This is a genomic window from Pseudomonas alcaligenes (assembly GCF_014490745.1).
Taxonomy (GTDB): domain Bacteria; phylum Pseudomonadota; class Gammaproteobacteria; order Pseudomonadales; family Pseudomonadaceae; genus Aquipseudomonas; species Aquipseudomonas alcaligenes_C.
On the sequence record NZ_LZEU01000001.1, the window covers coordinates 1,527,224 to 1,756,007 of the forward strand.

Sequence of the window (228,784 nt, forward strand, 5' to 3'; positions counted from 1 at the left end):
TCAGCCTGCTCAGTTGAGGCAGCTCAGTGCCGAAGCTGGCGAACAGCTCGGCGAAGGCCGGCAGGTTTTGCCAGAGTGCGTAGGCGAGCGGGGCGGCCAGCAGCAGCGAGAGGCCATGCAGGCTCAGCTTGAGCCAGGGGAAAGCGGGGCGGGGCGAGAGGGGCGAAGCGGCGTGCGCATCCATGAACAACCGATCCTTGTTGTCGTGCCAGCAGGCTCGCAGGGCGCGAGCGGGGTATCGCGGAGGGAAGTGCCCATGCCTGGCATGGGCACTCAGGCCATCAGTCCTGGCGGCTGGTGACTTCCACCAGGTGGTAGCCGAACTGGGTCTTCACCGGGCCTTGCACTACGCCGACCGGGGCGCTGAACACCACGGTGTCGAATTCCTTGACCATCTGCCCCGGGCCGAAGGTGCCGAGGTTGCCGCCGTCGCGGCTGGACGGGCAGCTGGAGTTGTCCTTGGCGACCTGGGCGAAGTCGGCACCGGCTTCGATGGAGGCTTTCAGTTCGTTGCACTTGGCTTCGCTGGAAACCAGGATGTGGCGGGCAGAGGCGCGAGGCATGGGGTGTACTCCTTGAGGAAAGCGCAGAGCCTACCCGATTTGCCCGGCTATTCAAGGCAACTCATCGGGCGCCCTGCAGCAACAGCCGGCCGGCGCCCGCCAGGTTACGCCGGGTTGCGCAGCACGCTGCTCAGGTGTTGGCGATAGCGCTCGACGTCGGCCTCGATGGCCGGGCGCTTCATCACGTCCACGCAGAGGAAGGTCGGCAGGGCAGTCATGCCGAGGAACTGGTTGGCCTTGTGGAAGGGGAAGTACACCGCGTCCACGCCCTTGGCCTCGAAGAAGTCGGTGGGGTCGTCGAAGGCCTGCTGCGGGGCGTTCCAGGTCAGCGACAGCATGTACTGCTTGCCCTGGATCAGGCCACCGCTGCCGTACTTCTGCGAGGCGTCGGAGCGAGTGCGGCCGTCGTTGGCATAGAGGCTGCCGTGACCGGCGGTGAACACTTCGTCGATGTACTTCTTCACCGTCCAGGGCGCGCCCATCCACCAGCCGGGCATCTGATAGATGATCACGTCGGCCCAGAGGAATTTCTGCACTTCTTCGGCGATGTCGTAGCCGCCATCGATGAAGGTTTCCTTCACGTCGAAGCCGCTGCGGTCGAGGTGGGCGAGGGCGGTTTCGTGCAGGGTGGCGTTGTAGCGACCGTCGGAATGGGCGAACTGTTTACCGCCGTTGAGCAGCAGAATCTTTTGCATGGCAGGGGCCTCCGTAAATGAATGACGGCAGGCTAGGGGTTGGGCCGGGAGAGAAAAACCGGGTGGACGGCAAATGATATTTGCTCAAAAGGCATGAATTGCCTTTGTTGGTGTGCTGTAGGGTTAATAAAAATTGCCCTTGGAGAACGCCATGACCAGCCCCTACGGATTCATCCTGCATGCCCACACCCGGCCGGAACAGGCCGAGGCCTTTGCGGCCTTGTTCAGCGCTTATGTCGAGCCCAGTCGCGCGGAGGCGGGCTGCATCGAGTACCACATGCTGCGCGATGCGCAGGATCCGAGCCTGTTCATCTTTTTCGAGGTGTGGGCCTCGAAGGAGCACCTGGCCGTGCACAGCGCGCTGCCGCACATGCAGCGCTTTCACGAGCAGCGCATGGACTACCTGCGCCGCGACTTCGAGATCCGCGAGATTGAGATGCTCAGTGCATCCTCTGCGGCCCGGCCCGAGGTCGCCGTGGCCGGGCGTTGAGGCAGACCTACTTGGCTACCTGCAGGCGCTGGTCGGTGAACACGCAGAGCACGCCGGCGCGGTTGTACATCACCTGGTGGTTGAAGTCGCAGTAGGCCGCCGCCACGCTGAGAGCCATCTGCTCGCTGATCAGCTGGTTCTGCTCGGGACGGAACCAGGCCATCTGACCGGCTTTGCAGCGTTCGGCCTGCGGGTCGGTGCTGTAGGTGCACAGGTTGGTCTGGTCGATGGCCGGGGCGGAGTCGAAACAGGCGCTCAGGGACAGGGCGGCGGCGCCCAGCAGGAACAGGCGGGTAAGGTTGCGCATGGCGGTTTCTCGGCAATTAAGGGAGGTGCGGAGTTAGTGCCGGCGACTGGGCAAAGGTTCCTCGGTCGCCAACGCTGAGCGTACTGCGCGGCCGGCTTTGTGACGGCGCGCACTGGCGGGCTCAACCGAAGGACGGCATCGGCCCCAGCGAGTTGAGGATCAGCAGCACCGTGCCCACCGCCAGCAGGGCCAGCAGCGCCAGCGTGATGCACAGCCACTTCAGCACCTTGAACAGCCGCGACGGACGCGCAGCGCCGGCCACCTCCGGCACACGCATCAGCAGGCCGCCGCAGTGCGGGCACAGGGTGCCGTGGGTGGGGACGGGGGCTTCGCACTGGTCGCAGATTTTCATGGCAGCGGAGTTCACGGTTGATGGTGAAATGACGTGTGCTCGTTGAGCGGGGGGGCAGCGCCAGATTTTTCGGAGGAGTGATTGGCATTCGGTGCCAGGCTGGCTGCTGACGCTGTTGAGTGTGCTGGTGGCTGGTGCAAAGAGGAAGGTGGATAGCGAGGCCATAAGCTTGCTGGCTATTTGCCACTTTAAGGTCGGTCTGTATAGTCCGCGCGGCAACGGTTGGCCTGGTGTAGGCGCAAGCCTCGTATTAGCCGCCGTTTTTCCTGAGTACTGAATGGACTGAAAATGAGAGCCGAGCATCTACTGGCAGCATCCCTTTGCGCCGCTGTTCTGAGCGGGTGTACCGCCACCACCACAATGTATTCCAGCGATTCGCAGTCGGTCGTCAAGATCAATGAAGATGCGCCTCTGGTATTGAGCAACCCGGTACAGAAAACCTACAAAGCCACCAGCTTTGGCCAGTACCAGTTCGAAGTTACCCAGGCTGGCCGGGAGCCGATGTATGGCCTCGTACCGCTGAAGTTTAATGGTGGTTATCTGACGGCGGATATCCTGTTCTTTGCCCCTGCTCTGTTCTACAACCTGCGTGAGGTGTACCCCCTCTACGAGTTCGACATCGAGCAAGGCGTGGTGCGCTACAAGAAGAACGAACAGGATCAGTGGATGACCTACAAACCAACCGCTGCCGAAGCTGAACGTGCTCGGAACTACTTTCAGCGCTAACCCGGCCTGAAGGCCTGTACGGTGGGGGCCAGGCCGCGGCTCCCATTGTTCTGCCCGCGGCTCTCCAGTTGTATCTCTCCTGCCTCATCGCCAGTCCCTGCCGTTACCTACTCTGCTTAAAGCTGCATGCACGGAGTGAACTGACCCGTGAGTGTGTTCTTGCCATGGCATGTGGCGAGGCGCAAATGCACAGAATCGCGCATCATGGGACGATTCAGATCCAGGGAGGTTTCCATGCGCCGCATTTCATCCGTTCTGCATCTTGTCGCCTTGGCGTTCGTGCTGGGCTGCGCCGGTGTGGCCAGCGCCGCCGATGAGGCGCAGCTGGTCGAGGCGATCAATGCCTACCGCAGCCAGATCCAGCGCTGTGCCGGGCAGGCCTCCGAAGAGCTGCCGCCGCTGCTGGCCGATCCGCGGCTGATTCTGCCGGTGGCCGGGGCGGGCGATCTGCAGTCGGCGTTGGCCCGAGCGGCCTACCCGATGGTCAATGTGCAGGCCATCAGCCTGTCCGGCCCGCGCGATGCGCAGGCGGCCATGCAGGCGCTGCAGGAAAGCTTCTGCCAGGTGGTACTCGACCCGCAGTTCGTCGATATCGGTGTGAGCCGCGTGGATCGCGACTGGCGCATCGTTCTGGCGCGGCCGCTGTTGGGCCGCTTGGGCGACTGGCAGGCGGAAGGGCAGAAGCTGCTGGAACAACTCAATGCGGCACGCGGCCAGGCACGCCAGTGCGGCAGCCAGGCTTTCGCCGCAGCCGCGCCGCTGGCGTGGAACGCCACCCTGGCGACGGCGGCCGAGAGCCACAGCCGGGCCATGGCCAACGCCAATTTCTTCTCCCACCGCGACCGCGATGGCCGCACCCCCGGCGACCGCGCCGAGCTGGCCGGCTACGCGGGCCAGCGCATCGGCGAGAACATCGCTGCCGGCCACGACAGCGCCCGCGCGGTGGTCGACGGCTGGCTGGCCAGCCCGGGGCACTGCGCCAACCTGATGAACCCGCAGTTCAGCGAGCTGGGCGCGGCCTATGCGGTCGACCCGAAGAGCGATGCGGGGATCTACTGGACGGCGCTGTTCGGTGCGCCCTAAGGCTAGCTGACGGGGTTCGTGGCGCGGCGAGTCGCTCCACTGCCAAGCGCCATTTCTGCGCAGGCGGCTGCCGGCGGCCTTTAGCCGCCTGGCAGCCGGGCCGTCAGTGGCTGTAGCCGGTCGGCTTGTTGCGGATGGTCTTGAGCAGGTCTTCCGGGCTGATGCTGGCGACCATCTTGCTCGCCGCCGCGCTGCCCGGTTGTGGCAGGTCGAGGATGTGGCCCTTCATCTTGCCGATGATGTGCATCTCGCAGGGCTTGCAGTCGAACTTCAGGGTCAGAACTTCGTCGCCCTGGATCAGCTGCATCGGCGCGACCTTGGTGCGCACGCCGGTGACGCCCTTGGCCTGCTTGGGGCACAGGTTGAAGGAGAAGCGCAGGCAGTGCTTGGTGATCATCACCGGCACTTCGCCTGGTTCCTCGTGGGCCTCGTAGGCCGCGTCGATCAGTTGCACGCCGTGGCGGTGGTAGAAGTCGCGGGCCTTCTGGTTGTACACGTTGGCCAGGAAGCTCAGGTGCGATTCCGGGTACACCGGCGGTGGCGTGGTTTCGGCCTTGCGCCCGCCGCGTGGGTGGGCGGCCACGCGCGCTTCGGTGAGCGCCTCGATGGCTTCGCGGCGCAGCGCCTTAAGCTGCGAGTTGGGCACGAAGAAGGCTTGCGGGGCGTCCAGGGTCACGTCCAGGGCGTGGTATTCGGTGGTGCCGAGCTGGGTCAGCAGGTCGCGCAGGCCGTCCAGCGCCTGTTCCGGCTTGTTGGCCACACCGAACGGGCCGGGCAGTTCCACCTGGGTGCTGATGCCTTCCTCGCTGGTGGCGGTCAGCTGCAAGCGTTCTTCACGCAGCTCGGCTTTCCAGCTGACGCCGATGCGGCGCTCCGCCGAGGTTTTCAGCAGGGCCTGCTGCCAGTTGTGGTCGAGGTTGCGGCTCAGCGGATGGTTGGGACGCAGGCGGAACAGGCCCTCGGGCATCTCGTTGGGTTCGACGCGGTAGCGGTAGCGCTTCTCGCCGTCTTCCTCGAATTCGTTTTTCAGCTCGGCGATGTTGGCGCGGAAGCCCACCACCTCGCGCTTGACCAGCACGTTGAGGCCGTCGCCGTTGGACAGCGGCTCATGGGTGACGGCGATCAGGTCGCGCTTGTTGACCTTCTCCACATTACCGACGGCCAGGCCGGTGAAGGTCGGCGAGTCGAAGGCGCCGATGTCGACCTTGCGCTCGGTGACGAAGTAGTCGGTGCTGCCACGGTGGAAGGTCTTGTCCGGATCGGGCAGGAAGAAGTGCGCGGTACGGCCGCTGGAGGCGCGGGCCAGATCCGGGCGGTCTTCGAGGATGGCGTCGAGCTCCCTGCGGTAGTGGGCGGTGATGTTCTTCACGTAGCCCATGTCCTTGTAGCGCCCCTCGATCTTGAACGAGCGCACGCCGGCTTCGACCAGGGCGCGCAGGTTGGCGCTCTGGTTGTTGTCCTTCATCGACAGCAGGTGTTTCTCGAAGGCCACCACGCGGCCCTGGTCGTCCTTCAGGGTGTACGGCAGGCGGCAGGCCTGCGAGCAGTCGCCACGGTTGGCGCTGCGCCCGGTCTGCGCGTGGGAGATGTTGCACTGGCCGGAGAAGGCCACGCACAGTGCGCCGTGGATGAAGAACTCGATGGCCGCGTCGGTCTCGGCGGCGATGGCACTGATTTCCTGCAGGTTCAGCTCGCGCGCCAGTACCAGCTGGGAGAAACCGGCCTGGTCGAGGAACTTGGCCCGTTCCAGGGTGCGGATATCGGTCTGGGTGCTGGCATGCAGCTCGATCGGTGGGATATCCAGTTCCATCACCCCCAGATCCTGCACGATCAGCGCGTCGACGCCGGCGTCGTAGAGCTGGTGGATCAGCGCGCGCGCCGGCTCCAGTTCGTCGTCATGCAGGATGGTGTTGATGGTGGTGAAGATGCGTGCGTGGTAGCGATGGGCGAACTTCACCAGCTCGGCGATATCGCTCACCTCGTTGCAGGCATTGTGCCGTGCGCCGAAGCTCGGCCCGCCGATATACACGGCGTCGGCCCCATGCAGGATGGCCTCCCGCGCGATGGCGACGTCGCGGGCAGGGCTGAGCAGTTCCAGATGGTGCTTGGGCAGGGACATGGTGTTTCTTCTTTATCAGGCGTTGCACGGTAAGGCGCGCATTGTAGCGGGGAGCGGAGAGGGTGGCACCCCGAGGTGCCGGATGGCGGCGCCGCTCGGGCCGGATAGTCGTGCAGAAGGCGCCGGGCCGGGCATATCCGCGCCTGCCGACGGCGCGGATACGCTTGCGCGGGTTACTCTTCGGGCAGCTCGTGGCCGTAGCGTTTACCCAGGGCGATCACGTAGTCGGTGTCTTGCGAGCACAGGTCATAGCCGGCCATGTAGGCCTGCATGTCGGCATCCCCCTCGATGGCCTTGCCCTGGCTGTAGATGACTTCGTTGTAGGCCGGCAGCTGATAGTGGCCGAGGAACTCGTTGATCATTTTCTCGCGCTGGCTGTCGCCCTCGTCGTAGCCGCCATCCCAGAACAGCCGGTCGATGCAGCTGATCGCCCCGCGATAGCGGGCCTGGGCTTCGTTGCTGTCGGCGGCGTAGGCGAGCGGGGTCAGGCTGAGGGTGAGTGCCAGTGCGGCAAGGCGCAGGGTCATGAGGAGTCCTTTCTTCAAGTTGGGGGAGTCGGGAGCTTACCCGGGCGAGCCGGGCAGGGGGAGTGCGTTGTCCTTTCAGTGCAGGCGTCGGCGCTCTTCAACCAGTGCTGTGGCCTGCCGGGCCATCTGGTCGAGCAGGTAGTCGCGTTGTTTCTCCGCCTCGCTCATGGCCTTGTTGCCGTGCTGCTTGAGCAGGTAGGCGTGGATCTGCCGGACTTCCTTGGACTGGAAGATCGGCGCCAGATCCTGCACTGCCAGTAGGCCGTCCGAGCCGTGCTGCCAGGTATTCATCAACACCTGCGGCCCGCGCGCGGCCAGCACCTGGAAACCCATGGCCTCGAAGACCGGCACCTTGCCCGCCGCGCAGGCCAGTTCGGCGTGCGGGTGGCGCGCTGTCATCTGCTGCAGCATGGCGCGGGCCATGCCGTGGCGTCGGTGGCTGGCCTGCACGGCCAGGTACACCAGGGTGCAGGCGGCGGGGTCGTCGGTGGTCGGCAGGTACAGGGCAAAGCCCAGCACCACGGCAGGGTCTTCATCATCCAGGGCCAGGATCAGTCGGGCGCGGGTGTCCTGCGCGCCGTCCATGGCCTGCAGGTACAGGTGCACCTCGTAGCCGATCACATACTGGTACAGCTGGTAGAGCGGGTTGCTGGGCGTCAGCGGCGCCGGGCTGATATCGGTGAAGTAGTCGACCACCATCTGCAGCACCTGGCTTTTCAGGGATTCGGGCGGTGGGGTGTCCAGGTGTACGAGGGTGAACATCGGGAAGCTGGCTCCGGGGCGTGCCCGCTGGCAATCGGTATGGGCGGCATTGTACCGCTCGGCGGATTGCCACGTTCAGCCGGTGTGTTCATGTGGCGTGCGCCCTGGGTCAGCCAGTTGCCTTGCTGCGGCGGGGCCGGTCAGTCAGTCGGGGGCTCATAGCGCTGCTGAATGATCTGCATGATGCCCGTGCGGCGCAGCTGGGCCAGGGCGTCCGCCCAGCGCGCGATCAGGGCGTCGTCGCAATCGCGGCTGAAGGCGATGTACAGCGACGACTTGTAGATCTCGACCGGGATTTTCTGCAGCGTCGCGGCGCTAATACCCAGCTGCTGGCTGTAGTAGCGCACCCCCGCATCGGTATCGCCGACGATGATCTCGGTACGCCCGGCGAGCAGCATGCGGTACAGCTGTTCGCTGCTGTTCGCCGAGCGATCCAGGTTCTGGAAGCCGGCAGTCTGCAGCACGTTGGGCACCAGGCCGGCAATGCGGGTGGTGATGCGCCTGGCCTGGCGCAGTTCGGCCAGGGTGGTAACCCGTTGGGGGGCGCTGCGCAGCTGATAGGGGTGGATGGATTCTTCCACTATGGGCCCCACCCATTTGTACAGGGCCTCGCGCTCGGGGGTACGAAACAGCGAGTACATGATGGTTTTGGGGCGCGTCTGCAGCACGTGAACGGTGCGCATGCTGGGCAGCATGATGATTTCGAAATCATCGCCGGCCAGGTGCATGACGGCGCGGACGATATCGGTCGCCATGCCGCGGATCTTGCCCTGCTCGTTGTAGTTGTAGGGTGCCCACTCCTCGGTGACGATCTGATAGGTCTCGGCGCAGGCCAAGGGGGCATGCAGCCAGCCGAACAGCAGCAGGCAGCTGATCAGTGCTCTCACGGTGTCGGCCTACTGGGGTGTCAGGGGGAGGGGAGCGGCTGCTGAGGAGCATAGGAAGTGGCTCCCCGGCGAGCAAGGCTTGCTGAACGTGTGCGCAGTGCCTCGCAGGCTGGCCATGGGCTCAGGGCTGCAGCCCGTATCGCCGGGCTGCAGGTGCTCGGCCCGCAACGCTGTGGCGGATGCGCTACTCGGCTGTCGTCGGGTCGATGGTGGCCTTGACCGCCGACACCCGATCCACCGGGAAACCGCCGCGCTCGGCATGTTCGCGTACCAGCTGTTCGTTGTCGGCGATGTACAGGCAGTACACCTTGTCGTCCGTGACATGGCTGTGCAGCCACTGCACCTTGGGTGCCATGGCGCTCAGCACCGAGCAGGACTTTTGCGAGATGGCTTGCAACTCGGCGGCGCTGAGTTTTCCGGCGCCGGGGATGGTGCGTTCGATCATGTACTTAGGCATGGCAAGAACTCCGTAGCGACCCTGGATGATTCCGCCCCCCATTCAACAGTCTAGCCAGCGGGCCTGGCTGGAGTGGTGCGAGCGGGTGCCGTTGATCGAGAGGTTCGGGCTGTTTGAGTTTGCCAGGAGCATGGGCAAGGGGCGGAAAATGATTCCTTGGTGGAAACTCCGCTCTGTTGCCTCTGTCTGTAATAGCAAGTCGCCAGTTCCGCATGATCGATCCGGCCCGGAAGGCGACCTTACCCTCAGGCCTGATCAGGGAGCCCGCTCCACCACCCGCCCTTCGCCCGCTTTGAACGCAATACCAATCTGACAAGTGCCCGTGCCATCCCTATATGGCGCGAGCCTGATGAGTTGCCTGGATAACGAGACTTTCTCGTAAGGGATTTCCATGAAGCTTAAGGTTGTTCTGCTGGGTGTGATTCTATCTTCTGCTCCGCTGTACCAAGCTGTTGCCGACAGTTGCAGCGCCAATATCTTTGGTGGCTACGATTGCCGTTACGACGACGGCACGACGTCAACCAGTCATTCCAATATCTTTGGTGGGCTGGATACCCGCTATAGCGATGGGCGAACTTCCAGTAGCCAGGCGAATATCCATGGTGGCTATGACACCCGCTACAGTGACGGCACCCATTCGAGCAGTCAGGCCAATATCTTTGGTGGGCAGGATACTCGCTATAGCGATGGCCGAAGCTCCAGTAGCCAAGCCAATATATTCGAGGGGCAGGACACCAAATATAGCGAAGGTGGTAGTTCCAGTAGTCGTTCGAATATCCAGGGTGGGCAGGATACTAACTATCAGGATTATGATGGGCCGCGTTGGTAATTGGGTGGTTGTGCAGGTAAGTGCTTTGGAGGCGGACTGCACATTCTGTTAGCTGATGGCTCTCACGTTTTGCGTGGGGGCCATTTGTTTTTTGTGGTGCCGCTGCTGTTTATCTAGTGGTCTGACGCTTCTGTTCCGCCCTGCTGGGCGGGTTCCTTTTGGCAATCGCCCCAAAAGGAACCAAAAGGGCTTGCCCCTGCATCCGGGTCTGGCTTCGCCAGACTTCCCTCACTCCATCATTGCTCCAGGGGCCCGCGCCGAAGGGCCATCCCTGGCCCATCGGCGCTCTCGCGACATCCATGTCGCTCAACCCCTTACGCAACGATTCCGCTCGGCCTGCTGAAAGGGGCGATTGGTGCTGCCTGAAGGTTGGCGCTTGAGGCCTTAACCTTGCGCCGTTCTGCTGTATCACTGGATCCCCGCCTGCGCGGGGATGACGGAAGTGGGAGCACGACTTTTCCTTTTCACCTCGTCATTCCCGCGAAGGCGGGAATCCAGATACGGCCCTTCAAGCAACACGGAGCCCGAGTCCCTGTCAGGAGGCCGAGCGTAGGTGTTGCGCAGGGGGACGAGCCGCATGGATGCGGCGAGGGCGGAGGCGATGGTTCCTTTTGTTTCGTGCCGCTGCTGATTTTTGTGCTGGTTGCGGCAGTGGTTCCGCCCTGCTGGGCGGGTTCCTTTTGGCAGTCGCCCCAAAAGGAACCAAAAGGGCTTGCCCCTGCATCTGGGTCTGGCTTCGCCAGACTTCCCTCACTCCATCATTGCTCCAGGGGCCCGCGCCGAAGGGCCATCCCTGGCCCATCGGCGCTCTCGCGACATCCATGTCGCTCAACCCCTTATGCAACGATTCCGCTCGGCCTGCTGAAAGGGGCGATTGGTGCTGCCTGAAGGTTGGCGGCTGGGTCACAACCTTGCGCCGCTCTGCTGTATCACTGGATCCCCGCCTGCGCGGGGATGACGGAAGTGGGGGCACGACTTTTCCTTTTCACCTCGTCATTCCCGCGAAGGCGGGAATCCAGATACGGCCCTTCAAGCAACACGGAGCCCGAGTCCCTGTCAGGAGGCCGAGCGTAGGTGTTGCGTAGGGGGACGAGCCGCATGGATGCGGCGAGAGGCGTAAAGGGGCAGGGACGCCCCTTGTACGCCGGCCCCCGGAGCAACACCGGAGGGAGGGAAGTCTGGCCGCAGGCCAGACCCGGATGTCAGGGGGCCCTTCTCTTTGGTTACTTTCTCTTGGGCAAACAAGAGAAAGTGACTCGCCGTAAGGGCGAAATGGGGGATTCAGTTAGAGAAGTGGCAAAGAGAAATGCTGCACACACTAGCTACTCTTGGTGGTGTTCAAGAAGTGGAGGCTTTGTTCCACTTGGGAGTTCCTCCGTTCTTGATTGAGTTTGCCAGATTATGTCTGTAATTTCTCTAACTCTATCGACGATGGGTTTGGCGTTATTTCCGATCTTTGCCAAAACTACGCTAGCATCTCCAACTAGCCCCCAAAAGCGATCTAGGTCAGATATCTTTTTGTGTAATTCAGACTGCAGGGACTCAAGCCTACTAAGTAGTCTCTGTCTGTGTCCTTGTTCAAGTTCGCCGCAGGAGGCTACTAGATCACGCAGTTGGTTGATTAGGGATTGAACCCTTTCTAAGTCGCCCTGTGAGAACTCATAGCAAAAAGAGTTCTGCAGTGTGATCTTAATTTGGGAGCGAAGCTTTTTGAAGCGAGCAATTGACGACTCTTTAGAGCACTGGCTTTCGACTACCTCAAGGATCTTGAATATCTCGGGGCAGTCCTGATCTTTGTCACCTGAGTATTCAAAATATGGAACATCAATTGTGATCTTCTTTGTTTCTAGCGCTTCAATGAGTACCGCATAGAACTCTGTGAGTGCTTGGTAATCTTGTTCTTCCCATGAGGGGTGGTCGCGTAGCTGAGCTCTTGTTTCAGCGCAGGCCTGCATTAATGCGTCTATGGAGCCATCTCTTATTTGTTCGATGAGATTTTCTGGAAGATTCATTTTTCGCTCCAAAAAAAGCCCCGCACTAGGCGGGGCTCTTAGTTTCTCTCGCTACCCCGAACATCCATTCTCGGTAAAGCGCTTCTAATCTGTCCTAACGGTCTAGACCCAGGAATCAATCCCAGCTCAACGCACCACCAGTCTGATACTCGATCACACGAGTCTCGAAGAAGTTCTTCTCCTTCTTCAGATCCATGATCTCGCTCATCCACGGGAACGGGTTGGTCGCGCCCGGGTATTCCTCTTTCAGGCCGATCTGGGTCAGGCGACGGTTGGCGATGAACTTGAGGTAGTCCTCCATCATCGCCGCGTTCATGCCCAGCACGCCGCGCGGCATGGTGTCACGCGCGTATTCGATCTCCAGCTGAGTGCCCTGCAGGATCATCTGGGTCGCTTCGTCCTTCATCGCGGCGTCCCACAGGTGCGGGTTCTCGATCTTGATCTGGTTGATCACGTCGATGCCGAAGTTCAGGTGCATGGATTCGTCGCGCAGGATGTACTGGAACTGCTCGGCGGTGCCGGTCATCTTGTTGCGGCGGCCCATGGAGAGGATCTGGGTGAAGCCGCAGTAGAAGAAGATGCCTTCCAGAACGCAGTAGTAGGCGATCAGGTTGCGCAGGAACTGGCGGTCGGTCTCCGGGGTGCCGGTCTTGAATTCCGGGTCGGAGATCGAGCGGGTGTACTTCAGGCCCCAGGAGGCTTTCTTCGCGACCGAAGGAATCTCGTGGTACATGTTGAAGATCTCGCCTTCATCCATGCCCAGCGACTCGATGCAGTACTGGTAGGCGTGGGTGTGGATCGCTTCCTCGAAGGCCTGGCGCAGGATGTACTGGCGGCACTCGGGGTTGGTGATCAGGCGGTACACGGCCAGTACCAGGTTGTTGGCAACCAGGCTGTCGGCGGTGGAGAAGAAGCCGAGGTTGCGCATGACGATGCGGCGCTCGTCTTCGGACAGGCCGTCCTTGCTCTTCCACAGAGCAATGTCGGCGTTCATGTTCACTTCCTGCGGCATCCAGTGGTTGGCGCAACCATCCAGATACTTCTGCCAGGCCCAGTCGTACTTGAAGGGTACGAGCTGGTTGAGGTCGGCGCGGGCGTTGATCATCTGCTTGTCGCCGACGTGAACGCGGGCATCGGAGCCTTCCAGCTCGGCGAGGCCTTCCTGGATGTCCAGATCGTTCAGGGCCTTCTTGGCGCGGGCGACGGCGTCGGAGTCGTCGGCCGATACGGCGCGGGCTTCTTCCACGGAGCCGGCGGCTTCGTTGTCGAGCTTGTCGATGGCGGCGCCGACTACCGGGGCAGCGGGTTTGGCGGCCGCTTCGGCGGTGTCTTCCTTATCGAATTCGTCCCAGCTGAGCATGGTGGTCTCCTGCTTGGTCATCAGGCCGACTTATTGTGGCCTGGATGGATATCCAGTGATTCTGATTATGTTCCGTTGCGATCTGCACGCAAGGGTCAAACAGTGCCACCCGTCGGTGGCGCCCAGGCCTGCATTGGCGGGCGAGGGGAGTGATCGTGGGGCGGGTTTCCCTCACCCCTGGCCCCTCTCCCGGGGGAGAGGGGAAACCAGCGATCTGCGTTTGCTTGGCAACTCGGTGCGAGCACGAAGCTGAGCGAGTGAGCGCTAGGCGCCTGGCTGGCCCGAGCCCCTGAGCGTGCTAGTGCACGTGATGGGGGCGGGCCTGCCGGGCAACAACGCGGGCGCCGCTCAGCTTCGCGCGACGTCCCTTACTGACAAGCTTCGCAGTCTGGGTTGTCGATGGAGCAGGCTTTGGGAACCGGAGCCGGGCCGGCCGGGGCGGCGAAGCTGCCCTCGTCGATCGCACCACTGGACACGGCGTTGAGCTTGCCGGTGTTGATGGTGGATTTCTCGGTGCTGGTGGCGGCCAGGGCACGGAGGTAGTAGGTGGTTTTCAGACCACGGTACCAGGCCATGCGGTAGGTCACGTCCAGCTTCTTGCCCGAGGCGCCGGCGATGTACAGGTTCAGCGACTGAGCCTGGTCGATCCACTTCTGGCGACGGCTGGCGGCGTCGACGATCCACTTGGTTTCCACTTCGAAGGCGGTGGCGTAGAGGTCTTTCAGATCCTGCGGGATGCGCTCGATCTGCTGCACGGAACCGTCGTAGTACTTCAGGTCGTTGACCATGACGCTGTCCCACAGGCCGCGGTTCTTCAGGTCGCGTACCAGGTAGGGGTTGATCACGGTGAATTCGCCGGAGAGGTTCGATTTCACGTACAGGTTCTGGTAGGTCGGTTCGATCGACTGCGACACGCCAATGATGTTGGAGATGGTCGCGGTCGGCGCGATGGCCATGATGTTGGAGTTACGGATGCCTTTCTTCACGCGCTCGCGGATCGGGGCCCAGTCCAGCGACTCGGACAGGTCGACGTCGATGTACTTCTGGCCACGGGCCTCGATCAGGATCTGCTGGGAGTCCAGCGGCAGGATGCCCTTGGACCACAGCGAGCCTTCGAAGGTGGAGTAGCTGCCGCGCTCGTCGGCCAGGTCACAGGAGGCCTGGATCGCGTAGTAGCTGATCGCTTCCATGGACTTGTCGGCGAACTCGATGGCCGCGTCGGAGCCGTAGGCGATGTGCTGCAGGTACAGGGCGTCCTGGAAGCCCATCAGGCCGAGGCCGACCGGACGGTGCTTGAGGTTGGAGTTGCGCGCCTGCGGTACCGAGTAGTAGTTGATGTCGATGACGTTATCGAGCATGCGCACGGCGGTCTTCACGGTGCGGCCGAGCTTCTCGACGTCCAGCTTGCCGTCGACGATGTGGTTGACCATGTTGATCGAGCCCAGGTTGCAGACTGCGATCTCGTCCTTGTTGGTGTTCAGGGTGATCTCGGTGCACAGGTTCGAGCTGTGTACCACGCCCACGTGCTGCTGCGGGCTGCGCAGGTTGCACGGATCCTTGAAGGTCAGCCACGGGTGGCCGGTTTCGAACAGCATGGACAGCATCTTGCGCCACAGGTCTTTGGCGGCGATGGTCTTGAACACCTTGATCTTGCCGTAGCCAGCCAGGGCTTCGTAGTACTCGTAGCGCTCTTCGAAGGCTTTGCCGGTCAGGTCGTGCAGATCCGGTACTTCGGACGGGCTGAACAGGGTCCACTGGCCGTCGTCGAACACGCGCTTCATGAACAGATCCGGAATCCAGTTCGCGGTGTTCATGTCGTGGGTGCGGCGGCGGTCGTCACCGGTGTTCTTGCGCAGTTCGAGGAATTCCTCGATGTCCAGGTGCCAGGTTTCCAGGTAGGCGCACACGGCGCCCTTGCGCTTGCCACCCTGGTTGACGGCCACGGCGGTGTCGTTGACCACTTTCAGGAAGGGCACGACGCCCTGGGATTTGCCGTTGGTGCCCTTGATGTAGGAGCCCAGTGCGCGCACCGGAGTCCAGTCGTTGCCCAGGCCGCCGGCGAATTTCGACAGCATGGCGTTGTCGTGGATGGCCTGGTAGATGCCCGACAGGTCGTCCGGCACGGTGGTCAGGTAGCACGAGGACAGCTGCGGACGCAGGGTGCCGGCGTTGAACAGGGTCGGGGTCGACGCCATGTAGTCGAAGGACGACAGCAGGTTGTAGAACTCGATGGCGCGCTCTTCCTTCTGCGGCTCTTCGATGGCCAGGCCCATGGCCACGCGCATGAAGAACACTTGCGGCAGTTCGAAGCGGATGCCGTCCTTGTGGATGAAGTAGCGGTCGTACAGGGTCTGCAGGCCCAGGTAGGTGAACTGCTGGTCGCGCTCGTGGTTGATCGCGGCGCCCAGCTTGGCCAGGTCGTAGCCCTTCAGCTTGGCGTCGATCAGCTCGAACTCGGAGCCTTTCTCCACGTACGCCGGCAGGGCCTTGGCGTAGAGGTCGGCCATCTCGTGGTGGGTGGCGCTGTCGGCGATGCCGAGGAAGCCCAGGGCCTCGGCGCGGATGTTGTCCATCAGCAGGCGGGCGGTGACGTAGGAATAGTTCGGCTCGCGCTCGACCAGGGTACGGGCGGTCATTACCAGGGCGGTGTTGACGTCCTTCTCGGCCACGCCGTCGTACAGGTTCTTCAGGGTCTCGGCTTCGATCAGCGCGCCGTCGACTTCGGCCAGGCCTTCGCAGGCTTCGCGGATGATGGTCTGCAGGCGGCCCATGTCCAGCGGCTGCACGCTGCCGTCGGCCTTGGTCACGCGGATGCTCGGGTGCGGCACGGCGACGTCGTCGGCGCTGGCGTTCTTGCGCTTGGCGGCCTGGGATTCGCGGTAGATCACGTAGTCGCGGGCGACCTTCTGCTCGCCGGCGCGCATCAGCGACAGCTCGACCTGATCCTGGATCTCTTCGATGTGGATGGTGCCGCCGGAGGGCATGCGGCGCTTGAAGGTGGCGGTGACCTGCTCGGTCAGGCGCGCGACGGTCTCATGGATACGCGACGAGGCGGCGGCGGTGCCGCCTTCAACAGCGAGAAAGGCCTTGGTGATGGCCACGGTGATCTTGTCGTCGGTGTACGGCACCACGGTGCCGTTACGCTTGATCACGCGCAGTTGGCCCGGCGCGGTGGCAGCCAGATCCTGACTGGATTCGGCAGCCTGCGGCGCCACGGCCTGCGGGTTCTCGCGAGTTGTGTCGGTGTGCATGGAGGTCTCCGTGTTTTTCTTAATTTGAGTTGGGCGCTTGAACTGTGGATCGCAGCGCCGTACCGCCGTTCATTCCATTTCAACAACGCCCTGCGGCCAGCCATGAGGCCGGGCGCAGGGGACTTGCAAATCTGGCAGGGAAGGTACGACCAAGCGCCTTCCTGGCTCTTCAAGTCTTGTGCCGGGGGTTAAGCCGGCACCACTAAATGTTGTGGTGCGCCTCGCGGGCTTGTGCACCTGGGGCAAGACACCCTCGCTCTACTGGCGGTACAGGGTCTTGCTCTGAATCAGTGGAACTCAAGCGCCCTCTGGGGGCTTTTCCTGCACTTTTTCAGTTCAACGGGTGGACTGTTTTAGGGCAAGTGTGCTTGTGTGTTCTGCTTTGCGAAAACCCAATATGTAGGTGTTTGCCGCGCTGGGGATACAAGATAGTGCGGTGCTTGGGCGAAGGCAAGCCAAGAAGTTTGCCCAGCCTGTGGATAAATCTGTGGGTTACTTTTGGGTAACTTTCGCCAAGCCCCGCGCTTGCTGGGATCAGCCGCGCCGAGCCGCCTGTCGTGTCCGTTTGGGCTTTTTTCCTGCTTCAGAACGCGACTTTTCAGTCAATCGGGCAAACACAATATGTAGGGTTTTTCTTGCTGCGCGGGCGGCGCTTGGCGGGCATCCTGATGGGGCGCGTCAGCGTGCGCGGCGGGTATGGCCATAGCGGTTCGCCATAGCGCTTTTGCCCGGGTGGCGTTGCTACAATGCCGGCCTGTCTGGCAGTCGTAACTGGTTCTAGGGAGGGCGTGTGGAGCAAGAAGCCTGGCAAATCCTGATCGTCGAGGACGACCAGCGCCTGGCCGAGTTGACCCGGGAATACCTGGAGGGCAACGGCCTGAAAGTGGCGATCGAATCCGATGGCGCCAGTGCGGCGGCGCGCATCCTGCGCGATCAGCCGGATCTGGTGGTGCTCGACCTGATGCTGCCTGGCGAGGATGGCCTGTCCATCTGCCGCAAGGTGCGCGGCCGCTACGACGGCCCGATCCTGATGCTCACCGCGCGTACCGACGATATGGACGAGGTGCTCGGCCTGGAAATGGGCGCCGACGACTATGTGTGCAAGCCGGTGCGCCCGCGCGTGCTACTGGCGCGCATCCGCGCCCTGCTGCGGCGCAGCGAGGGCGCCACCGAGGTGGTGGCGGAAAACCAGCGGCGCCTGCAGTTTGGCGCCCTGGTGATCGACAGCGCGATGCGCGAGGCCTGGCTGCGTGGCCAGGGCATCGAGCTGACCAGTGCCGAGTTCGACCTGCTCTGGCTGCTGGCGGCCAATGCCGGGCGCATCCTCTCCCGTGAGGAAATCTTCACTGCCCTGCGCGGCATCGAATACGACGGCCAGGATCGCTCCATCGACGTGCGCATCTCGCGCATCCGGCCGAAGATCGGCGACGACCCCGAGCACCCGCGGCTGATCAAGACCGTGCGCAGCAAAGGCTACCTGTTCGTCGCCGAGGCGGCGCAAGCCCTGCAATGAACTCGATCTTCCTGCGCATCTATGGCGGCATCATCGCCGCCCTGGTGCTGGTGGCGCTGCTCGGCGTTGGCGCCCTGCAGCTGACCAACGATGTGCGCAGCGACCAGTACCGCGAGCAGCTGGCGCGCGGCACCTTCCGCCTGATGGCGGACAACCTGCAGCGCATGGAAACGGTCGACCGGCGCCGCGCGCTGGTGACCTGGAGCCGTCTGCTGGGGGTGCCGCTGTCGCTCGCGCCGCTGGCCGGCGAGCCGCTGGATGGCCGCGCCCGCGCTCGCCTGCGCCGCGGCCAGGTGCTGGTGGAACAGACCGGGCCGCATGCGGCGAAGGTCTACAGCCTGGTCGACGGTCACGAGCAGCTGGTGCTGACGGCCGAGGTGGAGCAGGTCAGCGAGCAACTGGCGCGGGCCACCGTGTACCTGCTGATGGACGAGCTGGTGCGCTACCCGATAGTCGAGCAGCCGCGGCGCCTGGCCGAGCTCAAGCTGGCCAAGCAGTTCGGTTTCGAGCTGCGCCTGGTGACCCTGGAAAAAGTCGATCTGGACGAGGATCAGCGGCGCCGGGTGGACGAGGGCGACACCGTGCTGGCGCTGGGCAAGGAGGGCGAGTCGATCCGCGTGATCGCCGGCATGGTCAACACGCCCTGGGTACTGGAAGTCGGCCCGATCTACCAGATGAATCCCTATCCCACCGAGCTGCTGGTGCTGATCGGTGTGCTCGGCCTGAGCCTCACCGGGCTGATCCTCTATCTGCTGGTACGTCGTCTGGAGCGGCGCCTGCTCGGCCTGGAGGGGGCCGCCTCGCGCCTGGCTCTCGGCCAGCTGGACGCCCGCGCGCCGACCCAGGGTGCCGACTCGGTAGGGCGCCTGGCCGCCACCTTCAATGCCATGGCCGAGCAACTGCAGCGCCTGCTCAACGTGCAGCGCGAGATGGTGCGCGCGGTGTCCCACGAGCTGCGCACGCCGGTGGCGCGCCTGCGCTTCGGCCTGGAGATGATCGGCGATGCGCCGAGCGCCGAGGCGCGGCGCAAGTACATGGACGGTATGGACGGCGATATCCAGGAGCTGGACAAGCTGGTCGACGAGATGCTGGTCTACGCGCGCCTGGAGCAGGGCTCGCCGGAGCTCAACTACCAGCGCATCGAGCTCGGCGCACTGATCGACCAGGTGATCGCCGAGCTGGCGCCGCTGCGCGCCGATGTGCGGGTCGAGCGCGGCCCGTCGCAGGATGCCCCGGACGGGGCGCTGCTGGTCGAGGCCGAGCCGCGCTACCTGCACCGCGCCCTGCAGAATCTCCTGAGCAACGCCCTGCGCCATGCCGACTCGCAGGTGCGCCTGAGCTACCGCATCGGCCACAAGCGCTGCCGGGTGGATGTCGAGGACGACGGCCCGGGTGTGCCGGAGGATGCCTGGGAGCGGGTGTTCACCCCCTTCCTGCGCCTGGATGACAGCCGCACCCGCGCTTCCGGCGGGCATGGCCTGGGCCTGTCCATCGTGCGGCGGATCATCTACTGGCATGCCGGGCGCGCCCATGTCGGGCGTAGCGTCGCGCTTGGCGGGGCGCGCTTCAGCCTGGTCTGGCCGCGCCAGCAGGCGGGCGACAAACCGCTCTAGCAGGCGCTGTTCACGACCGGACTAGCGGCGGGTGGCGCAGGCGAGTCACTACCGTTCGGCGCCCTTCATCAAACTGTCACCGAACTGTGGCAGCGCGCTGGTACGAACATCCGCAGACTCGCGTTCCACTGGGGTTCTGCGTTCTGGGTGTTTGTCATGCGAAGCTTGTTGCTGATCGCCGCGCTGCTGTGCGGCCTGCCGTGTTGGGCGGCTTCCCGTTGCGATGTGCAGGCGCCGCTGGGCGAGGCCGATGTGGGCGCCGTGCGCCTGGCCTATCAGAGCGTCGGCCGCGAGCAGGATCCGGCGCTGCTGCTGGTGATGGGGCTCGGCGGGCAGCTGATCCACTGGCCGGACGAAGTGGTGGCGCGCCTGTGCCAGCAGGGCTTTCGGGTGATCCGCTTCGACAACCGCGACGTCGGCTTGTCGGCTTGGCACGGGCCGGCGCCGGCCGTCGACCTGACCTATGAACTGCTGCGTTACCGTATCGGCCTGGCGGTCAATGCGCCCTACAGCCTGCGCGACATGGCTGGCGACAGCCTGGGGCTGATGGATGCCCTGGGCATCCAGCGTTTCCATGTGCTGGGCGCCAGCATGGGCGGGATGATTGCCCAGTACATGGCGGACATGGCGCCGCAGCGGGTGGAGAGCCTGACCCTGGTGATGACCAGCTCCGGCGCGCCGGGGCTGCCGGCGCCCAATGCCAGCCTGCTGGCCTTGCTGGCGCGGCGCGAGGCGCCCAGCCGCGAGGTGGCCATCGCCCAGCAGGCCGACCTGCTGGCGGCGCTGGGCAGCCCGCAGGTGCCGGTCGATCGCGCCGGCCTGCTGGCCGAGGCTGCGCGTTCCTACGATCGTTCCTTTAATCCCGAGGGTGTGCAGCGGCAGATCCTGGCGGTGCTGGCTGAGCCGAGTCGGGTGGCGCTGCTCGATCGCCTGCGCCTGCCGACCCTGGTGGTGCACGGCACGGCCGACCCGCTGTTGCCGGTGATGCACGGTGTGCACGTGGCGGCCCATATAAAGGGCAGTCAGCTGAAGCTGATTCCGGGCCTGGCCCATCGCTTCCAGGCGGCCTTCAAGGAGCCGCTGCTGGCGGCGGTGGTGCCTTACCTGCGCGCCCATCGCGACGAGGCGGCGCGCCTGGCCCAGCTGGGTGATACGGCGCACGGCCACGCCCTGTAGATTCAGAACCTGTTTACGATCTTCTGAATTAGAGCCAGACAAGGCGCAACGACCAGCGGGAGTAACAGCCAAAGGCTGGCCCGAAGGGAGAGCGCCAGCGAATCAAACGGCCGAAAAAGCGCAGTTTACGCAGTGTAAATGAGCATTTTGAGGCCGCTTTTAACGCGGTATGGCCGCGAGTCAGGAGGTCGTAAGCAGGTTCTCAGAGCGCCTGTGCCTGCGGGACGCTGCGCTGGCCCTGCAGGTAGTCCTTGAGGCGCGCCTGCTGGCCGGGCGTCATGAACAGGCCGAGTTTGCTGCGACGCCAGAGGATGTCTTCGGCGCTGTGGGCCCACTCCTCGCGACGCAGGTAGTCCACCTCGCGGCTGTACAGGCCGGCGCCCAGGTGCTCGCCCAGTTCGCTGGCTTGCTGCACGCCATCCAGCAGGCGCCAGGTGCGGCTGCCGTAGGTGGCGGCCCAGCGCCGCGCCAGTTCGCGGTCGAGCCAGCCGAAGCGGGCAAGCAGCTTGTCCACCAGGGCTTCGCGGCTGTCCATGTTCTCGCCGCCGGGTAGCGGTGCCAGGTCGGTCCAGGGCGGGCACAGGTGCGGGAAGTAGGGCGCCAGGTGCTGCAGGGCCGCCTCGGCCAGCTTGCGGTAGGTGGTCAGCTTGCCGCCGAACACCGACAGCAGCGGCGCTTCGCCCGGTGCGCCGGACAGTGACAGGGTGTAGTCGCGGGTGACCGCCGAAGGTTCGTCGGATTCGTCGTCGCACAGCGGGCGCACGCCGGAGTAGGTGTGCAGGATATCGCTGCGTTGCAGCTGCTTGCGGAAGTGGGCGTTGACCACCTGCAGCAGGTAGTCGGTTTCCTCGTCGCTGATGCGCACCTTGGCCGGGTCGCCACGGTACTCGCGATCGGTGGTACCGATCAGGCTGAAGCGCTCCAGCCAGGGAATGACGAAGACGATGCGCTGATCCTCGTTCTGCAGGATATAGGCCTGCTCGCCTTCATGGATGCGTGGCACCACGATGTGGCTGCCCTGGATCAGGCGGATGCCGTAGGGCGCCTTCTGCTTCAGGTCGTCCTCGATGAAGCGCGCCACCCAGGGACCGGCGGCATTCACCAGGGCGCGGGCGCGGATCGAGAACAGGCTGCCATCGGCGCGCTCCAGGTGCAGGTGCCACAGGCCCTTGCTGCGCCGTGCGCTGACGCAGCGGGTGCGGGTGTGGATGTGCGCGTGGCGCTCGCGGGCGGCCATGGCGTTGAGCACCACCAGGCGGGCGTCGTCGACCCAGCAGTCGGAGTATTCGAAACCGCGGCCGATTTCCGCCTTGAGCGGGCTGCCGGCGCCGAAGCGCACGCCGTTGGAGCCGGGCAGCTTCTCGCGCTTGCCCAGATGGTCGTAGAGGAACAGGCCGGCGCGGATCATCCAGGCCGGGCGCAGGTGCGGGCGGTGCGGCAGGATGAAACGCATGGGTTTGACGATGTGCGGCGCCTTGGCCAGCAGCACCTCGCGTTCGGCCAGGGCCTCGCGCACCAGGCGGAATTCGTAATGTTCGAGATAGCGCAGGCCGCCGTGGATCAGTTTGCTGCTGGCCGAGGAGGTGTGCTGGGCCAGGTCGTCGCGTTCACAGAGGAACACCGAGAGGCCGCGCCCGGCGGCGTCGGCAGCGATGCCGGCGCCGTTGATACCGCCGCCGACCACGGCCAGGTCGTAGATTTCGGCGAGCGGGGGAGTCTGGCTGTGGGGCATGGCGAAGGCACCGGAAAGTTTAAAAGTGAACGCATTGATGTTCGTTATCGAAAATATGCTAGTCGAACGGCGACCACGACGCCAGCCCGGGATGCGGTTTCAAGCCGAGTGGCAGAGCGTCGCAGCAGTTGTTGACGGTTTGACGAGGGCGAGGAAGGGAAAGAGAGGCGGCGGGGGCAACCCGCATTGCTGGCCGCGCGGGTTTCACCCGCCCTGCAGGTGCGACTCAGACGATATGCAGCTGGATCTTCTGTTCGAGCAGCACGCGGCCGATGGCCGCCGGTGGCGGGGCGTCGGTGAAGACCTGGTCGACCAGGTTCAGCGAGCCCAGGCGTACCACGGCATTGCGCCCGAACTTGCTGGAGTCGGCGGCCAGCAGCACCTGGCGGGCGTTGTCGATGATGGCCTGGGACACCCGCACTTCCTGGTAGTCGAAGTCGAGCAGGCTGCCGTCTTCGTCGATGCCGCTGATGCCGACCAGGGCGAAGTCGACCTTGAACTGCTGGATGAAATCCACCGCCGCCTGGCCCACCACGCCGCCGTCGGCGCGCACCGTGCCGCCGGCCACCAGCACTTCGAAGTCGGCCTTGGCGCTGAGCTGGGCCGCCACGTGTAGGTTGTTGGTGATCACCTTGAGGTGCTTGTGGCCGAGCAGGGCGCGGGCGATGGCCTCGGTGGTGGTGCCGATGTTGATGAACAGCGAGGCATGGTCGGGAATCTGTGCGGCGATGGCCTCGGCAATGCGCTGCTTCTCGTCGCGCATCTGCCCGGCGCGCATGGCGTAGGCGGTGTTCTGGATGCTCGAGGCCTCGCTCGCCGCGCCGCCGTGGGTGCGCCGCAGCAGGCCCTTTTCGGCCAGCTGGTTGATGTCGCGGCGGATGGTCTGCGGGGTCACGGCAAACGCCTGGGCCAGTTCGTCGATGCTCACATAGCCGCGTTCGCGGGTGCGTTCGAGAATGCTGTGCTGGCGGGGCGGGAGGCTCATGGGCAATCCTTGGGCGGCGGTCGCGGCATTATATAGGCAGCTTGCCCGTCGCTTGGTGACGTTAAAAGACTGCTTCCGGCGGTTTTTTCCGTTAAGGTACGCGAATTCTGTCAGGGAATTTTCACATTCGAACATGACTCCTGCCATCGATCTGTTGAAAAAGGCCAAGGCCGAGCACTGGGTGCACAGCTATAGCCACGATCCCAAGGCTGCTTCCTATGGCATGGAGGCGGCGGAAAAGCTCGGTCTGGATCCGGCCCGGGTATTCAAGACCCTGCTGGCCGCCACCGAAAAGGGCGAGCTGCTGGTGGCGGTGGTGCCGGTGGCCGGCAGCCTCGACCTCAAGGCCCTGGCCCATGCCGCCGGGGCGAAGAAGGCCGACATGGCCGACCCGCAGCTGGCCCAGCGCAGCACCGGTTACCTGGTCGGCGGTATCAGCCCGCTGGGGCAGAAGAAGCGCCTGCGCACCTTTATCGACGAATCGGCGCGGCTGCAGCCAACCATCCATGTCAGCGCCGGTCGGCGTGGTCTGGAGGTGGAGCTGAGCGCCGCAGTGCTGGCCGAACACACCCAGGGCAGTTTTGCCGCCATCGGCCGCGAGTGACGCGAGCCCCTCACCCCCGGCCCCTCTCCGGGGAGGAGAGGGGAGCGAATAGATAACAACAAGGAAACGTGCATGTCCCAATACCTGCTTGCCATCGACCAGGGCACCACCAGCTCCCGTGCCATCGTCTTCAGTGCCCAGGGCCTGCCGCTGTCTCGCGCGCAGCAGGAGTTCAAGCAGTACTTTCCCAAGGATGGCTGGGTCGAGCACGACGCCGAGGAAATCTGGCTGACCACCCTCAAGGTGTGCCGCGAGGCCCTGGCCCTGGAAGGGCTGAAGGCCGAGGAAATCCGCGCCATCGGCATCACCAACCAGCGCGAGACCACCATCGTCTGGGACGTGCAGAGCGGCGCGCCGATCCATCCGGCCATCGTCTGGCAGGATCGGCGCACCGCCGAGTACTGCGCCGGGCTCAAGGCCGCCGGCCACGAGGCGCAGGTGGCGGAGAAGACCGGCCTGCTGATCGACCCGTATTTCTCCGCCACCAAGCTGCGCTGGATCCTCGACAACGTGCCCGGTGCCCGCGAGCGCGCCGCGCGTGGCGAGCTGCGCTTCGGCACCGTGGACTGCTTCCTGCTGTGGCGCCTGACCGGCGGCAAGGCGCACCGCACCGATGCCAGCAACGCCTCGCGCACCCTGCTGTTCAATATCCATAGCCAGCAGTGGGACGACGAGCTGCTGGCGCTGTTCGACATCCCGCGCAGCCTGCTGCCGGAGGTGCTCGACTGCGCCGCCGAGTTCGGCACCTGCGATGCCGAGCTGCTCGGCGCGGCGATTCCGGTGCTGGGCATGGCCGGCGACCAGCAGGCCGCGCTGATCGGCCAGGCCTGTTTCTCCGCCGGCATGGTCAAGAGCACCTACGGCACTGGCTGCTTCATGATCCAGAACACCGGCGAGCAACCGGTGGTGTCGAAGAACCGCCTGCTGACCACGGTCGGCTATCGCCTGAACGGTAAGGTCACCTATGCGGTGGAGGGCAGCATCTTCGTCGCCGGCGCCGCGGTGCAGTGGTTGCGCGATGGCATCAAGCTGATCAGCGATGCCCGCGACACCGAATCCCTGGCCGAGCAGACCGGCGATGCCTGCGGCGTGTACCTGGTGCCGGCCTTCACCGGCCTCGGTGCGCCGTACTGGGATCCGAAGGCGCGCGGGGCGATCTTCGGCCTGACCCGCGACACCGGGATCAAGGAGATCGTCACCGCCGGCCTGCAGTCGGTGTGCTACCAGACTCGTGACCTGCTCGAGGCCATGCGCCAGGATGGCGCCGCCGAGCCCAGCGCGCTGCGGGTGGACGGCGGCATGGTGGTCAACAACTGGGTCATGCAGTTCCTCGCCGATATCCTCGGCGTGCCGGTGGAGCGCCCGGAAGTCACCGAGACCACCGCCCTCGGCGTGGCCTACCTGGCCGGCCTGCAGGCCGGGCTGTACGGCAGCCTGGAAGAAATCGCCAGCCACTGGCACCGCCAGCACCGCTTCGAACCGCGCATGGCCAGCGCCCATCGCGGCAAGCTCTACGCCGGCTGGCTGGATGCGGTGAAGAGGGTGCGCAGCGAGGGGTGAGATGGTACAAGGAGGCACTTCCTTCTTGAGGTGCCGCATGCCGTTGTGCCGTCATCTGTCCGCTCTGGTGCAAGTCCTGTCGCTGCTGCTCTGTCTGGCGGCGACGGGCGTGGCGCGGGCGGAAACCCTGGTGATCGCCGGCGATATCTGGTGCCCGATCAACTGCGAGCCGGGCTCGGCGCGGCCGGGTATCTTCGTCGAGCTGGCGCAGCGCATCTTTGCCGAGTCCGGCATCCGCGTCGAATACCAGGCACTGAACTGGGCCCGCACGTTGCGCGAGGTGCGTAGCGGCACGCTGAATGCCGCGATTGGCGCAGGTGTCGCGGATGCTCCGGACTTCCTGTTTACCGCCACGCCGGTGGCGCAGTCGCGCAATTGCTTTTTCACCCGGCCGGACTCGACCTGGCAATTCAGCGGGGTCGACTCTTTGCCGCAGGTGCGTCTCGGGGTGATCAACGACTACAGCTACGGCGACCAGTTGAATGCCTATATCGCCGACAAGCGCAGCCGCAGCGGGCCGATCCAGGTGGCTTCCGGTGATCGGGCGCTGGCCCTGAACGTCAGCAAGCTGCTGCACGGGCGCCTGGATGCGGTTCTGGAAAATCGCTGGGTGATGCAGTCCATGCTGGCCAGCAGCGGGCAGAGCGGGACGTTGCGCGAGGCTGGTTGCCGCGAGACGGATGCGCCCATCTACCTGGCCTTTTCGCCGGCGCTGGATTCCAGTCGGCGCTATGTCGAACTGTTCGAGCAGGGCCTGCGGCGCTACCGGGCCGATGGCCGGTTGCAGGCTCTGCTCAAGGCCTATGGGGTCGACGAGGGCTGATCAGCTGCGCTGCATCACCTGCTCGTAGGCGCTGGTCAGATCGTTCATCTGCCACAGCAGGGTCTCGGTGGTGGTAGTAATCACCGTCGGCACGTAGCGCGAGTCCGCCGAGAGCTGGAAGCCGGCACGGGCGAAGCGCCACTGGGCCTCGACTTTCTTCAGCGCCTCGCGGATCTGCGGGGTGTTCTGCTCGGCAACCAGCAGGCTCTGCTGCGCCGCGTCGAATTCATCGGTGGCCTGTTGCAGCTGCTGTTGCAGGTCGGCCATCGGCAATTGCCAGCTCAGGGCCAGGTACAGCTTGGCGATGCGCTGGCTGAGCATGCGCTGGCGGCCGCTGCGGTTGACCAGCCCGGCGCTGGTGCCGCCGACATGCTGCTGGATCAGCTGCACCACCTGTTCGCTCTGCGCCAGCAGCTGGTCGCTGAGCTGCACCACCTGCACGGCCTGTTCACGGCTGGGGCTGGACAGCGCCAGTTCGCGGTAGACCTGCCAGCTCTGGCCGACCTGCAGTAGGGCCTGGCCGATCTCCGCGGTGGGGGCGTATTCGCTGAGGGCCTGCTGGTTGCTCTCGAAGCGCGCCACGCTCTGGTCGAGCTGTTGCAGGGCCACATCGCTGCGCACGTCGGCACCGATCATCAGGTAACTCTTGGCGATACGCTGGCTGAGCATGCGCTGCATACCGGACAGGTTCATTGCTTCGGCATTGCTGATGGTGGCCTGCGCCTGTGGGCAGAGCAGGGCGACGAGCAGGCCGAACAGCAGGGCAATACGACTGTTCATGAAAACCTCCAGGGGCGCGCGGCTGGGCCGCGCGCTGGTAATGAGCAGCTTTGCGAGTCGGAGTCCGCTGCGCGGCAACGCAGCCGGGTCGACACACGTAGGGATCCCCTGAAAGCCGTCATTCCCGCGCAGGCGAGAATCCAGAGGCTGGGCTCCCGCCTGCGCGGGAGCGACGGCAAGGGGGAATTTCCTCAGTAGGTGTACTGCAGCTGCAGCCAGAACTTGTCGGTATCGACGGTGCGGGCTTCGTCATCGGAGTTGTAGCTGGCGTACTTGAGCAGGCCGACCAGGCCTTTGACGCCGGGGATCGGGTGGCCGTAGGACAGGTCGATCTCGTCGCCGTAGCTGTCGCTGCCCTGCTCGGTGTCGAAGTCGTGGTAGACCGCCTGCAGGGTGCCGCCCAGCAGCGGTGCGGTGGCGCCCAGGTAGGCGTCCTCGATGCCGTCGGCCGGGGTGGTGAGGAACTGGTCGGCCCAGCCCTGGAAGGCGTGCTTGGTCGCCAGCGGGGTCTGGAAGGCGCGGTTGCCCGGGCCCTCGTCGCCGCCCAGCACTTCATAACCGGCCTTCAGCGCCACGCCCTTGATGGTGTAGCCAAGCTCGGCCAGGTAGTAGTCGCTGTCCAGATCCAGCGGGTTGTCACCGTAGTCCTTCTGCTTGGCGTACTCGAGCACGTAGCTGACGCCGGCGATGGCGCCGTTCAGGCGCAGGCCGCTGGTCTGGCTGGACAGGGTGCCCTCGGCGGCGCTGCTGGTGACGGCCAGGTTGTCGAGGTCGAGCAGGTAGTCGTAGGCGGTGACGGTCAGTTCCGGCATGGCCACGTACTGGGCGTTGATCAGGTGGCTGTGGCCGTCGATGTTGGCCGGGTTGCTGGCGTTGTCGTAACGGCCGTTGTCCGGGCCCCAGATGCTGTTGATCTGGTCGATGTAGGCGTAGGTCAGGGTCAGGCCGTCAAGCGGCTTGAGCTGGCCGAGGGCGCCGTCGTAGGTCTGCTCGTTCTGCCGCCAGGCGGCGCCGCCGACGAAGCGCTGGTTATCCAGGTTGATGCGCTGGCGGCCGAGGACGGCGCTGCCGTACTTGTGGTCGTAACGCAGCAGGGCCTGGTTGATCTCGCTGCCGTCGGGGTCGGCGACCACCGAGTATTCCTTCTGCCCGTTGCGGGTGTCGTTGTAGGCGGCATCGCCCAGGCGGCTGACGTTGTCCACTTCCAGCAGGCCCGACAGGCCGTACCACTTGCCGCTCTGGAAGCCTACGCGGGTACGCAGGGTCTGGGCGTTGGCATCACGCAGGGCGTTGTTCGGGTCGACGTTCTCGAAGCGGTAGCGGGCATCGAGAATCGGCTTGCCCTGGCTGATCAGGTTGCTCAGCGACTCTTCGGCGAAGGCGGCGTGGCTGAAGGTGAGGCCGGCGATGGCCAGCGACAGCAGGGAGGGTTTCATCATGCGCATAGCGGTTGTCCTGTATGCCAAATAACGCAAAAAAAAACGCCACGAATCCGCTGCTCCAGAGGGAGAGGGAATACGTGACGTCGTTGTCGGTTGAGTTGGCAGACACGCCGTTGTGCTGACCGGGGTGGGTCATAGCAGGGGGCATGCCAGAATTTTCAAGTTACTGATTTATTAAGGAATAATGACTTTTTAAGAACTTTTTGCGATTGAGCTATGCACTGTGCCTGTTCGTTGCGCATTGATACAGTGCAGCTGTAGTGCAGGAATAACCGGCGACTGTACCGGGTGTCGGGCTGGCTGCCCCGGCATGCTGTAGGCCTTCATGGAAAGGAGTGCACGTCATGCAACTAGAGTTTCATCAGGTCGATGCCTTCGCTGGGCGTCCCTTCAGCGGCAACCCGGCGATGGTCTATCGCCTCGACAGCTGGCTGGCCGACAGCCTGATGCAGCAGATCGCTGCCGAGCACAACCTGGCGGAGACCGCCTTCACCGTGCGTGAGGGTGCGGTCTGGCGCATCCGCTGGTTCACCCCGACGGCCGAAGTGCCGCTGTGCGGGCATGCCACCCTGGCGACCGCCCATGTGCTGTTCGAGTGCTATGGCGAGCCGGGCGAGCGCCTGGACTTCATCTGCCAGTCCGGCCCGCTCAGCGTGACTCGCGAGCAGGGGCGGCTGGTGCTGGACTTCCCGGTGGTACGCGCCGCCGAGGTGGCGGTGAGTGCCGAACTGGAACGGGCGCTGGGCGTGCCGGTGCTGGCGGCGCGGCAGAGCAACGAGCTGATGGCGGTGCTGGAGTCCGAGCAGGCGGTGCGCGACTGCACGCCGGATCTGGTGGCGCTGGCCAAGCTGCCGGGGCTGGGGGTGCTGATCACCGCGCCCGGGGTGCAGCACGATTTCGTTTCGCGCTACTTCGCGCCGTCCATCGGCATCAACGAGGATCCGGTCACCGGCTCCACCCACTGCCTGCTGATTCCCTACTGGGCCGAGCGCCTGGACAAGACCGAGCTGAGCGCCTTCCAGTGTTCGGCGCGCGGCGGCGAGCTGCACTGCCGCCTGCAGGGCGAGCGGGTGAAGATCGCTGGTCAGGCGGTGCTGGTCAGCAAGGGCACGCTGTTCCTCTGAGGTTCTCGTAGGGTGGGAGAAACCGCGACAGTCTGCGGCCTGCTGCGCGGGTTGCACCCGCCCTGCGGCTTACGCAGTGAGTGCGGCGTGGTGCTCAGTTGCTGCTGTAGCGGCGCACGCCGGACTCGGGCAGCTTGATCTGGGCGGCCACGCTGCCCTGGGCGGGGAACAGCACCAGGTGGTCGGCGGCCACGCGGATGCCGACCTGCTGGCCGGGCTGCTGGTCGACATGGCTGGGGAAGATTGCTTCCAGCTGGGTGCCGGTGGGCAGCTGCAGGCGGTACAAAGTGGCGGCACCGAGGAAGGTCTTGCCGACGATCTGCGCCTGCAGGGCGCTGTCGGGGGCATAGATGATGTCGTCGGGGCGCAGCAGCACGTCCACCGCGCTGCCCGCGGCCCAGGTGTAGGCGCGGTTGCCGCGGATGCTGCCGAGCTCGGTCAGCACGCTGTCGGCGCTCTGCAGCTGGCCACGGATGAAGTAGCCCTGGCCGACGAAGCTGGCGACGAAGGGCGTCAGCGGCTCGTGGTAGAGGTTGTAGGGCGTGTCCCACTGCTGCAGCCGGCCTTCGTGGAAGACCCCGATGTGATCGCTGACGGCGAATGCCTCTTCTTGGTCGTGGGTGACCAGGATGGCACTGGTACCGCGCGCCTTGAGGATGTCGCGCACCTCATGGCTGAGGCGCCGGCGCAGCTCGCCGTCGAGGTTGGAGAAGGGTTCGTCGAGCAGCAGCAGCTGCGGTTCCGGAGCCAGCGCGCGGGCCAGGGATACTCGCTGCTGCTGGCCGCCGGACAGTTCATGTGGGTAGCGCCGGTCGAGATGGCCGAGCTTGACCAGCTCCAGCAGTTCGGCGGTGATCTGCTCGCGGCGCGGGTGCTGGCGGATGCCGAAGGCGACGTTCTGCGCCACCGTCAGGTGGGGGAACAGGGCGTAGTCCTGGAACACCATGCCGATGCGGCGTTTTTCCGGGGCCAGGGTGTAGCCGGCGCGCGAGATGACTTCACCGCCCAGCTCGATCTCGCCGTGCAGCACCGGCTCGAAACCGGCGATGGCACGCAGGGTGGTGGTCTTGCCGCAGCCGGAGGGGCCGAGCAGGCAGCCGATATCGCCGGCGTTCAGGTGCAGGCTGAGCTGCTGCACCACCTGGTGTTCGTGGTAGCCGCAGACCAGTTCACGCAGGCTGAGCAGCAGGGGCTGGCTCATGCGTCGCGGTAGGCCGGCGCGACCAGCATTTCCAGCAGCGCCTTCTGTGCATGCAGGCGGTTTTCCGCCTGATCCCAGGCGAACGAGCGCGGGTCGTCGAGCAGGTCGGTGCTGATCTCTTCGCCACGGTGAGCCGGCAGGCAGTGCAGGAAGATCACCGACGGATCGGCGGCATCCAGCAGGGCGCGGTTGACCTGGTAGGGGGCGAACAGCTTGAGGCGCTTGGCGGTTTCTTCTTCCTGGCCCATCGACGTCCACACGTCGGTGCTCACCAGATGGGCGCCGCGCACGGCCTCGAGCGGGTCGCGCACGATCTGCACGCGATCGCCGGCAGCGGCAAGGAATTCGGCATTCGGCTCGTAGCCCTCGGGGCAGGCCACGCGCAGCTGGAAGTCGAACTGGCGGGCCGCTTCGATATAAGTGTTGCACATGTTGTTGCCGTCGCCGATCCAGGCCACCGTCTTGCCGGCGATGCTGCCGCGCTGCTCGGCGAAGGTCTGCATGTCGGCCAGCAGCTGGCAGGGGTGCAGGTCGTCGGACAGGCCGTTGATCACCGGCACCTTGGAGTGGGCGGCGAACTCGGTGAGGGTGCTGTGGGCGAAGGTGCGGATCATCACCACGTCGAGCATGCTGGACATGACGATGGCGGTGTCGCTGATCGGCTCGCCACGGTTCAGCTGGGTGTCACGCGGCGAGAGGAAGATGGCCTGGCCGCCGAGCTGGATCATGCCGGCTTCGAACGACAGGCGGGTACGGGTCGAGGCCTTCTCGAAGATCATCCCCAGCACGCGGCCCTTGAGCGGCTCGAACAGCACGCTGCGCTTGCGCAGATCCTTCAGCTCGATGGCTCGACGGATCAGCCCACTCAGTTCCTGAGGGGTGCAGTCCATCAACGAGAGAAAGTGCCGGGCGCTCATCATTCATTACCTTCATTTCAACAACTTATCGCCGCTGCGTTTTTTCGGGGAAAAGCAGTCCGGAGAGCGGCAGGAGCCGCGCAGGGGCGACAAACGGGGAGGCGCGATCTTATAAGGAAACGACGCGCTGGAGCAAATTGGCGCCGTCGGCCGTCATTTGCGGCGACGGGGAGGGTGGCTGCGGGCGGCGTCACAAAAGTGCATTCCCGGCTTGCTGAGCCCGTTCGGGCACTTCTACCATGCGCCCCGCCTGGAATGGCACTCGCCCCGCAACGGGGCTCATGGATAGTTAATGCAAAGGAGTCTTGCATGAAATACGTAGCTTATGCCGCCGCTTTTTCCGCCCTGGCCCTGCTGACTGGCTGCGCCAGCCAGAACTACAGCCAGCCGAGCGCTCCGCTCAACGGCGAAGTCCAGACCAACCTGAAGGCCGACGTCGCGGTCGGTGAGTCGATCACCGGCGAGTCCTCGGTGAACATCCTGTTCGGTCTGTTCAAGCTGGGCGGTGACACCCAGTTCGCCGATGGCGTGACCTACGGCGGCGGCGAGGGTGGTTTCGCCCTCGGCCTGGATCCGGTGGCGGCAGCCAAGTCCGCAGCGGCGTTCAAGGCAGTGAAGTCCTCCGGTGCCGACCTGATCGTGGCGCCGCGCTATGAAGTCAGCGTCCAGGACTACATGGTGTACAAGGCCGTCAACGTCAAGGTGACCGGCAACAAGGGCACCATCAGCGCAATTCGTTGATCGGTTTGGGCGCGGTCTCTGCGGCAGCGCCCACTCGCAGCACGATTGCACCTTGAATCGGTGGGCATGATGCCCGCCGATTCATGAAATAAAGGCCGCTGGCCAACCCTCCCTCCAGCCTCCATAGTCAGGGTTCAACGACTAGACCGGTCGTCTCGAACAGAACAATGAGGCTAGGCCATGACCAAGACCCTCCATCACCGTGCCTGTCACCTGTGTGAGGCCATCTGCGGCCTGACCATCGAAACCGAAGACCGCGCCGACGGCAGCCGGCAGATCCTGTCGATCAAGGGCGACGCCCAGGACAGCTTCAGCCGTGGCCATATCTGCCCGAAAGCCGTTGCCTTGCAGGATATCCAGAATGACCCCGATCGCGTGCGCCAGCCGCTGCGCCAGGTCGACGGCCAATGGCAGCCGATCAGCTGGGACGAGGCCTTCGCGCTGGTCGCCGAGCGCCTGACGGCGATCCAGGCCGAACACGGCAAGAACGCCGTGGCCGTGTACCAGGGCAACCCTAGCGTGCACAACTACGGGCTGATGACCCACAGCAACTACTTCCTCGGCCAGCTGAAGACGCGCAACCGCTTCTCCGCCACCTCGGTGGATCAGCTGCCGCATCACCTGACCAGCTACCTGATGTACGGCCACGGCCTGCTGCTGCCGATCCCGGACATCGACCATACCCAGTTCATGCTGATCCTTGGCGGCAACCCGCTGGCCTCCAACGGCAGCATCATGACCGTGCCGGACGTGGAGAAGCGCCTCAAGGCGCTCAAGGCGCGCGGCGGCAAGCTGGTGGTGGTCGATCCGCGGCGCAGCGAGACGGCGGCCATGGCCGACCAGCATCTGTTCGTGCGCCCGGGCAACGACGCGGCGCTGCTGCTGGGCCTGCTCAACACCCTGTTCGCCGAGAACCTGACCCGCGCCAGCGCGCTGCCGGTCAATGGCCTGGAGCAGGTAAAGGCCGCCATTGCGCCCTTTACTGCCGAGGCCATGAGTGGCCGCTGCGGCGTGCCGGCGCAGGATATTCGCCAGCTGGCCCGCGACTTCGCCGCTGCCGAGTCGGCCGTGTGTTACGGGCGCATGGGTGTCTCCACCCAGGCCTTCGGCAGCCTGTGCCACTGGTTGATCCAGCTGATCAACCTGGTCACCGGCAACCTCGACCGGGTCGGCGGTGCACTGTGCACCAGCCCGGCGCTGGATCTGGTGGCGACCACCTCGGGCGGCCACTTCAATGTCTGGCAGAGCCGCGTTTCCGGCCTGCCGGAATACGGCGGCGAGCTGCCGGTGGCGGCCCTGGCCGAGGAGATGCTGACTCCCGGCGAAGGGCAGATCCGCGCGCTGATCACAGTCGCCGGCAACCCGGTGCTGTCCACCCCCAATGGCCGCCAGCTGGAACAGGCCTTGGATGGCCTCGACTTCATGGTGGCGGTGGATCTCTACATCAACGAGACCACCCGCCACGCCGACCTGATCCTGCCGCCCACCGCGCCGCTGGAGCACGATCACTACGACACCACCTTCAACGTGTTCGCCGTGCGCAACGTCACCCGCTTCAACCAGCCGGTGCTGGCCAAGCCGCAAGGCGCGCTGGACGACTGGGAAATCTTCGTCGGCCTGGCCCAGGCCTTCGCCGCCAAGAACGGCACCGAGCTGAAGCCGACCATGGCGCCGGCGCAGATGATCGACATGGGCCTGCGCTTCGGCCCCTACGGCGACAAGTCCGAGCACAAGCTGAGTCTGGCGGCGCTGCAGGACGCGCCCCACGGCATCGACCTGGGGCCGCTCAAGCCGAACCTGGCGGCGCGCCTGAAAACCGAATCCAAGGCCATCGAGGCCGCCCCCGAGCTGCTGGTTGGGGATCTCGCGCGCTTCGCTGCCCAGCCGCTGCCGGCTGCGGGCGAGCTGGTGCTGATCGGCCGCCGCCATGTGCGCAGCAACAATTCCTGGATGCACAACTACCAGCGCCTGGTGAAGGGCAAGCCGCGCCATCAGTTGCTGATGCACCCGCAGGATATGGCCGGCCGAGGCCTGAGCGATGGCCAGCGCGTGCGCGTACAGTCGCGGGTCGGCGAGATCGAAGTGGAGGCGGTGGCCAGCGACGAGATGATGCCTGGCGTGGTCAGCCTGCCGCATGGCTGGGGCCATGCCCGCCCCGGCGTGCAGATGGGCATCGCCAGCGCCCAGCCGGGTGCCAGCGCCAACGACCTGACCGATGATCGCCAGCTCGACGCGGTATCCGGCAACGCGGCACTCAACGGCGTGCCGGTACGGGTCGAGGCGGCCTAGGCGGAAACGGAAGCGGCTGTCACGGCGGCGGTTTACAGGTGTACGCCATAGCGGGCGTAGATCTGTTCGATGGTGCCCTGGCGCTTGAGCTGCAGGATCGCCGCGTCCAGCCGCTCCAGCCAGTCGGCGTGGCGGGGGTGGACGCGCATGCTGACGTCATAGGCGCTGATCACGTCGCCGAACTCCAGGTGACGATATTCCTCGACCTGTAGCTGGTTGTACTGGGCGACGGCCTTGTTGACGATGATCTGGTCGAAGCGCGACTTGGCCAGCATGCTCAGCAGCTGCTGTTCATTCAGGCCGTTGCGCCGGTCGAGCTCGCCGGAGGCGATCATGCCCGCCAGCTCCGGGTAGGCGTAGCCGCGCACCATGCCCACCGACTTGCCGCGCAGATCCGTCGGCTGCTTCACGGCAAAGGCCTTGTGCGGAGCGAACATCAGCACATCGACCACCTTGCCGAAGGGCACCGAGAACAGGCCAGGCGTCGGCTGGCTGCGCACCCAGCCGGGATAGACCCCGGGCTCGATATCCAGCAGGCCCTCGTTGAACAGCAGGCCGATGCGCGGGTAGGGGTAGTACTGCACGTCGAAGCGGTCGCCGGTGAGTCTGGCCAGTTCGTCGAGGATGTCCTGATAGATGCCGCGCTTGCCGGCCTCGATCATCATCGGCGGATAGTCGTAGAAGCCCACCGCAAAGGTATCGGCGGGGGCATTCTGCGCGAGGCAGGCGAGGTACAGCGCGCTCGCCGCCCTGATCAGCCACTTCACTGCATCGCCCTCGACTCCTGCTTGCATCTGTCATGCAGTTTAGTTGCCCTGCGGCCCGGGTACCCGCAGGTCGGAGGGCTGGCGGGACGATATCATCCCCGAGCCCGCCGCTGGGTCTTTCGTGTACAATCGCCCCACCGCACCCGGCACAGGTCCGGGGTAGTTCAGATGAGGTGAGTCGTGGATATTATCGATACCATCAAAGAGCAGATCGCCAACAACACCATCCTGCTGTACATGAAAGGCTCGCCGAATGCCCCGCAGTGCGGTTTTTCGTCGCGCGCCGCGCAGGTGGTGATGGCCTGTGGCGAGAAGTTCGCCTACGTGGACATCCTGCAGAATCCGGAAATCCGCGCCAACCTGCCGAAGTACGCCAACTGGCCGACCTTCCCGCAGCTGTGGGTGGCTGGCGAGCTGGTTGGCGGCAGCGACATCATGACCGAGATGTTCGAGAAGGGTGAGCTGCAGACCCTGATCAAGGAAGCCGCGCAGAAGGCCAGCGCCGAATAAGCCTGAGCCCTGCCCGAAGAGCCGATGCCACTGCATCGGCTTTTTTATGCCCGGCATTCGGTAAATCTTTGATCCGACGCACAGCCTGCGTCTCTGCCACAAGCCAGGCAGGGGAAACTTCGGCAAGAATGCGGGCCCGTCAAACGACTCTGGAATGGATGCCATGTCGATCGATAGCCGTCTTGTCGCGCCCGCGACAATCCACTCCCGCCCGTCCTGCTGCGGGGGCTAGTTCATGCAGCTGCCGGATTTCTTCATCAATCTGATCCTCAGCGTGATCATGATTGTCGGGGTCTACCAGTTCTATTTCTTCACCCAGCGGTACACCTTCGTCGAGGTGCGCACCTTCCACTCGCGGCTGGATGAGCGAGTGCCGTTCTGGCCGTCCTGGTCGTGGATCTACAGCTTTCTCTATTACCCGGCGATCCTCTATATCAACTGGCTGGTCGAGGATTCGCGGCACTTCACCATCACCGCATTCAGCTACATCGTCCTGCTGATCATGCAGATGGGCTGCTTCACCCTGTTCCCGGTGGCCACCCCCGCGCACTGGCGCAGCATCAACGCCGGGCAGAGCTGGTCGGAACGCTTCCTGCTGTTCGTCCAGCGCTTCGATGCGCCGTCCAACTGCTTCCCCAGCATGCATGTCTCGGTGGCCATGCTCACCGCCTTGCTGGCCATGGGCGCGCTAGGGCCCTGGGTATTTCTCTTTCCGCTGCTGATCGCACTGTCCTGCACCTTCACCAAGCAGCACTACCTGGCCGACCTGCCGGCCGGTGCCGTGCTGGGGTGGCTGGCCTACCAGGTGTATCTGCTGCTGATCTGACTGCACGGCAACCGAGCGACCCTTTAGGGCGATGTTCCTTCCCCGGTTCATCGCCTTCTTTTTATCTGCTGATTGCCCGGTTTTGCATGGATCTACCCCCAAAGGCGGCTTTTCCTCGGGGCCGGCTGTGGCTAAGCTCGCGGTTCCGCACATGCAGCAGAGGTTCATCCATGGCGCAGCAACGGCCGGCCGCCGATATCGCCCGTCAGATTCTCGAAGGATTCGACGACTATCGCGCGCACTTTCGCGAGATCACCAACGGTGCCCGGGCACGCTTCGAGCAGGCGCAGTGGCAGGAAGCGCAGAGCGCTTCGGCGGCGCGGATCAACCTCTACGAGGAAAAGGTCAGTGAAGTCGGCGAGCGCCTGCGGCAGAGCTTCAGCGACGAGTTCCTGCTGGATGTCGAACTCTGGCCGCTGGTGAAAAGCGCCTATATCAGCCTGATCGACCAGCGTTTCGACGACGAACTGGCGGAAACCTGGTTCAACTCGATCTTCTGCGGTCTGTTCAGCCATGACCAGATCAGCGATGGCTGCATGTTCATCCATACCACGCGGCCGGCCCTGCGCCCGCAGGCCAGTGCGCCGCAGACCCGCAGCTACACGCCGGCGGGCAACCTCAACCAGGCCCTGCGGCAGATCTTCGAGGACTACCGCTTCAGCGTGCCCTACGAGGATCTGGAGCGCGACCTGCAGCGCCTCGAGGCGCAGCTGCGCACCAACCTGCCGGACTGGGTGTGCAAGGATCCGGAGCTGTGCATCGAGCTGTTCTCCTCGACCCTGTACCGCAACAAGGGCGCCTATCTGGTCGGGCGCATCTTCACCCGCGACGAGCAGTGGCCGCTGGTGTTCCCGCTGCTGCATCGCGAGGGGCAGGGCATCCAGGTCGATACCCTGATCACCGACGAGGCCGAGGTGTCGATCATCTTCTCCTTCACCCGTTCCTACTTCATGGTGCGGGTGGAGATTCCGGCGGAGTTCATCGGCTTCCTCAAGCGCATCCTGCCGGGCAAGCACGTCGCCGAGCTGTACACCTCGATCGGCTTCTACAAGCACGGCAAGTCGGAGTTCTACCGCGCGCTGATCAACCACCTGGCCGGCACCGACGACAAGTTCATCATGGCCCCCGGCGTGCGCGGCATGGTGATGAGCGTGTTCACCCTGCCGGGCTTCAATACCGTGTTCAAGATCATCAAGGATCGCTTCTCGCCGTCGAAGAACGTCGATCGCAGCACGGTGATCGAGAAATACCGCCTGGTGAAGAGCGTCGACCGCGTCGGGCGCATGGCCGATACCCAGGAATTCGCTGACTTCCGCTTCCCCAAGGCCAAGTTCGATCCGGAATGCCTGGCCGAACTGCTGGAGGTGGCGCCTTCCACCGTGGAGATCGAGAACGAAGACACGGTGCTGATCCGCCACTGCTGGACCGAGCGGCGCATGACCCCGCTGAACATCTACCTGGAGCACGCCAACGAGGCGCAGGTGCGCGAGGCCCTGGAAGACTACGGCCTGGCCATCAAGCAACTGGCCGCGGCCAACATCTTCCCCGGCGACATGCTGCTGAAGAACTTCGGCGTTACCCGCCACGGCCGCGTGGTGTTCTACGACTACGACGAGATCAGCTACCTCACCGAGGTGAACTTCCGGGTCATCCCGCCGCCGCGCTATCCGGAGGACGAAATGGCCTCCGAGCCCTGGTACTCGGTGGCGCCGCACGATGTGTTCCCCGAGGAGTTCCCGCGCTTCCTGTTCGCCGATATCGGCCAGCGGCGCCTGTTCAACCAGCTGCATGGCGACCTGTATATCGCCGACTACTGGAAGAGCCTGCAGGATGCCATTCGTGCGGGCAAGGTGATCGACGTATTCCCATACAGGCGTCGGGCTGACCAGATCGCCTGAGCCGTTTGAAGCTATATCCATGCCGTTTGTCGGGATATTTGGAGCGCAGTGGTGGCCTTATGCCGGTCTGGCACGGATGTGCTAGACCAATTAGGTGTAAGGCCGAGCTGTAGCAGCCAACCCAACCCAAAGGACGGCACCCGATGCGCCAAAACCTCCCCGTCACTCAGCGGGAAAGAACCTTTCCTGCGTCCGAGCGTTTGATCTCCACCACCGACCTGAATAGCAAGATCACCTACTGCAACGACGCGTTCGTTGAGATCAGCGGCTTTACCCGCGAGGAACTGATCGGCCAACCGCACAACATGGTGCGCCATCCGGATATGCCGCCGGCAGTCTTCGGCCACATGTGGGATGTGATCAAGCAGGGCAAACCGTGGATGGGCGTGGTCAAGAACCGTTCGAAGAACGGCGACTACTACTGGGTCAGTGCCTATGTGACGCCGGTTTACGAGAACGGCAAGATGTCCGGCTACGAGTCGGTGCGCTCGGTACCGAGCGAGGCGCAGAAGCGCCGGGCCGAGGCGCTCTATGCTCGCCTGCGGGCTGGCAAGCCACCAGTGCCCAAGCTCGAGTACTGGACCTCCGACATGCTGCGTTCCTGGCCGGTGATCCTGGCGACCTTGCTGATCATCGCCGGCGGCTTGATGTTGCCTGCCAAGTTCCTGGTGCCGCAGGTGCTGGTGGTGATGTTCGCGCTGGGCTCCTTCCAGCTCTACAGCAAGCGCCAGATGATCCGCCGCACCCTGTCCGAGCATCCCAAGGCCTTTACCAGCGCGCTGGTGGCTTTGACCTACAGCGATAGCCGTGGCGCCCAGGCATTGCTCGACCTGGCCATGATCAGCGAGGAAGCGCGCCTGCAGACCGCCCTCACGCGCCTGGAGGATGCCGGGGAGAATGTCCGCCAGCGGGCTGCCCAGTCCGCCGAGCTGTCACGTTCGGAAGCCGAGCTGCTGGAGCAGCAGCGCAGTGAGACGGATCAGTCGGCCACGGCCATCAACCAGATGGCGGCAACCATCCAGGAAGTTGCGCACAACGTGCAAAGCACCTCCCACGCCGCCGAGGAGGCCGACCGCCTGGCCTCGCAGGGCCGTCAGCTGGCCGGTGGCAGCCTGGAAGCCATGCACCACATGGCCGGCGCCGTACAGGAGATCGGCCAGGCGGTGAACGAGCTGGCCAACTCCACCCAGTCGATCGGCAGTGTGGCCGATGTGATCACCTCGATTGCCGAACAGACCAACCTGCTCGCCCTCAACGCCGCCATCGAGGCGGCGCGTGCCGGTGAGCAGGGCCGGGGCTTCGCCGTGGTCGCCGACGAGGTGCGGGCGCTGGCGGCGCGCACCCGCGAGTCGACCGAGCAGATTCATCAGATCATTTCCTCCCTGCGCGCCGGCGCGGACAAGGCCGTGCACACGGCCAGCAAGGGCGAGGAAATCTCCCGCGAAAGTGTGCAGAGCGTCGAGGCCGTGCGCGAGGCGCTGGAAGGCATCAGCCAGGCGGTGACGCGCATCACTGGCATGAGCCAGCAGATGGCTGCGGCCTCCGAGCAGCAGAGCCATGTGGCCGAGGACATCAGCCGGCAGATTACCCGTATTGCCCAGCTGTCCGACCACAGCGCCGGGCAGGCCCAGCAGGGCGCGGCGATCAGCCAGGAGCTGGAGCAGATGGCCGAATACCTGCACAGCCTGGCGGAGCGCTTCAACCGCTGAGCCTGGCGCCCCTGGGTCTTTCCGCCCTGGGGCGCGGGCGAGTCCTCCGCCGCCTGTGGCACACTGCAGGGCGGAGGATTGCCGCTCATGTCTCGTCTTCGCTGTAGCCGCTGCTGCCGTCCGCAGGCGCATTGCCTGTGTACCCTGATTCCCTCGTTAGCCAGCCGTACCCGGGTACTGATCCTGCAGCATCCGGACGAGGTCGGTCATGCGCTGAATACTGCGCGCCTGGCTGCGCTGGGCCTGCAGAATGCCGAGCTGGTGGTGGGCGAGCAGTTCGATCCGGCGCTCTGGACGGATGCAGCCTATCGCACCTGCCTGCTGTTTCCCGGCGATGGCGCCCAGGTTCTGCCGCTGTCGGCGACGGGTGATGCGCGAGCGCTACTGCTGGTGGTGCCGGATGGCACCTGGCGCAAGGCGCGCAAGCTGCTGCACCTCAATCCAGAGCTGGCGGCGTTGCCGCGGGTCTGTCTGCCTCAGGGGCTGCAATCGCGCTATCGCCTGCGCAAGGCCCCAGCGGAGGGTGCGCTGGCGACGCTCGAGGCGATAGTGGTGGCGCTGGAGCTGCAAGAAGCTCCGGCTCGTTTCGACAGCCTGCTGCGCCCATTCGAGGCGTTGATCGAGGGGCAGATCGCCGCCATGGGCGCAGAAACCTTCCAGCGTAACCACCAGCGCGGCTAGCGTTCGCGCAGGGCTTCCGAGCGGGCCTTGAGCACTGGCTTGAGCAGGTAGTCGAGCACGCTCTTCTCGCCGGTCATGATGTCTACGCTGGCGACCATCCCGGGGATGATCAGCAGCGGGTTCTTGTCGCCGCCCAGGTGGTTCTTCTCGGTGCGCACCTGGATCAGGTAGAAGCTGTTGCCTTCCTCGTCAGTGATGGTGTCGGCACCGATCAGCTCGAGGTCGGCCTTGAGTCCGCCGTAGATGGTGTAGTCATAGGCGGTGAACTTGACCATGGCTTTCTGCCCCGGGTGCAGGAAGGCCACGTCCTGCGGGCGGATGCGCGCCTCGATCAGCAGGTTGTCTTCCAGTGGAACGATTTCCAGGATGTCACTGCCCGGCTGCACCACGCCGCCGATGGTGTTGACCTTGAGCTGCTTGATCACCCCGTGTACCGGCGAGGAGACGGTGGTACGGCTGACCCGATCCTCAATGGCGACACTGGTGGCGGTGATCTTCTGCAGCTGGGTGCGCACTTCGTTGAGTTCCTTGAGCGCATCGGTGCGGAAGGTGAGGGTCGACTCGTTGAGCCGGCTCTCGATTTCCTGCATGGCCGACTGGGCGCGCGGAATAGCCAGGTTGGTGGCGTCCAGCGAACCACGCATCTCCACTGCGCTGCGCCGCAGGCGCAGGATCTCCACCGCGGAGATGGCGCCGGTGCCGACCAGCGGCTGGGACATGTTCAGCTCCTGCTGGATCAGGCCCAGCCCCGAGCTGTACTGCTGGGCCTTGGCGCGGAATTCGGCAAGTTCCTGGGTCTTCTGCCGCAGCTGTTCCTTGAGGGTGTTCTGCTCGCTGTCCAGGCGTTGCTGGCGCGAGCGGTACAGGGCCATCTCATCTTCGGCCAGCTGTGGTGCTGTCTTGAGCAGATCCTCCGGCAGCTGCAGGGGACGCCCTTCGGCCTCGGCGCTGAGGCGCTCGACCCGGGCGACCAGGGCCAGGCGATCGGCTTCGGTTTCGCCCTGGTTGGAGATGAAGCGGGTGGCATCCAGGCGCAGCAGGACATCGCCCTTGTTCACCACCTGGCCTTCGCGAGTGAATATCTCGGTGACGATGCCGCCTTCCAGGTTCTGGATCACCTGCACCTTGCTCGACGGAATGGCCTTGCCCTGGCCGGTGGTGACTTCCTGCAGCACCGCGAATTTGGCCCAGACCACCGCTACCAGCAGCAGCGAGCACACGCTCCACACGGTGGCGCGGGCCAGCCAGGGCGAGTCCTCGAGAATGGCCCCGTCGACTTCCGGCATGAACTCGGTGTCCTGCTTGTTTTTCTGCAGGCTGCCGAAATAGTCGCGTAGGGCTTGCGTGAGTTCCATGCGGCACCTCCTGGGAGTGTGCGTTTACTACAGGGCGGCAGGGCCGACCCGGCCCCTGCGCAGAGCGTCGATCACGGCGTCTTTCGGGCCGTCGGCCACGACATGGCCGTAGTCCAGCACGATCAGGCGATCGACCAGGCTGAGCATGGAGGCGCGGTGGGTGATCAGCAGCAGCGTCTTGCCTTGTGCCCAGCTCTGCAGGCGATTGCGCAGCAGGTCTTCACTGGTGTTGTCCATGGCGCTGGTCGGTTCGTCCAGCAGCAGGATCGGCGGGTCGAGGAGCATGGCGCGGGCCAGCAGCACCGCCTGGCGCTGCCCGCCGGACAGCAGCTGCCCGCGTTCGCCCACCGGGCGGTCGAAGCCTTGTGGGTGCTGCCGGGCCAGTTCGCTCACACCGGCCAGCTCGGCCACCTCCAGCATACGCTCGTCGCTGACGTAGCGGGCGCCGAGGGTGAGGTTGTCGCGCAGGCTGCCGGCCAGCAGCGGCAGGTCGTGGGCGACATAGCCGATCTGGTGGCGCAGGTCGGCCACATCCAGTTGGCGCAGGTCGAGGCTGTCGAGCAGGATCTGTCCCTCGCTCGGGGTATAGAAGTTCATCACCAGGCGCGCCAGGGTGCTCTTGCCCGAGCCGCTGCGGCCGATGATGCCGATGCGTTCGCCCGCGGCCATGCTCAGACTGACCTTGCTCAGCGCCGGGCTGCTTTGCCCCGGGTAGCTGAAGCTGACATTGCGCACTTCCAGGGCGCCCTTGAGGTGGGTGCGCTCCAGCGGACGCTGCTTGGCCTGACGCTCTTGCGGCAGGCTCATCAGGGCATCGGTGCTGGTCATGGTCAGCCGCGCCTGCTGGTAGCGGGTGATCAGCCCGGCGATCTGCCCGAGCGGGCCGAGCACCCGGCTGCCGAGCATGTAGCTGGCCACCAGGGCGCCGACGCTGAGGTTGCCGGCGATGATGATGTAGACCCCGGACACGATGGTGGCCATGCCGGCGAACTGCTGGAGGAACATGGTGCCGTTGGTGGCCAGGGCGGCGAGGAAGCGCGAGTGGCTGTCGAGGCGGGCGAGGGCGCCGTGGGTCTTCTCCCAGCGGTGCTGGCGTTCGCTTTCCGCGCTGCAGGCCTTGAGGGTTTCCAGGCCACTGAGGGTTTCCACCAGCAGGGCCTGGCGTTCGGCGCCCAGGGCCAGGCTTTTCTGCACGGTGTCGCGTAGGCGGGCCTGGATGATCAGGGCGAAGATGGCCGTGATCGGGAAGGCCAGCAGGGGAATCACCACCAGCCAGCCGCCGAGCAGGCCGATGACCACGATCATCAGCAGGGAGAAGGGCAGGTCGATCAGGCTGGTCAGGGTGACTGCGGTGAGGAATTCGCGCAGGCCCTGGAAGTCGTGGATGCTCTGGGCGAAGCCACCGATGGTGGTGGGGCGGGCTTTCATCTCCATGCCGGTGATGCGTTCGAACAGGGTGGCGGAGAGCACCACGTCGGTTTTCTTGCCGGCCACATCCAGCAGGTGGGCGCGTAACACCCGCAGCAGCAGTTCGAACCCGCTGCCAATGAACAGACCGATGACCAGCACCCAGAGGGTCGAGGTGGCCTGGTTGGGCACCACGCGGTCGTAGGTCTGCATGACGAACAGCGGCACCATCAGGCCCAGCAGGTTGATCAGCAGGCTGGCGAGGACGGCATCGGTGTATAGCCAGCGCGACAGCTTGAGGGTGTCGCGGAACCAGGCTTCGACCCGTGGCACCAGTGGGGTTCGGGTTTCCTCGAGCTCGTGTCGCGGGCGGGCGAAGAAGGCCCGGCCGCTGTATTCCAGGGCCAGGTGCTCGCGGTTGACCCACTGTTCGCCGCCATCCGCCTCGCACGGCAGGATCAGCAGCTGGTTCTTCGGCCCGATGCGCCGCAGAACGGCGCTGCGGCCATCCTTCAGCAACAGCAGAACCGGCAGGTTGAGCGGCGAGATGGATTCCAGGTCGCGACGCAGGATGCGCCCTTGCAGGCTGGCGCGCGCGGCAGCGCGGGGTAGCAGCTCGGCCGTCAGGCGTTGTTCGGGCAGCGGCAGACCGGCCGTGAGGCTGGCCCGGCTGGCCGAGCAGTTGTGCAGATTGCAGAGAATGAGAAGGCCATCCAGCAGCGGGTCGTCATGACTTTGCCGCTGGTCGTCGGAAGGCTTCCGCTCCATGGTGGTCAAGGGACACTACTCCTGAGACATCGCCCGGAGGCCGCAGGATGCGACCCCAGACGATCTCTTCGCCGGTACTACTTCATTTCCGGCAGGCGGGCCTCGCTCTTCACTTCGGTGAGGGCTACAGCTTCGGCCGGGGGTACGACGTTCTGTTTATGCAGCAGCTCGCCCATGGCAGAGATCACGCGGTACATGGAGAACTCTTCGGTGTAGCGCACCTCGGTGTAGCGGCGGTTGGCGGTGAAGAGTTCGTTTTCGCTGTCCAGCAAGTCCAGCAGGGTGCGTTGGCCCAGGCTGAATTGCTGTTGGTAGGCCTCGCGTACCCGCGAGGTGTAGTCCGCGTAGTCACGGGCTTTGGGGGTCTGTTTGCGGGCGTTTTCCATGGCGTCCCAGGCCAGCGAGAGGTTCTCGTTGAGCACCCGCAGGGCGTTGTTGCGAATGTCCATGGACTGGTTGATCTGGTGCGCGGCGGCCTGCAGGCGGGCCTTGTCGCGCAGGCCGTTGAACAGGTTGTAGTTCATCACCACGGCGGCGCGCCAGGTGTTGTAGTGGCCCTCGTCGCCCTGGGTGTTGTCGTCGGCGGTGGTGGCCAGTTCGGCATCGAAGCGCGGATAGAAGGGCGATTTGGCCACTTCATATTGCTTCTCGGCGGACTGCACGTCGGCTTCGGCGGATTTCAGGTAGGGGTTGTTTTCGATCACCCCTTGCCGGGCGGCGAGCAGGTCGGCGGGCATTTCACCTTGCACGGTGCCGGGTTGCTCCAGTTCGTCGGGCATGCGACCGACGGCACTGAAGAAGTTGGCCTCGGCATCAGCCAGGTTGACCTCCTCGGTGTAGAGGTTGTTCTCGGCCAGGGCCAGACGGGCTTCGGACTGATCGAGGTCAGCGGTGCTGCCCACGCCGCGCTCGCTGCGCAGGCGGATCTGGTCATTGATGCGCTGGTGGGCCTGCAGGTTGTTGGTGGCCAGGGTCACCATCTCGCGGCGTTTGAGCACGTCCAGGTAGACCTCGACGGTGCGCAGGGCGAGGGTCTCGGCGGTGCCCTGAATGTAGTAGGCCTTGGAGTTCACCACCGATTTGGTGCGGGCCACTTCATTGGGGGTGTTGAAACCGTCGAACAGCATTTGCCGCAGGCGCAGTTCGGCGGTGCGGTAGTTCAGGGTTTCCTTATTGTGGTCACCGAGGATCCGGGTACTCGGGCTGTCCGTTTGTTCCCGGCCATAACCGGCGAGCAGGTCGACAGTCGGCAGATAGCCACCCTTGGCCACTTTCACCTCCTCATCCGACACCAGGCGGTCATTAACGCTGGCGTGCAGTTCGGGGTGGTTGTCGACGGTGCTCTGGATAGCTTCCGAGAGGGTCATCGACTGGGCCTGAGAACATGCCATGGCTAGCAGAATGCCACTGCAGAGCGGGGTAAGAACGCGCATGAGGTTTTTCTCCTTATTTATATGCTCGGTTCCTGTCGCCATTTATTTGACGTTACTGCCTGGAAATGCGTTTCAGGCTTGTAACATCACAGCTAAGAACATCCTTCAGCGTAGCTAAGAAAAATTTTTCACAAGATTTATGAGAAAAAAGTCTTATGCACTCTGTGAAAACGAGCACATTGTTTTTCCCGTACAGCCGCGAAAAACGGGGCCTCTAGGCGCATTTGTGGTTGTTAGGTGATGGTCAATCGCAGTTTGGAGCATAAGGGGCGGGGATGTATCTGATGGAGTAGGTCGGTGCAGTTGGGGCGACACTTTTTTGTCGCGTTGATGAATGGTTTTTCGTAAAGCACCGTTTCACTTCTCTCAGCTTTCTCTTCGCACATCCCCTGGTTCGAAAGGTGGTTTGGCCCTTTTGAAACGTGTCGACGGTGGTCGGCAGTTGTAGTGCGGAGGAAGGAATCATGGCTACTTTGATCGGTGTCGTCAGTCAGGTTGTCGGCGAAGTGTTTGCGGTAGCCGGCGATGGAACGCGTCGACCCCTTGCCGAAGGAGACCGTGTCTATGCCGGTGAACAGTTGGTTACCGGCCCAGGCGGCTCGGTAGCCGTTGATCTCACCAACGGGCAGGAACTCACGCTCGGCCGTGATAGCAGCATGACGCTCAATGAGCAGATGATTGCTGGTGCCGACGACTCGCAGCAGGCCAATCCACAGGATCAGACGCCTGATGCGCCTTCCAATGCCGATCTCACTGATGTCGAGAAACTGCAGGCCGCGATCGAGGCCGGCGTCGACCCGACGCAGAATGCCGAAGCCACCGCAGCAGGCCCGGGCGCAGGCGGCGCCGGTGGTGCCGGCGGAGCGGGCGGTATTGGTGGCGGCCATAGCTTCGTGTTGCTCAGTGAGACGGGCGGGGCGCTCGACCCCACCATCGGTTTCCCCACCGAAGGGCTGAATTCCGGCCCCGAGTTCCCGAATCCCGATCCGATCGTCACCCCTGACGTGCCGAACCCCGACTTCACCCCGGACGTCGACGTCGAGTACGAAGATGCCCAAGGCCAGGTGGTAACTGGCCCGGCCATTGTCGATGAAGAGGCCCTGGGCGACGGTACCAACCCCGGCAGCAATGCCGAACAGGCCACCGGCCAGCTGGTGGTCACCTCGCCGGACGGCGTTTCCTCGCTGCAGATCCAGGACGTCAATGGCAACTGGATCGACGTCACCAATGGCGGCGTGGTGCAGGGCCAGTACGGCGTGCTGGTGGTCGATGCCTCCGGCGGCTGGACTTACACCCTGAGCGACAACACCCTCAACCATGGCAACCCCAATGCCACCGGTGCTGCCGACCAGGTTGGCGAAAGCTTCTCGGTGCGCGTGTTCGACCTGGATGGCGACGTCTCGCCGACCGTGCAACTCAATGTGCTGGTCAATGACGATGGCCCCGTGCTGGTCGAAGGCGAGCGCGGCCAGGTGTTCAACCAGGTCGACGAAGACGAGACCAGCGACGGCATCAGCGATGGCGACTCGATCACCAATGTCGCCAGCGGCGGCCCTGGCACCCTCACCGCGCTGGTCAACTTCGGCGCCGATGGCGTCGGCAGCTTCGGCCTGAGCGGCAGCCCGGCGGCCATTGCCTCCCTGCAAGCCCAGGGGCTGACTTCCGGCGGTGATGCCCTGAGCTACAGCGTGGTGGGTAACCTGCTGACCGCCTCGGTGGGCAGCGAAACCATCTTCACCCTGCAAGTCGGCAGCGACGGCAGCTACACCTTCACCCTGGTTGGCCAGCTCGACCATCCGACCCCCGACGGCAACGATAACGAACTGCTCGACAGCGGCATCGACTTCTCCGGAGTGCTGGCAGCCACCGACGGCGACGGCGACTCGGTCGGCACCTTCAACCAGGGCAGCTTCGTGATCCAGGTCGAAGATGACGTGCCGATCATCGTTGGCGGCTTCGAAGAAGGTGAGGGCGAAGGCCAAGGCGATTTCATCACCTTCGGGCCTTCGGTCACCGACACCGTGCACGAGGATGCGCTGACCCAGGGCGGCTCCTTCAATGCGCCCTACGAGGGCAACAACGAGGACACCGATGGCCTCGGCCAGGACGATGACCCGAGCCAGACCGTGACGGTCAGCCGTGGCGAAGGCACCCTCAATGTACTGGTCAACTTCGGTGCCGACGGCCCCGGCTCGTTCGGCCTGAGCGATAGCGCCGAGTCCCTGCAATCCATGGAAGACCTCGGCCTGACCTCCGGTGGCGAGGCGCTGCAATACAGCATCGACCCGGACACCGGCCTGCTGACCGCCTTCGTCACCGGCACCGATGCCGGCGACTACGACGTGTTCACCCTGCAGGTGAACGCGGACGGCAGCTACACCTTCACCCTGCTGGGCCCGCTGGATCATCCGCTGGCCAATGGCGATGACAGCGAAACCCTGGGCAACACCGGCCTGGGCATCGACTTCTCCGGCGTGCTGACCGCCACCGATGGCGACGGCGACCCGGTGGCCGGGCATTTCCCGCGGGGCAGCTTCGTCATCGACGTACAGGACGATGTGCCGGTACTGGCCGAACGGGGCGAGGAGTTCGACCCGGTTGGCGGTACGGTCAACGAGGATGCCCTGACTCCGCCGGATGGCGGCACGGCACCCTATGACGGCAACGACGATGCCGTGCAGGATCTCACCGTCAGCGGTGGCCCGGGCGCGCTGGGCGCGCTGGTGCACTTCGGTGCCGATGGCCCTGGCGCCTTTGGCCTGAGCAATAGCGAGGACGCCTATGCGTCACTGGAAGAGCTCGGCCTGCAATCCGGCGGTCAGGATCTGAGTTACAGCATCGACCCGGACACCGGCCTGCTGACCGCCTCGGTCAGCGGTACGGATGCCGGCGACTATGACGTGTTCACCCTGCAGGTGAACCCGGACGGCAGCTACACCTTCACCCTGCTCGGCCCGCTGGATCATCCGGTGACCGACGGCAACGACGGTGAAACCCTGGGCGACAGCGGCCTGGATATCGACTTCTCGGCCGTGCTGACCGCCACCGATGGTGACGGCGACCCGCTGGTGGGCGGCTTCCCCTCGGGCAGCTTCGTCATCGACGTACAGGACGACGTGCCGGTACTGGCCGAGCGCGGCGAATCCGACCCGGTTGGCGGCACGGTTCACGAGGATGCCCTGACCCCGCCGGAAGGCGGTACCGCGCCCTATGACGGCAATGACGATGCCGTGCAGTACCTCACTGCTACCGGTGGCCCGGGTGCCCTGGGCGCCCTGGTGAGTTTCGGTGCCGATGGCCCCGGCGACTTCGGCCTGAGCGACAGCGACGAAGCCCTGCAGTCCATGGAAGACCTCGGGCTGACCTCAGGTGGCCAGGATCTGACTTACACCATCGATGCGGACAGCGGCCTGCTGACCGCCTCGGTCAGCGGTACCGAGGCTGGCGACTATGACGTGTTCACCCTGCAGGTGAACCCGGACGGCAGCTACACCTTCACCCTGCTGGGCCCGCTGGATCATCCGGTGACCGACGGCAACGACGGTGAGCTGCTAGGCGACAGTGGTCTGGATATCGACTTCTCCGGCGTGCTGACCGCTACCGATGGCGACGGCGACGGCGACCCACTGGTGGGTGGCTTCCCGCAAGGCAGCTTCGTGATCGACGTGCAGGACGACGTGCCGGTGCTGGCCGATCGTGGCGAGAAATTCGACCCGGTCGGCGGCCTGGTCAACGAGGATGCGCTGACCCCGCCGGATGGCGGCACCGCGCCCTATGACGGTAACGACGATGCCGTGCAGGATCTCACCGCTACCGGTGGCCCGGGTGCTCTGGGCGTGCTGGTGGACTTCGGTGCCGATGGCCCCGGTGATTTCGGCCTGAGCGACAGCGCCGAAGCCCTGCAGTCCATGGAAGACCTCGGCCTGACCTCCGGAGGCCAGGATCTGACCTACACCATCGATGCAGATACCGGCCTGCTGACTGCTTCGGTCAGCGGTACCGATGCCGGCGACTATGATGTGTTCACCCTGCAGGTGAGCCCGGACGGCAGCTACACCTTCACCCTGCTCGGCCCGCTGGATCACCCGGTGACCGACGGCAATGACAACGAAAGCCTGGGCGACAGCGGCCTGGATATCGACTTCTCCGGCGTGCTGACCGCTACCGATGGCGATGGCGACCCGCTGGTGGGCGGCTTCCCGCAAGGCAGCTTCGTGATCGACGTGCAGGACGACGTGCCGGTACTGGCCGGCAGCGAGCGCCAACCGGTGACCGTGCATGGCGATGTACAGGAAGATGCCCTGACCCTGGGCGATGGCGCGCCCTATGAAGGCAACGATGAAGGTGGCCAGACCACCAGTATCCATGAGCCGGATGGCACGCTCTCGGCCATGGTCAACTTCGGCGCCGATGGCCCCGGCAGTTTTGGCCTGTCCACTGACGTCAGCAGTCTGGAAAGCCAGAGTCTGAGCAGTGGCGGGGTCGCGCTGAGCTACCTCGTGGTGGGCAATGTGCTGACCGCCACGGCCGGTGGCGAAACCATCTTCACCCTGACCGTGAGCGAAGGGGGCGGCTATGACTTCGTCCTCGAAGGGCCGATCGACCACCCGGTGAAGGATGGCGATGACAGCGAAACCCTTCCCGGTCTGGGCATCGACTTCTCCGGCATTCTGACCGTCACCGATGGCGACGGCGACCCGCTGGCCGATGGCTTCCCGCAAGGCAGCTTCACCGTCGATGTGGAAGACGATGTACCGGTGCAGACCGGTACCGATGGCAACCGCCCGAGCGTGCATGGCGCGGTGCAGGAAGATGCCCTGAGCCTGGGCGATGGCGCGCCCTACGAGGGCAACCACGAGAGTGGCAGCCAGACCACCACGGCCAGCGATAGCACCGGCAGCCTCAATAGCCTGGTGAGTTTCGGCGCCGATGGTTCCGGCGTGTTCAGCCTGTCCGACGATGTCAGTTCCCTGGAGGCCCAGGGTCTGAGCTCTGGTGGTACGCCGCTGAGCTTCACGGTAGTCGGCAACCTGCTGACCGCTACGGCGGGCGGGGAAACCATCTTCACCCTCAGCATCACCAGCGATGGCGACTACGAGTTCCACCTGGAAGGGCCGCTGGATCATCCGATCCCCGAAGGCCTGCCGGATGGCGACAATGAGCTGCTGCCGATCCCGATCGACTTCTCCGGTGTGCTGGTGGCCACCGATGGCGATGGCGACCCGCTGGACAGCTTCGCCGATGGCTCCTTCGTGATCGATGTCGAAGACGACATCCCGATTGCCCAGGACGACTACGCCACCGTGCTGGCTGGTGAGTCGAAAGACATCAACATGGTGTTCGTCCTCGACTTCAGCGGCAGCATCGACAATACCGAGCTGAACGCCATGCTCGATGCGGTGCGCACCGCCGGGCAGGAGCTGTTCAATACCTCCGGTGGCGAGGTCAAGATCCAGATCGTGGCTTTCTCCAACGACTCGATCTCCTACCCGTCGGTGGACAACATCACCGACTTCACCAACCTGGTGAACTCGCTCAACCCGCTGGAAGTTGGCGGTTCCCGGCCGCTCAACAGCACCACCGACTTCACCGATGCTGTCGAGCAGACCATGGCCTCCTATACCCCGATTCCGGGCTGGAGCAACCAGGTCATCTTCATCAGCGATGGCAATCCCAACGAGCAGACCGGCCCGGGTGGCGCGCCGTCGATCGTCGACCCGGTGGCCAGTGCATGGAACACCTTCGTCGACACTAACGGCATCAACGTCACCACCATCGGCATTGGCGACGGCATCATCGATGCCCGCCTGGAAGATGTCGATGTGGACTCCGGGCCGAACAACGACCCGCTGCGGGTGGATGACTTCGACGATCTGGTCGACACCCTGCTGGATCAGGTAATCGGCGGGCTGGTGCAGGGCAATGTGCTGGAAGGCAGCGATCATGCCGTCGGTGGCGGTGACGACGATGCCTACGGCGCCGATGGCCCTGGCTATATCCAGTCGATCACCATCAATGGCGTGGCCTACACCTGGGATGGCGTGGTCGATGGCGATGAGCAACTGACCGACATTGCCACCCCTGAAGGCGGCACCCTGTCCTTCAACTTCAATACGGGCGAGTGGGCATATCAGGCCGCCTCCGATGTCGATGGCGACAAGACCGAGAGCTTCCAGTACACCATCATCGATAACGACGGTGACCCGGCTACCGCCACCCTGCATATCTTCGTTGAGGATGCCGGCCCGGTTGAGGGCTCTGTCGACGAGGACGAGCTGCCTGGCGGTATCACCGATAACGACGGCGAGTTTGCCAGCGTCAGTGGCAGCGTTGCGCCGCTGATCGTCGGCCCGGATGGCTCCGCCACCTTCACCCTGAGTACCGACACCAGTGGCGTGACACCGGCCAGCTCGGGCGGCGTGGCGCTGGTCTACACCGTGGTCGGCGATACCCTGACCGCCACGGCTGGCAGCACCACGGTGTTCACCCTGCAGGTCGACCCGGATGGCAGTTACACCTTCGACCTGAAAGAGCCGCTGGATCATCCGCTGGACAACAGCGACGACAACGAGGAACTGACCCTCGACTTCACCAGCATCCTGTTGGCCAATGGCGGCAGCGGGGCCTTGGCTGGTGAGTTCCTGATCCATGTCGAGGACGACGTGCCGGGCATCGACGTGGGACTGAGCGGCCAGCAATTGGCAGTGCTCAATACCCAGGATGCGCAGACCATTGGCATCAACACCGATACCGCCACGAGCAACTTCAGCGGTGCCTTCAGCGTCACGCCCAACCATGGGGCCGATGGCCCGGGGGCAGTGAACTGGAGCTACTCGATGGTGATGATCGCCGCCGAGGGTGTTTCCTCCGGCCTGGCCAGCAATGGCGCGACCATCTACCTGTATGAAAGCGGTGGCACCATCTACGGTTCGACCGCCAATACCGAGGGGGGGGTAACCCTCGGCAATACCATCTTCACCCTGAGCGTGAACGGCTCTGGGCAGGTGACCCTGACCCAGCGGGCCGAAATCGATCACGCCGCTCCGGGTGTGGGCAGCAACTACGATGCCCAGGAAGCCGTGCTGGGTAGTGGCCTGGTTGGCCTCAAAGGCACAGCCAGCATCACCGACTACGACGACGACAGCCAGGTCGACAGCGCCATTCTGGATCTGGGCGGCAAGGTGGCCTTCGACGATGACGGCCCGAGCGTCGGCCTGGGCTTCGGCACGTCCCCCGTGCCGGTGCTCAACACCCAGGATGCGCAAACCATCGGCGCCGCCTCGGATACCGCCAGCGCCAGCTTCAGCGGCGCCTTCAACGTCATCGGGGCCAACTATGGTGCCGACGGCCCGGGTACCACCACCACCAGCTACACCATGGTGATGATTGCCGCCGAGGGCGTTTCCTCCGGCCTGGCGAGCAATGGTGCGACCATCTACCTGTATGAAACCGCTGGCACCATCTACGGCTCCACTTCCGCCACCGAAGGCGGGGTGAATGCCGGCAACACCATCTTCACCTTGAGCGTGAACGGCTCCGGGCAGGTAACCCTGACTCAGAACGCAGAGATCGACCATGCCGCCCCGGGCGTCGGCAGCAACTACGATGCCCAGGAAGCTGTGTTGGGCAGTGGCCTGGTCGGGCTGAAAGGCACGGTGACCATCGTCGATGGCGATGGTGACTTCGCCACCGCCGACAAGGTGCTGGATCTGGGCGGCAAAGTGGCCTTCGATGACGACGGCCCGAGCATCAGCCTGAGCTTCACTGGGGCGCAACTGGGTGTGCTCAATACCCAGGATGCGCAGACCATCGGCGCAGCCAGCGATACCGCCAGCGCCAGCTTCAGCGGGGCCTTCAACGTCACCAGCTCCAGCTATGGCGCCGACGGCCCGGGCACTACCAGCACCACCTATACGATGGTGATGATCGCCGCCGAAGGCGTCTCGTCCGGCCTGGCGAGCAATGGTGCGACCATCTACCTGTATGAAACCGGTGGCACCATCTACGGCTCGACTTCGGCCACCGAAGGCGGGGTGAATGCTGGCAACACCATCTTCACCCTGAGCGTGAACGGCTCCGGACAGGTGACCCTGACCCAGAACGCCGAGATCGATCATGCCGGCCCCGGCGTGGGCAGCAACTACGACGCCCAGGAAGCCATACTGGCTAACAACCTGGTTGGCCTGAAAGGCACCGCCACCATCATTGATGGCGATGGCGACTTCGCCTCTTCCAGTCAGGTGCTGGACATGGGCGGTAAGGTAGCCTTCGACGACGATGGCCCGAGTGTCGGCCTGAGCCTGAGTGGAGCCCAGCTGACCGTGCTCAATACCCAGGATGCGCAGACCATCGGCGCCGCCTCGGATACCGCCAGTGCCAGTTTCAGCACTGCCTTCACCGTCACCAGCCCCAGCTATGGGGCAGACGGCCCGGGCACTACCGTCACCAGCTACACCATGGTGATGATCGCTGCCGAGGGCGTTTCTTCCGGCCTGGCGAGCAATGGCGCAACCATCTACCTGTATGAAACCGGTGGCACCATCTACGGCTCTACCTCCGCCACCGAAGGCGGAGTAAATGCCGGCAACACCATCTTCACCCTGAGCGTGAACGGCTCCGGGCAGGTAACCCTGACCCAGAACGCCGAGATCGACCATGCCCTGCCGGGTGTCGGCAGCAGCTACGACGTCCAAGAGGCCGTACTGGCTAACAACCTGGTCGGCCTGAAAGGCACGGTGACCGTCACCGATGGCGATGGCGACTTCGCCTCGGCGAGCCAGGTGCTGGACATGGGCGGCAAGGTGGCCTTCGACGACGATGGCCCGAGTGTCGGCATGAGCCTGAGTGGGACGCAACTGGCCGCGCTCAATACCCAAGATGCGCAAACCATCGGTGCGGCCAGCGATACTGACAGTGGCAACTTCAGTGGCGCCTTTACCGTCACCAGTCCCAGCTATGGGGCAGACGGCCCCGGCACTACCACCACCAGTTACTCACTGGTGATGATTGCCGCCGAGGGTGTCTCGTCCGGCCTGGCCAGCAATGGCGCAACCATCTACCTGTATGAAACCGGTGGCGTGATCTACGGCTCGACCTCGGCCACCGAAGGTGGGGTGAGTGCTGGCAATACCATCTTCACCCTGAGCGTGAACGGCTCCGGGCAGGTGACCCTGACCCAGAACGCCGAGATCGACCATGCCGCCCCGGGTGTCGGCAGCAACTACGATGCCCAGGAAGCCGTACTGGCTAACAACCTGGTTGGCCTGAAAGGCACGGTGACCATCACCGACGGCGATGGCGATTTCGCCTCGGCGAACAAGGTGCTGGATCTGGGCGGTAAAGTGGCCTTCGACGACGACGGCCCGAGCGTCAGTATCAACTTCGGTACGGCGCAGCTACCGGTACTCAACACCCAGGATGCGCAGACCATTGGTGCGGCCACGGATAGCGACAGTGGCAGCTTCAGCGGTGGCTTCAGCGTGACCTCCAGCTACGGCGCCGATGGCCCGGGTACCCTGACCCAGACCTACAGCCTCAACCTGCTGGCAGGCCCTGCTGGCGGGCCGCTGGCCTCAGGCATGAATGCCAGCGGCGGGGCGATCTACCTGTACGAAGTGGGCGGAAATATCGTCGGCTCCACCTCCGCCACCAGCGCTGGCATCACCAGCGGCAATACGGTGTTCTCGCTGTCGGTGAATGCGACAACCGGGCAGGTCTCCCTGACCCAGTACCAAGAAATCAGCCATGATCTGCCGGGCTCTAGCTCCAACTATGCCAGTCAGGAAGAAGTGCTCGGTAGCGGCCTGGTCGGCCTGAAACTCACTGCCACCATCACCGATGGTGACAGCGACTTCGCCTCGACCAGCAAAGTGCTGGATCTGGGCGGCAAAGTGGCCTTCGACGACGATGGCCCGACTGCCCACGACAACAGCATCTGCGTGACCGAAGGGGGCGTACCGCCGTTCAACCTGATCCTGGTGGTGGATACCTCCGGCAGCATGCTGTACCAGATCGGCACCAATAATCAGGGCTCGCCGAACCGTTTGGAGCTGGCTAAAGAGGCACTGGTCAACATGATCGACAGCTACGCCGCCCTTGGCGTGGATCTGGCGATCACGGTGATCGATTTCTCCACTGGCGCACTGCTGATCCCGCAGACCACCGATCCTGATGTGGCCAAGGCCAGCATCCAGGGCCTGGCTACCGACGGCGGCAACACCAACTACAACGCGCCGCTGGTGCTGGCGCAGAACCAGCTGACCGCCGACCTGGTCAACCTGCCGGACTACGAGCATCGGGTGTACTTCCTGTCTGACGGTCAGCCCAACGCGGGCAACGTTCCGGCTGGCTGGACATCCTTCGTCAATGCCAGTGGCGCCGAGGTGTACGCAGTCGGCCTCAACGTCAGCGGTAATGCCGGTGCGATCGCCCAGCTGGGCCTGGTCGAGGATCATGGTGATGCTGTCACCCTGATCGACGACCCCTACGACCTCGACGCGACCCTGCAGGCTACTGTGCCTCAACCGACTCTTGGCAACGTGGTGACCGATGTCGACCCGGTAGACGGTGTCGACAGCACGGGCGCCGATGCACCGGTCACGGTGACCCAGGTCAGCTTCGTCGCGGCCGACCCGTCGGCATACGTGGGCGTTGCCGACAGCATCGTCGGCAACGTGGTGACCTTCCTGGTACAGGGCGGCACCACTGGCCCGATCAGTACGCCGCTGGGTGGCACCCTGGTGGTCAACGCCAATGGTTCCTACAGCTACACGCCGCCTAACGATGTGGCGGTCGATAGCCAGGAAGTCTTCACCTACACCATCGTCGACAAGGACGGCGACACCTCCAGCGCCGATCTGAACATCTGCGTGCTGGATACCAGCCCGATCATCGCCAATGTCTACGAGGACGGTCTGCCCAACGGTCTGGTGGATCCGGACTCCAATGTCACGGTGGTCGCCGGTACCCTGGCGGGCGCCGTGGCCGACAGCAGTGGCGTGACCTTCAGCCTGGGTGCAACCGGCGGCTTGCCGGCGCTGACGGCCGATGGCGTGGCCATCACCTACAGCGTGCTCGATGGGCCGACCTCCGATACCCTGACGGCCAAGGCGGGTACGGAAACCATCTTCACCCTGGTGCTGCAGGCCAATGGCAGTTACACCTTCAGCCTGCTGGGGGCCATCGATCACCCGACGGCCAGCATGGATGACCAGGAACTGAAGGATCTGGATCTGTCCAGCATCATCGTGGCGAAGGAGGGCGCGACCAATGTGCCGTTGATCCGCGACTTCATCGTCCAGGTCGAGGACGACGTGCCGGCCATCCTGGATACCTCCAACCTGGTCTACTCCAACAGCAACAACCCGGCCGGCGGGACAGGGATCTTCGACTACAGCACGGGTGCCGATACCCGCGGCAGCGGGCCGTTCTCGTCGTCCGACTCGGACTTCAGCGCCATCACCCTGAGCGGTACCGTGGGCGGTGCGGCAATCAGCGGGCAGTCGGTTACCTGGGTATCTGAGAGCGCCACCACGGCGGTCTTCGATGTCACCTTCGACTACGCGCCGAACCCTGCCAACCCGGGCACCACCCAGGAAGCCAACGGCACCCTGACCTTCGACAAGGTCAACGGTACCTACACGGTGTCGCTGGACGAGCCGATCGAGGGCTTCAGCATCCTCAAAACCAGTGCTTCGTTGAGCATCACCGGGTACGAGACGGGTGGCAGCGTGCCGGATAACACCCAGCCGGCGGTGTCGGTGGCCAAGCTGGATAACGACTTCTATGTCCAGTTCAGGAGTGCTTCCGAACCTGGTGCAGGTACCGGTGCCAACAACCTGCAAACAGGCGGTACCAACACCAATATTTTCGTCAATGGCGAGACGTTCACCCAGGCGGCGTCCTGGGTCAGCGTATCGAACACGGCGAACGGCGTGGCCGGTGACACCATCGGTAAGGGCGAGGTGCTGGATCTGAGCTTCCACACCACCAACCCGACCGGCAACGTAGTGGCCAATCCGGATGGGCGTGCCGACGGCATCTTCCTCAAGTTCGACGGTATCAATAACGAGGATCTGGTGGTGGTGCTGAAACTGATCGGCGACGGTGGCATCAAAACCACCCGGGCCCTGGTCATCAGCAACAGCGATATCGCCACCTCCGGCAGTAGTGCCGCGACCCTGGCGGCCTTGTTGGCCTACGGCATTACCCTGGACAACAACGACGGGGCCATTGTCATCGAGCACAATGACTACAACGGGGCGGGTGAGAACTGGCAGATCTACGGTGCGCAGATCCTGACCAGTGTCGAGGACATTACCACCACGGCGGCGCTGAACTTCAACTCAGCCATTGGTGACTCGGGTGGCTCGACCACGACCACCACCTTCAGTGGCCAGACCGACAGCGATGTGGTCAAGGTCTCCGACATCGGCCTGATTACCACCGAGACCAACACCCTGGATACCGAGCTGAACTTCCAGGTTGGGGTCAAGGATGCCGACAACGATGCCACCTCCACCACCAATCTGCATGTGACCATCGAAGCCGGGACGACCTTCAACGGTACCTCGTCGGCCGACGTGATCCAGGGCAGCAGTGGCAACGATACGCTCAACGGTCTCGCCGGCCATGACACTCTGTATGGCCTGGCAGGCAACGACACGCTGGATGGCGGTGCGGGTAACGACCTGCTGATTGGTGGGCCGGGCAATGACCTGCTGATCGGCGGTGCCGACCACGACACCTTCCAGTGGAAGGCGGGTGACACAGGCACTGACACCATCCAGGGCTTCGTCCACAACTTCAACGGCAACGCCCAGGGCGACAAACTGGATCTGTCCCAGCTGTTGAGTGGTGAGCATGGTCAGGCTGGCGATATCGGCAACCTGCTGAACTTCATCGATATCAGCACGGCCAACGTCTCGGGCGGTGGTGCGCTGGATACGGTGATCAAGGTCAGCGATACCTCGGCGGCCGATCCATCCACCTCGACCGAGCAGACCATCGTGCTGCAGGATGTGAACCTCTACACCAGCTATGCAGCCGGTAACGAGACCAGCCTGATCCTGGGCATGCTGGGTGACGGCACACTGAAAGTTGATGCGGCGTAGCCGCTAGGCTGCAGGCACTGAGCCCGCCCCTTTGGGGCGGGCTTTTTATTGCCCGGTTTTCCTGTTGCGTTTGATTTGTCTCAAGGTGCGCAGGGTGGGGGCGGATTAGTCTTTGCCCATGCCGACTCACCGCATTGCAGGCAGCCCGAGCGGATCGGAAATCCGTGAAAAATGGCATATGGCCACTATTTTTCCGACATATTCGGGCATGATGAATGCGTAAGCCGGATTATTAAGGCATTCTTCGAGAGGTAGGTTTGCCGTGGCCCCTGGGCAATGCAGGGGCGGTGCTCGGAGAGTGATCTAAACTTTGAGCCAACCCGCCAGTCGGAGAGACGGTGGGTTCTATGCCTGGAGGATGCTCATGGTGTACGTGCAAAGGGATGAGGAAGGTCGACTTCTGCGAGTGGAGCACGACCCTTTCGACGAGATGACAGAGACCCTGGCGGTAGAAAGCGAGGAGCTGGAAAACTGGCTGACCGCCAAGGAAGAGGTCAAGGCGCGCCTGACCAGCCTGAAAGAGTCCGACCTGGAACTGGTGCGGGTACTGGAAGACGTGGTCAGCGTGTTGGTGGAGAAGGGCGTGATCCGCTACACGGACTTGCCCGAAGCGGCACGGCACAAGCTCGATCAGCGCGCCGTGACCCGTGCCGAGATCGAAGGCCTCAGCGGCCTGCTGGGCGACGACGAACACCAGCTGATCTGACCCTGCCTGGCGGCGCAAGGCCGCCAGAGCAACTGCGGGGCCATTGCGGCCCCGGGCTGACAGGCGCGATCCGCCATCAGTTCTGCCACGGGCTCGGGGCGCCAATCAGGCGGCCCATGGCTCCATGAATGCCCAGCTCGTTGAGCACCGCCAGTTCCCCTTCGGTTTCCACCATCTCGGCAATCAGCGGCAGATCGATGCTGTTGGTGGCGCGGAAAATGGCCTCGATGAACAGACGCTTGTCGCCTTCCTGGTCGATGGCGCGGATGTAGCTGCCGTCGATCTTCAGATAGGCCAGGCCCAGGTGAGTCAGGTTGCCGATCAGGCTGAAACGCCCACCGAAGTGCTGCAGGCCGAGGTTGAAGCCGGCCTCGCGCACACTCTGGCTGAGTGCTTCCAGTTCAGCCGGTGGTGGCAGATAGCGCTCGTCCAGCTCCAGGGTCATCAGCTCGCCCTGCTGTGGATGCGCCTTGAGCGCTTCCAGCAGCTTGGCCAGGCTGGCGGGTTCGCGCAGGGTGGCGGCGGACAGGCTGAGAGCCAGCGGCTGCCGATGCTGTTCCAGGTGCGCCAGGCTGTGTTCGAGCATGGCCAGGTCGAAGCGTGCGGCCCAGCCCAGGCGTTCGATCCAGGGCAGGAAGCGGCCGGCGGCGATGGCCTCGCCATTGGGATCGAGCAGGCGGGCGAGGACTTTCTGGTGCAGAACCTGACCGCGCTCCGCGCACAGCGCGACCGGCTGGAAGTACAGCTGCAGCTTGCCCTGGTTGAGGGCCTCGTCGATCCACTTGCGCCAGTCGTGCAGGCCCTGGCCGTTGCTGGTGGTGAAGTCGTCCAGGCGCTCCCAGGGTTTGCCGGCGTTGCTCTGTGCCTGGGCCAGGGCCTGGTCGGCGCGGCCGATCACGTTGGCCACTTCCTCGCCTGGGCGGAACGCGGCGATACCCAGGTGAGCCACCGGCGTGCAGTCACTGGCGCCGGTCTGGCGCAGGCTTTCCAGGCCTTCGATCAGCTCCTGGGCGAGGCGGTCGGCATCTTCGCCGACCAGGCCCGGGGCGAGCAGGGTGAATTCGCCACCGCGGCTGCGCGAGGCCAGCCATTCGGGGGTGCCGCGCTGTTCCAGCAGGCGTTTGAGCAGTTCGCCGATGCCGTGGATCAGCGCATCGGTGCGTTGGCCGCCCATGCGCTGGTTGAGCCCGCCGAGGTCGTTGACGCGCAGGAACATCAGGTAGCCGGCGGCGTTCTGTTCGGTCACCGTCAGCTGGTTGGCCAGCTTGATTTCGAACAGGCGGCGGTTGGCCAGGCCGGTAAGGCTGTCCTGGTAGGCCTCTTCACGCAGCTTCTCGCTGCGCGCGGCTTCTTCGGCGAACAGCTGCTTGAGTTTCTCGACCATCTGGTTCATTGCCAGCACCACCCGTTTCAGTTCGGGGGTGCGCGGCACGCGGGGCAGGGTGAGGAATTCGCGCCGGGTGATGGCCTGGGCCTGTTGCACCATGTTGTCCAGCGGGCGCAGCTGGGTGCGTAGCAGCCAGCCGCCGAGGATGGCACTGACCAGGCCGCACAACAGCAGCCAGAGCAGGCTGCCGATGGCGCTATCCCACAGCTTGGCCAGGGCGAATTGTGGGTGGCTGAGGACTTCGACCCGCGCCGCCTGCTCCCAGCCGCGCATGATCAGGGCATCGCCGCCTTCGGGCTCGAGGTTGATCAGTTTGACGAACCACTGCGGCACATTGTCCGTGGTCGTGGTGGTGCGCCGTTCGACTATCACCTCGTCGCCGGGGATGCGCACCACGCGGATGGTGGCGAAGTAGCCGCTGTCGAAGATCGAACTGGTCATCAGCTCGATCATCGCCGGGTCGTCCACGTGCGGCGTCATCGACAGCGCCAGGGCCGTGGCGGCGTCCTGGGCGTGGGAGCGCAACTGGCTGAGCAGCTGCTCGCGCGAGGTCTCCACGCTGGCGATGAAGCTGCCGGTGAAGGCCACCACGAGGAACAGGCAGATGGCGAGGAACAGCTGTTTCAACAGGGACATGGTCTTCTCCTAACCTTCGCCGATGTCGAAGCCTTCGGCGCGCATCTTCTTCAACAGATCCTGCCAGCGCGACAGTTTCTTGGTATCGCCTTTCTTGCCGGCCCCGGGCAGGTAGAGCCCCTCGGCGTTGAAGGCGTAGACCGGCAGCAGATCCTTGCGCTGGGAGGCCGGGCGGATGTCGCCAATCAAATTGTCCAGCACCAGCGGCTCGGCGCCGGGGCTGGCGTAGTAGGTCAGCACCATGTGCGCCTGGTTGTACTGCAGTGCCTTGACGTACGTGATGCGCAGCTTCTCGCTGGGGATGCCGAGGCGGCGCAGGGTGAAGTACTTGGCGATGGAGTAGTCCTCGCAGTCGCCGGCGCCTTTCATCAGGCCTTCCACGGGGGTGGCCCAGTAGTCGTTCTGCCGCCAGTTGCGGCTGTCGTCGACGAAGCGGTACTGGCGATTGAAGAAGCGGTTTACTGCGCTGAGTTTTTCTTTTTCCGGCAGGTTGGCGCTGGCCTGGATCAGTTCGTCCCAGGCCTCCAGGCGGCCCTTGCCGACGCCCAGGTTGCCGTAGCGTTTTTCGGCATTCTGGATGATCAGGGCGAAGTCCCAGTTGGCCAGCGCGGCGGCGCCCAACAGCAGGCCGAGCAGGGCGCCCAGAGCCAGGCCAACAGCCGGCAGGCGCTTCGCACGTCCCTGATTGCTTGGCCGCAGCATGGCTGGGTTCTCTGGTTAAAGTGCGGAAAGTTTAGGCGCTGCAGCGGCCATCTGCCGATTTTCTGCAGCTGCTCGCCTCAGCGCGTGGGCAGGGTTTTCTGGCGGAGGATGTAGGTGCTGACCAGCACCGCGCTGGTGAGCATGAAGGCCCAGGCCCAGGGGCGCTGCACCAGGTAGCAGGAGAGGGCGATGCTCGACCACATCAGGCCGATGGCGTAGACCTTGCCCTTGAGCGGGATGCCGTTGCCGTCCAGGTAGTCGCGGATCCATGGCCCCAGGCGCGGGTGTTCGACCAGCCACAGGTAGAAGCGCCGAGAGCTACGCACGAAACAGGCGGCGGCCAGCAGCAGAAAGGGCGTGGTCGGCAGCACCGGGACGAAGATGCCGATCACCCCGAGCACGACGCACAGCCAGCCGACCGCGAGCAATGCGTAACGCACGCTGCGGTGACGGCTTTGCTGGATATCGCGATGCGCCATCAATGAACGACCTTACTTCTGAACGAGAAGTCGCCGAGCGAAGAGCAGGCAAGGCAGAAACAGCCGAAGAAGCGCAGTTTACGGGTGGTAAATGAGCAGTACTCGCTGCGCTCGCCCTTACGGGCCGCCCATAGGGCGTTCAGTGGCAAGCCACTGTCTGAGGCTGTTTCTAACGCCGCATGATCGAGCGCAGGCACTTATCGTTTAGAAGTTAGTGGTGGCGGGGCTTGAGCAGCGCTGGCTTCTCTTCCGGGGCCTGGCACAGCAGGAACAGCGCGGTGAGCAGCTCGGGGATCTGGTCGACCATGGTGTCCACCAGGTCGCGGTCGCGGGCGATTTCGGTGAACTCGGGCTGCTCGTCGAACAGGCCGGAGGCGACCATGATCGGCAGCAGCAGCTCGCTGACTTCGTCTTCGGCGTCTTCGAACCACACCGCTTCACGGAGGAACACGCCTTCCATGAAACCGATGCACCAGCCGCGCAGGTCGGAATCGTCCGGCTCATCGCCGAGGTCGACGTCGCAGGGGAATTCCGGATCATCGTCGCTGGCCAGCTGGCGACCGATATGGCCCTTGAGCTGCAGCAGGGTGGCTTCGATTTCCGCGCGCTCGGCGTCGCTGCGGTAGTGCGGCGGCTCGGCGAACAGGGCATCGATCCACTCGCGCTCCGGCACTTGCTCCGGGCAGATGGCGAGGGCGGTCAGGTAGCCGTGGGCGGCCACGTAGTCCAAGGCCTCCTCGTGCAGTTCATCAGCATCGAGGAAGGCTTGCAGGCGGGACAGTTGCTCGGCGAAGGACATCGTGGGACTACCTTGAGTAAGTAAACATCGGGATTCTAGCCCCCCGGGCCTGCAAAAGCACGGCCGACGGGCGATGGCCTGCCACTGCCATCGCTCGCGTATACTGCGCGGCTTCCAATGGAGACCGGCATGCTCGACCAGGCAACCAATTCCCAGGCACTGCGCATCCTCAAAGACGTATTCGGCTACGACGCCTTCCGCGGTAAGCAGGCGGCGATCATCGAACGCGTGGCTGCGGGCGGTGACGCCCTGGTGCTGATGCCTACCGGCGGCGGCAAGTCGCTGTGCTTCCAGGTGCCGGCGCTGCTGCGCGGCGGTCTGGCGGTGGTGGTGTCGCCGTTGATCGCGCTGATGGAAGACCAGGTCGCCACCCTCGACGAGCTGGGTGTGGCCGCCGTGGCGCTGAACTCCACCCTGAGCAACGACGAGCAGCGTGATATCGCCGAGCGCATCCGCCGCGGCGAGATCAAGTTCCTCTATGTGGCCCCCGAGCGCCTGGTGCAGCCGCGCATGCTGGATTTCCTCCGGCGCCTGCCAGAGCTGGCCCTGTTCGCCATCGACGAGGCCCACTGCGTGTCGCAGTGGGGCCACGACTTCCGCCCGGAATACCTGCAGCTGGGCCAGCTGGCCCAGCTGTTTCCCGGCGTGCCGCGCATCGCCCTGACTGCCACGGCGGACATGCGTACCCGCGAAGAGATCGTGCAGCGCCTGCACCTGGAGCAGGCCGAGCGCTTCCTCTCCAGCTTCGACCGGCCGAACATCTTCTACCGCATCCAGCCCAAGGATCAGCCGCGCAAACAGCTGCTGGCCTTCCTCGCTGCGCGCAAGGGCGACGCCGGCATCGTCTATTGCCTGTCGCGCAAGAAGGTGGAGGAGGTGGCCGACTTCCTCAGTGCCCAGGGTTATCCGGCGCTGCCGTACCACGCCGGCCTGCCCAATGACCTGCGCGCCTACCACCAGAAGCGCTTCCTCAACGAGGAAGGCCTGATCATGGTGGCGACCATCGCCTTCGGCATGGGCATCGACAAGCCCAACGTGCGCTTCGTCTGCCATATGGATCTGCCCAAGAGCCTGGAGGCCTATTACCAGGAAACCGGCCGGGCCGGTCGCGACGGTCTGCCGGCAGACGCCTGGATGGCCTACGGCCTGCAGGACGTGGTGTTCCTCAAGCAGATGCTGGCCAACTCCGAGGGTGACGAGCGCCACAAGCGCATCGAGCAGCACAAGCTGGACGCCATGCTCGCCCTCTGTGAAGAAACCCGCTGCCGTCGCCAGGCGCTGCTGGCCTACTTCGACGAGGAGCTGGCCAAGCCCTGCGGCCACTGCGACACCTGCGTCGACAACGTGCAGACCTGGGACGCCACCGAGCCGGCGCGCCAGGCCCTGTCGGCGATCTACCGCAGCGGCCAGCGCTATGGCGTCGGCCACCTGGTGGACATCCTGCTGGGCCGCGAGAACGACAAGATCCGCGCCTCCGGCCATCAGCACCTGCCGGTGTTCGGCATCGGCAAGGCGCTGGCCGAAGGCGACTGGCGCACCCTGTTCCGCCAACTGGTGGCGCGCGGCCTGGCCGACGTCGACCTGGAAGGCTACGGCGGCCTGCGCCTGACCGATGCCTGCCGCCCGCTGCTGCGTGGTGAAGTGACCCTGCAGCTGCGTCGCGACCTCAAGCCGCAACAGGCGGCCAAGGCCAGCGGCAGCAGTGCCAGCCAACTGGTGCGCGGCGAGGAGCGCGAGCAGTGGGAAGCCCTGCGCACCCTGCGCCGCAAGCTGGCCGAGGAGCACGGCGTGCCGCCTTATGTGATCTTCCCCGACGCCACCTTGCTGGAGATGCTGCGCAGCAAGCCGGCCTCCCTGAGCGACATGGCCCAGGTCAGCGGGGTGGGGGCGCGCAAGCTGGAGCGCTACGGCGAGGCCTTCCTCGAGGTGCTCAATGGCGCGGCGGAAACACCGGCGGTGGTGGTGGATCTGCGCCACGAGCTGGTCAGCCTGGCCCGCGCCGGAATGACGCCGCTGCAGATCGCCGGTCAGCTCAAGTGCACCGAGAAGAACGTCTACAGCCTGCTGGCCGAGGCCATCGGTTGCCAGCAGCTGAGCCTGGAGCAGGCGCTGGATCTGCCCGAGGAACTGCTTGGCGAGATCCAGGATGCCTTCCTCGACGGCGAAGGTGAGCTGCCGCCGGTGGCGGCGATTGCCGAGCTGTTTGCCGGGCAGGTGCCGGAAGGCGTGCTGTATTGCGTGCGCGCTGCCTTGCAGGCGGAATTCGAGGTCTGAGCCGGCCGCCCTCGGGCGGCCGCGCAACTGTCTTGCAGGCGACGGAAGTGGTGGTTTTTGCGCCAAACTGCCGGCGCTGCCAAATGACAAACTTGTGACGTGATTCACAAAACTATATGGTGGCACCACGCCATTAGTTTTAGAGGTCATGGTGTCGCCCCATCTCGCCTGGCTGGACGATGTCCGTTCCAGTCCCTATGCCGACCAGTTGGCGCTTGGCTACCGCTGGTTGTGCTTCAGTCGCCCGCTGGAACAGGAATACCGTCGCCATCTGTTCCGCGATGGCAGCGAGCTGAGGTGCGTGGCGCTGCTGTTTGCCCTGATTGTCTGGCTGGCCTTTGCCGTGGTGGATCTGTGGATGATCAGCGGGCCGCTGCTGTTCGTCCTGCTGGCCATTCGCCTGGCGGTGGCCGCGGTGCTGCTGGTCAGCGGTCGGCTGATCCTGCAGGGGCGTCCCCGACACCTGCTGGCCTCGCTACGCCTGGTGTGCATCGGCGCCCTGGGCCTGGGCGCGGCGGCGATCATCGCCCTGGCCCACCGGCAGAGCCCGCACTTTCCCTATGAGGGGTTGCTGCTGGTGTGCATTGCCGCCTACTTCATGGTCGGCCTGCGCCTGGGCGAGGCGCTGGCAATGTCCTTTCTGGTGCTGTTCGCCTACGGTCTGTTCGAAGTGCTGGGTGATCTGCCGCCGGCACGCCTGCTGAACAACCTGATGTTTCTGGTCTGCGGCAATCTGATCGGTGCGGTCGGCTGCTACCTGCTGGAGATCAAGTCGCGCGAGCATTTCCTGGTCAGCCGGCTGATGCGCGTGCTGGCCGACCAGGACAGCCTGACCGGGCTGCACAACCGGCGCTATTTCAATCGCCAGCTGCCGCAGTTGTGGCGCCAGGCCCAATGTGAGCAGCTCGGCCTGGCCCTGCTGCTGTGCGATGTCGACCACTTCAAGGCCTACAACGACCGCTACGGCCACCAGGCCGGCGACCATGCCTTGCAGCAGGTCGCCGGGGTGCTGGGCAATATCGCCCAGCGCCCGCAGGATATGGCGGTGCGTCTGGGCGGCGAGGAGTTCGCCGTGCTGCTGTACGGCACCACGGCGCTGGAGGCGCGTCAGCGCGCCGAGGTGCTGCGCCAGGCCCTGGAGCTGCTGCGCATCGAGCATGGCGGATCGCCGACCGCTCCGGTGCTGACCCTGTCGGTGGGCGTGGCCCACTGCCCGCCGGGCGAGGCGCTGTCGCCGAACCGGCTGTTCGAGCATGCCGACCGGGCGCTGTACGAGGCCAAGGCGTTCGGCCGCAACCAGGTGGTGACCTGAAGCGTCCTGCGGCCTGGCGCAATAGGTCGCTTTCAGACCGGGGTACGGCTGCTAGCATCGCCTTTTCGCTTGCGGGCAGTGACGATGGAACGACTGATCCAGGCCGATGGCCGACCCCACTACGGTATTTTCCCCGCGGCGCCGGGCGCGGTTAACTGGCGCGACTTCGACTTCCGTTCGCCCATGGGCCGGCGTCTCGGTGCCCTGGCCAAGTGGCGGCGCTTCCACCAGTTCCAGTATTTCGGCCTGATCAGCGATGAGCTGATCGGCGGCTGCGCGCTGGCCAACCTGAGCCTGCTGACTGCCGGCTTCGTCTACCTCTATCACCCGGCCAGCGGGCGCATGGTCGAGCGCCAGTTCCGTCTGCCGCTGGGCCTGGGCAGCAGCTTTTCCCAGCAGCCCAACGCCGGCGTCTGCGAGCTGCGCAGCGGCGCCAACCTGCTGCGCCTGGACAACCGCGGCAGCGACAAGCAACTGCTGGTTGAGCTGGACGACGGCCTGCGCATCGAGGCGAGCTTTTCCGAGCAGCAGTTCCAGCCCATGTGCCTGTGTACGCCGACGGCGGTGAACGGCTGGGTCTACGCGCAGAAGGTGGCCGGGGTGCGCTGTCGCGGGCAGGTGCGCAGCAGCCTGGGCGACTTCGACCTGGAGCAGCTCGGCGCCTTTGCCCACCACGACTGGTCGGCCGGTTACATGCGCCCGGAAACCCATTGGAACTGGGCCTGCCTGTCCGGTGCGGTGGGGCAGACGCGGGTCGGCCTGAACCTGTCCTGCGGGGTCAACGAAACCAGCTTCAGCGAGAACTGCTACTGGCTGGATGGCGAACTAATCCCGGTCGGCGGCGTGCATTTCCACTTCGACCGCGACCAGCCGCTGCAGCCCTGGAGCATCCGCTCCGGCGACGGCCAGGTCGAGCTGCGCTTCGTCGGCCAGGGGCTGCACAGTGAATGCCTCAACCTGGGTTTTCTGGCCAGCAACTTCAAGCAGGTGTTCGGTCGTTTTCAGGGCACCCTGCGCCCGGCGGGGCGGCCGGCGGTCCACATCGACAATCTGTGGGGCTTCGTCGAAGACCAGTATGTGAAATGGTAAATCCGGGCTTGGCGTAAGGCCCGTACCAGGGTTATGGTTAGGTGACTAATAATTAGGTTTTTCTGCTGCTTTATCGGCCAGAGGGAGGCTGGGCAGCGGCGCGAACCGTAACGGATTACCCAGAGTCACCTATGCAGAATTTCGCCCAGCACAGTTTCGGTATGCAGTTGGCCCAGTTGTCCCGCGCCTGGCGCGCGGAACTGGATCGGCGCCTGGCGGGCCTCGGCCTGTCCCAGGCGCGCTGGCTGGTGCTGCTGCATCTGGCATTGCTGGACGAAGCGCCGACCCAGCGCGAGCTGGCCAAGACGGTGGGCGTCGAGGGGCCGACCCTGGCCCGCCTGCTCGACGGTCTGGAGGCCCAGGGCCTGGTGCAGCGCCAGGCGGTGCTGGAAGACCGGCGGGCGAAGAAGATTGTCCTCAGCCCTCAGGCACGGCCGCTGATCGAGCAGATCGAGAGCATCGCGCAGAACCTGCGCACCGAGCTGTTTGCCGGCATCAGCGAGCAGGAACAGCGCCTGTGCCAGCAGATCCATGCGCGCATCCTGGCCAATCTGGAAAAATCCTGACCCGTCCGCTTCGCCTGTACCCGCGCCGCTATGATGGCGGCCGGCCTCGTACCGGGAGTCCCGCATGTCCGCCAAGCCTGAAGTCGTGATCACCTATTGCACCCAGTGCCAGTGGCTGCTGCGCGCCGCCTGGCTGGCCCAGGAGCTGCTCAGCACCTTCAGCGACGAACTGGGCAAGGTCAGCCTGGAGCCGGGCACCGGCGGGGTGTTTCGCATCACCTGCGACGGCCAGCAGCTGTGGGAGCGCAAGGCCGATGGTGGCTTTCCCGAGGCCAAGGTGCTCAAGCAGCGCCTGCGCGACCAGATCGACCCGCAGCGCGACCTGGGCCACAACGACCGCTGACTGTACGGCTTTGTATCGGAAGTCTTACCCCGGGTTTACTCCGCTCTGACGTTGGCTGACACCCTCTCGCGAAATAATGCCGTATGGGCTGCGTACCTGGCAGCCCGGTATCGATGAGGTGTGAGCGAAATGAGGCGTGTCCTGCGCATTACCGGCCTGAGTCTGCTGGTATTCAGTTTTTCCGGTCTCCTGCTGGCCGGCCCCATGGGCCCGGGCGGCCCTGCTGGTGGAGGCCCGGGCGGGCCGGGTGCGTGGGGGCCGGGCCCCGGTCACCATGGCGACCATGGCCTGCCGTCGTACGCCCACGAGCTGTGGATCGGCAGCATGCTGTACTTCGTTGCGGCCGGTACCTACTACCTGTGGAACAGCGGCGAGCAGCGCTATGAAGTGGTACAGCCGCCAGCGGCGGCGGCCCAGACCAGCGTCGCCAGCTACGAGGTGATCGCCTACCCGGCACGCGGCCAGACCACCGAGCAGCAGGGCCGTGACCGCTACGAATGCCACAGCTGGGCGGTGGGGCAGAGCGGCTTCGACCCGGCGACCTCGACCCAGGCGGTCGGCGCCGACGCCACCGAGCGTTACCGGCGCGCCCTGAGTGCCTGCCTGAACGGGCGTGGCTACAGCGTCAACTGAGATCCTCGACGCTGGCGGCGTGCTTGCTCAGGCGCGCCGAGATCAGCGTGGCCAGGAGGATCAGCGCGCCGCCGCAGAGCATGCGCAGGCCCGGCTGTTCGCCGAACAGCCACCAGGCGAAGAGGATGCCGTAGACCGGCTCCAGGGCGAACACCACCGCCGCGCTGCGCGCATTGAGCACGCGCAGGCTGGCCACGAACAGGCTGTGTGCCAGGCCCGTGCAGAGCACCCCGAGCAGGCCGATCCACAGCCAGTCCAGCGGGCGCACGGCGGGCAGCAGCGGCGCCGCCAGCGGCAGGCAGCAGAGCACGATGGCGAGGTTCTGCCACAGCGCCACCTGGGCGGCCTGCAGGCCCTGGGTGGTGGCCCGGTTGCACACCGACAGCACGGCGAACAGCAGGCCGGACAGCACCGCCCAGCTGAGACCCTGGGTGGCCTGATTGCCCAGGTCGAGCTGCGGGGTGACCAGCACCAGGCCGGCGCAGACCAGGGCCACCACCCCCCACTCGGCGGCGCGGATGCGTTCCTTGAACAGCAGCCCTTCGAGCAGCACGGTGAAGGCCGGGAAACTGGCGAAGCCGAGGGTGGCCACGGCCACGCCGGACACCTTCACGGCGACGAAGAAACTCCACCAGTGCCCGCCCAGTAGCAGTCCGGCGCCCATCAGGATCAGGCGCTGGCGCCCGCTGGTGGCAGCCGCGCGCTCGCCCAGACGGGTGAAGCCGAGCAGGGCGATGACGGCGAACAGGGCGCGGCCGAAGACGATCACCAGCGGCGCGGCCAGGGCCAGCTTGCCGAAGATGCCGGACAGGCCGAAGAACAGGGCGCCCAGGTGCAGGGCGAGCAGGGCGGTGCGGCGTTGCATGGTACTTCCGAGGTCTGTAGGACGGGCGCAGCCCGCGAAGCGGCGGCTCTGGTTCAGGCCAGGCGGGCGCCATTGGGCAGTGGCTTGTCGAAGCTGGCCAGTACCACCTTGCCGTCCTGGTCGTAGACGCCGGTCACCAGCACTTCCGAGCGTACCCCGGCGACCCGCTTGGGGGCGAAGTTGCACACGCACAGCACCTGGCGGCCGACCAGCTCATGGCTGGCGTAGTGGGCAGTGAGCTGGGCGCTGGAGGTCTTCACGCCGAGCTCGCCGAGATCGACTTCCAGCACATAGCTGGGCTTGATCGCCTTGTCGTTGGGGCGGGCGCTGAGCAGGGTGCCGACGCGCAGTTCCACGCGCTCGAAGTCCTGCCATTCGATGGTCTGCATACCGGGGGCTCCTGAGGGTTGCCGGGTAGTCTAGGCGCAGGATGGCCCCGGGTCTGTCGCGCTACTCGCGGCTTTTGTCGCGCCACTCGCGGCGCAGTTGTCGCGGTGTGGTGCCGAGCTGGCGGGCCAGGGCGGCGGTGAAGGCACTCTGCGAGGCATAGCCGACCCGGGCGGCGACTTCGCCCACGGCCAGGTCGCTGTCCAGTAGCAGGCTGCGGCCCAGCTGCAGGCGGCGGTTGCGCACATGCTCCATGGGCGTCAGCCCGGTGGCGGCGAGGAAGCGGCTGTGGAAACGCGCCACCGACAGGCCGCACAGGCGTGCCAGATCGGCCACCTGTAGCGGGTGGGCGCAGTGGCGGTCGATGTGCGCGTCGATGGCCGCCAGCGGCAACTGGGCGCTTTCCTGGATCTGACCGGCCTGGCTCAGGCTGGCCAGCAGCAGGGCGGCGCCTTGCTGGGCGATCACGCTGTCGTCGAGGGAACTGGCTGCCAGCCATTGCACCAGCTGGCTCTGCGCCAGGTTGAGCGGCACGCGCCCGGGGGTTTCCAGCAGACGTTGTGCATTGTCGAGATGCCCGCCCAGGCGTTCCTGCAGCCAGGCGTGGGGCGGTACGTCGAGCACCAGGCAGTGGCTACCCTGGGGGCTGGCGCAGCTGTGGTGCTGCTCGGGCGGCACCACGGCGAGGCTGTGGCTGAGCACCTGGCAGCCGCGCCCGGCCACTTCGAAGTCCAGGCAGCCGGACAGGCCGAACACCAGCTGGGCGTGTTCGTGGCTGTGGGCGATCTGTTCGTGATGGTAGTGCCGCAAGGACAGTAGCGCGTGCATGGCGGGGCTCCCGGAACGAGCCGGCAGTCTACACCGCGGCGCGCCGGTGGTGCGCTGTCATCAGTCCGCCATCTGGCTGTCACAGTGGTTTCACCGCCGGCGCGCAAGCTCGCGCTAAACCCAGCGGAGGCCATCCATGAGCATCGCCGAGCGCAGCAAACCCAGCCGCAAGCAACGTGTCCGCACCCTGTGGATTTCCGATGTGCACCTGGGCACCCGTGACTGCCAGGCCGAGCGGCTGGCCGAGTTCCTCAAGCGCTACCAGGCGGACAAGGTCTACCTGGTCGGCGACATCATCGACGGCTGGAAGCTGCGCGGCGGCATCTACTGGCCGCAGGCGCACACCAACGTGATCCGCCGCCTGCTGACCATGAGCAAGCGCGGCACCGAGGTGATCTACGTCACCGGCAACCACGACGAATTCCTGCGCCGCTACTCCAAGCTGATCCTCGGCAATATCCAGCTGGTCGACGAGGCCGAGCACCAGACGGCCGACGGCCGCAAGCTGCTGGTGATCCACGGCGACCAGTTCGACGTGATCACCCGCTACCACCGCTGGCTGGCCTTCCTCGGCGACTCGGCCTACGGCTTCACCCTGCTGCTCAACCGCTGGCTCAACCACTGGCGCGAGCGCTGGGGCTACGGCTACTGGTCGCTGTCGGCGTACCTCAAGCACAAGGTCAAGAGCGCGGTGAATTTCATCAGCGACTTCGAGGAGGCGATCGCCCACGAGTGCGTGCGGCGCGGCTTCGACGGCGTGGTCTGCGGCCATATCCACCACGCGGAGATCCGCCAGGTGGGCGCCGTGGAATACCTCAACTGCGGCGACTGGGTGGAGTCCTGCACGGCGCTGATCGAACACCTGGACGGCAGCATCCAGCTCTACCGCCTGGCCGATGAGCAGGTGGCCGTCGGCGCTGCAGTCGGCATCGGGCAGGTCGCATGAGGATCCTCATCGTCAGCGATGCCTGGCACCCGCAGGTCAATGGTGTGGTCACCAGTTTGCAGGCTCTGGTCAGCGAGCTGCGTGGCCTCGGTCATCTGGTCAAGCTGCTGTCGCCGCAGGATTTCCATGCGCTGCCGTGCCCCAGTTACCCGGAGATTCCGCTAGTGTGGGATTTGTGGAAGGTCGGCCCGGCGATTCGCGCGTTCGGCCCGGACTGCGTGCACCTGGCCACCGAAGGGCCGCTGGGCTGGGCCGCCCGCCGCTGGCTGGGCAAGCGCGGGCTGGCCTTCTCCAGTGCGATTCACACGCGCTTTCCCGAATACGTGCATACACGCTGGCCGGCGCTGCCGCTGAGCTGGGGCTATGCCTACCTGCGGCGCTTCCACCAGCCCAGCCAGGCCGTGCTGGTGACCACCGAGCGCTTGCGCGATGAGTTCAGCAGCTGGGGCCTGCAGCGCCTGCAGCTGTGGCGCAAGGGCGTGGATACCCGCTTGTTCCAGCCGCAGGGCGAGGCGCCGGTCGAACCGCTGTTCCTCTATGTCGGGCGGCTGGCGGCGGAGAAGAACGTGGCTGCCTTTCTTGCTCTCGATCTGCCGGGGCTGAAGTGCGTGGTCGGCGACGGCCCGCAGCGTGGTGAATTGCAGGCGGCCTATCCGCAGACGCAATTCCTCGGCTATCTGCAGGGCGAAGCGCTGGCCCAGGCTTTCGCCGCGGCCAGCGTGCTGGTGTTTCCTTCGCGCACCGATACCTACGGCCTGGTGATGCTCGAGGCGCTGGCCTGTGGCACACCGGTGGCGGCCTTCCCGGTGCCGGGGCCGCTGGATGTGTTGGAGGCGGGCGTTACCGGGGTGATGAGCGAGGATCTGCGCCAGGCCTGCCTGGATGCCCTGCAGCTGGATCGCCGGCTGTGTGCCGAGCGGGCGGCCCGCCAGTCGTGGCGCGCGTCGGCCCTGGAGTTCCTGAGCCAGCAGCCGCTGCTGGACGGCGAGCTGGTGGCGCCGGCCGAGCTGCAGGCGCTGCGGGTGTGATCAGTGCCCCAGAACGCAGAAGCCGCCTTTCGGCGGCTTCTGCGTTTACAGGATGACCTTGTCGCGTAGCTTCTCGGCGGCCTGGTTGAGGGCCTGGATGACCTTCTCCTTGTCGTAGTTCTGGATGCCGTTGGTATCCAGGTACATGGAGAAGCCGGGCAGTTCGTGTTCGACATAGCTGGACTTGGCCCCGAGGTCGCGGCGGAAGTCCACCACCTGGTAGATCTGTACCGGGCGGCTGAAGCCCTTGACCGCGATCTGGCCCTTGTCGCGGCACATGATCACGTCTTTGACCAGCGAGTAGGTCTCGTGGGAGATCAGCACTTCGCCGGCTTCCGAGGAGCTTTCCAGGCGGCTGGCCAGGTTCACTTCGCGGCCGATGATGGTGTAGTCCATGCGCGTGTCGGCACCGAAGTTGCCGACCGTGCAGTAGCCGGTATTGAGGCCCATGCGGATTTCCAGGGGCTTGGTGATGCCCTGGGCCAGCCACTGTTGGCGCAGCACCTTCATGTGTTTGCGCATGGCGATGGCCATCGACACGGCGTTGACCGCGTCCTTCTTGGCGCCCTGGCTGGACGGGTCGCCGAAGAACACCATGACGCTGTCGCCGACGAACTTGTCGATGGTGCCGCCGTACTTGAGGGCGATCTTCGACATTTCCGTGAGGTAGTTGTTGAGCAGGTCGGTCAGCTGCTCGGCTTCCAGCTCCTCGGACAGCTCGGTGAAACCCTTGATGTCGGAGAAGAACACGGTGAGTTTCTTGCGCTGGGTCTCCAGGCGCACGTGCTTCTTGCCGCTGAAGATCATCTGCCAGACCTGCGGCGACAGGTACTTGGCCAGGTTGCGCGCCAGGCGCGCGGCCTTTTCCTGTTCGCGGGTGATTTCGCTGCGCATCAGGGTCAGGCGAATGCCCTGCTCATGCACGAAATAGGCGGTGATGCAGATGTACAGGGTGCTCAGCAGAATGCTGACGATGGCCACCAGGATCGGGGTGGCGGCCTTGACCTCGGGATGCACCAGGGCGGTGGTCAGGGCTATGCCACCGGCCGCTACCAGCAGTGCCAGGCCGACGTAGCGCAGGCCGCCGGCAATCATGGCACTGAAGCTGAGGATCAGCAGGAACATCAGCCCCGGCACCACCGAGAAGCCCATCATGACGGCGGCGATGCCGGCATGGGCGGCATCGAGGAACAGCAGGGTGAGGGTGGTCTGTTCCGGGTAGTCGCGCTTGAAGCGGTTGCCCAGGTGGTAGGCCACATGGGGATAGAGCAGGGCGTAGGGCACCATCCACAGGATGTCGTAGCCGAAGTGCTGATCGTAGGTGCCGGCGGCGATGCTGGCTGCCGTGGCGATATAGGCCAGCACGCGGGAGTAGTACTCGCGCAACAGCGGGGCAGGTTGGGCCTTGACGGCCTCCGGGGTGGCGGACTTCATGAAATGGAGCGATCCCTGATGGTTTTCTGGCGCTTCTTGTCGAGCGCCTGAGGGTCTGCAAGACCTGAGCCAAGGCTATGGCGGGTGAGGGATCATAACCAGCCCCCGGGCGGCGGCCAAGTGTGACCGCCGAATGGCAGGCGCGGGGAGGTGTCAGGCCGGTTGTCGCGGCATGGCCGACTGGTAGATGGACTGCCTGGGCTGGGCGAACACGCGGCGCAGCATGGGTTCGAAGAACTCCAGCGGCAGGGTCTCGCCTTGCGGGTCGAAGGCGGCGGCATCGTAGCGGGCGCAGAATTCGATGGTCTGCTGGTACTGCGGATGCTCCTTGAACTGCTCGCGCAGGTGGCGATCCAGGCCCAGGTGATGGAAGAAGTAGTAGCCCTGGAAGATCGCGTGCTTCTCGATCATCCAGTGGTTCTCCGCGCTGACGAAGGGCTTGAGCATGGCCGCGGCGATGTCGGCATGGTTGTACGAGCCGAGGGTGTCGCCGATATCGTGGAGCAGGGCGCAGACCACGTACTCCTCGTCCTTGCCGTCGCGGTAGGCGCGGGTGGCGGTCTGCAGCGAGTGGGTCAGGCGATCCACCGGGAAACCGCCGAAGTCGCCGTCGAGCAGCTTGAGGTGGCTGAGGATGCGATCCGGCAGGTGCTTGGCGTAGGCGGCGAAGTCCTGGGCAATGATGGCCCAGTCCTCGGCGCTGCCGTCTTCCATATGGGTGAAACGGGCATGAGCGTTCATCAGGCGTCCTCTTGTTGTTGGCGTGGGACTGTTGCGGGAACGATGCGGCGGGCAACGGGCCCGGGTGCTCAGCGCCCGGGCCGGAGGGATGGCAGCTGGTTTAGAAACGGATACGGCCGGTCAGGGCATCCTTCAGCATCACCCAGTCGCCCATCAGGCTGTACAGCGGGTACTGGAAGGTGGCCGGCTTGTTCTTCTCGAAGACGAAGTGGCCGACCCAGGCGAAGCCGTAGCCGGCCAGCGGCAGGGCCAGCAGCCACAGCCATTGCTGGGTGAAGATGGCGTAGGCGAGGATACCCAGTACCAGCGTGCTGCCGACGTAATGCAGGCGGCGGCATACGTCGTTGCTGTGTTCCTGCAGGTAGTAGGGGTAGAACTCGGCAAAGCTCTGATAGCGTTCGGTGGTTTCGGCGCTCATGGCGTACCTCCTGTCATTGTTGACCACAGTTTACGCAGGCTGTCTCCTGCGGCCAGTGACATACAGGGCCAGTTTAGTATCCTCTTGGCGCCAGCCCGTGATTGAACAGCATAAGAATAACGCCATGAGCGAACGCACAACTTCCTCCAGCTGGGCCTCCAGCATCGTCCAGGCCCTGGAGTTGGGGGGCGTCGATTGCCGCAGCCTGTTTTCCCGCCTGGGCATGGACTATGCCGCCCTCGACGACCCCGAGGCGCGCTTCCCGCAGGACAGCATGACCCGCCTGTGGCAACTGGCCGTGGAGGCCTCCGGCAACCCGGCCATCGGCCTCAACATGGCGCGCCTGAGCGTGCGCCCGACGGCCTTCCATGTGGTTGGCTACGCGCTGATGTCCAGCCGCAACCTGCAGGAGGGCTTCAACCGCCTGGTGCGTTACCAGCGCATCATCGCCGAAGGCTCCGACCTGAGCTTCCACCCGACCCTGGATGGCTACGAGCTGGTCTTCGCCATCCACGGCGATCGCCTGCCGCCGGCCCGGCAGAGCACCGAAGCATCGCTGGCGCATACCCTGACCTTTTGCCGCTGGCTGACCGGCAAGCCGATCCGCGCCCGCCAGGTGAGTTTCCAGGGGCCGCCGCCAGAGAATCTGGAGCCTTACCGCGAGGTGTTCCAGGCGCCGCTGCGCTTCAATGCCGAACACTACGGCATGCTCTTCGACCGCGCCGACCTGGATGCGCCGCTGCCTTCGGCCAACGAGGCCTTGGCGCAGTTGCACGACCGCTTCGCCGGCGAGTACCTGGCGCGCTTCTCCGACAGCCGGGTCACCCATCAGGTGCGCCAGGTGCTGTGCCGCCTGCTCCCCCAGGGCGAGCCCAAGCGCGAGGCGGTGGCCCAGGTGCTGCTGCTGTCCGAGCGCACCCTGCAGCGGCGCCTGCAGGAAGAGGGCACCAGCTACCAGCAGCTGCTCGACGACACCCGCCGCGAGCTGGCTGGCCAGTACCTGGCGCAGCCCAATCTGACCCTGCTGGAGGTGGCCTATCTGCTGGGTTTTGCCGACCCCAGCAACTTCTTCCGCGCCTTCCGCCGCTGGTTCGACAGCACCCCGGGCGAGTACCGCGCGCGCCTCTGAGCCTCTGTCGTAGGGTGGACGCAACCTGCGAGGTGAATCATGCGGGTTTCACCCGCCCTACGACAGAGCCGCGAGACGCTCGTAACGGGGTGTCAGTGCCGCCAGAAGGTCGGCATCAATAGCACCAGCACGGTAAGGATCTCCAGGCGCCCCAGCAGCATGCCCAGGGTCAGCAGCCATTTGGCGCTGTCCGGCAGGCTGGAGAAGTTGCCGGCCGGGCCGATGATCGGGCCCATGCCCGGGCCGACGCCGGACACCGTGCTGGCTGCGCCGGACAGCGCGGTGATCCAGTCCAGGCCGCACAGGGTCAGACCCATGGCCAGTGCGGCGATGGTGATGGTGAAGAAGAACGAGAAGGCCAGGATCGAACGCACGATGTCCTCGTCCAGGCGATGGCGGTTGTACTGCTGCTTGATCACCGCGCGTGGGTGCACCAGCTGCATCAGGTTGGCCTTGAGCAGGATGTAGGCGATCTGGAAGCGGAAGATCTTCAGGCCGCCGGCGGTGGAGCCGGAGCAGCCGCCGATAAAGCCCAGGTAGAAGAACAGCATGCTGGCGAAGCCGCCCCACAGGCTGTAGTCGCCGAGGGCGAAGCCGGTGGTGCTCATCACCGAGGTGGTGTTCACCGCCACGTGGCGCACCGCTTCCAGCCAGTGCAGGCGGGTGGTGGCCCAGTACCAGGTGCCGAGCAGCAGCCAGCTGCCGACCAGAATGAACAGGAAGCCGCGCACCTGGGCGTCGCGCAGCAGTGCCCAGTAGTTGCCGCGCAGCACCGAGACATACAGCACGAACGGCAGGCTGCCGAGGATCATCGCCAGCACCGCCACCCAGTGCACCGCCGGCTGCGGCCAGTGCGCCAGGGAGGCGTCGGAGGTGGAGAATCCACCGGTGGAGATCGCCGACATGGCGTGGTTGATCGCATCGAACAGGCTCATGCCGGCTAGCCAGAAGCCCAGGGTGGCCAGCAGGCTGATGCCCAGGTAGGCCACCACCATGTACTTGGCGACCATGTGCGAGCGCGGCATGACCTTCTCCGAGCGATCCGACGACTCGGTCTGGAACAGGCGCATGCCGCCGATGCGCAGCATCGGCAGGATCGCCACGGCCATGGCGATGAAGCCGATACCGCCCAGCCAGTGCAGCAGCGAGCGCCAGATCAGGATGCCCGGCGACATGCTGTCCAGGCCGCTGAAGATGGTGGCGCCGGTGGCGGTGATGCCGGACATGCTCTCGAAGTAGGCATCGGTGAAGCTGGTGTGCAGGCCGAACAGGAAGGGCAGCGCGGCGAAGAACGACACCAGCAGCCAGCTCGACACGGTGAGCATGTACATGTCGCGCGGGCGCAGGTGCACCTGCCGGCCGCGGCCCTGGAGGAACATGCCCAGGCCGCAAATGAAAGTAATCAGGCTCGACCAGAGAAAGGCATTGATCCCCGGTGGCTGCGCATAGATCAGCAGGGTCACTACCGGCACCAGCATGGCGATCGCCAGGGTCAACAGGAAGATGCCGTTGATCAGTGCCAGGGTGCGCAGGGTCGGCAAGGACATGTCGGGCTTCCGTTCGGGCTGAAGAGGTTGCAGCGGCTCAGTGCCGCCAGAACGCCGGGGTAAATAGGACGAGTACGGTGAGAATTTCCAGGCGGCCGAGCAACATGCCCAGGGTCAGTAGCCATTTGGCACCATCAGGCAGGCTGGCGAAGTTGCCGGCGGGGCCGATGATCGGGCCCAGGCCGGGGCCGACGTTGCACACGGCGGTGGCTGCGCCGGTGAGTGCGGTGACCCAGTCCAGACCGAACAGGGTCAGGGCCATGGCAATTACGCCGATGGTGATGGTGAAGAAAAAGGAAAAGGTGATCAGCGAGCGGACGATATCTTCGTCGAGGTTATGGTTGTTGTATTGCTGCTTGATCACCGCGCGTGGGTGCACCAGTTGCTGCAGGTTGGCCTTGAGCAGCACATAGGCGACCTGGAAACGGAAAACCTTCAAGCCGCCCGAGGTGGAGCCAGAGCAGCCACCAATAAAGGTCAGGTAGAAGAACAGCAGCACTGCAAAGCTACCCCAGGTCGTGTAATCGCCCAGTGCGTAACCGGTCGTGGTGACCACGGAAGTGGTGTTGACCGCTACGATGCGCACGGCATCCAGCCAGGTATTGTCCGAGTGAGCCCACAACCAGGTGCCAACCACCAGCCAGCTGAGGATCAGGAAACCGAGCAGGCCACGCACCTGGTGATCCTTGATCAGGGCCTTGCGATGACCACGCAGGGTCGCGACATAGAGGGTAAAGGGCAGGCTGCCAAGCAGCATGAAGACAACCGCGACCCAGTGTACGGCTGGTTGTTGCCAGTGTGCGAGGGATGAGTCGGAAGTGGAAAAGCCACCTGTGGAAATTGAGGCCATCGAGTGGTTGATTGCTTCGAACGGTGTCATGCCGGCGACCCAGAAGGCCAGAAAGCCCAGCAGTGTCAGTAGTACATAGACATACAGGATGTACTTGGCTGCCATGTGCGAGCGCGGCATGACCTTCTCGCTCCAGTCCGAGGACTCGGTCTGGAACAGGCGCATGCCACCGACCCGCAGCAGCGGCAGGATGGCCACCGCCATGCCGATGAAGCCGATACCACCCAGCCAGTGCAGCATCGAGCGCCAGATCAGGATGCCCGGCGACATATTGTCCAGCCCGGTCAGCACGGTGGAGCCGGTGGTGGTGATACCGGACATGGTCTCGAAGAAGGCGTCGGTGTAGCTGATATGGGCGATCAGCACCATCGGCAGGGCGGCGAAGCCACACACCACCACCCAGCTGGCGGTGGTCAGCAGGTACATGTCGCGCGGGCGCAGGTGCATGTGCTGCGGGCGGCCGCGAATCAGCAGGAGCAGGCCGGCGACGAAAGTGATCAGGCTCGACCAGAGAAAGGCGTTGAGATCATCGGTGCGTTCGAAGCTGAGCAGGGTCAGCATCGGGATGACCATGCTGACCGCCAGGGTAATGAGGAAGATTCCGAGAATGAAGCCGATGACGCGCAAGGTCGGCGAGGCCATGAACAAGGCTCTGATTGTAGGCAGGTGGGCATTCTAGCCTGCCCGCCAGGCGGCCTGTAAATCTGCGTCTGGGGGCTTCACAGCGGCATGCCGATTCATAGAATAACCACCCCATCGCCGGCCCGCTCCGGTTTGCAGAAGTCCTAGCGTCATGTCCGAAAACAGTCCTTGCCTGAGTTGTGGCGCCTGTTGCGCGCATTTCCGGGTGTCGTTCTACTGGGGGGAGTGTCAGTCTGCCGGTGGCAGCGTGCCCGATCAGCTGGTCGAGCAGGTCAACAGCCACCGTGTGGCCATGCTCGGCACCGCCAGCAAGCCGGTGCGTTGCGTCGGTTTGCAGGGCGAAGTCGGCTGCGCAGTCAGCTGCAGCCTGTACGAGCAGCGCTCCAGTACCTGCCGCGAGTTCAGCGCCAGCTGGGAAGATGGCGCGGCCAACCCCAATTGCGATGCCGCCCGTGCCGCTTACGGCCTGCCGGCGCTGGTGCCGGTGGCAGACGCGGAGTGCTGCGCGTAATCGGCTAGAATGCCGAGCTGTTTCCCCGGGAGAAGCCCATGCAAGCGCTCGATCTGTTGCTCAACCGTGTTTCCGTGGGCCGTCTGCTCGAACCGGCGCCCGATGCCGCCCAGCGCGAGCTGCTGTTCCGCGCCGCCCTGCGTGCGCCGGATCATGGCCAGCTGCGCCCCTGGCGCTTCCTCACCGTGGAAGGCGAGGCCCGTGTGCGCCTCGGTGAGCTGTTCGCCGCGGCTTTGGCCGCCGGCAATCCCGAGGTCAAGCCGGAGGCGCTGGACAAGGCCCGCGCCATGCCGCTGCGCGCACCGCTGCTGGTGGTGGTGATCGCCCGTCTCAGCGATCACCCCAAGGTGCCGCAGCAGGAGCAACTGCTGGCGGCTGGCAGCGCCGCCCATGGCATCCTGCTGGCGGCCCATGCCCAGGGCCTCGGCGCCATGTGGCGCACCGGCGAGCTGAGCTACCACCCGCAGGTGATGGCCGGGCTGGGCCTGAGCGCCAGCGAGCGCATCGTCGGTTTCCTTTATCTCGGTAGCGTGGAAGGCGAGCGGCGTGTGCCGCAGGCGCTGGAGCCGGCCGATTTCGTGGCGGCCTGGCAGGGCTGATCGGCCCGCCTGGCAAGGATTTACAGCGCAGCGCCGTTCAGTGGCAGCTCGAGGGTGGCGACGAAGCCGCCCTGCGGGTGATTGTCCAGCAGCAGGCGCCCGCCATGGCGCTCCGCCGCCTTGCGCGCGATGGCCAGGCCCAGGCCGTGTCCGGCGGCGGCCTGGTCGGGGGCGCGGAAGAACGGCTCTCCCAGTTTCTCCAGCAGCTCCGGGGCGACCCCTGGGCCGTGGTCGCGCACGCTGATCAGCAACTGCTGACCCTGGCTGTGCAGGCGCAGCTCGATGGGCTGGCCGGCAGGGTTGAAGCGCATGGCGTTGCGCAGCAGGTTGTCCAGGGCGCGGCCGAGCATGGCCGGCCAGCCCTGCAGCTCCAGGGTGGGCTGGCGCTCGACCAGCAGGGCCTGCTCGGGAGCGCTGAGGCGGGCATCGGCCTGCAGCTCGTCGAGCAGGCGGTCGAAGTCGATGGCCTGGGCCGCGCCCGGATCGGCGTCCAGGCGGGCGAGGGCGAGAATCTCGCTGATCAGATCTTCCAGGCGGTCGCATTCGCGGGTCAGGCGCTGCCACAACTGTTCGCGCGCTGCCGGCTCGGCCCGTTCGGCCAGGGCCAGGGCGATGCGCAGGCGCGCCAGCGGTGAGCGCAGCTCGTGGGACACGTCGCGCAGCAGCTGGCGCTGGCTGCCGATCAGCCCCTGCAGACGTGCGCCCATGCGGTTGAAGTCGCGCGCCAGCACGCCGAACTCGTCGCCGCGAGCGGCCAGGCGGGCCAGGCTGTTCTGCTGGTAGGCGGTCTGCCCGAGGTCGTGCACGGCACCGCGCAGGCGGCCGAGCGGGCGGGTGATGGAGAGGGTCAGCAGCAGGCTCAGGGCGGTCAGCACCACCAGGGCGATGCCCAGGGCGCTGAGCGGCCAGAACAGGCTGTCGCGGTGCCAGGCACCCAGCTCCGGGTGCGGGATGCGGAAGATGAACAGGTAGGTCTGGCCGTTGTGCGGATTGGTGTATTCGCGGGTCAGGCGCCGCCAGGGCAGCGGTCGGTCATCGCCACGGCGGGCCTCGAAGGCGGCGGCGCGCGGCGGGAAGGTGCCGTACACCAGCGGCTGGCCATCGCTGTCGAGTACCTGGGTGTCGACGTGCCAGCGCTGCTTGTGCTGCTCCAGCAGCCCCTGCGCCGCCTCGGCGCCACGGGTGGCGTAGAGCTGGCTCCACTGCTGCGGCAGGTCTTTCACCGCCGGGTGGTGGCCGAGAATCCAGGCGTCCTGGTTCAGCGCATGGCCGAGCAGCATGGACAGACCGGCAACCAGGGCGATGGCCAGCCAGAAGCTGGCGAAGATGCGCCAGAACAGTGAACGCATGGGTTGCTCCTTACAGAAAACAGCAGGCCCGGTCTGCACGTGGCAGGCCGGGCCGTGGTCAGGCTAATGCGCGGGGATCATTGCTTCTTGCTGTCGCGCTCGGCCTTCCAGGCTTCGAACTCTTCACGCTCGGCACGCTGCTTTTCCCGCTCCTGTTTGTGCTGGTCGAACAGCTTCTGCTGCTCTGGCGTGAGGATGGCACGGATGGCCTTGTCATGTTCCTGGCGGGCCGTCTCCAGCTCTTTCTTCATTGCCTGCTTGTCGGCTTCCGGCAGCTTGTCCAGGTACTTGCGGGTGATCTCGCGCGGGTTGTCCTTGCGCTCGTGCATCAGCTTGGCGAACTGCTCGCGCTGTTCCGGGGTCAGGTTGAGATCCTTGAACATATCCATGCCCGGGCCACGGTGTTCGCCGTGGGCGGCCATGCCGCAGTCAGGGGCCGGGCCGCGCGGGCCTTCCGCCGGACTGGCCATGGCCAGGGTCGGCAGGGCGGCGGCGAGCAGCAGGGCGGTAAGGGTCTTGCGCATGGTGTGTCTCCTTGTCTCGATTCCGGCGGGTTACCGGATGAGCACAGTCTAGGGAGGCCAAGGTCAAGCGCGGTCAGGGCAGGGTAAAGCCAGGGTAAAGAGCGGTATCGACAGCCTGACTCAGGGGTTGTAGTAGTAGCCGCGGCTGCGCAGGGCGATGATCCGCGGACGGCCGTCGGCGTGCGGGCCGAGCTTCTTGCGCAGGTTGCTGACGTGCATGTCCAGGCTGCGGTCGTACAGGGTCAGCTTGCGGCCCAGGGCCAGCTGGGCCAGGGCCTGCTTGTCCAGCGGCTCGCCCGGTTGCTGCAGGAGGGCTTCGAGGATGCGGCTTTCCGAGAGGGTCAGGCTGATCTCGTGTTCGCCCAGACTGGCCACGCCGCGTACCTGGCTGAAGCTCAGGTCACCCAGTTCCAGGCGGGTGGCGCTGGCCACCGGCTGGCTGCGGCGCAGTACGGCGCGCAGGCGGGCGGTGAGTTCGCGTGGGTCGCAGGGTTTGGCCAGGTAGTCGTCGGCGCCCAGTTCCAGGCCGAGGATGCGATCCAGCGGTTCGCCGCGGGCGGAGAGCATCAGTACCGGCAGCTCGGCGTGTTCGCTGCGCAGCTGCTTGAGCAGCTCCAGGCCGCTGCCGTCGGGCAGCATCACGTCGAGAATGACCGCCGCCGGATTGTGCTGGGCCAGGCTGCTGCGAGCGCTACCGGCGTCATGGCAGGCGTGCACCTGGAAACCTTCCTGCTGCAGCCAGCTGCCCAGCAGTTCGCAGAGTTCGCGGTCGTCGTCGATCAGCAGCAGTTCGGTCATGGCTCAGGCACGTGGTGGAAGACGGTGACTCAGACCCATTCGCTGCGGCGCTTGTTCCGTCGTCCGGCGCTCAGGCGGCCGATGACGAAAGCCAGCAAGGTGGAGCCGCCGCCGATGGTGTACCACAGCTGTTGCTCGCTGAGCAGGCGCGGCGGTTGCTGGGCCTGGGCCTGCTTGAGCTGCAGCTTGAGGCGCTGGTTGTCCTGGCGCAGGCGGTTGAGCTGGGCGTTGTTCTGCTCGCTGCTGTTGGCCAGCAGTTCGCTGCGCTGGCGTTCGCTGTCGGCCAGCTGTTGCTGCAGCTCGGCGAGCTTGTCGTTGTGGCTGGGACTGGTTACGGCCGGGCTGGGGGTGGGCAGCGCGAGAGTGGTTTCCTCGGCTGCGGCCCAGGGGGCGAACAGCAGACTGGCGAGCAACAGCGACAGCGGGCCTTGGCGCATGGGGAACTCCGGTTTCCGATTTTTGTTATTGGGCGTTAGGCGGTCAGGGCAGAACCCGTTTGAAGGGTTTGACCGTGACACTGGCATAGACGCCAGCGGCACGGTAGGGGTCGGCATCGGCCCAGCTCTGGGCGGCGCTGAGGGAGTCGAACTCGGCGACGATCAGGCTGCCGGTGAAGCCGGCCGTGCCCGGGTCGTTGCTGTCCACGGCCGGGTGCGGGCCGGCCAGTACCAGGCGGCCTTCGTTCTTCAGTTGTTCCAGGCGGGCCAGGTGGGCCGGGCGGCTGGCCAGGCGCTTGTCCAGGGAGCCTTCGGCGTCGCTGGCGATGATGGCGTAGAGCATGTCAGTCCTTGCTGTCTTGGGTTTCGCCGTCATGCATGTGACGGGCCAGGTAGACGCCCTGGGCGACCAGGAAGAGTACCGTCATGCCGAGGCTGCCGAATACCTTGAAGTCGACCCAGAACTCTTGAAAGGTGAAGGCCACGAACAGGTTGGCGCTGCCGCTGAAGATGAAGAAGGCCACCCAGGCCAGGTTCAGGCGCGTCCAGATCGCCTGCGGCAGCTGCACGGCGTGGCCGAGCATGCGCTGGATCAGCAGCTTGTCACCAATGAAGTGGCTGCCGAGGAAGCCCAGGGCGAATAGCCAGTTAACCACCGGTGCCTTCCACTTGAGGAAGGTCTCGCTATGGAAGGCCAGGGTCATGCCGCCAAATACCAGACAGGCGGCGAGGGTCAGCCACTGGCCCTTTTCCAGCTTGCGCTGCAGCACCAGAAGAGTGCCGTAGACCAGCACGGAGGCCAGTATCAGCACGGCTGTGGCGCTGAAGATGCCGCCCAGCTCGACGCTGTGGCCGGCCAGTTCGACGGTGCGCGGATCGAGTTTGTAGACGATGAAGAACAGGATAAGCGGGATGAAGTCGATGAATTGTTTCACGGCGGCAGCCAGAAGCGGGATGTGGCGGCATAATAACAAACATCATTCCCAGCGAAAGCGGCCCCATGAAGGTTGATCTGCACTGCCACAGCACTGCCTCCGACGGCGTCCTGGCCCCCGCCGCGGTGGTCGCGCGCGCCCATGAACGGGGCGTCGAGCTGCTGGCGCTGACCGACCACGACACCCTCGAGGGGCTGGACGAAGCCCGCCAGGCTGCCGAGCAGCTGGGCGTGCGCCTGGTCAATGGCATCGAACTGTCCTGCACCTGGGGTGGGGCGACCATCCATGTGCTGGGGTACGCCTTCGCCAGCGAGGCGCCGGCGCTGGGCAAGGCGATTGTCGACCTGCACCAGGGCCGCTGGCTGCGCGCCGAGGAAATCGCCCGGCGCCTGGAGGCCAAGGGCATGCCCGGCGCGCTGGATGGCGCACGCGCCGTGCAGCAGGCGCTGGGCGATAGCGGCAACGCGCCGGCGCGGCCGCACTTCGCCGAGTTCCTGGTACGTGCCGGGCATGTGCGCGACCACGCCGAGGCGTTCCGCAAGTGGCTCGGCTCGGGCAAGCTGGGCGACGTCAAGCAGCACTGGCCAAGCCTGGAACAGGCGGTCGGCACCCTCGGCGATGCCGGAGCCTGGATCAGCCTGGCCCATCCCTGGCAGTACGATTTCACCCGCAGCAAGCGCCGCCGCCTGGTGGCCGACTTCATTGCCGCCGGTGGTCATGCCCTGGAAGTGGTCAATGGCCTGCAACCGGCCGAGCAGGTCGGCGGGCTGGCCATCCTGGCCCGCGAATTCGGCATGCTGGCCAGCGTGGGCAGTGATTTCCATGCCCCCGGCGACTGGTCCGAGCTGGGGATGTACCGGCCGCTGCCGGACGACTTGCCAGCGCTGTGGGAGCGCTTCGACCATGCACGCGCTGCTGCCATCTGAACAGGGAGAGGTCATGAGCCAGTTCTTCCAGGTGCACCCGGAGAATCCGCAGGCGCGCCTGATCAAGCAGGCGGTGGAAATCGTCCGGGGCGGCGGGGTGATCGTCTACCCGACCGATTCCTCCTATGCCATCGGCTGCCTGATCGGCGACAAGGGCGCGGTGGAGCGTATCCGCCGCCTGCGCCAGCTTGATGACAAGCACAATTTCACCCTGGTGTGCAGCGACCTGTCGCAGATCGGCCTGTTCGCCAAGGTCGACACCACCGCCTTTCGCCTGCTCAAGGCGCACACCCCGGGGCCCTACACCTTTATTCTCAATGCCACCCGCGAAGTGCCGCGCATGCTCCTGCATCCCAAGCGCCGCACCATCGGCCTGCGCGTGCCGAGCCACCCGATCGCCCTGGCCCTGGCCGAGCAACTGGGCGAGCCGCTGATGAGCGTGAGCCTGATCCTGCCGGGCGACGAGCTGCCGATGAGCGATCCCTACGAGATGCGCCAGGTGCTTGAACACCATGTCGACCTGATCATCGACGGCGGCTATGGCGGCCTGGAGGCTTCCACCGTGGTCAACCTGGCCGATGGCGAGCCCGAGGTGTTCCGCGTCGGCTGTGGCGACCCCAGCCCGTTCGAGGCCGGCACAGCGTGAGCGCAACCGCCGAACATCCCGCAGCCGTGGCGCCCGACGCCGAGCCCGGTACCCAGCAGGAACTGCCGTTCGCCCTGGTCTACGGCCAGGCGGTCACCGAGCTGCCGCTGGATCTGTATATCCCGCCGGATGCCTTGGAAGTCTTCCTCGAAGCCTTCGAGGGGCCGCTCGACCTGCTGCTGTACCTGATCCGCAAGCAGAACATCGACATCCTCGACATTCCGGTGGCGGAAATCACCAAGCAGTACATGGGCTATGTCGAGCTGATGAAGTCGGTGCGCCTGGAGCTGGCTGCCGAGTACCTGGTGATGGCCGCCATGCTCGCCGAGATCAAGTCGCGCATGCTGCTGCCGCGCTCGGCCGATGCCGAGGACGAGGAAGACGACCCGCGTGCCGAGCTGATCCGCCGCCTGCAGGAATACGAGCGCTACAAGGCCGCTGCCGAAGGCCTGGACGAGCTGCCGCGGGTGGGGCGCGACCTCACCGTGCCGCGCCTGGATGCACCGGAGGCGCGAGCGCGCAAACTGCTGCCGCAGGTCAGCCTGGAGGAGCTGCTGCTGTCCATGGCCGAGGTGCTGCGCCGTGCCGACATGTTCGAGAGCCACCAGGTGACGCGTGAGGCGCTGTCCACCCGCGAACGCATGAGCGAAGTGCTGGAGCGCCTCAAAGGTGGCGCCTTCGTGCCGTTCGTCACGCTGTTCGCCACGGAGGAAGGGCGTCTTGGTGTGGTGGTGACCTTCATGGCGGTGCTGGAACTGATCAAGGAACAACTGGTGGAACTGGTGCAGAATGAGCCCTTTGCCCCCATCCATGTGCGTGCCCGAGCCGAATAGATGAACCTGTCCGACCCGAAAGAACTGGCCACCCTGCTCGAAGCCTTCCTCTTGGCTTCCGGCAAGCCGCAGTCGCTGGAACGCATCAGCGAGCTATTCGACGAGGCCGAGCGCCCGGAGCTGGCGACCATTCGCGAGGCGCTCGGCATCCTGGCTGAGTCCTGCCAGGGGCGCGCCTGCGAGCTCAAGGAGGTGGCCTCTGGCTACCGCCTGCAGGTGCGTGAGCAGTTCGCTCCCTGGGTCGGTCGGCTCTGGGAGGAGCGCCCGCAGCGCTACTCGCGGGCCATGCTGGAGACCCTGGCACTGATCGCCTACCGGCAGCCGATCACCCGTGGCGAGATCGAGGATATCCGTGGCGTGGCGGTCAATAGCCAGATCATCAAGACCCTGCAGGAGCGCGAGTGGATTCGCGTGGTCGGCTACCGCGACGTACCGGGCAAGCCGGCCATGCTGGCCACCACCCGGCAGTTTCTCGACCACTTCAACCTGAGCAACCTCGACGAGCTGCCGACCCTGGCCGAACTCCGCGAACTGGAGCCCGAGCCGCTGCTGGCGCTGGACGACGACCTGCCGGTGCCGGCCGAGCTGCAGGCGCGGGCCGATGCCGAAGGCGCCGAACCCGCTGCCGAGCCGCGCGACGAAACCAGTTTCCGCAGCCTGCTGGCCGAACTGGACTCGATGGAGCAGGGCCTGAAGACCGACTTCAGCGACCTGCCGCAGGATGCCGAAGAGCCGGAGCCGCTGGCCGATGCCGCGGAATCGCTGGATGAGGCGCCGCTCGGTCACGACTAAGGCTGGGCAATGGCTTGCCGCCAGCCGCTGGTCAGCCTGGTTGCCTGCCGGTTGGCGGTAAACGGCGGCGTTGGTCTTGGCCGTCTATAGTCTGCCCGTGCGTCCTGGCGGTGATCCGCGTATGATGCGCGACCCTTTCGGCGCCTAGCGCCACATTCACCAGACACACCGGGAGGTGCCCAGCATGAGTGAAATCGATCCCAGCATCGAACCTGTCCGCCCCAGCGGCGAAAAACTGCAGAAAGTCCTGGCCCGTGCGGGGCAGGGCTCGCGTCGCGATATCGAACAATGGATCAAGGACGGTCGGGTCAAGGTCAATGGCGTTGTTGCCACCTTGGGCGCGCGCGTCGACCAGCGCGATGCCATCAGCGTCGACGGTCAGCTGCTGCGCCGCGAGGAAGTGGCGCAGGTCGTGCGCCGCGTGCTGATCTACAACAAGCCGGAAGGCGAGATCTGCACCCGTGACGACCCGGAAGGCCGGCCGACCGTGTTCGACCGCCTGCCGCGCCCGCGCGAGGGACGCTGGATCAACATCGGCCGCCTCGACATCAACACCACCGGCCTGCTGCTGTTCACCACTGACGGCGAGCTGGCCAACCGCCTGATGCACCCGTCCTTCGAGATGGATCGCGAGTACGCGGTACGCGTGCGCGGCGAAGTCACCGACGAGATGATCGAGCAGCTGAAGGCCGGCGTGATGCTGGAAGACGGCCCGGCCAAGTTCACCGACATCAAGGAAGCGCCGCGCGGCGACGGCTTCAACCACTGGTACCACTGCGTGGTGATGGAAGGTCGCAACCGCGAGGTGCGCCGTCTGTGGGAGTCCCAGGGCCTGGTGGTCAGCCGCCTGAAGCGGGTGCGCTTCGGCCCGGTGTTCATGACCTCCGACCTGCCGATGGGACGCTGGCGCGAGATGTCCCAGCGCGAAGTTGACATCCTCAGCGAGGAATGCGGCCTGGCGCCGATGGCCCTGCCGGCGATGAAAGAGAAGGTGCGCGACAAGCTCGACCGCCTGCAGCGCAAGTCGGCCAAGCCGCTGGCCCGTGGCGAGCGTCCCAAGCGCGTGCTGCGTCCGGCCGACGAGGCGGGCGGCGAGCGTCCGGCGCGGGCCCCGCGTGACGCCGGTGGCGAGCGTCCGGTGCGCAGCCCGCGCAAGGACAGTGGCGAGCGCCGTGACAGCGGCCGTGGCACGCCAGTGGCCGAGCGTCCGGCGGATGGCAAGAAGCGCACGCCGCGTCCGGCGGTAGAGCTGGCTGATCGTCCGGCGCGCAAGCCACGTCCGGCGGCGCCTGGCGGCAACAAGCGGCCGCCGAGTGGCGAGGGTCAGCGTCCCGGCTTCGGCCGCAAGCGCTGAATCTGCGGCAATAAAAAGGGGCTCCTAGGAGCCCCTTTTTATTGCTGACCTATTGTTCAGCCGGCCATGGACAGGCGATTGCGCCCCTCGCGCTTGGACACGTAGAGGGCGTTGTCGGCGCGCCGTTGCAGGCTGTCCACCGACTCGCCGGCCAGCAGGGTGGCGCAGCCGAGGCTGATCGACAGTTCGATGGCGCGGTTGTCCACCAGGTGCTGCAGGCCGAGCACAGCCAGGCGCAGGCGCTCGCCGACCATCTGCGCGGCTTCGCGGCTGGTGTTGGACAGCAGGATGAGGAACTCCTCGCCGCCGTAGCGGAACACCATGTCGATGTTGCGCAGGCTGTTCTTCACGACGTCGGCCATGGCCTTGAGCACTTCGTCGCCGGTGGTGTGGCCGTACTGGTCGTTGATCTGCTTGAAGTGGTCGATATCCAGCATCAGTACCGACAGCGGCTGCAGATTGCGCCGGGCCAGTTCCACTTCGCGTTGCAGGGCCTGGTTCATGGCGACGCGGTTGCCGGTATCGGTCAGCGGGTCGCGCAGGGCGCTCTGCAGGGCAGCGCGGTAGAGCAGGGCGTTGCGCAGCGGGAACAGCAGGCTGGCCAGCAGCGATTCCAGCTGGCCGAGTTCGTCGTCGCTGAAGCGCTGGTTGCGGCGGAAGATCAGCTCGCCGAGGTACTCGCCTTCATGGCTCAGGCGGTAGCCGGCCGAGTGGCTGGCGCGTTCGCCGAGTTCCAGGCGCATATCACTGGCGCTCAGCTGGTAGCTCAGGGCGCTCAGCGGAACCAGGCGCTGCACTTCACGGAAAAACAGATCGAGGATGCGGTCGACTTCCAGCGAGGTCTGCAGCTGTAGGCTGAGCTGCTGACGCAGTTGGGCCAGACTGACCGGTTTGAGCGGCTGGCGGTTGCGGCTGGCGTAGCCCAGGCGCTGCAGCTTGGCGGCATCGAAATCGATAGTGTTGGACTGATTGTGTGGAACCATGGAGCTCAACCTCTGGCGCTATGCGCTGTGACGAGGGAGGTAGAGCGAATTCTGTGCCAGTTTGTATAAAGCCTTTTAAATCAATTGGTTGTATTGATTTTTAGGGCTTGAGAGGCAAGTTTTTGCCGGTTCCTTGGCGGTGATGGTGGCAATGTGATGCCGTTCGCACTGGGCGGCCGCCGGAAAACCGGCGGTTGCCCAGTGACCGGCCTTCACTGGGCGTCGAAGGCCTGGCCGTTGCGGCCCTTGCTGTCCGGGCCCATCAGGTACAGATAGACCGGCATGATGGCGGCGGGCTCCGGGTTGTTCGCCGGATTCTCGCCGGGGTAGGCCTGGGCGCGCATGTCGGTGCGGGTGGCGCCGGGGTTGACGCTGTTGGCGCGCACGTTGCTGACGCCTTCGACTTCGTCGGCCAGGGTCTGCATCAGGCCCTCGGTGGCGAATTTGGACACCCCGTAGGCGCCCCAGTAGGCGCGGCCCTTGCGGCCGACGCTGCTGGAGGTGAATACCACCGAGGCGTCATCGGACAGCTTGAGCAGCGGCAGCAGGGTGCTGGTGAGCATGAACATGGCGTTGACGTTGACCTGCATGACGCGCATGAAGTTGTCGCCGGACAGCTGCTCCAGCGGGGTGCGCGGGCCGATGATCGAGGCGTTGTGCAGCAGGCCGTCGAGCTTGCCGAACTCGCTTTCGAGCATGGCGGCCAGTTCGTCGTACTGGTGCGGCAGGGCGGTTTCCAGGTTGAACGGGATCACTGCGGCCTGCGGGTGGCCGGCAGCCTCGATCTCGTCATACACCTGGCTCAGGCTGGCTTCGGTCTTGCCCAGCAGCAGCACGGTGGCGCCGTGAGCGGCATAGGCCTTGGCGGCGGCGGCGCCGATGCCGCGGCCGGCGCCGGTGACCAGGATCACTCGGCCTTGCAGCAGGTCGGGGCGGGCGGTGTAGTCGAACATGGCGAAATCTCTTTGTTGCGGAATCGGATCAGCAGCTGCACAGGGCGCGGTCGAGCACGCCGCGCAGCTCCAGGGGATGGTTCACCACCACGTCGGCGCCCCAGTGGCGCGGGTTGTCGTCGGGGTGGATGTAGCCGTAGGTGACCGCTGCGGTCTTGCAGCCGGCGGCGCGGCCGGCCTCGATATCACGGGCATCGTCGCCGACGAACAGCACTTCGCCCGGTTCGACGCCGATCTGCTGGCAGGCCAGCAGAAGCATCTCCGGATCCGGCTTGCTGCGGCTGACGTGGTCGGGGCAGACCAGCACGGCCGAGCGTTCGGCCAGGCCGAGCTGCTGCATGATCGGTGCGGCAAAGCGTTCCGGCTTGTTGGTGGCCACGCCCCAGATCAGCTTGGCCTGCTCGATGTCGGCGAGCAGTTCGGCCATGCCCTCGAACGGCCGGCTGAGCACTGCACAGTGCTGCTGGTAGCGCTCGAGGAACTCCAGGCGCAGGGCCTCGAAGCCTTCGGCTTCGCTATCCATGGCGAAGGTGGCAGCAACCATGGCGCGGGCGCCGCCGGAAATCTGGTCGCGGATCTGCTTGTCCAGCACCGCCGGCATGCCGCGGTCGGCGAGCATGGCCTGGCACACGGCGATGAAGTCCGGCGCGGTGTCCAGCAGGGTGCCGTCCATGTCGAAGAGTACTGCTCGCAAACGCATGCGCCTTACTCCTCGCGCAGGGTCTGGATCATGTAGTTGACGTCCACGTCCGCGGCCAGCTTGTAGTGCTTGGTCAGCGGGTTGTAGGTCAGGCCGATGATGTCCTTGACGGTCAGGCCGGCGGCACGGCTCCAGGCGCCCAGTTCGGAAGGACGGATGAATTTCTTGAAATCGTGGGTGCCGCGCGGCAGCAGGCGCATCACGTACTCGGCGCCGACGATGGCGAACAGGTAGGCCTTGGGATTGCGGTTGATGGTGGAGAAGAACACCTGGCCGCCGGGCTTGACCATGCGGTAGCAGGCGCGGATCACCGAGGACGGGTCGGGCACGTGCTCGAGCATTTCCAGGCAGGTGACCACGTCGAACTGGCCGGGCATTTCCTCGGCCAGGGCCTCGGCGGTGATCTGCCGGTATTCGACGTTCACCCCGGACTCCAGCTGGTGCAGCTGGGCTACCGCCAGCGGCGCTTCGCCCATGTCGATGCCGGTCACGGTGGCGCCGCGCTGGGCCATGGCTTCGCTGAGGATGCCGCCGCCGCAGCCGACGTCGAGCACCTTCTTGCCGGCCAGGCCGACGCGTTCGTCGATCCAGTTGACCCGCAGCGGGTTGATGTCGTGCAGCGGCTTGAACTCGCTCTCGCGATCCCACCAGCGGTGGGCGAGGGCTTCGAATTTGGCGATTTCGGCGTGGTCGACGTTACTCATGGGGGCATTCCTTCAAAGCGATTCGGTGGCACTGCCAGTCTTGCTGGCGATGCGCGCGCCCCAGGCACGCGCAGTGGCGATGATGTGGCCTTCGTCCAGGCGCGTCAGGCGGCCCTGGTCGAGCAGTTGCTTGCCGCCGACCCACAGGTGCTGCACGCAGCTGCGACTGCCGGCGTAGATCAGTTGCGAAACCGGGTCGTAGACCGGTTGCTGGGCCAGGCCGGAGAGGTCGAAGGCGACCAGGTCGGCCAGCTTGCCCAGCTCCAGCGAGCCGGTGTCAGCATCCAGGCCGAGGGCGCGGGCGCCGTTGAGGGTGGCCATGCGCAGGGCGCTGTGGGCATCCAGGGCGGTGGCGCTGCCGGCCACGGCCTTGGCCAGCAGGGCGGCGGTACGGGTTTCGCCAAGCAGGTCGAGGTCGTTGTTGCTGGCCGCGCCGTCGGTGCCGATGGCGACGTTGACGCCGGCCTGCCAGAGCTTCTCCACCGGGCAGAAACCGCTGGCCAGCTTGAGGTTGGACTCCGGGCAGTGGATTACGCTGCTGTTGCTTTCTACCAGCAGGGCCACGTCCGCGTCGCTGATCTGGGTCATGTGCACGGCCTGGAAGCGCGGGCCGAGCAGGCCCAGGTTGGCCAGCCGCTGCAGCGGGCGCATGCCGTGCTGTTCCAGACTCTGCTGCACTTCGAAGGCGGTCTCATGCACGTGCATATGAATGCCGGCATCCAGTTCCTCGGCGAGCATGCGCACGTTTTCCAGCTTGTCGTCGCTGACCGAGTAGGGCGCATGCGGGCCGAAGGCGACCTTGATCCGCGGGTGTTGCTTGAGGTCGTCGAACAGGCGCAGGCCCTTGCGCAGGGCTTCTTCGGCATCGCGCGCGCCGGGCGTGGGGAAATCCAGCACCGGAATGGTCAGCTGGGCGCGGATGCCGCTGGCGTGCACCAGTTCGCTGGCCACTTCCGGGAAGAAGTACATGTCGGAGAAGCAGCTGATGCCGCCCTTGAGTTGCTCGGCGATGGCCAGCTCGGTGCCGGCGCGGACGAAGGCTTCGTCGACCCACTTGGCCTCGGCCGGCCAGATGTGCTCCTGCAACCAGCTCATCAGTGGCAGGTCGTCGGCCAGGCCGCGGAACAGGGTCATCGCCGCATGGCCGTGGGCATTGACCAGGCCGGGGGTGAGGACGCAGTCTGGCAGCTCGCGTATTTCAGTAGCCGGATGGCGCAGGGCCTCGGCGCGCGGTGCGATCAGGACAATGCGCCCGTCGCGGATGCCCAGCCCGTGCTCGCGCAGAACCACGCCGGCAGGCTCGACCGGCACCAGCCAGGTGGGCAGCAGCAGCAGGTCGAGCGGGGCGCTGGGGTTGGGCATGGCGAGCCATCCTCGGGTATTTTGGCAGTGGCGCAGTATACCCGAGCACCTGAATGCTCGGCTCGCTATAATCCGCGGCTTTTCGTTTCTGCAGGTGGGGTGTGTCATGCGCGAGCAATTGCTGGCGGCTGAGAAGGTGAAAGCCATTGAATGGCGGGATGGCACGTTGTACCTGCTCGACCAGCGCCTGCTGCCGCAGCAGGAAGTGTGGCTGGCCTACGACAGTGCGGCCGAAGTGGCCGACGCCATCCGTGACATGGTGGTGCGCGGCGCGCCGGCCATTGGCATCGCTGCCGCCTACGGCCTGGTGCTGGGCGTGCGGGCGCGTCTGGCCGAAGGTGATGCCGACTGGCAGGTGGCGCTGGAAGAGGACTTCACCGTGCTGGGGGAGTCGCGGCCGACCGCGGTCAACCTGTTCTGGGCTTTGGAGCGCATGCGCGAGCGTCTGCAGCGCCTGAAGGCCGGTGATGACGCCCTGGCCCTGCTGGAGGCCGAGGCGATCGGCATCCACCAGAGCGATCGCGAGGCCAACCTGACCATGGCCCAGCTCGGCATGGAGCTGATCCGTCGTCATCAGGGCAATCCGCAGAACATCCTCACTCACTGCAATACCGGCGCCCTGGCCACCGGCGGCTTCGGCACCGCGCTGGGGGTGATCCGCGCCGCCTATCTCGAGGGGCTGGTCGAGCGGGTCTACGCCGACGAGACCCGGCCCTGGCTGCAGGGCTCGCGCCTGACCGCTTGGGAGCTGCTGGGCGAAGGCGTGCCGGTGACCCTGAATGCCGACTCCGCTGCCGCGCACCTGATGAAGACCCGTGGCATCACCTGGGTCATAGTCGGTGCCGACCGCATCACCGCCAATGGCGATGTGGCCAACAAGATCGGTACCTATCAGCTGGCGGTCAATGCCATGCACCACGGCGTGCGCTTCATGGTGGTGGCGCCCAGTTCGACCATCGACATGGGCTTGGAGAGCGGTGACGACATTCCCATCGAAGAGCGTGACGGGCGCGAGCTGCTGGAAGTGGGTGGGCGTCGCGTCGCCGCCGATGTCGAGGCCTTCAATCCGGTGTTCGATGTCACTCCGGCTGACCTGATCGACGCCATCGTCACCGAAAAAGGCATAGTCGAGCGGCCGGATGCAGCGAAAATGGCGCAACTCATGTGCCGCAAGCGCCTGCATTGAGCCCGGCTGCGGGCTGCCCGGCGGGGTAGGTCTGCACGGGTGACTGTGGTAAGCTCCGGCAGTTCTCAGGCGGCCTCGCGAAGGCCGCTTAAATAGCGCGAATTGTTTGCTTAACTCGTTGATTTGTCGTGAGTCGCTACTCCAGTGAGTGGCTGCGACGGACTCCAGTCTTGCCCAGGAAGGGTATGACGGGGTTTCACCAGAATAAGGAACCAGGCTTCTCATGGGCGAACTGGCCAAAGAAATCCTCCCGGTCAATATCGAAGACGAGCTGAAACAGTCCTACCTCGACTACGCGATGAGCGTGATCGTCGGGCGTGCCCTGCCGGATGCGCGCGATGGTCTGAAGCCGGTGCACCGTCGCGTGCTCTACGCCATGAGCGAGCTGGGCAACGACTGGAACAAGGCCTACAAGAAGTCCGCCCGCGTGGTCGGTGACGTGATCGGTAAATACCACCCGCACGGCGACACGGCTGTCTACGACACCATCGTGCGTATGGCCCAGCCTTTCTCCCTGCGCTACATGCTGGTCGACGGCCAGGGCAACTTCGGTTCGGTGGACGGCGACAACGCTGCGGCCATGCGTTACACCGAAGTGCGCATGGCCAAGCTGGCTCACGAGCTGCTGGCCGACCTGGACAAGGAAACCGTCGACTGGGTGCCCAACTACGACGGCACCGAGCAGATCCCGGCGGTCATGCCGACCAAGATCCCCAATCTGCTGGTCAACGGTTCCAGCGGTATCGCCGTGGGCATGGCGACCAACATTCCGCCGCACAACCTCTCCGAAGTGATCGACGGCTGCCTGGCGCTGATCGACAACCCCGAGCTGACCGTCGACGACCTGATGCAGTACATCCCGGGGCCGGACTTCCCGACCGCGGGCATCATCAACGGTCGCGCCGGCATCATCGAGGCCTATCGTACCGGCCGTGGCCGCATCTATATGCGTGCCCGTGCCACGATTGAGGACATGGAGAAGGGCGGCAACCGCCAGCAGATCATCGTCACCGAGCTGCCCTACCAGCTGAACAAGGCGCGTCTGATCGAGAAGATCGCCGAGCTGGTCAAGGAGAAGAAGCTCGAAGGCATCACCGAGCTGCGCGACGAGTCCGACAAGGACGGTATGCGCGTGGTCATCGAGCTGCGCCGTGGCGAAGTGGGCGAGGTAGTCCTGAACAACCTCTACGCCCAGACCCAGATGCAGAGCGTGTTCGGCATCAACGTGGTGGCGCTGGTCGACGGCCAGCCGAAGACCATGAACCTCAAGGACATGCTCGAAGTGTTCGTCCGTCACCGCCGCGAAGTGGTGACCCGGCGTACCGTCTACGAGCTGCGCAAGGCCCGCGAGCGCGGTCACATCCTTGAAGGCCAGGCCGTAGCCCTGTCCAACATCGACCCGGTGATCGAGCTGATCAAGACCTCGCCGACCCCGGCCGATGCCAAGGATCGCCTGATCGCCACCGCCTGGGAATCCAGTGCCGTGGAGGCCATGGTCGAACGCGCCGGCGCCGATTCCTGCCGCCCGGAAGACCTCGATCCGCAATACGGCCTGCGCGAAGGCAAGTACTACCTGTCGCCGGAGCAGGCCCAGGCCATCCTCGAGCTGCGCCTGCACCGCCTGACCGGCCTGGAGCACGAGAAGCTGCTGGCCGAGTACCAGGAGATTCTCGTCCAGATCGGCGAGCTGATCCGCATCCTGACCAGCCCCGAGCGCCTGATGGAAGTCATCCGCGAGGAGCTGGAGAAGGTCAAGGCCGAGTTCGGCGATGCCCGCCGCACCGAGATCATGGCTTCGCAGATGGATCTGACCATCGCCGACCTGATCACCGAGGAAGAGCGCGTCGTCACCATCTCCCACGGCGGCTACGCCAAGTCCCAGCCGCTGGCGGCCTACCAGGCCCAGCGTCGCGGTGGCAAGGGCAAGTCGGCTACCGGGGTGAAGGACGAGGACTACGTCGAGCACCTGCTGGTCGCCAACAGTCACGCCACCCTGTTGCTGTTCTCCAGCAAGGGCAAGGTCTACTGGCTGCGTACCTTCGAAATCCCGGAAGCTTCGCGCACTGCCCGTGGCCGTCCGCTGGTCAACCTGCTGCCGCTGGACGAAGGTGAGCGTATCACCGCCATGCTGCAGATCGACCTGGAAGCGCTGCAGCGCGAGGCTGGCGACGAGGAAGAACTCGACGAGGCCGAGGGCGTGGTGCTCGAGGGTGAAGTGGTCGAGGCGGAAGTCGAGGAAGTCGAAGGCGACACCCCGGAACTGGTGGCCGAGCCTACCGGCGCCTACATCTTCATGGCCACCGCCTTCGGTACCGTGAAGAAGACCCCGCTGGTGCAGTTCAGCAAGCCGCGTTCCAGCGGCCTGATTGCCCTGCGTCTGGACGAGGGCGACACCCTGATTGCCGCTGCCATCACCGACGGCGCCAAGGAAGTCATGCTGTTCTCCAGCGCCGGCAAGGTGATCCGCTTTGCCGAGAGCATGGTGCGCATCATGGGCCGTACCGCCCGTGGTGTGCGCGGCATGCGCCTGGGCAAGGAACAGCAGCTGATCTCCATGCTGATTCCGGAATCCGGCTCGCAGATCCTTACCGCCTCGGAGCGCGGCTTCGGCAAGCGCACCGGCCTGGGCAAGTTCCCGCGTCGCGGTCGTGGCGGCCAGGGCGTGATCGCCATGGTGATCAACGAGCGTAACGGCAAGCTGGTAGGCGCGATCCAGGTGCAGGATGGTGAGGAGATCATGCTGATCTCCGACCAAGGCACCCTGGTACGTACCCGTGTCGACGAGGTTTCCAACTCCGGCCGTAACACCCAGGGTGTGACCCTGATCAAGCTGGCCAAGGACGAAACCCTGGTCGGCCTGGAGCGGGTACAGGAGCCGTCCGGTGTAGACGAGGATGAGCTGGAAACGCTGCAAGGCGAAGCCGTAGAGCAGAACGAAGAAGTGGTAGCCGACGCCGAAGCAGGCGCGGAGACCAGCAACAGCGAAGAGTGAGATTGACGTGAGCAAGCGAGCCCATAACTTCTGCGCCGGCCCGGCCGCGCTCCCCACTGCCGTTCTCGAACGTGCCCAGGCCGAAATGCTCGACTGGCAGGGCAAGGGCCTGTCCGTGATGGAGATGAGTCACCGCAGTGACGAGTACGTGGCCATCGCCGAGAAGGCCGAGCAAGATCTGCGCGACCTGCTGAGCATTCCGAGCGACTACAAGGTGCTGTTCCTGCAGGGGGGCGCCAGCCAGCAGTTCGCCGAGATTCCGCTCAACCTGCTGCCGGAAGACGGCGTGGCCGACTATATCGAGACCGGCATCTGGTCGAAGAAGGCCATCGAGGAAGCGCAGCGCTACGGTCGCATCAATGTGGCCGCCAGTGCCAAGGGCTACGACTACTTCGCCATTCCCGGGCAGAACGAGTGGCAGCTGTCGAAAGACGCCGCCTATGTGCACTACGCCAGCAACGAAACCATCGGCGGCCTGCAGTTCGACTGGATTCCCGAAGTGGGCGACACCCCGCTGGTGGTGGACATGTCCTCGGATATCCTCTCCCGCGAGATCGATGTCTCCAAGTTCGGCCTGATCTACGCCGGCGCGCAGAAGAACATCGGCCCGAGCGGCCTGGTGGTTGCCATCATTCGCGAAGACCTGCTCGGCCGCGCCCGCAGCGTCTGCCCGACCATGCTCAACTACAAGATCGCCGCCGATAACGGCTCCATGTACAACACCCCGGCGACCTATTCCTGGTACCTCTCCGGCCTGGTCTTTGAGTGGCTCAAGGAGCAGGGCGGCGTGGCGGCCATGGAACAGCGCAACAAGGCCAAGAAAGACCTGCTGTACAAGGCCATCGATGCCAGCGACTTCTACACCAACCCGATCGCGCACAATGCCCGTTCGTGGATGAACGTGCCGTTCCGCCTGGCCGACGAGAAGCTGGACAAGGCCTTCCTGGCTGGTGCCGACGCCCGCGGCCTGCTCAACCTGAAAGGCCACCGTTCGGTGGGCGGCATGCGTGCCTCCATCTACAACGCCACCGGCCTGGATGCCGTCGAGGCTCTGGTGGCCTACATGGCCGAGTTCGAGAAGGAGCACGGCTGATGAGCGACGCCGATCAGCTCAAGGCGCTGCGGGTTCGCATCGACAGCCTCGACGAGAAGATCCTCGAGCTGATCAGCGAGCGCGCGCGCTGCGCCCAGGACGTGGCGCGGGTGAAGATGGCTTCCTTGCCGGAAGGCGAGAAGCCGGTGTTCTACCGCCCCGAGCGCGAAGCCTGGGTGCTCAAGCACATCATGGAACTGAACAAGGGGCCGCTGGACAACGAGGAGGTAGCGCGGCTGTTCCGCGAAATCATGTCCTCCTGTCTGGCCCTCGAGCAGCCGCTGAAGATCGCTTACCTGGGCCCGGAAGGCACCTTCTCCCAGGCCGCGGCGCTCAAGCACTTCGGCCATGCGGTGATCAGTCAGCCGATGGCGGCGATCGACGAAGTGTTCCGCGAAGTGGCCGCCGGTGCGGTCAACTTCGGCGTGGTGCCGGTGGAGAACTCCACCGAGGGTGCGGTCAACCACACCCTCGACAGCTTCCTCGAGCACGACATGGTCATCTGTGGCGAGGTGGAGCTGCGCATCCACCATCACCTGCTGGTGGGTGACACCACCAAGACCGACAAGATCACCCGTATCTATTCCCACGCCCAGTCCCTGGCCCAGTGCCGCAAGTGGCTGGACGCGCACTACCCGAACGTCGAGCGCGTGGCTGTCTCCAGCAACGCCGACGCAGCCAAGCGGGTGAAGAGCGAGTGGAACAGTGCAGCGATCGCCGGCGACATGGCAGCCAACCTGTATGGCCTGACCAAGCTGCAGGAGAAGATCGAGGATCGCCCGGACAACTCCACGCGCTTCCTCATCATCGGCAGCCAGGAAGTGCCGCCAACCGGCGACGACAAGACCTCGGTGATCGTCTCCATGCGCAACAAGCCGGGTGCGCTGCACGAGCTGCTGGTGCCGTTCCATACCAACGGCATCGACCTGACCCGCATCGAGACCCGTCCGTCGCGCAGTGGCAAGTGGACCTATGTGTTCTTCATCGACTTCATCGGTCACCACCAGGATCCGCTGATCAAGGACGTGCTGGAAAAGATCAATGGCGAAGCCGTGGCGCTGAAAGTGCTGGGCTCCTATCCGAAAGCGGTACTTTGATAACAGCCGCAAGCCGCGAGTGCTCTGACTTGCGGCTTGCCGCGTGAGGCTTGAGCTATGTCCTGTGATTTCCTCGCCCTGGCCGTACCGGGCGTGCAGAAACTGTCGCCCTACGTACCGGGCAAGCCGGTGGATGAACTGGCCCGTGAGCTGAACCTCGACCCGGCCGGCATCGTCAAGCTGGCCAGCAACGAGAACCCGCTGGGCCCGTCGCCCAAGGCGCTGGAGGCGATCCGCGCCGAACTGGCCGAACTGACCCGCTACCCGGACGGCAACGGCTTCGAACTCAAGCAGAAACTGGCCGCCCGCTGCGGCGTGAGCCCGGCCCAGGTGACTCTGGGTAACGGCTCCAACGATATCCTCGACCTGGTCGCCCGCGCCTGGCTGGCGCCGGGGCTGAACGCCGTGTTCAGTCAGTACGCTTTCGCCGTGTACCCGATCGCCACCCAGGCCGTCGGTGCCCAGGGCAAGGCGGTGCCGGCCAAGGATCATGGTCACGACCTGGAAGCCATGCTGGCGGCCATCGACGCCAACACCCGCGTGGTGTTCGTCGCCAACCCGAATAACCCGACCGGCACCTGGTTTGGCCCTGATGCGCTGGAGCGTTTCCTGTCCCGCGTACCGCAGGACGTGCTGGTGGTGCTGGACGAGGCCTATATCGAGTACGCCGAAGGCGACGAGCTGCCGGATGGCCTCGACTACCTGGCGCGCTACCCGAACCTGCTGGTTTCGCGCACCTTCTCCAAGGCCTACGGCCTGGCCTCGCTGCGCGTCGGTTATGCGCTGAGCTCGCCGCAGGTGGCCGATGTGCTCAATCGCGTGCGTGCGCCGTTCAACGTCAACAGCCTGGCCCTGAGCGCCGCCTGTGCGGCGCTGGACGATGCCGACTACCTGGCCGAGAGCCGCCGGGTCAACGATGCCGGCATGGCGCAGCTGGAGGCCGGCTTTGCCGCGCTGGGGCTGCGCTGGATTCCGAGCAAGGGCAACTTCATCGCCGTCGACTTCGCCCGCGATGCCGCGCCGATCAACCAGGCGCTGCTGCAGGCCGGGGTGATCGTGCGCCCGGTGGCCGGTTACGGCATGCCGACCTTCCTGCGCGTGTCCATCGGCACCCAGGCGGAAAACGCCCGTTTCCTGGATTCCCTGGGGCAGGTGTTGGCTCGTGGCTGATCTGCCTCAGCAGGCCGTAGCCGTGTCGGGTCGCCTGGTGGTCATCGGCCTCGGCCTGATTGGCGGCTCGTTTGCCAAGGGTGTGCGCGAGAAGGGCCTGTTCAGCGAGGTGGTCGGGGTCGACCTGGACGCCGAGTCGCGCCGCCTGGCAGTGGAGCTGGGCGTGGTCGATCGCTGTGAAACCGATCTGGCGGCCGCCTGTCAGGGGGCTGCGGTGATCCAGCTGGCGGTGCCTATCCTGGCCATGGAAAAGCTGCTGGCGCAGCTGGCCAAGCTCGATCTGGGCGACGCCGTGCTCACTGATGTCGGCAGTGCCAAGGGCAATGTGGTGCGTGCGGCGCGCCTGGCCTTTAGCGGTGACAATCCGCGCTTCGTACCGGGCCATCCGATTGCCGGCTCCGAGCAGAGCGGGGTAGAGGCTGCCAATGCCAGCCTGTTCCGCCGCCACAAGGTGATCCTGACGCCGCTGGAATCGACCGATACCGCCGCTCTGGCTCTGGTTGACGGGCTGTGGCGTGCGCTGGGTGCGGATGTCGAGCACATGCAGGTCGAACACCACGACCAGGTACTCGCTGCCACCAGTCATCTGCCGCACCTGCTGGCCTTTACCCTGGTGGATTCGCTGGCCAAGCGCAGCGAGAACCTGGAGATTTTCCGTTACGCCGCTGGCGGTTTCCGCGATTTCACGCGGATCGCCGGCAGTGATCCGGTGATGTGGCACGACATCTTTCTCGCCAACCGCGAGTCGGTGCTGCGCACCCTGGACGCATTTCGCGACGACCTCGACGCCTTGCGCGGCGCGGTCGACGCAGGGGACGGGCATCAGTTGCTGGGCGTGTTCACCCGCGCCCGCTTCGCCCGCGAGCATTTCAGCAAAATCCTGGCCCGTCGGGCCTATGTGGACGCCATGCACTCGAACGACCTGATCTACCTCGCCAACCCCGGTGGCTCGCTCTCCGGCCGTATCCGCGTACCGGGCGACAAGTCCATTTCGCACCGCTCGATCATGCTCGGCTCGCTGGCCGAAGGCACCACTGAGGTGGAGGGCTTCCTCGAAGGCGAGGACGCCCTGGCGACCCTGCAGGCGTTCCGCGACATGGGCGTGGTGATCGAAGGTCCGCACCACGGCAAGGTCACCGTGCATGGTGTTGGTCTGCATGGCCTGAAGCCGCCGCCCGGCCCGCTCTACTTGGGTAACTCCGGTACTTCCATGCGTCTGCTTTCCGGCCTGCTGGCTGCGCAGCCGTTCGATACCGTGCTGACCGGCGACGCCTCGCTGTCTAAACGCCCGATGAACCGCGTGGCCAAGCCGCTGCGCGAGATGGGCGCGGTGATCGAGACGGCTGCCGAAGGTCGCCCGCCCATGCATATCAAGGGTGGCCAGCGCCTGACCGGCATGAGCTACGAAATGCCGATGGCCAGTGCCCAGGTCAAATCCTGCCTGCTGCTGGCCGGCCTGTATGCCGCTGGCGAGACCGCGGTGACCGAGCCGGCGCCGACCCGCGACCATACCGAGCGCATGCTGCGCGGCTTCGGCTATCCGGTGGCGGTCGACGGTAATGTCGCCCGCGTCGAATCCGGCCACAAGCTCAGCGCCACCCATATCGAGGTGCCGGCGGATATTTCCTCGGCGGCCTTCTTCCTGGTGGCGGCGAGCATCGCCGAAGGTTCGGAACTGGTGCTGGAGCATGTCGGCATCAACCCGACCCGCACCGGCGTGATCGACATTCTCAAGCTGATGGGGGCCGATATCAGCCTGGAAAACCAGCGCGAAGTCGGTGGCGAGCCGGTCGCGGACATTCGCGTACGTGCGGCCAAGCTCAAGGGCATCGATATCCCCGAAGATCTGGTGCCGCTGGCCATCGACGAATTCCCGGTGCTGTTCGTTGCCGCCGCCTGTGCCGAGGGGCGCACCGTGCTGCGTGGCGCGGAAGAGCTGCGGGTCAAGGAATCCGACCGTATCCAGGTGATGGCCGATGGCCTGATTGCCCTGGGCGTGAAGGCCGAGCCTACCCCGGACGGCATCATTATCGAGGGCGGCGCCTTTGGCGGTGGCGAAGTCTGGAGCCACGGCGACCACCGCATCGCCATGTCCTTCAGCGTCGCTTCGCTGCGTGCCGGTGCGCCGATCCGTATTCATGACTGCGCCAACGTCGCCACTTCCTTCCCCAACTTCCTCGGCCTGGCGGCCCAGGTTGGTATCCGCGTAGCGGAGGAGGGCAAGGCATGAGCGCTGTAGTCATCACCATCGACGGGCCGAGCGGCTCGGGCAAGGGCACCATCGCCGGCCTGCTGGCTGCCAAGCTGGGCTGGAACCTGCTGGACTCCGGCGCGCTGTATCGCCTGCTGGCTTTTGCCGCGCGCAATCACGGCATCGACCTGACCAACGAAGAAGCGCTGAAAACCCTGGCCGCCCATCTGGACGTGCAGTTCATCGACAAGCGCATCATCCTCGAGGGCGACGAGGTCACCGACGATATCCGCAACGAGCAGGTCGGTGCCGGGGCTTCCCAGGTCGCGGCCCTGCCCGCGGTACGTGAAGCGCTGCTGCAGCGTCAGCGTGCCTTCCGCGAAGCGCCCGGGCTGGTGGCCGATGGTCGCGACATGGGAACCGTGGTGTTTCCAGAGGCGCCGCTGAAGATCTACCTGACCGCCAGTGCCGAGGAACGCGCCCGTCGTCGCTACCTGCAGTTGAAAGGCAAAGTGGAAGGTGTTAGCCTGCCGAGTCTGCTAGACGAGATTCGTGCGCGTGATGAGCGCGACATGCAGCGTGCGGTGGCTCCGTTGAAGCCGGCAGTCGATGCCATTCAGCTGGACTCCACCGAGCTGACCATCGAGCAGGTACTGGAAAGAATTCTCGGCGAGGTCGCCAATCGCGACCTGGCAGGGTAAGCAAGACCGCAATCTCGCGGTCGACAAGGAGGCGTGCGGGAGACCAGTCATAGTCCCGCAGGCCTCTTTTTACATGAACGAACCCACATTGTCTGGAATGTGGTTTGGGCAGATTCCCTGCCCTTGATCGACAGGAATCAACATGAGCGAAAGCTTTGCAGAACTTTTTGAAGAAAGCCTGAAATCCCTCGACATGCAGCCGGGTGCCATCATCACCGGCATCGTGGTCGACATCGACGGTGACTGGGTCACCGTACATGCCGGCCTGAAGTCCGAGGGCGTCATCCCGCTCGACCAGTTCTTCAACGAACAAGGCGAGCTGACCATCAAGGTCGGTGACGAAGTCCACGTTGCGCTGGACGCAGTGGAAGACGGCTTCGGTGAAACCAAGCTGTCCCGCGAGAAAGCCAAGCGTGCCGAGTCCTGGCTGGTTCTGGAAGCCGCTTTCAATGCTGAGGAAGTGGTCAAGGGCGTTATCAACGGCAAGGTCAAAGGCGGCTTCACCGTTGACGTCAACGGCATCCGCGCATTCCTGCCGGGCTCCCTGGTCGATGTCCGTCCGGTGCGTGATACCACTCACCTGGAAGGCAAAGAGCTGGAGTTCAAGGTCATCAAGCTGGATCAGAAGCGCAACAACGTTGTCGTTTCCCGTCGCAGCGTCCTGGAAGCGGAAAACAGCGCCGAGCGCGAAGCTCTGCTGGAATCCCTGCAGGAAGGCCAGCAGGTCAAAGGTATCGTCAAGAACCTCACCGACTACGGTGCGTTCGTTGACCTGGGTGGCGTCGATGGTCTGCTGCACATCACCGACATGGCCTGGAAGCGCATCAAGCACCCGTCCGAGATCGTTAACGTTGGCGACGAGATCGACGTCAAGGTTCTCAAGTACGACCGCGAGCGCAACCGCGTTTCCCTGGGTCTGAAGCAACTGGGCGAAGACCCATGGGTTGCCATCAAGGCTCGTTACCCGGAAGGCACCCGCGTGACTGCGCGCGTTACCAACCTGACCGACTACGGCTGCTTCGCTGAGCTGGAAGAAGGTGTTGAAGGTCTGGTGCACGTATCCGAGATGGATTGGACCAACAAGAACATCCACCCGTCCAAAGTCGTTCAGGTTGGCGACGAAGTGGAAGTTCAGGTTCTCGACATCGACGAAGAGCGTCGTCGTATCTCCCTGGGCATCAAGCAGTGCAAGTCGAACCCGTGGGAAGACTTCTCCGGCCAGTTCAACAAGGGCGACAAGATCTCCGGCACCATCAAGTCGATCACCGATTTCGGTATCTTCATTGGTCTGGACGGCGGCATCGACGGTCTGGTTCACCTGTCCGACATCTCCTGGAACGAAGTCGGCGAAGAAGCCGTACGTCGCTTCAAGAAGGGCGACGAGCTGGAAACCGTCATCCTCTCCGTTGATCCGGAGCGCGAGCGCATCTCCCTGGGCATCAAGCAGCTGGAAGACGATCCGTTCTCCAACTACGCCTCCCTGAACGAGAAAGGCACCATCGTGCGCGGTACCGTCAAGGAAGTGGACGCCAAAGGCGCTGTTATCAGCCTGGGCGGCGATATCGAAGGCATCCTGAAGGCCTCCGAAATCAGCCGTGACCGCGTTGAAGACGCCCGTAACGTGCTGAAAGAAGGCGACGAAGTCGAAGCCAAGATCATCAGCATCGACCGCAAGTCCCGCGTGATCAGCCTGTCCGTCAAGTCCAAAGACGTCGAAGACGAAAAGGATGCGATGAAAGAGCTGCGCACCAAGCAGGAAAGCGAAAGCACCGGTCCGACCACCATTGGTGATCTGATCCGTGCACAGATGAACCAGAACTAAGTTCCGGTAAATCAGAAAAAGGGCGACTTCGGTCGCCCTTTTTCGTTTCTGCGCTTTCTCTCGGCGGATCATGGGCTTATCCGACGATTCCAGCTTGACAGGTGGGCTATTCAAATGCGGGTGGGCGTGCTAAAACACCGCTAGCAGTTGATCTAGCCGCTTGAAAAAGAAGGGAAAACCATGACCAAGTCGGAGTTGATCGAGCGTATTGTCGGCCATCAGGGGCTGCTTTCGTCCAAGGATGTGGAGTTGGCGATCAAGACCATGCTGGAGCAGATGTCGCAGGCTCTGGCCACTGGCGATCGCATCGAAATACGCGGTTTCGGCAGTTTTTCGCTGCACTATCGTGCGCCGCGGGTGGGGCGTAATCCGAAGACTGGCGAGTCGGTGCGTCTGGACGGCAAGTTCGTCCCGCATTTCAAGCCGGGCAAGGAACTGCGTGACCGGGTCAATGAAGATGAGTGATTGGGCGCAGGGCTCGCGGGGAGCTGCCCATGCTGCTTAACCTCAAGCGCCTGCTGCTGGTGCTGTGCTTGCTGCTTGCCGGCGTGGCGGTGCTGGTCTTCGTTCTGCAAAACCGTCAACCGGCCCATCTTGTTTTTCTTGGCTGGCCAACTGCAGAGTTGCCGGTTGCTGTCTTGATGTCGATAGCTTTCATTATTGGCGCTATGTTTGCCTTTTCGATCAATTTTTGGCTCATTGCCCGCTTGCGTTTGCATATTGCTCGGCAACAGCGTGAATTACAGTCTTTGCGCACTCAGGGGCGTGGCGAGCAGTAACTTTTCATTTGGTCTTTCTGATTCCCGCTCTCACGGCTCTGGCTTATCCCCATTTGGGCCGGCTCGGTGTCTTACTTCTTGGTTGATCTCCATGTCGCTGTTGCGGCTGATGGGGAGGTATTGATGCGTGTATTGGTAACCGGGGCCAGCGGATTTGTTGGCAATGCTTTGCTTCGGCAGCTAGCCGGGCGAACAGATGTTCAGTTGCTGGCAGGTGTGCGTGATCTGAACAGCCTGCCGGCGGAATCACCAGGTGAACCCCTTGTGCTGGGAGATCTGGCGCGGGGGGAGATTGATCCTCATGTGCTTGCAGGGGTCGGCGTTGTGGTGCACGCGGCTGCGCGTGTGCATGTGATGCAAGAGGTAGCTGCCGAGCCTCTTGAGGAGTTCCGTGCTGTCAATTTACATGGCACGTTGAGGTTGGCTCGGGCAGCATCTCAGGCTGGAGTGGCGCGTTTCATTTTTCTCAGCTCGATAAAGGTGAATGGCGAGGAAACTGCACCTGGGTGCCCTTTTACTGCGGATGACATACCGGCTCCCCTTGATCCTTATGGCGTCTCCAAGCTGGAGGCCGAGCAGGCATTGCTGGAGTTGGCGCAGGCTAGTGGCATGCAGGTTGTCATCATCCGTCCCCCGCTTATTTATGGGCCTGGGGTGCGCGCCAATTTCCGCAGTATGCTGCGTTGGCTAAATGCCGGTGTGCCCCTGCCTTTGGGGGGGATTAATAACCGGCGCAGTTTGGTGGCTCTGCCTAATCTGCTCGATTTATTGAGTGTCTGCCTCAAGCATCCGGCGGCGGCCAACCAGGTATTCCTGGTTAGTGATGGAGAGGATCTCTCTACGAGTGAGTTGCTACGGCGTCTGGCATTCGCTCTGCACAAGCCTTCGCGCTTGCTACCTGTCCCTCAGGGCGCATTGCGCCTGATGGCTGTTTTGTTGGGAAAGGGGGCGCTAGGGCGGCGTCTATGTGGTTCTCTGCAGGTAAGTATCGACAAGACCACGGCGCGCCTGGGTTGGGTGCCGTTACTCTCATGCAATGAAGCTTTGAAGCAGACTGCTTTGTCATTCCTAGAGCAAGAATCCAAATGATGGCTCTGCTTGTACCGATGATTTTTGTGCTGGTGTTAGCGCTCACTTGGTTGCTGCGTCGCTATGCCTTATCGCGCAATGTGCTGGATGTGCCCAATCAACGTAGTTCTCATACGCAGCCAACCCCACGGGGTGGTGGGCTGGCGATAGTTCTGGGTTTTTCCCTGGCTGTGCTTGTTTTGTGTTGTTCTGGCTTTTTGCCCCTGCAAAATCTGTGGGCGTTTCTGGGGGCGGGAGGTCTGGTGGCTGCCGTTGGTTTTATCGATGACCATAGCCCTATTGCTCCGCGCTGGCGTCTTATGGCTCATTTTCTGGCGGCGGCTTTGGGGTTGATTGGCTTGGGTGGAGTCCCTGTTCTGCGACTCTTCAGTTCTACCTTCGATCTTGGTTGGTTGGGCTATGTTCTAGCTCTATTCGGTCTGGTCTGGCTGCTCAATTTATATAACTTCATGGATGGCATTGACGGGATTGCTGGGGTCGAGGCGGTCACCGTTAGCCTTTCTGGTGCACTGATCTTCGTGCTGCTGGGGCATGCGGAGGCAGCACTCTTGCCTGTCTTGTTAGCGGCGGCGAGTGCAGGTTTTCTGTACTGGAATTTTCCTCCTGCGCGTATTTTTATGGGTGATGCGGGGAGTGGCTACCTAGGGCTCATGCTAGGTCTTCTGGCACTGTGGGCAGCTTTCGATGAGCCGCAATTGCTATGGGCGTGGTTGATCTTGCTTGGCGTATTTGTTGTCGATGCTACGCTGACGCTCGCACGTCGTTTGGGGCGAGGAGAAAGAGTTCATGAGGCGCACCGTAGCCATGCTTATCAATATGCTTCTCGTCACTATGGGCGTCATTTGCCAGTGACTGTGGGGGTGGCGCTCATCAATATGTTCTGGCTGCTACCTATTGCATGTTGGGTGGCGCTTGGGGGGGGGGGGGGGGGGGGGGGGTAGTGGGGGTCTTGCTGGCTTATGCCCCACTTATATGTTTGGCAGTGCGCTTCAGGGCAGGGCTTGTGTAGTAAGAAGGCGGTGTGGGGTTGTTTTTAAAAGTAAAAGCGAGAGCCGGTATGGGGTTTCTTACATTGCGTACCTGGTTACTAGGTTGGCCGCGCCAATATAAGCGCCTGGTTCAAGTGGTGGCCGATGTGGTCATCACTTGGCTGGCTCTGTGGTCGGCCTTTCTGATTCGCCTGGGGGCGGATAATCTGGTCAATCCCTTGGGTAGCCACATGTGGCTGTTCGTGGCTGCGCCGCTGATCGCCATTCCCATCTATATCCGTCAGGGCATGTATCGGGCGGTGCTGCGCTATTTGGGTAATGATGCGCTGTTCACCATCTTTCGCTCAGTCAGCATTTCCGCGCTGTTGCTGGCCCTGCTGGTGTATTGGCATCGGGATGTGCCAGCGGTCGTGCCGCGCTCGCTGGTGTTCAACTACTGGTGGCTGAGTCTGTTGATGGTTGGCGGATTGCGCCTGCTGATGCGTCAGTACTTCATGGGCGACTGGTTCCAGGTGCGCCAGGCCATGAGCTTTTCCGGTGGCGGAGAAAGCCTGCCGCGGGTGGCTGTCTATGGTGCCGGTACGGCGGGCAATCAGCTGGTGGCGGCACTACGAGTAGGGCGTGCGATGCGCCCGGTGGCCTTCATCGATGATGATCCGGAGCTTTCGTCGCGAGTGATCGCCGGTCTTAAAGTGTTTGCGCCGGCCAATATCCCGAGATTGATCGACGAGACCGGGGCCGAGGAAATTCTGCTGGCCATCCCCTCGGCAAGTCGCGGGCGGCGCAAGGAAATCCTGCAATTTCTCGAAGGCTTTCCGCTGCACATTCGTACCGTGCCGGACATTCTCGATCTGGCCAGTGGGCGGGTGGCGGTCGAGGATATCCAGGAAGTGGAAATCGCCGACCTGCTTGGGCGCGATCCTGTTCCGCCACAGGCCGAGCTGCTCGAGCGCTGCATTCGCGGTCAGGTGGTGATGGTCACCGGGGCGGGTGGCTCGATCGGGGCCGAGCTGTGCCGGCAGATTCTGGGTTGTTCGCCCAGGGTCGTGGTGCTGCTGGAACAGAGCGAGTTCAACCTTTACAGCATTCATGCCGAGCTGGAGGCCATGGCTCGGCATCGGGCGCTATCGGTGCGCCTGGTGCCGGTGCTGGGCTCCGTGCGCAGTCAGGCGCAGATGCAAGGCGTCATGCGTACCTGGGGGGTGAATACGGTTTACCACGCGGCGGCCTACAAGCATGTGCCGATGGTGGAGCACAACATCGCCGAAGGCATCCTCAACAATGTCATGGGCACCCTGCATACCGCCCAGGCGGCGCTCAAGGCCGGAGTGGAGCATTTCGTGCTGATCTCCACCGACAAGGCGGTGCGTCCCACCAATGTCATGGGGGGGAGCAAGCGCCTGGCCGAGATGGTGCTGCAGGCTCTCAGTGCGGAGCTGGCGCCGGTGCTGCTGGGTGATGGTGCCGCGCTGCATCAGGTCAACAAGACGCGCTTCACCATGGTGCGCTTCGGCAACGTGCTCGGTTCGTCCGGTTCGGTCATTCCCCTGTTCCGCGAGCAGATTCGCCGAGGCGAGGCGGTGACGGTGACTCATCCGGCCATTACCCGCTACTTCATGACCATTCCCGAGGCGGCCCAGTTGGTGATTCAGGCCGGCTCCATGGGGCAGGGTGGCGATGTGTTCGTTCTCGACATGGGGCAGCCGGTGAAGATCCTCGACCTGGCCGAGAAGATGATTCATCTCTCTGGACTCAGTGTGCGCTCGGACAGTAATCCCCATGGCGATATCGCCATCGAGTTCACCGGCCTGCGCCCTGGCGAGAAACTGTACGAGGAGCTGCTCATCGGTGATGGGGTCAGTCCTACCAGTCATTCGATGATCATGCGTGCCAGCGAAGAGTTTCTGCCCTGGGAGAGTCTGAAAGCCGCTCTGCTGGAGTTGCTGGCTGCTGTCGAGGCGGATGATTACGATCGGGTGCGTCAGCTCTTGCGCCAGACCGTCAGCGGCTACAGCCCGGAGGGCGAGATCGTCGACTGGATCCATGTGCGGCGGCGCACAGAACACTGAGGGCGTTTTTGACACTCCGCGGTTAGCGGCTAGCTTGAGTGTGTGGCGAGGAATGCCACATCCCACTGCACAAGGAGTTTCACATGCTCAAGTCCAAGCTGTCCGCCCTGCTATTCGCCTGCCTGACCAGTCTGTCCGTTGCTGCCGTTGCCGCAGAGTCCGTTCCCGCTACCGCGCCTGCTCCGGTTGAAGCTGCGCCAGCCTCTTCTGCTGCAGAGGTTGGCAAGGTCAATCTCAACAGCGCTGATGCGGCTGCTCTGGAGAGCGGTCTGGTGGGGATTGGCAAGGTCAAGGCTCAGGCCATTGTCGATTACCGTAGTGCCAATGGCCCGTTTGCCTCCGTTGACGAGTTGCTGGAGGTCAAGGGAATCGGAGCGGCGACCCTGGAGAAGAATCGCGACCGGCTGAGCGTCAACTGAGCCTAGTCAGCTGCTAGCGAAACGAGCCGGTCACTGACCGGCTTTTTCATTTCTGTCGAGCGTGCTTTGGTCGGGGTGAAGGCTCAGTGGGCAATAAAAAAGCCCCAGGTTTTCACCTGGGGCTTTCCGAATTTGGCTCCGCGACCTGGACTCGAACCAGGGACCCAATGATTAACAGTCATTTGCTCTACCGACTGAGCTATCGCGGAACTGCGGTGCGTATCCTACTGATTAAAAAAGAGAAGTCAAGCCTTGGCGGTGACTTCTCTGTTCGTCTCAGAGAACTTCGGCGATGGCCTTGGTGACCGCGTCGAGGTTGCTGTGGTTCAGGGCGGCGACGCAGATGCGACCGGTGCCTACGGCATAGATGGCGAATTCGTTCTTCAGGCGTTCCACCTGCTCGGCGGTCAGGCCGGAGTAGGAGAACATGCCGCGCTGGCGGGCCACGAAGCTGAAGTCGCGCTTGGCGCCCTGGGCAGCCAGTTGCTCGACCATGGCCAGGCGCATGCCGCGGATGCGCTCGCGCATCTCGCCCAGTTCCTGCTCCCACAGAGCGCGCAGTTCGGGGCTGTTGAGCACGCTGGCGACCACAGTGGCGCCGTGGGTCGGCGGGTTGGAGTAGTTGGTGCGGATCACGCGCTTGGCTTGCGACAGCACGCGGCCGGCTTCTTCCTTGCTGGCGGTGACGATGGACAGCGCGCCGACGCGCTCGCCGTACAGCGAGAAGGATTTGGAGAAGGAGCTGGAAACGAAGAACGGCAGGCCGGACTCGGCGAACAGGCGTACGGCAAAGGCGTCCTGGTCGATGCCTTCGCCGAAGCCCTGGTAGGCGATGTCGAGGAAGGGCACGTGCTCACGCTCGCGCAGCACTTCCAGCACGGCTTTCCAGTCGTCCAGGCTCAGGTCGACGCCGGTCGGGTTGTGGCAGCAGGCGTGCAGCACCACGACGGAGCGGGCCGGCAGGCTCTTCAGGTCTTCCAGCAGACCAGCGCGGTTCACGCCGTTGGTCGCCGCGTCGTAGTAGCGGTAGTTCTGTACCGGGAAGCCGGCGGACTCGAACAGGGCGCGATGGTTTTCCCAGCTCGGGTCGCTGATGGCGACCACGGCACCCGGCAGCAGGCGCTTGAGGAAGTCGGCGCCGGTCTTCAGCGCGCCGGTACCGCCGACAGCCTGAGTGGTGACCACGCGGCCTTCGGCCAGCAGGGCGGAGTCTGCGCCGAACAGCAGTTTCTGCACGGCGCTGTCGTAGGCGGCGATGCCTTCGATCGGCAGATAGCCGCGCGGGGCGTGGGCCTCGATGCGCGCCTTCTCGGCCTCGGCAACGGCGCGCAGCAGCGGAATCCGGCCTTCCTCGGTGAAGTAGACGCCAACACCCAGGTTGACCTTGGTGGTGCGAGGGTCGGCATTGAAGGCTTCATTCAGGCCCAGGATGGGGTCGCGCGGTGCCATTTCGACGGCAGAGAACAGACTCATTATGCGGCAGCTCGGAGAGGGAGGTGGGAAACCGGCAACGCCTAGTCAAAACTGGAACTAGGGAGTTGCGTAATCGGGCCGGTATTATAGCGGCCTAGCTTGTGCGCGGCGACAGCGCCGGCACGCTTTACGATAGCTATGACGCTGGTTTCGCCGCCGCGTCACAGCCACTCGCCGAGGATTGCCGATGTCCCAGTTTCAGCTCGTCACCCGCTTCAAGCCAGCTGGCGATCAGCCGGAGGCCATTCGTCAGATGGTCGAAGGCCTGCAGGCCGGTCTGTCGCACCAGACCCTGCTCGGCGTAACCGGCTCGGGCAAGACCTTCAGCATCGCCAACGTGATCGCCCAGATCCAGCGCCCGACCCTGGTGCTGGCGCCCAACAAGACCCTGGCCGCGCAGCTCTATGGCGAGTTCAAGAGCTTCTTCCCGAACAACGCGGTGGAGTACTTCGTCTCCTACTACGACTACTACCAGCCGGAGGCCTATGTGCCGGCCTCCGACACCTTCATCGAGAAGGATGCCTCGATCAACGACCATATCGAGCAGATGCGCCTGTCGGCGACCAAGGCGCTGATCGAGCGCCCGGATGCCATCGTGGTCACCACGGTGTCCTGCATCTACGGCCTGGGCAGCCCCGAGGAGTACCTGAAAATGGTGCTGCACCTCGACCGTGGCGACAAGATGGATCAGCGCGATCTGCTGCGCCGCCTGGCCGAGCTGCAGTACACCCGCAACGACATGGATTTCGCCCGTGCCACCTTCCGCGTGCGTGGCGATGTGATCGACATCTTCCCGGCCGAATCGGAGCTGGAGGCGATCCGCGTCGAGCTGTTCGACGACGAGGTGGAAAGCATTTCCGCCTTCGATCCGCTGACCGGCGAGGTGATCAAGAAGCTGCCGCGCTTCACCTTCTATCCCAAGAGCCACTATGTGACCCCGCGCGAGACCCTGCTCGGGGCGGTGGAGCAGATCAAGGTCGAGCTCAAGGAGCGCCTGGACTACCTGCGCGGCAACAACAAGCTGGTCGAGGCGCAGCGCCTGGAGCAGCGTACCCGCTTTGATCTGGAGATGATCCTCGAGCTGGGCTACTGCAACGGCATCGAGAACTACTCGCGCTACCTCTCCGGGCGCGGCCCCGGCGAGCCACCGCCGACCCTGTACGACTACCTGCCCGACGAAGCGCTGCTGGTGATCGACGAATCCCACGTGTCGGTGCCGCAGGTTGGCGCCATGTACAAGGGTGACCGCTCGCGCAAGGAAACCCTGGTGGAGTACGGCTTCCGCCTGCCCTCGGCGCTGGACAACCGGCCCATGCGCTTCGAGGAGTGGGAGGCGGCCAGCCCGCAGACCATCTTCGTTTCCGCCACGCCCGGGCCTTACGAGGCCGAGCACGCCGGGCGGGTGGTCGAGCAGGTGGTGCGCCCGACCGGCCTGGTCGATCCGCAGATCGAAGTGCGCCCGGCGCGCACCCAGGTCGACGACCTGCTCTCGGAAATCCGCAAGCGCGTGGCCCTGGAGGAGCGCGTGCTGGTCACCACCCTGACCAAGCGCATGGCCGAGGATCTCACCGACTACCTGGCCGACCACGACGTCAAGGTGCGCTACCTGCACTCGGACATCGACACGGTGGAGCGGGTGGAGATCATCCGCGATCTGCGCACCGGCGCCTTCGACGTGCTGGTGGGGATCAACCTGCTGCGCGAGGGCCTGGACATGCCCGAGGTGTCGCTGGTGGCGATTCTCGATGCGGACAAGGAAGGTTTCCTGCGTTCCGAGCGCTCGCTGATCCAGACCATCGGCCGGGCGGCGCGCAACCTCAATGGCCGGGCGATCCTGTATGCCGACAACATGACCGGCTCGATGGAGCGCGCCATCGGCGAGACGGAGCGGCGGCGCAACAAGCAGATCGCCTTCAACGAGGCCAACGGCATCGTGCCCAAGGGCGTGAAGAAGGATATTCGCGACATCCTCGAAGGCGCCACCGTGCCTGGCGCGCGCAGCAACAAGCGCAAGGGCATGGCCAAGGCGGCGGAGGAGAGCGCGCGTTACGAGGCCGAGCTGCGCTCACCCAGCGAGATCAGCAAGCGTATCCGTCAGCTCGAAGAGAAGATGTACCAGCTGGCTCGCGATCTGGAGTTCGAGGCCGCCGCGCAGTTGCGCGACGAGATCCACAAGCTGCGCGAGCGCCTGCTGCAGGTCTGATAGCCCAGAACTTGTCTCGGAGCTTTTGAGCTAGAGCCAGGCAAGGCGAAATTGGGCGAGGACGCGGAGTTTACGAGGTGTAAATGAGCAGTACTCGTTTCACTCACCCTCCGGGCCGCGCTAAAGCGCGTTAGCCGCAAGCAGCTTGCCGAGCCCAATTTCAACGCAGTATGGCCGACGATCAGAATCTCCGAGGCGGGTTCTCAGCGGCGCCCGAAGATGATCAGCGACACCCCGCCCAGGGTCGCCAGGCAGGCCGCGCCGGCGCTCAGGCTGAGTTGTTCGCCGAGGATCAGGAAGCCCAGCAGCAGTGCCACCACCGGGTTGACGAAGGCGAAGGTCGACACCAGGCTCGGGCGCACCTCGCGCAGCAGCCAGAAGTAGGCCGGGTATACGCCCAGGCTCACTGGCAGTACCAGATAGGCCAGCCACAGCCAGCCATGCACGGACAGATTGGTCAGGTGCAGGGCTTGCCAGTCGCCATGCCAGAGGCCGATGACCGCCAGCACGACGGCGCCGATCAGCATCTGCAGGCTGAGGCCGAACCAGCTGGAGCGGAATGGTGCGCGCTGGCGCATCCACCAGGCGCCGACCGCCCAGAGCAGGGTGGCCAGCAGCACCAGGGCACCAGAGAACCACTGCAGCGGCCCGGCATCGCTGCCCAGGCCATTGCTCATCAGCAGCACGATGCCGCCGCTGGCCAGCGCCAGGCCGAGCAGTACCCAGAGTGGCGGGCGTTCGCCGAGCAGCCATTCCAGCGCCACGCTCCATAGCGGCAGGGTGGTATAGAGCATGGCCAGCAGGCCGGTCGGCAGGTGCAGGTTGGCGTAGATCAGCGCGCCTTGGCCGATGGCGATCAGCAGCAGGCCGCCGATCAGGGCGCTGCCCCAGTTGCCGGGTTGCACATGGGCTTCACCGCGGCTGGCGGCCCACAGCAGGGCCAGCAAGCCGGCGAACAGGAAGCGCAGGGTGCCGATGATGAAGGGCGGCAGTTCGCGCAGGAGGAAGTGGTTGGCCAGGTAGGTGGTGCCCCAGCCGATGTAGATGACCAGGAAGGCACCGATCAGCAGAAGGGAGCGGGAACGGCTAGCGGAGGCGGGCATTGCGGAACCTTAACGACGACACGCCACTTGTGGTGGCGTGTGCGGCTTATTAGTGGGCAGCGCCGCCGGTGGTGCCCGGTGGCAGTGCGCGGGTCAGGAGCACGGCGATCATGCTGATGGCCAGTGCCAGTCCGACGAAATGGAAGGCGTCATTGTAGGCCATGATCGCCGCCTGCTGGTGGACGATCTGGCTCAGCTTGCCCAGGGCCGCCTGCTGGCTGCCGAGCTGTTCGGCGAGCAGCGCCAGACGCTCGTCCACCTGTGGGTTGCCCGGTACCAGGGCTTCGCGCAGGTAGTCGAAGTAGATCTTGGTTCGGCTGTCGAGCAGGGTGGCGAGCAGGGCGATGCCGATGGCGCCGCCGAGGTTGCGCAGGATGTTGAACAGGCTCGAGGCCGAGCCGGCATCCTGGGCCTGGATGTAGGCCGTGGCGATCAGCGAGATGGTCACCATCACAAAGGGCTGGCCGATGGCGCGGATGATCTGGATCTGGTGGAACTGTTCGCCGGCAAAGTCCGGGTTGAGGATGCCGGAGGCGAAGCTGGACAGGCCGAACAGGCCGAAACCCATGGCGCAGAGCAGTTTCGGCGTGATGTATTTCATCAGCTTGGGCACCAGCGGGATGATCAGCAGCTGCGGCAGCCCGGCCCACATGATCACTTCACCGATCTGCAGGGCGTTGTAGTTGTGCACCTGGGCCAGGTACAGCGGCAGCAGATAGATCGAGCCATACAGGCCGACCCCCATGCCCAGGCCGGCGATGCTGGTCAGGCCGAAGTTGCGTTCGCCGAGGATGCGCAGGTTGATCAGCGGGTTGGGCTTGGATAGCTGCAGGATGACGAACAGGATCAGGCTGATGACGGCGATGGAGCCGAGGCCGACGATCAGGTTCGACTCCAGCCAGTCCTTGCGGTGGCCTTCCTCGAGGAACACCTGCAGGCAGCCGAGGCCCAGCGCCAGGGTGACGATGCCGGCATAGTCGGTGCTCTTCAGCAGCTCCCAGTGTGGCGCCTTCTTCTCCAGGCCGTACATCAGGCCGGCGATCATCAGCAGGCCCGGCGGCACGTTGATGTAGAAGATGTATTCCCAGCCCCAGTTCTCCGTCAGCCAGCCGCCCAGGGTCGGGCCGATGGAGGGGGCGAAGGTGGCAGTGATGGCGAACAGCGCCATGCCGCGCGCGCGGTGGTGTTCCGGCAGCTTGATCAGGGTCAGGGTGAACGCCAGGGGGATCAGCGCGCCGCCGGTGAAGCCCTGCAGGGCGCGGAACACGATCATGCTCTCCAGGTTCCAGGCGAACGAGCAGAGCAGCGAGGAGGCGAGGAAGCCCAGCGATACCCACACGGCCAGGCGCCGCGCCGAGAGCAGCTGCACCAGCCAGGCGGTGAGCGGGATCATGATGATCTCGGCCACCAGGTAGGAGGTGGAGATCCACGAACCTTCTTCCAGGGTGGCCGACAGCGCGCCCTGGATGTCCTTCAGCGAGGAGTTGGTGATCTGGATATCCAGCACCGCCATGAAGGCGCCGAGCATGGCGCTCATCACGGCAATCCAGTCGCGCCGGCTCGGCTCTCCGACTGGGCGGATCAGTGCATCACCGGCCATCGCGGATGTCGACCTTGACCTCGACCGACATGCCCGGGCGGATCTTGCCCTTGAGCGGGTTGTCCGCGGCGAAGGTCAGCTTCACCGGAATGCGCTGCACCACCTTGGTGAAGTTGCCGGTGGCGTTGTCCGGCGGCAGCAGGCTGAACTGCGCGCCAGAGGCGGCGAACAGGCTGTCGATCGAGCCTTCGATCGGGGTGTCCGGGTAGGCGTCGAAGACCAGTTCGGCGTGTTGGCCGACCTGCATCTTGCCGATCTGGGTTTCCTTGAAGTTGGCCTGCACCCAGATGTCGTCGCTCGGCACGATCGACAGCAGGTAGGCGCCGGCCTGTACCACCTGGCCGTTGCGCGCCGAGCGCTGGCCGACGATGCCGCTGAGCGGGGCGTGAATCTGCGTGCGCTCGAGGTTGAGCTCGGCCTGGGCGATGTCGGCGCGGGCATTGGCGATCTGGGCTTCGAGGCGTTTGACCTCGGCATTCAGTGCATCCACCTGCTGGCGCTGGGCGCTCAGGTCGGCCTCGGCCTTGGCCAGCTGCGAGCGGGCCACGCGGCTGTCGGCGGAGAGGGTGGTAACCCGCTCTTCGGAGACATAGCCGGGCTTGCGCAGGGTCTGCGCGCGGGACAGGTCGATCTGCGCGCGGCTCAGGGTGGCTTCGCTGGCGCCGACATCGGCCTTGCTCGCGGCGATCAGGCTCGATTGCTGGGTCAGGCGGCTCTGCGCCTGGGTCAGTTCGGCCTCGCGGGTGGCCAGGGCGGCACGGGCGCGATCCAGGGCCAGCTGGAAGTCAGCGGATTCGAGGGTGGCCAGCAGCTGGCCCTTTTCCACATGCTGGTTGTCCTGCACCAGAACCTGCTCGATGCGGGCATTGAGTTGGCTGGAAACCCGGGTGATCTCGCCCTGGACGTAGGCGTTGTCGGTGCTCTCGTGGAAGCGCCCGACCAGCAGCCAGTGTCCGAACAGAACCAGGCCGACCGCGACGAGGAGGGCGATGAAGACGGACAGGCGGCGTTGCAATTGTGCGGGCATGACGGGGGCTCGAACGGAGGGGGCGTAAGTGTAAGCGAATCTAACAGTGTTGCTGTGGAGTATATAGACGATAGAATCGCCAAACTTTGTTGCTTATTGGGAACAATCATGGGGCTTGATGATGCTCTGATCTTCACCCGGGTCGTGGAGTGCCACAGTTTTACCCAGGCGGCGCAGAGCCTGGGCATGCAGAAATCCACGGTCAGTCGGCGCATCGCCCTGCTTGAGGAGCGCCTGGGCGTACGCCTGCTCAATCGCACCACGCGCAAGCTGCGCCTGACCGAAGTGGGGCAGGCCTACTACGAGCGCTGTCGGCAGATCATGCTCGACTTCGCTGAAGCCGAGCAGGCGGTGATGCAGTTGCAACAGGAGCCTTCCGGCTTGCTGCGCATCACCGCGCCTATCGAGTTCGGTCAGCTGTTCCTCGGCAGTGTGCTGGGGCAATTCATGCGCCAATACCCGCAGATCAGCGCCGAAGTGGAGCTGACCTCGCGTGAAGTCGACCTGGTCGAGGAGGGCATCGACATCGCCATCCAGATCGGCCAGCCGCAGGACTCGACCCTGATCGCGCGCAAGCTGTTCCAGAGCAGCCGACACCTGTGTGCCAGCCCCGAGTACCTGGCCCAGCACGGCACGCCGAGCAGCTCGCGGGAGCTGGCCAGCCATCGGGCGATCCTCTTGCCGCAGGACTCGCTGCGCTACTGGCCGCTGCTCGGCGAGAACATCGCCTGCCAGCGGGTGCTGTCGTGCAACAACATCACCCTGGCGCGCGAGGCGGCCCAGGCCGGCGCCGGGATTGCCGCGCTGCCGGTAATGATCAGCGGCGAGGCGCTGCGCAGCGGGCGACTGGTCGAGGTGTTGCCGGGCATCCGTCTGCCGGTAGGCGAGCTGTACGCCGTCTACCCTTCGCGGCGTTTCCAGGCAATGAAGGTGAAGACCTTCCTCGACTTCCTCATGGCCAGCCTGCCGGGCCCCGCCGGGCTGCTGGAGCCGGTGCCGGGCGGCCTGCTAACATCGCGCCCCTGAGTATTCCCATTCGTTTCGCTTCTTTGTTTCGAGAGCCGTCATGACCAAAGTCCGCACCCGTATTGCGCCGTCGCCCACCGGTGATCCGCACGTCGGTACCGCCTACATCGCCCTGTTCAACCTGTGCTTTGCCCGTCAGCACGGCGGCGAGTTCATCCTGCGCATCGAGGACACCGATCAGCTGCGTTCGACCCGCGAGTCCGAGCAGCAGATCTTCGACGCCCTGCGCTGGCTGGGCATCGAGTGGAACGAAGGCCCGGACGTCGGCGGCCCGCACGGCCCCTACCGGCAGAGCGAGCGTGGTGCGATCTACAAGAAGTACTCGGACGAGCTGGTCGCCAAGGGCCATGCCTTCCCGTGCTTCTGCTCCGCCGAGCGCCTGGACCAGGTGCGCGCCGAGCAGATGGCGAAGAAGGAAACCCCGCGCTACGATGGCCACTGCATCCATATCGCCCCAGACGAGGCGCAAAAGCGCATCGCCGCTGGCGAGTCCCATGTGGTGCGCATGAAGGTGCCGAGCGAAGGCGTCTGCGTGGTGCCGGACATGCTGCGTGGCGACGTGGAGATCCCGTGGGATCGCATGGACATGCAGGTGCTGATGAAGGCCGACGGCCTGCCCACCTACTTCCTGGCCAACGTGGTCGACGACCACCTAATGGAAATCACCCACGTCCTGCGCGGCGAGGAGTGGCTGCCGTCGGCGCCGAAGCTGATCAAGCTGTACGAGTACTTCGGCTGGGAGCAGCCCAAGCTCTGCTACATGCCGCTGCTGCGCAATCCGGACAAGTCCAAACTGTCCAAGCGCAAGAACCCCACCTGCATCACCTTCTACGAGCGCATGGGCTTCATGCCCGAGGCGCTGCTCAACTACCTGGGCCGCATGGGCTGGTCGATGCCGGACGAGCGCGAGAAGTTCTCTCTGGCCGAGATGATCGAGCACTTCGACCTGTCGCGCGTCTCGCTCGGTGGGCCGATCTTCGATATCGAGAAACTGTCCTGGCTCAACGGCCAGTGGCTGCGCGAGCTGCCGGTGGAGCAGTTCGCCAAGCGCGTGCAGGACTGGGCCTTCAATTCCCAGTACCTGATGCAGATCGCCCCGCACGTGCAGCAGCGCGTCGAGACCTTCAGCGACATCGCACCGCTGGGCAGTTTCTTCTTCAGCGGCGGCGTGCAGCTCGATCCTGCGTTGCTGGCGCACAAGAAGCTGTCTCCTGACCAGGTGCGCCAGTCCCTGCAGCTGCTGCTGTGGGAGCTGGAGGCGCTGCGCCAGTGGGACAAGGAGAAGATCACCGCTTGCATTCAGTTCGTCTGTGAGGGCCTCGGCCTCAAGCTGCGCGACCTGATGCCGCTGATCTTCCCTGCCATCACCGGCAAGGCCAGTTCGGTCTCGGTGCTGGATGCCATGGAAATCCTCGGCGCCGATCTGTCGCGCTTCCGTCTGCGCCAGGCTATCGAGCTGCTCGGTGGCGTAAGCAATGGCGAGAGCAAGGAGTGGAAGAAACTGCTGGAAAGCTTCCGCTGAGCGGGGTGCGAGGGTAAGTGGTTGTTCTTTCGACGAAAAATATTCGAGTCGAATGAAAAATAGTGTTGACAGCCTGAGCCCTCGAACCTAATATGCGCCCCGTCCAAGCGACGGGGCTATAGCTCAGCTGGGAGAGCGCTTGCATGGCATGCAAGAGGTCGACGGTTCGATCCCGTCTAGCTCCACCAAATTGCCACCGAATGAATTCCAGCGCATTCGGGTAAATGAAGGATTTGTCCCCTTCGTCTAGTGGCCTAGGACACCGCCCTTTCACGGCGGTAACAGGGGTTCGAGTCCCCTAGGGGACGCCACTTCACGCAGTGCTTGCACTGCACGTCGAGAGACGCAAAATCCGGGGCTATAGCTCAGCTGGGAGAGCGCTTGCATGGCATGCAAGAGGTCGACGGTTCGATCCCGTCTAGCTCCACCAATTCCACACAAGGCCAGCCTAGTGCTGGCCTTGTCTTTCGAAGGTTTTGTCCCCTTCGTCTAGTGGCCTAGGACACCGCCCTTTCACGGCGGTAACAGGGGTTCGAGTCCCCTAGGGGACGCCATTTTTACCCGCTATGCGGGCTTTTGAAGGGTCATTCCGAATGGAATGGCCCTTTTGTTTTTCCGCCTTAGAAACTTCTCACCCGACCAGCGGCTGGGCAGCTGGCTTGCGCGTTTATATTTCGTGCGTAATATTATGATCGTAATCTTAAGGAGGCTGCCATGCACGAGAAGAAGGCCAGAACCCGCGAACGAATAGTCGATGCGGCAACCCGGGCGCTGATTCGCCGTGGCCCGGTCGAGCCGAGCGTGGGTGAGGTGATGGGCAGCCTCGGGCTGACGGTGGGCGGCTTCTATGCCCACTTTGCCAGCAAGGATGCGCTGATGCTGGAAGCCTTCTGCAGTCTGCTGCAGCGCCGTCGCGACATGCTGCGGCAGCTCGATGGCAGCTTGTCGGCCGTGGAACGGCGAGTCTTGGCGGCGACCTTCTATCTGTCGCGCCGGCATCGCGACAGCGAGCGCGATGCCTGCCCGCTGCCGGCCGCGCTGAGCGCCCTGGAGCGTCTGCCCGAGCCGTTCCGTGCCGAGCTGGAGCGCCACCTCGAACTGATGGTGGCCGATCTGGCGGGTTGCCCGGAGGACAGCGACAAGGCCTTGGCCGATCTGGCCCTGATGGTGGGTGGCCTGGCCCTGGCGCGTGCGCTGGGGGAGGGCGGGTTGTCCGATCGAATTCTGCGTGCCGCCAGAACGGCGGTGATCTAGAGCATGCCCGCAGGGCGGGCGAGTGAGAGGAGAGGCAAAATGAGCAGCATGAACTGGGTTCGTGGCTTCAATGCCACTGTCGGCCGTCTGGCTCCGGATCTGGTAGCCAGCAAGATGCACCGTGCCTTCCTCACCCCGCGCGAGCTGCCGCCGCGCGACTGGGAGCTGCCGCTGCTGGCCGATGCTGAACGCATTACCCTGCGCTTCGGCCTGTCGGCACTGCGCTGGGGGCAGGGGCCGGCGGTGCTCCTGATGCACGGCTGGGAGGGCCGGCCGACGCAGTTCGCCAGCCTGATCCGCGCCCTGGTGCGCGCCGGCTACGGCGTGGTGGCGCTGGACGGCCCGGCCCATGGCCGCTCGCCCGGCTACGAGGCCAATGTGGTGCTGTTCGCCCGTGCGCTGCTGGAGGCGGCCAGCGAGCTGCCGCCGCTGCATGCGGTGATCGGCCATTCGATGGGCGGCGCTGGCGCCTTGCTGGCGACTCAGCTGGGCCTGCGCACCGAAGCCCTGGTGACCATTGCCGCGCCGGCGCGCATCCTCGGTGCCCTGCGCCGCTTCGCCCACTTTGTCGGCCTGCCGAAAGAGGCGCGGGCGCGCTTCGTCAGCAAGGTCGAGCAGAGCGCCGGCATGCCGGTAGCGCGGGTGGATGTGGCGCACTATGCGCTGACCATGCCGGGCCTGGTGGTGCATGCGCGGGACGACCAGATGGTGCCCTTCAGCGAGGCCGAGAGCATTCATCAGGCCTGGCCGGGCAGCCGCCTGCTGAGCCTGCCGAGCGGCGGGCACAGCAAGCCGTTGGGCGATGCTCGGCTGGTGGAGGCGGTGCTGGAGCTGCTCGGCAATGCCGACCTGGCGGCCGCGGGGCAGCGGCAGCTGCTAAGCCCGGCTCTACGCGTCGCCTCTTGAGGTGGTCGGCCTGCCGCTCGCCTTGGCGTGCGGCAGGCTTGGGGGATTGGCGCGCTTGCCGCATCATGCAGGCCTGCTTGCCGCGATGGTGCCGCCATGCCCGATGTTGTCCTGCACGAGTTTCCCGATCGTAGCGCCTGTTGCCAGCAGCTGGCGCTGGATCTGGCCGCTGTCCTGCGCGCTGCGCTGCAGCAGCGTGAACGTGCCAGCCTGCTGTTGCCCGGCGGCAGCAGCCCGCAGGCACTGTTGCCGCTGCTGGCGGCCGAGCGCCTGGACTGGGCGCGGGTCGATCTGAGCCCGACGGACGAGCGCTGGGTGCCGGCTGCCGCGGCGCAAAGCAACTACCGCCTGCTCGGTGAGGGGCTGCCGCTGGCTCGCGTTCTCGATCCACGCCAGGGGGCAGCCACCCTGGAGCAGGCGGCGCAGCGCTGGCAGGCTTGCCTGCAGCACCTGCAGCCGTTCGCCGCGGTACTGCTGGGCATGGGCGAGGACGGCCATTTCGCTTCGCTGTTCCCCGACATGCCTGGCCTGTCTGCGGCTCTCGACCCGCAAGCCGCACCGGCGGTGCTTGCGGCGCTGGCGCCCAGCGAGCCGCGCCAGCGGCTGTCGCCGAATCTGGCCATGCTCTGCCACAGCCGGTGGCTGGGGCTGCTGGCTTTTGGCGCGGCCAAGCGGCAGCTGCTCGAGGCGCCTGCCGATCTGCCGCTGCAGGCGCTGCTCGGCAATGGCCGGCAGACCGTGCAGGTCTACTGGGCGCCCTGAGCAGCCGGTCGCCCTGTCCGGAGCGCGCCAGAGCAGGGCGCTAACCGTTACACTCAGGGCGAAGAGACTGGAAAGCGGATGTGCTGATGCTTAACCCCGTTGTCGAACAGGTTACTCACGCTCTGGAGCAGCGCTCGGCGCCGCGTCGGGCTGCCTACCTGGCACGCCTCGACGAGGCCACCCGGCGCCCGCCGCGCCAGGCCCTGAGCTGCTCCAATCTGGCTCACGCCCTGGCTGCGCAGGACGCCGACGCGCGACTGATCATCAGGCAGGGCGGTGCCGCGCATATCGCCATCGTTTCCAGCTACAACGACCTGCTCTCTGCCCATGCGCCGCTGCGCGACTACCCCGAGCGGCTCAAGCAGGCCCTGGCCCGGCATGGAGCCACGGCTCAGTTCGCTGCCGGGGTGCCGGCCATGTGCGACGGCATCACCCAGGGCGAGGCGGGCATGCAGCTGTCGCTGTTCTCCCGCGACCTGATCGCCCAGGCCACGGCCATCGGCCTGACCCATGCCATCTTCGATGGCGCCCTGTACCTCGGGGTGTGCGACAAGATAGTCCCGGGCCTGCTGATCGGCGCCCTGCAGTTCGGCCATCTGCCAGCGGTTTTCGTCCCGGCCGGGCCCATGCATTCCGGCTTGGCCAACAAGGACAAGGCCGCCGTGCGCCAGCGCTATGTACGTGGCGAAGTCAGCCGCGAGGAGCTGCTCGCCGCCGAGCTGGCCGCCTACCACGAGGCCGGCACCTGCACTTTCTACGGCACCGCCAATACCAATCAGTTGCTGATGGAGGCCATGGGCCTGCACGTGCCGGGCAGCGCCTTCGTCCATCCCTATACACCACTGCGCGATGCGCTGACCGACGAAGCGGCGCGCCTGGTGGCGCGCAATAGCCCGCGGGGCGAGCGTTACCTGCCGGTGGGCCGGCAGATCGATGCGCGGGCGCTGGTCAATGCCGTGGTGGCGCTGCTGGCCAGCGGTGGCTCGACCAACCACGGCCTGCACCTGCCGGCAATTGCCCGCGCGGCCGGCTACACCCTGACCTGGGAGGACTTCGCAGCCCTGTCCAGGGTGGTGCCGCTACTGGCGCGGGTCTACCCCAATGGCGCGGCCGACGTGAACCAGTTCCAGGCCGCCGGAGGGCCGGCCTGGCTGATTCGCGAGCTGCTCGGTGGCGGGCTGTTGCATGGTGATGTCCCGACTGCGGCCGGCGAGACGCTGGCCGACTATGCCCGCGAGCCGTGGCTGGATGGCGAGCGCCTGGCCTGGCGCGAGTTGCCGGCGCAGAGCCCGGCGCCGGACATCGTACGACCGCTGGCCAGCCCGTTCCTGACCGAGGGCGGGCTGTGTCTGCTGCAGGGCAACCTGGGGCGGGCCATGCTCAAGACCTCGGCGGTCGATCCGGCCCATTGGCGGGTGCGGGCGCCGGCACGGGTATTCGCCAGCGAGGCGGCGGTGCAGGCGGCCTACCAGGCCGGCGAGCTGCAGGGCGACCTGGTGCTGGTGGTGCGCTTCCAGGGGCCGCGTGCCAATGGCATGCCGGAGTTGCACAAGCTGATGCCGCTGCTGGCCAACCTGCAGGCGGCCGGCCAGCGCGTTGCACTGGTCACCGATGGCCGTTTGTCCGGGGCCTCCGGGCAGGTACCGGCGGCCCTGCATGTTACCCCCGAGGCGGCTGCCGGCGGTGCCCTGGCGCGCCTGCGCGATGGTGATCTGATCGAAGTGGATGCCGAGGCCGGTGTGCTTCGGGTGGAACTCGAGCCGTCACAGCTGGCACTGCGCGAGGTGGCCGCGGCGCCAGTGGGGCTGGCCGCCGGCTACGGCCTAGAACTGTTCGCCGGGCAGCGCCGCCTGGTTGGCCCGGCTGACCGCGGGGCAAGTATTTTCGATGAGGGAGACTGACATGAGTCTGACGATGGACAAGGTGCTGCAGCTGGCGCGACCGGTATTGCCGGTGCTGGTGATCGAGGACAGCTCGCTGGCCGTGGATCTGGCGCGTGCCCTGCACGCCGGCGGGATCAAGGTGCTCGAAGTGACCCTGCGCACGCCGCGTGCCCTGGACGCCCTGGCGGCGATCCGCCAGGCCCTGCCGGAGCTGCTGGTAGGCGCCGGCACGCTGATCCACACCGAGCAGTTCCAGGAAGCCCGCGACGCCGGTGCCCAGTTCACTGTCAGCCCCGGCTGCACCGAGCGCCTGGCGGCGGCGGCGGAGGATTCCGGGCTGCCCTACCTGCCGGCGGTGATGACGCCGTCCGAGGTGCTGCTGGCCCTGGAGTACGGCTACCGCTCGCTCAAGCTGTTCCCGGCCAACGGCACCACCAGCGTGAAGATGCTGAAGAGCTTCAAGGGGCCGTTCACCGGCATCCGTTTCTGCCCCACCGGCGGCATCACTGCCGACAACCTGCTGAGCTTCCTGCGCCTGCCCAACGTGGCCTGCGTGGGCGGCACCTGGATCGCCCCGGACAACCTGATCCGTGCCCGTGCCTGGGATCAGATCACCCAGCTCGCCAGCGAGGCCTGCGCCCTGGCCGCCAGCGTGGAGGGGCGGCCATGAGCTGGGATCTGCCGCAGCCTTTCGTCATCGACCTGAGCGTGCTTGCCGACGATATCGACGGCCTCGGGCATGCCAACAACGCGGTCTATGTCAGCTGGCTGGAGCGCTGCGCCTGGCGTCATTCGCAACATCTGGGCCTGGATCTGGCCGAATACCGTCGTCTGGATCGGGCCATGGCCGTGCTGCGTCACGAAATCGACTACCTGGCCGCCGCCTACGAGGGTGAGGAACTGCAGATGGCCACCTGGATCGTCGAGTCCGATCACAAGCTGAAGATGACCCGGCACTTCCAGCTGTGGCGCCCGGCCGATGCCAGCACCCTGCTGCGGGCCAAGACCACCTTCGTCTGCATCGAGCTGTCCACTGGCAAGCCCAAGCGCATGCCGGCGGAGTTCATCGAGGGCTACGGCCAGGCCCTGCTGGAGCCCTATCCGCTGCAGCTGTAAGGCTTCAGTTGAACATCGGGGCGAGAAACACCTGGCCGGGCTCGACGCGGATGGCGAACTGGCGGGTTTCGCCGGGGGCGAGCAGGATCGACTGGGTTGCGCTGGGGCCATTGCCGGCGCAGTAGCCGGCGGAGCTCAGGGCCACGGCCACGCTGACCCGGCCGCTGGGCAGGTCGAACAGGGTGTTCTTGCCCGGGCCGAGACGGGCGACCAGGCGCTGATTCAGGTAAATCTCCACATCGCAGGCATTCGGCGCATTGCTGTTGCGACTGAAGATCAGTCGTCCCGGCGAGTCGGGCGCGGCTGCCTGGGGGACGTGGTGAACGCCTCGCGGGATGAAGGTGCCGGCCATGCTCGCACCACAGCTCAGGCAGGCGATCAGCAGCAGGAAATAGCGCATGGGGTACTCCTTGGACGAGACGCTTGCAGTGTGGATCATGGCTGCCGTCGGGCAAGTCTTGCATGGCGGCGGGCGGGCCTTACACTACGCGCCCCGTTTTCCCGGATAGTCCCATGCAAATCGCCCTGGCGCCCATGGAAGGGTTGGTCGACGAAATCCTCCGCGATGTACTGACCCGTGTCGGCGGCATCGACTGGTGCGTGACCGAATTCATCCGCGTCAGCGACCGTCTGCTGCCGGCTTCCCACTTTCGCAAGCTGGCCCCGGAGCTGGCCACGGCCTCGCATACCCGCAGCGCCACGCCGGTACGCCTGCAGCTGCTCGGCTCCGATCCGGCCTGCCTGGCGGACAACGCCGCCTATGCCTGCAAGCTGGGGGCGCCGGTGATCGACCTCAACTTCGGCTGCCCGGCCAAGACGGTGAACAAGTCGCGCGGTGGCGCCGTGCTGCTCAAGGAACCGGAGCTGCTGCATGCGATTCTCTGCGAAGTGCGCCGGGCGGTGCCGCGCGAGATCCCGGTGACGGCCAAGATGCGCCTGGGCTTCGACAGCCCGGATGGTGCCCTGGATTGCGCGCGGGCCCTGGCCGAGGGGGGCGCCTCGCAGATCGTGGTGCACGCGCGCACCAAGGTTGATGGCTACAAGCCGCCGGCGCACTGGGAGTGGGTGGCGCGGGTGCAGGACACGGTCAGCGTGCCGGTGTATGCCAACGGCGAAATCTGGAGCGTGGAAGACTGGCGGCGTTGCCGCGAGATCAGCGGCGCCGAGGACATCATGCTCGGTCGCGGCCTGGTATCGCGCCCGGATCTGGCCCGGCAGATCGCCGCCGCCCGTGCCGGTCAGGAGCTGGCGCCGATGAGCTGGGTGGAGTTGCAGCCGCTGCTGCAGGACTTCTGGCTGCAGGCTCGGCGCAAGATCGCCCCGCGCTATGCACCGGGCCGGCTCAAGCAGTGGCTGGCGATGCTGACCCGTAGCTACCCGCAGGCCAGCGAGCTGTTCAGCGCCCTGCGCCGGGAGAATGACTGCGCGCGCATCGATGCACTGCTCGGCTGTCAGAGCGTCGCTTATGCGGCGCCCGCAGAGACCTGCGACGAGCCGGCGTGAAGTTGGGCTTGAAATTGTTTTGCGTGTCCATATCTAAGGGCATACGGGATGCCGAAGTCGGGTCCCGCGATCAACCTACTCGCTGAAACTCAGGAGATATGACATGAGCACTGCATTTTCCATGGCCCCGTTGTTCCGCCATTCCGTTGGTTTCGACCGCTTCAACGACCTGTTCGAGTCGGCTCTGCGCAGCAACGACGCGGGCAGTTCCTACCCGCCCTACAACGTCGAGAAGCATGGCGAGGATCAGTACCGCATCGTGGTCGCGGCTGCCGGCTTCCAGGACGAGGATCTGGAACTGCAGGTCGAGCGTGGCGTGCTGACCGTCACGGGTGGCCGGCGTGAGCGCAGCGCTGAAAGCGTGACCTACCTGCATCAGGGTATTGCCCAGCGCGGCTTCAAGCTGTCGTTCCGCCTGGCCGACCATATCGAGGTCAAGGCCGCCAGCCTGATCAATGGCCTGCTCAATATCGACCTGGTGCGCATCGTGCCGGAAGAGGCCAAGGCCAAGCGCATCCCCATCGGCAGCCAGAAGCCGGCCCTGCAGAGCTGATCGGCTCGGGGTAAAAACAAGGGGCGCCAGTGGCGCCCCTTGTCGTTTCTGCCCGGTAGGTTGTGGTTGAGTGTAGCGAAGTCCGGCGTGCGTGTTGTCTGTTGGGTTCAGTGTGCCATTGCCGGCTTGCGATTATGCCGCAGCAGCTCGTGGAAGGCCGTTAGCGGCAGCGGCTTGCTGAACAGATAGCCCTGGTAGAAGTGGCAGCCCTGCTGCAGCAGGAACTCCAGCTGTTCGGGTTGTTCCACGCCCTCGGCGATCATTTCCAGGTTGAGGCTGCGGGCCATGGCGACGATGGCGCGGATGATCTCGGCATCGTTGGGGTCGCTGGTGGCGTCGCGCACGAACGACTGGTCGATCTTCAGCACGTCGACCGGCAGGCGCTTGAGGTAGGTCAGCGAGCTGTAGCCGGTGCCGAAGTCGTCCATGGCGAAGCTGATGCCGAGTTTCTTCAGGCGATGCATCTTGGCGATGGTGTCGTCGAGGTTCTGGATCACGATGCCTTCGGTGATTTCCAGCTTGAGCATGCGGCTGGGCAGGCCGCTATCGGCCAGGCCGCGTTCGACCAGCTCGACGAAGCTGTGCTGGCGGAACTGCCGCGGGCTGATGTTCACGCACAGCTGGAAGCTGCGCCCGTCCACCAGGCCGTCGCGCAGCAGGCGGGCACAGGCGCGGCAGGCCTCGTGCAGCACCCAGGTGCCGGCCTCGAGGATCAGTCCGCTTTCTTCCAGTACCTGGATGAACTGCGCTGGCGACTGTGGGCCGAGGCTTGGGTGAGTCCAGCGCAGCAGGGCCTCGCAGCCAACAATCAGGCCGCTGCGGGCGTCCACCTGGGGCTGGTAGTAGAGCTCGAATTCGTGGCGGGCCAGGGCCTGGCGCAGGTCGTTTTCCAGGCGCAGGCGCTCGCTGGCGGCGTCCTGCATGGACTGGCGGAAGATCTGCACGGTGTTGCGCCCGGTGTCCTTGGCCCGGTACAGGGCGATGTCGGCGCGCTTGAGCAGGTCGGTGGGGTTGTCGCCGTGATCCGGCAGCAGGGCGATGCCGATGCTCGGCGTCACCTGCAGGCGATGGCCGTCCAGCAGCATCGGCTCGGCCAGCCGGGTGCGCAGCTTCTCGGCGATCTGCCGCACCTGCTGGGTGATCTCGCGGCGCTTGCCCTCCAGGCCAGAGAGCAGCACGACGAACTCGTCACCGCCCAGGCGCGCTACCGTGTCTTCCTCGCGCACGCTGGCTTCCAGGCGCGCGGTGACCATCTTCAGCACGGCGTCGCCGACCGGGTGGCCTAGGGAGTCGTTGATGTGCTTGAAGTGGTCGAGGTCAAGGAACAGCAGGGCGCCGTGCAGGTCGTGGCGCTTGAGCAGGGCGATCTGCTGCACCAGGCGATCCATCAGCAGGGCACGGTTGGGCAGGTTGGTCAGCGGGTCGTGGTAGGCCAGGTGGCGCACCTGGGCCTGGGCGTCCTTCAGCTCGCTGATGTCGCGGGCGGTGAGCAGCAGGCAGGGGGTATTGTCGAGCTCGATCGGCTCCACTGAGACTTCCACCAGGCGCGAGCTGCCGTCGCGGTGCATGCCGTGCATTTCCAGGTGGTAGACGCGGCCATCGCGCTTGATCGCCTCGATCATGCGGGCGCGCTCGTCGGGGTTGTTCCACACGTTCAGCTCGCGGGCGGTGCGCCCGATGACTTCCTCGGTGCGGTAGCCGGTGAGGCGGCAGAAACCTTCGTTGACCTCGATAAAGCGGCCGCTGTCGCGCTCGGTGATGGTGATGGCGTCCGGGCTGGAGTGGAAGGCCTTGGCGAACTTCTCCTGGCTGGCCTTGAGTGCCGCCTCGGCCTGCTGGCGTTCGCTGATGTCGCGGAAGGTGGTGGTGATGCACAGCTGGCGTTCGACGCGGATAAAGCGGCTGGATACCACGCAGGTCAGCTCGCGGCCGTCCTGGGTGCGGAAACGCGCGATTTCGTTGCTCAGGTGCTGCTGCTGGGTCAGCTTGGCGAACAGCTCGTGGCGCTGGCGCTCGTCGGCCCAGAAGCGAATCTCCGGGGCGCTGTGCCCGACTATCTGCTCGGGCTGCCAGCCGAAGGTCTGGGTGAAACTGGGGTTGATCTCGATGAACACGCCATCGCGGATGCGCGACACGCAGATCGGCTCGGGGCTGGCCTGGAACAGGGTGACGAACTTCTCTTCCGAGGCGGCCAGGCGCTGCTCGCGCAGCATGCGCTCGCTGATGTCCATGAGGATGCCGGCCATGCGCAAGGGCTTGCCCTGGGCGTCGAGGTAGAGCTTGGCAGTGCTTTCCAGGAAATGCACCTCGCCATTGGCGAAGCGCGCGCGGTAGGTCAGCTGGTAGTCATGGCGCTTGCCGGCAACCACGTCGCGGTAGGCCTTGCGCATGTTGGCCTGGTCGCTGTCCGGCACGTGGCGGAAGAAGGTCTCGAACTCGCCGTGGTAGGGCTCGGCCGGCAGGCCATGGAGGGTGGCGGCGCGCTCCGAGCCATAGAGGGTGCCGCTGGGGATGTGCCAGTCCCAGGTGCCGAGGTTGGCCGAGTCGAGGGCCAGGGTCAGGCGCTCGCGGCTTTCCAGCAGATCCTGCTCCTGCTGGCGCTGCAAGGTGATGTCGCGCACGTTGAGCACCAGGCAGGTCTGCCCGGCCAGCTCGATTTCCCCGCCGTAGAGCAGGTTATGGCTGAGCTGGCCGGTGCGGCTGAACAGCTCCACCTCGAGGTTGTGGAAGCTGCCGTCCTGGCTCAGGGCGTCGAGCATTTTCTGGCGATCCTCGGGGCGGGCCCAGATGCCCAGCTCCAGCGAGGTGCGACCGACGGCTTCTTCCTTGCTCCAGCCGAACTGGCGCTCGAAGGCCGGGTTGATCTCGAGGAAGCGACCGTTGCTCTTGTCGGTGATCACCACCGCGTCGGGGGTGTGCAGGAAGGCCTTGGCGAACTTCTCTTCGCTGGCGCGCAGGGCTGCTTCGGCCTGCTTGCGCTCGCTGGTGTCGAGGAAGGTGCACAGCAGCATGGCCTGGCCGTCCAGCTCGAGGTACTGGCTGCTCAGCATGCCGTCCAGTGGTCGGCCGCTGCGGGTGCACAGGCGAGCCTCTAGGATCACCGGTTCCGGGCTGTTACGGGTCAGCTCGCGCATGCGCAGGCGCTGTTCGGGATCGGCCCAGATCGCCAGTTCCAGGGTGGTGCTGCCGATGATTTCCTCGGCGCTCCAGCCGAACAGGCTGCTGAAGTGCTGGTTGGCTTCGATGATCCGGCTGTCGCTGTAGCGCACCAGCATCACCGCGTCGGGGCTGAGGTGGAACAGGCTGGAAAAGCGCCGTTCGGACTCGCTCAGGGCCTTGGCGCGCATCTGCTGGGCGGTGATATCGCGGATCACGCCGAACACCCGGGTGCGGCCGTCGCTGTCGATCTGCGGGCGGCCGCTGATCTCCAGCCAGTGCAGGCTGCCATCCGGCCAGCGGATGCGGTGGCGCAGGGCGGTGGGGTTGGGGCGGCCGGCCAGCACGTCCTGGAACAGGGCGATGACCGATGGGCGTTCTTCTTCGGGAATCAGCTCGATGTAGTCGATGCGCTTGGGCAGCGGTTTCTTCGGGTCGAGGCCGAACAGTGCCTGGGCCCCGCGCGACCAGCTGACCTTGCCGCTCTCGATGTCCCAGTACCAGGCGCCGAGGTGCGCACCATTGAGGGCGGCGAGCAGGCGCGGGGCGTCATGCCAGGTCTTTTCGAACTCGACGGGATCGAGGGCGGGAATGAAGGGGAGCGGCGGCTGGGGCTTGCGGGATTTCGGCATTGCGGCTCATCCGATGCACGGCAAGGCGTATACGCCCGGCTGGAACTGGCGCGAGTAGGACATGCAGGAGCCTTTTCTTATCGTTATGGGCCCACGTTAGCCGCAGTTTTGTCCTCTAGGCAAGGCCCGTGCGCTGGGCGTCGAGCAGTTGCATAAAAGCTTTGGCTGCATTGGACAGGGTTCGTTCCGTGTGCAGGATGTAGCCGAGCTGGCGGCGCAGCTGGATACCGGGCAGCGGCAGGCGCACCACCTGCTCGTCGAGCATGGTGCGCGGCAGTACGCTCCAGGCCAGGCCGATGGAGACCATCATCTTGATGGTCTCCAGGTAGTTGGTGCTCATGCCGATGTTCGGCGTCAGTCCTTCGGCTTCGAACAGGCGGCGCACGATATGGTGGGTGAAGGTGTTGTCGCCGGGAAAAACCGCCGGGTGCTTTGCCACGTCGGCCAGGCGCACGTCGCCGCCGCGCACCAGCGGGTGCTCGGGGGCGGCGACGAAGTCCAGCGGGTCGTCCCATACCGCCACCGCGCGCACCGGCTCGCGGGTTTCCGGGGCCAGGGTGATCACCGCCAGCTCGGCGCGGCCATGGAGAATTTCCTCGTAGGCCACTTCCGAGTCGAGAAACTGGATGTCCAGCGCCACCTGCGGATAGGCGCGGGTGAAGGCGCGCAGCAGCGGCGGCAGGCGGTGCAGGCCGATATGGTGGCTGGTGGCCAGGGTCAGGCGGCCGCTGACTTCGCCGTTGAGGTTGGTCAGGGCGCGGCGGGTGTCGTCCAGCACGTTGAGGATCTGGTAGGCCCGCGGCAGCAGGGCGCGGCCGGCCTCGGTGAGGTTCACCTCGCGGCCCAGGCGGTCGAACAGGCGCACATTGAGCTGCTGTTCCAGCCCGGCGATGCGCTTGCTCACGGCCGGCTGGGTCAGGTGCAGGCGCTCGCCGGCCTCGGAGAAGCTGCCGGCTTCGGCGATGGCGATAAAGGCGTTGAGGTTGGCCAGATCCATGGGGTGCTCCGGACGGCGGTATTCGTAGGCTGGCGCCAGATTGAGGGGCTGATGCCGGGAAAGGGTGCGAGTCGGTCTCTGCATTCCAGCTAGGAATGCTTTGAATAAAAAATATGAATTTGAGTTATTGAATGCAAGTCCCTAGGATCGCCACATCAGCAGAAGGGTTTTAACCCTCGCACCGCACATGACCCTGATGAGGACATAGCAAATGGCCGGCAAGACGCTCTACGACAAGCTCTGGGAAATGCACGAGGTGAAGCGCCGCGACGATGGTTCGTCGCTGATCTACATCGACCGGCAGATCCTTCACGAAGTGACCTCGCCGCAGGCCTTCGAAGGCCTGCGTCTGGCCGGGCGCAAGCCGTGGCGCATCGACGCCAACATCGCCACCCCGGATCACAACGTGCCGACCACCCGCGCCGAGCGCCAGGGCGGCCTGGAGGCCATCGTCGACGAAGTGTCGCGCATCCAGGTGCAGACCCTCGACGAGAACTGCGATGACTTCGGCATCCTCGAGTTCAAGATGAACGACAGCCGCCAGGGCATCGTCCACGTGGTCGGCCCGGAGCAGGGTGCCACCCTGCCGGGCATGACCGTGGTCTGCGGCGACTCGCACACCTCCACCCACGGTGCCTTCGGTGCCCTGGCCCATGGCATCGGTACCTCGGAAGTCGAGCACGTGCTCGCCACCCAGTGCCTGGTGGCCAAGAAGATGAAGAACATGCAGGTACGCGTCGAAGGCCGCCTGCCGGCCGGTGTCACCGCCAAGGACATCGTGCTCGCCGTGATCGGCAAGATCGGTACCGCCGGCGGCAACGGCCACGCCCTGGAGTTCGCCGGCAGCGCCATTCGCGAGCTGTCCCTGGAAGGGCGCATGACCATCTGCAACATGTCGATCGAGGCCGGTGCCCGTGTCGGCCTGGTGGCTGTGGACGAGAAGACCATCGCCTACGTCAAGGGCCGTCCGTTCTCGCCCAAGGGCGAGGATTGGGACAAGGCCGTGGCCGCCTGGGCCGACCTGGTGTCGGATGCCGATGCGGTGTTCGATACCGTGGTCGAACTCAAGGCCGAAGAGATCAAGCCGCAGGTGTCCTGGGGCACTTCGCCGGAAATGGTGCTGGCCGTCGATCAGCGCGTGCCGGATCCGGCCGCCGAGGCCGACCCGGTCAAGCGCGATTCCATCGTCCGTGCTCTGAAGTACATGGGCCTGCAGGCCAACCAGGCGATCACCGATATCCAGCTGGATCGCGTGTTCATCGGCTCCTGCACCAACTCGCGGATCGAAGACCTGCGCGCCGCCGCCGACGTGGCCAAGGGCCGCAAGGTCGCCAGCACCATCAAGCAGGCGCTGGTGGTACCGGGCTCCGGCCTGGTCAAGGCGCAGGCCGAGGCCGAGGGGCTGGACAAGATCTTCATCGAGGCCGGTTTCGAATGGCGCGAGCCGGGCTGCTCCATGTGCCTGGCGATGAACCCGGACAAACTGGGCAGCGGCGAGCATTGCGCCTCTACCTCCAACCGCAACTTCGAAGGCCGTCAGGGCGCCGGTGGGCGTACCCATCTGGTCAGCCCGGCCATGGCCGCCGCCGCCGCGGTGACCGGCCGTTTCATCGATGTTCGTGAACTGATGCAGGCCTGAGGAGACCCGACATGAAAGCCTTTACCCAACACACCGGTCTCGTCGCGCCGCTCGATCGCGCCAATGTCGACACCGACCAGATCATCCCCAAGCAATTCCTCAAGTCGATCAAACGCACCGGCTTCGGCCCCAACCTGTTCGACGAGTGGCGCTATCTGGACGTCGGCCAGCCAAACCAGGACAGCTCGGGTCGCCCGATCAATAAAGAGTTCGTGCTGAACTTCCCGCGCTACCAGGGTGCCAGCGTGCTGCTGGCCCGCGAGAACTTCGGTTGCGGCTCCTCCCGCGAGCACGCGCCCTGGGCGTTGGAGGAGTACGGCTTCCGTACCATCATCGCGCCGAGCTTCGCCGACATCTTCTTCAACAACAGCTTCAAGAACGGCCTGCTGCCGATCATCCTCCAGGAGGATGAAGTCGACGCGCTGTTCCAGCAGGCCGAGGCCACCGAGGGCTACCAGCTGACCGTCGACCTCGCCGCGCAGACCGTGACCCGTCCGGATGGCGTGCAGTACGGCTTCGAGATCGATGCCTTCCGCAAGCACTGCCTGCTCAATGGCCTGGACGACATCGGCCTGACCCTGCAGGACGCCGAGGCGATCAAGGCCTTCGAAAGCAAGCATCAGCAGAGCAGCCCCTGGCTGTTCGGCGCCATCAAGTAATCAAGGAACATCCATGAGCAAGCAGATTCTGGTTCTCCCTGGCGACGGCATCGGCCCGGAAATCATGGCCGAGGCGGTCAAGGTGCTGAACCTGGCCAACGACAAGTACGCCCTGGACTTCGAGCTGAGCTTCGATGACCTGGGTGGCGCCGCCATCGACCGTTACGGCGTGCCGCTGGCCGACGAAACCCTGGCCAGGGCCCGCGCCGCTGACGCCATCCTGCTCGGCGCCGTTGGCGGGCCGAAGTGGGACACCATCGACCCGGCCATCCGCCCAGAGCGCGGCCTGCTGAAGATCCGCTCGCAGCTGGGCCTGTTCGGCAACCTGCGGCCGGCGCTGCTCTACCCGCAACTGGCCGAGGCTTCCAGCCTCAAGCCCGAGATCGTCGCCGGCCTGGACATCCTCATCGTCCGTGAACTGACCGGTGGCATCTACTTCGGCCAGCCGCGCGAGAGCAAGGTGCTGGAGAGCGGCGAGCGCATGGCTTACGACACCCTGCCGTACAGCGAGAGCGAGATCCGCCGCATCGCCAAGGTCGGTTTCGACATGGCCCGCGTGCGCGGCAAGAAGCTGTGCTCGGTGGACAAGGCCAACGTGCTGGCCTCCAGCCAGCTGTGGCGCGCCGTGGTCGAGGAAGTGGCCAAGGACTACCCGGATGTCGAACTGAGCCACATGTACGTCGACAACGCCGCCATGCAGCTGGTGCGTGCGCCCAAGCAGTTCGACGTGATGGTCACCGACAACATGTTCGGCGACATCCTCTCGGACGAGGCCTCCATGCTCACCGGCTCCATCGGCATGCTGCCGTCGGCTTCGCTGGACGCCAACAACAAGGGCATGTACGAGCCGTGCCACGGCTCCGCGCCGGATATCGCAGGCAAGGGCATCGCCAACCCGCTGGCGACCATCCTGTCGGTGTCGATGATGCTGCGTTACAGCTTCGGCCAGGTCAAAGCCGCCGATGCCATCGAGCAGGCCGTCAGCCTGGTGCTGGATCAGGGCCTGCGCACCGGCGACATCTGGTCGGAAGGCAAGACCAAGGTCGGTACCGCGGCCATGGGCGATGCGGTAGTCGAGGCGCTGCGCAGTCTGTAATCTTTCCAGCCCCGCCACGCTAGGGCGGGGCTGCTTATAGAGGTATGAGTGTTATGAAACGTGTAGGTCTGATCGGTTGGCGCGGTATGGTCGGTTCCGTGCTCATGCAGCGCATGCTGGAAGAGCGTGACTTCGACCTGATCGAGCCGGTGTTCTTCACCACTTCCAACGTTGGCGGCCAGGGCCCGGCGATTGGCAAGGATGTCGCCCCGCTGAAGGATGCCTACAGCATCGACGAGCTGAAGACCCTCGACGTGATCCTGACCTGCCAGGGCGGCGACTACACCAGCGAAGTCTTCCCCAAGCTGCGTGAAGCCGGCTGGAACGGCTACTGGATCGACGCGGCTTCCAGTCTGCGCATGGCCGATGACTCGGTGATCGTGCTGGATCCGGTCAACCGCAAGGTCATCGACCAGTCGCTGGATGCCGGTACCAAGAACTACATCGGCGGCAACTGCACCGTCAGCCTGATGCTGATGGCCCTGGGCGGCCTGTACGAGGCCGGTCTGGTCGAGTGGATGAGCGCCATGACCTACCAGGCGGCTTCCGGCGCCGGTGCGCAGAACATGCGCGAGCTGATCAAGCAGATGGGCGCGATCAACGCCTCCGTGGCCGATGAGCTGGCCGACCCGGCCAGCGCCATCCTCGACATCGACCGCAAGGTCGCCGAGGCCATGCGCGGCGAAGCCTTCCCGGTAGACAACTTCGGCGTGCCGCTGGCCGGCAGCCTGATCCCCTACATCGACAAGGAGCTGCCCAACGGCCAGAGCCGCGAAGAGTGGAAGGGCCAGGCCGAAACCAACAAGATCCTCGGTCGCTTCAAGAGCCCGATCCCGGTGGACGGTCTGTGCGTGCGCATCGGCGCCATGCGCTGCCACAGCCAGGCGCTGACCATCAAGCTGAACAAGGACGTGCCGCTGGCCGACATCGAAGGCCTGATCAGCCAGCACAACCCCTGGGTCAAGCTGGTGCCGAACACCCGCGAAGCGAGCATCCGCGACCTCGGCCCGACTGCCGTCACCGGTACCCTGAGCGTGCCGGTCGGTCGTCTGCGCAAGCTCAACATGGGCTCGCAGTACCTCGGTGCCTTCACCGTCGGCGACCAGCTGCTGTGGGGCGCGGCCGAGCCGCTGCGGCGCATGCTGCGCATCCTGCTGGAGCGTTGATCGTTCGGGCAGTACCAGAGGGCCGGTCATGACCGGCCCTTTTTTGTTTCTGTGGTCAGCCTTTCGGGCGCAGCGTAGAGTGCCGCCCACTTGCTTCTCTGTCTCAAGGTGTTCCGATGTCCAAGTCCTTCGCTATCGCCGTGGTCGGCGCCACCGGCACTGTCGGTGAAACCCTGGTGCAACTGCTGGAGGAGCGCGAGTTCCCGGTTAGCAGTCTGCATCTGCTGGCTGGCAACGACTCGGTTGGTCAGTCCACGGCATTTCGTGGCAAGAACCTGCGCGTGCGCGAGGTGGCCGATTTCGATTTCGCCCAGGTGCAGCTGGCCTTCTTTGCTGCCGGTGAAGACGTCAGCCGTCAGTACGGTGCCAAGGCGCACGCGGCCGGCTGCTCGGTGATCGATCTGAGTGGCGGCCTGGCGCAGGCGCTGCCCGTGGTGCCGGAGGCCAATGCCGTGGCGCTGGCTGGGGCGAGCGCACCTTATCTGCTGGCCAGTCCCGCGCCGGTCGCCACCGCCCTGGCGGCCGTGCTGGCGCCACTGCGCGCCCAGCTCGGCTTGCGCAAGATCGTGCTGACTGCGGCGCTGGCGGTTTCCAACTTGGGGCGTGCCGGCATCAGCGAGCTGGCGCGACAGACTACCGAGCTGCTCAATATGCGCCCGTTGGAGCCGCAGCTGTTCGGTCGCCAGGTGGCGTTCAACCTGCTGGCGCAGATCGGCGAGGTGGAAGAGGGCGGTCATGCGCGCCTGGAGCGCCGAGTGGCCGAGGAGCTGAAGCAGGTGCTGGCGGTCGACGGGCTGAAAGTAGCGGTGAGCTGCGCGGTGGCGCCGGTGTTCTTCGGCGACAGCCTGGCGGTCTGCCTGGAAACCCGCGAACCGGTAGATGTGGCTGCTATTGCCGCGCTACTGGAGCAGCAGGCTGGTATCGAGCTGGTGGAGTCGGGCGATTATCCAACCGTGGTCGGCGATGCGGTGGGGCAGGACGAACTCTATGTGGGGCGCCTGCGTGCTGGCCTGGACGATCCAACTGAGCTTAATTTGTGGATTGCGTCAGATAATGTGCGAAAAGGCTCTGCGCTGAATGCTGTGCAAATTGGTGAGTTGTTGATAAAACACTATCTGTAAAAGATACTTAGCCCCAAATTTGAAGAATTTTTCTAGCTTGGCAATACTGTTTTGGTAGTTCGCTGACGGGGAGCCGCTTTCGGGCGGGTGCAGGCAGCGCACTTCAAATCCTCTCGTGTAACGAGAAAAAAAGATAAAACAAGGGATTACGCTATGGTTCGGGTTCGCAAACTGGTGCTGGCAATCGCGGCTGCTTCGGCGCTGACCTCCGGTACGGCACATGCGCTTGGGCTCGGGGAAGTCACCCTGCAGTCCTCGCTGAGCCAGCCGTTGGTGGCGGAAATCGAATTGCTCGAGGTGCGCGACCTGGCGCCCAACGAAGTGATTCCGGCTCTGGCGTCCCCCGAAGAGTTCAACAAGGCTGGCGTCGATCGCCAGTACTTCCTGACCGACCTCAAGTTCACGCCGATCATCAAGCCGAATGGCAAGAGCGTGATCCGGGTCACCTCGAACAAGCCGGTGCGCGAGCCCTACCTGAACTTTCTCGTCGAAGTGCTGTGGCCTAACGGTCGCCTGCTGCGCGAATACACCCTGCTGCTCGATCCGCCGCTGTACTCGCCGCAGACTGCTGCCGCCGCACCGCGCCTGCCGGTCGCCGCTCCGGCGCCGCGTCCGCAAGTGGCTGCTCCGGCTCCCGCTCCGCGTCCGGTAGCCCAGGCCGCTGCGCCTGTTGCTCCGGCTGCGTCGGCGCCGCGCCCGGCAACCGCCAAGGCTCCTGTGGCTCCGGCCGCTCCGGCTGCACCGAGCAAGATCGACGGCGATCAGTACAAGACCACTTCCAGCGACACCCTCTGGGAAATCGCCCAGAGCAGCCGCCAGAACGGCTCCGTACACCAGGCCATGCTGGCCATCCAGGATCTCAACCCGAATGCCTTCGTCGACGGCAACATCAACCGCCTGAAAAGCGGTCAGGTACTGCGTCTGCCGACCGACGAGCAGATCAAGAGCCGCAGCCAGGCCGAGGCGATTGCCCAGGTCAGCGAGCAGAATGCCGCCTGGCGCGAAGGTCGCAGCCTGGCCGCCAATGGCGCGCGTCAGCTCGATGCGACCAAGCGCGACAGCGCTGGCGCCGCTCCGGCCAAGACCGAAGTCAAGGACAACCTCAAGCTGGTTTCCGCTGAGGCCGGCAAGGCTGGCGCTGCCAGCGACAAGGGCGCCGGCAACAGCAAGGCGCTCAGCGATCAGCTGGCGGTGACCAAGGAAAGCCTGGACTCCACCCGCCGCGAAAACGACGAGCTGAAAAGCCGCATGAGCGATCTGCAAGGGCAGCTGGACAAGCTGCAGAAGCTGATCGCACTGAAAGACAACCAGATGGCCAAGCTGCAGTCCGACCTGGCGAACCAGGGCAAGGCTGCTGCCGCACCGGCTCAGCCGGCCGCTGCGCCGACTCCTGCACCGGCGCCAGCTCCTGCTCCGGTAGAGGGCAAGCCAGCTGCCGCGGCCAGCGCTCCTGCTACACCGCCGGCTGCCGAGACCAAACCGGCTGAAGCGGCCAAGCCGAGCGAGCCTGATTACAACTACAGCGAAGAGCCTACGGCCAAACCGGCCGAAGTGAAGCCGGCTGCCCCGGCACCTGCTGCCAAGCCGGCCGCCCCGGTCAAGCCGGTTCAGGCCAGCAAGCCAGTGGTCAAGGCGCCGGAGCCGGAGCCCAAGGGCTTCATCGACGGCCTGCTGGACAACCCGATGCTGCTGGGGGCCGCCGGTGGCGGTGCGCTGCTGGTGCTGCTGGTCGGTCTGATGGTGCTGTCGCGGCGTAACGCGATCAAGGAAGCCGAGCTGCAGGACAGCCTGGCCAGCGCCCCTGAATCGGACAGCTTTGCCGCTGACCTGGATCTGCCGGACGACAGCTTTGCCGGTCTCGATGCCTCTGCGGAAACCGTGGTGCGCGAGCAGGCCGAGGAGCGTGTTGCACCGCAGACCGCCGATGCCCTGGGCGAAGCCGATATCTATATTGCCTACGGCAAGTTCACCCAGGCCGCCGAGCTGCTGCAGAACGCCATCAACGATGAGCCGCAGCGCAGTGATCTGCGTCTGAAACTGATGGAAGTCTGCGCCGAGCTGGGCGACCGCGACGGTTTCGCCCGCCAGGAGCAGGAGCTGCGTGAGATCGGTGGCGCGGCAATTGCCGTCGACCAGCTCAAAGGCAAGTACCCGAGCATGGCTGCCCTGGCCACTGCCGGTGGCCTGGCTGCCACAGATGACCTGGACAGCTTCAGCCTGGACGACCTGAGCCTCGACGAGCCGGTGGCCGCCAAGGCGCCTGCGGCCGACCTGGATGACTCCTTCGACCTCAGCCTGGACGACCTGGATGTCGACCTGGATGTGCCTGCCGCACCGTCCAGCACCTCGGCGCTGGGTGACCTGGATAGCGCGCTGAGCCTGGACGAGCCGACGGCCGCGGGCGATATGGAGTTCGATCTGGACATGGGCGGCGATAACTCTGCCGACACCCTGGCCCTGGGCGATGACCTGGCGGATTTCAGCCTGGATCTGGAAGCCGAGAGCAAGCCGGCGGCTGCCGATGACGAATTCATGCTGAGCCTGGATGACGAGCCGGCTGCACCGCTGGCAGCCGAGCCGGCCGACCTGGATCTGTCCTCCGATTTCGATCTGTCGCTGGCTGACGAGGCGCCTGCCGCCCCGGCCCAGGACAGCTTCGCTGCCCAGCTCGAAGAGGTTTCTGCCGAGCTCGATCAGCTCAGCGGCAGCCTGGATGACGAATTGCTGGTAAGCGAGCCGCTGCCTGTTGCGGCTGCACCGGCTGATGCGGAGCCTAATGTGGACGACGACTTCGATTTCCTCTCGGGTACCGACGAGACTGCCACCAAGCTCGATCTGGCGCGTGCCTACATCGACATGGGGGATACCGAAGGTGCACGTGACATCCTCGACGAAGTGGTCGCCGAAGGTAACGATGGTCAGCAGCAGGAAGCGCGTGAGCTGATCGCCAAACTGGTTTGATAAATGTCTGATGCAATACCAACGACGGCAGCCCCTGGGGCTGCCGTCGGCTTTTCCAGGATTGCCCTGGGAGTCGAATACAAGGGTTCTCGTTATCGCGGTTTCCAGCGCCAGCGCGCCGGAGTGCCGTCGATCCAGGAGAGCCTGGAGAAGGCCCTGTCCAAGGTGGCCGGCGGTGCGCCGGTGGTGCTGAGCTGTGCGGGGCGTACCGATGCCCTGGTGCATGCCAGTGGCCAGGTGGTGCACTTCGATACACAGGTCGAACGTACCCTGCATTCCTGGGTGATGGGCGCCAACCTCAATCTGCCGGCGGATATCAGCGTGACCTGGGCCAAGGTCATGCCGGTGGAGTTCGATGCGCGCTTCAGTGCCATGGCGCGCCGCTATCGCTATGTGATCTACAACGACCAGATCCGCCCGGCGCATATGGCTGAGGAGGTGACCTGGAACCATCGGCCGCTGGATATCGAGCGCATGCGTGAAGCCGCCCGCCATCTGGTGGGAACCCATGATTTCAGTGCCTTCCGGGCGCGCCAGTGCCAGGCTAAGTCGCCGGTCAAGACGGTGCACCACCTGGAATTGCTCGAGTACGGGCGCTTCATCATTCTGGATATTCGCGCCAATGCTTTCCTGCATCACATGGTGCGCAACTTTGCTGGCGTACTGATGACCATCGGCACCGGCGAGCGCCCGGTGGAGTGGGCGCGCGAGGTGCTGGAAAGCCGGGTACGGCGTACCGGCGGAGTGACAGCCCATCCCTATGGACTGTACCTGGTGCAGGTCGAGTACCCGGAGCAGTTCGAGCTGCCGCAGCGCTACCTGGGGCCGCATTTTCTCTCCGGCCTGCCCGATGTGATGCTGAAGGGCTGAGCCGGTACTCGAGCCAGGTGGACGGAAAAATCGTCCACTGCACTTTCAGGCTTTTGCTACCATCGATTTTTCTCTGCTCGGAGCCAGAACTTGTCCGTCGTTCGCAGCAAGATTTGCGGTATTACCCGCGTCGAAGATGCTCTGGTGGCTGTTGCTGCTGGTGCCGATGCCATCGGCCTAGTGTTCTACGCGAAGAGCCCGCGGGCGGTCAGTGTCGAGCAGGCCCGGGAAATCGTCGCGGCCCTGCCGCCGTTCGTGACCACGGTAGGCCTGTTCGTCGATATCGAGCGTGCCGAGCTGCAGCGGATTCTGCAGGTCGTGCCGCTGGATCTGCTGCAGTTCCATGGCGATGAGAGCCTGGCGCAGTGCGAAGGCTACTCGCGGCCCTACATCAAGGCGCTGCGGGTCAAACCGGGTGATGACATCGCGGCATTGATGGCGCAGTACCCGAGCGCCTCGGGCATCCTGCTGGATACCTATGTGGAAGGCGTGCCGGGCGGTACCGGGCTGGCTTTCGACTGGTCGCTGGTGCCGGCGCAGTTGCCCAAGCCGGTAATTCTCGCTGGTGGCCTGACGCCCGATAACGTGGCTGCGGCCATTGCCCGGGTCAGGCCCTATGCGGTGGATGTCAGTGGTGGGGTGGAAGCCAGCAAGGGAATCAAGGACGCCGGCAAGGTGCGTGCCTTCATTCGTGAGGTGCGTGGCGGCTGATGTGACGGGTGCGCCGCGCCTGCCGTCCATAACCCATCCTGAATCCAGGTTTGGCGATGGGCGCGGCAGTGTCCATCGTGCGGGCCATGAATATGAGTTTGCCAGGGGTGCCGAACGGCCCTGGAACAGCTACGGAGAGTAAGCATGAGCAACTGGCTGAGAGAAAAACTGATCCCCTCGATCATGCGTTCCGAGGTCAAGAAGAGTTCGGTACCCGAGGGGCTGTGGCACAAGTGCCCGTCCTGCGATGCCGTGCTCTATCGCCCCGAGCTGGAAAAGACCCTGGATGTCTGCCCCAAGTGCAATCACCACATGCGCATCGATGCGCGCACTCGCCTCGACCTGTTCCTCGACCCGGACGGTCGCGAGGAGATCGGTGCCGAGCTGGAGCCGGTGGATCGCCTGAAATTCCGTGACAGCAAGAAATACAAGGATCGCCTGGCCTCTGCGCAGAAGGAGACCGGCGAGAAAGATGCTCTGGTTGCCATCAGCGGTAGCCTGCAGGGCATGCCGATCGTCACCTGCGCCTTCGAATTCAGCTTCATGGGCGGCTCGATGGGCGCCATCGTCGGCGAGCGTTTCGTCCAGGCCGCCAATGTCGCCCTGGCCAAGCGCTGCCCGCTGGTGTGTTTCGCTGCCTCCGGCGGTGCGCGCATGCAGGAAGCGCTGATCTCGCTGATGCAGATGGCCAAGACCAGCGCCGTACTGGCGCGCCTGCGCGAGGAGGGCATTCCCTTCGTTTCCGTGCTGACCGATCCGGTTTACGGCGGTGTTTCTGCCAGCCTGGCCATGCTCGGCGATGTAATTGTCGCCGAGCCGCGTGCGCTGATCGGCTTCGCCGGCCCGCGGGTGATCGAGCAGACCGTGCGCGAGAAACTGCCGGAAGGCTTCCAGCGCAGCGAGTTCCTGCTGGAGCACGGCGCCATCGACATGATCATCTCCCGCCAGGAGCTGCGCCCGCGTCTGGGTTCGCTGCTGGCTCAACTGCAGCATCTGCCGACTCCCGCCTAGAGCTTCCTATGCCCCCACGTGCCCTCGCCGACTGGCTGACCTACCTCGAACAACTGCATCCCAGCGCCATCGACATGGGGCTGGAGCGCAGCCGCGAAGTGGCTCGCCGGCTCGGCCTGGGGCGCCCGGCACCGCGGGTGATCACGGTGACCGGTACCAACGGCAAGGGCTCCACCTGCGCCTTCCTGGCCAGCTTGCTGGCCGAGCAGGGGCTCAAGGTCGGGGTCTACAGCTCGCCGCATCTGCTCCGTTACAACGAACGGGTACAGGTGGCCGGTTGCGAGGCTAGTGATGCCGAGCTGTGCGCCGCCTTCGAGGCGGTCGAGGCTGCGCGCGGCGAGATTTCCCTGACCTACTTCGAGATGGGCACCCTGGCGGCCTTCTGGCTGTTCGAGCGTGCCGGGCTCGATGCTGCCGTGCTGGAAGTCGGCCTGGGCGGGCGCCTGGATGCGGTCAACTTGATCGATGCCGACCTGGCTCTGGTCACCAGCATTGGTCTGGATCATGCCGACTGGCTGGGCGACAGCCGCGAGTCGGTGGCCTTCGAGAAGGCCGGGATCTTCCGCGCAGGCTGCCCGGCGCTATGCGGCGACATGGATCCGCCACAGCCTCTGCTGGCGCGGGTGGCCGAGCTGGACTGCCCGCTGTTCCTGCGTGGCCGCGATTACAACCTGCGGGTCGGCAAGCAGGGCTGGAACTGGCATGGACTGGATGCGGCCGGCCTGGTACTGCAGCTCGAAGGGCTGCCGCTGCTCGACCTGCCGATGGAAAACGCTGCCCTGGCCCTGCAGGCCTATGCCGTGCTGGGCCTGCCCTGGCAGCCGGAACGCCTGGCCGCGGCCCTGCAGCGTACCCGGGTGACTGGGCGTCTCGATCGCCGTGAGCTGCTCTGGCGCGGCAAGCCACTGGCGCTGTTGCTCGATGTCGGGCACAACCCCCATGCTGCCGAATACCTGGCCACCCGCCTGGCCAGCCGCGCCCCGCAGGGGCCGCGCCTGGCGGTATTCGGTCTGCTGGCGGACAAGGATCTGGCTGGTGTGACGCACCCGCTGCTCACCGAGGTGCGCAGCTGGGCGGTGGCGCCATTGCCCAGTCCGCGGAGCCGCAGCGTCGGAGAGTTGGAGGCGACCCTGCGCAATCAGGGTGCCAATGTGCGGGCATGTGGCAGTGTTGCCGATGCATTGCTGGTACAGTGTGAGCAGGCGGCGGCCGGAGACGAGATCCTCGTGTTCGGCTCCTTTTATTGTGTGGCCGAGGCTCTGGAGTGGCTTGGGCAGCAGGCGGAGGCAGGAAATGGCGGTGCTGGATAAAGGGCTCAAGCAGCGGATAGTCGGCGCACTGGTTCTGGTGGCGCTGGCAGTGATCTTCCTGCCCATGCTGTTTTCCCGCGAGGACGAGCTGCGCCAGGTCGAGGTCGATGCCCCGGCGATGCCGGAAAAACCGGTGTTGCCGGAGGTGGCCCTGGAGCCGGTGACGGTGCCTGAGCCGGTTGCCGAGGAGGAAGTGCCGCCGGTCGAGCCGGTGCCGCAGACACCGAGCGAACCGATTGCCGCCGCGCCAACGCCGGTTGCCCCGGCCGTGCCGCCGGCCCAGGCGCAAGCCGCGGCGAGCGAGCCGCCGGCTGCCAGCAGCGGCCTGGATGCCAGCAGCCTGCCGGTAAGCTGGTCGGTGCAGCTGGCCAGTCTGTCCAGCCGCAGCGGCGCGGAGAAACTGCAGCAGACCCTGCGCAGCAAGGGCTACAACGCCTATGTGCGCTCCTTCGAGGGCATGAACCGGGTGTTCGTCGGGCCGGTGATCGAGCGTGCCGAGGCGGATCGCCTGCGTGACGTGCTCAACCGCCAGCACAAGCTCAACGGCTTCGTGGTGCGCTTCCAGCCCGAGAAGGGCTGAGGCTATCGGGCCGATATGTTCGGCCCGGCTTACCCGGCGCCGACTGCTCTGGTAAAATCCGCCGCCTTTCCCGTCTGTAGGCAGCATCGTGGCATTTACGTGGGTCGATTGGGCGATTGTCGCCGCCATCGCCATTTCCAGCTTGATCAGCCTGAAGCGCGGCTTCATCAAGGAAGCCTTGTCGCTGCTCACCTGGATCGTTGCCGGTGTAGTCGCCTGGATGTTCGGCGGCGCCCTGTCGCAGCACCTCACCGAATTCATTGAAACGCCGTCGATGCGGGTCATCGCGGCGTGCGCCATATTGTTCGTGGTCACTCTGGTGGTCGGCGCGCTGGTCAACTTCCTGATCGGCGAGCTGGTACGGGTCACCGGTCTTTCCGGTACCGATCGTTTTCTCGGCATGGTCTTCGGTGCGGCGCGTGGCGCCCTGCTGGTGGTGGTGCTGGTGGGCCTGGTCAGTCTGGCGCCGGTGCAGCAGGATCAATGGTGGCAGCAGTCGGCTCTGGTGCCACATTTCCTGATGGTGGCCGACTGGTCGAAGAACCTGATTCTCAGCTTGTCCAGTCAGTGGTTGGCCAGTGGCATCAGCGCGCCGGTCGAGCTGCCGTTCAAAGAGGCCCTGGTGCAGCCTAAACTGCCCGAGAGCCTGTAGTTTTAAGCCTGATTCACAACGTAGGGGTTGCGTCACATGTGTGGCATCGTCGGTATTGTCGGTAAGTCGAACGTCAACCAGTCTCTGTATGACGCGCTCACCGTGCTTCAGCATCGCGGCCAGGACGCTGCCGGCATCGTTACCAGCCATGATGGCCGCCTGTTCCTGCGCAAGGACAACGGCCTGGTGCGTGACGTGTTCCAGCAGCGTCACATGCAGCGCCTGGTCGGCCAGGTCGGTATCGGCCATGTGCGTTACCCGACCGCGGGCAGCTCCAGCTCCGCCGAGGCGCAGCCGTTCTACGTCAACTCGCCGTACGGCATCACCCTGGCGCACAACGGCAACCTGACCAACGTCGAGCAGCTGTCGCGCGAGATCTACGAGTCCGACCTGCGCCACGTCAACACCAACTCCGACTCGGAAGTGCTACTCAACGTGTTCGCCCATGAGCTGGCGGTACGCGGCAAGCTGCAGCCGACCGAAGAAGACGTGTTCGCTGCCGTCGCTGGTGTGCACGAGCGCTGCCGCGGCGGCTACGCGGTGGTGGCGATGATCACCGGCTACGGCGTGGTTGGCTTCCGCGACCCCCATGCGATCCGCCCGATCGTGTTCGGCCAGCGCCACACCGACGAAGGCGTGGAGTACATGATCGCTTCCGAGAGCGTCGCTCTCGACGTGCTCGGTTTCACCCTGATCCGCGACCTGGCGCCGGGCGAAGCGGTGTACATCACCGAAGACGGCCGCCTGTACACCCGTCAGTGCGCGAAGAACCCGCAGTACTCGCCGTGCATCTTCGAGCACGTCTACCTGGCCCGCCCGGATTCGCTGATGGATGGCATCTCGGTGTACAAGGCGCGCCTGCGTATGGGCGAGAAGCTGGCCGAGAAGATCCTGCGCGAGCGCCCACAGCACGACATCGACGTGGTCATCCCGATTCCGGACACCAGCCGTACCTCGGCGCTGGAGCTGGCCAATCACCTGGGTGTGAAGTTCCGCGAAGGCTTCGTCAAGAACCGCTACATCGGCCGTACCTTCATCATGCCCGGCCAGGCCGCGCGCAAGAAATCGGTACGCCAGAAGCTCAATGCCATCGAGCTGGAGTTCCGCGGCAAGAACGTGATGCTGGTGGACGACTCCATCGTGCGTGGCACCACCTGCAAGCAGATCATCCAGATGGCCCGCGAAGCCGGGGCGAAGAACGTGTACTTCTGCTCGGCGGCCCCCGCCGTGCGCTACCCGAACGTCTACGGCATCGACATGCCCAGCCCCCACGAGCTGATCGCCCACGGCCGCAGCACCGAGGAAGTGGCCGAGCTGATCGGCGCCGACTGGCTGGTGTACCAGGATCTGCCGGATCTGATCGATGCGGTGGGCGGTGGCAAGGTCAAGATCGAGCACTTCGACTGCGCCGTGTTCGACGGCCAGTACGTCACCGGTGACGTCAACGAGGCCTACCTGAACAAGATCGAGCAGGCCCGTAACGACTCGGCCAAGGTGAAGAGCCAGGTCGCCAGCGCGATCATCGACCTGCACAACGATTGAGGATCGAGTCATGACTCAGGACTGGGACGCAGGCCGTCTGGACAGCGACCTCGAAGGCGCCGCCTTCGACACCCTGGCGGTGCGCGCCGGGCAGCACCGAACGCCGGAAGGCGAGCACGGCGAGGCGATGTTCCTCACCTCCAGCTACGTGTTCCGTAGCGCCGCCGACGCCGCTGCGCGCTTTGCCGGCGAGGTGCCGGGCAACGTCTATTCGCGCTACACCAACCCCACCGTGCGGGCCTTCGAGGAGCGCATCGCCGCGCTGGAAGGCGCCGAGCAGGCGGTAGCGACGGCCTCCGGCATGGCTGCCATTCTGGCTATCGTCATGGGCCTGTGCAGCGCCGGTGACCATGTGCTGGTATCGCGCAGCGTGTTCGGCTCGACCATCAGCCTGTTCGAGAAGTACCTCAAGCGCTTCGGCATCGAGGTGGACTACCCGCCGCTGGCTGATCTGAATGCCTGGCAGGCGGCGTTCAAGCCGAATACCAAGCTGCTGTTTGTCGAGTCGCCGTCCAATCCGCTGGCCGAGCTGGTGGATATCGGTGCCCTGGCCGAGATCGCCCACGCCCGCGGTGCGCTGCTGGTGGTGGACAACTGCTTCTGCACGCCGGCACTGCAGCAGCCGCTCAAGCTGGGCGCCGACATCGTCATGCACTCGGCCACCAAGTACATCGATGGCCAGGGCCGTGCCCTGGGCGGGGTGATTGCCGGGCGCAAGGCGCAGATGGAGGCGATGGTCGGCTTCCTGCGTACCGCCGGGCCGACCCTCAGCCCGTTCAATGCCTGGATGTTCCTCAAGGGCCTGGAAACCCTGCGCGTGCGCATGCAGGCGCATTGCGCCAGCGCCCTGCAACTGGCCGAGTGGCTGGAAACCCAGCCGGGCATCGACAAGGTCTACTACTCCGGCCTGCCGAGCCACCCGCAGCACGAGTTGGCCAAGCGCCAGCAGAGCGGTTTCGGTGCGGTGGTCAGCTTCGAGGTCAAGGGCGGCAAGGAAGCGGCCTGGCGTTTCATCGACGCCACCCGGGTGATCTCGATCACCACCAACCTGGGTGACACCAAGACCACCATCGCCCACCCGGCGACCACCTCCCACGGCCGCCTGTCGCCGCAGGAACGGGCCAATGCCGGTATCCGCGACAACCTGATCCGGGTTGCGGTGGGGCTGGAAGATCTGGCCGATCTCAAGGCCGATCTGGCGCGCGGCCTGGCGGCTCTCTGAGCTGACTGATTCCCGGCGGGCAAGCCGCCGGGGGTGGCCAGACCCGGGTGGTCTAGTCTTGGGGGAATTCCCTCAAGGCCCGGAGCACCCCATGAGTCTGATTCTTTTCCTGATCATCGGCGCCATTGCCGGCTGGATAGCCGGCAAGCTGCTGCGTGGCGGTGGCTTCGGCCTGATCGGCAACCTGGTGGTGGGCATAGTCGGCGCCGTGATCGGCGGCCACCTGTTCAGCTACCTGGGCGTTTCCGCCGGTGGCGGGCTGATCGGCTCGCTGGTCACCGCGGTGATCGGTGCCCTGGTGCTGCTGTTCATCGTCGGCCTGCTGAAGAAGGCCAGCTAGCCCCAGCCTGGCGCGGCTGCCGGCCTCAGTTGGCCGGGCGCAGGTCGATGGCGCCGTTGCGGCCGTCGAACAGGCGCTGCGCGTTGGGCGGCAGCAGGGCGTCCTGGGTGCCGTCGCCGAGCACGCGTATATCGCTGTATTTCTTGCCGGAAAGCGCCGCCATGCCGGCGTTGTCGCGCACGATGGTGGGCTTGAGGAAGACCATCAGGTTGCGTTTGACGTGGCTGTCCTTGGTCGAGCGGAACAGCCGGCCGATCAGCGGAATGTCGCCCAGCAGCGGCACCTTGGAGTCGGTGCTGGTGACATCGTCCTGGATCAGCCCGCCGAGCACGATGACCTGGCTGTCGTCGGCGAGGATGGTGCTCTTGATCGAGCGCTTGTTGGTGACCAGATCCACGGCCTGGGAGTTGAGGCTGGTGCTCGGGGCGATCGAGGAAATCTCCTGCTCCACCTCCAGGCGCAGGGTGGCGCCGTCGTTGATGTGCGGGGTGACCTTGAGGGTCACGCCGATATCCTTGCGCTCGATGGTGGTGAAGGGGTTGCTCGAGCCGGCCGCATCGGTGGTGTAGGAGCCGGTCTGGAACGGCACGTTCTGGCCCACCAGGATCTCCGCCTTCTGGTTGTCCAGGGTCAGCAGGCTCGGGGTGGACAGCAGGTTGCTCTTGCTGTTGGCCGACAGGGCGGTAATCAGCACGCCGAAGTCGTCGGTGCCCAGGCCGATGATGGCGCCGTCGGGCAGGGTGGTGCCCTCGGGGATCTCGCCCTTCTGGATGGCCTGCAGCACGGTGCCGACCGACAGCCCGGTGTTGCTGAAGTTGACCCCGCCGAGGCCGCCGGTGCCGCCGCGGGCATCCACCGCCCACTGCACGCCGAGGGCATCGCTGATATCGCCGGAAATTTCGACGATGGCCGCCTCGACCATCACCTGGGCGCGCGGCACGTCGAGGTTGCGCACTATTTCTTCGAGGGTGGCCACGGTGTCCGGCTCGGCCAGCAGCACCAGGGCGTTGAGGCTCTCGTCGGCGCGGATCAGGATGTCCTGGGGCTTGCTGCTGGTGCTTTCGCCGCTTTCCGGCGCTTTCAGGCCCTCGGAGATGTCGCCGAGGGTCTCGGCCATGCTCTTGGCATCGCTGTAGCGCAGGCGGATCACCCGGGCGTTGGCCGAGCGGCTGCTGGGGATGTCCAGCGAGCGGGCCAGTTGCGCCAGGCGCTGGCGGGCGGCCGGCGGGCCGAGAATGATCAGGCGGTTGGTGCGGGCGTCGGCGATTACCCGGGTGCCGGCACCGTCACGCTTCTCGCTGCGCATGATCGAGTTGTTCAGCGCCTCGGCGGCGTCCATCACCCAGGCGTACTGCAGGTTGATCACGTTGTAGTCGCTGCCGCCCTGGGCATCGAGTTGGTCGATCAGTTCGCGGATGCGCTCGATGTTGGCGCGGCGGTCGCTGATGATCAGCGCGTTGGAGCTGCTCACCGCAGCCAGGTGGCCATTTTGCGGCACCAGCGGGCGGATCAGCGGAATCAGCTCGTTGACCGGAGTGTGCTGCACCTGCAGCAGTTCGGTCTGGATGTCGTCGGGGGCCGGCTTGCCGTCGTTGGCGCCGGTGCGGGCCTCGGTGACCGGCACGATGCGCGCCTGGTCGCCCTGGGTCATTACGCTGAAACCGTGGGTGCTCATCACCGAGAGGAACAGCTGGTAGACCTCGTCCAGCCCCAGCGGGGTCTTGGAGATCACGCTGACCTGGCCTTTCACCCGCGGGTCGACAACGAAGGTCTCGCCGGAAATCTCCGCCACCTGGTCGATGAACTCGCGGATGTCCGCATCCTTCATGTTGATCGTCCAGCGGTCGCCCTGCTGGTTGACCTGCAGCGGTTGCTCGGCGGCCTGCGCCAGTGGCAGCGGGCTACCGAGACAGCCGGCGGCCAGGCACAGGGCGAGGAACAGGGGGCGGTGCAGCAGCTTCTGCGGCAGGGGCTTGGTAGGCTTCATTGGCTGACTTCGGCTTCCGGCATGGCGGTCTGCGGCGGTTCGCTACCGTCACTTTCCATGTGTTGTTGAAGGGTTTGCATGCGTTGCTGCAGGGCCTGGACATCTTCGCTCTGCAGCATCTCGATCTGTTCGGCGGTCGGCGCCATCGGCTCGTAGCTGGCGGAGGAGGGCTGCACGGCCGTCTGCCGCGCCTTGGGGAAGCCCAGGCTTTCCTCGCGGCCGTTGCGCTCGAGCAGCACGTGATCCTGCAGCACGGCGCGCAGGCGCGTGCTGCTGTTGATCTGGGCGCCGACCAGCAGGCGCCGGGGCGGGTTGCCGGCGACCTGGATGATGGCGGCGGAGCGCTGCTCGTCCGGGTTGACGAAGCTGCCCAACAGGGTCAGCTGCTGGTTGGTCGGTGGGGCGGGCTGGTCGCCGCGGGCGCGGGCGGGCGTACCGAACAGGCCCTGCAGCTGCTGCAGGGACAGGTTTTGCTGGGGCGCTTGCTGGGTTGGCGCGGGGGCGCTCGACTGGTTGTCACGCAGCAGACGCAGGTGGGCGAGGGTTTGCCGGGTCAGACTGTGGGTGATGACCAGGATCGCCAGGATGCACAGGCCGGTGACGCCATGACGGCGCAGCCAGTCGGCGAGGCGGGTGCTTGTCGCGCTCACTGCATTGTTCCCCCACTGTCTTTCTTATTATCTGCCGCGTACGTCCGCGAACGGCCGTACTGACCGGGCCCGTCGTGCGCGGGCGCCGCCAACCATACCGCAAGTATCCCTTCCATGGCTCGCCTGCTTGAGTATCTGCGCAGTAGTGCACTGTTGTGGGCGTGTCCAGCACGCCCCGCGGGGCAGCCGACCGATTGCCGGCGTGGCTGCCGGAAGCGTGACCCGTTTCGACTTTTCCCTGAGCCAAGCCGCTATCATCGGCCGCCAGATGCTTTCCGTACAACAATAAAAACAAGCCTGACGGAGCGCTGCCATGGATGATCGCAAGCCTTCCTTGCCCGTTCCACCCGGTTTTGCCCGGGCGGAACTGCTCGAGTTGCTGGGGCGCTGCCAGCATTACCCCCTGACCCTGCTGCTGGCTCCGGCCGGCTCCGGCAAGTCGACCCTGCTCAGCCACTGGCAGGCCAGCTGCGCCCGTCGCAGTGTGATGCATTATCCACTGCAGGCGCGTGACAACGAGCCGGTGCGCTTCTTCCGCCACCTGGCCGAAGGCATCCGCGCCCAGGTCGAAGACTTCGACGTGTCCTGGTTCAACCCTTTCGCTGCGCAGATGCACGAGGAGCCGGAGGTGCTCGGCGAGTACCTGGCCGATGCGCTGAACCGTATCGACGAGCGCCTGTTCATCGTTCTCGACGACTTCCAGTGCATCAGCCAGCCGACCATCCTCGACGTGCTCTCGGTCATGCTCGAGCGCCTGCACGGGCCGGTGCGGGTGGTGCTGTCGAGCCGCAACCATCCGGGTTTCTCCCTCAGTCGCCTGAAACTGGAAAACAAGCTGCTGTGCATCGACCAGCACGACCTGCGCCTGTCCGCGGTGCAGATCCAGCAGTTCAATGTCCATCTTGGCGGCAGCGAGCTGAGCAGCGCCTACGTCGAAAGCCTGCTGGCGATGACCGAGGGCTGGATGGTCGGGGTCAAGATGGCGCTGCTGGCCTACGCGCGCTTTGGCGACATTGCCCTGCAGCGTTTCAACGGCAGCCAGCCGGAGATCGTCGACTACTTCGGCCACGTGGTGTTCAAGCGCCTGCCGCTGCCGCTGCATGACTTCCTGCTGCGCAGCGCCATTTTCGAGCGTTTCGATGGCGCGCTCTGCGACCAGGTGCTCGAGCGCAGCGGCTCGGCCCTGCTGCTGGAGGATCTGGCCGCCCGCGAGCTGTTCCTGCTACCGGTGGACAACCAGCCCGGCTGCTATCGCTACCACGCCCTGCTGCAGGACTTTCTGGCCAAACGCCTGGCCGTGCAGGAGCCGCACCTGGTGCCCGGCCTGCACCGGCGCGCGGCGCAGTGCCTGAAGCAACGCGGCGATCTGGAGCCGGCGCTGCAGCATGCCCAGCGCGGCGACGACCGGGCGCTGTTCTGCCAGATGCTCGAAGAGGCTTGCGAGCAGTGGGTGCGCAGCGGCCATTTCAGCGAGGTGCTGAAGTGGCTGGAGCCGCTCAGCGAGACCGAGCTGTGCAGCCAGCCGCGCCTGCTGGTGCCGATGATCTATGCCCTGACCCTGTCGCGGCGCTTCCACCAGGCACGCTATTGCCTGGACGAGCTGGTGACGCGCTGCGTCGGCCAGGCCGGGCTGGAGGAGCCGACCCGCGAGCTGCTGGCGCTGAACCTGGAGCTGTTCCAGTTCGACCTGTGTTTCGACCCGGGCCAGCGCTGGTCGAACCTGCTGGCGGCCGGCACGCCCTCGGACATCCGTGCCCTGGCGCTGACCATCCTGGCCTACCACCACCTGATGCACGGGCGCCTGCAGCAGTCCATCCAGCTGGCGCTGGAAGCCAAGGCGCTGCTGGCGCAGACCGGCCAGGTATTCCTGGAAAGCTACGCCGATCTGATCATCGCCCTCTGTCACCGCAACGCCGGGCGTGCCACCAGCGCGCGCAAGGATGTCTGCCTGGACTACCAGCGCACCGAGCGCTCCTCGCCGGCCTGGGTCAACCGCGCCACGGCCATGGTGGTGGCCTTGTACGAGCAGAACCAGCTGGCGGCGGCCCAGCAGCTGTGCGAAGACCTGATGGCGGTGGTCACTTCGTCATCCGCCACGGAAACCATCGCCACCGTACACCTGACCCTGTCGCGCCTGCTTCACCGGCGTCAGTCCCATGCCCGCGCCAGCCGCCTGCTGGAGCAGCTATCGCGCATCCTGCAGCTGGGCAACTATGCCCGCTTCGCCAGCCAGGTGGCCCAGGAAAGCCTGCGCCAGGCCTTTCTCGGCGGCCGCCCGGCGGCCCTCGAGGCGCAGGCCCAGCGTTTTGGCATCGAAGAGCGCCTGGCTGCCGGCGAATGGGAGCGGGTGCGGCCCTACGACGAATGCTGGGAGCGCTATGGCCTGGCGGCGGTGTACTGGCTGACCCAGCGTGGCGCGCAACCGCGCGCCTGTCGCATCCTCAAGGTGCTGGCGCAGTCGCTGCAGCAGAGCGAGATGAGCGCACGGGCCCTGGTGGTGGAGGCCAATCTGCTGGTGCTGAGCGCGCCGCAGCTGAGTCAGGATGAGCAGGTGCAGGCCCTGCTGCAGCTGGTGGAGCGCTTCGGCATCGTCAATATCAACCGCTCGGTGTTCGACGAGGCGCCGGGGTTTGCCGAGGCGGTGTTCGGCCTCTGGCAGTCGGGGCTGCTGCAGGTGCCGGAGGCCTACAGCGAGGCCTATGCCGAGTTCCTCGTCGCCGAGAGCACGGCGCCGGTCTCGGCGCCGGATCTGCTCGGCCTGCTCACCGACAAGGAGGCGGAGATCTTCAACTGCCTGCTGCGTGGCCTGTCCAATACCGAGATCAGCGCCAGCACCGGCATCGCCCTGTCCACCACCAAGTGGCACCTGAAAAACATCTACTCGAAGCTCAACCTGTCCAACCGCACCGAAGCCATCCTCAGCATGCAGCCGCGCAACTGAGCGGTCGCCCCCGACAATGCAGCCTCCCCCCTCCCGGGGGAGGGGGGAGGGGCGAGCACAACTTCCTAATCTCCCGCCTGCCGCCGCGTCCGGCCGCAACCGTCATTAGTACAAGAAAAATCGGGAGATACTGCCATGTCTGTTTGGGTCACGTGGCCGAGCTTGACCAAGCTCGGCACCTTGGGCATCTATGCCGCCCTGATCACCCTCGCGATCGAGCGCGATGTGCTGTTCAAGGAAAATCTGTTCGACGTCGACAACCTGCCGGCGGCCAATGCCACCATCACCTGTGACGCGCGCAGCCAGGTGGCGCGTACCGAGGACGGTACCTGCAACATCCTCTCCAATCCGGCCGAAGGTTCGGTCTACCGGCGCTTCGGGCGCAACGTGAACCCGGCGGTAACCCAGGGCGAAACCGAAGCCGACACCCTGCTCAGCCCCAACCCGCGGGAAGTCAGTAACGTGCTGATGGCCCGTGGCGAGTTCAAGCCGGCGCCCAGCCTCAACTTCATCGCCGCCTCGTGGATCCAGTTCATGGTGCACGACTGGGTCGACCACGGCGCCAACGCCGAAGGCAACCCGATCCAGGTACCGCTGCCGTCCGGTGACGTGCTGGGCTCCGGCAGCCTGTCCGTGCGCCGAACCCAGGCCGACCCGACCCGCACCGCCGCCGAAGCCGGCAAGCCGGCGACCTACCGCAACCACAACACCCACTGGTGGGACGGTTCGCAGCTGTACGGCAGCAGCAAGGAAACCAACGACAAGGTGCGTTCCTTCGTCGACGGCAAGCTGAAGATCAACGCCGACGGCAGCCTGCCGACCGATCTGTTCAGCGGCAAGCCGGTCACCGGGGTCAACGAGAACTGGTGGGTCGGCCTGAGCATGCTGCACCAACTGTTCACCAAAGAGCACAACGCCATCGCGACGATGCTCAAGCAGAAGTACCCGGACAAGAACGACCAGTGGCTGTATGACCATGCTCGCCTGGTCAACGCCGCGCTGATGGCCAAGATCCATACCGTGGAGTGGACTCCGGCGGTGATCGCCAACCCGGTCACCGAGCGCGCCATGTACGCCAACTGGTGGGGCCTGCTGGGCGCCGGCCCGAATCGTGACAAGTACCAGGCCGAAGCGCGCATGCTGCAGGAGGATCTGGCCAGCTCCAATTCCTTCGTGCTGCGCATCCTCGGCATCAGCGGCGACCAGGTCGGCAGCTCGGCCGTCGACCATGCCCTGGCCGGTATCGTCGGTTCGGCCAACCCGAACAACTACGGCGTGCCCTACACCCTCACCGAAGAGTTCGTCGCGGTGTACCGCATGCACCCGCTGATGCGCGACAAGGTGGATGTCTACGACATCGGCTCGAACATGGTCGCCCACTCGATTCCGCTGCCGGAAACCCGTGATCGCGACGCCGAGAGCCTGCTGTCCAGCGAGCACCCGGATCGCCTGTGGTACTCCTTCGGTATCACCAACCCGGGCTCGCTGACCCTCAACAACTACCCGAACTTCCTGCGCAACCTGTCGATTCCGCTGGTCGGCAACATCGACCTGGCGACCATCGACGTACTGCGCGATCGCGAGCGTGGCGTGCCGCGCTACAACGAGTTCCGTCGCGAGATCGGCCTCAACCCGATCACCAAGTTCGAAGACCTGACCAGCGATGCCACCACCCTGGCCAACCTCAAGCGCATCTACGGCAACGACATCGAGAAGATCGACACCCTGGTCGGTATGCTCGCCGAAACCGTGCGTCCGGATGGCTTCGCCTTCGGCGAAACGGCCTTCCAGATCTTCATCATGAACGCCTCGCGCCGCCTGATGACCGACCGTTTCTACACCAAGGACTACCGCCCGGAGATCTACACCCCGGAAGGCCTGGCCTGGGTCGAGAACACCACCATGGTCGACGTGATCAAGCGGCATAACCCGCAGCTGGAAAGCAGCCTGGTGGGCGTGCAGAACGCCTTTAAACCCTGGGGCCTGAATATCCCGGCCGACTACGAAAACTGGCCGGCACAGGGCAAGCAGGACAACCTGTGGGTCAACGGTGCCCTGCGTACCCAGTACGCCGAAGGCCAGCTGCCGGCCATTCCGCCGGTGGATGTCGGCGGCCTGATCAGCTCGGTGCTGTGGAAGAAGGTGCAGGAGCGCACCGACGTGGCACCGGTCGGCTATCAGAAGGCCATGCACCCGAATGGCGTGATGGCCAAGGTCAAGTTCAACGCGGTGGCGGGTAATCCCTATACCGGTCTGTTCCAGGGCTCCGACTATGGTCTGCTGCGTCTGTCGGTGGCCGGTGATCCGGCGAAGAACGGCTTCCAGCCGGGGCTGGCGTGGAAGGCCTTCGTCAACGGCAAGCCGTCGCAGAACGTTTCGGCGCTGTACACCCTGAGCGGGCAGGGCAGCAACTACAACTTCTTCGCCAACGAGCTGTCGCAGTACGTCCTGCCGGAAACCAACGACACCCTGGGCACCACCCTGCTGTTCTCGCTGGTCAGCCTCAAGCCGACCCTGCTGCGCCTGGATGACATGTCCGAGGTGACTCAGGCCGGACAGGCCGTGGCCACGCCCAAGGCGCCGACGCAGATCTACTTCGTGCCGAAGAGCGAGCTGCGCAGCCGCTTCGCCACCACGGCGCACGATTTCCGCACCGATCTGGCTTCGCTCACCAGCGGCACCAAGCTGTATGACGTGTACGCCACCTCGATGGAGATCAAGACTTCGCTGATCCCCTCGACCAACCGCAGCTACGCCGACCAGCGGCGCAGCAGCGCGGTGAAGATCGGTGAACTGGAGCTGACCTCACCGCTGATCGCCTCGTCCTTCGGCGACAGCGGGGTGTTCTTCAAGCACCAGCGCAACGAAGACAAGTAAAAAACGGCGGCTCTGGCCGCCCAGTTCCACGCGAACCCCGGCTTCTGGCCGGGGTTCGTGCGTTTGAGCGACATGCAATCATCACGGCAGCCTGTCAGGCTGTGGGTCTGCGCTTGTCGGAGCTGAGAAATCGGCACTGCAGTTTTCTCCGGAATCCGTTAACTTGGCGCCTCAGTCGTGCCACATAACAACAAGAACAACAGCGAGATGGATCTTCTGTTTCAGGAACGGGCCCGCACATGTCCACCGATACCCATGCCGCGCTAGCGGCCCCGGCAGGCCCGGCCTTGCGCTCCCTGCCATTTGCCTTTGCCAAGCGCCACGGCGTGCTCCTGCGCGAGCTGCTGGGCGAGGTGCAGCTGCACGTGCGCCAGGGCGCCAGCCTGCAGGCGGTGCAGGAGGCCCAGCGTTTCGTCGGGCGGGTGCTGCCGCTGCACTGGTTGGCGCCGGAGGCGTTCGAGCAGGAGCTGACCCTGGCCTACCAGCGCGACTCCTCCGAAGTGCGGCAGATGGCCGAAGGCCTTGGTGCCGAACTCGACCTGGCCAGCCTGGCCGAACTGACTCCCGACTCCGGCGACCTGCTGGAGCAGGAAGACGACGCCCCGATCATCCGCCTGATCAACGCCATCTTGAGCGAGGCGATCAAGGCCGGGGCCTCCGACATCCACCTGGAAACCTTCGAGAAGCGCTTGGTTGTGCGCTTCCGGGTCGATGGCATCCTCCGCGAAGTGATCGAGCCACGCCGCGAGCTGGCGGCCTTGCTGGTCTCGCGGGTCAAGGTCATGGCGCGCCTGGATATTGCCGAGAAGCGCGTGCCGCAAGACGGCCGCATCTCGCTCAAGGTCGGCGGCCGCGAAGTGGATATCCGCGTGTCGACCCTGCCGTCGGCCAACGGCGAGCGGGTGGTACTGCGTCTGCTGGATAAGCAGGCCGGGCGCCTGTCGCTGCCGCACTTGGGCATGAGCGAGCGCGACCGCCGCCTGCTCGACGACAACCTGCGCAAGCCCCACGGCATCATCCTGGTCACCGGCCCCACCGGCTCGGGCAAGACCACCACCCTGTACGCCGGCCTGGTCACCTTGAACGACCGCTCGCGCAACATCCTCACCGTCGAAGACCCGATCGAGTACTACCTCGAAGGCATCGGCCAGACCCAGGTCAACCCGCGGGTGGAGATGACCTTCGCCCGCGGCCTGCGCGCCATCCTGCGCCAGGATCCGGACGTGGTGATGGTCGGCGAGATCCGCGACCAGGAAACCGCCGACATCGCCGTGCAGGCCTCGCTCACCGGTCACCTGGTGCTGTCCACCCTGCACACCAACAGCGCCGTTGGCGCGGTCACCCGCCTGGTCGACATGGGGGTCGAGCCGTTCCTGCTGTCCTCGTCCCTGCTCGGAGTCCTGGCCCAGCGCCTGGTGCGCGTGCTCTGCATGCATTGCCGCGAGGCGCGCCCGGCCGACGAGGCGGAATGCAAGCTGCTTGGCCTCGACCCACAGAGCAAACCGGTCATCCACCACGCCCAGGGTTGCAGCGAATGCCACCAGCAGGGCTACCGCGGGCGTACCGGCATCTACGAGCTGGTGATCTTCGACGAGCAGATGCGCACCCTGGTGCACAACGGCGCCGGCGAACAGGAGCTGACCCGCCATGCGCGCAGCCTCGGCCCCGGCATCCGCGAGGACGGCCGGCGCAAGGTGCTGGAAGGGGTGACCACCCTCGAAGAAGTGCTGCGCGTTACTAGAGAAGACTAATGGCCGCCTTCGAATACCTCGCCCTCGACGCCAAGGGCCGCCAGCAGAAAGGCGTTCTGGAGGCCGACAGCGCCCGCCAGGTACGCCAGCTGCTGCGCGACAAACAGCTGGCGCCGCTGCAGGTGGAAGCCCTGCGCAGCCGCGAACCGGCAGCAGGGGGCGGGCTCGGCCTGCGCCGTGGCCTGTCGGCGCGCGACCTGGCCCTGGTTACCCGCCAGCTGGCTACCCTGATCGGCGCCGCCTTGCCGATCGAGGAGGCGCTGCGTGCCGCCGCTGCGCAATCGCGCCAGCCACGCATCCAGTCGATGCTGCTGGCCGTGCGCGCCCGGGTGCTCGAGGGTCATGGCCTGGCTTCCAGCCTGGCGGCCTTTCCCGCCGCGTTTCCCGAGCTGTACCGCGCCACCGTGGCCGCCGGCGAGCATGCCGGGCACCTGGCGCCGGTGCTGGAGCAGCTGGCCGACTACACCGAGCAGCGCCAGCAGTCACGGCAGAAGGTGCAGCTGGCGCTGCTCTATCCGCTGATCCTGATGCTCGCCTCGTTGAGCATCGTCGGCTTCCTGCTCGGCTACGTGGTGCCGGATGTGGTGCGGGTGTTCATCGATTCCGGCCAGCAGCTGCCGGCGCTGACCCGCGGCCTGATCGCCGTCAGTGATTTCGCCAAGGCCTGGGGCTGGCTGCTGATCCTGCTGCTGGTGGGCGGCGTGCTGCTGTTCCGCCGCGCCCTGCGCGAGGAGGCCATGCGTCAGCGCTGGCATGCCTTCCTGCTGCGGGTGCCGCTGGTCGGTGGCTTGATCCGCTCTACCGAGACCGCGCGCTTCGCCTCGACCCTGGCGATCCTGGTGCGCAGCGGCGTGCCGCTGGTCGAGGCGCTGGCGATTGGCGCCGAGGTGGTGGTCAACCGGGTGATCCGCGGCGACGTGGTGCAGGCCACCCAGCGTGTGCGCGAGGGCGGCAGCCTGTCGCGGGCGCTGGAGGCCAGCCGGCAGTTCCCGCCGATGATGCTGCACATGATCGCCAGCGGCGAGCGCTCCGGCGAACTGGATCAGATGCTGGCGCGCACCGCGCGCAATCAGGAGAACGACCTGGCGGCCACCATCGGCCTGCTGGTGGGGCTGTTCGAGCCGTTCATGCTGGTATTCATGGGAGCGGTGGTGCTGGTGATCGTACTGGCCATCCTCCTGCCGATTCTGTCTTTGAACCAACTGGTGGGGTGAAACGATGAGCAAGCTGGGTAAACAAGGGGGCTTCACCTTGATCGAGATCATGGTGGTGGTGGTCATTCTCGGCATTCTCGCCGCCCTGGTGGTGCCGCAGGTGATGGGCCGGCCGGATCAGGCCAAGGTCACCGTGGCGCAGAACGATATCCGCGCCATCGGTGCGGCGCTGGATATGTACAAGTTGGACAACCAGAACTATCCGAGCACCCAGCAGGGCCTCGAAGCGCTGGTGAAGAAACCCAGTGGCAACCCGGCGGCGAAGAACTGGAACCCCGAGGGCTACCTGAAGAAGCTGCCGGTCGACCCCTGGGGCAACACCTACCTGTACCTGGCACCCGGCACCCACGGCAAGATCGACCTGTATTCGCTCGGTGCCGATGGCCAGGAAGGCGGCGAGGGCAACAACGCCGATATCGGCAACTGGGCACTCTGAGCAGCCGTGAGCGCGTGCAGTGAGCCGGGCGGCTGAGGCGGTGGAGATTGCGCATGCTCAATGAGCCTGCCGCCACCGCTCGTCCCGCGGTCTTGCTGCCGCGCCGCCAGCGCGCGCGCGGCTTTACCCTGATCGAGCTGCTGGTGGTGCTGGTGCTGCTCGGCGTGCTCACTGGCCTGGTGGTGCTCGGCAGCGGTCTGGCCAGCAGTCCCACCCGCAAACTCAACGACGAGGCCGAGCGGCTCGGCAGCCTGCTGCGCGTGCTGCTCGACGAGGCGGTGCTGGACAATCGCGAGTACGGCCTGCGTTTCGAGCGGCAGAGCTACCAGGTGCTGCGCTACGAGCCGCTGCGCGAGCAGTGGCAGCCGCTGGTTGACAAGGCTCACGAGATGCCGGAATGGCTCGAGCTCAAGCTGGAACTGGACGAGCAGGCCGTCGGCCTGCCCGAGGCTGAAGGGGCAGAGGGCAAGGCCAAGGTGCCGCAATTGCTGATCCTCTCCAGTGGCGAGCTGACTCCCTTTCACCTGCGCCTGGCCGTTCGCGGTCGCGGCGCTCCGGCGCTGCTGCTGTCCAGCGACGGCTTTGGCGAGCCGCAGATGAGCGTGGATGGCGCCACCGCGGGGCGCCAGCGATGAGACGCGGGCGCGGCTTCACCCTGCTCGAGGTACTGATCGCCTTGGGCATCTTCGCGGTGGTCGCTGCCAGCGTGCTGGCCGCCAGCTCGCGGGCCCTGCGTACGGCCGCGCGCCTGGAGGACAAGACCTTCGCCCTGTGGCTGGCCGACAACCACCTGCAGGAGCTGCAGCTGGCCGAAGCGCCGCCGGATGAGGGCAACGACAACGGCGAGGACAGCTACGCAGGGCGCCGCTGGCTGTGGCAGAGCAAGGTGGAGGCCACCAGCGAGCCGCAGATGCGCCGGGTCACCATCTGGGTGGCGCCGCGCCCCGAGCACGGCGCGCGGGGCAAGATCGAGGAGCAGGCACTGGTGGTGCTGAGTGGTTTCATCGGAGTCGAGCCATGAGGCGCAGCGCCGGTTTCACCCTGCTCGAAGTGCTGATCGCCATCGCCATTTTCGCCCTGCTCGGGCTGGCCACCTACCGCATGTTCGACAGCGTGATGCAGGCCGACCGCGGCCAGCGCCAGCAGGAGCAGCGCCTGCGCGAGCTGACCCGGGCCATGGCCGCCTTCGAACGCGACCTGCTGCAGGTGCGTTTGCGCCCGGTGCGCGATGCCCTCGGCGATGCGCAGCCGGCTCTGCTCGGCAGCAGTGGCAAGAACAGCCAGCTGGAATTTACCCGCAGCGGCTGGCGCAACCCGCTCGGCCTGCCGCGCGCGACCCTGCAACGGGTGCGCTGGCAGCTGGAGGGCGAGCACTGGCAGCGCGCCTACTGGTCGGTGCTGGATCAGGCCCAGGACAGCCAGCCGCGGGTGCAGCAGGTGCTCGACGGCGTGCGTCGCTACGAGTTGCGCTTTCTCGATGAGGAGGGCCGCTGGCTGCAGAACTGGCCGCCGGCCAACAGCAGTAGCGACGAGGCGCTGACCCAGCTGCCCAAGGCCGTCGAGCTGGTCATCGAGCATCGCTACTATGGCGAACTGCGCCGCCTGTGGTGCCTGCCGGAGGCGCCCGAGCAGTCGCCGACGGAGCAGACCGACGGCGGTGACCAGCAGAACCAGGAGAGCACGCCATGAGCCGCCAGCGCGGGGTGGCGCTGATCACCGTGCTGCTGGTGGTGGCGCTGGTGACAGTGGTCTGCGCCGGCCTGATCCTGCGTCAGCAACTGGCCATCCGCAGTACCGGAAACCAGCTGGCGGTGCGCCAGGCGCAGTATTACGCCGAAGGTGGCGAGCGCCTGGCCCAGGCCCTGTTGCGCCGCGACCTGCAGACCGGCGATGTCCAGGTCGATCACCCGGCCGAGGCCTGGGCCAAGCCGCTGCTGAGCTTTCCGCTGGACGAGGGCGGCGAGCTGCACCTGCGCATCGAGGATCTGGCCGGGCGCTTCAATCTCAACAGCCTGGCCGCCGGTGGCGAGGCCGGCGAGCTGGCGCTGCTGCGCTTTCGGCGTCTGCTGCAGCAGCTGCAGCTCAACCCGGCCTACGCCGAGCGCCTGCCGGACTGGCTGGACACCGACCAGGAGGCCGCCGGTTCGGGCGGTGCCGAGGATGACCAGTACCTGTTGCTCAAGCCGCCTTACCGCACCGGGCCGGGGCGCATCATCGAGGTCTCCGAGCTGCGCCTGCTGCTGGGCATGAGCGAGGCCGACTACCGGCACCTGCTGCCCTTCGTCAGTGCCCTGCCGGTGGCGGTGGAGCTCAATATCAATACCGCCAGCCTGCCGGTGCTGGCCTGCCTGGGCGAGGGGATTCCAACCTCCACTCTGAAGGCGCTGATCGAGGGGCGCGGGCGCACCGGCTACCGCGACAACAGCGCATTCCTGCAGGCGCTGACGGCCTACGACGTCAATCCCCAGGGGCTGACCGTGGGTAGCCGCTACTTCCGCGCCACCACCGAGGTCACCCTGGGTGAGCGTCGTCAGGTGCTGGTCAGCTATCTGCAGCGGGGCAATGATGGGCGCGTACGCGTGACCGCCCGCGATTTCGGGCAGGACGGCCTGGTGCCGCTGCCCTCCGAGGCATCCAAGGAGTCAGAGGAATGAGTCCGCTTTGTCTGTTTCTGCCGGCCCAGGCCTGTGCCGGCATCGATCCACAGCTGCCGGTGCAGCGGGTGGCCGGCGGCCTGTGCGAGCAGTTGCCGTTTGCCGCCGCGTTACCGGCGGACGAGCAGCCCTGGCGCCTGGTGCTGCCAGTGGAGGCGGTCAGCCAGTGCGTGGTGGCGTTGCCCACCACCAAGGCGCGCTGGCTGGCCAAGGCGCTGCCGTTCGCGGTTGAGGAGCTGCTGGCCGAGGAGGTCGAGCTGTTCCACCTGAGTGTCGGCGAGGCCCTGGGCGACGGTCGGCATCGGGTCTATGCGGTGCGCCGCGAGTGGCTGGCCGGCTGGCTGGCACTGTGTGGCGACAACCCGCCGCAGCGTATCGAGGTGGACGCCGACCTGCTGCCGGGCGAGGGCAGCCAGCTGCTGTGCCTGGGCTCGCGCTGGCTGCTTGGCGGCAGCGGCGAGGCGCGCCTGGCCCTGCGGGCGGAGGACTGGCCACAGCTGGCGGCCCAATGTGCGCTGCCACGCCAGGCCCATGTGGTGGCCGGCCAGGCCGCGCCGGCGCCGATCGAGGATTACCAGGTTATCGACCAGCCCTATGTCTGGCTGGCCCAGCAGGTGGCGGCGGGCAACCTGGCCCAGGGGCCTTTTGCCCGCCGCGAGTCGTCGGGCGCGCTGCAGCGCTGGCGCCCGCTGCTGGCCGTGGCCGGCGCCTGGCTGCTGCTGCAGTGGGGCTTCAACCTGGCCCAGGGCTGGCAGCTGGAGCGCGAGGCGCAGCGCTATGCCAGTGCCAACGAAGCGCTGTACCGCGAGCTGTTTCCCGAGGACAACAAGTTGATCAACCTGCGGGCGCAGTTCGACCAGCATCTGAGCGACGCCGAAGGCAGCGGGCAGAGCCTGCTGCTGGGTCTGCTCGACCAGGCAGCGGCGGCAATCAATGCCGAGGGCGCGCAGGTGCGCGTGGAGCAGCTGGACTTCAGCGCCCAGCGCGGCGATCTGGCGTTCAGCCTGCAGGCCACCGATTTTGCTGCTCTGGAGCGTTTGCGCACGCGCCTGCAGGAGGCCGGCCTGGCGGTGGACATGGGCTCGGCCAGCCGCGAAGACACTGGCGTCAGCGCCCGCCTGGTGATTGGAGGTAACGGATGAGTGCCCTGATGCAGTTGATTCAGCCGCTGCAGACCGCTCTGCAGCGTTCCGGTTTGGCCAGTCGCTGGCAGCACCTGCCGCCACGCGACCGCCTGGCGCTGGCCGGGCTCGGCCTGTTCCTGCTGCTGGCGCTGCTCTACCTGCTGTTGTGGCTGCCGGCGGCACAGCGGGTGGAACAGGCGCGCAGCCATCTGCAGCAGCAGCGCAGCCTGCACCAGTACCTGCAGGAGCATGCTGGGCAGGTGCGCGGCCGGCAGGGTAGGCCGACGGTCAGTCTCGACCCGGCCGCCCTACAGGGCCTGCTTACCGCCAGTGCCGGCAGCCAGGGGCTGGTCATCGAGCGGGTGGACAACCAGGGCGATGGCGGCGTGCAGGTCAGCCTGCAGCCGACCGACTTCGCGCGGCTGTTGCGCTGGCTGGTGAGCCTGGAGGAGCAGGGCGTGCGAGTCGACGAGGCGGGGTTGGAGCGGGCGGACAAGGGGTTGGTCAGCAGCCGCCTGTTGCTGCGCAGTGGCGCCTGAGGTTCACCAGATGCAGGCGGGCCCCCTGTTTGTGCACCAGGATGGCGCTGTTTGCCGCTGTGCAAGGACTGATCAGTCAGCAGGGAAAGAGTTTGGCGAAGCCTGGAAAAACTGCTTTTTTGAAAAAAACTTCAAGCAGGGTGTTGACTTAGGTGAGTCGGGTGCGTAAATTTCGCCACCTCGCAAGGCTACTCGGGTGATTAGCTCAGCCGGGAGAGCATCTGCCTTACAAGCAGAGGGTCGGCGGTTCGATCCCGTCATCACCCACCAGCCCTTGTGAGAACCGACGCGCAGCGGTAGTTCAGTCGGTTAGAATACCGGCCTGTCACGCCGGGGGTCGCGGGTTCGAGTCCCGTCCGCTGCGCCATATTAGAGAAGCCCTCAGCTCGCAAGAGCTGGGGGTTTTTCGCATCTGGCGGAAAAAAATTTCTACGTCATCGCTTTGTCATCGGGAATCTTCAGGCTGTTGGCATGGTCTTTGTTTAGGCCATACCGTCAAGACAGGAGGAAGTCCAATGGATGACTACGTAGAAGAGCTGCTGGAATACCATGCGGTCGAACACGATCCAGCCGAACCGGCCGAAGACGCCACCGAGCTGTGATCACCCGGCCTGCTGGCGCTGGCTGCGGCGAAACTCCCCGGGAGTCTGCCCGCTCCAGCGCTTGAAGGCGCGCTGAAAGGCTTCCGCCGAAGCGAAGCCGAGCAAATAGGCAATCTCGCCGAACGCCAGTTCGGTATCCCTGATGTAAGCCATCGCCAAGTCGCGCCGGGTATCGTTGAGAATCGCCCGGTACTGCGTCCCTTCTTCCGCCAGCTTGCGCCGCAGCGTCCACACCGGCAGCTGCAGGCGTGCCGCCACTTCTTCCAGATCCGGCTCCCGGCCGTGCAGCAAGGGCCCGAGCAGACGGGCGATGCGTTCGCGCAGGCTGCGCGTGCGCGTCAGCTGTTCCAGTTCCTGGTTGCATAGCGCCAGCAGCTGTTGCCAGGTGCTGGGGCAATGGCCCAGGCCGCGACGGGCCAGGGTCGGCTGGTCAAGGCGCAGCTGGTTGGCGCCGGCGGAGAACTCCACCGGGCAGCCGAACAGCTCGCCGTAGCGCTCGGCATAGGGCGGCGCGGGGAATTCGATCTCGACCTTCTCCGGGCGCAGCGGCTGCCCGCCGAGCTGGCTCAGGTGGCTGTACCAGCCGGCCAGCACCGAGTCGACCACGAAGCGGTTGTAGGCGTTGTACGGGCTGATCGAATAGAAACGCAGCCAGGCGCCCTTGCTGTCCTCATGGAAGCTCGACTGGCCGCGGTAGTTGTGGGCATACAGCGGTTCGAAGCGGGTCAGGGTGCGCGCTGCTTCGCGCAGGGTCGGGGCCTGGGCGGCGGTGACGCCGGTCAGGCCGAGCTGGCCGAGCTGGCTCAGGCGGCCCATGGCCAGGCCCAGGGCCGGGTCGCCACAGAGCTGGATGGCCGCGTGGCCGAGGCGCATGTAGCGCGGAATCGACAGGCGTCCCTGTGGCTCGCTGAGGCGTGCGGCGTCCAGGCCGAACTGCTGGAGCAGGCTGTCGCCGTCCTGACCGGCTTCGTGCAGGGCGTCGACCAGGCTGTGGATGAAGCCCACCGAGAGATCGCCAAGGCGCACCCGTGGCGTTTTCATGCCGGATCCAGCCACAGGTTGAGCAGTTGGCTGCCGGCGCCTTCGCCGCTGTGCGAAGTGGCGCCCGGAGTCGGCTCGATGCTGGACAGCGGCAGGCGCCACAGGCGGCCGCGCAGGAACAGTTGTAGGCCGCGTGGCGAGCCGGTGGGCGTCAGGTACAGGCCGCTGCCGGGGCTGCGCACTACTTCCAGGCTGCCGTCTGCCAGCGGCAGCTGGTAGCTGTGGCTGCTGCTGGCAGCTTCCGGCCAGGGGGCGCTGTAGGGCTCGCCCAGCGGCTGGCCGTGGGCATCGAAGACCAGGCCGAACTCGTGCAGCGGGCCGTCGCCGACGTGAATCCGGCCGTCCACCAGGCTGGGCTGGGGCAGCAGCAACGAGCCGGCCAGCAGAGTGACCCGGTACTCGCGGGCCAGGCCGGCGAACAGCTGCTGGTAGTCCTGGGCCAATTGCGTGGCCTTGTCGCGCAGCAGTGCTTCGTCCAGGTCGCGGCCCTGCAGATGGCCGCCGAGCAGCAGCCAGGGGTGGCTGAGGCCCAGGCGCAGGTTGGCTTCGTCCAGCGAGCGGGCGGCATAGACTTCAGCCTTCTCGCCCTGCAGCAGCAGCCAGGTGCCGATCTGATCCGGCAGGGCGACCACCGTACGCTCGCCCAGCAGGCCGAGGTCGCGCGCCTTGTTCAGGCTGGCGGCCAGTTTCAGGCGCAGGGCGGCGGGGCTGCGGTAGTCGCTGGGGTAGAGCTGCGGGCGGATGCCCAGCAGGTTGCCGTGGTGGCCGGCCGGGGCCGGCGGGCCGACCAGTTCGCTGCGCAGGTCGCTGAGGTAGTGCGGCCTGTCGCGTTGCGCAGTCCACCAGGCGTAGCCGGCGAGGCTGGCGGCCAGCAGCAGGAGGGGCAGGGAGAGCAGCAGCTTGCGCATGAGGAATGGGTCTGGGGTTGGGATGGTCAGGGTAGGGAAGGTGGCGGCCGTTGCCAAGCCAGCCTGCTATTTTTGATCAATAAGTTGTTAGTTTCGATCATTGAGCGGCGTTGGATGGCTCTTTATCGTCTGCCCCATAAACCGAGCACGGTTCCGATGAGACCGCGCCATCCCGTGAATTGCACACGCCTGTTCTGGAGAACTCCATGACCGCTCAGTACCCACACCTGCTGGCCCCCCTCGATCTCGGCTTCACCACCCTGAAGAACCGCACCCTGATGGGCTCCATGCACACCGGCCTGGAAGAGAAGCCGGGTGGCTTCGAGCGCATGGCGGCCTACTTCGCCGAGCGTGCCCGGGGTGGCGTCGGCCTAATGGTCACCGGCGGTATCGGCCCGAACGAGGAAGGCGGTGTGTACTCCGGCGCGGCCAAGCTGACCACCGTCGAGGAAGCCGAGAAGCACAAGATCGTCACCAAGGCGGTGCACGAAGCAGGCGGCAAGATCGCCATGCAGATCCTGCATGCCGGCCGCTATGCCTACAGCCCGAAATCGGTAGCGCCGAGCGCCATCCAGGCGCCGATCAACCCGTTCAAGCCGCGCGAGCTGGACGAGGAAGGCATCGAGAAGCAGATCCAGGACTTCATCAACTGCTCCGTGCTGGCCCAGCAGGCCGAGTACGACGGCGTCGAGATCATGGGTTCCGAAGGCTACTTCATCAACCAGTTCCTCGCCGCCCACACCAACCAGCGTACCGACCGCTGGGGCGGCAGCTACGAGAACCGCATGCGCCTGCCGGTGGAGATCGTGCGCCGCGTGCGTGAGGCCGTAGGCCCGAATTTCATCATCATCTATCGCCTGTCGATGCTCGACCTGGTGGAAGGCGGCAGCACCTGGGACGAGATCGTCCTGCTGGCCAAGGCCATCGAGAAGGCTGGCGCCACCCTTATCAACACCGGTATCGGCTGGCACGAAGCGCGTATCCCGACCATTGCCACCAAGGTGCCGCGCGCGGCCTTCACCAAGGTCACCGCCAAGCTCAAGGGCGAAGTGTCGATCCCGCTGATCACCACCAACCGCATCAACACCCCGGAAGTGGCCGAGCAGGTACTGGCCGAGGGCGACGCCGACATGGTGTCCATGGCCCGCCCGTTCCTCGCCGACCCGGACTTCGTCAACAAGGCCGCTGCCGGCCGCGCCGACGAGATCAACACCTGCATCGGCTGCAACCAGGCCTGCCTGGATCACACCTTCGGCGGCAAGCTGACCAGCTGCCTGGTCAACCCGCGTGCCTGCCACGAGACCGAGCTGAACTACATCCCCACCACCACCGTGAAGAAGATCGCCGTGGTCGGTGCCGGCCCGGCGGGCCTGTCCGCCGCCACCGTGGCGGCCGAGCGTGGCCATAGCGTGACCCTGTTCGATGCCTCCGCCGAGATCGGCGGCCAGTTCAACGTGGCCAAGCGCGTGCCGGGCAAGGAAGAGTTCTACGAGACCCTGCGCTACTTCAAGAAGAAGGTCGAGACCACTGGCGTCGACCTGCGCCTGAACACCCGCGTCAGCGTCGACGACCTGGCCAAGGGCGGCTTCGACGAGATCATCCTGGCTACCGGTATCGCCCCGCGTACCCCGGCCATCGAAGGCATCGACAACGCCAAGGTGATCAGCTACCTGGACGCCATCCTGCAGCGCAAGCCGGTCGGCCAGAAGGTCGCGGTGATCGGCGCCGGCGGTATCGGCTTCGACGTCTCCGAGTTCATCACCCATGCCGGCGAGGCCACCAGCCAGAACCGCGACGCGTTCTGGAAGGAGTGGGGCATCGACGGCGCTCTGGAAGCCCGTGGCGGCATCGCCGGGATCAAGGCCGAAGTGCACCCGGCGGCGCGCGAGGTGTTCCTGCTGCAGCGCAAGAAAACCAAGGTCGGCGACGGCCTGGGCAAGACCACCGGCTGGATCCATCGCACCGGTCTGAAGAACAAGAATGTGCAGATGCTCAACAGCGTCGAATACCTGAAGGTGGACGACCAGGGCCTGCATATCCGCATCGGCGAAGGCGAGCCGCAGCTGCTGCCGGTCGACACCGTGATCGTCTGCGCCGGCCAGGATCCGCTGCGCGAGCTGCACGAGGGCCTGGTGGCCGCCGGGCAGAGCGTGCACCTGATCGGCGGCGCCGACGTGGCGGCCGAGCTGGATGCCAAACGAGCGATCAACCAGGGCTCGCGCCTCGCCGCCGAGCTGTAAGCAGTCGACGCAACGCCCCGCCTAGTGCGGGGCGTTTGCTTTATGGCCCGATAACAACAAGGAGAAGCCGATGTCCCTCGATGCTCAATTGCACCCCGCCGCAGCTGCCGCCCTGCAGCGCTGGCACCAGTTCATCGCCGCCCAGGATCTGCGCCAGCTCCCCGAGCTGCTGCACCCCGAGGCGGTATTCCGCTCGCCCATGGCGCACACCCCGTACCCGGGGGCGCCGGCGGTCAACCTGATCCTCAATACCGTGCTGCAGGTGTTCCAGGACTTCGCCTACCACCGCGAACTGGCCAGCGCCGATGGCCTCAGCGTGGTGCTGGAGTTCTCGGCTCGCGTTGGCGAGCGCGAGCTCAAGGGCATCGACATGATCCGCTTCGATGAGGCCGGCAAGATCGTCGAGTTTGAAGTCATGGTGCGTCCCATGAGTGGCCTGCAGGCCCTTGGCGAGGAGATGGGTCGGCGTCTGGCGCCACTGCTGGCGGCCCGTAAGGGCTGATTCACCCAACCCCATCACAGTTTCGCCGCACCGTCTGTCCGCCGCTTCTTTGCGGCGGATGACTGCCAACCCAATCACACTGCCCGCTGCGCTTTTTCCCCTAGACTTGCTCGGAACAGAGGGCTGGCTCCGCCCCCGGTGCGCTTTCGGCACCCGCGATCAGGCCACCGTCCCACGCGCTATACCCGTGCCGGCCCGGAGGAAGAACATGAGCATGCAGAACAAACCGCAGATGGTCGAGGCCGTGCTGTTCTTCAACGAGCGCGGGATCTGCAAGGAAATGCTGTTTCCCGAGTTCGAGGCTCTGCTCGACGGTGTGGTCAACATGCCCGAGTACGCCGACGAACAGATGCGCATGGCCTACGTGCTGATCAACCCGCGCCTGCTGGTGCGTGCCGCCGTATTCTTCTACCTCGACTTCGACGAAAAGGGTGCTGCCGACTCCGGCTGGAACCTGCCGTTGCGCCACCTGGCCGACAACGCCGGGCGCGGCCCCGATCTCGGTGCCGGGCCGATTCGCCTGGCCTGCCGCAGCCAGTGCCCGGTGTCCTGGCACCAGATGCACCTGTGGGATCCGAGCCTGGCACCGGGCAAGAACGACCTGGCGGTGCTGCGCGATACGATCAAGCGCAACCAGATGGGCCTGCTGGTGGTCGAGGACGCTCCGGCCGTGCTGCCCGAGCGCCTGCAGATCGCCGCCGAGGAAAAATGGCAGGCCCCCGACCCGGCGCGCGAGGCGTCCGAGAAGCTGGCCGAGCAGAAGGAACAGGAACACCGCCTGAAGACCGCCCAGCTGATCAAGCAGCAGCGCCTGCGCATCAGCACCCTGGGTACCCAGCACGCCGAGGAGCTGGGTCGCCTCAAGCTGGCCATGGAAGAGCGTCAACGCGCGCTGCAGACGGAGATCCACAACCTGCACCAGGCCCTGCGCCAGCAGGAAGAGCTGAACACCAGCCTCAAGCAGCAGCTGGACGAACAGGTCGACAACTTCCAGAGCACCCGCGAGGAAATGTCCCAGCAGCTGCGTGCCCTGGAGCGCCACGGGCGCACCGAGGCGGATATCCTGCGCACCCAGTTCGGCGGCGAGCTGCAGGCCAAGGTGGCGGCGGCGGTGGCCGAGTACAAGGAGCAGGTGGCCATTCGTGATGTCGAGCTGGCCTACCGGGCCGAGCAGGAAACCCAGCTGCAGCAGGAGCTGGCGCGTCTCAAGCACGAGCGCGACGAGCTGGCCGGGCAGGGCGGCGAACAGATCCTCGAGCGCCTGTCCAAGCTCGGCGTGGTGTTCGTGGTCTACCATCCGGGCGCCGGTCACCTGACCATCCCGCTGCAGGACATCGCCCGCTACCAGGACAACCCGATGAGCTACGCCGCGGCCAAGTGTTTCGTCTCCGAAACCCAGTATCGCCAGTGGCTCGGTCACTACCAGCAGCCCACCTGCGAGGCCAGCCTGCCGTCCGGCGAGCGTTGCGCCATGCCCATCGACCGGGTGGAAACCCCCAGCCGCTTCGTGGTCGGCGATTCCAACTGCTGCGCCCGGCACAAGGCCGGCAGCCGCCTGCGTACCGTCAGCTAGTGGCGCTGCAGGTTCCCGCCTGGAGCCCGCTTGCCCCGCTACAGCCGCTGCACCTGGACTGGCTGGCCGCTGCCGGGGTCGAGGTGGCGGTGCTGCGCCTGGATCTGCTCGATCCGCTGATCTCCGGCAACAAGTGGTTCAAGCTGCAACCTTACCTGCAGGCGGCCGCTGCTGCCGGCGCCGAGGGCCTGATCAGCCTGGGCGGCGCCCACTCCAATCACCTGCATGCCCTGGCTGCCGCCGGTCAGCGCTTTGGTTTCGCCACGGCCGGCCTGCTGCGCGGCGAGCCGCAGGACACCCCGACCATCCGCGATCTGCAGGACTTTGGCATGCAGCTGCACTGGCTCGGCTATGGCGGCTACCGCGCCCGTCATCAGGCGGATTTCTGGCGGCCCTGGGGCGAGCGCTACCCGCAGCTGTATCCGGTGCCTGAGGGTGGTAGCGGGCTGGCCGCGGCGCGGGCCTGCATGGCCATCGCTGGGCAGGCCGAGGTGCAGCTGGCCGCGCTTGGCTGGCATGGCCACGATGGCTGGTGGCTGGCCGCCGGTACCGGCACTACCCTGGCCGGGCTGGTGCTGGCCGAAGCCGGGCGCCGTCCGGTGTACGGGGCGCTGGCGGTACCGCCCGGGCATGGCGTGGAAAGTAACCTGAGCGCCCTGCTGCAAGAGGCGGGTTGCGCCAATGCAGGCTATAGATTGGTGGAGGCGGCGCGCGGCGGTTTTGCGCGCCTGGATGACGAACTGGCCGGCTTCGTCACCGCCAGCGAGGCGCAGGCGGGGCTGCCGCTGGAGCCGGTCTACACCGGCAAGGCGCTGCTGGCATTGCGCGCCGAGGTGCAGGCCGGTTACTTTGCCAGGGGCACGCGCCTGCTGCTGGTGCACACCGGTGGCCTGCAGGGGCGCCGGGCCATGGCCGCGAGCCGGCAGACCCGGGCCTGAGCCCGGGCGGAGTTGCCAACAAGAATGATGCAAGGACTGGTTTCGATGATCGAGCCGCTGAACCCCGAACAGTTGCGCAGTTTCACGCCGCTCAACGTGCTTTCCGAACAGCAGTGGCGCGAGCTGCGCAGCCAGCTGGTGCCCCAGCCGCTACTGGCGGGGCAACTGCTGTTTCGTCAGGGGGATCAGGCGCGTAGCACCTACTACCTGCTCTCCGGCGAGCTGCTGCTGCGCAGTGCCGATGGCCAGGAGGAACGCCTGCAGGCCGGCACCGCCGCCAGTTGCCATCCGCTTTCGCCGAGCCTGCCGCGCCTGCACGAGGCGCGGGCGCTGAGCGATGTCAGCGTGCTGATGCTCGACAGCGCCACCCTCAGCCGCCTGCTGACCTGGCGCCTGGCCTATCAGGATCTGCTGCTGCAGCTGGGTGGCAAGGGCGAGGATGTCGAGTGGCTGGAGCGCCTGCTGGAGAACCCGCTGTTCGCCAAGGTGCCGCCGGCCAATGTCGAGGCCATGCTCGAACGCCTGCACCCGATCGATCTGCCGGCCGGCAGCCGGATTCTGCAGGAAGGCGAGAGCGGCGACTGCTGCTACTTCCTCAAGAGCGGCCGCGCCGAGGTGTTCCGCGGTGGCGAAGGCTCGCGCCAGGTGCTGGCCGAACTGGAAGTCGGCGCCTGTTTCGGCGAGGAGGCGCTGCTCTCCGATCAGCCGCGCAACGCCACCGTGACGCTGATCGAGCCGGGCGTGGTGCTGCGCCTGGATCGTCAGGATTTCTTCGCCCTGCTCAAGGCGCCGGTGGTCGACGAGGTGTCTTTCGGTGAGGCCGCGCGCCTGTTGTCCGGCGGTGCGCAGTGGCTGGACGTGCGCCTGCAGGACGAGTACGAGCGCTCCCACGCCCAGCAGACCCTGAACATGCCGCTGCACCTGTTGCGGCTGAAGACCCGCCTGCTGGACAAGGGCAAGACCTACCTGTGCTACTGCGACAGCGGCAAGCGCAGCGCCAGTGCGGTGTTCCTCCTGTCGCAGCTGGGCTTCACCGCCTATGCCCTGCGCGAGGGCCTGGATGCCTTGCCGGCCATCCAGCGCGACGGCCTGCTCTGCGAAAGCGGGCCGGGCTACCTGGCGCGTACCGGCGGGCGTACCGAACGCAGCCACTGAGGCCTGCGGCTCTTACTGCGCCTCGTCGTCGACGGGATGCGGCGGGGCCTGCAGCGGCCAGTGGTCGCTGACCAGGAACAGCCGCTCGCATTCCTGCCAATCCCCCTCTCTGTCAGGCTCCAGGCGCACCAGCAGCTGGGCCGGCGCGTCGCCGGGCAGCTGCTGCAGCCAGGTGTCGAACTGTTGCTTCGTCCATAGCTGGTCGGCGCTCAGGCGCGCCGGTGCCAGCCAGGCCCGGCGCGCCAGCGGCAACCAGCAGGCGCCGGCCTGCAAGGCCTGGCGTTGAGCCCAGGCGCGGCGCGGCAACCAATGGCCGCGCAGGTGCTGCGGGTGGGCATCGGCTGGCGCCGCGCAATCCTGCGGCCAGGGGTGGAACAGGTAGCCGCCGAGCCAAAGGCTGGCCCTAGGCGCCTGCTGCGTCTGCTCGGCGATCTGCGCCGCCGCGGCTGGGCTGGCCGACAATGGCAGCTGATGCTGCAGCAGGTGTTGCAGCTTGCGCCCCAGGCGATCCTCGCTGGCCGGCCCCAGCCAGTGCTGCGGATCGCCGCCGGGCAGGCTGGTCGGGCCCAGGTAGAGCTTGATCGCCAGCTCCAGGTGGTGCACGCCCTGGTCATCGCGCAGCAGCAGATCCAGTTCGCCGAGGGTGTGGCCCTGTTCGCGGATCGGCAGGTTGGCGGCCAGCAGCTCGACATCCGGCGCTTGCTCCAGGGCGTATTGCCAGAGGCGCTCGTAGTAGCGGCCGAGGCGCCGCGAGCCGTTGGCGAGAAACTGCTGCAGGGCGCTGCTGTCCTGTTCCTGCTGCTGCAGCCAGGCCAGCAGGCGCTCGGGGTCGCTGGCCCAGCGGCTGGCCGTCAGCGGGTGGCGCAGCGGCAGGTTGCCCTGCAGTAGCGGCGGCGACAGCAGCGCCCAGGCCAGGTCGCGCACCTGGGGGTGGCGCAGTTCGGCGAGGCTGGGCTGGAGTGGCGGCAGGCGGTTCATGGGGCGAGCATAGCCGGTTTGCTGCTGTTGCCGGCTTTCGCCCATAATTCGGCCATTACTCCCGTCGCAGAGCGCCCCATGGAGCAGTTTCGCAATATCGGCATCATCGGCCGCCTGGGCAGCGCCCAGGTACTCGATACCATCCGCCGCCTGAAGAAATTCCTGATCGAGCGTCACCTGCACGTGATCCTCGAAGACACCATCGCCGAGGTGCTGCCCGGTCACGGTCTGCAGACCTGCTCGCGCAAGATCCTCGGTGAGGTCTGCGACCTGGTCATAGTGGTCGGCGGCGATGGCAGCATTCTCGGTGCCGCGCGCGCCTTGGCCGGCCAGCGGATTCCGGTGCTGGGGGTCAACCGCGGCAGCCTGGGCTTCCTCACCGACATCAAGCCGGACGAGCTGGAAGTGAAGGTGGCCGAGGTGCTGGAAGGGCGCTTCCTCGAGGAGAGCCGCTTCCTGCTGGAGGCCGAAGTGCGCCGCCACGGCGAGGCGATCGGCCAGGGCGATGCGCTCAACGACGTGGTGCTGCACCCAGGCAAGTCGACCAAGATGATCGAATTCGAGCTGTTCATCGACGGCCACTTCGTCTGCAGCCAGAAGGCCGACGGCCTGATCGTCGCCACGCCCACCGGCTCCACCGCCTATTCGCTGTCCGCCGGCGGGCCGATCATGCACCCCAAGCTGGACGCCATCGTCATCGTGCCGATGTACCCGCACACCCTGTCCAGCCGACCGATAGTGGTGGACGGCAACAGCGAGCTGAAGATCGTGGTGGCCGACGACCTGCCGATCTACCCGCTGGTGTCCTGCGACGGCCAGAACCACTTCACTTGCGCCCCCGGCGACACCATCACGGTGGCCAAGAAACCGCAGAAACTGCGCCTGATCCACCCGCTCGACCACAACTACTACGAGGCCTGCCGCACCAAGCTCGGCTGGGGCGGCCGCCAGTGGAGCCACGACTGAGATGCTCCTCGACAGCGAGCGCAGCTACGACCTGATCGGCGACGTGCACGGTTGCGCACGCAGTCTGGCGCGCTTGCTGGAGCAGATGGGCTATCGCCGTGAGGCCGGCGTGTGGCGTCATCCGCGGCGCATGGCGTTGTTCCTTGGCGACATCATCGACCGTGGCCCGCGTATCCGCGAGGCCCTGCACCTGGTGCACGAGATGGTCGAGGCCGGCCAGGCCCTGTGCATCATGGGCAACCACGAGTACAACGCCCTCGGCTGGTACACCGAGGCGCCGGCAGACAGCCCGCGCCAGTACGTGCGCGAGCGCACGCCGCGGCACGAGCGCCTGCTGCAGCAGACCTTCCGCCAGTTCGACGGGCATGCCGGCGACTGGCGCGACTTCCTCGCCTGGTTCCAGCAGCTGCCGCTGTTCATCGATGCCGGGCGTTTCCGCCTGGTGCATGCCTGCTGGGACAAGCCGCTGATTGCCCAGCTCAAGAGCCAGTTCGCCGATGGCCGGGTCGACGAGGCGTTCGTCAGAGCCTCGGCGGTGCCCGGCAGCTTCGCCAACCGGGTGTTCGAGCGCCTGCTGCGCGGCACCGACATGCGCCTGCCGCAGGGCCTGACCCTGACCAGCGAAGAGGGCTTCACCCGCGCCTATTTCCGCACCAAGTTCTGGGAGGACGATCCGCAGACCTACGGTGACGTGGTGTTCCAGCCCGATGCCCTGCCCGAGAGCGTGGCCAGCCTGCCGCTGACCCCGACCGACAAGGGCCGCCTGCTGCAGTACGGCGCGGACGAGCCGATGCTGTTCGTCGGCCACTACTGGCGCCGTGGCCGCCCGGCACCGATCCGCGCCAACCTGGCCTGCCTGGACTACAGCGCGGTGATGTACGGCAAGCTGGTGGCCTATCGCCTGGACGACGAACAGCAGATCGATCCGGGCAAGTTCGTCTGGGTCGAGGTGGAGCGTCCCGAGGCGCCGCAATGAGTGCGGTAGCGGCCCTGCGTCGGCCGCTGCAGGAGGATCTGAGCGGCTTCGTCGGCCTGCTGCGCCACCTGCAGGTGCCGCACCGGGTCAGCGAGGAGCGCGGCGAGCAGGTGCTGTGGGTGTCGGCCGAGCCGGTGGCCGAGCAGGTGCGCGAGCTGTATCTGCGCTATCCGCAGGGCGACATGGCAGCCGAGCTGCTGCCGGCCCCAGCGCCGTCGGCGGCAGCTGGCGCCCTGCAGCAGCTGACGACCAGCCCGACTACTTCGCTGGTGCTCATCCTGGCGCTGCTGGTGGCGCTGTTCACCCGCCTGGGCGACGACTATGGAGCGCTGCGCTGGCTGACCTTCCAGGACTTTCGTGTCGACGCCAGTTACATCTACTTCAGCCCCTGGCTGGAGGGCCTGCACAATGGTCAGTGGTGGCGCCTGGTCAGTCCGGCGCTGATCCACTTCGGCGTCCTGCACCTGGCGATGAACGGCATGTGGTACTGGGAGCTGGGCCGGCGCATCGAGGCGCGCCAGGGCGGTCTGCAGTTGCTGGGGTTGAGCCTGCTGATCGCGCTGCTTTCCAACCTGGCGCAGTTCTGGTTCAGCGGGCCGTCGCTGTTCGGCGGCCTGTCCGGCGTGCTCTACGGCCTGCTCGGCTACTGCTGGATCTTCCAGCTGCTGGCGCCGACCCCGGCCTATCGCCTGCCGCGCGGCGTGCTGGGAATGATGCTGGTGTGGCTGCTGGTGTGCCTGTCCGGCGTCATCGATACCCTGGGCTTCGGTTCCATCGCCAATGCGGCGCATGTCAGCGGCCTGCTGGCCGGCTGCGCCACCGGCCTGCTGGGCGGTGCACTGGCGCGCGTGCGCCGGTAAACTGGCCGCCTGTTCGAGTTTTTAGCTGTCTGCTGTCGGAGTTTCAGATGTCGTCCTTTGCCGAAATGATCGAGAACATCACCCCCGAGATCTACCAGAGCCTCAAGCTGGCCGTGGAAATCGGCAAGTGGCCGGATGGCCGCAAGCTCACCCAGGAGCAGAAGGAGCTGTCGCTGCAGGCCATGATTGCCTGGGAAGTGCAGAACCTGCCCGAGGAAGAGCGCACCGGCTACATGGGCCCGCAGGAATGCCAGTCCCACGCCGAGCCGATCCCCAACCTGCTGTTCAAATCCAACACCACTCTGCACTGAGGGTGGCGGGCATGAACGAACTAGGTCGTGGCGCACTGAGCAAGATGGCGGTGCGCCTGGGCGAGACGGCGCAGTACGCCTTTCGCCTGGACGAGCAGGAAGTACCGGTCAATCCGCTGCTGGGCAAGCGCATCCGCCTGGAGTTCCTGGGCGCCATCCATTGCACCCACTGCGGGCGCAAGACCAAGAAGAGCTTCGCCCAGGGCTACTGCTACCCCTGTTTCACCAAGCTGGCGCAGTGCGACAGCTGCATCGTCAGCCCGGAAAAATGCCACCACGCCGAGGGCACCTGCCGCGAGCCGGGCTGGGGCGAGCAGTTCTGCATGACCGATCATGTGGTGTACCTGGCCAACTCGTCCGGAGTGAAGGTGGGCATCACCCGCGCCACCCAGCTGCCGACCCGCTGGCTCGACCAGGGCGCCAGCCAGGCGCTGCCGATCTTCCGCGTGGCTACCCGCCAGCAGTCCGGCTTCGTCGAAGACCTGCTGCGCAGCCAGGTGGCGGACAAGACCAACTGGCGCGCGCTGCTCAAGGGCGACGCGGTGCCGGTGGATCTGCCGGGCATCCGCGACCAGCTGCTGGCCAGCTGCGCCGCAGGCCTGCTGGCGCTGCAGCAGCGCTTCGGCCTGCAGGCGATCCAGGCGGTGACGGACGCCGAGGTGGTGGACATCCGCTACCCGGTGGAGGCCTATCCGACCAAGGTGGCCAGCCACGACCTGGAAAAGACCCCGGTGGTGGAGGGTATCCTCAGGGGTATCAAGGGCCAGTACCTGATCCTCGACACCGGCGTGATCAATCTGCGCAAATACACGGCCTACCAGGTCGCCGTACTCACCGAATAAGAGGCCACAAGCCGATGCGTACCGAACAGCCGAAAATGATCTACCTCAAGGACTATCAGGCCCCCGACTACCTGATCGACGAGACCCATCTGACCTTCGAGCTGTACGAGGATCACAGCCTGGTGCATGCCCAGCTGGTGATGCGGCGCAACCCGGCCCTGAGTGCCGACCTGCCGCCGCTGGTGCTGGATGGCCAGCAGCTGGAGCTGATCCGCGTGGCCCTGGATGACCGCGAGCTGTCCGCAGGCGACTACCAGCTCAGCGACAGCCATCTGACCTTGCAGCCCAGCCAGGCCAGTTTCGTCATCGACAGCACGGTGCGCATCCACCCGGAAAGCAACACCGCGCTGGAAGGCCTGTACAAGTCCAGCGGCATGTTCTGCACCCAGTGCGAGGCCGAGGGTTTCCGCAAGATCACCTATTACCTCGACCGCCCGGACGTGATGAGCAAGTTCACCACCACGCTCAGCGCCGAGCAGCACAGCTACCCGGTGCTGCTGTCCAACGGCAACCCGATCGCCAGCGGCAGCGAGGGCGATGGCCGCCACTGGGCGACCTGGGAAGATCCGTTCATGAAGCCGGCCTACCTGTTCGCCCTGGTCGCCGGCGACCTGTGGTGCGTGGAAGACCGCTTCACCACCATGAGCGCCCGCGAAGTGACCCTGCGCATCTACGTCGAGCCGGAGAACATCGACAAGGTGCAGCACGCCATGGACAGCCTGAAGAAGTCGATGAAGTGGGACGAGGAGGTGTACGGGCGCGAGTACGACCTGGACATCTTCATGATCGTTGCGGTCAACGACTTCAACATGGGCGCCATGGAGAACAAGGGCCTCAACATCTTCAACTCCAGCTGCGTGCTGGCCAAGGCCGAGACTGCCACCGACGCCGCCCACCAGCGCGTCGAGGCGGTGGTGGCCCACGAGTACTTCCACAACTGGTCGGGCAACCGCGTGACCTGCCGCGACTGGTTCCAGCTGTCGCTCAAGGAAGGCTTCACCGTGTTCCGCGACGCCGAGTTCTCGGCCGACATGAACTCGCGCACGGTCAAGCGCATCGAGGACGTGGCCTACCTGCGCACCCACCAGTTCGCCGAGGACGCCGGCCCCATGGCCCACCCGGTGCGCCCGGATGCGTACATGGAGATTTCCAACTTCTACACCCTGACCATCTACGAGAAGGGTTCCGAAGTCCTGCGCATGATCCACACCCTGCTGGGCGCCGAGACCTTCCGCCAGGGCTCGGATCTGTACTTCGCCCGCCACGACGGCCAGGCGGTGACCTGCGACGACTTCGTCAAGGCCATGGAAGATGCCAGCGGTGTCGACCTGAGCCAGTTCAAGCGCTGGTACACCCAGGCCGGCACGCCGCGCCTGGAGGTCAGCGAGAGCTACGACGCAGCGGCCAATACCTATCGCCTGCAACTGCGCCAGAGCTGCCCGGCCACCCCGGGGCAGAGCGAGAAGCTGCCGTTCGTGATCCCGGTCGAACTGGCTTTGCTGGATGCCCAGGGTCGCGAGCTGCCGCTGCAGCTGGTCGGCGAAGACAAGCCGGTCGGCCGCAGCCGCGTGCTGCAGGTGACCCAGGCCGAGCAGGCCTTCACCTTCGTCAATATCGCCGAGAAGCCGCTGCCGTCGCTGCTGCGCGGCTTCAGCGCGCCGGTCAAGCTGAGCTTCCCCTATGGTCGCGACCAACTGATGTTCCTGATGCAGCACGATTCCGACGGCTTCAACCGCTGGGAAGCTGGCCAGCAGCTGGCCGTGCAGGTGCTGCAGGAGCTGATCGGCCAGCATCAGCGTGGCGAAGCCCTGGTGCTCGACCAGCGCCTGGTCACCGCCCTGCGCAGCGTGCTGGAGAATGAGGCGCTGGATCAGGCCATGGTCGCCGAGATGCTGTCGTTGCCGGGCGAGGCCTACCTCACCGAGATCAGCGCAGTGGCCGATGTCGACGCCATCCACGCGGCCCGCGAGTTTGCCCGCGCGCAGCTGGCCGAGGCACTGTTCGAGCCGCTGTGGAAGCGCTACCAGGCCAACCGCGAGCTGTCGCGCAGCACTGCCTACGTGGCCGAGTCGACGCATTTCGCCCGGCGCAGCCTGCAGAACATCGCGCTGTCCTACCTGATGCTGACGGGGCGCCCGGAAGTGCTGGCGGCCTGCCTGGAGCAGTACGAGGTGTGCGACAACATGACCGAGCGCCTGACCGCCCTGGCGGTGTTGGTCAATTCGCCGTTCGAGGCGGAGAAGGGCGAGGCCCTCAAGGCCTTTGCCGAGCACTTCAAGGACAACGCCCTGGTCATGGATCAGTGGTTCAGCGTGCAGGCCGCCAGCACCTTGCCGGGCGGTCTGGCCCGTGTGCGGGCGCTGATGCAGCATCCGGCCTTCACCATGAAGAATCCGAACAAGGTGCGCGCGTTGATCGGCGCCTTCGCCGGGCAGAACCTGGTCAACTTCCACGCCGCCGATGGCAGCGGTTACCGCTTCCTGGCCGATCAGGTGATCAGCCTGAATGCCTCCAACCCGCAGATCGCTTCGCGCCAGCTGGCGCCGCTGACCCGCTGGCGCAAGTACGACGCGGCGCGCCAGGCGCTGATGCGTGGCGAACTGGAGCGCATTCTGGCTTCCGGTGAGCTGTCCAGCGACGTCTTCGAAGTGGTCAGCAAGAGCCTGGTCTGACGTTACCGCTACTCCGGATGGGTGACGCAAAAGTGTTACCCATCCGGCGTTTTTGTTTCCTTTCTACCTGGTCAGCTTCACCGGCCGCACCCCTTGCCCCCGCTGCATTTTGCCCCCTCGCTCGACCGTCCCAGCTGGTGATTTTTTCTCAAGGTTATATTGCGCCATTACACGGACAAATGATGACAGCAAGCGCTTGCTTGGTTTTCTTTTGCCGATTTTTTGTTCGATGCGCGGCGGCTTTTTCCCGGGGCCCTGTTTCATGCTCGCGCCTACCGCTCAAGGGCGCTCGTTGGTATCGATTTTGAATAGTGCCTGCCGATCCGGGTGAAAGCGCGGCTGAGACCACGCTTCAGGGAAGAGTCGCCCATAACAAGAACAATCGATTGGGGAGCCGTTGATGTACAAACCCTTGCGCAAGTCTCTTTTCCTCGCTCCGGCCCAGGCCGGTTTCACCTTGCTCGGGCTGCTGCCGCTGGTGCTGGCGGCGCCGCTGCAGGCCATGGAGTTCAGCCTGGCCGATGGCGAGGTCACCGGCTCGCTGGATACCACCCTGTCCTACGGGCAGTTGTACCGGGTGCAGGGCCAGGACAAGACCAACGACGACACCAACGGCAACGACGGCAACCGCAACTTCGATACCGGTCTGGTTTCCGAAGTGTTCAAGGTCACCTCTGACCTGGAGGCGAACTACCAGAACTACGGGGTGTTCGTGCGCGGCACGGCGTTCTATGACACCCAGATCATGGACAAGCGCAACGACAACGACGATTACCGTCCGAGCCAGAGCTACCCGAACAACGACCGCTTCACCTACGAGACCCGCCACAAGGCCGGGCGCGACGCGCAGATTCTCGACTCCTATGTCTACGGTAACTGGGACGTGGGCGACATGCCGCTGACCGCCAAGGTCGGCCGCCAGGTGTTCAACTGGGGCGAGGGCATCTTCTATCGCGGTGGGATCAACACCACCAACCCGGTGGATGCCGCCAAGTTCCGCCTGCCGGGCTCGGAGCTCAAGGAAGTGCTGGTGCCGGTGGAGGCCTTCAACTTCAACATCGGCCTCACCGACAGCCTGTCGATGGAAGCCTATTACCAGTGGAACTGGAAGGAGACCGCCATCGACCCGGCCGGCACCTTCTTCTCCGAGACCGACCTGTTCGCCGACGGCGGCAACACCGCCTATACCCGCTACGACAACCCGCTGCTCGGCACGGTGATGTCCAGCTACCAGACCGCCCTGAACGCCGGCCTGGTGGGCAACGGCCCGTTCGGCCCGAACGCCTACCTCGACCCGAACTACAACGTGTTCAAGGTGGCCAACATCGGCAGCGACATCAACGCCAAGAACGACGGTCAGTATGGCGTGGCCTTCCGCTATATCGCCGAAGAGCTGAACGCCACCGAGTTCGGCCTGTACTTCATCAACTACCACTCCAAGGAGCCGCAGATCGCCGTGGATCTGAGCGGCTATCAGGGCGTCGACATGACCGCCCTGGCCGGCTCGCTGGGCCCGTTCGGCGGGGCGCTGGCTCCGGCCGTGGCGACCCTCGATGCGGCCAGCAACGCCGTTGGCCGCCGCGAGTATGTCGAAGACATCCGCATGTACGGCTTCAGTTTCAACACCACCCTGGGCGATGCCTCGGTATTCGGCGAGCTGGCCTATCGGCCGAACATGCCGGTGGGCATCAGTGCCACCAACGACCTGCTCGGCGACCTGCTGGGCCAGGGCTTTTTCGGCCTGACCAACATCTATGACGGCAGCGTGTCCGGCGACCAGGCCTGTGCCGACATCTCCGGCAAGCAGCTGTGCCGTGGCCCGATGTTCCACAACTACGAGCGGGTCGAGGCGTTCAACACCTCGCTGGGCACCATCTACAACTTCGGCCCGTCGCTGAGCTTCGACTCGCTGTTCGGCGTGGCCGAGCTGGCCTCCGAGCATGTGCGCGCCAGCAGCCTGACCTACACCGCCTACGATGGCTCGACCCGCGGCTTCGCCGGGCGTGCCAACGGTGCCTATGTTTCCGGCTATGGCGACGAGGATCAGATCGACCGCGATGCCTACGGCTACACCCTGGCGTTGTCGGGTACCTGGAACGACGTGTACGCCGGGGTCAACCTGTCGCCCTTCGGCGTGTTCAAGCATGACTTCCGCGGCAACTCGCACCAGACCGGCAACTTCATCGAAGGCCGTATGGCCTACACCGCCGGTATTCGCGCCAACTACCTGAACAGCCTGGAGGCCGAACTGCAGTACACCGAGTTCTACGGCGCCGGGCAGAACAACTCCGGGCGTGACCGCGACAACGTCGGCATCAACGTCAAGTACTCCTTCTGATCCACCGCTTTGCGGGCCGGGTTGCACGGGCAGCCCGGCCGCTGACTTACCACGGAGAATCACCATGCTGAACAAGCACTCACTGATCGGCGCCGCCGTTGCCCTGGCCTTCTGTGCCGGTAGCGCGCTGGCGGCGGTCTCGCCCCAGGAAGCCGCCAAGCTCGGCACCAGTCTGACGCCCTTCGGCGCCGAGAAAGCCGGCAACGCCGACGGCAGCATCCCGGCCTGGACTGGTGGCATCACCCAGGCCCCGGCCGGTTACAAGGGCAGTGGCTCGCACCACGTCGACCCGTTCCCGGACGACAAGCCGCTGTTCACCATCACCAAGGCCAATCTGGAGCAGTACAAGGACAAGTTGAGCGCCGGGCAGATCGCCCTGTTCAACTCCTATCCGGACACCTTCCAGATGCCGATCTATCAGAGCCGTCGCTCTGGCTCGGCGCCGCAGTGGGTGTATGACAACACCATCAAGAACGCCACCACCGCCAAGCTGCTGGCCGGCGGCAACGGTTTCGCCGACGCCTACGGCGGCATCCCGTTCCCGATTCCGCAGGACGGCGTCGAGGCGCTGTGGAACCACATCGTGCGTTACCGCGGTACCTACATCACCCGCCGTTCCGTGGAGGCCCCGGTGCAGCGCAACGGCGTGTTCTCGCCGGTGGTGTCGGAAGTCGAGGCGCTGTTCCGCTACTACGACCCCAAAGGCAGCTACGCCGACCTGGGCAACATCCTGTTCTATTACCTGAACTTCACCAAGAGCCCGGCGCGCCTGGCCGGTGGTGCGGCACTGGTGCACGAGACCCTGGATCAGGTGAAGGAACCGCGTCAAGCCTGGGCCTATGCTGCCGGCCAGCGCCGCGTGCGGCGTGCGCCGAACCTGGCCTACGACACGCCGATCGCTGCCTCCGAAGGCCTGCGCACCGCCGACGACACCGACATGTTCAACGGTTCTCCGGATCGTTATGACTGGAAGCTGCTGGGCAAGAAGGAGCTGTACATCCCCTACAACAACTACCGCATCGCCGCCGATGGGGTGAAGTACAAGGATGTGCTGCAGGTCGGTCACGTCAATCCGGCGCTGACCCGCAACGAACTGCACCGCGTCTGGGTGGTGGAGGGCACGCTCAAGCCGGGCGCCCGTCACGTCTACGGCAAGCGCACCCTGTTCCTCGACGAGGACAGCTGGCAGGCAGCGATCGTCGACCAGTACGACACCCGTGGCGAGCTGTGGCGCGTCTCCATTGCCTACCTGAAGAACTACTACGACCTGCCTACCACCTGGTCGGCCATGGAGGCCTTCCACGACCTGCAGAGCCGTCGCTACTACGTGCAGAACCTCGACAGCGAGGAGGCGGGCACCGCCGACTTCTCCAAGCCGGTTCCCGCGGACAGCGAGTTCACTCCGTCGGCTCTGCGTCGTCGCGGTACCCGCTAAGTTCTTCTGCTGTTCCGGCCAGGGGCATCATGCCCCTGGCCATCCTCCCGCTGTTCTGCCATCTCCTGTGCCATGTGACCCGGTTGGCACTTCTTGGCATGACTGTCTGATCGTTTTTTGACCTTTCGGTCGCTGCTGGCTGGCGTGCGCTGTTCGGCGCTTTTACTGCTGGCAATCTGCTTCACTGCCGCCCGCTCGGGTCGTGTGCGTGGTCGCCCGGGGCACCGGTCATCACCTGCCCGAGCCTGCTGGCGCCTTGGTGCCACGGCATGGCTGCAGGCTGGCGGTGATGCTTACAGGCGGCCAGCCAGAACTGGCCTCAGCAGAGGGAGCAAGGGAATGTTGAAAGGAGTAGTGACGGCAGGCTTGCTGGTGTGCCTGTCCAATGCCATGGCGGCCGTGGCGCCGCAGGAAGTGGCCCAGCTGGGCAGCAGTCTGACGCCCCTGGGTGGCGAGCGGGCGGGCAATGCCGATGGCAGCATTCCGGCCTGGAACGGTGGCATCACCCAGGCCCCGGCGGGCTACGCCGGCCCCGGCCACCACCATGTCGATCCATATGCCGACGACAAGCCGCTGTTCACCATCAGCAAGGCCAATCTGGAGCAGTACAAGGCCCATCTCACCGCCGGCCAGCTGGCGCTGTTCGCCACCTACCCGGAGACCTTCCAGATGCCGGTCTACCCGAGCCGGCGCAGTGCCTCGGCGCCGCAGTGGGTGTATGACAACACCCGTGCCAATGCGGCCAGCGCGCACCTGCTCAAGGACGGCAACGGCTTCGCCGATGCCTACGGCGGCATCCCGTTCCCGATTCCAAAGAGCGGCGTGGAGGCCCTGTGGAACCACGTGGCGCGCTACCGCGGCACCTACGCGGTACGCCAGTCCTCGGATGCCAGCGTGCAGCGCAACGGCAGCTACGGCCTGGTCACCACTCGCCAGGAGGCGCTGTTCAGCTACTACCAGCCGGGCGGCTCGGCCGCGCAGCTGGATAACAAGCTGTTCTACTACATGGCCGTGACCAAGAGCCCGGCGCGTCTGGCTGGTGGTGCGCTGCTGGTGCACGAGACCCTCGACCAGGTCGAGGAAGCCCGTTCGGCCTGGGCCTATACCGCCGGCCAGCGCCGCGTGCGCCGCGCCCCCAACGTGGCCTACGACACGCCGCTGAGCACCGCCGACAGCCTGATGACGGCCGATGACAAGGACATGTTCAACGGCTCGCCGGATCGCTACGACTGGAAGCTGCTGGGCAAGAAGGAAATCTACATCCCCTACAACAACTACCGGATCACCAGTCCGCAGGTCAGCTACGACCAGCTGATCAAGCCCGGTCACCTGGATCCGCAGTTCACCCGCTACGAACTGCACCGGGTGTGGGTGGTGGAGGGCACGCTCAAGCCGGGCGCACGGCATATCTATGCCAAGCGCACCCTGTTCCTCGACGAGGACAGCTGGCAGGCTGCCGAGGTTGACCAGTACGACAGCCGCGGCGAGCTGTGGCGGGTTTCCCTGGCCTACCTGAAGAACTACTACGAGCTGCCGACTACCTGGTCCGCCCTGGATGTGTTCCACGATCTGCAGGCAGGGCGCTACTACGTGCAGAACCTCGACAACGAGGAGCGCAGCATCAGCGACTTCAGCCAGCCGGTGCCGGATTCCGGCTACTTCTCGGTGGCGACCCTGCGCCGCCTGGGAACGCGTTGAGGGATAGACACCCGAATAAAGGCCGCTACAGTGATAGCGGCCTTTGTTTTTCAGGGCTGTACGGCCTGCAGCGGCGCTTACAAAACATAACGTCACGCCGATTGTCAGATTTTTCCAAAGCCGTATAGCATGAGCCCGCCTGATAAAAGGCATGTACCCACCTATAAGAATAAAGGGGGAAATCTATGCGTGAGCCCGTCATGCGGCGCACCCGCTCCGGTGGTCTGAACTCTGTCCAGGCTCCGGCCCGTCACCATTCGCCGCTGGCGAAAGCGCTGTCTCTGTTGGGCGTCTGCTCGGCATTGATTCTCGCCACTCCCGTCCAGGCTGCTGCCGCCGATGCAGCGCCGGTCTACTCCATCGAATCGCCGAAAGCCGTCAGCGGCCTGCTGCTGGACATTGCCCATGCCGGCAAGCGCCTGGTTGCGGTGGGTGATCGTGGCCACATCCTGTTCTCCGAAGATGCCGGCAAGAACTGGGTGCAGGCACGAGTGCCGAGCCGTCAGCTGCTGACCGCCCTGTACTTCGTCGATGACAAGCACGGCTGGGCCGTGGGTCACGACGCGCAGATTCTCGCCACCGAAGACGGCGGCGCCAACTGGACGCTGCAGTACGAAGACCTCAGCCGCGAAGCGCCGCTGCTGGATGTCTGGTTCCGTGACGTCAACACCGGTTACGCAGTCGGCGCCTATGGCGCACTGCTGGAAACCACCGATGGCGGCAAGACCTGGAACGATGCCAGCGACCGCCTGGACAACGAAGACGGTTTCCACCTCAACGGCATCGCCGCGGTCAAGGATGCCGGCCTGTTCGTGGTGGGCGAGCAGGGCAGCATGTTCCGCTCCGCCGACTGGGGCCAGACCTGGGAAAAGGTCAAGGGCCCGTACGAAGGCTCGCTGTTCGGCGCCGTCGGCACCGCCAGTGCCAAGACCCTGCTGGTCTACGGCCTGCGTGGCAACCTGTTCCGTTCTACCGATTTCGGCAATACCTGGCAGCAGGTCAAGCTCCTGGCCGACAGCGGCCCGCTGGAGTTCGGCCTGGCCAATGGCACCCTGCTCAAGGACGGCACCGTGACCATCGTCGGTCATGGCGGCAGCGTCCTGACCAGCAAGGATGCCGGGCGCACTTTCACCGTGATCAACCGTCCCGACCGCGCCTCGCTGGCGGGGGCGACCGACGATGCCGGCGGCAACCTGATCCTGGTAGGGCAGGGTGGCGTGCAGATCGCTTCACCGACTGGCGCCGAACCGGGCCAAAAACAATAAGCCGGGGCTACTAAGGTAATGAATACGATGACTAGCCATCACCAGGACAAGGCAACCTTCCTTGAGCGCCTGATTTTCAACAACCGGCCGATTGTGATTGCACTCTGTCTGTTGGTCAGTGTGCTCCTGCTCTGGCAGGCCTCGCACATCCGTCCCTCGACCAGCTTCGAGAAGATGATCCCGCTGGAGCATCCCTTCATCCAGAAGATGATGGAGCACCGCAACGACCTGGCCAACCTGGGCAACACCGTGCGTATCTCGGTGGAAGCCAAGGACGGCGACATCTTCACCAAGGAATACATGGAAACCCTGCGTCAGATCCATGACGAGGTGTTCTACATTCCGGGTGTCGACCGTTCCGGCCTGAAGTCGCTGTGGAGCCCGAGCGTACGCTGGACCGAAGTGACCGAAGAAGGCTTCGCCGGTGGCGAGGTGATTCCGCAGACCTACGACGGTTCCGCGCAGAGCCTCAACGAGCTGCGCAACAACGTGCTCAAGTCGGGTCAGATCGGCCGCCTGGTCGGCAACAACTTCAAGTCGAGCATCGTCGATATCCCGCTGCTCGAGCAGTACCCGGATCCGCAGGATCAGAGCAAGCTGCTCAAGCTGGACTACCGCCAGTTCTCCCACGAGCTGGAAGAGAAGATCCGCGACAAGTACCAGCTGCAGAACCCCAACGTGCAGATCCACATCGTCGGTTTCGCCAAGAAAGTTGGTGACCTGATCGATGGCCTGATCATGGTGGTGGCGTTCTTCGGTATCGCCTTCCTGATCACCCTGGTGCTGCTGTACTGGTTCAGCTGGTGTATCCGTTCGACCATCTCGGTACTGTCCACCACGCTGATTGCGGTGGTCTGGCAGCTGGGCCTGATGAACCTGGCTGGCTTCGGTCTCGACCCGTACTCGATGCTGGTGCCGTTCCTGATCTTCGCCATCGGTATTTCCCACGGCGTGCAGAAGATCAACGGTATCGCCCTGCAGTCCAGCGATGCCGACAACGCCCTGACCGCTGCCCGGCGTACCTTCCGCCAGCTGTTCCTGCCGGGCATGATCGCCATCCTGGTGGACGCCGTCGGCTTCATCACCCTGCTGGTGATCGACATCGGCGTGATCCGCGAGCTGGCCATCGGTGCTTCCATCGGTGTGGCGGTGATCGTGTTCACCAACCTGATCCTGCTGCCGGTAGCCATCTCCTACATCGGTATCAGCAAGAAGGCGGTCGAGCGCAGCAAGAAGGACGCCTGCCGCGAGCATTCGTTCTGGCGCCTGCTGTCCAACTTCGCTCACCCGGTAGTGGCGCCGATCTCCGTGGTCATCGCCCTGTCGGCCGGTGTCGGTGCCTTCTGGTACCAGAAGCACAACCTGCAGATCGGCGACCTCGATCAGGGGGCGCCGGAGCTGCGTGCCGACTCGCGCTACAACAAGGACAACAACTTCATCATCAGCAACTACTCCACCAGCTCCGATGTACTGGTGGTGATGGTCAAGACGCCCAACGAAGCCTGCTCGACCCACGAGACCCTGGCGCCGATGGACGAGCTGATGTGGCTCATGCAGAACACCGAGGGCGTGCAGTCGGCCATTTCCATGGTCAGCGTGTCCAAGCAGGTGATCAAGGGCATGAACGAGGGCAACCTGAAGTGGGAAACCCTGTCGCGCAACCCGGACATCCTCAACAACTCCATCGCCCGTGCGGACGGCCTGTATAACGCCGACTGCTCGCTGGCGCCGGTGCTGGTGTTCCTCAACGACCACAAGGCGGCCACCCTCAAGCGCGCCGTCGGCGTGGTGCAGGAGTTCGCCAAGGAGCACAACAAGGAAGGCCTGGAGTTCCTCCTGGCTGCCGGTAACGCCGGTATCGAGGCGGCGACCAACGAGGTCATCGCCAAGTCCGAGCTGAAGATCCTGACCCTGGTGTACATCTGCGTTGCCGTGATGTGCCTGATCACCTTCCGCTCGTTCGGCGCCATGCTGTGCATCATCCTGCCGCTGATCCTCACCTCCATCCTCGGCAACGCCCTGATGGCCTCGCTGGGTATCGGCGTGAAGGTGGCGACCATGCCGGTAATCGCGCTGGGCGTGGGTATCGGCGTGGACTACGGCATCTACATCTACAGTCGCCTGGAGAGTTTCCTGCGTGCCGGCATGCCGCTGCAGGAAGCCTACTACCAGACCCTGAAGTCCACCGGCAAGGCGGTGATGTTCACCGGTCTGTGCCTGGCCATCGGTGTGGTGACCTGGATGTTCTCGGCGATCAAGTTCCAGGCCGACATGGGTCTGATGCTGACCTTCATGCTGCTGTGGAACATGTTCGGGGCCCTGTGGCTGCTGCCAGCCCTGGCGCGCTTCCTGATCAAGCCGGAGAAACTGGCCGGCAAGAAAGGCGGTTCGCTGTTCGCGCACTGATAGTGGTGTGAAATGAAAAGGGCTCCTGCGGGAGCCCTTTTTCTATCTAGGGCAAACAGCGCCAGTGCGACGACTCGATCTAGGTAGTGGGTTTCTGGCGCTTTGCGGTGACCGCATTGAGTTTGGCGGCCAGGAGCAAGCCTGAGTAGAGGTAGTTGGTGCTCAGGTAGCGCCAGGCGAGCCGGCGTGGCTCGAGCAGCATGCGGAAGCACCACTCCATGCAGATGCGCTGAACCCAGCGGGGAGCCCGGGGTAACTGCCCGGACAGCACGTCGAAGGAGCCACCCACGCCCATTCCCAGATTGACGCCCAGTTGGTCCCAGTGCTGGCGGAGGAAGTTCTCTTTCTTGGGCGAACTGATGCCGATGAACAGCAGCTTGGCGCCACTGGCGCGAATGGCCTGGGCGATATCAGCTTCCTCCTCGGCTTTGAAATAGCCGTGGTGAACACCGGCAATGCGCAGTCCGGGATACTGCGCCGTCAGCCTATCAGCCGTTGCATGCACGACCCGAGCTTTCGCTCCCAGCAGGAAGACGGGCGCATCAAGACGAGCGGCGAGCGCGCATAGATCTCCTACCAGATCGATGCCGGCTCTGCGTGGCGGAACCCAAGGGTTCAGCCACCTGAGTCCCAGGTGAATGCCGGCGCCGTCGATATGGACGCGCTCGGCCTGTTCAAGCGCCAACATGAGATCGGGCGTTCTGCGGGCATCGACCAGTTTGGCAACGTTCAGTCCTTCGAGGCGAATACGGGCATTGCTATGCAGCGCCTGTTCGATATCGGCCAGCAACTCCTGCGGGCTCAGCAGGTCGACAGGGCAACCCAGCATGCTGATACGGCGTTTGGCGGCTGCATTCATGGATCAGACAACTTGTTCTGCATCATGGCTCGTGCGCTGCTCAGACTGCGCAGGGCTGCGCAGGGCTGCGCCGCAGAGGAGCCAGAGTGCGCCGCTTCCCGATACGGAGAGCATATGCTCCGAGCTGATCAGGGTGGTCGAAATACCCAGCAGGAGCCAGGTGGCTGCCAGCGCCAGCGGTTCCCTCTGGGTACGATAATGGTGCCATAGCTGGAGGGCCAGATTGCCCAGGAAAAGTAGAAACAGTAGGGTCGCCGGTAAGCCCAGCTGAAAGGCGATGCTGAAAATCGCGCCTTCGCCCCCGCCGATGGTGGCTGCCGCCATATTGCCGGCCATTCCGCCTTGCTGGCCGAGGCCGGCGCCGAACAGCAGCACCCTCGGCAAGTCCTGCAGGTTTTTCTGCAAGGCGATCCAGTGGCCGATGGTCGAGCCATCGAGGAATTTCACGCTCATGATCACGATCTGCCAGGATGCCACCACGATGGCCACGGCACTCGCGCCGAGTATCAGCCAGCGCCAGCCGCGACCTGGGAGCAGGGTGCGGTCGCAGAACAGGTAGCCGAGCAGGGCGAGGCCTGCTGCAAGCATGGCGCCGCGGGTGCCGGACATCCAGATGCCGGCGAACAGCACTGCGCATAGCAGCAGGCCGAACATTGACGCGCGCCCCTGCAACCAGGCAACGGCCAGCAATGCACCAACGCACAGGAACATGCCCTGGGCCAGCGGCGATGCCAGCAGGCCCGCGGCCCGGCGCGCCTGCTCGATGCCGCCATAGAAGTTCCACGGCAGGCCATTCTCGGGGTTGCCGCCGACCAGCATGCCTTTCACTTCCAGCATGTAGCGGGGATAGTCGATGCCGTACAGCCAGAACTCGCTGTTCTGCTGATCCCAGGCGCCGAACAGGGTACTGGCCAGTGCCAGCACCACCAGGCAACCCGACAGCGTGCGCAGCTGCCTAGGAGTGCGCACGCAGTAATAGGCGGCGAGGAAGAACAGCAGCGGTATGACCAGGGTGCCAAAGGAAGCAATCTGTAACGACAGCGGCGCGCCACCGACGGTAAGGATCAGGTAGATCGCCGCCAGGCCGCCATAGCCGAGCATGGGTAGCAGCAGTGATGTGGGCAGGCGGGTGGTGAGCAGGCAACACGCGGCCAGGGTGATGGCCAACCCATCGCGCAGGTAGCGCAACTCGGCGGCGGGCGGCCAGAAACTGTAGAGCCAGGCACTGGTCAGGTCGCCCAGGTGCACCCACAACACCAGAACGAGCAGCAGGACAAATCTCACTTCTGCGACTCTCCACCAGAGTATCTGTGGCGCCAGCGTTGCCATTCGCCCACCGCGCCCGCCCCGAGAAGCCTTATCGCGGTGCGCTTGGCAAGTGCCTTGAGACTATCGCGCAGTCGCCAGTCCACGCGCATGATCCGGGTGTCGATGGCCGCAATGGTCTGTTCCCTCTCGGCGTGCAGTGGGCGCTGCAGTAGCGTCGCAGGGCGGCGCGCATGCAGCCAGAGGTTGCCGTGCATGCTCGGCAGCGGATGAGCGCCGCAGCTCAGTACCTCGAATCCGGCGGCCTGCACCAGGTTGCGCAGGCTCTCCTGGCAGAAGTAGCTTAGGTGTGCCGGATGCACGAACAGGCGGCTTGTCCAGTTCCCGAACAGATCTGGAACCTCCAGCCAGAGCTGGCCGTCCGGGCGCAAGGCGCGCGCGGCCAGGTCGAGCGTGGCGAGCGGATCTGTTACGTGCTCCAGCGTATGGAAGGCCACCAGTGCCTCCAGGCTCTCCGCCTCGAGGCTGTCCAGCCCTGCAACGAAGTGCACCTGGGCGCCCTCAAGCAGGGCGTCGCGGTGGCTGACATCAGGCTCACTGGCCAGCAGCCGAAGATCCGGGCGTTGCGCCGAAGCCGCACCGAGGAAGGCGCCGAACCCGGAACCCAGTTCGAATAGCCCGTCGCCATGCGCAAGTTGCGGGGCGATCAGTTGCAGGCGTTGCTGGGCGACGGTCCGATCGCCACGCCAGCTGAAGAAGCGCTCCAAGCTGAGCCATGGTATTTCGGCAGGAAACAGCTGCCGGTAGCGCTCCGCATAGAACTCATCCAGCCCCTGTTCGGTAAAGCCGGGGGCCAGGTAGACGCCCGCGCAGTAGCCACAGCGTCGCAGCTGCTGGCCAGAGTTGGCGTACACCTCTGGCCAGAAGTGTCGCTGCCCGAGCGTAGCGCCACATAGCCGGCACTGGCCGCTGTCGCAGGCCATGCCACGTTGCCAGAGCCTGTCAGGCATAGAACCTCCGATACCAGAGCACCACCGCGAGGGCCTGCCACAGGGTGCTGTGCTCGGCATGCGGATCCTTCAGTCTGCGGCGCAGGCTGGGGACATCGATGAAGTTGCCCAGTTCGGCTGGCAGATCCTCCAATAGCGGCTGCCACGGCAGGCGTCGCAGCAGGAACTGCTCGGCGTGGCCGAAGCCGGTATTCTTGGGTGTATCGACAACCGAGGCGGGCAGCTCCGAGCGGAATGCCGAGCGCAGCAGCATTTTCGAGCGCTGCTCGCCGACGCGCTTGGTGGCTGGCGTGACCAGCGCTCGCTCGATCAGGCGATAGTCCATGAATGGGCTGCGCAGCTCGATTCCGGCATCCATGCTGGTGCGATCGGCCATGCGCAGTACTCTCGGCAGCAGGCTGTTCAACTGATCGTCGCGCAGGCGTTGCTGCAGATCCATGCGCGCATTGTCGCGAATGGCTTCCATGCGGTGACGCTGGGCGGCCCACAGATCGCCGCCGATGGCTTGCACGCTTGGCCTGAGGCGTCTTAGCAACGGTGTGATGATTGCCAGCGGCGCGTCCCAGATCATCCGATTGAGCAGCAGCGCGCGCGGGAACGTCTGGTGGCCCATGAGCCTGGCCGCCTGCCGCCATTGCCCTCGGTGCAATGCGTCGCGTACGGCCAGTGGGTGGTAGCGCATGGTGTAGCCACCCAGGAGTTCGTCGGCACCTTCGCCACCCAGCACGACTTTGAAGCCTTGCTCGGCAATCGCCCGATAGGTGCGGAAGCCGGCCAATATCGAGGGAGTCGCAAATGGTTCGCCCTGCACACCCACCAGACGCATCAGCTCGTCGACGCTGGGAATGGCTGCAAACCGTACGATGCGGTGCAGGTCGGCGTGCCCACTGGCGTGCATGAATGCGCTGGCTTTGGCGGACTCGTCGAAGGCTGCGTGCTCGCTTTCCTGGTAGGCGTAGGTGAAAGCGCCCCCCAGGCGGTGTTGCGGGGCGTCGCTGGCTTGGATCGCCAGGTGCGTGATGATCGAGCTGTCCAGACCACCGGAGAGCAGGCTGGCTACCGGTACGTCGGCGCGTAGACGCAGGCTCACGGCGTCGGCGAGCAGAGCGCGCAGCGCTTCCGGGGTAAGCGGTTCGAGTTCGCCGGGCTGTGGCCAGTGGTGGTAGGCCCGCACGCGGGAGCGTCCTGTACGGCTCAGCCGATAGACCTGTCCCGGCGCCACGGCCTGAATGCCCTGGAAGAAGGTCGCTTGGCTCTGCTCGGAGTATGACGTCACCAGGAAGTCGAACAGCGTCTCCTGGTTAGGGGCCGGATAACCGCCCCTGAACTCTGCGATGGCGGATATTTCGCTGGCCAATATGGCCATCTCCCCGTCATGGCAGAGGTAGAGGGGCTTGACGCCCAGTCGATCCCGGCAGAATACCAAGTCGCCACTTGCAGCGTCCCAGATCACCAGGGCCCACATGCCGTTGCAGCGCGCGAACAGCCCTTCGCCCCAGATGCGCCAGCCGTGTAGCAGTACCTCGGTGTCACTGTCGGTAATGAAAACGCAGCCGGCGGCGCGCAGCTCTTCGCGCAGGCTGCGGAAGTTATAGATAGCGCCGTTGAACACCAGCACATTGCCGGTGTGTGGGCAACGCATCGGCTGGGCGGCCACTGTGCGGGTGTCGTAAATGGCCAGGCGGCGATGGCCGAGGACAGTGGCGGGAGCCTGCTCCACGGTAGCCAGTCCCTCGCCATCCGGTCCTCGTCTGGCCAGGCTGACGAGCGCGCGCCGCACGCTGGGCTCGAGATTGTGAGCGGCGGAAAAGGCGCGTACTGCTATCAGACCGCACACTGGGTTGGCTCTCCTGGTTTCATGTGGATGTCTGCAGCGCGGAGGCGGGGCGGTAGCAGGGGGTTCTGCCTGCAACTGCGACCACCAGGGGCAGTGCCAGCAACACGCCGAACCAGGGAGCTGCCGCATTGAACCCTGCGATCCCGGCCAACAGGGCGCCGCCCATGGCGAGCCAGCCCCACCCCGACAGTCGCAGGTGCTGCAGCCGGATCACCCCGAGCATGATGCTGGCCAGGCAGAGGGTTCGGGTCCACAGCAGCAGATCAGGTGCTTGCGCCCAGGCCGCGAGAACCTGCAATGGGGCACTGATCGCCATCGTGATGACGAACAGTTGGGCCATGGCGTGCTCGCGATTAGCGTCGATCAGCGGCAGGCCGAGGAAGCCGCCGCTGACACTGATACCCCAGGCCAGCAGCAGGACGCCGGCAAGGGCCAGCCAATACCGCTGCTCCGGATCGGGCGTCGCTGCCTGCAGCAACAGGACACTGATCAGCAGGGCGGCTGTGCCTTGCAGGGCCCATGAGCCGGCCTGAAGCACTTTCTCTCGGCCGTGATCGCGTGCGGCCCCGGGCAGTAGCAGACGAGACAGCTGGGCCTGTATGCCCGAGAGGCCATTGAGCGCATGGCTGATCAACAGATACCAGGGGAGGAAACTGGGGGTCAGGGGGGCGAGCAAGAAAGGGGTCAGACGATCATGCAGGGTGCTGCAGATGCTCAGCGTCGACAGATGCAGGGCCGCATTGAACTGGCCGCTTCCCAGTCGGGGTAGCCAAAGTCGCAGTTTGCGGCTGAGCAGCAGATGCACCAGCGCCTGGACGGCAAAGCCCAGGCTCACGGCGATACCCGCGCTGGTGGCCGTGGAGAAGGGCAAGCACGTCGGGAGCGTGAGGCTCAGCAGAAGGGCAACCGGCCAGGCGATCTGGCCGGAGAGTAGTGCCCGCAGACGCTGGCCCCGGGCAATGAGTGGCGAGGAAAAATTGAATAGCGCCAGCAGGGCGGCGGGGGCGGCACCTAGCCAATAATCGAATGCGGCAGAATCCGCCGCCAGCGCGCTCACCGCGAAACTGCAGAGAGACAGCAGCAGCAGGGTTACACCCAGTCTATGGCTCAGGGCACAGGCCCAGTCGTGCGGCCAGCCGGGATGATCGGGGGCCTGCCGCAGGAAGATCGAGGAGTAGCCCAGGTCAGCGAGGAAGATCAGCGTGATCAGCAGCAGGTGCGCCAGTCCCGCGTCGCCGTAGGCGCTGCTGCCCAACAGGTGCAACAGGTGCAGCTGGAAGAGGAAGTTGGTGCTCTGACCTATCCCGTAGGTCAGGGTTGCGAGCAGCAGCATCCCGCTCATTGCCGAGTTTTGCTCGCGTGTCCGAATCACGCCTGGCTGTCCGGGAATGCAACCTGCCGTAGAGCTTGCCTGAAGCCCAGGCGTGGCTGCCAGCCCAGCGTCTGCAGGGTGTGGCGCGGATCGCCCAGCTGGCTGAGACGGTCGACCGGGCGTTGGCGTGCCGGATCCACCTCGATGGTCACCGGGCGTTGCAGGACATTCGCCAGTTCACGCACGAGCTGCTCCACCGAGTGTTCGACACCCGAGCAGAAGTTGAGCGCATCGAAGGCCTGCGATTCGCGCGGATCGTTGAGCAGGGCGATCAGACCGGCGGCGATATCGTCGGCATGCAGGTAATCGCGGCGGGGTGTCAGGTTGCCCAGCCGCACCAGTCCGTCGGGGGACTGTCGCAGCTGCGTCAGAATGTCGGGAATCAGGTGCGCGTTGGGATCGTCGTGCCCGATGGCATTGAAGATGCGCGCGGCCCGCCCGATGCGCCGGCCCTGGCTGGCCCAGAAGCGCAGCTGCTGTTCGTTGCAGAACTTCGACAATGCGTAGTTATCACAGGGGGCCAGCGGGCTGTGTTCTTCGCTGAGGGGGGCTTCCTGCCAGGCATAGACTGCGCCACTGGAGGCCAGCGCGACGCGCTGGATGCCTTGCTCCGCTGCTGCCGCGAGCAGGTGCTCGGTACCTAGCACATTGACGTCCAGGCAGTAGGCGCGTTGCCTTTCACAGGTGGGAATGTGATGGATGGCGGCCAGGTGCAGGATGGCTTCCGGGCGGAAATCGCGCAGTACGGCCTTCAAGCTGTCTTCGTCGCGCAGGTCGGCTTGTACCGCCAGGCTTGCCTGGTGCGGCATGGGCAGGCCGCTGCTGAGGTTGTCGTAAACGGCGACTTCGCCCAGGCGGGCTCGCCACTGTGCGACCACGCGTCGCCCAATCATGCCTGCCCCGCCCGTCACCAGAAGACGCATCATACGGACGTTCCGCCAATCAGCAGGGCGCGCACACGGCGTGGCAGCCAGCGCAAGGCAGGTTCAGATCCGTGCAGCCAGCCATGCAAAGCCAGCCAGAGCGATAGGCCTCCGAGCACGACGAAGAATACCGCCGTACCGACCAGCACAGGGTTGCGGGCCGGTATGGGGGCCAGCGACAGGGCTGAATGCGACTTGGCGCCCATGGCGTCATAGCGAGCTTTGGCCAGGTCGGTCTTGGCACTGAACTCCTGCAGAGCCTCGTTCTGTGCGGTCATCAGCTCAGGTTGTAGCGACTCCAGACGGGTGCGGTTCTGCTGCAGGCGCGCCAGTATCTCGGTGCCCGAGGCGGCCTGCTGCAGGACCTGGTTCATGTCTGCCATTAGCAGCGCGGTGGCATCCAGTTTGTGCAGGTCGCGCTCCAGCTTGCGCAGGCGCGCCTTGCTTTCCGATATCGTCGCTTCCAGGGCCACGATCTGCGGCAGAGGCGCCAGATACTTGCCGCCCTCGTCGCGTACCGATACGACAGTGTTGGGGGACATTTGCCGGGATTCGGGATAGCGCTCCATCACATCGCGCATGTCGCGGATACGCTGTTCAGCCTGCTGGATTTCGAAGCTGACCTGTAACTGCTCGGTCTGCAGTTTTGCGCGCTCGGCAAGCGCCTTCTGCCCTTCTCGAATGGCCGACAGCAGGTCGTTGGCGAGGAATGCCTGGCGTATGTGCTCGGTTAACGCCTGCAGATGGTGCTGAGCCTGTTCCGCATCGCGCACCTGCAGCTTCAGGGTCACACCTAGCCCACTGTTTTTCTCGTTCTGCAGTCCTGGAATTTCGCGGAAGTCCTCGCGAAAAATCGAGGGCCGGTAGTTGGCGGTGGAGCTCCAGAAAGCCGGGCTCTGTGCCATGGTCTGCAGCTTGCGCAGATCCTCGTCGTCACTGGCAAAGCTTCGTGCTACCCAGGTTTCGTCCCATAGATAGGGCTGGGTCTGGCGCCATTCCTGTAGGCTGATGTCCGGTACTTCAAGAAATGCCTCCAGCGTGAAAAGCGGACGCAGGGAAACCTGCCAGGCTGCGCATAGCGCCAGCAACAGTGACGGAATGACCAGCAGGCGGAAGAACTTCTGGTAGAAACGCAAGACCCGCAGCAGCAATTCGCCGAGTGAAACCTCACTCTGCTGAAAGGACAGTGGGGAAGTCGGGGTGGGCATGCAATCAACCTGAATTTGAGCGGCGAGGAACCACACGACATCCGCTTATGTCGGTCGGGTCTGTGTGCGTGGAAAGGCTCTGCAATGTGCCATAGCCCCATAAAACGATGCAATTGAAGGTTTACTTGCGCGGCATTCGGTCTGGCGGCACAGTGCCATTTTTGAAGAGTCCGAGCTGACTATGCCTTTCGTTCAACCTTCGTCACTACTCGCTGGGCTTCGTGCGCTTGATCGGCAGTTGGTTGAGCTGACCTGCCCGGCTTGTGGCGCCAATGAGCCTGTGTCGATCTGGCGGCGCGATCGATATCTGCTACGTGTCGAGCTTTCCAGTTGTGGCGCCTGTGGTCTGATCTACCTGGCGCGCGGCCTGCGTGGTGACGCCGAAACGCACTTTTATCAGAGCCTTTATCCGCGTCTTTTGAAGCAACCGCCGCCCCTTGGTGATCTCTGGCATTACCGGTTGATCGCCGGTTATCGCTACAGCCGGATCACGGCCACGGTGGGTACTTCGGAGTCTGTATTGGATGTCGGAGCAGGGCTGGGTTTCTTCCTCGACATGTGTCGTGAGCAGGGCGTCCAGCGGTGGATCGGACTGGAGCCTGGCGTGCCGCAACGGGAGTACGCGGTGCATAAGCTGGGCTTGGGCGAGCATGTGCTCGCGACGGGGCTGACGGATGAGGCGCAGCTACCCTTTGCGCCCCGGCTGGTCACGCTATTCCATGTGCTCGAACACCTCGAAGAGCCCGGTCGGGCGTTGCGGCGCCTGGCACAACTGATGGATCCGCAAGGTTGGCTGGTGCTGGAAGTGCCTGATATCGAGGCAGACTGGCGGGCCATGGGACTGATCCAGATCCATGTGTCGCACCGCAGCTATTTCACCGAGGGCACGTTACGGGCTCTGTTGGCCCGCAGCGGTTTTCGCGTCGACATCGTGCAGCGCGAACCAGCCGGCATTTACTGCGGAAACCTGCGTGTGTATGCACGCCCCTGTGCAAATGCCGATCAGACCACCGAGGTCGCCCCTCCGTCCTTCCAGCGCAACCGTGATCTGGTGGTCAGTCGGATCCGCCCCTGGAGCTTTCGCCATGGCTATCCGCGCATGCTCATGCGCCTGGCACGTATTGCATTGACCCGCCGCTAGCCTGATCTGGCGACCAGGCGATATAGCCGCACCAACGGATAGAGTAATCTCAGTGCAGGCGGCAGCTTTAGCCAGTGGTGATCGGTCGCGGTAGGGCTCAGCCAGTCGCTCAGGGCCTGCCAGCGCAGGTGCCAGTGATCGCGCAGAAGCAGATCCAGCAGGACACGGCGCAACAGACCTTGCTGTGCGGCGACCTGGTCATCCGACAGCGACAGCTCGATGGCTTGCAGGGCCTGCGCTGTCACACGATTGCTGGCGCGGCAGGGGCGTCTCACGGCCTGCAGCTGCGCAGGAATTGGCGAGTCGAATAGCCGCGTCAGCAAGTTCAGACAGGCGTCCAGGGCGCCGCAGGTGCCACTGCTCACGAATTGGTCCGCGGCTGCCTGTGCGTCCAGCTGTGGGTGGGCGAGCAGGGCATGGATATCGAGCAGCCAGATCAGGCGGCGGAAGCAGTGCTGGTTGGCATGCGCAACCAGGTAGGAGAGAGCGCTGGCCGGCGCCAGGCAGGTGACTTGCGTGTCGAGCAGGGCGATCGACGTGTAATCGCCTTGCAGTACGGAGCGGTGGCGTAGCAGGCGCCGATGCAGCTCGACCCTGGGCTGCCCCTGCGGGTGCTGCAATACCAGCTCGTGGGTGCCTTGCGGGAGGGGGAGCGATTGCCCGGCGGCGGGCTGATAGCCCAGTTCTCGAAGCACCTCCAGCGCCGCTGGCCAGTGTGCCTCCTCAAGGAAGATGTCGAGATCCACGCCACCTCGTGCGGCAAGATTGCCATGGGCCTGCAGGGCCAGCGCGGGCCCCTTGAGTGCCAGCGGTTTGAGTCCCTGCGCCTGCAGGGCATCGCATAGTCGCTTCAGCGTGGCGCCCAGTTGCAACCCGCGCAGGGCAATCTGGCGGCGCTCCTGGGTGAGCGCCTGTCGCGGTGCCTCGTCGAGCACTGGCAGGCGCTGTCTGTCGAGCAAGCCGGCTACGCCGTGGTGGCGCACGAAGGCGGCCAATTGCGGCGCCTGTAGCGCAGCGTCGGCGCTGGTATACCCGAGCGTCCAGAGCGTCTGTTGCAGAGCGGGCGATAACCCGGGTAGGGCGTTGGCTGACATGGGCGGGAAATGTCTCGGGCTTGGGCGGCGCTGGCAGTGTGCCGATGGGGTTCGAGCTTGGCAATTGCAGGCGGTGCGGGTAGCGTGGCGGCACTTTTACGGGTGTAGTAAATGATGTCATCGGATGAGTCGCCTAATGCCTTTGCTCGCCAGTTGGCGGCATTGCGTCTGCGAGTTGGCGACGAAGCGCTGGACGTGCGGCACGAGGTGTTCTTTCTCGCGGTCCGCTACGGGCGCGGGGCGGGTCTGCGTGGTTGTGTGGCGCTGCTGCGGGACGCCTGGCTGCTCCTGCGCTGCCCGGCCCCCGGTCGCCAGCCGCTCGCCGATGGACTGATGCTGGTGGTCACCCTGGCCGGCCAAAGCGGCTGGGGTACTCTGGCGCGCAGCTTGCCCCTGTTGGCGCCTGGCAGCCCTGTAATCCTGGCGCATCCTCGCCTTGCTGCCTGCGACTTTGCGCAAGGTGTGCCGGTGCGGCGTCCGCTACGTCCTTCCCTTAAGGCTATCGGTAGTGCCGCATCCACCTTTTGTCGCGTGTTGCTCACTCAACGCTCCTTGCTGTTGGCCAGCTGTTTGGCGCGTCGTGCGTTGTGGCGTGCCAGCTTGGCCCGAACGCTTTCTGGTCGTTGCGGGCCACTGATCTTGCACAACGATTTCGACATGATGAGCAATGCGGCTATCGGCCAGGCCGGGGCCACCGTATGTCTTCAGCATGGGGTGCCGACCGAGGAGTTCTTTCCGATTCGTGCGGACTGGTATGTGGTGTGGGGCGAGCGTAGTCGCCAGGCGTTTATCGATGCCGGCAGTGCGGTCCCCCGCCTGGTCGAGGACGCTCTGGGGCGTGCTCCTGCGCCGAGCGCTCCGGAAGCGGCTCCCGATGGGATTTCGCTGCTATCGCAGGCCCATGCCCCGATCCTCGGTAATGAGCTTGCCGGATGGCTTCACCAGTTTGCACTGAGGTTGTTGCAGGCTGAACCCGCGCTGCGCATCCTGCTGCACCCGCAGGAGCACACGGCTTACCCAGGGGCGGCAGCGCTTGCCTGCAGCAGGCCGCCTCATGCCGAGTTAGCTGCCGCGGCGACGCCTTGCCTGGTGCTGGGTTGCTGCAGCTCGGCGCTGTTCGATGCGGCTCTTGCAGGGCACTGGGTCGTGCGTCTGGCCGCGCCACTGGCCGGTAACCGGGCGGCCCTGCACTTGTTGGAGGGGCTCCCGTGCGCCGAGAGCGCGGAGCAGGTGTTGCGTCTGTACGAGCGCTTGCGCACTGACGTGGCGTTCCGCCGAGAGACTGCGCTGGCGCAGCTGTCCTGGCTAAAAGAAAATTTCGCCGCCGAGACGGGGGCGTTGGCCCGGTTGTTGGCGCGTCTTGAAGATGAGGCGCATGCATGAAGGTTCGTGTGCTCTTCGTGAGCAAAGAGTTCCAGCCGCTATACAGTGGTGTTGCCCGGCATATTCAGGGGTTGGCGCAAGCGCTGGTCGATGACCCCGTTGTGACATTGAGCATGCTCGCGCCGGAGGTAGGCGATGGACACGCGCCGCTCTCGGTGATGCGTGGGGGATATCGCAAGCTCTGGGCCTGCCTGCGCAGTTGCGATGTGGTGCACCTGCATGGCTCGCGTACGCCTCTGGTGTTCTGTACTGCGTTGCTGGCGCGCTTGCGCCGGCTGCCGGTGGTGTATACCCCGCATTGCTATTACGACGGTGGCTCGCTGCCGAAGCGTGTTCTGAAGCGCCTGTGGGACCTGACGGTAGAGCGTGTTCTGCTGCGCATTGCCGGCGCTCTGGTGCTGTTGCATGAGGGCTGGATCGATGACCTGGTGCGGCGTGGCCTGAAACCCCGGCGGGTGATGATTGTTCCCAACTGCATCGACGCGCAGCGTACGCGTACGTCTTCCACCGTGACGCGCCTGGAGGGGCGGCCTGCCGTGCTTTCGATCGGGCGCCTGGATCCGATCAAGCGTCTGGAGGACATGCTGCAGGCATTGCTCGAGCCCTGCCTGTCAGACGCCGTGCTGCATGTCGTCGGGCGTGGCGAAGAGCGTGAGCGGCTGGGGTTGCTGGCCGAGCAGCTGGGTATCTCCCAGCGCGTGGTCTTTCACGGCTGGCAGGATGATGACGCCTCGACGGCCATGATGGCGGGGTGCGACACGATGATCCTGGCATCTGCCCGCGAGGGCATGCCGACCGTGGTTCTGGAGGCGTTGCTGGCCGGCGTGCCGATTGCCTGCTCCGATATCGAAGGTAATCGCGCGATTCTGGATACCGTGGGTTGGGATGGTCTTTTTGCCATGGGCGATGTGCCTGCTCTGGCCCGCTGTGTGCAGGCTGCCGCGCAGCGGCAGGTTTCGGATCAGGTGCGTGAGGCGGTGCGGAGTCGGTTCACCTGGGAGGGGCAAGCCCCACGGCTGGTCGAACGTTATCTCGAGCTGGCGAATCCGCCGCGGGTGGTGGGCTGGCATCGGCGGTTGACGCGCAAGCTCGTCGATTACGACGACCCCGGCTCGTTGGGCTCGCGTATACGCAAGCGCCGTCTGGTGCGGCTGATGTCGATGATCGATCGGATCCATGCGCAGCACGGCCATGTGAAAATCATCGACGTTGGCGGAACGCATCGATACTGGCGGCTGCTTCCGGCAAGCTATCTGGAGTCTCGATCGGTCAGTGTCACACTGGTCAATCTGCAACCTGTAGCTATGCCCTCTGCCGATGGCTGTTTTACCTTTATGCAGGCCGATGGCTGCGACCTACAGGGCATCGGTACAGGCGCATTTCATCTGGCCCACTCCAATTCCGTGATTGAGCATGTGGGCGACCGGGGGCGCATGGCGCGCTTTGCCAGTGAGCTGCAGCGTGTTGCTGAGCGCTACTACATTCAGACCCCTGATTTCTGGTGCCCGCTGGAGCCTCACTGCATGACACCGATCTTTCACTGGTTGCCCCGGGCGTTGCGCATTCAGCTCGTGCGCCATCTGGCTCTGGGGCATTGGCGCCGGGCGCGTAACCGGGCAGAAGCCGAGGCCATGGTGGATAGTGCGCGCCTGTTGGGTCGCCGCGAGCTGAAGGCGCTGCTGCCGGGGGCCACGATCCTGCATGAGCGGGTGCTGGGAATGCCCAAATCACTGATCGCGATCAATCCATGAGTCGACAGTCGTTCATCGCGCCGTTGCGTGCGCTTGCATTGATCGAGCGCTGCGGCGTACCGAGGCGCAGCGTGATGCTCATGCTGTTGCTGGCGCTGGCGCGAGCAATTGTCGATGCCGTCTCTGCCATGTTGTTCGCAGTGGTGCTGGCCATGTTGCTGGGTGTCGGTATGGGCGCGCCCGCCTGGTTAGGGGGGCTGTGGGTGCAGCTCCTGGCATTACCGGTCGAGGCGCTGCTGGCCTGGCTGATCGTGGTGCTGATGCTGTGCAAAGCCGTGCTGGCGCCTTTTCTGGGGCGCTTGCGGGGGCGGCTGATTGATCGCTGGTCGGTTGCCCTTGCCATGAGGGCACTGGCCGCCGAGCTCACGCCCGCCGCGAGCGGCGGACGCCAAACCCACGCCCAGGGGCGCAATATCACCGTCAACTTCACGGTGTCGCGGGTGATCATGGGCGGCGTTTTTCCGAGCCTGGACCTGCTGACCGAGTTGCTGGTGGTGGCTGTGCTGCTGGCCTATCTGAGCTGGCATCTGCCGTTAATGGGGGCAGGCATGCTGCTGGGACTGGCGCTGGTGGGTGGTGCGGTCGGGCTGCTGCGCAGGCGGTTTGGGCGTCGCGACCTGAACTTTCACCTGCGGCTCCAGGAACAGATGCATCGCTGGGTCACGGACAGCAGCCACTGTTTGCGCGAACTTCAGTTATACGGTCGGGTCTCGGCAGTACTCGAGCGCTACAGCCCCTTGGCACGTACCTTTGCCGAGAGCACCTCTCGTGAGCGTCTGCAGCAGGACGCACAGGCTCCGGTGGTCGAGTTGGGCGTGTTGCTGATGCTGGCTGGGGCCGTGTTCGTTCTGCACCAGTTGGCCCCGCAGACCGACCTGACGAGTGTGGCGCTGTGCACGGCCATCGGATTGCGCCTGCTCCCGGCGCTGCGGCGGGTATTCGCTGCCACCCAACTGGTGGCGCAGGTACAGGGCAGTATCTTCGAGCTGCATGCCCTACTGGATCGCGCCGACTGCCTGGCAGCGCAGCGCTCTGCACCCCGCGTGACGCCTATGCAGGCGCCGCGGCTGATGTTGTGTGAAACGCTGGGTTATCGTTACCCGGGCGCTTTGGAGGCGGTCTTGCGGGATGTCAGCACGCATCTGGAGCGAGGCGAGTGGTTGGGCCTGGTCGGGATGTCGGGCGCTGGCAAGTCGACGCTGGTCGACCTGTTGATCGGGCAGCTTCAACCCACCTCCGGGACTCTGGTCTGGGCCGGTTCGCCCGTCATCGGCTATGCCGGCGCCAGTAGCACGCTGTTGCCAGGCACCTTGCGTGACAATATCGGACTATTTGGTCAGCATTACACCGATGTCGAGCTCGGTCAGGCTCTTGCGATTGCCGGGCTCGCAGGCTGGTTGGTGAAGCGGCCCCAGGGCCTGGATACCCCGGTTGGCGAGTTCGAGCAGCATCTCTCCGGTGGCGAGCGTCAGCGCCTGGGGTTGGCGCGGGCGTTCCTGCATGCGCAGGATCTGCTGATTCTCGATGAGGCAACGGCTGCGCTGGACGAGCTGATAGAGGGCGCTTTCCTGTCGGCTTTGAAGGTTGCCAAGCCACACCTGGCCGTATTGCTGATCACTCACAGGTTGAGTGCGTTGCGTCATGCCCATCGAGCGGTGCTGCTGGTCGATGGGCGGCTGGAAAGCTATTGCGGTCAGGCGCTGAGTTCAACTGAGACCGTGCAGTGACTGGTGCAGGCCTCATACCAAGGAAACGCATGCATTTAGCGTTCGTACTGGGCACTCGTCCGGAAATCATCAAGCTCTATTCGCTGCTGGGCGCATGTGCTCGCCAGGGGATTCCCTACACGCTGATCCACACCAATCAGCACTACGACGCCGCGATGGATGGTCAGTTCTTTAGAGAATTCGGCTTGCCCTGCGCCCAGTACAATCTAGGGGTCGGTTCTGGTTCTGCCGGCCAGCAGATCGGGCGCATGTTGCTGGGTATCGAGCCGGTGCTGCGTGATGTGAAGCCTGATTGCGTCATCGTGCAGGGTGATACCAACAGCGCGCTTGCAGGTGGCCTGGCGGCCAGCAAGGCGGGCATCGAGGTCGCGCACGTCGAAGCCGGTCTGCGCAGTTTCGACAAGGGCATGCCTGAAGAGAACAACCGGGTTTTGCTGGATCATCTGTCCAGCCTGTGGTTCTGCCCCTCTTCGCTGCAGGTCGAGCTGCTGGCCCGTGAAGGTATTCACGGGCCTGGAGTTCATGTCACGGGCAATACCGGTAACGATGCTGCGCTGCAGTATGCCCCTTCAGCTATCGAGCGTTCCTCCATCTATCGAGCACTCGGGTTGCAGCAGGGGGGCTATCTGTTACTGACCTGCCATCGTCCCTCCAATACCGACGATCCAGCGCACTTCGCTCGATTGATGTATGCGGTGCAGGGTGTAGCGGAGACGCTGGGACGTCAGGTGATTTTTCCCCTGCATCCCCGGCTCAGCCGCCAGAACCGCGAGCTTGTGGACGAGATGGGACATCTCCGTGCCTTAGATCCCGTCGGTTATTTGGACATGCTGGCGCTCATGCAGGGCGCTGCGCTCGTGCTGACCGACAGCGGCGGCATGCAGGAGGAGGCCTGTGTGCTGCAGCGCCGCTGCCTGATCCTGCGGGCCAATACCGAACGCCCGGAGAGCCTGGATACCGGGGGGGCCTGTCTGGTGCCGGGAAACGAACGCGGCCGGATGATCGCGGCTGCCCACGCCTTGCTCGGCGCCCAGGTGGCCTGGAGCAATCCCTTTGGCGATGGCCGCGCCTATCAGCGTATTCTGGATGTTCTGCGGTCGCGCTATGAGGGAGCTTGATCTGGGCTGCGCCGCAGAGCAATGAGAAAGGCAATCGGCAGCCACACAATCACCCAGTAAGGGCTGGGGCGATGGAACAGGGCATAGATGTCCGAGACCATCGCCACCAGGGCGAAAACCAGCGCGGCCAGGCCGATGCGTGCCTCCTTCTGCCGGCGCAGTTGCCAGCCCTTGAGCACCAGTGTGCCCAGCAGTGCCACGAACAGGGCTGCGCCGATCACACCGTATTCGTACCAAAGCTGCAGGTACAGGCTGTGGGCGTGATGGACCGTGTCGCCCCAAGGGTAGGTGTACACCAACGGCTTGCCGGCCCCGTTGCCATACAGCCAGAACTCGGGCAGGCGAGCGAACCAGTTTTGCCAGATCGGGCCGCGTTGGCTGGTGCCCTGGCGAAGCTCGCTCTGCAGCTCGTTGTGAAAGATGAGCAGTATCGCCAGCAGTATCAGGATGCCCAGCCCCAGCAATTGTCGTGCGCGCGGCTTAGGCGACAGCAGGAGCAGCGCCAGGCCGCCGGCCAGCGTGGCGAACCAGGCGCCGCGCGAGAACGTCAGCAGGACATAGAGCAACAATCCGGCAAGGCCAGCGTGGGCGAGGATCAGTGCGGGCCAGCGCGGCTCGAACTCGACGATCAGCCCCAGCATCAGCAGCGCGAACAGACCGAAGTACAGACCGGCAATGATGGGGTGCGAGAGGTCGGCGAAACCACCCCAGCCGAGCTCCGACAGGCGCCCATAGGTTCTTAATGCACTGTATGAGAACGGCTTGTCGAGCACACCGAACTGATAGAAGAGCGTCAGCCAGGCCGCCAGGGCGCTGACGATGACAGCTGCCAGCAACGGCCTTTTGACAAAGCCGGCGAGCAGGAGCCGATGGATGCTGAAGACATACAGCAGGATGAACAGACCGATTTTCAGCCAGTAGTGAGCCGGCTTGTCGCTGTCGCTGCCCAGTGTGCCACGCAGTAAAACCCAGCCGAGCAGTGCCGCCAGGAGGCAGGCGCAAGGCTGTCGCCACAGCGCCCAGTCGATCTTTTCGCTGAGCAGAAGCAGTAGCGCCGGCAGAAACAGCAGCAGGTGAGTCTGGGTGGCGTAGCGACTGTCGTCGTTGTTGAAGAGCAGGCCGCTCAGTTGGGCGAAGAGTCCGATTGCCAGTAGCGTCGTTAGGGTGGTTGTACGCAATTTATGCAATGGTCTTGCCTGTGAGCATTGTGGCCTCATGAGATGGGCGGAGCCCATCATCCCCGCCACGTCTATTAGACATGGCGGATTACTTGGCTGCCGAGAACATGACATGGCTAACCATATCGGCCGGTCGGATATTCAGGTCAAGAACTCCCCGTGAAATCTGGGCCTGGGAAAACACTGAAATGTGTTGCCGAGGTATCCAAACGCTCCAGTCGCGGGGGGTGGTACGGCGCACGTTGATGCTGCTCTACAGTCACCTCCGTCGCAAGGTGTTTGACGTTTTGCTGGTCAGCTTCACGGTTCTTCTGGTTCATCCTATCCTCCGCTCGTTACAGAAAACACTGGCGTCTGCTGGGGGGTCTAAGCGTTCACGCGGCAAAAGCCAGAGGCCGGTCTTGGCATCATTCAAGTATGTCAGGCGGGCAACATGCTAATGCATTTCGATAAATGCGAAGATGCCGGTTCAGCAGCAGTACCACATATATCCTGCTCGGTAGTGCCGATATACTCAATGTCCGGCACGCGCTCCTGGCATTACAAGGACGCTGGTTAGCGTAGGCTCGCCCGGGGTGTGGCTGGGCTAAAGATTACCCTGTTGCCGATTAGGCAGGGAATATCTAGCGTGATTTTGGATTGTCCGACAATGGTCCTGCCATGAAACTCCCGACGACAGTGAAGCGCGCGCAGACCTTGCCTCCAGTCACATAAGTTTGTCCGGCACATACCCAGGCATGGGCCTCAAGGCGCCCGCTTTCATCGCGCGCCACGCCGAAATGCAGGGTGTGGGGGATGCGTTTGGCGCCAAGCAGGACTCGGGCGGTGATGGCCTGGGCGAAACAGTTGGCGTCCCAGGGGGTGTGTCGCGCTGCGCGTTGAATGATCTCACCAATGACCAGCGCTTGCGCCTGTTGCTGTGGCGTGACGTGCTGAGCGCCGGCAAGTTCGCTGCTGCGCCTGCCCAGTACCGGTGCGATATGGCGGAAAGGGATTGTGACAATCAGTGCGCGGCTGAAACCGAGCATTATCCACGCGAACAACAGGCGCCATTGTTCTGCAGCAGGGCGCCGGACAAAGCGGCCCAGAATGCCCGGCGGCATGTCAGTCGCAGAGCCTGGCGATGCCATGCTTCAGCATCTGGCGCGCGAAGTCGAGCAGGTCGGCTTGGCAGGTCTGTGCATCGACCTCGTACTCCTGTTCGATCACTCTGGCCAGTTCGCCAAGGCTAGCGGGCTGTTGCAGGCTGTCCCAGATGCGGATGCCGATACCGCTGATGCCGAAATAGCTGCCACTGTCGATATGCATCATGACCAGGTCGCCGTCCATTTCACTGGCGACCAGATCAGACGTTCTTACTAGGCGAGTGTTCAGGTTGATGTCGGGCATATGCGGCTTGTGGCTTCGATAGTGGAGGTCGGAGATTATCAGTCCGTACCCGGCTTTGCGATCTGGCTCTCTACCTGATAATGGTTCGCCTCGCTGCCGCGGACGCCCAAACCAGTTCATTGGGGCTGTGATGTCGTGCCATATTGGCACCTTAATTAGGGAATTCGATCGAGTCTTCATGTCGCTTCATTTTTACCAGGCATACGCCTTGACCATTCACAGCGAGTTGGCTCTGCCCGAACTGCTGGGGACCGATCCATCGATGAGCCCTGCGATGTGCGATGTCTTGATCCGCTTCGGGCGAGCGGCCGCCCCGGTGGCGGAGGGGCCACTTGAGCAACTGAGCGCCTTCGCCTGGGCGCGTCCGGGATTGCTCAAACTGGATGTGCCCGGGATTGCCAGTTTTCTTGTGTGTGGCGGATGTGAAATCACAGTAGAGCCGGCGGTTGGCTCCGATGAGGCCTCCATTCGCGCGTTTCTGCTCGGCTCGGCGCTTGGGGCGCTGCTGATGCAGCGCGGGTTGTTGGTTATGCACGGCAACGCCATTCGCATTGGCGATCGCTGCATGCTGTGTGTCGGCCACTCGGGGGCGGGCAAGTCCACCCTGGCAGCGGCATTCACCCAGCGTGGTTACGCGCTGCTGGCCGACGACGTGATTCCCATCGACGGCAAGGGCTGTGCACTTCCCGGCGTGCCGCGTGTCAAGTTATGGCCCGACAGCGCAGCTCAGCTGGGGCTCGACGTCACGCGGCTGGATGCTATCCGCCCGGGGGTGAACAAGTTCACGCTGCCCGTACATCAGTCGATGACGGATCTTCCCCTGCCGGTTGGCTGGATCTATGTGCTGACGGCTGGCGAAACTCCCAGCCTGAGCGCGGTGCGAGGCATGCGGCGCTTCGAGCTTCTGCAAGGCTACGGCTATCGTCCGCGCTTCGTGGCGGGGCTTGGACTGCAGAAGGAGCAACTGCTTTCCTGCAGTCGCCTGGCGAATCAGGCGCAGATGAGCGAGCTGGTGCGCAAGCGTGACCATTTCGATCTGAATGGCCTGGTCGATAGCTTGCTGGCAGATATGCAAGAGGCCTGCGTGTGAGTCGAGGCATTTTCTGGCTTGCTTCATACCCCAAATCGGGTAACACCTGGTTTCGCATCTTTATCGAGAATCTGCAGCGAGATGCTGCGTGCCCTGCGGATATCAACAGGCTCTCGATCAAAAATGCCGCCAACAAGTTTTGGCTGGATGAAACACTTGGCTTCTCGACTGCTGATCTGCGCGAAGACGAAGTCGAAGCGCTGCGTGCTCCGGCGTATGAGTGGTTTGCGTCGACACAGGAGGCTGCCGGTTACTTCAAGATTCATGATGCGTATCGGCCCGAGTTACTGGTAGCGCAGCGGCACTACATGCGCGGTGCACTTTATCTGATACGCGATCCGCTCGATGTAGCGCTGTCGCTCGCCAACCATCATGGCTGTGACCTGGATTCGGCGGTTTCGATGATGATCGACACGCAACGCACGACCAGCTCTGGAGGCTCGCGCTATCTGGCGCAGGCCAGGCAGTACCTGTCGTGCTGGTCCGGTCATGCCACCAGTTGGGTGGACGGGCTGCAGGTGGGGTGCCATGTGGTGCGCTACGAGGATCTAATCGCGACCCCTATGGAGACGTTCACGCGTGCCGCCCGTTATCTACAACTGCCCGACGAGCCGGAGCGGATCGCCAAGGCCATCAGTTTCAGCTCGTTTGCCGAATTGGTGCGGCAGGAGGAACATTCCGGTTTTCGCGAGCGCAACGCCCCTGGGGCGCGGTTCTTTCGCCGAGGCCGGAGCGGCCAGGGGCGGCAGTGCCTGAGTAGAACCCAGATCAATCGTATTGTTTCCGCACATGGCGCCGTCATGGAGCGCTTTGGCTACCTGAATCATGATCGTGAGATAGGTAATGACACTGCTTGCTGATATCTCTTACCCCGATACCCACTGCGATAGCCTCGCCTCGTTTGGCTGCGAGATGCCGTGGCCGGTTCCTGCATTTTCCCGCCCCGGGCCGCATGTGCCTGACATCGACCCTGCTTTCCAGTTCGTTCCCGAAGTCTGTCGTGCGCTGCTCATGGGCTTTGCCCACAATCGCCGCGTCTATGTGCATGGCCCGCATGGCAGCGGCAAGTCGGCGCATGTCGAGCAGGTGGCTGCTCGTCTGAACTGGCCGTGCCTGCGTGTCAATCTGGATGGACATATCAGCCGCGCCGATCTGCTCGGGCGCGACATGCTGGTGCTGCGGGAAGGACGGCAGGTCACCGAGTTCGTGCCGGGGCTGCTCGCCTGGGCTCTGGAGCGCCCGATGGTACTGGTGCTCGATGAGTATGATGCCGGTCGTCCCGAGGTCATGTTCGTGCTGCAGCAACTGCTGGAGAGCGACGGACGACTGACGCTGCTGGAGCAGAATCGAGTGATCACCCCACATCCGGCCTTCCGGCTTTTCGCCACGGCCAACACCGCTGGTTCGGGTGATACCTCCGCTCTGTACAGCGGTGTGCAGATGCTCAATCAGGCGCAGCTGGATCGCTGGAATGTGGTGGTCGAGCTGGGGTACCTGTCCAGAGAGCGCGAAGGCGATATCCTGCGTGCGCGGCTGGCTCACCTGGCTGTGGATGAGGTGCAGGCCATGCTCGATCTGGCGGGTTTCTGTCGACAGGCGCATACCCAGGGTGAGCTGTCGACACTGCTTTCCCTGCGCACGCTGATCGCCTGGGGCGAGAATCACGCCTTGCTCGGCGACATGGCTGCCGCGTTCTGCCTGGCATTCTTCAATCGCTGCGATGGACATGAGCGCGCTTTGCTCGCGGAGCTCTATCAGCGCTGTTTCGCCCAGGAGCTGCCGGTAGATGCTCAGCGCTGATCATCTCTCGGCGTTTGCCGTCTGGCCCGCGGTATATGCGAATGGCCAGGGTGAGAGCCCGGGATTCGTGGCGTCGGAGCGTGCGCTCAGTGACAGGCAGGCGGCATGGCGGCGCTGGCATCGCCCGCAGGCGCTGCAGCGATTCAACGTTGTTGAGCGGCTTTGGTACGAGTCGCTGGAGTGGGCTCGCGTCGAAACCCTCGCCAGTCGGCACCTGCCGGGCATGCGCGTCAATCTGGTTGTGGATCCGGAGCTGCCGCCTGGAGTTACGGCGCGCGACCATTTATACCGCTGCGCGCGCTGGGTATTCAGCGATGCCGAGTGGCGCGATGAGCAGTGGAAGTTGCCTGCACCGCCCGCGGCTGGATGGTGGGCGCGTATTGCGCAGCGTCCAGGGCAGCGGTTGGAGCACCTGCAGGCTCTCCTGCCCGCGTTGTTGCCGGTTGCGCGCGCGAGTCTGGAGGATGCGCAGAGCTTTGCCGATAAAGTGGAGCCGCTGGTCAGGCTATATGTGCAGATCTACGCGGATACTGTTGGCCCCCATGTGCCCGGCCTTGCTCCAGTGGTCGCAACTGCTGCTGCGGCCCAGAGCCTCCGCGAGGCTCCCCAGCGGATTCAGGAGGAGGGTGGGGATGAAGGCTACAAAGTGTATTCCCATCGCTGGGATCGTGTTCTCACGCGCAGGGAGCTCGTTCAGCTGCCGGCAGAGCCTTCCATGCTGGCGCCTTCCATTGATGCGGAGGCGAGGCGGCTGGCTCAGCTCTTTCGGCGGCGTCTGCTGGCGCGGCAGCCTGCGGGTTGGCGCTTCGATCTGGAGGTCGGCGCTCTCGATTCCAGGCGGCTGGCTTCGCTAGTCAGCTCGAACAATCGCGCCGTGTTTCGCCAGGAGTCGAACCTTCCGGCTGCGCAGGCTTGTGTGACGCTGCTGCTGGATGTCTCGGGTTCGATGCGTGGGCGGCCCTGGCAGCTGGCGTCTCTGGCGGTGGACTTGGCGGTGCAGGCGCTGGAGGCGGCTGGCATTCGTTGCGAGGTGCTCGGTTACGGTACCGGCACTGATCAGGAAAATCCGCTGTTGCGGGCTTGGCAGGAAGTCGGGGCGCCGTTGTCTCCTGGGCGACTGAATGCCATGCGTTACCTGATTTTCAAAGCGGCTAATCAACCCTGGCGTCTGTGCCGAGATTTGCTCGGGCGCCAGGGCATCGTCGGGGGTGAGAACATCGACGGCGAAGCGCTCCATTGGGCCGCATCGCGGCTTCTGCGCCAGCCGCAGGCGCGGCGCATCCTCCTGGTCTTGAGCGATGGGCAACCCCATGACGATGCCACGCGGCGGGCCAATGGTTCTGAGTATCTCGACCTGCACCTGCACAACACGATTGCCGAGATCGAGCGCGGATCCATCCATCTTGCGGCCTTCGGCGCCGGTCAGGGTGTGAGTCGTTTCTATCGCAACAGCAGGGTGCTTGGGGCGCCCGAAGAGATTTTTCGGTCGCTATTTGGCGCCCTCGACGAGTTGCTCGGTGGTCCGCGAGGTGGAAGTGTATGAGTGCGATAGCCGGGATCATTCGCTTGGATCGGCAGCCTGTAGAGCGCTCGGTCCTCGAGCGCATGTGTAATGTGCTGGCGCCCTATGGTCGAGACGCCCAAAGCATCTGGCAGGGCGGCGGCGCGGGGCTGCTGCGCACGCTGCTGCGAAGCACGCCGGAGGATGCGTTCGATCGCCAGCCCCTGGGTGACGATCACTGCATGCTGGTCTTTTCCGGGCGCCTGGATAACCGCGAGGAGCTTGCTGCCCGTCTCGAGCTACCTGTGTCGGAGGTGGCGGACATGGCCGACGCCGAGCTGGTGCTGCTGGCCTGTCGACGCTGGGATACCCGCGCGCTCGAGTATCTGTTGGGTAGCTATGCGCTGGCCTGCTGGCAGCCGCGGTGTGGCCGGTTGTGGCTGGCGCGCGACCCGATGGGCGGGCGCCCGCTGTTCTGGCATCAGAAGTCGGGTTTTGTTGCCTTTGCCTCTCTGCCCAAGGCGTTGTTCTGTGTGCCCGGTATTGCCAGGGTGATTTGCCAGGACAGTCTGCTCGATCGCCTTGCCATGCTGCCCATGAGCGGCTCCGGTAGTTTCTTCAAGGATGTCCAGCGTGTTGAGGCCGGGCAGGTGGTGTTGTTCGAGGAAGGGCGCTTGAGTTCGCGCTTCTTTCACCGTTTCGAACCCGAACGGGAGCTGCAGCTTGGTCGTGACGAGGACTATCTGGAGGCTTTTTCCGGGCATTTCGAGCGAGCCGTCGCAGCATGTCTGCGCAGCGCGGGTCCCGTTGCGACGCATCTCAGCTCGGGGTTCGATAGCTCGGCAGTGACCGCGCTGGCTGCCCGCCAACTGAAGCTTCGTGGACAGCGTCTCACTGCTTTCACCGCTGCTCCTCGCGAGGGCTTCGCGGGGCCGGCGCCGCGCGGCAGGCATGCTGATGAAAGCCAGGTGGCGGCCAAGATGGCAGGCCGTTTTGACAACATCGATCACGTGGTGATTCGTTCGCAGGGACGTTCTCCGCTCGAAGATCTCCAGGTGTGCATCGAGGAGATGGACCGTGCGCCGCAAAACCCCTGCAACCGCGTGTGGCTGCGTGCCATCGAGCTGGAGGCGCAGGCGCGTGGCTGCCGAGTCATGCTCACTGGCGAGCGCGGCAACATGTCCATTTCCTATGACGGTCTACCGTACCTGGGGACGCTGTTCCGCTCTGGCCGGCTGCCTAGCTGGTGGAAGGAGATCAAGGCCTGTCAGGTGCGGCGCAAGCGTAGTCTGATCGCGCATTCGATCGCTGCGGCGTTACCGGCATTCGCTTGGCGGCTGATAGCCAATCGGGCGGACCTAACTGGGCACCTCGCCGAGTACTCGGCGGTTGATCCTCGTCACTTGGCTTATCTGCACGGGCGCTCGCGTGAGGTGGCCTGGGACATGGACTACCAGCCGTGGCATGACAGTCGCGCCATGCGTATCGCGGTGCTGAAGCGGCAGGATACCGCCCAGCAAGCCATGGCTGCCTGTCTGCGTGGAGTCGACATGCGCGACCCGACCGGGGATTTGCGTCTGGTCGAGTTCTGTCTGTCCGTGCCGGACCGCCAGTTTCTGCGTAACGGCAAGCCACGCTGGTTGTTGCAGCGCATGATGGCAGGCGTTCTGCCTGCCGAGATCATGGAGGCACGGACCAAAGGCTACCAGGCGAGCGACTGGTTCGAGGGGCTTTCTGCAGATCGCGAGCGGCTGCGCGAGTCGCTGGCGCAGCTCAAGGCGCATCGCCGGGTAGGGGAGCTGCTCGATCTTGCGGGGCTTGAGGCGCTGATGGATGAGTGGCCCGAAGAGGGGTGGGACTCGAAAAGTGTTGTGCGCAACTATCGATTGAAGTTGCTCAGGGGCATGGCGGTCGGCGCCTTCGTGCGCTATGTCGAGCCGGACAATCGCTGACCCGCTGCCTGGGTGGAGGCCGCTGGCGCTGAACTAGGGCAATACACCGATCCACAAAAAAAGCCGCCTTGCGGCGGCTTTTTCGGTGCGGCTCGAATTACATGTTGGGGTAGTTCGGGCCGCCGGTGCCTTCCGGAGCCACCCAAGTGATGTTCTGGGCCGGATCCTTGATGTCACAGGTCTTGCAGTGCACGCAGTTCTGCGCGTTGATCTGGAACTTCTTCTCGCCGTCTTCCTGAGTCACCACCTCGTACACGCCGGCCGGGCAGTAGCGCTGCGCCGGTTCGTCGTACAGCGGCAGGTTCTTGCTCAGCGGAATGCTGGCGTCGGTCAGCTTCAGGTGGCAGGGCTGCTCTTCCTCGTGGTTGGTGTTGGAGAGGAACACCGAGGAGAGCTTGTCGAAGCTGATCTTGCCGTCCGGTTTCGGATAGTCGATGCGCTTCGATTCTGCAGCGGGCTTCAGGCAGGCATAGTCCGGCTTGGTATCGTGCAGGGTGAAGGGGATCTTGCCGCCGAATACGTTCTGATCCAGCCAGTTGATACCGCCACCGATCAGCGGGCCGAACTTGTGCAGTGCCGGGCCGAAGTTGCGGCTGCGGAACAGCTCGTCGTACAGCCAGCTGGCTTTGAAGCCATCGACGTAGCCATTGAGCAGGTCGCCGCCCTGGCCGTCGGCCAGCAGAGCGTCGGCTACCGCTTCGGCGGCCAGCATGCCGGACTTCATGGCAGTGTGGCTGCCCTTGATCTTGGCGAAGTTCAGGGTGCCGAGGTCGCAGCCGATCAGCGCGCCGCCCGGGAAGACCATCTTCGGCAGCGAGTTCAGGCCGCCTTTGCAGATGGCGCGAGCACCGTAGGCGACGCGCTTGCCGCCTTCCAGGTACTGCTTGATCACCGGGTGGTGCTTGTAGCGCTGGAACTCGTCGAACGGCGACAGGAAGGCGTTGCCGTAGGACAGGTCGACGATCAGGCCGACCACCACCTGGTTGTTTTCCAGGTGATAGAGGAACGAGCCACCGGTGTTCTCGGTACCGACCACGTCCAGCGGCCAGCCGGCGGTGTGTACTACCAGGCCTTGCTCGTGCTTGGCCGGGTCGATGTCCCAGATTTCCTTGATGCCGATGCCGTAGTGCTGGGCGTCGGCTTCGGAGTCGAGGTTGAACTGCTTGATCAGTTGCTTGCCCAGGTGGCCGCGGCAGCCTTCGGCGAACAGGGTGTACTTGCCACGCAGTTCCATGCCGGGGGTGTAGTAACCCTCTTTCGGGTGACCTTCGCGGTCGACGCCGAGGTCGCCGGTGATGATGCCGCGTACCACGCCATTCTCGTCGAACAGGACTTCCTGGGCGGCGAAGCCCGGGTAGATCTCGACGCCCAGGGCTTCGGCCTGCTGGGCCAGCCAGCGGCACAGGTTGCCCAGGGAGATGATGTAGTTGCCTTCGTTGTGCATGGTCTTGGGTACGAACAGCCCCGGCACCTTGATGGCGCTGTCAGCGTTCTTCAACATGTAGATGTCGTCACGCTTGACTTCGGTGTTCAGCGGCGCGCCCAGTTCCTTCCAGTTGGGGAACAGTTCGTTCAGCGCGCGCGGTTCGAAGACCGCACCGGAGAGGATGTGAGCGCCGACTTCGGAACCCTTCTCGACCACGCAGACGCTGATCTCTTTGCCGGCGTCGGCGGCCTTCTGCTTCAGTCGGCAAGCGGCGGACAGGCCGGAGGGGCCGGCGCCGACGATGACGACGTCGAATTCCATAAATTCGCGTTCCACAGAGAATCTCCTGCTCAAGGCTTCTTCGGTGTTGTTGATCTGGCTATAGGGCTAGGCTTTCTCTGGCCTGCGCGCTGGGCATTATATATATAGCCCCTTGCACGTCCAATACAAACGTTTGTTTGAATTTTGTCAAAGCCATGTAGGGCAAGGCTTGGCGCCGGATGGATGGGTGGTTTTTCGTGTTGACCGAAAAGGGCGTTCCGGTCAAGATACGGGCGGTTTTGCGTTCGCCGTATGGGCTGACCGTCGGTTCCGGCCGACTTGCATCACCGGCCAGGCTTGCCTTGGCGACATTCTTATTCACCGGAGAGTAACGAGGAATCCATGAAGGTTCTTGTAGCTGTCAAACGAGTGGTCGACTACAACGTCAAAGTTCGCGTCAAAGCGGACAACTCCGGCGTCGACCTCGCCAACGTCAAGATGTCGATGAACCCCTTCTGCGAAATCGCCGTGGAAGAAGCCGTACGCCTGAAGGAAAAAGGCGTGGCGAGCGAAATCGTCGTCGTCACCATCGGCCCGAACACCGCTCAGGAGCAACTGCGTACCGCACTGGCTCTGGGTGCTGACCGCGCCATCCTGGTCGAGTCCAATGACGAGCTGAACTCCCTGGCCGTGGCCAAGCTGCTGAAAGCCGTGGTCGACAAGGAGCAGCCGCAACTGGTCATCCTGGGCAAGCAAGCCATCGACAGCGACAACAACCAGACCGGCCAGATGCTGGGCGCCCTGACCGGTTTCGGCCAAGGCACCTTCGCTTCGAAAGTCGAAGTTGCTGGTGACAAGGTCAACGTGACCCGCGAAATCGACGGCGGTCTGCAGACCGTTGCGCTGAACCTGCCGGCTATCGTGACCACCGACCTGCGCCTCAACGAGCCGCGCTATGCGTCGCTGCCGAACATCATGAAGGCCAAGAAGAAGCCGCTGGACGTGGTAACTCCGGACGCCCTGGGCGTTTCCACCGCTTCCACCGTCAAGACCCTGAAAGTCGAAGCGCCGGCTGCTCGCAGCGCTGGTATCAAGGTCAAGTCCGTGGCTGAACTGGTTGAGAAACTGAAGAACGAGGCGAAGGTAATCTAAATGACTATCCTGGTTATCGCTGAACACACCAACGCCGCCCTGGCTGCTGCCACCCTGAACACCGTGGCTGCTGCCGCCAAGATCGGTGGTGACATCCACGTGCTGGTTGCCGGCGCCAACGCCGGTGCCGCTGCCGAAGCCGCTGCCAAGATCGCTGGCGTAGCCAAGGTTCTGGTTGCCGACAATGCCGCCTACGCCAACCAGCTGCCGGAAAACGTCGCGCCGCTGATCGCTGAACTGGGCAAGGGCTATAGCCACATCCTGGCTGCCGCCACCAGCAACGGCAAAAACATCCTACCGCGCGTTGCCGCTCAACTGGACGTCGACCAGATCTCCGAGATCATCGCCGTCGAGAGCGCCGACACCTTCAAGCGCCCGATCTATGCCGGTAACGCCATCGCTACCGTGCAGTCCAGCGCTGCCGTCAAAGTCATCACCGTACGCTCCACCGGTTTCGACCCGGTTGCTGCCGAAGGCGGCTCCGCTGCCGTCGAAGCTGTGAGCGGCTCGGCTGACGCTGGCAAATCCGCCTTCGTTGGCGAAGAGCTGGCCAAGTCCGATCGTCCGGAACTGACCGCTGCCAAGATCGTCGTTTCCGGCGGCCGCGGCATGGGCAACGGCGACAACTTCAAGCACCTGTATGCCCTGGCCGACAAGCTGGGCGCTGCCGTTGGCGCTTCCCGCGCTGCGGTCGACGCCGGCTTCGTGCCGAACGACATGCAGGTTGGCCAGACCGGCAAGATCGTCGCTCCGCAGCTGTACATCGCGGTCGGCATCTCCGGTGCCATTCAGCACCTGGCGGGCATGAAAGACTCCAAAGTGATCGTCGCGATCAACAAGGACGAAGAAGCCCCGATCTTCCAGGTGGCTGACTACGGCCTGGTTGCTGACCTGTTCGAAGCCGTACCGGAACTGGAAAAACTGGTGTAAGCCAGCTTTCCCGCTCCAACAAAAAACCCGCCATCGAGCGGGTTTTTTGTTGCCTGCGATTATTCGGCTCAGCCTTGGCGGGCGCCGAGAAAGTTCAGGTAGTGCTGCGCGGTTTCTTCCGGGCGCTCGATCATCGGGGCGTGGCCGCACTGTTTCATGATTACCACGCTGGGGTTTTTCAACAGCGGTTTCATCACCTCGATGCTGGAAACATCCAGCACGCGATCCTGATCGCCCCACAGCAACAGGGTCGGGGCCTGGATCTTCGGCAGCTCCGGCTCCAGCGCTACGTAGTGCTCGCGCAGCTGGGCAAAGATCTGGTCGTAGTGGTCGCGGTTGGCCAGCGACTGTTCGGCGAAGTGCTGCTTGAGCGCGGCCGGCAACGGCGGCGGGCTGACGAAGACGAACTGCAGCAGCGCGTCGAAATCCTCGGGTTTGCGCACCACCAGCGGGTTGGCTTCGCCGTTCTCGATGCGGGTGAACATCTCGCTCTTGTGCGGCGAGGTCACGCCGGCATTGTCGAGCAGGGCCAGGCTGGCCACTTCATCCGGGTAGCGGGCGGCGTAGAGGGCGGCGATATGGCCACCCATGGAGTTGCCGATCAGGTGCACCTTGTCCAGCCCCAGGGCCTTGGTGAAAGCATGCACGCGCTCGGCCTGGCTGGCGACGTCGTAGCTGATGGCGGGCTTGCTGCTTTCGCCGAAGCCGGGCAGATCCAGGGCGATGATGTGATAGTCGCCGCTGAGGAAGCGCGAGAAACGCAACCAGTTGTCGCGGTTGGCACCGAAGCCGTGGAGCATCAGGATGGTCGGAGCGTCGCTCGGGCCGCCCTCGTAATAGACGATATCCAGACCGTCGACCTGGATCTGCCGGGTCGACACGCCGGCCAGTTGGCGCTCGATGAATTGGACGCTGGCGAGTAAGGTGGCAGGGGAGAAGTAGAGCACCCCGGCGGCACCTGCCAGTAAGAGAACCAGTGCTAGAAGCAGCTTTTTCATGGCGAATCCTTATCGCTAATTATTATTTCGATGGCTTATTACGCTAGCATGAACGCTGTCGAGCGCTGGCGGTCATGCCTGTCTCCCCACTCTACACGCCGGTGTCTGCCTATGCGCAATCAGCCCTTGTTCCTGGCCCTGTTGCTTCTGTCGTCCCTGTTACCCGGGATGGCGCAGGCGGTGGGCAAGTGTGAGCGCCTGGTGGCCACGGGTAACCCGGAGTATCCGCCGTACCTGTGGCGCGATCCGCAGAGCCCGGATCACCTGATCGGTGCCAACGCCGACCTGCTGCTGCAGATCGGCGAGCAGCTCGGGGTGAAGATCGAGGTTCTCTATACCGGCCCCTGGTCGCGGGCCCAGGACGAAGTACGTACCGGCCGGGTCGACCTGCTGGCCGGCGCCTTCCTCACCCTGCCGCGCCTGGAGAGCATGGATTACGTGCATCCGGCCTTCTTCCAGACGCCCAGCGTGGTCTGGGTGCGCAAGGGCATGGCCTTCCCCTACAGCGGCTGGGACGACCTGCGCGAGCGCACCGGCGGCACCCTGGTCAACAACAGTTTCGGTCAGCAGTTCGACAGCTTCGCCAAGGCAAACCTGCACCTGGAAGAGGTGCCCGGCCTGACCCAGGCCTTCCAGAAACTGCTGCTGGGACGTACCGACTATGTGCTGTACGAGCGTTATCCCGGCGTGGCCCTGGCCGATACCCTGGGCATGCAGGACGACCTGGAAACCCTCGAACCGCCGATTTCCAGCGAGGGCCTGTACCTGACCCTGTCCCATGACTCGGCCTGCAACGAGCCCTGGCTGCGCGGACAGCTGGCGAAAAAGATGACAGAATTGACCGCCGCTGGCCTGCCGGAGACTCTCCTGCAGCGCAACCTGGAGCGCTGGAAAGCGCAGCAGCTGCAGCCGGCGAGTGTCCCTCCGAAAGAGCAGGAAGATTCTCTGTGAACAAGCAACGTCTTGGCGCCGTACTGGCGCTGCTGGCTCTGGGCGGCTGCGCCAATGACCCGGCACCGAGCGAACAGATGCGTCTGACCACCCAGGCGGTGGAGCAGGCCCGCGCCGTCGGCGCCGACTCGCAGATTGAGGAAATGCAGCTGGCCGAGAAGAAGCTGGCCCGCGCGGAGAAGAACATGGGCGAGGAAGACTACAAGCGTGCCCGGGTCTTCGCCGAACAGGCCGAGCTGGATGCGCGCCTGGCCGAGGCCAAGGTACTCAACCAGAAGAGCCAGAAGCAGCTGGATGATCTGAACGCGCGCATCACGCGTCTGCGCAAGCAGCTGGGGGATGTGCAGTGATGGGCAGAATCTTCTTCGGCGGCAGCCTGCTGCTATCCCTGAGCCTGCTCGGCGGCTGTGCCAGCCAGGAGAGCGAACAGGCTCTGGCCCAGGCCGAGGCCAGCTTCCAGCGGGTCAAGGAAAACCCGGACGTGCTGCGCAGCGCACCCAAGGACGTGATCCGTGCCGGCGAGTCGCTGGCGCGTGCCGATCGCCTGTCCAGCTACTGGGGCAGCAGCGACGACGTGCTGCACTACGCCTACCTGAGCCAGCGCTACAGCGAGATTGCCAGCCAGCACAGCGAGCTCAACCTCAATCACGAGCGCGCGGCCAAGCTGGAGCTGGAGCGCGAGCGCCTGCAGCTGGCGCTGCGCGAGGCCAAGCTGCTCAGCCTGCAGCAGCAGGGGCCGGGCCTGGAGGAGCAGATGCTCAGCCTGGCCGCCAGCGAGACCGACCGCGGCCTGGTGATGACCCTGGGCGACGTGCTGTTCGAGGCCGGGCGCTCCGAACTGAATGCCTCGGCCAACCGCACCCTGCTCAAGCTGGTGCAGTTCCTGCAGATCAACCCGCGGCGCATGGTGCGTATCGAGGGTTACAGCGACAGCCGTGGCGATCGCACCGAGAACCTCGAACTGTCCCGTGCCCGTGCCCAGGCAGTGGCCGACGTGCTGGTCGACCTTGGTGTCGATGCCAAGCGCATGCTGGTGCAGGGCTATGGTGAGGCTTACCCGCTGGCCGAGAATGCCTCCAGCAGTGGGCGGGCGCAGAACCGCCGGGTGGAGATCGTGTTTTCCGACGATCAGGGGCATCTGGCTCCCAGCCGCTGAGCCAAGCCCTGCGCACCGACAACCCCGGGCCCGTTGCCCGGGGTTTTTCGTTGTGCCGGCGAATGTGCGGCCAACAAGCGGTGATCGTGAGTAATTTCAGTTACAGATTGAACTGTATTGCTTCTAAACTCTCTGACTGTATCGTCAAGTTAATCAATTGCTCCGCTACTGTTACGGTTCAGTGGTGAAAGGATCCGTATCATGACCAGTTTGTTGCTCTATCAGCGCATTGCCCAGCAGCTGGCCGACGACATACGCCGCGGCGTGTACCAGCCCGGCGAGCGTGTGCCCTCGGTGCGCAAGATGAGCTCGCAGCTCAGCGTCAGCCACGCCACTGTGCTGCAGGCCTACGCCAATCTGGAAGATCAGGGCCTGATCCGCGCCCGTCCGCAGTCCGGTTTCTATGTGCACCAGACGGCGGCCCTGACCGCTGCGACCCCCGATATCGCCCGGGTCGAGCGGCCGGCCATGGTCACCCGCAGCAGCATCATCAGCCAGGTGCTCACCGACTCGCGCCAGGAAGGGGTGTTCCCCCTTGGCGCCGCCGTACCCCATGTCGACTACCTGCCGGTGCGTGCCCTGCACCAGCAGTTGGCCAAGGTCACCCGTTTCCACAGCCCGCGGGCCTTCAGCTACATGTTCAGCCCCGGCTTCGAGCCGCTGCGCCGCCAGGTGGCGATCCGCATGCGCGATGCCGGTGTGGCGGTCGACCCGTCCGAGGTGGTGATCACCCACGGCTGCGTGGATGCCATCCACATGGCCCTGCGTGTGCTGACCAAGCCCGGCGACCTGATCGCCGCCGAGTCGCCGACCTATTACGGCCTGCTGCAGCTGGCCGAAGTGCTTGGTCTCAAGGTCATCGAGATTCCCAGCGACCCGACCACCGGCATGAGCCTGGAGGCCCTGCAGCTGGCCGCCAACCAGTGGCCGATCAAGGCCCTGGTGCTGACCGCGCGGCTGAGCAACCCGCTGGGCGGCAGCATGCCCGAGGAGCGCCAGAAGCAGTTGCTCAGGCTCACCGCCGACTACGGCATCCAGGTGATCGAGGACGACATCTACGGCGAGCTGCTGTTCGAGCCGGGGCGCAGCAAGGCGCTCAAGGCCCATGACCGTGACGACCAGGTGGTGTACTGCTCGAGCTTCTCCAAGACTCTCTCGCCCGGCGTGCGCATCGGCTGGATCATCGCCGGCCGGCACCAGGACGAGGTGGTGCGCCTGCAGACCTTCAGCACTCACTCGGCCTGCAGCGTGACCCAGATGGGCGTGGCCGCCTACCTGGAGAACGGCGGTTACGACCGCCACCTGCGGCATATCCGTCAGGAGTACCGCAAGAACATGACCGCCTACCAGCTGGCGGTGCAGCAGTACTTCCCGGAAGGCACGCAGATGACCAGGCCCAACGGCGGCTTCATCCTCTGGGTCAGCCTGCCGGGCAAGGTCAGCGCCAAGGATCTGCACGTGCGCGCCCTGCAGCAGGGCATCAGCATTGCGCCGGGGCTGATCTTCAGCAACACCGAGCAGTTCAATCACTGCCTGCGCCTGACCTGCGGCATCCCCTGGGGCCGCGAGGCCGAGCGGGCGATGATGACCCTCGGCATGCTCGCCAGCCAGTTGAGCCAGGAAGCGGCCGGCTGATCTTTTTCACTCCGGCTGAACAGGTTGTTGAAAGCGTTGGCGAGGCCGTCTGGCCTAGGCAAGAACAGCTG

Annotated in this window: 190 protein-coding genes, 7 tRNA genes and 1 pseudogene (1 of these 198 only partly in view); 125 read left to right on the top strand and 73 right to left on the bottom strand. The window is 64.9% G+C overall.

Annotated features, from left to right (window positions below; translation table 11 throughout):
- The 3 genes from A9179_RS06845 to mdaB all read right to left on the bottom strand — a co-directional run.
- Positions 1-184, bottom strand: partial view of a hypothetical protein gene (locus A9179_RS06845; protein ID WP_187805080.1) — the 5' end (the start) only. The gene continues 203 nt to the left of window position 1, outside the view; only the first 184 of its 387 coding nucleotides appear in the window; the start codon lies at positions 182-184; its stop codon lies beyond the left edge, outside the window.
- 97 nt (positions 185-281) lie between these two features.
- Positions 282-563 carry a peptidylprolyl isomerase gene (locus tag A9179_RS06850; RefSeq protein WP_187805081.1) on the bottom strand — a complete coding sequence of 94 codons (282 nt, stop codon included), beginning with the start codon at positions 561-563 and terminating at the stop codon, positions 282-284.
- 104 nt (positions 564-667) lie between these two features.
- Positions 668-1,258 (bottom strand): NADPH:quinone oxidoreductase MdaB, encoded by a 591-nt coding sequence (gene mdaB, locus A9179_RS06855; RefSeq protein WP_187805082.1) that lies wholly within the window; start codon positions 1,256-1,258, stop codon positions 668-670.
- 151 nt (positions 1,259-1,409) lie between these two features.
- Here mdaB and A9179_RS06860 point away from each other — a divergent pair, with 151 nt between their 5' ends.
- Positions 1,410-1,748 carry a putative quinol monooxygenase gene (locus A9179_RS06860; RefSeq protein ID WP_187805083.1) on the top strand — a complete coding sequence of 113 codons (339 nt, stop codon included), beginning with the start codon at positions 1,410-1,412 and terminating at the stop codon, positions 1,746-1,748.
- Positions 1,749-1,755: 7 nt separating this feature from the next.
- On the opposite strand, the gene A9179_RS06865 is transcribed toward A9179_RS06860, so the two are convergent.
- Complete coding sequence (locus A9179_RS06865) at positions 1,756-2,055, bottom strand: hypothetical protein (protein WP_187805084.1); 300 nt, start codon at positions 2,053-2,055, stop codon at positions 1,756-1,758.
- A 121-nt stretch (positions 2,056-2,176) separates the two neighbouring features.
- Positions 2,177-2,407, bottom strand: a complete 231-nt coding sequence (locus tag A9179_RS06870) for a hypothetical protein (protein ID WP_187805085.1) — start codon at positions 2,405-2,407, stop codon at positions 2,177-2,179.
- Positions 2,408-2,695: 288 nt separating this feature from the next.
- On the opposite strand from A9179_RS06870, the gene A9179_RS06875 reads away from it, so the two are divergent.
- Positions 2,696-3,133, top strand: coding sequence for a hypothetical protein (locus A9179_RS06875; protein ID WP_187805086.1), 438 nt, complete (start codon positions 2,696-2,698; stop codon positions 3,131-3,133).
- Between the two features lie 234 nt (positions 3,134-3,367).
- A complete protein-coding gene (locus tag A9179_RS06880; protein WP_187805087.1) occupies positions 3,368-4,216 on the top strand; it encodes a CAP domain-containing protein in 849 nt (282 codons plus the stop codon).
- A 103-nt stretch (positions 4,217-4,319) separates the two neighbouring features.
- Here the strand turns inward: A9179_RS06880 and A9179_RS06885 are convergent, their stop codons facing one another.
- From A9179_RS06885 to A9179_RS06905, 5 genes are all read right to left on the bottom strand, one after another.
- Positions 4,320-6,335, bottom strand: coding sequence for a peptidase U32 family protein (locus A9179_RS06885; protein ID WP_187805088.1), 2,016 nt, complete (start codon positions 6,333-6,335; stop codon positions 4,320-4,322).
- A gap of 173 nt (positions 6,336-6,508) precedes the next feature.
- A complete protein-coding gene (locus A9179_RS06890; protein WP_187805089.1) occupies positions 6,509-6,862 on the bottom strand; it encodes a hypothetical protein in 354 nt (117 codons plus the stop codon).
- Between the two features lie 75 nt (positions 6,863-6,937).
- Positions 6,938-7,624 carry a GNAT family N-acetyltransferase gene (locus A9179_RS06895; protein ID WP_187805090.1) on the bottom strand — a complete coding sequence of 229 codons (687 nt, stop codon included), beginning with the start codon at positions 7,622-7,624 and terminating at the stop codon, positions 6,938-6,940.
- Positions 7,625-7,764: 140 nt separating this feature from the next.
- The gene (locus A9179_RS06900) at positions 7,765-8,502 is read right to left on the bottom strand and encodes a substrate-binding periplasmic protein (protein ID WP_187808526.1); all 738 of its coding nucleotides are present in this window, start codon (positions 8,500-8,502) and stop codon (positions 7,765-7,767) included.
- 193 nt (positions 8,503-8,695) lie between these two features.
- Positions 8,696-8,968, bottom strand: coding sequence for a DUF4242 domain-containing protein (locus tag A9179_RS06905; protein WP_187805091.1), 273 nt, complete (start codon positions 8,966-8,968; stop codon positions 8,696-8,698).
- 391 nt (positions 8,969-9,359) lie between these two features.
- On the opposite strand from A9179_RS06905, the gene A9179_RS06910 reads away from it, so the two are divergent.
- Complete coding sequence (locus A9179_RS06910; RefSeq protein ID WP_187805092.1) at positions 9,360-9,797, top strand: hypothetical protein; 438 nt, start codon at positions 9,360-9,362, stop codon at positions 9,795-9,797.
- A gap of 1,322 nt (positions 9,798-11,119) precedes the next feature.
- Here A9179_RS06910 and A9179_RS06915 read toward each other — a convergent pair.
- From A9179_RS06915 to A9179_RS06925, 3 genes are all read right to left on the bottom strand, one after another.
- Positions 11,120-11,809, bottom strand: coding sequence for a hypothetical protein (locus A9179_RS06915; RefSeq protein ID WP_187805093.1), 690 nt, complete (start codon positions 11,807-11,809; stop codon positions 11,120-11,122).
- A gap of 115 nt (positions 11,810-11,924) precedes the next feature.
- Positions 11,925-13,169 (bottom strand): ribonucleotide-diphosphate reductase subunit beta, encoded by a 1,245-nt coding sequence (locus tag A9179_RS06920; RefSeq protein WP_187808527.1) that lies wholly within the window; start codon positions 13,167-13,169, stop codon positions 11,925-11,927.
- 368 nt (positions 13,170-13,537) lie between these two features.
- Positions 13,538-16,420, bottom strand: a complete 2,883-nt coding sequence (locus A9179_RS06925) for a ribonucleoside-diphosphate reductase subunit alpha (RefSeq protein WP_187805094.1) — start codon at positions 16,418-16,420, stop codon at positions 13,538-13,540.
- 790 nt (positions 16,421-17,210) lie between these two features.
- On the opposite strand from A9179_RS06925, the gene A9179_RS06930 reads away from it, so the two are divergent.
- The 3 genes from A9179_RS06930 (at position 17,211) to A9179_RS06940 (ending at position 20,722) form a co-directional block, all read left to right on the top strand.
- Positions 17,211-17,933, top strand: coding sequence for a winged helix-turn-helix domain-containing protein (locus A9179_RS06930; RefSeq protein WP_187805095.1), 723 nt, complete (start codon positions 17,211-17,213; stop codon positions 17,931-17,933).
- Positions 17,930-19,546: an ATP-binding protein gene (locus tag A9179_RS06935; RefSeq protein WP_187805096.1), complete on the top strand. Its 1,617-nt coding sequence runs from the start codon at positions 17,930-17,932 to the stop codon at positions 19,544-19,546. Before A9179_RS06930 ends, A9179_RS06935 begins: the two co-directional genes overlap by 4 nt.
- Before the next feature lie 156 nt (positions 19,547-19,702).
- Positions 19,703-20,722 carry an alpha/beta fold hydrolase gene (locus A9179_RS06940; protein WP_187805097.1) on the top strand — a complete coding sequence of 340 codons (1,020 nt, stop codon included), beginning with the start codon at positions 19,703-19,705 and terminating at the stop codon, positions 20,720-20,722.
- A 202-nt stretch (positions 20,723-20,924) separates the two neighbouring features.
- Here the strand turns inward: A9179_RS06940 and glpD are convergent, their stop codons facing one another.
- Complete coding sequence (gene glpD / locus A9179_RS06945) at positions 20,925-22,454, bottom strand: glycerol-3-phosphate dehydrogenase (protein WP_187805098.1); 1,530 nt, start codon at positions 22,452-22,454, stop codon at positions 20,925-20,927.
- A 226-nt stretch (positions 22,455-22,680) separates the two neighbouring features.
- Positions 22,681-23,439: a DeoR/GlpR family DNA-binding transcription regulator gene (locus tag A9179_RS06950; protein ID WP_187805099.1), complete on the bottom strand. Its 759-nt coding sequence runs from the start codon at positions 23,437-23,439 to the stop codon at positions 22,681-22,683.
- A gap of 133 nt (positions 23,440-23,572) precedes the next feature.
- On the opposite strand from A9179_RS06950, the gene ybaK reads away from it, so the two are divergent.
- The 3 genes from ybaK (at position 23,573) to A9179_RS06965 (ending at position 26,426) form a co-directional block, all read left to right on the top strand.
- Positions 23,573-24,043 carry a Cys-tRNA(Pro) deacylase gene (gene ybaK / locus A9179_RS06955; protein ID WP_187805100.1) on the top strand — a complete coding sequence of 157 codons (471 nt, stop codon included), beginning with the start codon at positions 23,573-23,575 and terminating at the stop codon, positions 24,041-24,043.
- A gap of 72 nt (positions 24,044-24,115) precedes the next feature.
- Positions 24,116-25,603, top strand: coding sequence for a glycerol kinase GlpK (gene glpK / locus A9179_RS06960; protein ID WP_187805101.1), 1,488 nt, complete (start codon positions 24,116-24,118; stop codon positions 25,601-25,603).
- A 37-nt stretch (positions 25,604-25,640) separates the two neighbouring features.
- The gene (locus A9179_RS06965) at positions 25,641-26,426 is read left to right on the top strand and encodes a substrate-binding periplasmic protein (RefSeq protein WP_187805102.1); all 786 of its coding nucleotides are present in this window, start codon (positions 25,641-25,643) and stop codon (positions 26,424-26,426) included.
- Here the strand turns inward: A9179_RS06965 and A9179_RS06970 are convergent, their stop codons facing one another.
- Together A9179_RS06970 and A9179_RS06975 are read right to left on the bottom strand one after the other, a co-directional pair.
- Positions 26,427-27,206 carry a type IV pili methyl-accepting chemotaxis transducer N-terminal domain-containing protein gene (locus A9179_RS06970; protein ID WP_187805103.1) on the bottom strand — a complete coding sequence of 260 codons (780 nt, stop codon included), beginning with the start codon at positions 27,204-27,206 and terminating at the stop codon, positions 26,427-26,429. It abuts the gene before it with no gap.
- Between the two features lie 191 nt (positions 27,207-27,397).
- On the bottom strand, positions 27,398-28,651 hold the full coding sequence (locus A9179_RS06975; protein WP_187805104.1) for an alginate export family protein: 1,254 nt from the start codon (positions 28,649-28,651) through the stop codon (positions 27,398-27,400).
- Between the two features lie 341 nt (positions 28,652-28,992).
- On the opposite strand from A9179_RS06975, the gene A9179_RS06980 reads away from it, so the two are divergent.
- Entirely contained in the window at positions 28,993-29,772 is a 780-nt protein-coding gene (locus tag A9179_RS06980; protein WP_187805105.1) for a PhzF family phenazine biosynthesis protein, read from the top strand.
- Between the two features lie 94 nt (positions 29,773-29,866).
- Here the strand turns inward: A9179_RS06980 and A9179_RS06985 are convergent, their stop codons facing one another.
- Positions 29,867-30,973, bottom strand: a complete 1,107-nt coding sequence (locus A9179_RS06985; protein ID WP_187805106.1) for an ABC transporter ATP-binding protein — start codon at positions 30,971-30,973, stop codon at positions 29,867-29,869.
- A complete protein-coding gene (argF, locus tag A9179_RS06990) occupies positions 30,970-31,890 on the bottom strand; it encodes an ornithine carbamoyltransferase (RefSeq protein ID WP_187805107.1) in 921 nt (306 codons plus the stop codon). Before argF ends, A9179_RS06985 begins: the two co-directional genes overlap by 4 nt.
- A 309-nt stretch (positions 31,891-32,199) precedes the next feature.
- Between argF and A9179_RS06995 the strand changes: the two genes are divergently transcribed.
- On the top strand, positions 32,200-32,631 hold the full coding sequence (locus tag A9179_RS06995) for a hypothetical protein (RefSeq protein ID WP_187805108.1): 432 nt from the start codon (positions 32,200-32,202) through the stop codon (positions 32,629-32,631).
- Between the two features lie 180 nt (positions 32,632-32,811).
- A complete protein-coding gene (locus A9179_RS07000) occupies positions 32,812-34,920 on the top strand; it encodes a molybdopterin oxidoreductase family protein (protein WP_187805109.1) in 2,109 nt (702 codons plus the stop codon).
- Positions 34,921-34,952: 32 nt separating this feature from the next.
- Here A9179_RS07000 and A9179_RS07005 read toward each other — a convergent pair whose 3' ends face one another.
- Positions 34,953-35,714: a substrate-binding periplasmic protein gene (locus A9179_RS07005; protein WP_187805110.1), complete on the bottom strand. Its 762-nt coding sequence runs from the start codon at positions 35,712-35,714 to the stop codon at positions 34,953-34,955.
- Positions 35,715-35,867: 153 nt separating this feature from the next.
- On the opposite strand from A9179_RS07005, the gene grxD reads away from it, so the two are divergent.
- From grxD to A9179_RS07030, 5 genes are all read left to right on the top strand, one after another.
- The gene (grxD, locus tag A9179_RS07010; protein WP_187805111.1) at positions 35,868-36,197 is read left to right on the top strand and encodes a Grx4 family monothiol glutaredoxin; all 330 of its coding nucleotides are present in this window, start codon (positions 35,868-35,870) and stop codon (positions 36,195-36,197) included.
- Between the two features lie 235 nt (positions 36,198-36,432).
- Positions 36,433-37,023 (top strand): phosphatase PAP2 family protein, encoded by a 591-nt coding sequence (locus A9179_RS07015; RefSeq protein ID WP_187805112.1) that lies wholly within the window; start codon positions 36,433-36,435, stop codon positions 37,021-37,023.
- Positions 37,024-37,193: 170 nt separating this feature from the next.
- A complete protein-coding gene (aceK, locus tag A9179_RS07020; protein ID WP_187805113.1) occupies positions 37,194-38,921 on the top strand; it encodes a bifunctional isocitrate dehydrogenase kinase/phosphatase in 1,728 nt (575 codons plus the stop codon).
- A 143-nt stretch (positions 38,922-39,064) separates the two neighbouring features.
- Complete coding sequence (locus A9179_RS07025; RefSeq protein ID WP_187805114.1) at positions 39,065-40,630, top strand: methyl-accepting chemotaxis protein; 1,566 nt, start codon at positions 39,065-39,067, stop codon at positions 40,628-40,630.
- A gap of 87 nt (positions 40,631-40,717) precedes the next feature.
- Complete coding sequence (locus A9179_RS07030; RefSeq protein ID WP_187805115.1) at positions 40,718-41,311, top strand: tRNA-uridine aminocarboxypropyltransferase; 594 nt, start codon at positions 40,718-40,720, stop codon at positions 41,309-41,311.
- Here A9179_RS07030 and A9179_RS07035 read toward each other — a convergent pair.
- From A9179_RS07035 to A9179_RS07045, 3 genes are all read right to left on the bottom strand, one after another.
- Complete coding sequence (locus A9179_RS07035; protein ID WP_187805116.1) at positions 41,308-42,666, bottom strand: HlyD family type I secretion periplasmic adaptor subunit; 1,359 nt, start codon at positions 42,664-42,666, stop codon at positions 41,308-41,310. The genes A9179_RS07030 and A9179_RS07035 overlap by 4 nt on opposite strands.
- A 27-nt stretch (positions 42,667-42,693) precedes the next feature.
- Complete coding sequence (locus A9179_RS07040) at positions 42,694-44,841, bottom strand: type I secretion system permease/ATPase (RefSeq protein WP_394354751.1); 2,148 nt, start codon at positions 44,839-44,841, stop codon at positions 42,694-42,696.
- A 77-nt stretch (positions 44,842-44,918) separates the two neighbouring features.
- Entirely contained in the window at positions 44,919-46,274 is a 1,356-nt protein-coding gene (locus A9179_RS07045) for a TolC family outer membrane protein (RefSeq protein WP_187805118.1), read from the bottom strand.
- A 464-nt stretch (positions 46,275-46,738) separates the two neighbouring features.
- Here A9179_RS07045 and A9179_RS07050 point away from each other — a divergent pair, with 464 nt between their 5' ends.
- Positions 46,739-59,386: a retention module-containing protein gene (locus A9179_RS07050; RefSeq protein WP_187805119.1), complete on the top strand. Its 12,648-nt coding sequence runs from the start codon at positions 46,739-46,741 to the stop codon at positions 59,384-59,386.
- 364 nt (positions 59,387-59,750) lie between these two features.
- On the top strand, positions 59,751-60,092 hold the full coding sequence (locus A9179_RS07055) for a tryptophan synthase subunit beta (protein WP_187805120.1): 342 nt from the start codon (positions 59,751-59,753) through the stop codon (positions 60,090-60,092).
- Positions 60,093-60,168: 76 nt separating this feature from the next.
- Here the strand turns inward: A9179_RS07055 and lapD are convergent, their stop codons facing one another.
- The 4 genes from lapD to A9179_RS07075 all read right to left on the bottom strand — a co-directional run bounded on the left by lapD (position 60,169) and on the right by A9179_RS07075 (position 64,095).
- The gene (gene lapD / locus A9179_RS07060; protein ID WP_187805121.1) at positions 60,169-62,115 is read right to left on the bottom strand and encodes a cyclic di-GMP receptor LapD; all 1,947 of its coding nucleotides are present in this window, start codon (positions 62,113-62,115) and stop codon (positions 60,169-60,171) included.
- A gap of 9 nt (positions 62,116-62,124) precedes the next feature.
- Positions 62,125-62,817, bottom strand: a complete 693-nt coding sequence (gene lapG, locus A9179_RS07065) for a cysteine protease LapG (RefSeq protein WP_187805122.1) — start codon at positions 62,815-62,817, stop codon at positions 62,125-62,127.
- Positions 62,818-62,894: 77 nt separating this feature from the next.
- The gene (locus tag A9179_RS07070; RefSeq protein ID WP_187805123.1) at positions 62,895-63,296 is read right to left on the bottom strand and encodes a YbaN family protein; all 402 of its coding nucleotides are present in this window, start codon (positions 63,294-63,296) and stop codon (positions 62,895-62,897) included.
- Positions 63,297-63,507: 211 nt separating this feature from the next.
- The gene (locus A9179_RS07075) at positions 63,508-64,095 is read right to left on the bottom strand and encodes a UPF0149 family protein (RefSeq protein ID WP_187805124.1); all 588 of its coding nucleotides are present in this window, start codon (positions 64,093-64,095) and stop codon (positions 63,508-63,510) included.
- Between the two features lie 129 nt (positions 64,096-64,224).
- Between A9179_RS07075 and recQ the strand changes: the two genes are divergently transcribed.
- The 6 genes from recQ (at position 64,225) to A9179_RS07105 (ending at position 70,312) form a co-directional block, all read left to right on the top strand.
- Positions 64,225-66,369 carry a DNA helicase RecQ gene (gene recQ, locus A9179_RS07080; RefSeq protein WP_187805125.1) on the top strand — a complete coding sequence of 715 codons (2,145 nt, stop codon included), beginning with the start codon at positions 64,225-64,227 and terminating at the stop codon, positions 66,367-66,369.
- Between the two features lie 148 nt (positions 66,370-66,517).
- Positions 66,518-67,681 carry a GGDEF domain-containing protein gene (locus A9179_RS07085; protein WP_187805126.1) on the top strand — a complete coding sequence of 388 codons (1,164 nt, stop codon included), beginning with the start codon at positions 66,518-66,520 and terminating at the stop codon, positions 67,679-67,681.
- A gap of 84 nt (positions 67,682-67,765) precedes the next feature.
- Positions 67,766-68,770, top strand: a complete 1,005-nt coding sequence (locus A9179_RS07090) for a DUF2804 domain-containing protein (protein WP_187805127.1) — start codon at positions 67,766-67,768, stop codon at positions 68,768-68,770.
- 131 nt (positions 68,771-68,901) lie between these two features.
- Positions 68,902-69,336, top strand: coding sequence for a transcriptional regulator SlyA (slyA, locus tag A9179_RS07095; protein ID WP_262410548.1), 435 nt, complete (start codon positions 68,902-68,904; stop codon positions 69,334-69,336).
- 64 nt (positions 69,337-69,400) lie between these two features.
- Positions 69,401-69,679, top strand: a complete 279-nt coding sequence (locus tag A9179_RS07100) for an Rdx family protein (protein ID WP_187805128.1) — start codon at positions 69,401-69,403, stop codon at positions 69,677-69,679.
- Between the two features lie 129 nt (positions 69,680-69,808).
- Positions 69,809-70,312, top strand: a complete 504-nt coding sequence (locus A9179_RS07105) for a hypothetical protein (RefSeq protein ID WP_187805129.1) — start codon at positions 69,809-69,811, stop codon at positions 70,310-70,312.
- Here A9179_RS07105 and A9179_RS07110 read toward each other — a convergent pair.
- The 3 genes from A9179_RS07110 to A9179_RS07120 all read right to left on the bottom strand — a co-directional run bounded on the left by A9179_RS07110 (position 70,305) and on the right by A9179_RS07120 (position 72,392).
- Positions 70,305-71,177: a DMT family transporter gene (locus A9179_RS07110; RefSeq protein WP_187805130.1), complete on the bottom strand. Its 873-nt coding sequence runs from the start codon at positions 71,175-71,177 to the stop codon at positions 70,305-70,307. The two genes, A9179_RS07105 and A9179_RS07110, sit on opposite strands and share 8 nt — an antisense overlap.
- A 53-nt stretch (positions 71,178-71,230) precedes the next feature.
- The gene (locus A9179_RS07115) at positions 71,231-71,566 is read right to left on the bottom strand and encodes a tRNA-binding protein (protein ID WP_187805131.1); all 336 of its coding nucleotides are present in this window, start codon (positions 71,564-71,566) and stop codon (positions 71,231-71,233) included.
- 61 nt (positions 71,567-71,627) lie between these two features.
- The gene (locus A9179_RS07120) at positions 71,628-72,392 is read right to left on the bottom strand and encodes an AraC family transcriptional regulator (RefSeq protein WP_187805132.1); all 765 of its coding nucleotides are present in this window, start codon (positions 72,390-72,392) and stop codon (positions 71,628-71,630) included.
- 136 nt (positions 72,393-72,528) lie between these two features.
- Here A9179_RS07120 and A9179_RS07125 point away from each other — a divergent pair, with 136 nt between their 5' ends.
- Together A9179_RS07125 and A9179_RS07130 are read left to right on the top strand one after the other, a co-directional pair.
- The gene (locus tag A9179_RS07125; RefSeq protein ID WP_187805133.1) at positions 72,529-73,338 is read left to right on the top strand and encodes a UDP-2,3-diacylglucosamine diphosphatase; all 810 of its coding nucleotides are present in this window, start codon (positions 72,529-72,531) and stop codon (positions 73,336-73,338) included.
- A complete protein-coding gene (locus A9179_RS07130) occupies positions 73,335-74,366 on the top strand; it encodes a glycosyltransferase family 4 protein (RefSeq protein WP_187805134.1) in 1,032 nt (343 codons plus the stop codon). The genes A9179_RS07125 and A9179_RS07130 overlap by 4 nt, the downstream gene beginning before the upstream one ends.
- A 45-nt stretch (positions 74,367-74,411) precedes the next feature.
- Here A9179_RS07130 and A9179_RS07135 read toward each other — a convergent pair whose 3' ends face one another.
- The 3 genes from A9179_RS07135 to A9179_RS07145 all read right to left on the bottom strand — a co-directional run bounded on the left by A9179_RS07135 (position 74,412) and on the right by A9179_RS07145 (position 76,959).
- Positions 74,412-75,800 (bottom strand): adenylate/guanylate cyclase domain-containing protein, encoded by a 1,389-nt coding sequence (locus tag A9179_RS07135; RefSeq protein WP_187805135.1) that lies wholly within the window; start codon positions 75,798-75,800, stop codon positions 74,412-74,414.
- A gap of 153 nt (positions 75,801-75,953) precedes the next feature.
- Complete coding sequence (locus A9179_RS07140; protein WP_187805136.1) at positions 75,954-76,541, bottom strand: HD domain-containing protein; 588 nt, start codon at positions 76,539-76,541, stop codon at positions 75,954-75,956.
- Between the two features lie 100 nt (positions 76,542-76,641).
- A complete protein-coding gene (locus A9179_RS07145; RefSeq protein ID WP_187805137.1) occupies positions 76,642-76,959 on the bottom strand; it encodes an Mpo1-like protein in 318 nt (105 codons plus the stop codon).
- A 124-nt stretch (positions 76,960-77,083) separates the two neighbouring features.
- Between A9179_RS07145 and A9179_RS07150 the strand changes: the two genes are divergently transcribed.
- Positions 77,084-78,088 (top strand): AraC family transcriptional regulator, encoded by a 1,005-nt coding sequence (locus A9179_RS07150; protein ID WP_187805138.1) that lies wholly within the window; start codon positions 77,084-77,086, stop codon positions 78,086-78,088.
- Positions 78,089-78,180: 92 nt separating this feature from the next.
- Here A9179_RS07150 and A9179_RS07155 read toward each other — a convergent pair whose 3' ends face one another.
- Together A9179_RS07155 and A9179_RS07160 are read right to left on the bottom strand one after the other, a co-directional pair.
- Positions 78,181-79,635, bottom strand: a complete 1,455-nt coding sequence (locus A9179_RS07155; protein WP_187805139.1) for a TrkH family potassium uptake protein — start codon at positions 79,633-79,635, stop codon at positions 78,181-78,183.
- A gap of 37 nt (positions 79,636-79,672) precedes the next feature.
- Positions 79,673-81,127: a TrkH family potassium uptake protein gene (locus A9179_RS07160; RefSeq protein WP_187805140.1), complete on the bottom strand. Its 1,455-nt coding sequence runs from the start codon at positions 81,125-81,127 to the stop codon at positions 79,673-79,675.
- A gap of 151 nt (positions 81,128-81,278) precedes the next feature.
- Here A9179_RS07160 and A9179_RS07165 point away from each other — a divergent pair, with 151 nt between their 5' ends.
- Together A9179_RS07165 and A9179_RS07170 are read left to right on the top strand one after the other, a co-directional pair.
- Complete coding sequence (locus tag A9179_RS07165) at positions 81,279-81,638, top strand: YkgJ family cysteine cluster protein (RefSeq protein WP_187805141.1); 360 nt, start codon at positions 81,279-81,281, stop codon at positions 81,636-81,638.
- Positions 81,639-81,676: 38 nt separating this feature from the next.
- Positions 81,677-82,237 carry a nitroreductase family protein gene (locus tag A9179_RS07170; protein WP_187805142.1) on the top strand — a complete coding sequence of 187 codons (561 nt, stop codon included), beginning with the start codon at positions 81,677-81,679 and terminating at the stop codon, positions 82,235-82,237.
- Positions 82,238-82,257: 20 nt separating this feature from the next.
- Here the strand turns inward: A9179_RS07170 and A9179_RS07175 are convergent, their stop codons facing one another.
- From A9179_RS07175 to A9179_RS07200, 6 genes are all read right to left on the bottom strand, one after another.
- Complete coding sequence (locus tag A9179_RS07175; protein WP_187805143.1) at positions 82,258-83,586, bottom strand: sensor histidine kinase; 1,329 nt, start codon at positions 83,584-83,586, stop codon at positions 82,258-82,260.
- Between the two features lie 77 nt (positions 83,587-83,663).
- Positions 83,664-84,110: a Spy/CpxP family protein refolding chaperone gene (locus tag A9179_RS07180; RefSeq protein WP_187805144.1), complete on the bottom strand. Its 447-nt coding sequence runs from the start codon at positions 84,108-84,110 to the stop codon at positions 83,664-83,666.
- A 120-nt stretch (positions 84,111-84,230) separates the two neighbouring features.
- On the bottom strand, positions 84,231-84,908 hold the full coding sequence (locus A9179_RS07185) for a response regulator transcription factor (protein ID WP_187805145.1): 678 nt from the start codon (positions 84,906-84,908) through the stop codon (positions 84,231-84,233).
- 29 nt (positions 84,909-84,937) lie between these two features.
- The gene (locus tag A9179_RS07190; protein ID WP_187805146.1) at positions 84,938-85,345 is read right to left on the bottom strand and encodes a hypothetical protein; all 408 of its coding nucleotides are present in this window, start codon (positions 85,343-85,345) and stop codon (positions 84,938-84,940) included.
- 43 nt (positions 85,346-85,388) lie between these two features.
- Positions 85,389-85,688, bottom strand: a complete 300-nt coding sequence (locus tag A9179_RS07195; RefSeq protein ID WP_187805147.1) for a YciI family protein — start codon at positions 85,686-85,688, stop codon at positions 85,389-85,391.
- Between the two features lies 1 nt (position 85,689).
- Positions 85,690-86,280, bottom strand: a complete 591-nt coding sequence (locus A9179_RS07200; RefSeq protein WP_187805148.1) for a septation protein A — start codon at positions 86,278-86,280, stop codon at positions 85,690-85,692.
- 65 nt (positions 86,281-86,345) lie between these two features.
- Between A9179_RS07200 and A9179_RS07205 the strand changes: the two genes are divergently transcribed.
- The 5 genes from A9179_RS07205 (at position 86,346) to rluB (ending at position 90,831) form a co-directional block, all read left to right on the top strand.
- Positions 86,346-87,206: a PHP domain-containing protein gene (locus A9179_RS07205; RefSeq protein WP_187805149.1), complete on the top strand. Its 861-nt coding sequence runs from the start codon at positions 86,346-86,348 to the stop codon at positions 87,204-87,206.
- 13 nt (positions 87,207-87,219) lie between these two features.
- Entirely contained in the window at positions 87,220-87,852 is a 633-nt protein-coding gene (locus tag A9179_RS07210; protein ID WP_187805150.1) for an L-threonylcarbamoyladenylate synthase, read from the top strand.
- 26 nt (positions 87,853-87,878) lie between these two features.
- Positions 87,879-88,685 (top strand): segregation and condensation protein A, encoded by an 807-nt coding sequence (locus tag A9179_RS07215; RefSeq protein WP_394354752.1) that lies wholly within the window; start codon positions 87,879-87,881, stop codon positions 88,683-88,685.
- Positions 88,686-89,477: an SMC-Scp complex subunit ScpB gene (gene scpB / locus A9179_RS07220; protein WP_187805151.1), complete on the top strand. Its 792-nt coding sequence runs from the start codon at positions 88,686-88,688 to the stop codon at positions 89,475-89,477.
- 184 nt (positions 89,478-89,661) lie between these two features.
- Positions 89,662-90,831, top strand: coding sequence for a 23S rRNA pseudouridine(2605) synthase RluB (rluB, locus tag A9179_RS07225; protein WP_187805152.1), 1,170 nt, complete (start codon positions 89,662-89,664; stop codon positions 90,829-90,831).
- Between the two features lie 56 nt (positions 90,832-90,887).
- On the opposite strand, the gene A9179_RS07230 is transcribed toward rluB, so the two are convergent.
- The 5 genes from A9179_RS07230 to A9179_RS07250 all read right to left on the bottom strand — a co-directional run bounded on the left by A9179_RS07230 (position 90,888) and on the right by A9179_RS07250 (position 95,533).
- Positions 90,888-91,814 carry a GGDEF domain-containing protein gene (locus A9179_RS07230; protein ID WP_187805153.1) on the bottom strand — a complete coding sequence of 309 codons (927 nt, stop codon included), beginning with the start codon at positions 91,812-91,814 and terminating at the stop codon, positions 90,888-90,890.
- Positions 91,815-92,026: 212 nt separating this feature from the next.
- Positions 92,027-92,767 (bottom strand): YciK family oxidoreductase, encoded by a 741-nt coding sequence (locus tag A9179_RS07235; RefSeq protein WP_187805154.1) that lies wholly within the window; start codon positions 92,765-92,767, stop codon positions 92,027-92,029.
- A 28-nt stretch (positions 92,768-92,795) separates the two neighbouring features.
- A complete protein-coding gene (gene mupP, locus A9179_RS07240; protein WP_187805155.1) occupies positions 92,796-93,467 on the bottom strand; it encodes an N-acetylmuramic acid 6-phosphate phosphatase MupP in 672 nt (223 codons plus the stop codon).
- Between the two features lie 5 nt (positions 93,468-93,472).
- On the bottom strand, positions 93,473-94,171 hold the full coding sequence (gene ubiG / locus A9179_RS07245; protein WP_187805156.1) for a bifunctional 2-polyprenyl-6-hydroxyphenol methylase/3-demethylubiquinol 3-O-methyltransferase UbiG: 699 nt from the start codon (positions 94,169-94,171) through the stop codon (positions 93,473-93,475).
- Positions 94,172-94,183: 12 nt separating this feature from the next.
- Entirely contained in the window at positions 94,184-95,533 is a 1,350-nt protein-coding gene (locus tag A9179_RS07250) for a TRZ/ATZ family hydrolase (RefSeq protein WP_187805157.1), read from the bottom strand.
- Between the two features lie 106 nt (positions 95,534-95,639).
- Between A9179_RS07250 and mtnA the strand changes: the two genes are divergently transcribed.
- From mtnA to A9179_RS07320, 14 genes and pseudogenes are all read left to right on the top strand, one after another.
- Complete coding sequence (mtnA, locus tag A9179_RS07255) at positions 95,640-96,719, top strand: S-methyl-5-thioribose-1-phosphate isomerase (RefSeq protein WP_187805158.1); 1,080 nt, start codon at positions 95,640-95,642, stop codon at positions 96,717-96,719.
- A gap of 223 nt (positions 96,720-96,942) precedes the next feature.
- Complete coding sequence (gene gyrA / locus A9179_RS07260; RefSeq protein ID WP_187805159.1) at positions 96,943-99,711, top strand: DNA gyrase subunit A; 2,769 nt, start codon at positions 96,943-96,945, stop codon at positions 99,709-99,711.
- A gap of 7 nt (positions 99,712-99,718) precedes the next feature.
- A complete protein-coding gene (gene serC, locus A9179_RS07265; RefSeq protein WP_187805160.1) occupies positions 99,719-100,804 on the top strand; it encodes a 3-phosphoserine/phosphohydroxythreonine transaminase in 1,086 nt (361 codons plus the stop codon).
- Complete coding sequence (pheA, locus tag A9179_RS07270) at positions 100,804-101,901, top strand: prephenate dehydratase (RefSeq protein WP_187805161.1); 1,098 nt, start codon at positions 100,804-100,806, stop codon at positions 101,899-101,901. Before serC ends, pheA begins: the two co-directional genes overlap by 1 nt.
- A 57-nt stretch (positions 101,902-101,958) precedes the next feature.
- On the top strand, positions 101,959-103,071 hold the full coding sequence (gene hisC, locus A9179_RS07275) for a histidinol-phosphate transaminase (RefSeq protein WP_187805162.1): 1,113 nt from the start codon (positions 101,959-101,961) through the stop codon (positions 103,069-103,071).
- Positions 103,064-105,301, top strand: a complete 2,238-nt coding sequence (locus tag A9179_RS07280; protein ID WP_187805163.1) for a bifunctional prephenate dehydrogenase/3-phosphoshikimate 1-carboxyvinyltransferase — start codon at positions 103,064-103,066, stop codon at positions 105,299-105,301. Before hisC ends, A9179_RS07280 begins: the two co-directional genes overlap by 8 nt.
- On the top strand, positions 105,298-105,963 hold the full coding sequence (cmk, locus tag A9179_RS07285) for a (d)CMP kinase (RefSeq protein WP_187805164.1): 666 nt from the start codon (positions 105,298-105,300) through the stop codon (positions 105,961-105,963). The genes A9179_RS07280 and cmk overlap by 4 nt, the downstream gene beginning before the upstream one ends.
- Positions 105,964-106,105: 142 nt before the next feature.
- On the top strand, positions 106,106-107,785 hold the full coding sequence (gene rpsA / locus A9179_RS07290; protein ID WP_187805165.1) for a 30S ribosomal protein S1: 1,680 nt from the start codon (positions 106,106-106,108) through the stop codon (positions 107,783-107,785).
- Between the two features lie 180 nt (positions 107,786-107,965).
- Positions 107,966-108,250 (top strand): integration host factor subunit beta, encoded by a 285-nt coding sequence (gene ihfB, locus A9179_RS07295; protein ID WP_183088548.1) that lies wholly within the window; start codon positions 107,966-107,968, stop codon positions 108,248-108,250.
- A gap of 29 nt (positions 108,251-108,279) precedes the next feature.
- Positions 108,280-108,564, top strand: coding sequence for a lipopolysaccharide assembly protein LapA domain-containing protein (locus A9179_RS07300; RefSeq protein WP_187805166.1), 285 nt, complete (start codon positions 108,280-108,282; stop codon positions 108,562-108,564).
- A 123-nt stretch (positions 108,565-108,687) separates the two neighbouring features.
- Positions 108,688-109,653, top strand: a complete 966-nt coding sequence (locus tag A9179_RS07305; protein ID WP_187805167.1) for a UDP-glucose 4-epimerase family protein — start codon at positions 108,688-108,690, stop codon at positions 109,651-109,653.
- Positions 109,653-110,662: pseudogene (locus A9179_RS07310) on the top strand (MraY family glycosyltransferase). Before A9179_RS07305 ends, A9179_RS07310 begins: the two are co-directional and overlap by 1 nt.
- Positions 110,663-110,710: 48 nt before the next feature.
- Complete coding sequence (locus tag A9179_RS07315) at positions 110,711-112,711, top strand: polysaccharide biosynthesis protein (RefSeq protein WP_187805168.1); 2,001 nt, start codon at positions 110,711-110,713, stop codon at positions 112,709-112,711.
- 83 nt (positions 112,712-112,794) lie between these two features.
- Positions 112,795-113,130 carry a ComEA family DNA-binding protein gene (locus A9179_RS07320; protein ID WP_187805169.1) on the top strand — a complete coding sequence of 112 codons (336 nt, stop codon included), beginning with the start codon at positions 112,795-112,797 and terminating at the stop codon, positions 113,128-113,130.
- Positions 113,131-113,263: 133 nt separating this feature from the next.
- On the opposite strand, the gene A9179_RS07325 is transcribed toward A9179_RS07320, so the two are convergent.
- A tRNA-Asn gene (locus tag A9179_RS07325) sits at positions 113,264-113,339 on the bottom strand.
- 67 nt (positions 113,340-113,406) lie between these two features.
- Positions 113,407-114,603 (bottom strand): amino acid aminotransferase, encoded by a 1,197-nt coding sequence (locus A9179_RS07330; RefSeq protein WP_187805170.1) that lies wholly within the window; start codon positions 114,601-114,603, stop codon positions 113,407-113,409.
- Positions 114,604-114,790: 187 nt separating this feature from the next.
- Between A9179_RS07330 and uvrB the strand changes: the two genes are divergently transcribed.
- Positions 114,791-116,806, top strand: coding sequence for an excinuclease ABC subunit UvrB (uvrB, locus tag A9179_RS07335; protein ID WP_187805171.1), 2,016 nt, complete (start codon positions 114,791-114,793; stop codon positions 116,804-116,806).
- 203 nt (positions 116,807-117,009) lie between these two features.
- Here uvrB and A9179_RS07340 read toward each other — a convergent pair whose 3' ends face one another.
- Genes A9179_RS07340 through A9179_RS07350 form a run of 3 tightly spaced genes read right to left on the bottom strand, consistent with a single transcriptional unit; the run spans position 117,010 to position 120,536 of the window.
- Positions 117,010-117,909 carry an EamA family transporter gene (locus A9179_RS07340; protein ID WP_187805172.1) on the bottom strand — a complete coding sequence of 300 codons (900 nt, stop codon included), beginning with the start codon at positions 117,907-117,909 and terminating at the stop codon, positions 117,010-117,012.
- Between the two features lie 49 nt (positions 117,910-117,958).
- Complete coding sequence (locus tag A9179_RS07345; protein WP_223123178.1) at positions 117,959-119,509, bottom strand: MDR family MFS transporter; 1,551 nt, start codon at positions 119,507-119,509, stop codon at positions 117,959-117,961.
- Positions 119,499-120,536 (bottom strand): HlyD family secretion protein, encoded by a 1,038-nt coding sequence (locus A9179_RS07350; RefSeq protein ID WP_187805173.1) that lies wholly within the window; start codon positions 120,534-120,536, stop codon positions 119,499-119,501. Before A9179_RS07350 ends, A9179_RS07345 begins: the two co-directional genes overlap by 11 nt.
- Before the next feature lie 108 nt (positions 120,537-120,644).
- Between A9179_RS07350 and A9179_RS07355 the strand changes: the two genes are divergently transcribed.
- The 12 genes from A9179_RS07355 to A9179_RS07410 all read left to right on the top strand — a co-directional run bounded on the left by A9179_RS07355 (position 120,645) and on the right by A9179_RS07410 (position 129,005).
- Positions 120,645-121,562: a LysR family transcriptional regulator gene (locus tag A9179_RS07355; RefSeq protein ID WP_187805174.1), complete on the top strand. Its 918-nt coding sequence runs from the start codon at positions 120,645-120,647 to the stop codon at positions 121,560-121,562.
- A 40-nt stretch (positions 121,563-121,602) separates the two neighbouring features.
- The gene (gltX, locus tag A9179_RS07360) at positions 121,603-123,084 is read left to right on the top strand and encodes a glutamate--tRNA ligase (RefSeq protein ID WP_187805175.1); all 1,482 of its coding nucleotides are present in this window, start codon (positions 121,603-121,605) and stop codon (positions 123,082-123,084) included.
- A 112-nt stretch (positions 123,085-123,196) separates the two neighbouring features.
- Positions 123,197-123,272: transfer RNA gene (locus A9179_RS07365), tRNA-Ala, on the top strand.
- A gap of 47 nt (positions 123,273-123,319) precedes the next feature.
- A tRNA-Glu gene (locus tag A9179_RS07370) sits at positions 123,320-123,395 on the top strand.
- A 43-nt stretch (positions 123,396-123,438) separates the two neighbouring features.
- Positions 123,439-123,514: transfer RNA gene (locus tag A9179_RS07375), tRNA-Ala, on the top strand.
- A gap of 48 nt (positions 123,515-123,562) precedes the next feature.
- A tRNA-Glu gene (locus A9179_RS07380) sits at positions 123,563-123,638 on the top strand.
- Between the two features lie 160 nt (positions 123,639-123,798).
- The gene (locus A9179_RS07385) at positions 123,799-124,338 is read left to right on the top strand and encodes a TetR/AcrR family transcriptional regulator (RefSeq protein WP_187805176.1); all 540 of its coding nucleotides are present in this window, start codon (positions 123,799-123,801) and stop codon (positions 124,336-124,338) included.
- Between the two features lie 39 nt (positions 124,339-124,377).
- Positions 124,378-125,244, top strand: a complete 867-nt coding sequence (locus A9179_RS07390) for an alpha/beta fold hydrolase (protein ID WP_187805177.1) — start codon at positions 124,378-124,380, stop codon at positions 125,242-125,244.
- 96 nt (positions 125,245-125,340) lie between these two features.
- The gene (locus tag A9179_RS07395; RefSeq protein WP_187805178.1) at positions 125,341-126,006 is read left to right on the top strand and encodes a 6-phosphogluconolactonase; all 666 of its coding nucleotides are present in this window, start codon (positions 125,341-125,343) and stop codon (positions 126,004-126,006) included.
- A gap of 86 nt (positions 126,007-126,092) precedes the next feature.
- A complete protein-coding gene (gene edd, locus A9179_RS07400) occupies positions 126,093-127,907 on the top strand; it encodes a phosphogluconate dehydratase (protein ID WP_187805179.1) in 1,815 nt (604 codons plus the stop codon).
- Between the two features lies 1 nt (position 127,908).
- The gene (locus A9179_RS07405; RefSeq protein WP_187805180.1) at positions 127,909-128,559 is read left to right on the top strand and encodes a bifunctional 4-hydroxy-2-oxoglutarate aldolase/2-dehydro-3-deoxy-phosphogluconate aldolase; all 651 of its coding nucleotides are present in this window, start codon (positions 127,909-127,911) and stop codon (positions 128,557-128,559) included.
- A complete protein-coding gene (locus A9179_RS07410; RefSeq protein ID WP_187805181.1) occupies positions 128,556-129,005 on the top strand; it encodes an acyl-CoA thioesterase in 450 nt (149 codons plus the stop codon). The genes A9179_RS07405 and A9179_RS07410 overlap by 4 nt, the downstream gene beginning before the upstream one ends.
- 4 nt (positions 129,006-129,009) lie before the next feature.
- Here the strand turns inward: A9179_RS07410 and A9179_RS07415 are convergent, their stop codons facing one another.
- Positions 129,010-129,405, bottom strand: a complete 396-nt coding sequence (locus tag A9179_RS07415) for a hypothetical protein (protein ID WP_187805182.1) — start codon at positions 129,403-129,405, stop codon at positions 129,010-129,012.
- A gap of 113 nt (positions 129,406-129,518) precedes the next feature.
- Here A9179_RS07415 and A9179_RS07420 point away from each other — a divergent pair, with 113 nt between their 5' ends.
- Both A9179_RS07420 and A9179_RS07425 read left to right on the top strand, forming a co-directional pair.
- Positions 129,519-130,508, top strand: coding sequence for a tRNA dihydrouridine synthase (locus tag A9179_RS07420; RefSeq protein WP_187805183.1), 990 nt, complete (start codon positions 129,519-129,521; stop codon positions 130,506-130,508).
- A 103-nt stretch (positions 130,509-130,611) separates the two neighbouring features.
- Entirely contained in the window at positions 130,612-131,061 is a 450-nt protein-coding gene (locus A9179_RS07425) for an Hsp20 family protein (protein WP_187805184.1), read from the top strand.
- A 107-nt stretch (positions 131,062-131,168) separates the two neighbouring features.
- Here A9179_RS07425 and A9179_RS07430 read toward each other — a convergent pair whose 3' ends face one another.
- The gene (locus A9179_RS07430) at positions 131,169-134,849 is read right to left on the bottom strand and encodes a PAS domain S-box protein (protein ID WP_187805185.1); all 3,681 of its coding nucleotides are present in this window, start codon (positions 134,847-134,849) and stop codon (positions 131,169-131,171) included.
- Positions 134,850-134,964: 115 nt separating this feature from the next.
- Positions 134,965-135,846 carry a LysR family transcriptional regulator gene (locus A9179_RS07435; protein WP_187805186.1) on the bottom strand — a complete coding sequence of 294 codons (882 nt, stop codon included), beginning with the start codon at positions 135,844-135,846 and terminating at the stop codon, positions 134,965-134,967.
- A gap of 211 nt (positions 135,847-136,057) precedes the next feature.
- On the opposite strand from A9179_RS07435, the gene leuC reads away from it, so the two are divergent.
- The 15 genes from leuC (at position 136,058) to A9179_RS07510 (ending at position 152,726) form a co-directional block, all read left to right on the top strand.
- Positions 136,058-137,485 (top strand): 3-isopropylmalate dehydratase large subunit, encoded by a 1,428-nt coding sequence (leuC, locus tag A9179_RS07440; RefSeq protein WP_187805187.1) that lies wholly within the window; start codon positions 136,058-136,060, stop codon positions 137,483-137,485.
- Between the two features lie 11 nt (positions 137,486-137,496).
- Positions 137,497-138,144, top strand: a complete 648-nt coding sequence (gene leuD / locus A9179_RS07445) for a 3-isopropylmalate dehydratase small subunit (RefSeq protein WP_187805188.1) — start codon at positions 137,497-137,499, stop codon at positions 138,142-138,144.
- A gap of 13 nt (positions 138,145-138,157) precedes the next feature.
- A complete protein-coding gene (gene leuB / locus A9179_RS07450; protein WP_187805189.1) occupies positions 138,158-139,240 on the top strand; it encodes a 3-isopropylmalate dehydrogenase in 1,083 nt (360 codons plus the stop codon).
- A gap of 53 nt (positions 139,241-139,293) precedes the next feature.
- Positions 139,294-140,406, top strand: a complete 1,113-nt coding sequence (gene asd, locus A9179_RS07455; protein WP_187805190.1) for an aspartate-semialdehyde dehydrogenase — start codon at positions 139,294-139,296, stop codon at positions 140,404-140,406.
- Positions 140,407-140,522: 116 nt separating this feature from the next.
- Positions 140,523-141,527, top strand: coding sequence for an aspartate-semialdehyde dehydrogenase (locus tag A9179_RS07460; protein ID WP_187805191.1), 1,005 nt, complete (start codon positions 140,523-140,525; stop codon positions 141,525-141,527).
- Between the two features lie 153 nt (positions 141,528-141,680).
- Positions 141,681-144,488, top strand: coding sequence for a motility hub landmark protein FimV (locus A9179_RS07465; RefSeq protein ID WP_187805192.1), 2,808 nt, complete (start codon positions 141,681-141,683; stop codon positions 144,486-144,488).
- Positions 144,489-144,491: 3 nt separating this feature from the next.
- A complete protein-coding gene (truA, locus tag A9179_RS07470; protein ID WP_187805193.1) occupies positions 144,492-145,358 on the top strand; it encodes a tRNA pseudouridine(38-40) synthase TruA in 867 nt (288 codons plus the stop codon).
- Positions 145,359-145,448: 90 nt separating this feature from the next.
- Positions 145,449-146,069 (top strand): phosphoribosylanthranilate isomerase, encoded by a 621-nt coding sequence (locus A9179_RS07475; RefSeq protein WP_187805194.1) that lies wholly within the window; start codon positions 145,449-145,451, stop codon positions 146,067-146,069.
- 144 nt (positions 146,070-146,213) lie between these two features.
- Entirely contained in the window at positions 146,214-147,080 is an 867-nt protein-coding gene (gene accD / locus A9179_RS07480) for an acetyl-CoA carboxylase, carboxyltransferase subunit beta (RefSeq protein ID WP_187805195.1), read from the top strand.
- Positions 147,081-147,088: 8 nt separating this feature from the next.
- Positions 147,089-148,390 carry a bifunctional tetrahydrofolate synthase/dihydrofolate synthase gene (folC, locus tag A9179_RS07485; protein WP_187805196.1) on the top strand — a complete coding sequence of 434 codons (1,302 nt, stop codon included), beginning with the start codon at positions 147,089-147,091 and terminating at the stop codon, positions 148,388-148,390.
- Positions 148,374-148,970 (top strand): SPOR domain-containing protein, encoded by a 597-nt coding sequence (locus tag A9179_RS07490; RefSeq protein WP_187805197.1) that lies wholly within the window; start codon positions 148,374-148,376, stop codon positions 148,968-148,970. Before folC ends, A9179_RS07490 begins: the two co-directional genes overlap by 17 nt.
- 88 nt (positions 148,971-149,058) lie before the next feature.
- Positions 149,059-149,622 carry a CvpA family protein gene (locus A9179_RS07495; protein WP_187805198.1) on the top strand — a complete coding sequence of 188 codons (564 nt, stop codon included), beginning with the start codon at positions 149,059-149,061 and terminating at the stop codon, positions 149,620-149,622.
- A 36-nt stretch (positions 149,623-149,658) separates the two neighbouring features.
- Positions 149,659-151,164: an amidophosphoribosyltransferase gene (gene purF, locus A9179_RS07500; RefSeq protein WP_187805199.1), complete on the top strand. Its 1,506-nt coding sequence runs from the start codon at positions 149,659-149,661 to the stop codon at positions 151,162-151,164.
- A 10-nt stretch (positions 151,165-151,174) separates the two neighbouring features.
- Entirely contained in the window at positions 151,175-152,386 is a 1,212-nt protein-coding gene (locus A9179_RS07505; RefSeq protein WP_187805200.1) for an O-succinylhomoserine sulfhydrylase, read from the top strand.
- Positions 152,387-152,477: 91 nt separating this feature from the next.
- A complete protein-coding gene (locus A9179_RS07510; protein ID WP_187805201.1) occupies positions 152,478-152,726 on the top strand; it encodes a GlsB/YeaQ/YmgE family stress response membrane protein in 249 nt (82 codons plus the stop codon).
- A 25-nt stretch (positions 152,727-152,751) separates the two neighbouring features.
- On the opposite strand, the gene gspD is transcribed toward A9179_RS07510, so the two are convergent.
- Together gspD and A9179_RS07520 are read right to left on the bottom strand one after the other, a co-directional pair.
- A complete protein-coding gene (gene gspD / locus A9179_RS07515; protein WP_187805202.1) occupies positions 152,752-154,713 on the bottom strand; it encodes a type II secretion system secretin GspD in 1,962 nt (653 codons plus the stop codon).
- On the bottom strand, positions 154,710-155,363 hold the full coding sequence (locus A9179_RS07520; RefSeq protein ID WP_187805203.1) for a type II secretion system protein N: 654 nt from the start codon (positions 155,361-155,363) through the stop codon (positions 154,710-154,712). The genes gspD and A9179_RS07520 overlap by 4 nt, the downstream gene beginning before the upstream one ends.
- Before the next feature lie 313 nt (positions 155,364-155,676).
- Between A9179_RS07520 and A9179_RS07525 the strand changes: the two genes are divergently transcribed.
- The 13 genes from A9179_RS07525 (at position 155,677) to A9179_RS07585 (ending at position 169,266) form a co-directional block, all read left to right on the top strand.
- Entirely contained in the window at positions 155,677-158,304 is a 2,628-nt protein-coding gene (locus A9179_RS07525; RefSeq protein WP_187805204.1) for a LuxR C-terminal-related transcriptional regulator, read from the top strand.
- A gap of 135 nt (positions 158,305-158,439) precedes the next feature.
- Entirely contained in the window at positions 158,440-161,181 is a 2,742-nt protein-coding gene (locus A9179_RS07530) for a peroxidase family protein (RefSeq protein WP_187805205.1), read from the top strand.
- 239 nt (positions 161,182-161,420) lie between these two features.
- Positions 161,421-162,932, top strand: a complete 1,512-nt coding sequence (gene gspE / locus A9179_RS07535; RefSeq protein ID WP_187805206.1) for a type II secretion system ATPase GspE — start codon at positions 161,421-161,423, stop codon at positions 162,930-162,932.
- A complete protein-coding gene (gene xcpS / locus A9179_RS07540) occupies positions 162,932-164,146 on the top strand; it encodes a GspF family T2SS innner membrane protein variant XcpS (RefSeq protein ID WP_187805207.1) in 1,215 nt (404 codons plus the stop codon). The genes gspE and xcpS overlap by 1 nt, the downstream gene beginning before the upstream one ends.
- A 4-nt stretch (positions 164,147-164,150) precedes the next feature.
- Entirely contained in the window at positions 164,151-164,582 is a 432-nt protein-coding gene (gene gspG / locus A9179_RS07545; protein ID WP_187805208.1) for a type II secretion system major pseudopilin GspG, read from the top strand.
- A gap of 53 nt (positions 164,583-164,635) precedes the next feature.
- Positions 164,636-165,217 carry a type II secretion system minor pseudopilin GspH gene (gspH, locus tag A9179_RS07550; protein WP_187805209.1) on the top strand — a complete coding sequence of 194 codons (582 nt, stop codon included), beginning with the start codon at positions 164,636-164,638 and terminating at the stop codon, positions 165,215-165,217.
- Entirely contained in the window at positions 165,214-165,603 is a 390-nt protein-coding gene (gene gspI, locus A9179_RS07555) for a type II secretion system minor pseudopilin GspI (protein WP_187805210.1), read from the top strand. Before gspH ends, gspI begins: the two co-directional genes overlap by 4 nt.
- Complete coding sequence (gene gspJ / locus A9179_RS07560; RefSeq protein ID WP_187805211.1) at positions 165,600-166,271, top strand: type II secretion system minor pseudopilin GspJ; 672 nt, start codon at positions 165,600-165,602, stop codon at positions 166,269-166,271. The genes gspI and gspJ overlap by 4 nt, the downstream gene beginning before the upstream one ends.
- The gene (gene gspK, locus A9179_RS07565) at positions 166,268-167,236 is read left to right on the top strand and encodes a type II secretion system minor pseudopilin GspK (RefSeq protein WP_187805212.1); all 969 of its coding nucleotides are present in this window, start codon (positions 166,268-166,270) and stop codon (positions 167,234-167,236) included. Before gspJ ends, gspK begins: the two co-directional genes overlap by 4 nt.
- Positions 167,233-168,378, top strand: a complete 1,146-nt coding sequence (gene gspL, locus A9179_RS07570) for a type II secretion system protein GspL (protein ID WP_187805213.1) — start codon at positions 167,233-167,235, stop codon at positions 168,376-168,378. The genes gspK and gspL overlap by 4 nt, the downstream gene beginning before the upstream one ends.
- Complete coding sequence (locus A9179_RS07575) at positions 168,375-168,899, top strand: type II secretion system protein M (protein ID WP_187805214.1); 525 nt, start codon at positions 168,375-168,377, stop codon at positions 168,897-168,899. Before gspL ends, A9179_RS07575 begins: the two co-directional genes overlap by 4 nt.
- A gap of 194 nt (positions 168,900-169,093) precedes the next feature.
- Positions 169,094-169,169 (top strand) — tRNA-Val (locus tag A9179_RS07580).
- A 20-nt stretch (positions 169,170-169,189) separates the two neighbouring features.
- Positions 169,190-169,266: transfer RNA gene (locus tag A9179_RS07585), tRNA-Asp, on the top strand.
- A gap of 235 nt (positions 169,267-169,501) precedes the next feature.
- On the opposite strand, the gene A9179_RS07590 is transcribed toward A9179_RS07585, so the two are convergent.
- Together A9179_RS07590 and A9179_RS07595 are read right to left on the bottom strand one after the other, a co-directional pair.
- Positions 169,502-170,542 (bottom strand): AraC family transcriptional regulator, encoded by a 1,041-nt coding sequence (locus A9179_RS07590; RefSeq protein WP_187805215.1) that lies wholly within the window; start codon positions 170,540-170,542, stop codon positions 169,502-169,504.
- Positions 170,539-171,450 (bottom strand): hydrolase, encoded by a 912-nt coding sequence (locus A9179_RS07595; protein WP_187805216.1) that lies wholly within the window; start codon positions 171,448-171,450, stop codon positions 170,539-170,541. The genes A9179_RS07590 and A9179_RS07595 overlap by 4 nt, the downstream gene beginning before the upstream one ends.
- A 206-nt stretch (positions 171,451-171,656) precedes the next feature.
- Here A9179_RS07595 and A9179_RS07600 point away from each other — a divergent pair, with 206 nt between their 5' ends.
- The 5 genes from A9179_RS07600 (at position 171,657) to A9179_RS07620 (ending at position 177,858) form a co-directional block, all read left to right on the top strand.
- Positions 171,657-173,690, top strand: a complete 2,034-nt coding sequence (locus A9179_RS07600; RefSeq protein ID WP_187805217.1) for an NADPH-dependent 2,4-dienoyl-CoA reductase — start codon at positions 171,657-171,659, stop codon at positions 173,688-173,690.
- Positions 173,691-173,760: 70 nt separating this feature from the next.
- Complete coding sequence (locus A9179_RS07605; protein ID WP_187805218.1) at positions 173,761-174,192, top strand: nuclear transport factor 2 family protein; 432 nt, start codon at positions 173,761-173,763, stop codon at positions 174,190-174,192.
- A gap of 208 nt (positions 174,193-174,400) precedes the next feature.
- Positions 174,401-175,765 carry a chromosome partitioning protein ParA gene (locus A9179_RS07610; protein WP_187805219.1) on the top strand — a complete coding sequence of 455 codons (1,365 nt, stop codon included), beginning with the start codon at positions 174,401-174,403 and terminating at the stop codon, positions 175,763-175,765.
- Entirely contained in the window at positions 175,765-176,703 is a 939-nt protein-coding gene (locus tag A9179_RS07615; protein ID WP_187805220.1) for a 1-aminocyclopropane-1-carboxylate deaminase/D-cysteine desulfhydrase, read from the top strand. Before A9179_RS07610 ends, A9179_RS07615 begins: the two co-directional genes overlap by 1 nt.
- Positions 176,704-176,748: 45 nt before the next feature.
- Positions 176,749-177,858, top strand: coding sequence for a cyclic nucleotide-binding domain-containing protein (locus A9179_RS07620; RefSeq protein ID WP_187805221.1), 1,110 nt, complete (start codon positions 176,749-176,751; stop codon positions 177,856-177,858).
- 12 nt (positions 177,859-177,870) lie between these two features.
- On the opposite strand, the gene A9179_RS07625 is transcribed toward A9179_RS07620, so the two are convergent.
- Positions 177,871-178,836, bottom strand: a complete 966-nt coding sequence (locus A9179_RS07625; RefSeq protein ID WP_262410550.1) for a DUF1853 family protein — start codon at positions 178,834-178,836, stop codon at positions 177,871-177,873.
- A gap of 78 nt (positions 178,837-178,914) precedes the next feature.
- Here A9179_RS07625 and A9179_RS07630 point away from each other — a divergent pair, with 78 nt between their 5' ends.
- Genes A9179_RS07630 through pepN form a run of 6 tightly spaced genes read left to right on the top strand, consistent with a single transcriptional unit; the run spans position 178,915 to position 185,463 of the window.
- Positions 178,915-179,802, top strand: a complete 888-nt coding sequence (locus A9179_RS07630; protein ID WP_187805223.1) for an NAD(+) kinase — start codon at positions 178,915-178,917, stop codon at positions 179,800-179,802.
- Position 179,803: 1 nt separating this feature from the next.
- The gene (locus A9179_RS07635; protein WP_187805224.1) at positions 179,804-180,778 is read left to right on the top strand and encodes a metallophosphoesterase; all 975 of its coding nucleotides are present in this window, start codon (positions 179,804-179,806) and stop codon (positions 180,776-180,778) included.
- Positions 180,775-181,638 (top strand): rhomboid family intramembrane serine protease, encoded by an 864-nt coding sequence (locus tag A9179_RS07640; protein WP_187805225.1) that lies wholly within the window; start codon positions 180,775-180,777, stop codon positions 181,636-181,638. The genes A9179_RS07635 and A9179_RS07640 overlap by 4 nt, the downstream gene beginning before the upstream one ends.
- Positions 181,639-181,685: 47 nt before the next feature.
- A complete protein-coding gene (locus tag A9179_RS07645) occupies positions 181,686-181,949 on the top strand; it encodes a YeaC family protein (protein ID WP_187805226.1) in 264 nt (87 codons plus the stop codon).
- 11 nt (positions 181,950-181,960) lie between these two features.
- On the top strand, positions 181,961-182,791 hold the full coding sequence (locus A9179_RS07650; protein ID WP_187805227.1) for a DUF2797 domain-containing protein: 831 nt from the start codon (positions 181,961-181,963) through the stop codon (positions 182,789-182,791).
- Between the two features lie 14 nt (positions 182,792-182,805).
- Positions 182,806-185,463 (top strand): aminopeptidase N, encoded by a 2,658-nt coding sequence (gene pepN, locus A9179_RS07655; protein ID WP_187805228.1) that lies wholly within the window; start codon positions 182,806-182,808, stop codon positions 185,461-185,463.
- A 63-nt stretch (positions 185,464-185,526) separates the two neighbouring features.
- Here pepN and A9179_RS07660 read toward each other — a convergent pair whose 3' ends face one another.
- A complete protein-coding gene (locus A9179_RS07660; protein ID WP_187805229.1) occupies positions 185,527-185,727 on the bottom strand; it encodes a hypothetical protein in 201 nt (66 codons plus the stop codon).
- A gap of 136 nt (positions 185,728-185,863) precedes the next feature.
- Here A9179_RS07660 and A9179_RS07665 point away from each other — a divergent pair, with 136 nt between their 5' ends.
- From A9179_RS07665 to A9179_RS07685, 5 genes are all read left to right on the top strand, one after another.
- On the top strand, positions 185,864-187,801 hold the full coding sequence (locus A9179_RS07665) for a DUF1302 domain-containing protein (RefSeq protein WP_187805230.1): 1,938 nt from the start codon (positions 185,864-185,866) through the stop codon (positions 187,799-187,801).
- Between the two features lie 64 nt (positions 187,802-187,865).
- Complete coding sequence (locus A9179_RS07670; RefSeq protein WP_187805231.1) at positions 187,866-189,236, top strand: DUF1329 domain-containing protein; 1,371 nt, start codon at positions 187,866-187,868, stop codon at positions 189,234-189,236.
- A 390-nt stretch (positions 189,237-189,626) separates the two neighbouring features.
- Positions 189,627-190,934, top strand: coding sequence for a DUF1329 domain-containing protein (locus tag A9179_RS07675; RefSeq protein ID WP_394354753.1), 1,308 nt, complete (start codon positions 189,627-189,629; stop codon positions 190,932-190,934).
- 185 nt (positions 190,935-191,119) lie between these two features.
- Entirely contained in the window at positions 191,120-192,199 is a 1,080-nt protein-coding gene (locus tag A9179_RS07680; protein WP_187805233.1) for a WD40/YVTN/BNR-like repeat-containing protein, read from the top strand.
- Between the two features lie 27 nt (positions 192,200-192,226).
- Positions 192,227-194,605 carry an efflux RND transporter permease subunit gene (locus tag A9179_RS07685; RefSeq protein WP_394354719.1) on the top strand — a complete coding sequence of 793 codons (2,379 nt, stop codon included), beginning with the start codon at positions 192,227-192,229 and terminating at the stop codon, positions 194,603-194,605.
- A gap of 79 nt (positions 194,606-194,684) precedes the next feature.
- Here A9179_RS07685 and A9179_RS07690 read toward each other — a convergent pair whose 3' ends face one another.
- The 7 genes from A9179_RS07690 to A9179_RS07720 are packed head-to-tail and all read right to left on the bottom strand — an operon-like array spanning position 194,685 to position 203,080.
- The gene (locus tag A9179_RS07690) at positions 194,685-195,464 is read right to left on the bottom strand and encodes a WecB/TagA/CpsF family glycosyltransferase (protein WP_187805235.1); all 780 of its coding nucleotides are present in this window, start codon (positions 195,462-195,464) and stop codon (positions 194,685-194,687) included.
- A gap of 3 nt (positions 195,465-195,467) precedes the next feature.
- Entirely contained in the window at positions 195,468-196,793 is a 1,326-nt protein-coding gene (locus tag A9179_RS07695; RefSeq protein WP_187805236.1) for a hypothetical protein, read from the bottom strand.
- Complete coding sequence (locus A9179_RS07700; protein WP_187805237.1) at positions 196,745-197,740, bottom strand: class I SAM-dependent methyltransferase; 996 nt, start codon at positions 197,738-197,740, stop codon at positions 196,745-196,747. The genes A9179_RS07695 and A9179_RS07700 overlap by 49 nt, the downstream gene beginning before the upstream one ends.
- Entirely contained in the window at positions 197,733-199,577 is a 1,845-nt protein-coding gene (gene asnB, locus A9179_RS07705; protein WP_187805238.1) for an asparagine synthase (glutamine-hydrolyzing), read from the bottom strand. Before asnB ends, A9179_RS07700 begins: the two co-directional genes overlap by 8 nt.
- A gap of 19 nt (positions 199,578-199,596) precedes the next feature.
- On the bottom strand, positions 199,597-200,919 hold the full coding sequence (locus A9179_RS07710) for a hypothetical protein (protein WP_187805239.1): 1,323 nt from the start codon (positions 200,917-200,919) through the stop codon (positions 199,597-199,599).
- A gap of 26 nt (positions 200,920-200,945) precedes the next feature.
- Entirely contained in the window at positions 200,946-201,875 is a 930-nt protein-coding gene (locus A9179_RS07715) for an NAD-dependent epimerase/dehydratase family protein (protein ID WP_187805240.1), read from the bottom strand.
- A complete protein-coding gene (locus tag A9179_RS07720; RefSeq protein ID WP_187805241.1) occupies positions 201,872-203,080 on the bottom strand; it encodes a hypothetical protein in 1,209 nt (402 codons plus the stop codon). The genes A9179_RS07715 and A9179_RS07720 overlap by 4 nt, the downstream gene beginning before the upstream one ends.
- A gap of 238 nt (positions 203,081-203,318) precedes the next feature.
- Between A9179_RS07720 and A9179_RS07725 the strand changes: the two genes are divergently transcribed.
- Positions 203,319-204,221 (top strand): class I SAM-dependent methyltransferase, encoded by a 903-nt coding sequence (locus A9179_RS07725; protein ID WP_187805242.1) that lies wholly within the window; start codon positions 203,319-203,321, stop codon positions 204,219-204,221.
- Here the strand turns inward: A9179_RS07725 and A9179_RS07730 are convergent.
- Positions 204,218-205,315, bottom strand: coding sequence for a nucleotidyltransferase family protein (locus tag A9179_RS07730; RefSeq protein WP_187805243.1), 1,098 nt, complete (start codon positions 205,313-205,315; stop codon positions 204,218-204,220). The genes A9179_RS07725 and A9179_RS07730 overlap by 4 nt on opposite strands.
- A 111-nt stretch (positions 205,316-205,426) precedes the next feature.
- Here A9179_RS07730 and A9179_RS07735 point away from each other — a divergent pair, with 111 nt between their 5' ends.
- The 4 genes from A9179_RS07735 to wecB are packed head-to-tail and all read left to right on the top strand — an operon-like array spanning position 205,427 to position 211,294.
- Positions 205,427-206,698: a hypothetical protein gene (locus A9179_RS07735; RefSeq protein WP_187805244.1), complete on the top strand. Its 1,272-nt coding sequence runs from the start codon at positions 205,427-205,429 to the stop codon at positions 206,696-206,698.
- Complete coding sequence (locus A9179_RS07740; RefSeq protein WP_187805245.1) at positions 206,695-208,449, top strand: glycosyltransferase family 4 protein; 1,755 nt, start codon at positions 206,695-206,697, stop codon at positions 208,447-208,449. The genes A9179_RS07735 and A9179_RS07740 overlap by 4 nt, the downstream gene beginning before the upstream one ends.
- Positions 208,446-210,176: an ATP-binding cassette domain-containing protein gene (locus A9179_RS07745; RefSeq protein ID WP_187805246.1), complete on the top strand. Its 1,731-nt coding sequence runs from the start codon at positions 208,446-208,448 to the stop codon at positions 210,174-210,176. Before A9179_RS07740 ends, A9179_RS07745 begins: the two co-directional genes overlap by 4 nt.
- Before the next feature lie 29 nt (positions 210,177-210,205).
- Positions 210,206-211,294: a non-hydrolyzing UDP-N-acetylglucosamine 2-epimerase gene (gene wecB, locus A9179_RS07750; protein ID WP_187805247.1), complete on the top strand. Its 1,089-nt coding sequence runs from the start codon at positions 210,206-210,208 to the stop codon at positions 211,292-211,294.
- On the opposite strand, the gene A9179_RS07755 is transcribed toward wecB, so the two are convergent.
- From A9179_RS07755 to A9179_RS07765, 3 genes are all read right to left on the bottom strand, one after another.
- Positions 211,279-212,481, bottom strand: a complete 1,203-nt coding sequence (locus A9179_RS07755; protein WP_262410554.1) for an O-antigen ligase family protein — start codon at positions 212,479-212,481, stop codon at positions 211,279-211,281. The two genes, wecB and A9179_RS07755, sit on opposite strands and share 16 nt — an antisense overlap.
- Before the next feature lie 614 nt (positions 212,482-213,095).
- Positions 213,096-213,575, bottom strand: coding sequence for a lasso peptide biosynthesis B2 protein (locus tag A9179_RS07760; protein ID WP_187805248.1), 480 nt, complete (start codon positions 213,573-213,575; stop codon positions 213,096-213,098).
- A gap of 1 nt (position 213,576) precedes the next feature.
- A complete protein-coding gene (locus A9179_RS07765) occupies positions 213,577-213,861 on the bottom strand; it encodes a PqqD family peptide modification chaperone (protein ID WP_187805249.1) in 285 nt (94 codons plus the stop codon).
- Positions 213,862-214,039: 178 nt separating this feature from the next.
- On the opposite strand from A9179_RS07765, the gene A9179_RS07770 reads away from it, so the two are divergent.
- Genes A9179_RS07770 through A9179_RS07790 form a run of 5 tightly spaced genes read left to right on the top strand, consistent with a single transcriptional unit; the run spans position 214,040 to position 220,204 of the window.
- Positions 214,040-214,951, top strand: a complete 912-nt coding sequence (locus A9179_RS07770) for a phosphoenolpyruvate carboxykinase (ATP) (protein ID WP_187805250.1) — start codon at positions 214,040-214,042, stop codon at positions 214,949-214,951.
- Positions 214,948-215,811 carry a sulfotransferase domain-containing protein gene (locus A9179_RS07775; protein WP_223123180.1) on the top strand — a complete coding sequence of 288 codons (864 nt, stop codon included), beginning with the start codon at positions 214,948-214,950 and terminating at the stop codon, positions 215,809-215,811. Before A9179_RS07770 ends, A9179_RS07775 begins: the two co-directional genes overlap by 4 nt.
- The gene (locus A9179_RS07780) at positions 215,795-216,751 is read left to right on the top strand and encodes an AAA family ATPase (RefSeq protein ID WP_187805251.1); all 957 of its coding nucleotides are present in this window, start codon (positions 215,795-215,797) and stop codon (positions 216,749-216,751) included. Before A9179_RS07775 ends, A9179_RS07780 begins: the two co-directional genes overlap by 17 nt.
- A complete protein-coding gene (locus A9179_RS07785) occupies positions 216,738-218,294 on the top strand; it encodes a cobaltochelatase CobT-related protein (RefSeq protein WP_187805252.1) in 1,557 nt (518 codons plus the stop codon). Before A9179_RS07780 ends, A9179_RS07785 begins: the two co-directional genes overlap by 14 nt.
- Entirely contained in the window at positions 218,291-220,204 is a 1,914-nt protein-coding gene (locus tag A9179_RS07790) for an asparagine synthetase B family protein (RefSeq protein WP_187805253.1), read from the top strand. The genes A9179_RS07785 and A9179_RS07790 overlap by 4 nt, the downstream gene beginning before the upstream one ends.
- A gap of 97 nt (positions 220,205-220,301) precedes the next feature.
- On the opposite strand, the gene A9179_RS07795 is transcribed toward A9179_RS07790, so the two are convergent.
- On the bottom strand, positions 220,302-221,984 hold the full coding sequence (locus A9179_RS07795) for an electron transfer flavoprotein-ubiquinone oxidoreductase (RefSeq protein WP_187805254.1): 1,683 nt from the start codon (positions 221,982-221,984) through the stop codon (positions 220,302-220,304).
- A 309-nt stretch (positions 221,985-222,293) separates the two neighbouring features.
- Between A9179_RS07795 and A9179_RS07800 the strand changes: the two genes are divergently transcribed.
- Both A9179_RS07800 and A9179_RS07805 read left to right on the top strand, forming a co-directional pair.
- On the top strand, positions 222,294-223,043 hold the full coding sequence (locus A9179_RS07800) for an electron transfer flavoprotein subunit beta/FixA family protein (RefSeq protein ID WP_187805255.1): 750 nt from the start codon (positions 222,294-222,296) through the stop codon (positions 223,041-223,043).
- Entirely contained in the window at positions 223,044-223,973 is a 930-nt protein-coding gene (locus A9179_RS07805; RefSeq protein ID WP_187805256.1) for an electron transfer flavoprotein subunit alpha/FixB family protein, read from the top strand.
- 68 nt (positions 223,974-224,041) lie between these two features.
- Here the strand turns inward: A9179_RS07805 and A9179_RS07810 are convergent, their stop codons facing one another.
- Positions 224,042-224,971: an alpha/beta fold hydrolase gene (locus A9179_RS07810; RefSeq protein ID WP_187805257.1), complete on the bottom strand. Its 930-nt coding sequence runs from the start codon at positions 224,969-224,971 to the stop codon at positions 224,042-224,044.
- Between the two features lie 111 nt (positions 224,972-225,082).
- Here A9179_RS07810 and A9179_RS07815 point away from each other — a divergent pair, with 111 nt between their 5' ends.
- The 4 genes from A9179_RS07815 to A9179_RS07830 all read left to right on the top strand — a co-directional run bounded on the left by A9179_RS07815 (position 225,083) and on the right by A9179_RS07830 (position 228,713).
- The gene (locus A9179_RS07815) at positions 225,083-225,922 is read left to right on the top strand and encodes a substrate-binding periplasmic protein (protein ID WP_187805258.1); all 840 of its coding nucleotides are present in this window, start codon (positions 225,083-225,085) and stop codon (positions 225,920-225,922) included.
- Positions 225,923-225,945: 23 nt separating this feature from the next.
- Positions 225,946-226,272, top strand: coding sequence for a DUF4398 domain-containing protein (locus A9179_RS07820; RefSeq protein ID WP_262410685.1), 327 nt, complete (start codon positions 225,946-225,948; stop codon positions 226,270-226,272).
- The gene (locus tag A9179_RS07825) at positions 226,272-227,078 is read left to right on the top strand and encodes an OmpA family protein (RefSeq protein ID WP_187805260.1); all 807 of its coding nucleotides are present in this window, start codon (positions 226,272-226,274) and stop codon (positions 227,076-227,078) included. Before A9179_RS07820 ends, A9179_RS07825 begins: the two co-directional genes overlap by 1 nt.
- Positions 227,079-227,279: 201 nt before the next feature.
- Positions 227,280-228,713 carry an aminotransferase-like domain-containing protein gene (locus A9179_RS07830; RefSeq protein ID WP_187805261.1) on the top strand — a complete coding sequence of 478 codons (1,434 nt, stop codon included), beginning with the start codon at positions 227,280-227,282 and terminating at the stop codon, positions 228,711-228,713.
- Positions 228,714-228,784 lie beyond the last annotated feature (71 nt).

Excerpts from the sequence above, each read along its gene's own strand:
- A9179_RS06850 (WP_187805081.1), bottom strand. The coding sequence starts at position 563 with ATGCCTCGCGCCTCTGCCCGCCACATCCTGGTTTCCAGCGAAGCCAAG.
- mdaB (WP_187805082.1), bottom strand. The coding sequence starts at position 1,258 with ATGCAAAAGATTCTGCTGCTCAACGGCGGTAAACAGTTCGCCCATTCC.
- A9179_RS06860 (WP_187805083.1), top strand. The coding sequence starts at position 1,410 with ATGACCAGCCCCTACGGATTCATCCTGCATGCCCACACCCGGCCGGAA.
- A9179_RS06865 (WP_187805084.1), bottom strand. The coding sequence starts at position 2,055 with ATGCGCAACCTTACCCGCCTGTTCCTGCTGGGCGCCGCCGCCCTGTCC.
- A9179_RS06870 (WP_187805085.1), bottom strand. The coding sequence starts at position 2,407 with ATGAAAATCTGCGACCAGTGCGAAGCCCCCGTCCCCACCCACGGCACC.
- A9179_RS06875 (WP_187805086.1), top strand. The coding sequence starts at position 2,696 with ATGAGAGCCGAGCATCTACTGGCAGCATCCCTTTGCGCCGCTGTTCTG.
- A9179_RS06880 (WP_187805087.1), top strand. The coding sequence starts at position 3,368 with ATGCGCCGCATTTCATCCGTTCTGCATCTTGTCGCCTTGGCGTTCGTG.
- A9179_RS06885 (WP_187805088.1), bottom strand. The coding sequence starts at position 6,335 with ATGTCCCTGCCCAAGCACCATCTGGAACTGCTCAGCCCTGCCCGCGAC.
- A9179_RS06890 (WP_187805089.1), bottom strand. The coding sequence starts at position 6,862 with ATGACCCTGCGCCTTGCCGCACTGGCACTCACCCTCAGCCTGACCCCG.
- A9179_RS06895 (WP_187805090.1), bottom strand. The coding sequence starts at position 7,624 with ATGTTCACCCTCGTACACCTGGACACCCCACCGCCCGAATCCCTGAAA.
- A9179_RS06905 (WP_187805091.1), bottom strand. The coding sequence starts at position 8,968 with ATGCCTAAGTACATGATCGAACGCACCATCCCCGGCGCCGGAAAACTC.
- A9179_RS06910 (WP_187805092.1), top strand. The coding sequence starts at position 9,360 with ATGAAGCTTAAGGTTGTTCTGCTGGGTGTGATTCTATCTTCTGCTCCG.
- A9179_RS06915 (WP_187805093.1), bottom strand. The coding sequence starts at position 11,809 with ATGAATCTTCCAGAAAATCTCATCGAACAAATAAGAGATGGCTCCATA.
- A9179_RS06920 (WP_187808527.1), bottom strand. The coding sequence starts at position 13,169 with ATGCTCAGCTGGGACGAATTCGATAAGGAAGACACCGCCGAAGCGGCC.
- A9179_RS06925 (WP_187805094.1), bottom strand. The coding sequence starts at position 16,420 with ATGCACACCGACACAACTCGCGAGAACCCGCAGGCCGTGGCGCCGCAG.
- A9179_RS06935 (WP_187805096.1), top strand. The coding sequence starts at position 17,930 with ATGAACTCGATCTTCCTGCGCATCTATGGCGGCATCATCGCCGCCCTG.
- A9179_RS06940 (WP_187805097.1), top strand. The coding sequence starts at position 19,703 with ATGCGAAGCTTGTTGCTGATCGCCGCGCTGCTGTGCGGCCTGCCGTGT.
- glpD (WP_187805098.1), bottom strand. The coding sequence starts at position 22,454 with ATGCCCCACAGCCAGACTCCCCCGCTCGCCGAAATCTACGACCTGGCC.
- A9179_RS06950 (WP_187805099.1), bottom strand. The coding sequence starts at position 23,439 with ATGAGCCTCCCGCCCCGCCAGCACAGCATTCTCGAACGCACCCGCGAA.
- ybaK (WP_187805100.1), top strand. The coding sequence starts at position 23,573 with ATGACTCCTGCCATCGATCTGTTGAAAAAGGCCAAGGCCGAGCACTGG.
- glpK (WP_187805101.1), top strand. The coding sequence starts at position 24,116 with ATGTCCCAATACCTGCTTGCCATCGACCAGGGCACCACCAGCTCCCGT.
- A9179_RS06965 (WP_187805102.1), top strand. The coding sequence starts at position 25,641 with ATGCCGTTGTGCCGTCATCTGTCCGCTCTGGTGCAAGTCCTGTCGCTG.
- A9179_RS06970 (WP_187805103.1), bottom strand. The coding sequence starts at position 27,206 with ATGAACAGTCGTATTGCCCTGCTGTTCGGCCTGCTCGTCGCCCTGCTC.
- A9179_RS06975 (WP_187805104.1), bottom strand. The coding sequence starts at position 28,651 with ATGCGCATGATGAAACCCTCCCTGCTGTCGCTGGCCATCGCCGGCCTC.
- A9179_RS06980 (WP_187805105.1), top strand. The coding sequence starts at position 28,993 with ATGCAACTAGAGTTTCATCAGGTCGATGCCTTCGCTGGGCGTCCCTTC.
- A9179_RS06985 (WP_187805106.1), bottom strand. The coding sequence starts at position 30,973 with ATGAGCCAGCCCCTGCTGCTCAGCCTGCGTGAACTGGTCTGCGGCTAC.
- argF (WP_187805107.1), bottom strand. The coding sequence starts at position 31,890 with ATGAGCGCCCGGCACTTTCTCTCGTTGATGGACTGCACCCCTCAGGAA.
- A9179_RS06995 (WP_187805108.1), top strand. The coding sequence starts at position 32,200 with ATGAAATACGTAGCTTATGCCGCCGCTTTTTCCGCCCTGGCCCTGCTG.
- A9179_RS07000 (WP_187805109.1), top strand. The coding sequence starts at position 32,812 with ATGACCAAGACCCTCCATCACCGTGCCTGTCACCTGTGTGAGGCCATC.
- A9179_RS07005 (WP_187805110.1), bottom strand. The coding sequence starts at position 35,714 with ATGCAAGCAGGAGTCGAGGGCGATGCAGTGAAGTGGCTGATCAGGGCG.
- A9179_RS07015 (WP_187805112.1), top strand. The coding sequence starts at position 36,433 with ATGCAGCTGCCGGATTTCTTCATCAATCTGATCCTCAGCGTGATCATG.
- aceK (WP_187805113.1), top strand. The coding sequence starts at position 37,194 with ATGGCGCAGCAACGGCCGGCCGCCGATATCGCCCGTCAGATTCTCGAA.
- A9179_RS07025 (WP_187805114.1), top strand. The coding sequence starts at position 39,065 with ATGCGCCAAAACCTCCCCGTCACTCAGCGGGAAAGAACCTTTCCTGCG.
- A9179_RS07030 (WP_187805115.1), top strand. The coding sequence starts at position 40,718 with ATGTCTCGTCTTCGCTGTAGCCGCTGCTGCCGTCCGCAGGCGCATTGC.
- A9179_RS07035 (WP_187805116.1), bottom strand. The coding sequence starts at position 42,666 with ATGGAACTCACGCAAGCCCTACGCGACTATTTCGGCAGCCTGCAGAAA.
- A9179_RS07040 (WP_394354751.1), bottom strand. The coding sequence starts at position 44,841 with ATGGAGCGGAAGCCTTCCGACGACCAGCGGCAAAGTCATGACGACCCG.
- A9179_RS07045 (WP_187805118.1), bottom strand. The coding sequence starts at position 46,274 with ATGCGCGTTCTTACCCCGCTCTGCAGTGGCATTCTGCTAGCCATGGCA.
- A9179_RS07050 (WP_187805119.1), top strand. The coding sequence starts at position 46,739 with ATGGCTACTTTGATCGGTGTCGTCAGTCAGGTTGTCGGCGAAGTGTTT.
- A9179_RS07055 (WP_187805120.1), top strand. The coding sequence starts at position 59,751 with ATGGTGTACGTGCAAAGGGATGAGGAAGGTCGACTTCTGCGAGTGGAG.
- lapD (WP_187805121.1), bottom strand. The coding sequence starts at position 62,115 with ATGTCCCTGTTGAAACAGCTGTTCCTCGCCATCTGCCTGTTCCTCGTG.
- lapG (WP_187805122.1), bottom strand. The coding sequence starts at position 62,817 with ATGCTGCGGCCAAGCAATCAGGGACGTGCGAAGCGCCTGCCGGCTGTT.
- A9179_RS07070 (WP_187805123.1), bottom strand. The coding sequence starts at position 63,296 with ATGGCGCATCGCGATATCCAGCAAAGCCGTCACCGCAGCGTGCGTTAC.
- A9179_RS07075 (WP_187805124.1), bottom strand. The coding sequence starts at position 64,095 with ATGTCCTTCGCCGAGCAACTGTCCCGCCTGCAAGCCTTCCTCGATGCT.
- recQ (WP_187805125.1), top strand. The coding sequence starts at position 64,225 with ATGCTCGACCAGGCAACCAATTCCCAGGCACTGCGCATCCTCAAAGAC.
- A9179_RS07085 (WP_187805126.1), top strand. The coding sequence starts at position 66,518 with ATGGTGTCGCCCCATCTCGCCTGGCTGGACGATGTCCGTTCCAGTCCC.
- A9179_RS07090 (WP_187805127.1), top strand. The coding sequence starts at position 67,766 with ATGGAACGACTGATCCAGGCCGATGGCCGACCCCACTACGGTATTTTC.
- slyA (WP_262410548.1), top strand. The coding sequence starts at position 68,902 with ATGCAGAATTTCGCCCAGCACAGTTTCGGTATGCAGTTGGCCCAGTTG.
- A9179_RS07100 (WP_187805128.1), top strand. The coding sequence starts at position 69,401 with ATGTCCGCCAAGCCTGAAGTCGTGATCACCTATTGCACCCAGTGCCAG.
- A9179_RS07105 (WP_187805129.1), top strand. The coding sequence starts at position 69,809 with ATGAGGCGTGTCCTGCGCATTACCGGCCTGAGTCTGCTGGTATTCAGT.
- A9179_RS07110 (WP_187805130.1), bottom strand. The coding sequence starts at position 71,177 with ATGCAACGCCGCACCGCCCTGCTCGCCCTGCACCTGGGCGCCCTGTTC.
- A9179_RS07115 (WP_187805131.1), bottom strand. The coding sequence starts at position 71,566 with ATGCAGACCATCGAATGGCAGGACTTCGAGCGCGTGGAACTGCGCGTC.
- A9179_RS07120 (WP_187805132.1), bottom strand. The coding sequence starts at position 72,392 with ATGCACGCGCTACTGTCCTTGCGGCACTACCATCACGAACAGATCGCC.
- A9179_RS07125 (WP_187805133.1), top strand. The coding sequence starts at position 72,529 with ATGAGCATCGCCGAGCGCAGCAAACCCAGCCGCAAGCAACGTGTCCGC.
- A9179_RS07130 (WP_187805134.1), top strand. The coding sequence starts at position 73,335 with ATGAGGATCCTCATCGTCAGCGATGCCTGGCACCCGCAGGTCAATGGT.
- A9179_RS07135 (WP_187805135.1), bottom strand. The coding sequence starts at position 75,800 with ATGAAGTCCGCCACCCCGGAGGCCGTCAAGGCCCAACCTGCCCCGCTG.
- A9179_RS07140 (WP_187805136.1), bottom strand. The coding sequence starts at position 76,541 with ATGAACGCTCATGCCCGTTTCACCCATATGGAAGACGGCAGCGCCGAG.
- A9179_RS07145 (WP_187805137.1), bottom strand. The coding sequence starts at position 76,959 with ATGAGCGCCGAAACCACCGAACGCTATCAGAGCTTTGCCGAGTTCTAC.
- A9179_RS07150 (WP_187805138.1), top strand. The coding sequence starts at position 77,084 with ATGAGCGAACGCACAACTTCCTCCAGCTGGGCCTCCAGCATCGTCCAG.
- A9179_RS07155 (WP_187805139.1), bottom strand. The coding sequence starts at position 79,635 with ATGTCCTTGCCGACCCTGCGCACCCTGGCACTGATCAACGGCATCTTC.
- A9179_RS07160 (WP_187805140.1), bottom strand. The coding sequence starts at position 81,127 with ATGGCCTCGCCGACCTTGCGCGTCATCGGCTTCATTCTCGGAATCTTC.
- A9179_RS07165 (WP_187805141.1), top strand. The coding sequence starts at position 81,279 with ATGTCCGAAAACAGTCCTTGCCTGAGTTGTGGCGCCTGTTGCGCGCAT.
- A9179_RS07170 (WP_187805142.1), top strand. The coding sequence starts at position 81,677 with ATGCAAGCGCTCGATCTGTTGCTCAACCGTGTTTCCGTGGGCCGTCTG.
- A9179_RS07175 (WP_187805143.1), bottom strand. The coding sequence starts at position 83,586 with ATGCGTTCACTGTTCTGGCGCATCTTCGCCAGCTTCTGGCTGGCCATC.
- A9179_RS07180 (WP_187805144.1), bottom strand. The coding sequence starts at position 84,110 with ATGCGCAAGACCCTTACCGCCCTGCTGCTCGCCGCCGCCCTGCCGACC.
- A9179_RS07185 (WP_187805145.1), bottom strand. The coding sequence starts at position 84,908 with ATGACCGAACTGCTGCTGATCGACGACGACCGCGAACTCTGCGAACTG.
- A9179_RS07190 (WP_187805146.1), bottom strand. The coding sequence starts at position 85,345 with ATGCGCCAAGGCCCGCTGTCGCTGTTGCTCGCCAGTCTGCTGTTCGCC.
- A9179_RS07195 (WP_187805147.1), bottom strand. The coding sequence starts at position 85,688 with ATGCTCTACGCCATCATCGCCAGCGACGCCGAAGGCTCCCTGGACAAG.
- A9179_RS07205 (WP_187805149.1), top strand. The coding sequence starts at position 86,346 with ATGAAGGTTGATCTGCACTGCCACAGCACTGCCTCCGACGGCGTCCTG.
- A9179_RS07210 (WP_187805150.1), top strand. The coding sequence starts at position 87,220 with ATGAGCCAGTTCTTCCAGGTGCACCCGGAGAATCCGCAGGCGCGCCTG.
- scpB (WP_187805151.1), top strand. The coding sequence starts at position 88,686 with ATGAACCTGTCCGACCCGAAAGAACTGGCCACCCTGCTCGAAGCCTTC.
- rluB (WP_187805152.1), top strand. The coding sequence starts at position 89,662 with ATGAGTGAAATCGATCCCAGCATCGAACCTGTCCGCCCCAGCGGCGAA.
- A9179_RS07230 (WP_187805153.1), bottom strand. The coding sequence starts at position 91,814 with ATGGTTCCACACAATCAGTCCAACACTATCGATTTCGATGCCGCCAAG.
- A9179_RS07235 (WP_187805154.1), bottom strand. The coding sequence starts at position 92,767 with ATGTTCGACTACACCGCCCGCCCCGACCTGCTGCAAGGCCGAGTGATC.
- mupP (WP_187805155.1), bottom strand. The coding sequence starts at position 93,467 with ATGCGTTTGCGAGCAGTACTCTTCGACATGGACGGCACCCTGCTGGAC.
- ubiG (WP_187805156.1), bottom strand. The coding sequence starts at position 94,171 with ATGAGTAACGTCGACCACGCCGAAATCGCCAAATTCGAAGCCCTCGCC.
- A9179_RS07250 (WP_187805157.1), bottom strand. The coding sequence starts at position 95,533 with ATGCCCAACCCCAGCGCCCCGCTCGACCTGCTGCTGCTGCCCACCTGG.
- mtnA (WP_187805158.1), top strand. The coding sequence starts at position 95,640 with ATGCGCGAGCAATTGCTGGCGGCTGAGAAGGTGAAAGCCATTGAATGG.
- gyrA (WP_187805159.1), top strand. The coding sequence starts at position 96,943 with ATGGGCGAACTGGCCAAAGAAATCCTCCCGGTCAATATCGAAGACGAG.
- pheA (WP_187805161.1), top strand. The coding sequence starts at position 100,804 with ATGAGCGACGCCGATCAGCTCAAGGCGCTGCGGGTTCGCATCGACAGC.
- hisC (WP_187805162.1), top strand. The coding sequence starts at position 101,959 with ATGTCCTGTGATTTCCTCGCCCTGGCCGTACCGGGCGTGCAGAAACTG.
- cmk (WP_187805164.1), top strand. The coding sequence starts at position 105,298 with ATGAGCGCTGTAGTCATCACCATCGACGGGCCGAGCGGCTCGGGCAAG.
- rpsA (WP_187805165.1), top strand. The coding sequence starts at position 106,106 with ATGAGCGAAAGCTTTGCAGAACTTTTTGAAGAAAGCCTGAAATCCCTC.
- ihfB (WP_183088548.1), top strand. The coding sequence starts at position 107,966 with ATGACCAAGTCGGAGTTGATCGAGCGTATTGTCGGCCATCAGGGGCTG.
- A9179_RS07300 (WP_187805166.1), top strand. The coding sequence starts at position 108,280 with ATGCTGCTTAACCTCAAGCGCCTGCTGCTGGTGCTGTGCTTGCTGCTT.
- A9179_RS07305 (WP_187805167.1), top strand. The coding sequence starts at position 108,688 with ATGCGTGTATTGGTAACCGGGGCCAGCGGATTTGTTGGCAATGCTTTG.
- A9179_RS07315 (WP_187805168.1), top strand. The coding sequence starts at position 110,711 with ATGGGGTTTCTTACATTGCGTACCTGGTTACTAGGTTGGCCGCGCCAA.
- A9179_RS07320 (WP_187805169.1), top strand. The coding sequence starts at position 112,795 with ATGCTCAAGTCCAAGCTGTCCGCCCTGCTATTCGCCTGCCTGACCAGT.
- A9179_RS07330 (WP_187805170.1), bottom strand. The coding sequence starts at position 114,603 with ATGAGTCTGTTCTCTGCCGTCGAAATGGCACCGCGCGACCCCATCCTG.
- uvrB (WP_187805171.1), top strand. The coding sequence starts at position 114,791 with ATGTCCCAGTTTCAGCTCGTCACCCGCTTCAAGCCAGCTGGCGATCAG.
- A9179_RS07340 (WP_187805172.1), bottom strand. The coding sequence starts at position 117,909 with ATGCCCGCCTCCGCTAGCCGTTCCCGCTCCCTTCTGCTGATCGGTGCC.
- A9179_RS07345 (WP_223123178.1), bottom strand. The coding sequence starts at position 119,509 with ATGGCCGGTGATGCACTGATCCGCCCAGTCGGAGAGCCGAGCCGGCGC.
- A9179_RS07350 (WP_187805173.1), bottom strand. The coding sequence starts at position 120,536 with ATGCCCGCACAATTGCAACGCCGCCTGTCCGTCTTCATCGCCCTCCTC.
- A9179_RS07355 (WP_187805174.1), top strand. The coding sequence starts at position 120,645 with ATGGGGCTTGATGATGCTCTGATCTTCACCCGGGTCGTGGAGTGCCAC.
- gltX (WP_187805175.1), top strand. The coding sequence starts at position 121,603 with ATGACCAAAGTCCGCACCCGTATTGCGCCGTCGCCCACCGGTGATCCG.
- A9179_RS07385 (WP_187805176.1), top strand. The coding sequence starts at position 123,799 with ATGCACGAGAAGAAGGCCAGAACCCGCGAACGAATAGTCGATGCGGCA.
- A9179_RS07390 (WP_187805177.1), top strand. The coding sequence starts at position 124,378 with ATGAGCAGCATGAACTGGGTTCGTGGCTTCAATGCCACTGTCGGCCGT.
- A9179_RS07395 (WP_187805178.1), top strand. The coding sequence starts at position 125,341 with ATGCCCGATGTTGTCCTGCACGAGTTTCCCGATCGTAGCGCCTGTTGC.
- edd (WP_187805179.1), top strand. The coding sequence starts at position 126,093 with ATGCTTAACCCCGTTGTCGAACAGGTTACTCACGCTCTGGAGCAGCGC.
- A9179_RS07405 (WP_187805180.1), top strand. The coding sequence starts at position 127,909 with ATGAGTCTGACGATGGACAAGGTGCTGCAGCTGGCGCGACCGGTATTG.
- A9179_RS07410 (WP_187805181.1), top strand. The coding sequence starts at position 128,556 with ATGAGCTGGGATCTGCCGCAGCCTTTCGTCATCGACCTGAGCGTGCTT.
- A9179_RS07415 (WP_187805182.1), bottom strand. The coding sequence starts at position 129,405 with ATGCGCTATTTCCTGCTGCTGATCGCCTGCCTGAGCTGTGGTGCGAGC.
- A9179_RS07420 (WP_187805183.1), top strand. The coding sequence starts at position 129,519 with ATGCAAATCGCCCTGGCGCCCATGGAAGGGTTGGTCGACGAAATCCTC.
- A9179_RS07425 (WP_187805184.1), top strand. The coding sequence starts at position 130,612 with ATGAGCACTGCATTTTCCATGGCCCCGTTGTTCCGCCATTCCGTTGGT.
- A9179_RS07430 (WP_187805185.1), bottom strand. The coding sequence starts at position 134,849 with ATGCCGAAATCCCGCAAGCCCCAGCCGCCGCTCCCCTTCATTCCCGCC.
- A9179_RS07435 (WP_187805186.1), bottom strand. The coding sequence starts at position 135,846 with ATGGATCTGGCCAACCTCAACGCCTTTATCGCCATCGCCGAAGCCGGC.
- leuC (WP_187805187.1), top strand. The coding sequence starts at position 136,058 with ATGGCCGGCAAGACGCTCTACGACAAGCTCTGGGAAATGCACGAGGTG.
- leuD (WP_187805188.1), top strand. The coding sequence starts at position 137,497 with ATGAAAGCCTTTACCCAACACACCGGTCTCGTCGCGCCGCTCGATCGC.
- leuB (WP_187805189.1), top strand. The coding sequence starts at position 138,158 with ATGAGCAAGCAGATTCTGGTTCTCCCTGGCGACGGCATCGGCCCGGAA.
- asd (WP_187805190.1), top strand. The coding sequence starts at position 139,294 with ATGAAACGTGTAGGTCTGATCGGTTGGCGCGGTATGGTCGGTTCCGTG.
- A9179_RS07460 (WP_187805191.1), top strand. The coding sequence starts at position 140,523 with ATGTCCAAGTCCTTCGCTATCGCCGTGGTCGGCGCCACCGGCACTGTC.
- A9179_RS07465 (WP_187805192.1), top strand. The coding sequence starts at position 141,681 with ATGGTTCGGGTTCGCAAACTGGTGCTGGCAATCGCGGCTGCTTCGGCG.
- truA (WP_187805193.1), top strand. The coding sequence starts at position 144,492 with ATGTCTGATGCAATACCAACGACGGCAGCCCCTGGGGCTGCCGTCGGC.
- accD (WP_187805195.1), top strand. The coding sequence starts at position 146,214 with ATGAGCAACTGGCTGAGAGAAAAACTGATCCCCTCGATCATGCGTTCC.
- folC (WP_187805196.1), top strand. The coding sequence starts at position 147,089 with ATGCCCCCACGTGCCCTCGCCGACTGGCTGACCTACCTCGAACAACTG.
- A9179_RS07490 (WP_187805197.1), top strand. The coding sequence starts at position 148,374 with ATGGCGGTGCTGGATAAAGGGCTCAAGCAGCGGATAGTCGGCGCACTG.
- purF (WP_187805199.1), top strand. The coding sequence starts at position 149,659 with ATGTGTGGCATCGTCGGTATTGTCGGTAAGTCGAACGTCAACCAGTCT.
- A9179_RS07505 (WP_187805200.1), top strand. The coding sequence starts at position 151,175 with ATGACTCAGGACTGGGACGCAGGCCGTCTGGACAGCGACCTCGAAGGC.
- A9179_RS07510 (WP_187805201.1), top strand. The coding sequence starts at position 152,478 with ATGAGTCTGATTCTTTTCCTGATCATCGGCGCCATTGCCGGCTGGATA.
- gspD (WP_187805202.1), bottom strand. The coding sequence starts at position 154,713 with ATGAAGCCTACCAAGCCCCTGCCGCAGAAGCTGCTGCACCGCCCCCTG.
- A9179_RS07525 (WP_187805204.1), top strand. The coding sequence starts at position 155,677 with ATGGATGATCGCAAGCCTTCCTTGCCCGTTCCACCCGGTTTTGCCCGG.
- A9179_RS07530 (WP_187805205.1), top strand. The coding sequence starts at position 158,440 with ATGTCTGTTTGGGTCACGTGGCCGAGCTTGACCAAGCTCGGCACCTTG.
- gspE (WP_187805206.1), top strand. The coding sequence starts at position 161,421 with ATGTCCACCGATACCCATGCCGCGCTAGCGGCCCCGGCAGGCCCGGCC.
- xcpS (WP_187805207.1), top strand. The coding sequence starts at position 162,932 with ATGGCCGCCTTCGAATACCTCGCCCTCGACGCCAAGGGCCGCCAGCAG.
- gspG (WP_187805208.1), top strand. The coding sequence starts at position 164,151 with ATGAGCAAGCTGGGTAAACAAGGGGGCTTCACCTTGATCGAGATCATG.
- gspH (WP_187805209.1), top strand. The coding sequence starts at position 164,636 with ATGCTCAATGAGCCTGCCGCCACCGCTCGTCCCGCGGTCTTGCTGCCG.
- gspI (WP_187805210.1), top strand. The coding sequence starts at position 165,214 with ATGAGACGCGGGCGCGGCTTCACCCTGCTCGAGGTACTGATCGCCTTG.
- gspJ (WP_187805211.1), top strand. The coding sequence starts at position 165,600 with ATGAGGCGCAGCGCCGGTTTCACCCTGCTCGAAGTGCTGATCGCCATC.
- gspK (WP_187805212.1), top strand. The coding sequence starts at position 166,268 with ATGAGCCGCCAGCGCGGGGTGGCGCTGATCACCGTGCTGCTGGTGGTG.
- gspL (WP_187805213.1), top strand. The coding sequence starts at position 167,233 with ATGAGTCCGCTTTGTCTGTTTCTGCCGGCCCAGGCCTGTGCCGGCATC.
- A9179_RS07575 (WP_187805214.1), top strand. The coding sequence starts at position 168,375 with ATGAGTGCCCTGATGCAGTTGATTCAGCCGCTGCAGACCGCTCTGCAG.
- A9179_RS07590 (WP_187805215.1), bottom strand. The coding sequence starts at position 170,542 with ATGAAAACGCCACGGGTGCGCCTTGGCGATCTCTCGGTGGGCTTCATC.
- A9179_RS07595 (WP_187805216.1), bottom strand. The coding sequence starts at position 171,450 with ATGCGCAAGCTGCTGCTCTCCCTGCCCCTCCTGCTGCTGGCCGCCAGC.
- A9179_RS07600 (WP_187805217.1), top strand. The coding sequence starts at position 171,657 with ATGACCGCTCAGTACCCACACCTGCTGGCCCCCCTCGATCTCGGCTTC.
- A9179_RS07605 (WP_187805218.1), top strand. The coding sequence starts at position 173,761 with ATGTCCCTCGATGCTCAATTGCACCCCGCCGCAGCTGCCGCCCTGCAG.
- A9179_RS07610 (WP_187805219.1), top strand. The coding sequence starts at position 174,401 with ATGAGCATGCAGAACAAACCGCAGATGGTCGAGGCCGTGCTGTTCTTC.
- A9179_RS07620 (WP_187805221.1), top strand. The coding sequence starts at position 176,749 with ATGATCGAGCCGCTGAACCCCGAACAGTTGCGCAGTTTCACGCCGCTC.
- A9179_RS07625 (WP_262410550.1), bottom strand. The coding sequence starts at position 178,836 with ATGAACCGCCTGCCGCCACTCCAGCCCAGCCTCGCCGAACTGCGCCAC.
- A9179_RS07630 (WP_187805223.1), top strand. The coding sequence starts at position 178,915 with ATGGAGCAGTTTCGCAATATCGGCATCATCGGCCGCCTGGGCAGCGCC.
- A9179_RS07635 (WP_187805224.1), top strand. The coding sequence starts at position 179,804 with ATGCTCCTCGACAGCGAGCGCAGCTACGACCTGATCGGCGACGTGCAC.
- A9179_RS07640 (WP_187805225.1), top strand. The coding sequence starts at position 180,775 with ATGAGTGCGGTAGCGGCCCTGCGTCGGCCGCTGCAGGAGGATCTGAGC.
- A9179_RS07645 (WP_187805226.1), top strand. The coding sequence starts at position 181,686 with ATGTCGTCCTTTGCCGAAATGATCGAGAACATCACCCCCGAGATCTAC.
- A9179_RS07650 (WP_187805227.1), top strand. The coding sequence starts at position 181,961 with ATGAACGAACTAGGTCGTGGCGCACTGAGCAAGATGGCGGTGCGCCTG.
- pepN (WP_187805228.1), top strand. The coding sequence starts at position 182,806 with ATGCGTACCGAACAGCCGAAAATGATCTACCTCAAGGACTATCAGGCC.
- A9179_RS07660 (WP_187805229.1), bottom strand. The coding sequence starts at position 185,727 with ATGAAACAGGGCCCCGGGAAAAAGCCGCCGCGCATCGAACAAAAAATC.
- A9179_RS07665 (WP_187805230.1), top strand. The coding sequence starts at position 185,864 with ATGTACAAACCCTTGCGCAAGTCTCTTTTCCTCGCTCCGGCCCAGGCC.
- A9179_RS07670 (WP_187805231.1), top strand. The coding sequence starts at position 187,866 with ATGCTGAACAAGCACTCACTGATCGGCGCCGCCGTTGCCCTGGCCTTC.
- A9179_RS07675 (WP_394354753.1), top strand. The coding sequence starts at position 189,627 with ATGGCGGCCGTGGCGCCGCAGGAAGTGGCCCAGCTGGGCAGCAGTCTG.
- A9179_RS07680 (WP_187805233.1), top strand. The coding sequence starts at position 191,120 with ATGCGTGAGCCCGTCATGCGGCGCACCCGCTCCGGTGGTCTGAACTCT.
- A9179_RS07685 (WP_394354719.1), top strand. The coding sequence starts at position 192,227 with ATGACTAGCCATCACCAGGACAAGGCAACCTTCCTTGAGCGCCTGATT.
- A9179_RS07690 (WP_187805235.1), bottom strand. The coding sequence starts at position 195,464 with ATGAATGCAGCCGCCAAACGCCGTATCAGCATGCTGGGTTGCCCTGTC.
- A9179_RS07695 (WP_187805236.1), bottom strand. The coding sequence starts at position 196,793 with ATGGCAACGCTGGCGCCACAGATACTCTGGTGGAGAGTCGCAGAAGTG.
- A9179_RS07700 (WP_187805237.1), bottom strand. The coding sequence starts at position 197,740 with ATGCCTGACAGGCTCTGGCAACGTGGCATGGCCTGCGACAGCGGCCAG.
- A9179_RS07710 (WP_187805239.1), bottom strand. The coding sequence starts at position 200,919 with ATGAGCGGGATGCTGCTGCTCGCAACCCTGACCTACGGGATAGGTCAG.
- A9179_RS07715 (WP_187805240.1), bottom strand. The coding sequence starts at position 201,875 with ATGATGCGTCTTCTGGTGACGGGCGGGGCAGGCATGATTGGGCGACGC.
- A9179_RS07720 (WP_187805241.1), bottom strand. The coding sequence starts at position 203,080 with ATGCCCACCCCGACTTCCCCACTGTCCTTTCAGCAGAGTGAGGTTTCA.
- A9179_RS07730 (WP_187805243.1), bottom strand. The coding sequence starts at position 205,315 with ATGTCAGCCAACGCCCTACCCGGGTTATCGCCCGCTCTGCAACAGACG.
- A9179_RS07735 (WP_187805244.1), top strand. The coding sequence starts at position 205,427 with ATGATGTCATCGGATGAGTCGCCTAATGCCTTTGCTCGCCAGTTGGCG.
- A9179_RS07740 (WP_187805245.1), top strand. The coding sequence starts at position 206,695 with ATGAAGGTTCGTGTGCTCTTCGTGAGCAAAGAGTTCCAGCCGCTATAC.
- A9179_RS07745 (WP_187805246.1), top strand. The coding sequence starts at position 208,446 with ATGAGTCGACAGTCGTTCATCGCGCCGTTGCGTGCGCTTGCATTGATC.
- wecB (WP_187805247.1), top strand. The coding sequence starts at position 210,206 with ATGCATTTAGCGTTCGTACTGGGCACTCGTCCGGAAATCATCAAGCTC.
- A9179_RS07760 (WP_187805248.1), bottom strand. The coding sequence starts at position 213,575 with ATGCCGCCGGGCATTCTGGGCCGCTTTGTCCGGCGCCCTGCTGCAGAA.
- A9179_RS07765 (WP_187805249.1), bottom strand. The coding sequence starts at position 213,861 with ATGCCCGACATCAACCTGAACACTCGCCTAGTAAGAACGTCTGATCTG.
- A9179_RS07770 (WP_187805250.1), top strand. The coding sequence starts at position 214,040 with ATGTCGCTTCATTTTTACCAGGCATACGCCTTGACCATTCACAGCGAG.
- A9179_RS07780 (WP_187805251.1), top strand. The coding sequence starts at position 215,795 with ATGACACTGCTTGCTGATATCTCTTACCCCGATACCCACTGCGATAGC.
- A9179_RS07785 (WP_187805252.1), top strand. The coding sequence starts at position 216,738 with ATGCTCAGCGCTGATCATCTCTCGGCGTTTGCCGTCTGGCCCGCGGTA.
- A9179_RS07790 (WP_187805253.1), top strand. The coding sequence starts at position 218,291 with ATGAGTGCGATAGCCGGGATCATTCGCTTGGATCGGCAGCCTGTAGAG.
- A9179_RS07800 (WP_187805255.1), top strand. The coding sequence starts at position 222,294 with ATGAAGGTTCTTGTAGCTGTCAAACGAGTGGTCGACTACAACGTCAAA.
- A9179_RS07805 (WP_187805256.1), top strand. The coding sequence starts at position 223,044 with ATGACTATCCTGGTTATCGCTGAACACACCAACGCCGCCCTGGCTGCT.
- A9179_RS07810 (WP_187805257.1), bottom strand. The coding sequence starts at position 224,971 with ATGAAAAAGCTGCTTCTAGCACTGGTTCTCTTACTGGCAGGTGCCGCC.
- A9179_RS07815 (WP_187805258.1), top strand. The coding sequence starts at position 225,083 with ATGCGCAATCAGCCCTTGTTCCTGGCCCTGTTGCTTCTGTCGTCCCTG.
- A9179_RS07825 (WP_187805260.1), top strand. The coding sequence starts at position 226,272 with ATGGGCAGAATCTTCTTCGGCGGCAGCCTGCTGCTATCCCTGAGCCTG.
- A9179_RS07830 (WP_187805261.1), top strand. The coding sequence starts at position 227,280 with ATGACCAGTTTGTTGCTCTATCAGCGCATTGCCCAGCAGCTGGCCGAC.